Annotated in this window: 171 protein-coding genes, 6 tRNA genes and 2 pseudogenes; 96 read left to right on the top strand and 83 right to left on the bottom strand. The window is 62.9% G+C overall.

From position 1 onward, the window contains the following. The 5 genes from P0D80_RS23115 to P0D80_RS23095 form a co-directional block, all read right to left on the bottom strand. The coding region (locus P0D80_RS23115) for a COG4648 family protein (RefSeq protein ID WP_408286896.1) at positions 1–651 on the bottom strand (651 nt) is incomplete at its 3' end. Continuing rightward, the gene (locus P0D80_RS23110; RefSeq protein WP_408286894.1) at positions 651–902 is read right to left on the bottom strand and encodes an acyl carrier protein; all 252 of its coding nucleotides are present in this window, start codon (positions 900–902) and stop codon (positions 651–653) included. The genes P0D80_RS23115 and P0D80_RS23110, both read right to left, overlap by 1 nt. Before the next feature lie 3 nt (positions 903–905). Beyond that, entirely contained in the window at positions 906–1,205 is a 300-nt protein-coding gene (locus P0D80_RS23105; protein WP_106283313.1) for a phosphopantetheine-binding protein, read from the bottom strand. Further along, positions 1,180–1,974, bottom strand: a complete 795-nt coding sequence (locus tag P0D80_RS23100) for a lysophospholipid acyltransferase family protein (protein ID WP_408286892.1) — start codon at positions 1,972–1,974, stop codon at positions 1,180–1,182. Before P0D80_RS23100 ends, P0D80_RS23105 begins: the two co-directional genes overlap by 26 nt. 1 nt (position 1,975) lies before the next feature. After that, complete coding sequence (locus tag P0D80_RS23095; RefSeq protein WP_408286902.1) at positions 1,976–2,683, bottom strand: beta-ketoacyl synthase chain length factor; 708 nt, start codon at positions 2,681–2,683, stop codon at positions 1,976–1,978. 312 nt (positions 2,684–2,995) lie between these two features. On the opposite strand from P0D80_RS23095, the gene P0D80_RS23090 reads away from it, so the two are divergent. Then, entirely contained in the window at positions 2,996–3,286 is a 291-nt protein-coding gene (locus tag P0D80_RS23090) for a hypothetical protein (RefSeq protein ID WP_408286891.1), read from the top strand. Positions 3,287–3,375: 89 nt separating this feature from the next. Here P0D80_RS23090 and P0D80_RS23085 read toward each other — a convergent pair whose 3' ends face one another. Next, positions 3,376–4,080, bottom strand: coding sequence for a DUF4136 domain-containing protein (locus tag P0D80_RS23085; RefSeq protein ID WP_408286889.1), 705 nt, complete (start codon positions 4,078–4,080; stop codon positions 3,376–3,378). Between the two features lie 227 nt (positions 4,081–4,307). Here P0D80_RS23085 and pepN point away from each other — a divergent pair, with 227 nt between their 5' ends. The 5 genes and pseudogenes from pepN (at position 4,308) to P0D80_RS23060 (ending at position 9,221) form a co-directional block, all read left to right on the top strand. Next, positions 4,308–7,004 carry an aminopeptidase N gene (gene pepN, locus P0D80_RS23080; protein WP_408286887.1) on the top strand — a complete coding sequence of 899 codons (2,697 nt, stop codon included), beginning with the start codon at positions 4,308–4,310 and terminating at the stop codon, positions 7,002–7,004. Positions 7,005–7,200: 196 nt separating this feature from the next. Beyond that, positions 7,201–7,481 (top strand): annotated as a pseudogene (locus P0D80_RS23075) (type II toxin-antitoxin system RelE/ParE family toxin). Between the two features lie 16 nt (positions 7,482–7,497). Next, the gene (locus P0D80_RS23070) at positions 7,498–7,953 is read left to right on the top strand and encodes a HigA family addiction module antitoxin (RefSeq protein ID WP_408286901.1); all 456 of its coding nucleotides are present in this window, start codon (positions 7,498–7,500) and stop codon (positions 7,951–7,953) included. A gap of 120 nt (positions 7,954–8,073) precedes the next feature. Next, complete coding sequence (locus tag P0D80_RS23065) at positions 8,074–9,090, top strand: class 1 fructose-bisphosphatase (RefSeq protein ID WP_408286885.1); 1,017 nt, start codon at positions 8,074–8,076, stop codon at positions 9,088–9,090. Between the two features lie 55 nt (positions 9,091–9,145). Further along, positions 9,146–9,221, top strand: a tRNA-Thr gene (locus P0D80_RS23060). 85 nt (positions 9,222–9,306) lie between these two features. Here the strand turns inward: P0D80_RS23060 and P0D80_RS23055 are convergent. Then, a complete protein-coding gene (locus P0D80_RS23055) occupies positions 9,307–9,507 on the bottom strand; it encodes a hypothetical protein (protein WP_132373455.1) in 201 nt (66 codons plus the stop codon). A 237-nt stretch (positions 9,508–9,744) separates the two neighbouring features. Between P0D80_RS23055 and P0D80_RS23050 the strand changes: the two genes are divergently transcribed. Further along, positions 9,745–12,432, top strand: a complete 2,688-nt coding sequence (locus tag P0D80_RS23050; protein ID WP_408286900.1) for an excinuclease ABC subunit UvrA — start codon at positions 9,745–9,747, stop codon at positions 12,430–12,432. A gap of 20 nt (positions 12,433–12,452) precedes the next feature. Here P0D80_RS23050 and P0D80_RS23045 read toward each other — a convergent pair whose 3' ends face one another. Then, positions 12,453–13,364: a LysR family transcriptional regulator gene (locus tag P0D80_RS23045; RefSeq protein WP_408286883.1), complete on the bottom strand. Its 912-nt coding sequence runs from the start codon at positions 13,362–13,364 to the stop codon at positions 12,453–12,455. A gap of 127 nt (positions 13,365–13,491) precedes the next feature. Between P0D80_RS23045 and P0D80_RS23040 the strand changes: the two genes are divergently transcribed. From P0D80_RS23040 to P0D80_RS23030, 3 genes are all read left to right on the top strand, one after another. Then, positions 13,492–14,607 carry an aldo/keto reductase gene (locus P0D80_RS23040; RefSeq protein ID WP_408286881.1) on the top strand — a complete coding sequence of 372 codons (1,116 nt, stop codon included), beginning with the start codon at positions 13,492–13,494 and terminating at the stop codon, positions 14,605–14,607. A 515-nt stretch (positions 14,608–15,122) separates the two neighbouring features. Then, positions 15,123–15,272: a hypothetical protein gene (locus tag P0D80_RS23035; RefSeq protein ID WP_007180815.1), complete on the top strand. Its 150-nt coding sequence runs from the start codon at positions 15,123–15,125 to the stop codon at positions 15,270–15,272. A 271-nt stretch (positions 15,273–15,543) separates the two neighbouring features. Then, a complete protein-coding gene (locus P0D80_RS23030) occupies positions 15,544–16,140 on the top strand; it encodes a chorismate mutase (RefSeq protein WP_408286879.1) in 597 nt (198 codons plus the stop codon). A 148-nt stretch (positions 16,141–16,288) separates the two neighbouring features. Here the strand turns inward: P0D80_RS23030 and P0D80_RS23025 are convergent, their stop codons facing one another. Next, complete coding sequence (locus tag P0D80_RS23025) at positions 16,289–17,440, bottom strand: exonuclease domain-containing protein (protein ID WP_408286877.1); 1,152 nt, start codon at positions 17,438–17,440, stop codon at positions 16,289–16,291. Between the two features lie 349 nt (positions 17,441–17,789). Beyond that, positions 17,790–17,993, bottom strand: coding sequence for a cold-shock protein (locus P0D80_RS23020; protein WP_064268598.1), 204 nt, complete (start codon positions 17,991–17,993; stop codon positions 17,790–17,792). A 414-nt stretch (positions 17,994–18,407) separates the two neighbouring features. Here P0D80_RS23020 and P0D80_RS23015 point away from each other — a divergent pair, with 414 nt between their 5' ends. Together P0D80_RS23015 and P0D80_RS23010 are read left to right on the top strand one after the other, a co-directional pair. Then, the gene (locus P0D80_RS23015; RefSeq protein ID WP_408286875.1) at positions 18,408–18,656 is read left to right on the top strand and encodes a hypothetical protein; all 249 of its coding nucleotides are present in this window, start codon (positions 18,408–18,410) and stop codon (positions 18,654–18,656) included. Positions 18,657–19,186: 530 nt separating this feature from the next. Beyond that, entirely contained in the window at positions 19,187–20,332 is a 1,146-nt protein-coding gene (locus tag P0D80_RS23010) for a porin (RefSeq protein WP_408182428.1), read from the top strand. Between the two features lie 118 nt (positions 20,333–20,450). On the opposite strand, the gene greB is transcribed toward P0D80_RS23010, so the two are convergent. Next, positions 20,451–21,020, bottom strand: a complete 570-nt coding sequence (greB, locus tag P0D80_RS23005; protein ID WP_408286873.1) for a transcription elongation factor GreB — start codon at positions 21,018–21,020, stop codon at positions 20,451–20,453. A 120-nt stretch (positions 21,021–21,140) separates the two neighbouring features. On the opposite strand from greB, the gene P0D80_RS23000 reads away from it, so the two are divergent. Beyond that, positions 21,141–21,217: transfer RNA gene (locus P0D80_RS23000), tRNA-Arg, on the top strand. Positions 21,218–21,295: 78 nt separating this feature from the next. Then, positions 21,296–21,372: transfer RNA gene (locus tag P0D80_RS22995), tRNA-Arg, on the top strand. Positions 21,373–21,481: 109 nt separating this feature from the next. Here the strand turns inward: P0D80_RS22995 and P0D80_RS22990 are convergent. From P0D80_RS22990 to P0D80_RS22970, 5 genes are all read right to left on the bottom strand, one after another. Further along, entirely contained in the window at positions 21,482–21,988 is a 507-nt protein-coding gene (locus tag P0D80_RS22990) for a phage protein NinX family protein (RefSeq protein WP_408286871.1), read from the bottom strand. A 108-nt stretch (positions 21,989–22,096) separates the two neighbouring features. Beyond that, complete coding sequence (locus P0D80_RS22985; protein ID WP_132373447.1) at positions 22,097–24,454, bottom strand: RelA/SpoT family protein; 2,358 nt, start codon at positions 24,452–24,454, stop codon at positions 22,097–22,099. 134 nt (positions 24,455–24,588) lie between these two features. After that, positions 24,589–24,792, bottom strand: coding sequence for a DNA-directed RNA polymerase subunit omega (gene rpoZ, locus P0D80_RS22980; RefSeq protein WP_006025620.1), 204 nt, complete (start codon positions 24,790–24,792; stop codon positions 24,589–24,591). A gap of 60 nt (positions 24,793–24,852) precedes the next feature. After that, positions 24,853–25,533, bottom strand: coding sequence for a guanylate kinase (gmk, locus tag P0D80_RS22975; protein WP_408182429.1), 681 nt, complete (start codon positions 25,531–25,533; stop codon positions 24,853–24,855). 18 nt (positions 25,534–25,551) lie between these two features. Next, positions 25,552–26,475: a YicC/YloC family endoribonuclease gene (locus tag P0D80_RS22970; protein WP_132373445.1), complete on the bottom strand. Its 924-nt coding sequence runs from the start codon at positions 26,473–26,475 to the stop codon at positions 25,552–25,554. 226 nt (positions 26,476–26,701) lie between these two features. Between P0D80_RS22970 and rph the strand changes: the two genes are divergently transcribed. The 5 genes from rph to P0D80_RS22945 all read left to right on the top strand — a co-directional run bounded on the left by rph (position 26,702) and on the right by P0D80_RS22945 (position 30,373). Continuing rightward, on the top strand, positions 26,702–27,439 hold the full coding sequence (gene rph / locus P0D80_RS22965; RefSeq protein WP_408182431.1) for a ribonuclease PH: 738 nt from the start codon (positions 26,702–26,704) through the stop codon (positions 27,437–27,439). Further along, positions 27,436–28,083, top strand: coding sequence for an RdgB/HAM1 family non-canonical purine NTP pyrophosphatase (rdgB, locus tag P0D80_RS22960; RefSeq protein ID WP_408182432.1), 648 nt, complete (start codon positions 27,436–27,438; stop codon positions 28,081–28,083). The genes rph and rdgB overlap by 4 nt, the downstream gene beginning before the upstream one ends. Then, the gene (hemW, locus tag P0D80_RS22955; protein WP_408182433.1) at positions 28,080–29,309 is read left to right on the top strand and encodes a radical SAM family heme chaperone HemW; all 1,230 of its coding nucleotides are present in this window, start codon (positions 28,080–28,082) and stop codon (positions 29,307–29,309) included. The genes rdgB and hemW overlap by 4 nt, the downstream gene beginning before the upstream one ends. A gap of 55 nt (positions 29,310–29,364) precedes the next feature. Then, positions 29,365–29,454, top strand: a tRNA-Ser gene (locus P0D80_RS22950). Between the two features lie 157 nt (positions 29,455–29,611). Further along, on the top strand, positions 29,612–30,373 hold the full coding sequence (locus P0D80_RS22945; protein ID WP_408286899.1) for a tyrosine-type recombinase/integrase: 762 nt from the start codon (positions 29,612–29,614) through the stop codon (positions 30,371–30,373). A gap of 172 nt (positions 30,374–30,545) precedes the next feature. On the opposite strand, the gene P0D80_RS22940 is transcribed toward P0D80_RS22945, so the two are convergent. The 4 genes from P0D80_RS22940 to P0D80_RS22925 all read right to left on the bottom strand — a co-directional run bounded on the left by P0D80_RS22940 (position 30,546) and on the right by P0D80_RS22925 (position 34,388). Continuing rightward, positions 30,546–32,240 carry a tetratricopeptide repeat protein gene (locus P0D80_RS22940; protein ID WP_408286869.1) on the bottom strand — a complete coding sequence of 565 codons (1,695 nt, stop codon included), beginning with the start codon at positions 32,238–32,240 and terminating at the stop codon, positions 30,546–30,548. A 200-nt stretch (positions 32,241–32,440) separates the two neighbouring features. Next, on the bottom strand, positions 32,441–33,244 hold the full coding sequence (locus P0D80_RS22935) for a lipid II flippase Amj family protein (protein ID WP_408182435.1): 804 nt from the start codon (positions 33,242–33,244) through the stop codon (positions 32,441–32,443). Positions 33,245–33,524: 280 nt separating this feature from the next. Beyond that, positions 33,525–33,779 carry a hypothetical protein gene (locus tag P0D80_RS22930; RefSeq protein ID WP_408182437.1) on the bottom strand — a complete coding sequence of 85 codons (255 nt, stop codon included), beginning with the start codon at positions 33,777–33,779 and terminating at the stop codon, positions 33,525–33,527. Between the two features lie 213 nt (positions 33,780–33,992). Then, positions 33,993–34,388, bottom strand: a complete 396-nt coding sequence (locus P0D80_RS22925) for a MerR family transcriptional regulator (RefSeq protein ID WP_408182438.1) — start codon at positions 34,386–34,388, stop codon at positions 33,993–33,995. Positions 34,389–34,473: 85 nt separating this feature from the next. Between P0D80_RS22925 and P0D80_RS22920 the strand changes: the two genes are divergently transcribed. Further along, positions 34,474–36,435, top strand: a complete 1,962-nt coding sequence (locus P0D80_RS22920; protein WP_408286868.1) for an acid phosphatase — start codon at positions 34,474–34,476, stop codon at positions 36,433–36,435. Positions 36,436–37,501: 1,066 nt separating this feature from the next. Here P0D80_RS22920 and P0D80_RS22915 read toward each other — a convergent pair. Next, positions 37,502–37,921, bottom strand: a complete 420-nt coding sequence (locus tag P0D80_RS22915) for a hypothetical protein (RefSeq protein ID WP_408182440.1) — start codon at positions 37,919–37,921, stop codon at positions 37,502–37,504. 241 nt (positions 37,922–38,162) lie between these two features. Between P0D80_RS22915 and P0D80_RS22910 the strand changes: the two genes are divergently transcribed. Together P0D80_RS22910 and P0D80_RS52030 are read left to right on the top strand one after the other, a co-directional pair. Then, positions 38,163–38,372, top strand: coding sequence for a hypothetical protein (locus P0D80_RS22910; protein ID WP_408286866.1), 210 nt, complete (start codon positions 38,163–38,165; stop codon positions 38,370–38,372). 30 nt (positions 38,373–38,402) lie between these two features. Next, positions 38,403–38,516: pseudogene (locus P0D80_RS52030) on the top strand (hypothetical protein); the annotation flags it as partial. Positions 38,517–38,587: 71 nt separating this feature from the next. Here P0D80_RS52030 and P0D80_RS22905 read toward each other — a convergent pair. The 3 genes from P0D80_RS22905 to P0D80_RS22895 form a co-directional block, all read right to left on the bottom strand. Beyond that, the gene (locus P0D80_RS22905; protein WP_408286864.1) at positions 38,588–38,992 is read right to left on the bottom strand and encodes a RidA family protein; all 405 of its coding nucleotides are present in this window, start codon (positions 38,990–38,992) and stop codon (positions 38,588–38,590) included. Between the two features lie 182 nt (positions 38,993–39,174). Further along, positions 39,175–39,405: a hypothetical protein gene (locus tag P0D80_RS22900; RefSeq protein WP_132373439.1), complete on the bottom strand. Its 231-nt coding sequence runs from the start codon at positions 39,403–39,405 to the stop codon at positions 39,175–39,177. Between the two features lie 119 nt (positions 39,406–39,524). Continuing rightward, entirely contained in the window at positions 39,525–40,745 is a 1,221-nt protein-coding gene (locus P0D80_RS22895; RefSeq protein ID WP_132373438.1) for a Bcr/CflA family multidrug efflux MFS transporter, read from the bottom strand. 269 nt (positions 40,746–41,014) lie between these two features. On the opposite strand from P0D80_RS22895, the gene P0D80_RS22890 reads away from it, so the two are divergent. The 8 genes from P0D80_RS22890 to P0D80_RS22855 all read left to right on the top strand — a co-directional run bounded on the left by P0D80_RS22890 (position 41,015) and on the right by P0D80_RS22855 (position 48,667). After that, the gene (locus P0D80_RS22890) at positions 41,015–41,704 is read left to right on the top strand and encodes a hypothetical protein (protein ID WP_408286862.1); all 690 of its coding nucleotides are present in this window, start codon (positions 41,015–41,017) and stop codon (positions 41,702–41,704) included. Positions 41,705–41,843: 139 nt separating this feature from the next. Further along, the gene (gene hemL, locus P0D80_RS22885) at positions 41,844–43,127 is read left to right on the top strand and encodes a glutamate-1-semialdehyde 2,1-aminomutase (protein WP_408286860.1); all 1,284 of its coding nucleotides are present in this window, start codon (positions 41,844–41,846) and stop codon (positions 43,125–43,127) included. Positions 43,128–43,196: 69 nt separating this feature from the next. Further along, the gene (ribD, locus tag P0D80_RS22880) at positions 43,197–44,366 is read left to right on the top strand and encodes a bifunctional diaminohydroxyphosphoribosylaminopyrimidine deaminase/5-amino-6-(5-phosphoribosylamino)uracil reductase RibD (RefSeq protein ID WP_408286858.1); all 1,170 of its coding nucleotides are present in this window, start codon (positions 43,197–43,199) and stop codon (positions 44,364–44,366) included. A gap of 15 nt (positions 44,367–44,381) precedes the next feature. Continuing rightward, positions 44,382–44,996, top strand: a complete 615-nt coding sequence (locus P0D80_RS22875) for a riboflavin synthase (RefSeq protein WP_408286857.1) — start codon at positions 44,382–44,384, stop codon at positions 44,994–44,996. Positions 44,997–45,196: 200 nt separating this feature from the next. Further along, positions 45,197–46,333, top strand: a complete 1,137-nt coding sequence (gene ribBA / locus P0D80_RS22870; protein WP_408286855.1) for a bifunctional 3,4-dihydroxy-2-butanone-4-phosphate synthase/GTP cyclohydrolase II — start codon at positions 45,197–45,199, stop codon at positions 46,331–46,333. Between the two features lie 49 nt (positions 46,334–46,382). Then, positions 46,383–46,889: a 6,7-dimethyl-8-ribityllumazine synthase gene (ribH, locus tag P0D80_RS22865; RefSeq protein WP_006050161.1), complete on the top strand. Its 507-nt coding sequence runs from the start codon at positions 46,383–46,385 to the stop codon at positions 46,887–46,889. Further along, on the top strand, positions 46,886–47,320 hold the full coding sequence (gene nusB, locus P0D80_RS22860; protein ID WP_132373433.1) for a transcription antitermination factor NusB: 435 nt from the start codon (positions 46,886–46,888) through the stop codon (positions 47,318–47,320). Before ribH ends, nusB begins: the two co-directional genes overlap by 4 nt. A gap of 150 nt (positions 47,321–47,470) precedes the next feature. Beyond that, a complete protein-coding gene (locus P0D80_RS22855; protein ID WP_408286854.1) occupies positions 47,471–48,667 on the top strand; it encodes a pyridoxal phosphate-dependent aminotransferase in 1,197 nt (398 codons plus the stop codon). 112 nt (positions 48,668–48,779) lie between these two features. On the opposite strand, the gene P0D80_RS22850 is transcribed toward P0D80_RS22855, so the two are convergent. Next, positions 48,780–49,985, bottom strand: coding sequence for a lytic transglycosylase domain-containing protein (locus P0D80_RS22850; protein ID WP_132373431.1), 1,206 nt, complete (start codon positions 49,983–49,985; stop codon positions 48,780–48,782). 605 nt (positions 49,986–50,590) lie between these two features. On the opposite strand from P0D80_RS22850, the gene P0D80_RS22845 reads away from it, so the two are divergent. Further along, the gene (locus P0D80_RS22845; RefSeq protein WP_408182451.1) at positions 50,591–52,159 is read left to right on the top strand and encodes a UbiD family decarboxylase; all 1,569 of its coding nucleotides are present in this window, start codon (positions 50,591–50,593) and stop codon (positions 52,157–52,159) included. A 52-nt stretch (positions 52,160–52,211) separates the two neighbouring features. Beyond that, complete coding sequence (locus P0D80_RS22840) at positions 52,212–52,889, top strand: LysE family translocator (protein WP_408182453.1); 678 nt, start codon at positions 52,212–52,214, stop codon at positions 52,887–52,889. Between the two features lie 90 nt (positions 52,890–52,979). Here the strand turns inward: P0D80_RS22840 and P0D80_RS22835 are convergent, their stop codons facing one another. The 3 genes from P0D80_RS22835 to P0D80_RS22825 all read right to left on the bottom strand — a co-directional run bounded on the left by P0D80_RS22835 (position 52,980) and on the right by P0D80_RS22825 (position 55,014). Next, positions 52,980–53,945: a threo-3-hydroxy-L-aspartate ammonia-lyase gene (locus P0D80_RS22835; RefSeq protein ID WP_408182454.1), complete on the bottom strand. Its 966-nt coding sequence runs from the start codon at positions 53,943–53,945 to the stop codon at positions 52,980–52,982. A gap of 247 nt (positions 53,946–54,192) precedes the next feature. After that, a complete protein-coding gene (locus P0D80_RS22830) occupies positions 54,193–54,480 on the bottom strand; it encodes a hypothetical protein (RefSeq protein WP_132373427.1) in 288 nt (95 codons plus the stop codon). A gap of 372 nt (positions 54,481–54,852) precedes the next feature. Next, positions 54,853–55,014 carry a hypothetical protein gene (locus P0D80_RS22825; RefSeq protein WP_007180743.1) on the bottom strand — a complete coding sequence of 54 codons (162 nt, stop codon included), beginning with the start codon at positions 55,012–55,014 and terminating at the stop codon, positions 54,853–54,855. 237 nt (positions 55,015–55,251) lie between these two features. Here P0D80_RS22825 and P0D80_RS22820 point away from each other — a divergent pair, with 237 nt between their 5' ends. The 3 genes from P0D80_RS22820 to P0D80_RS22810 all read left to right on the top strand — a co-directional run bounded on the left by P0D80_RS22820 (position 55,252) and on the right by P0D80_RS22810 (position 57,379). After that, on the top strand, positions 55,252–56,190 hold the full coding sequence (locus P0D80_RS22820) for a Rossmann-like and DUF2520 domain-containing protein (protein WP_408182455.1): 939 nt from the start codon (positions 55,252–55,254) through the stop codon (positions 56,188–56,190). Between the two features lie 77 nt (positions 56,191–56,267). Continuing rightward, on the top strand, positions 56,268–56,588 hold the full coding sequence (locus tag P0D80_RS22815) for an EthD family reductase (protein ID WP_408182456.1): 321 nt from the start codon (positions 56,268–56,270) through the stop codon (positions 56,586–56,588). A gap of 227 nt (positions 56,589–56,815) precedes the next feature. Then, positions 56,816–57,379: a YggT family protein gene (locus tag P0D80_RS22810; protein ID WP_132373424.1), complete on the top strand. Its 564-nt coding sequence runs from the start codon at positions 56,816–56,818 to the stop codon at positions 57,377–57,379. A 95-nt stretch (positions 57,380–57,474) separates the two neighbouring features. Here P0D80_RS22810 and P0D80_RS22805 read toward each other — a convergent pair whose 3' ends face one another. Further along, the gene (locus P0D80_RS22805; RefSeq protein WP_408286850.1) at positions 57,475–58,368 is read right to left on the bottom strand and encodes a hypothetical protein; all 894 of its coding nucleotides are present in this window, start codon (positions 58,366–58,368) and stop codon (positions 57,475–57,477) included. Between the two features lie 680 nt (positions 58,369–59,048). Between P0D80_RS22805 and P0D80_RS22800 the strand changes: the two genes are divergently transcribed. Both P0D80_RS22800 and trmB read left to right on the top strand, forming a co-directional pair. Next, positions 59,049–59,122, top strand: a tRNA-Gly gene (locus P0D80_RS22800). Positions 59,123–59,782: 660 nt separating this feature from the next. Continuing rightward, positions 59,783–60,565, top strand: coding sequence for a tRNA (guanosine(46)-N7)-methyltransferase TrmB (gene trmB, locus P0D80_RS22795; RefSeq protein ID WP_408286849.1), 783 nt, complete (start codon positions 59,783–59,785; stop codon positions 60,563–60,565). An 81-nt stretch (positions 60,566–60,646) separates the two neighbouring features. Here trmB and P0D80_RS22790 read toward each other — a convergent pair whose 3' ends face one another. The 3 genes from P0D80_RS22790 to P0D80_RS22780 form a co-directional block, all read right to left on the bottom strand. Next, entirely contained in the window at positions 60,647–61,483 is an 837-nt protein-coding gene (locus tag P0D80_RS22790) for an undecaprenyl-diphosphate phosphatase (RefSeq protein ID WP_132373421.1), read from the bottom strand. Positions 61,484–61,564: 81 nt separating this feature from the next. Further along, positions 61,565–62,158, bottom strand: a complete 594-nt coding sequence (locus tag P0D80_RS22785) for a DUF1439 domain-containing protein (RefSeq protein ID WP_132373420.1) — start codon at positions 62,156–62,158, stop codon at positions 61,565–61,567. A gap of 100 nt (positions 62,159–62,258) precedes the next feature. Further along, positions 62,259–62,594 carry a YkgJ family cysteine cluster protein gene (locus tag P0D80_RS22780; RefSeq protein WP_408179771.1) on the bottom strand — a complete coding sequence of 112 codons (336 nt, stop codon included), beginning with the start codon at positions 62,592–62,594 and terminating at the stop codon, positions 62,259–62,261. 224 nt (positions 62,595–62,818) lie between these two features. On the opposite strand from P0D80_RS22780, the gene hemN reads away from it, so the two are divergent. Further along, positions 62,819–64,204, top strand: a complete 1,386-nt coding sequence (gene hemN, locus P0D80_RS22775) for an oxygen-independent coproporphyrinogen III oxidase (protein WP_408286846.1) — start codon at positions 62,819–62,821, stop codon at positions 64,202–64,204. A 106-nt stretch (positions 64,205–64,310) separates the two neighbouring features. Then, positions 64,311–64,395: transfer RNA gene (locus P0D80_RS22770), tRNA-Leu, on the top strand. Between the two features lie 151 nt (positions 64,396–64,546). Here the strand turns inward: P0D80_RS22770 and P0D80_RS22765 are convergent. Then, positions 64,547–65,932 carry an amino acid permease gene (locus P0D80_RS22765; protein WP_408179840.1) on the bottom strand — a complete coding sequence of 462 codons (1,386 nt, stop codon included), beginning with the start codon at positions 65,930–65,932 and terminating at the stop codon, positions 64,547–64,549. Positions 65,933–66,147: 215 nt separating this feature from the next. Between P0D80_RS22765 and P0D80_RS22760 the strand changes: the two genes are divergently transcribed. After that, positions 66,148–67,092: an alpha/beta fold hydrolase gene (locus P0D80_RS22760; RefSeq protein WP_408286844.1), complete on the top strand. Its 945-nt coding sequence runs from the start codon at positions 66,148–66,150 to the stop codon at positions 67,090–67,092. Between the two features lie 69 nt (positions 67,093–67,161). On the opposite strand, the gene poxB is transcribed toward P0D80_RS22760, so the two are convergent. From poxB to P0D80_RS22710, 10 genes are all read right to left on the bottom strand, one after another. Next, positions 67,162–68,886, bottom strand: a complete 1,725-nt coding sequence (gene poxB, locus P0D80_RS22755) for a ubiquinone-dependent pyruvate dehydrogenase (protein ID WP_132373415.1) — start codon at positions 68,884–68,886, stop codon at positions 67,162–67,164. Between the two features lie 138 nt (positions 68,887–69,024). After that, the gene (locus tag P0D80_RS22750; RefSeq protein ID WP_408179775.1) at positions 69,025–69,858 is read right to left on the bottom strand and encodes a M55 family metallopeptidase; all 834 of its coding nucleotides are present in this window, start codon (positions 69,856–69,858) and stop codon (positions 69,025–69,027) included. Continuing rightward, positions 69,858–70,940, bottom strand: a complete 1,083-nt coding sequence (locus P0D80_RS22745) for a DmpA family aminopeptidase (RefSeq protein WP_408179776.1) — start codon at positions 70,938–70,940, stop codon at positions 69,858–69,860. The genes P0D80_RS22750 and P0D80_RS22745 overlap by 1 nt, the downstream gene beginning before the upstream one ends. Then, positions 70,937–71,842: a glutathione ABC transporter permease GsiD gene (gene gsiD, locus P0D80_RS22740; protein ID WP_408286841.1), complete on the bottom strand. Its 906-nt coding sequence runs from the start codon at positions 71,840–71,842 to the stop codon at positions 70,937–70,939. The genes P0D80_RS22745 and gsiD overlap by 4 nt, the downstream gene beginning before the upstream one ends. Before the next feature lie 7 nt (positions 71,843–71,849). Next, the gene (gene gsiC, locus P0D80_RS22735; protein WP_132373411.1) at positions 71,850–72,770 is read right to left on the bottom strand and encodes a glutathione ABC transporter permease GsiC; all 921 of its coding nucleotides are present in this window, start codon (positions 72,768–72,770) and stop codon (positions 71,850–71,852) included. A 123-nt stretch (positions 72,771–72,893) separates the two neighbouring features. Beyond that, the gene (gene gsiB, locus P0D80_RS22730) at positions 72,894–74,456 is read right to left on the bottom strand and encodes a glutathione ABC transporter substrate-binding protein GsiB (RefSeq protein ID WP_132373410.1); all 1,563 of its coding nucleotides are present in this window, start codon (positions 74,454–74,456) and stop codon (positions 72,894–72,896) included. A gap of 71 nt (positions 74,457–74,527) precedes the next feature. After that, on the bottom strand, positions 74,528–76,450 hold the full coding sequence (locus P0D80_RS22725; protein WP_408286838.1) for a dipeptide ABC transporter ATP-binding protein: 1,923 nt from the start codon (positions 76,448–76,450) through the stop codon (positions 74,528–74,530). A gap of 61 nt (positions 76,451–76,511) precedes the next feature. Then, entirely contained in the window at positions 76,512–77,504 is a 993-nt protein-coding gene (locus P0D80_RS22720; protein ID WP_408286836.1) for an isoaspartyl peptidase/L-asparaginase family protein, read from the bottom strand. After that, positions 77,501–78,484, bottom strand: coding sequence for a MurR/RpiR family transcriptional regulator (locus P0D80_RS22715; protein ID WP_408286835.1), 984 nt, complete (start codon positions 78,482–78,484; stop codon positions 77,501–77,503). Before P0D80_RS22715 ends, P0D80_RS22720 begins: the two co-directional genes overlap by 4 nt. Positions 78,485–78,653: 169 nt before the next feature. After that, complete coding sequence (locus tag P0D80_RS22710; RefSeq protein ID WP_408286833.1) at positions 78,654–79,907, bottom strand: MFS transporter; 1,254 nt, start codon at positions 79,905–79,907, stop codon at positions 78,654–78,656. Positions 79,908–80,002: 95 nt separating this feature from the next. Between P0D80_RS22710 and P0D80_RS22705 the strand changes: the two genes are divergently transcribed. Further along, positions 80,003–80,713, top strand: a complete 711-nt coding sequence (locus P0D80_RS22705) for a pseudouridine synthase (protein WP_408286831.1) — start codon at positions 80,003–80,005, stop codon at positions 80,711–80,713. A gap of 167 nt (positions 80,714–80,880) precedes the next feature. Continuing rightward, positions 80,881–81,069, top strand: coding sequence for a hypothetical protein (locus P0D80_RS22700; protein WP_132373404.1), 189 nt, complete (start codon positions 80,881–80,883; stop codon positions 81,067–81,069). Between the two features lie 185 nt (positions 81,070–81,254). Here P0D80_RS22700 and P0D80_RS22695 read toward each other — a convergent pair whose 3' ends face one another. Next, entirely contained in the window at positions 81,255–82,280 is a 1,026-nt protein-coding gene (locus P0D80_RS22695) for a Rossmann-fold NAD(P)-binding domain-containing protein (RefSeq protein ID WP_408179784.1), read from the bottom strand. 96 nt (positions 82,281–82,376) lie between these two features. Between P0D80_RS22695 and P0D80_RS22690 the strand changes: the two genes are divergently transcribed. Further along, the gene (locus P0D80_RS22690) at positions 82,377–83,408 is read left to right on the top strand and encodes a CDP-6-deoxy-delta-3,4-glucoseen reductase (protein WP_408286828.1); all 1,032 of its coding nucleotides are present in this window, start codon (positions 82,377–82,379) and stop codon (positions 83,406–83,408) included. Here the strand turns inward: P0D80_RS22690 and P0D80_RS22685 are convergent. Further along, the gene (locus P0D80_RS22685) at positions 83,374–84,069 is read right to left on the bottom strand and encodes a hypothetical protein (RefSeq protein WP_408286826.1); all 696 of its coding nucleotides are present in this window, start codon (positions 84,067–84,069) and stop codon (positions 83,374–83,376) included. The two genes, P0D80_RS22690 and P0D80_RS22685, sit on opposite strands and share 35 nt — an antisense overlap. Positions 84,070–84,502: 433 nt before the next feature. Beyond that, entirely contained in the window at positions 84,503–84,796 is a 294-nt protein-coding gene (locus P0D80_RS22680; RefSeq protein WP_408286824.1) for a hypothetical protein, read from the bottom strand. A 35-nt stretch (positions 84,797–84,831) separates the two neighbouring features. Between P0D80_RS22680 and P0D80_RS22675 the strand changes: the two genes are divergently transcribed. Both P0D80_RS22675 and P0D80_RS22670 read left to right on the top strand, forming a co-directional pair. Beyond that, entirely contained in the window at positions 84,832–86,016 is a 1,185-nt protein-coding gene (locus P0D80_RS22675; RefSeq protein WP_408179787.1) for an acetylornithine transaminase, read from the top strand. 18 nt (positions 86,017–86,034) lie between these two features. Then, on the top strand, positions 86,035–86,505 hold the full coding sequence (locus tag P0D80_RS22670; protein ID WP_132373398.1) for a GNAT family acetyltransferase: 471 nt from the start codon (positions 86,035–86,037) through the stop codon (positions 86,503–86,505). An 87-nt stretch (positions 86,506–86,592) separates the two neighbouring features. On the opposite strand, the gene P0D80_RS22665 is transcribed toward P0D80_RS22670, so the two are convergent. The 7 genes from P0D80_RS22665 to P0D80_RS22635 all read right to left on the bottom strand — a co-directional run bounded on the left by P0D80_RS22665 (position 86,593) and on the right by P0D80_RS22635 (position 93,627). Beyond that, on the bottom strand, positions 86,593–87,309 hold the full coding sequence (locus P0D80_RS22665) for an ABC transporter ATP-binding protein (protein WP_116139411.1): 717 nt from the start codon (positions 87,307–87,309) through the stop codon (positions 86,593–86,595). Further along, complete coding sequence (locus tag P0D80_RS22660; protein ID WP_132373397.1) at positions 87,309–88,082, bottom strand: ABC transporter ATP-binding protein; 774 nt, start codon at positions 88,080–88,082, stop codon at positions 87,309–87,311. The genes P0D80_RS22665 and P0D80_RS22660 overlap by 1 nt, the downstream gene beginning before the upstream one ends. Positions 88,083–88,100: 18 nt before the next feature. Continuing rightward, the gene (locus P0D80_RS22655; RefSeq protein ID WP_408179788.1) at positions 88,101–89,270 is read right to left on the bottom strand and encodes a branched-chain amino acid ABC transporter permease; all 1,170 of its coding nucleotides are present in this window, start codon (positions 89,268–89,270) and stop codon (positions 88,101–88,103) included. An 18-nt stretch (positions 89,271–89,288) separates the two neighbouring features. Continuing rightward, positions 89,289–90,239 carry a branched-chain amino acid ABC transporter permease gene (locus P0D80_RS22650; RefSeq protein WP_012434109.1) on the bottom strand — a complete coding sequence of 317 codons (951 nt, stop codon included), beginning with the start codon at positions 90,237–90,239 and terminating at the stop codon, positions 89,289–89,291. Positions 90,240–90,469: 230 nt separating this feature from the next. After that, positions 90,470–91,669, bottom strand: coding sequence for a branched-chain amino acid ABC transporter substrate-binding protein (locus P0D80_RS22645; RefSeq protein ID WP_408286898.1), 1,200 nt, complete (start codon positions 91,667–91,669; stop codon positions 90,470–90,472). Between the two features lie 540 nt (positions 91,670–92,209). Next, positions 92,210–93,169, bottom strand: coding sequence for a 4-hydroxy-3-methylbut-2-enyl diphosphate reductase (ispH, locus tag P0D80_RS22640; RefSeq protein ID WP_408286821.1), 960 nt, complete (start codon positions 93,167–93,169; stop codon positions 92,210–92,212). Positions 93,170–93,171: 2 nt separating this feature from the next. Further along, entirely contained in the window at positions 93,172–93,627 is a 456-nt protein-coding gene (locus P0D80_RS22635) for an FKBP-type peptidyl-prolyl cis-trans isomerase (protein ID WP_075302429.1), read from the bottom strand. Positions 93,628–93,794: 167 nt separating this feature from the next. Here P0D80_RS22635 and radC point away from each other — a divergent pair, with 167 nt between their 5' ends. The 4 genes from radC to nadB all read left to right on the top strand — a co-directional run bounded on the left by radC (position 93,795) and on the right by nadB (position 97,061). Continuing rightward, a complete protein-coding gene (radC, locus tag P0D80_RS22630; protein ID WP_408286819.1) occupies positions 93,795–94,574 on the top strand; it encodes a RadC family protein in 780 nt (259 codons plus the stop codon). A gap of 228 nt (positions 94,575–94,802) precedes the next feature. Further along, positions 94,803–95,036 (top strand): 50S ribosomal protein L28, encoded by a 234-nt coding sequence (rpmB, locus tag P0D80_RS22625; RefSeq protein WP_007180631.1) that lies wholly within the window; start codon positions 94,803–94,805, stop codon positions 95,034–95,036. 10 nt (positions 95,037–95,046) lie between these two features. Further along, the gene (rpmG, locus tag P0D80_RS22620; RefSeq protein WP_007180630.1) at positions 95,047–95,214 is read left to right on the top strand and encodes a 50S ribosomal protein L33; all 168 of its coding nucleotides are present in this window, start codon (positions 95,047–95,049) and stop codon (positions 95,212–95,214) included. Between the two features lie 248 nt (positions 95,215–95,462). After that, positions 95,463–97,061: an L-aspartate oxidase gene (gene nadB / locus P0D80_RS22615; protein WP_408179791.1), complete on the top strand. Its 1,599-nt coding sequence runs from the start codon at positions 95,463–95,465 to the stop codon at positions 97,059–97,061. Positions 97,062–97,152: 91 nt separating this feature from the next. On the opposite strand, the gene nadC is transcribed toward nadB, so the two are convergent. The 6 genes from nadC to purN all read right to left on the bottom strand — a co-directional run bounded on the left by nadC (position 97,153) and on the right by purN (position 104,061). Further along, the gene (gene nadC, locus P0D80_RS22610; RefSeq protein WP_408286817.1) at positions 97,153–98,052 is read right to left on the bottom strand and encodes a carboxylating nicotinate-nucleotide diphosphorylase; all 900 of its coding nucleotides are present in this window, start codon (positions 98,050–98,052) and stop codon (positions 97,153–97,155) included. Next, positions 98,052–99,191: a quinolinate synthase NadA gene (gene nadA, locus P0D80_RS22605; protein WP_408179793.1), complete on the bottom strand. Its 1,140-nt coding sequence runs from the start codon at positions 99,189–99,191 to the stop codon at positions 98,052–98,054. The genes nadC and nadA overlap by 1 nt, the downstream gene beginning before the upstream one ends. A gap of 130 nt (positions 99,192–99,321) precedes the next feature. Next, positions 99,322–100,518: a DesA family fatty acid desaturase gene (locus P0D80_RS22600; RefSeq protein ID WP_132373390.1), complete on the bottom strand. Its 1,197-nt coding sequence runs from the start codon at positions 100,516–100,518 to the stop codon at positions 99,322–99,324. 202 nt (positions 100,519–100,720) lie between these two features. Further along, the gene (locus P0D80_RS22595; protein ID WP_408286815.1) at positions 100,721–102,076 is read right to left on the bottom strand and encodes a mechanosensitive ion channel family protein; all 1,356 of its coding nucleotides are present in this window, start codon (positions 102,074–102,076) and stop codon (positions 100,721–100,723) included. A 75-nt stretch (positions 102,077–102,151) separates the two neighbouring features. Continuing rightward, positions 102,152–103,411, bottom strand: a complete 1,260-nt coding sequence (locus P0D80_RS22590) for an RsmB/NOP family class I SAM-dependent RNA methyltransferase (RefSeq protein ID WP_408286813.1) — start codon at positions 103,409–103,411, stop codon at positions 102,152–102,154. Then, a complete protein-coding gene (gene purN, locus P0D80_RS22585; RefSeq protein ID WP_408286811.1) occupies positions 103,408–104,061 on the bottom strand; it encodes a phosphoribosylglycinamide formyltransferase in 654 nt (217 codons plus the stop codon). The genes P0D80_RS22590 and purN overlap by 4 nt, the downstream gene beginning before the upstream one ends. A 117-nt stretch (positions 104,062–104,178) precedes the next feature. On the opposite strand from purN, the gene P0D80_RS22580 reads away from it, so the two are divergent. From P0D80_RS22580 to dut, 6 genes are all read left to right on the top strand, one after another. Further along, the gene (locus P0D80_RS22580; protein WP_408179796.1) at positions 104,179–105,174 is read left to right on the top strand and encodes a bifunctional riboflavin kinase/FAD synthetase; all 996 of its coding nucleotides are present in this window, start codon (positions 104,179–104,181) and stop codon (positions 105,172–105,174) included. 171 nt (positions 105,175–105,345) lie between these two features. Further along, positions 105,346–108,183 carry an isoleucine--tRNA ligase gene (gene ileS, locus P0D80_RS22575; RefSeq protein ID WP_408286809.1) on the top strand — a complete coding sequence of 946 codons (2,838 nt, stop codon included), beginning with the start codon at positions 105,346–105,348 and terminating at the stop codon, positions 108,181–108,183. Beyond that, positions 108,183–108,701 carry a signal peptidase II gene (gene lspA, locus P0D80_RS22570; RefSeq protein WP_408286807.1) on the top strand — a complete coding sequence of 173 codons (519 nt, stop codon included), beginning with the start codon at positions 108,183–108,185 and terminating at the stop codon, positions 108,699–108,701. The genes ileS and lspA overlap by 1 nt, the downstream gene beginning before the upstream one ends. A 100-nt stretch (positions 108,702–108,801) precedes the next feature. Beyond that, positions 108,802–110,016, top strand: coding sequence for a bifunctional phosphopantothenoylcysteine decarboxylase/phosphopantothenate--cysteine ligase CoaBC (gene coaBC, locus P0D80_RS22565; RefSeq protein ID WP_408286806.1), 1,215 nt, complete (start codon positions 108,802–108,804; stop codon positions 110,014–110,016). A gap of 74 nt (positions 110,017–110,090) precedes the next feature. Next, the gene (locus tag P0D80_RS22560) at positions 110,091–111,110 is read left to right on the top strand and encodes an LLM class flavin-dependent oxidoreductase (protein WP_408286804.1); all 1,020 of its coding nucleotides are present in this window, start codon (positions 110,091–110,093) and stop codon (positions 111,108–111,110) included. Positions 111,111–111,123: 13 nt separating this feature from the next. Then, positions 111,124–111,570 (top strand): dUTP diphosphatase, encoded by a 447-nt coding sequence (gene dut / locus P0D80_RS22555; RefSeq protein ID WP_408286801.1) that lies wholly within the window; start codon positions 111,124–111,126, stop codon positions 111,568–111,570. 122 nt (positions 111,571–111,692) lie between these two features. Here dut and clpA read toward each other — a convergent pair whose 3' ends face one another. Beyond that, positions 111,693–113,990, bottom strand: coding sequence for an ATP-dependent Clp protease ATP-binding subunit ClpA (gene clpA / locus P0D80_RS22550; RefSeq protein WP_012434129.1), 2,298 nt, complete (start codon positions 113,988–113,990; stop codon positions 111,693–111,695). Next, entirely contained in the window at positions 113,987–114,301 is a 315-nt protein-coding gene (gene clpS / locus P0D80_RS22545; RefSeq protein WP_006050100.1) for an ATP-dependent Clp protease adapter ClpS, read from the bottom strand. The genes clpA and clpS overlap by 4 nt, the downstream gene beginning before the upstream one ends. Positions 114,302–114,852: 551 nt before the next feature. Here clpS and P0D80_RS22540 point away from each other — a divergent pair. Next, entirely contained in the window at positions 114,853–115,059 is a 207-nt protein-coding gene (locus P0D80_RS22540) for a cold-shock protein (RefSeq protein WP_007180614.1), read from the top strand. 348 nt (positions 115,060–115,407) lie between these two features. On the opposite strand, the gene icd is transcribed toward P0D80_RS22540, so the two are convergent. Beyond that, on the bottom strand, positions 115,408–116,664 hold the full coding sequence (gene icd / locus P0D80_RS22535; protein ID WP_106314184.1) for an NADP-dependent isocitrate dehydrogenase: 1,257 nt from the start codon (positions 116,662–116,664) through the stop codon (positions 115,408–115,410). A gap of 316 nt (positions 116,665–116,980) precedes the next feature. Here icd and P0D80_RS22530 point away from each other — a divergent pair, with 316 nt between their 5' ends. The 12 genes from P0D80_RS22530 (at position 116,981) to P0D80_RS22475 (ending at position 131,063) form a co-directional block, all read left to right on the top strand. Then, complete coding sequence (locus P0D80_RS22530; RefSeq protein WP_408179802.1) at positions 116,981–117,550, top strand: pseudouridine synthase; 570 nt, start codon at positions 116,981–116,983, stop codon at positions 117,548–117,550. A 456-nt stretch (positions 117,551–118,006) separates the two neighbouring features. Then, entirely contained in the window at positions 118,007–118,198 is a 192-nt protein-coding gene (locus P0D80_RS22525; protein WP_408286799.1) for a hypothetical protein, read from the top strand. A gap of 145 nt (positions 118,199–118,343) precedes the next feature. Then, positions 118,344–118,850, top strand: coding sequence for a DUF192 domain-containing protein (locus tag P0D80_RS22520; protein ID WP_132373381.1), 507 nt, complete (start codon positions 118,344–118,346; stop codon positions 118,848–118,850). A gap of 328 nt (positions 118,851–119,178) precedes the next feature. Continuing rightward, the gene (gene fusA / locus P0D80_RS22515) at positions 119,179–121,284 is read left to right on the top strand and encodes an elongation factor G (protein ID WP_408286797.1); all 2,106 of its coding nucleotides are present in this window, start codon (positions 119,179–119,181) and stop codon (positions 121,282–121,284) included. 187 nt (positions 121,285–121,471) lie between these two features. Next, entirely contained in the window at positions 121,472–121,987 is a 516-nt protein-coding gene (locus tag P0D80_RS22510) for a cupin domain-containing protein (RefSeq protein ID WP_408179804.1), read from the top strand. A gap of 17 nt (positions 121,988–122,004) precedes the next feature. Further along, the gene (locus P0D80_RS22505) at positions 122,005–123,024 is read left to right on the top strand and encodes a HoxN/HupN/NixA family nickel/cobalt transporter (protein ID WP_408286796.1); all 1,020 of its coding nucleotides are present in this window, start codon (positions 122,005–122,007) and stop codon (positions 123,022–123,024) included. A 316-nt stretch (positions 123,025–123,340) separates the two neighbouring features. After that, positions 123,341–125,005: an ABC transporter substrate-binding protein gene (locus P0D80_RS22500; protein WP_408286794.1), complete on the top strand. Its 1,665-nt coding sequence runs from the start codon at positions 123,341–123,343 to the stop codon at positions 125,003–125,005. 27 nt (positions 125,006–125,032) lie between these two features. Continuing rightward, complete coding sequence (locus P0D80_RS22495; protein ID WP_408248075.1) at positions 125,033–126,043, top strand: ABC transporter permease; 1,011 nt, start codon at positions 125,033–125,035, stop codon at positions 126,041–126,043. Next, positions 126,040–126,906 carry an ABC transporter permease gene (locus P0D80_RS22490; RefSeq protein ID WP_408286792.1) on the top strand — a complete coding sequence of 289 codons (867 nt, stop codon included), beginning with the start codon at positions 126,040–126,042 and terminating at the stop codon, positions 126,904–126,906. Before P0D80_RS22495 ends, P0D80_RS22490 begins: the two co-directional genes overlap by 4 nt. Then, positions 126,903–129,086, top strand: coding sequence for an ABC transporter ATP-binding protein (locus P0D80_RS22485; protein WP_408286791.1), 2,184 nt, complete (start codon positions 126,903–126,905; stop codon positions 129,084–129,086). The genes P0D80_RS22490 and P0D80_RS22485 overlap by 4 nt, the downstream gene beginning before the upstream one ends. Positions 129,087–129,468: 382 nt before the next feature. Continuing rightward, positions 129,469–130,239: a hypothetical protein gene (locus P0D80_RS22480; protein WP_408286789.1), complete on the top strand. Its 771-nt coding sequence runs from the start codon at positions 129,469–129,471 to the stop codon at positions 130,237–130,239. 332 nt (positions 130,240–130,571) lie between these two features. Further along, positions 130,572–131,063, top strand: coding sequence for a hypothetical protein (locus P0D80_RS22475; RefSeq protein WP_408286788.1), 492 nt, complete (start codon positions 130,572–130,574; stop codon positions 131,061–131,063). Positions 131,064–131,090: 27 nt separating this feature from the next. Here the strand turns inward: P0D80_RS22475 and P0D80_RS22470 are convergent, their stop codons facing one another. Further along, positions 131,091–131,936 carry an aldo/keto reductase gene (locus P0D80_RS22470; protein WP_408286787.1) on the bottom strand — a complete coding sequence of 282 codons (846 nt, stop codon included), beginning with the start codon at positions 131,934–131,936 and terminating at the stop codon, positions 131,091–131,093. Positions 131,937–132,126: 190 nt separating this feature from the next. Here P0D80_RS22470 and P0D80_RS22465 point away from each other — a divergent pair, with 190 nt between their 5' ends. Next, entirely contained in the window at positions 132,127–132,873 is a 747-nt protein-coding gene (locus P0D80_RS22465) for a GntR family transcriptional regulator (protein ID WP_012434145.1), read from the top strand. An 88-nt stretch (positions 132,874–132,961) separates the two neighbouring features. Here the strand turns inward: P0D80_RS22465 and P0D80_RS22460 are convergent, their stop codons facing one another. Further along, positions 132,962–134,353, bottom strand: a complete 1,392-nt coding sequence (locus tag P0D80_RS22460) for a CoA transferase (protein WP_408286785.1) — start codon at positions 134,351–134,353, stop codon at positions 132,962–132,964. 125 nt (positions 134,354–134,478) lie between these two features. On the opposite strand from P0D80_RS22460, the gene P0D80_RS22455 reads away from it, so the two are divergent. Then, positions 134,479–135,720: a citrate/2-methylcitrate synthase gene (locus P0D80_RS22455; RefSeq protein ID WP_408286784.1), complete on the top strand. Its 1,242-nt coding sequence runs from the start codon at positions 134,479–134,481 to the stop codon at positions 135,718–135,720. Positions 135,721–135,756: 36 nt separating this feature from the next. On the opposite strand, the gene P0D80_RS22450 is transcribed toward P0D80_RS22455, so the two are convergent. After that, complete coding sequence (locus P0D80_RS22450) at positions 135,757–136,062, bottom strand: DUF2917 domain-containing protein (protein ID WP_408286782.1); 306 nt, start codon at positions 136,060–136,062, stop codon at positions 135,757–135,759. Positions 136,063–136,252: 190 nt separating this feature from the next. On the opposite strand from P0D80_RS22450, the gene P0D80_RS22445 reads away from it, so the two are divergent. From P0D80_RS22445 to P0D80_RS22435, 3 genes are all read left to right on the top strand, one after another. Beyond that, on the top strand, positions 136,253–137,671 hold the full coding sequence (locus P0D80_RS22445) for an aminotransferase-like domain-containing protein (RefSeq protein ID WP_408286780.1): 1,419 nt from the start codon (positions 136,253–136,255) through the stop codon (positions 137,669–137,671). Between the two features lie 78 nt (positions 137,672–137,749). Further along, the gene (gene mdtD / locus P0D80_RS22440) at positions 137,750–139,207 is read left to right on the top strand and encodes a multidrug transporter subunit MdtD (RefSeq protein ID WP_132373367.1); all 1,458 of its coding nucleotides are present in this window, start codon (positions 137,750–137,752) and stop codon (positions 139,205–139,207) included. Positions 139,208–139,458: 251 nt separating this feature from the next. Further along, positions 139,459–140,733 (top strand): EAL domain-containing protein, encoded by a 1,275-nt coding sequence (locus P0D80_RS22435; RefSeq protein ID WP_408286779.1) that lies wholly within the window; start codon positions 139,459–139,461, stop codon positions 140,731–140,733. On the opposite strand, the gene P0D80_RS22430 is transcribed toward P0D80_RS22435, so the two are convergent. Next, positions 140,689–141,675, bottom strand: coding sequence for a sigma-70 family RNA polymerase sigma factor (locus tag P0D80_RS22430; protein ID WP_408286778.1), 987 nt, complete (start codon positions 141,673–141,675; stop codon positions 140,689–140,691). The genes P0D80_RS22435 and P0D80_RS22430 overlap by 45 nt on opposite strands. A gap of 300 nt (positions 141,676–141,975) precedes the next feature. On the opposite strand from P0D80_RS22430, the gene clpP reads away from it, so the two are divergent. Together clpP and P0D80_RS22420 are read left to right on the top strand one after the other, a co-directional pair. Beyond that, positions 141,976–142,623, top strand: a complete 648-nt coding sequence (gene clpP, locus P0D80_RS22425; RefSeq protein ID WP_408286776.1) for an ATP-dependent Clp endopeptidase proteolytic subunit ClpP — start codon at positions 141,976–141,978, stop codon at positions 142,621–142,623. Positions 142,624–142,866: 243 nt separating this feature from the next. Then, the gene (locus P0D80_RS22420; protein ID WP_408286775.1) at positions 142,867–144,309 is read left to right on the top strand and encodes an NYN domain-containing protein; all 1,443 of its coding nucleotides are present in this window, start codon (positions 142,867–142,869) and stop codon (positions 144,307–144,309) included. A 210-nt stretch (positions 144,310–144,519) separates the two neighbouring features. Here the strand turns inward: P0D80_RS22420 and P0D80_RS22415 are convergent, their stop codons facing one another. The 4 genes from P0D80_RS22415 to xseA all read right to left on the bottom strand — a co-directional run bounded on the left by P0D80_RS22415 (position 144,520) and on the right by xseA (position 149,666). After that, positions 144,520–146,286: a pyrrolo-quinoline quinone gene (locus P0D80_RS22415; RefSeq protein ID WP_408286774.1), complete on the bottom strand. Its 1,767-nt coding sequence runs from the start codon at positions 146,284–146,286 to the stop codon at positions 144,520–144,522. A gap of 260 nt (positions 146,287–146,546) precedes the next feature. Further along, on the bottom strand, positions 146,547–147,104 hold the full coding sequence (locus tag P0D80_RS22410) for a glycine zipper family protein (RefSeq protein WP_132373361.1): 558 nt from the start codon (positions 147,102–147,104) through the stop codon (positions 146,547–146,549). Between the two features lie 383 nt (positions 147,105–147,487). Continuing rightward, a complete protein-coding gene (gene sodB, locus P0D80_RS22405; RefSeq protein ID WP_132373360.1) occupies positions 147,488–148,066 on the bottom strand; it encodes a superoxide dismutase [Fe] in 579 nt (192 codons plus the stop codon). 220 nt (positions 148,067–148,286) lie between these two features. Then, positions 148,287–149,666: an exodeoxyribonuclease VII large subunit gene (gene xseA, locus P0D80_RS22400; protein ID WP_408286771.1), complete on the bottom strand. Its 1,380-nt coding sequence runs from the start codon at positions 149,664–149,666 to the stop codon at positions 148,287–148,289. Positions 149,667–150,233: 567 nt separating this feature from the next. Between xseA and lpxK the strand changes: the two genes are divergently transcribed. The 5 genes from lpxK (at position 150,234) to P0D80_RS22375 (ending at position 154,302) form a co-directional block, all read left to right on the top strand. Beyond that, positions 150,234–151,250 (top strand): tetraacyldisaccharide 4'-kinase, encoded by a 1,017-nt coding sequence (gene lpxK, locus P0D80_RS22395; RefSeq protein WP_408179822.1) that lies wholly within the window; start codon positions 150,234–150,236, stop codon positions 151,248–151,250. Beyond that, positions 151,231–151,434 carry a Trm112 family protein gene (locus P0D80_RS22390; RefSeq protein ID WP_007180583.1) on the top strand — a complete coding sequence of 68 codons (204 nt, stop codon included), beginning with the start codon at positions 151,231–151,233 and terminating at the stop codon, positions 151,432–151,434. Before lpxK ends, P0D80_RS22390 begins: the two co-directional genes overlap by 20 nt. 149 nt (positions 151,435–151,583) lie before the next feature. Next, entirely contained in the window at positions 151,584–152,384 is an 801-nt protein-coding gene (gene kdsB / locus P0D80_RS22385; protein ID WP_408286769.1) for a 3-deoxy-manno-octulosonate cytidylyltransferase, read from the top strand. Between the two features lie 214 nt (positions 152,385–152,598). Continuing rightward, a complete protein-coding gene (adk, locus tag P0D80_RS22380) occupies positions 152,599–153,264 on the top strand; it encodes an adenylate kinase (RefSeq protein WP_132373356.1) in 666 nt (221 codons plus the stop codon). 279 nt (positions 153,265–153,543) lie between these two features. Continuing rightward, positions 153,544–154,302 carry a 3-hydroxyacyl-CoA dehydrogenase gene (locus tag P0D80_RS22375; RefSeq protein ID WP_168795051.1) on the top strand — a complete coding sequence of 253 codons (759 nt, stop codon included), beginning with the start codon at positions 153,544–153,546 and terminating at the stop codon, positions 154,300–154,302. A gap of 119 nt (positions 154,303–154,421) precedes the next feature. Here the strand turns inward: P0D80_RS22375 and P0D80_RS22370 are convergent, their stop codons facing one another. Then, positions 154,422–155,264 carry a SirB1 family protein gene (locus tag P0D80_RS22370; protein ID WP_132373354.1) on the bottom strand — a complete coding sequence of 281 codons (843 nt, stop codon included), beginning with the start codon at positions 155,262–155,264 and terminating at the stop codon, positions 154,422–154,424. A 5-nt stretch (positions 155,265–155,269) separates the two neighbouring features. Further along, positions 155,270–156,820, bottom strand: a complete 1,551-nt coding sequence (gene murJ / locus P0D80_RS22365) for a murein biosynthesis integral membrane protein MurJ (protein WP_408286767.1) — start codon at positions 156,818–156,820, stop codon at positions 155,270–155,272. 515 nt (positions 156,821–157,335) lie between these two features. Here murJ and rpsT point away from each other — a divergent pair. Beyond that, positions 157,336–157,614, top strand: coding sequence for a 30S ribosomal protein S20 (rpsT, locus tag P0D80_RS22360; RefSeq protein WP_020069158.1), 279 nt, complete (start codon positions 157,336–157,338; stop codon positions 157,612–157,614). Between the two features lie 202 nt (positions 157,615–157,816). On the opposite strand, the gene P0D80_RS22355 is transcribed toward rpsT, so the two are convergent. Beyond that, entirely contained in the window at positions 157,817–158,161 is a 345-nt protein-coding gene (locus P0D80_RS22355; RefSeq protein WP_132373352.1) for a DUF3579 domain-containing protein, read from the bottom strand. Between the two features lie 450 nt (positions 158,162–158,611). Between P0D80_RS22355 and argF the strand changes: the two genes are divergently transcribed. Both argF and P0D80_RS22345 read left to right on the top strand, forming a co-directional pair. After that, entirely contained in the window at positions 158,612–159,541 is a 930-nt protein-coding gene (gene argF, locus P0D80_RS22350) for an ornithine carbamoyltransferase (RefSeq protein ID WP_132373351.1), read from the top strand. A 250-nt stretch (positions 159,542–159,791) separates the two neighbouring features. Then, the gene (locus tag P0D80_RS22345) at positions 159,792–161,018 is read left to right on the top strand and encodes an argininosuccinate synthase (protein WP_132373350.1); all 1,227 of its coding nucleotides are present in this window, start codon (positions 159,792–159,794) and stop codon (positions 161,016–161,018) included. A gap of 135 nt (positions 161,019–161,153) precedes the next feature. Here the strand turns inward: P0D80_RS22345 and murB are convergent, their stop codons facing one another. After that, a complete protein-coding gene (murB, locus tag P0D80_RS22340; protein WP_408286765.1) occupies positions 161,154–162,194 on the bottom strand; it encodes a UDP-N-acetylmuramate dehydrogenase in 1,041 nt (346 codons plus the stop codon). A 209-nt stretch (positions 162,195–162,403) separates the two neighbouring features. Between murB and P0D80_RS22335 the strand changes: the two genes are divergently transcribed. Beyond that, entirely contained in the window at positions 162,404–162,889 is a 486-nt protein-coding gene (locus P0D80_RS22335) for a YajQ family cyclic di-GMP-binding protein (protein WP_007180572.1), read from the top strand. Positions 162,890–163,008: 119 nt separating this feature from the next. Here the strand turns inward: P0D80_RS22335 and plsY are convergent, their stop codons facing one another. Further along, positions 163,009–163,653 carry a glycerol-3-phosphate 1-O-acyltransferase PlsY gene (plsY, locus tag P0D80_RS22330; RefSeq protein ID WP_408286764.1) on the bottom strand — a complete coding sequence of 215 codons (645 nt, stop codon included), beginning with the start codon at positions 163,651–163,653 and terminating at the stop codon, positions 163,009–163,011. Positions 163,654–163,778: 125 nt separating this feature from the next. Further along, complete coding sequence (ybaK, locus tag P0D80_RS22325; RefSeq protein WP_408286762.1) at positions 163,779–164,270, bottom strand: Cys-tRNA(Pro) deacylase; 492 nt, start codon at positions 164,268–164,270, stop codon at positions 163,779–163,781. Between the two features lie 247 nt (positions 164,271–164,517). Between ybaK and P0D80_RS22320 the strand changes: the two genes are divergently transcribed. Further along, positions 164,518–166,080, top strand: a complete 1,563-nt coding sequence (locus P0D80_RS22320; protein WP_408286760.1) for a class I adenylate-forming enzyme family protein — start codon at positions 164,518–164,520, stop codon at positions 166,078–166,080. A gap of 25 nt (positions 166,081–166,105) precedes the next feature. Here P0D80_RS22320 and xerD read toward each other — a convergent pair whose 3' ends face one another. The 3 genes from xerD to queG are packed head-to-tail and all read right to left on the bottom strand — an operon-like array spanning position 166,106 to position 168,804. After that, positions 166,106–167,041, bottom strand: a complete 936-nt coding sequence (xerD, locus tag P0D80_RS22315) for a site-specific tyrosine recombinase XerD (protein WP_408179828.1) — start codon at positions 167,039–167,041, stop codon at positions 166,106–166,108. After that, positions 167,038–167,508: a methylated-DNA--[protein]-cysteine S-methyltransferase gene (locus P0D80_RS22310; protein ID WP_132373344.1), complete on the bottom strand. Its 471-nt coding sequence runs from the start codon at positions 167,506–167,508 to the stop codon at positions 167,038–167,040. Before P0D80_RS22310 ends, xerD begins: the two co-directional genes overlap by 4 nt. 57 nt (positions 167,509–167,565) lie before the next feature. Then, a complete protein-coding gene (gene queG, locus P0D80_RS22305) occupies positions 167,566–168,804 on the bottom strand; it encodes a tRNA epoxyqueuosine(34) reductase QueG (protein WP_408286758.1) in 1,239 nt (412 codons plus the stop codon). A 17-nt stretch (positions 168,805–168,821) separates the two neighbouring features. Here queG and tsaE point away from each other — a divergent pair, with 17 nt between their 5' ends. Together tsaE and P0D80_RS22295 are read left to right on the top strand one after the other, a co-directional pair. After that, positions 168,822–169,412, top strand: coding sequence for a tRNA (adenosine(37)-N6)-threonylcarbamoyltransferase complex ATPase subunit type 1 TsaE (gene tsaE / locus P0D80_RS22300; protein ID WP_408286756.1), 591 nt, complete (start codon positions 168,822–168,824; stop codon positions 169,410–169,412). Then, positions 169,394–170,974 carry an N-acetylmuramoyl-L-alanine amidase gene (locus tag P0D80_RS22295; RefSeq protein WP_132373341.1) on the top strand — a complete coding sequence of 527 codons (1,581 nt, stop codon included), beginning with the start codon at positions 169,394–169,396 and terminating at the stop codon, positions 170,972–170,974. The genes tsaE and P0D80_RS22295 overlap by 19 nt, the downstream gene beginning before the upstream one ends. 85 nt (positions 170,975–171,059) lie before the next feature. On the opposite strand, the gene P0D80_RS22290 is transcribed toward P0D80_RS22295, so the two are convergent. Beyond that, on the bottom strand, positions 171,060–171,962 hold the full coding sequence (locus P0D80_RS22290) for an EamA family transporter (protein WP_408286754.1): 903 nt from the start codon (positions 171,960–171,962) through the stop codon (positions 171,060–171,062). 189 nt (positions 171,963–172,151) lie between these two features. Between P0D80_RS22290 and P0D80_RS22285 the strand changes: the two genes are divergently transcribed. Together P0D80_RS22285 and trxA are read left to right on the top strand one after the other, a co-directional pair. Beyond that, entirely contained in the window at positions 172,152–173,027 is an 876-nt protein-coding gene (locus P0D80_RS22285; protein WP_132373339.1) for a pirin family protein, read from the top strand. 91 nt (positions 173,028–173,118) lie between these two features. Then, on the top strand, positions 173,119–173,967 hold the full coding sequence (gene trxA / locus P0D80_RS22280) for a thioredoxin (RefSeq protein ID WP_132373338.1): 849 nt from the start codon (positions 173,119–173,121) through the stop codon (positions 173,965–173,967). A gap of 84 nt (positions 173,968–174,051) precedes the next feature. Here trxA and tcdA read toward each other — a convergent pair whose 3' ends face one another. After that, complete coding sequence (gene tcdA / locus P0D80_RS22275; RefSeq protein ID WP_408179833.1) at positions 174,052–174,909, bottom strand: tRNA cyclic N6-threonylcarbamoyladenosine(37) synthase TcdA; 858 nt, start codon at positions 174,907–174,909, stop codon at positions 174,052–174,054. A gap of 230 nt (positions 174,910–175,139) precedes the next feature. Here tcdA and pdxH point away from each other — a divergent pair, with 230 nt between their 5' ends. The 3 genes from pdxH (at position 175,140) to P0D80_RS22260 (ending at position 178,627) form a co-directional block, all read left to right on the top strand. Beyond that, positions 175,140–175,781, top strand: a complete 642-nt coding sequence (gene pdxH / locus P0D80_RS22270) for a pyridoxamine 5'-phosphate oxidase (RefSeq protein WP_408179834.1) — start codon at positions 175,140–175,142, stop codon at positions 175,779–175,781. Between the two features lie 141 nt (positions 175,782–175,922). Beyond that, positions 175,923–177,137 (top strand): class I SAM-dependent methyltransferase, encoded by a 1,215-nt coding sequence (locus P0D80_RS22265; protein WP_408286750.1) that lies wholly within the window; start codon positions 175,923–175,925, stop codon positions 177,135–177,137. Positions 177,138–177,208: 71 nt separating this feature from the next. Continuing rightward, positions 177,209–178,627, top strand: coding sequence for a DUF72 domain-containing protein (locus tag P0D80_RS22260; protein WP_408286749.1), 1,419 nt, complete (start codon positions 177,209–177,211; stop codon positions 178,625–178,627). A 28-nt stretch (positions 178,628–178,655) separates the two neighbouring features. Here P0D80_RS22260 and msrA read toward each other — a convergent pair whose 3' ends face one another. Further along, on the bottom strand, positions 178,656–179,204 hold the full coding sequence (msrA, locus tag P0D80_RS22255) for a peptide-methionine (S)-S-oxide reductase MsrA (RefSeq protein ID WP_408179836.1): 549 nt from the start codon (positions 179,202–179,204) through the stop codon (positions 178,656–178,658). A gap of 257 nt (positions 179,205–179,461) precedes the next feature. Here msrA and P0D80_RS22250 point away from each other — a divergent pair, with 257 nt between their 5' ends. Continuing rightward, complete coding sequence (locus tag P0D80_RS22250) at positions 179,462–179,971, top strand: flavin reductase family protein (protein ID WP_132373332.1); 510 nt, start codon at positions 179,462–179,464, stop codon at positions 179,969–179,971. Between the two features lie 124 nt (positions 179,972–180,095). On the opposite strand, the gene P0D80_RS22245 is transcribed toward P0D80_RS22250, so the two are convergent. Further along, positions 180,096–180,611 (bottom strand): Lrp/AsnC family transcriptional regulator, encoded by a 516-nt coding sequence (locus P0D80_RS22245; RefSeq protein ID WP_012434188.1) that lies wholly within the window; start codon positions 180,609–180,611, stop codon positions 180,096–180,098. A 131-nt stretch (positions 180,612–180,742) separates the two neighbouring features. On the opposite strand from P0D80_RS22245, the gene kynB reads away from it, so the two are divergent. Genes kynB through kynA form a run of 3 tightly spaced genes read left to right on the top strand, consistent with a single transcriptional unit; the run spans position 180,743 to position 183,604 of the window. Continuing rightward, positions 180,743–181,381, top strand: coding sequence for an arylformamidase (gene kynB / locus P0D80_RS22240; RefSeq protein WP_408286747.1), 639 nt, complete (start codon positions 180,743–180,745; stop codon positions 181,379–181,381). A gap of 29 nt (positions 181,382–181,410) precedes the next feature. Continuing rightward, complete coding sequence (kynU, locus tag P0D80_RS22235) at positions 181,411–182,661, top strand: kynureninase (protein ID WP_408286745.1); 1,251 nt, start codon at positions 181,411–181,413, stop codon at positions 182,659–182,661. Between the two features lie 10 nt (positions 182,662–182,671). Next, complete coding sequence (kynA, locus tag P0D80_RS22230; protein ID WP_408286744.1) at positions 182,672–183,604, top strand: tryptophan 2,3-dioxygenase; 933 nt, start codon at positions 182,672–182,674, stop codon at positions 183,602–183,604. Positions 183,605–183,663: the final 59 nt, after the last annotated feature.

The raw sequence follows: 183,663 nt of genomic DNA, 5'->3' as shown, positions 1-183,663 counted from the left end.
CGAACGCGCGGCGCGCGGCAGCACGACCAGATAACGCCAGATGACCTCGGCCACCAGCAGCACACCGATCAGCACATAGGCGATCGCGCCGTTATAGAGCGACCAGCTTGCGCGGCTCCAATACAGCGCGGTATAAGCGGAAAACACGCCGTTCAGCGCGAAGAACGCACACCACACCTGGGTCACGCGCAGCGTATGGCGCACCGCGCCCGGCGGCAGGTTCGGATTGCCGAGGCGCGCGAATTTTTCGATCATCGACGGCCCGCGCACGAGCGTCGCCCCGAACGCGATCAACAGGCCCAGATTGACGAGCGACGGGTAAAGACGCAGCAGCAGCTCGCTATTGGTCAACACGATCGCCGCCGACGCGCAGCTCAGCAAACCGACCACGGTCCAGTCGATTGTGGAAAGCCGCCGCAACGAGGTCGCGACCGGGCCGCTGCCGGCCCAGCGCTGCAGCCACAGGATCGCAAACAGCATGCAGCCGACGTAGCGCGGCGTGTCCCATTTCCACGCGCACAGAATCAACGCGGGGTACGCGAGCTTTAACAGCACCTGCACGACGGTTTTGCCCAGGTGGCGCTCAGTGCCGGGCGAGGCATCGGCGGCCCGATCCGCCGCCGCTTGCGTTCGCGAGCGCACGGATGGCATCAGCCTTGTGCCGCCAGCAGCGATTCGACCGCACCGATCACGTCGCCGACGGTGCGCACCGACTTGAACTCTTCCGGCTTGATGCGGCGTCCGGTCATCTCCTGCAGTTTGATCGCGAGGTCGACGGCGTCGATGCTGTCGAGATCGAGGTCTTCGAACAGATGCGCCTGCGGCGTGACGCGCTCGGGCTCGATTGCGAAGTTCTCTTTGAAGATGGCGCGGATGCGCTCCAGAATCTCTGCCTCGGACACGATTTACTCCCCCTTTCTGGTTGTTTCGTTCACAGCGTGCACCGCTTCGCGCTGGCTTGCCACCAGCGCGGCCAGCGTGCTGATCGAGCGGAAGTGTTCGCGCGTGCGCTCGTCGTTCGCTGCGATGGTCAGTTGGTATTGTTTGCGCAGCACGATGCCGATTTCGAGCGCATCGATCGAATCGAGACCGATACCGTCGGTATCGAACAACGGTGCATCGTCGTCGATATCGGCCGGGCTCAGGTCTTCCAGATCGAGAGCTTCGATCAGGAGCTGTTTAATTTCCAGTTTTAAAGAATCCATAATCGAACAGGTGCTGAGTAATGTGTGCTTCGACGGCGCTCGTCACGCTGCGCGCCGCGAGAGCCGGTGGAGAGTCATGGGCCGCGAGCTGGTCGACGCCGAGCGGTTCGAGCACGTTCACGCGCATTCTGAACGCGCGCGCCGGCACGTCGTACCAGCGCATCTGCTTGGTGAATGCGGGCGGATCGCAATCCATCAGCACTGGGACGATCGGCGCGCCGACCTTCAGCGCCATGTGCGCGAAACCGCGCGAAAACGCATGCAGCCGGTTCGGCGCCGGGCTGCGCGTGCCTTCCGGAAAAATAATCATGGTATAGCCTGCCGCCAGTTGCTTCGCGCCGGCCTCGACGAGTTCCGCGGGATCGGCATTGCTGACGTACTCGGCCGAGCGCACGATGCCCCAGAAACACGGGTTGCCCCAGTGCGCGTTTTTCACCACGCAGCAGGCATGCGGCGTGAGCGACAGTAACACCATCACGTCGAGATAGGTCGGGTGATTCGCGACTACGATCGCCGGGCCGCCCGCGCGCAACGCCTGCACGCCCGAGACTTCCAGTTCCATCACGCCGATGCGTTGCAATACCGCGACCAGCGCGCGGAAAAACCAGTGGATCACGCTGGTCACGGCAAATTGGCGCGACGCGCGGTGCGGCCACACGCATGCGAGCGGAAAAACCACCACCGAGAACAGCACGCCGCACACGCCGAAGACCACGAAGGCCATGCCGGTCGCGCAGAATCGCCAGCAATAATCAAGCCGCGCGGTCATGCTAGCTCCAATGCCAGGTGGCGCCGGTGTTTTGCCAGGCGGTGGGCAGGCCGGTTTCCAGGCAGTGCTGCAGCGCCTGGCTCTGGGTCGGGAAGAGGGTTTCCGAGGTGGCGCTTGCGCTCGCTTCGTGCGTCGGCTCGGATTCCGGCTGGTCCGTGCGCGATACCGTGCACACCAGCTCGCCCGTCGCCGTTTCGCTATCGAGCAGGATCGCGATCGCGCCGCCCTGTACTTCGTCTTCGATCGTGCCGTACGCCGGGTCGGCCGGTTCATCGGCGTACACCAGCAGCAGCGGTGAATCCGGCTGCGTGGCGTATTGCGCGTGCGCTTCCAGCAGCGCGTAACCGAGCGTTTCCGCGCCGGCCGAGATCGCGCTCGCCGCGGAGCGGTCGCTGCGGGCAATGCCGAATATGCCGGTCATGGCGTTGAGCACCGACAGGCTGAACGCGGTTGGCGACACCGGCTCGCCCGCGCTGATGGCGCGCAGAATGTCCGTCGTGCGCCGCAATTCCCCGTGGCGCGAGGCGAACACGACCCGCACCGCGTCCTTGGCGACACAATCGTGCGCAACTTTCAGCGCCACTCTCGACAGAGTGCTCAGACGACGCCGCACGATCGGCTCGATGAAGCCGATATCGGGTGCGGCAGATGCGGCAGCAGGCCAGCTAGACCAGCGAGCGACCGGAATGGTCCAGTGCAGATCGGGCATATCGGTGTTCGCGCGTAGAAGCGAGGAGAGGCTGAAGCGCCTGACGGAATACGGCACCGTCACAGCGTGCACGCGCCGCGCGGACCGGCAATCTCCAGCCGGGGTCAATCCAATCTTCTTATATAGGGTTCAGCGAATTAACGGCACTTGGCCCCGATTATTTAGGCGCCTTTGTCAATTAGTCTGAAGGATTGTCTCCGGCTCCCTATGGTCGGCGGAATCATACTGAATATTCTGGGATAAATCAGCCACAAAAGACGTATCCATCTGTATCCGTATCTCTCATGCGACGCCCGGCCGAAAAGCGATGGCATGGGCCTCCGGCACCATTTTCCGCATTGCGAACGGAGCCTCTGCCCATCAGCAGCGCAGCTTGCCGCCGATCTGCCAAAGAAATATTTCGCCGAAATGCGCCAATACTTTCAATTTACTTTCTTAAAAAGTGTTTCAGATTGGAAGCCGCTTGCGTTGTTAGCCGGCCTCGTCCTGAAATGCGCATCGCATGGCCGGTTCGAGTGCGCCGTTTCTGAGATGCAAATTGCCGTGGCACGGATGCCGAAATCCGGTATCGGGCGCGGAGCTTCGCGTTTTCTCCGGCGCTGAAAACAGAACGGCCCGGCAGGGTGAACTGTCGAGCCGTTTGCATGCTACCGATGCCACGATTTGGACGCGCACCGCCAGCCAGGTACGATTTACTGAACGACTTTCGCATCGGACGCCGGCACCGGTGCGGCGGCGGGCGCTGTACCGGTCGCCACCATTTCGTTCGATGCCCCGCCGCTCTGGCCGACCGGAATCTTCACCGTATGAACCACGCCGTTGCCAAGCGGGAAATCGGCCAGCGCGCTACGCGCCAGATACGGCATGGCCCGAACCAGCGACGACTCGCCGCCCGTATTGCGCGCCGTCACGTTGTAGACCTCCTTGCCGCTCGCCCGCTCGGTAATCCGCACGCCCAGCAGGTGCGTGAAGATCGGATAGCTCTGGTTCACGTAGGTGGCCGAATACCCGCCCCATGGGCCCCACGGATCGAACGGCCGGCCCCAACCCCAGTACGGCGCCGGCCACGGGTTGTAATACACCGGCTCCGAGACCGTCACCATGTCCGAACGAATTCCATACGAGAGCCCGACCAGATAGCGCGCCTGCGCGGCGTCGACCTGGCGGAACGAATGCGTGGCGAGTTCGTTCGCGACAAAGCGCTCGTAGGTGCTGAGTTCGAGATTATTCTGCTGGTCCGCCGCTCGCGTGAACGCGTAGGTTCGGGTGGCGTCGTTACCGCTCCAGTCGGAGAAGGCCGTGACCTGGGTGGTCACGTAGGTCGTGCAGCCGGAAAGCAGCACCGTCAGCGCGGCTATCAGCAGCGTGGCGCGGCGGGTCCATCGATCGATTTTCATGGTCTACCTCGTGAAGCTTTTGAATTGCCTCTGTATTCTCCGCCAAACCCGGCCTCGTCGACGCACAGGCTTTCCCGCACGCGGGCGCCCGATAATACGCTGACCAGGCGACTCGGTAAAAAGTTCGCTCCGCACAATTCTCCGAGGCTTTGTACAATGGCTCGACATGCCCGGCCCGCACGCCAGAAGCGCGCTCGCCGACTCGAGTTCCAACACTACAGAACGCCATGGCCGATACCGCAACGCCCAATGTGATCCGCCGCGCCGACTACGCGCCGCCCGCCTTCCTGATCGACACCGTCGCACTGGAGTTCGATCTCGTCCCCGAACGCACGGTTGTCCGGAACACGATGCGCGTGCGCCGCAATCCGGAGGCATCGCGCGCCTTGCATCTGGAATTGATGGGCGAACAACTGGAGTTCGTCAGCGCCGAGATCGACGGCCAGCCGTTCGCCAACGCTCACGCGCACGAACACGGCCTGCTGCTCGACAACGTGCCGGACCAGTTCGAACTGACGCTCACGAGCCTCTGCAATCCGGCTGAGAACACCACGCTGTCGGGCCTTTATGTGTCGGGCGGCAACTTCTTCACGCAGTGCGAGGCCGAGGGCTTTCGCCGCATTACTTATTTCCTCGATCGTCCGGACGTGATGGCGACCTTCACGGTCACGTTGCGCGCCAGCAAGGCCGATTATCCGGTGTTGCTGTCGAACGGCAACCTGCTCGAAGAAGGCGATTTGCCGGACGGCCGCCACTTCGCGCGTTGGGAGGATCCGTTCAGAAAGCCGAGCTATCTGTTCGCGCTGGTCGCCGGCAAGCTGGTCGCCCTGGAAGAGGGCGTGAAGAGCGGCTCGGGCAAGGAAAAGCTGCTGCAGGTGTGGGTCGAGCCGCACGACCTCGACAAGACCCGTCATGCGATGGATTCGCTGATCCATTCGATCCGCTGGGACGAGGAGCGCTTCGGGCTCGAACTCGATCTGGACCGCTTCATGATCGTCGCGGTGAGCGACTTCAACATGGGCGCGATGGAGAACAAGGGGCTCAACATCTTCAACACGAAGTACGTGCTGGCGAACCCCGAAACGGCCACCGACACCGACTTCGCGAACATCGAGGCCGTGGTCGGCCACGAGTATTTCCACAACTGGACCGGCAACCGCGTGACCTGCCGCGACTGGTTCCAGCTGAGCCTGAAAGAAGGCCTGACGGTGTTCCGCGATCAGGAGTTCTCGGCCGACATGGCGGGCGGTGCAACGGACGAAGCCGCGCGCGCCACCAAGCGCATCGAGGACGTGCGCGTGCTGCGCCAGATGCAGTTCGCGGAAGACGCGGGTCCGATGGCGCATCCGGTGCGCCCGGAAAGCTACGTCGAGATCAACAACTTCTACACGATGACCGTCTACGAGAAAGGCTCGGAAGTCGTGCGGATGTATCAGACGCTGTTCGGCCGCGACGGTTTCCGCAAGGGCATGGACCTGTACTTCAAGCGTCATGACGGCCAGGCCGTGACCTGCGACGATTTCCGGCACGCGCTCGCCGACGCGAACGGCCGCGATCTCACGCAGTTCGAGCGCTGGTATAGCCAGGCCGGCACGCCGCGCGTGTCCGTGCGCACCCATTACGACGCCGCGCAGCAACGCTACAGCGTGACGCTCACGCAAGGCTACGGCGAAGGCGCGCCGGCCGCGCGCGAAACGCAAAAAGGTCCGCTGCTGATTCCGTTCGCGATCGGTCTGATCGGCAAGGACGGCAAGGATCTGCCGCTGCAATTGCAGGGCGAGAACACGGCCTCGGCCTTCACCACGCGCGTGCTCGAATTCACGCACACGGACCAGGCCTTTACGTTCGTCAACGTGGCGCAGGAGCCGCTGCCTTCGCTGCTGCGCAATTTCTCGGCGCCGGTGATCGTCGAATACGACTACTCGGCGGAACAGCTGGCGTTCCTGCTCGCCCACGACAGCGATCCGTTCAACCGCTGGGAAGCCGGCCAACGGCTCGCCACGCGCGAGCTGCTCACGCTCGCCGGACGCGCCGCCACCGGCGTGCCGCTGCAACTCGACGACTCCGTGGTCGCCGCGTTCGCACGCGTGCTGACCGACGAAACCCTCTCGCCTTCGTTCCGCGAACTCGCGTTGATGCTGCCTTCGGAAGCGTATCTGGCCGAGCAGATGGCCGAATCGAATCCGGCGGCCGTGCATGCCGCGCGGCAGTTCGTGCGCAAGCGTCTCGCCAATGCGCTCAAGGGCGACTGGCTCAAGGTGTACGAGCAGCACCGCACGCCGGGCGCGTACGAGGCCACGCCGGAAGCGTCCGGTCATCGCGCGCTGAAGAACCTCGCGCTGTCGTACCTCGCGGAACTGGACGATCCGGCCGAGGCCGTGCGTCTCGCGTCCGCGCAATACGATGCGGCGAACAACATGACCGACCGCTCGGCGGCGCTCTCCGCGCTGCTTAATGCGTCGGCGGCCAATGGCGGCAGCGCCGAAGCGCAGCAGGCGCTGGACGATTTCTACCGGCGCTTCGAAAAGGAGCCGCTCGTCATCGACAAGTGGTTCGCCTTGCAGGCCACGCAGCGTGGCAGCGCGCAACGTCCGGTGATCGACATCGTGCGCAAGCTGATGGCGCATCCGGCTTTCAACCTGAAGAACCCGAACCGCGCGCGCTCGCTGATTTTCAGCTTCTGCGCGGCGAATCCGGCGCAGTTCCATGCCGAAGACGGCTCGGGCTACGCGTTCTGGGCCGATCAGGTGATCGCGCTCGACGCCATCAATCCGCAAGTGGCCGCTCGCCTCGCCCGCTCGCTGGAATTGTGGCGCCGCTTTACGCCGACACTGCGCGACGGCATGCGCGCGGCGCTGGAGAAAGTGGCGTCCCAGGTGAAATCGCGCGACGTGCGCGAGATCGTAGAGAAAGCGTTGGCGTGATGCTCGCCTGAGCGCCTTTGTCGCATCGAAAAGCCGGCGCGTGTTGCCGGCTTTTTTTCGCCCCCGTGTTCGCCGGCGCGACCGCGCGCGGCAATCACGTTAGCCATCTGGATAACTGTTCGACTCGCGTCGGCGGGGTGAAAGCAAACGCATTCACTTAACGGTTTACGTTTAACGCGATGCGTTATGTGATCCCATGATCACGACATTCGGCGACAAAGCTACGGCGAGATCTTTCAGGGCAAGTTCGTGTACTCATTGCCGCTTCACATGCAGGCGCTCGCGCGCCGCAAGCTGTTTGTGATCGACGCCGCGGAGTCCATCCGCGACCTGCATGCGCCGCCCGGCAACCGGCTGGAAGCGCTGCAAGGCCAGCGCAGCGGGCAATGGAGTATTCGGATCAATGCGCAATGGCGCATCTGTTTTCATTTCGTCGACGGGGAGGCGCTGAATGTCGAAATTGTCGACTGTCACTGACTATTGGGAGACCGGCATGGTCATCAAACGCTCCGATCTGGGCAGCATCGATTTCTCGGACATCGACACGGGCGACAGCATCCCGGAAATCCATCCGGGCGAGATTCTGCGCAGCGAGTTTCTCCAACCGCTCGGCATGTCCGTCAACGCGCTCGCGCTTGCGCTGCGCGTACCGGCTCCGCGCATCAACGACGTGGTGCGCGGCAAGCGCGCCGTCTCGGCCGACACCGCGCTGCGGCTCGAGCGCTACTTCGGCGCGAGCGCGCAGTTCTGGCTCAACCTGCAAATCGCCTACGACCTGCGCGTCGCCACCGTGGCCGCCGGAGAACAGATCGAACGCGAGATCGAACCCATGCCGAAGGCGGACCGCCCGAAAATGCCGAAGGTTTCGACCGAACACGCCCGTGCCGCAGCGCTCGCGGCGAGCGTGAGCGGCAAGCTCACGGCCGGCAAGGCGCGCCGCAAAGCCTGAATTTCAGCCGCACCGGTGTGCCCGGCGGCGTCGCCCTACACGGTTCTCGCGCAAAAGCACGGAAGCGACACAACGAACGGTTAAAATCGGAATATTCCTCAAGCCTTCCCGGAGTACAGCATGGCTTTGCAACGTCGTACCACTCTCACGAAGTACCTGATCGAGCAGCAGCGCGAAACCAACAACCTGCCGGCCGATCTGCGCCTTTTGATCGAAGTCGTTGCGCGTGCGTGCAAAGCGATCAGCTACCACGTCAGCAAGGGCGCGCTGGGCGATGCGCTCGGCACGGCGGGCAGCGAGAACGTTCAAGGCGAAGTGCAGAAGAAGCTCGACATCCTGTCGAACGAAATCCTGCTCGAAGCGAATGAATGGGGCGGCAACCTCGCCGGCATGGCGTCCGAGGAAATGGAACAGTTCTTCCCGATCCCGGCGAACTATCCGAAGGGCGAATACCTGCTCGTGTTCGATCCGCTCGACGGCTCGTCGAACATCGACGTCAACGTGTCGATCGGCACGATCTTCTCCGTGCTGCGCTGCCCGGACGGCCAGCAGCCTACCGAACAGTCGTTCCTGCAACCGGGCACGCAGCAGGTCGCCGCGGGCTACGCGGTGTACGGTCCGCAAACGGTGCTGGTGCTGACTACCGGCAACGGCGTGAACTGCTTCACGCTCGACCGCGAACTCGGCTCGTGGGTGCTCACGCAAAGCGACATGCGCATTCCTGTCGAAACGCGTGAATACGCGATCAACGCTTCGAACGAGCGTCACTGGTATCCGCCGGTCCAGCAGTACATCGGCGAGTTGAAGGCTGGCACGGACGGTTCACGCCAGGCCGACTTCAACATGCGCTGGATCGCGTCGATGGTGGCGGACGTGCACCGTATCCTGAATCGCGGCGGCATCTTCATGTATCCGGCCGACAAGCGCACGCCGGACAAGCCGGGCAAGCTGCGCCTGATGTACGAAGCGAATCCGATGGCGTTCATCGTCGAGCAGGCGGGCGGCGCCGCGACCAACGGCGAGAAGCGCATTCTGGACGTCCAGCCGAAAAGCCTGCACGAGCGCGTGGCGGTGTTCCTCGGCTCGAAGAACGAGGTGGACCGCGTGACCCGCTACCATCTCGAAACAAAAAAGTGAGTTCAGGGGCTTGCCAAGCCGATAAAGAAGTCCCTATAATCTCGTTTCTCCTGATGCCGGAATAGCTCAGACGGTAGAGCAGCGCATTCGTAATGCGAAGGTCGGGGGTTCGATTCCTCTTTCCGGCACCACAAGATTCAAGCAAAAAGCCCAGTCCTCGCGACTGGGCTTTTTGTTTTTCTGCGTGTGCTTTTCCGATTCTGCTCGTGTCGCGGATCACCCACGAAAATCCAGCCGATCGAATTGCGCTGTCACGCCGAGGTTGCGTGCCACAACGGAATCTTCCGCTCGCGCCGGCTCTGCCTGCTGAGTGCCGTAGGCCGCGACCGCTTCCTGCGGCGCCGAAGAGAACCACAAAATCCGGCCGTCACACTCGATTCCGACCTGACGACCTTTCCAGTACACAGCGTTTTCCATGGCGAACTCTCTGAAGGACGAAGACTGCCATCTTCCGCGCCGGCCGTGGCGCGTCCGTTATCCAACGCACTCTGGGCGCGGATAATCGCTTCAATGATAGGCGGCGATTGCTCGATTGACTCAGTGCGCGCGCCGCCGTCAATGGCATCATCGCAACTTCATCGTCGGGCATGTTCCGTGCAACCTCACCAGCGTTCGCCCGATCCGCCGGGCCGCGCTTATCCGTTATTCATCGATATGGACGCCATCCGCAGCAAACCTCGCTCGACACCGCCCTCTGCCGACGCCCCCGCGTTCACCGGCTTCGTGCGTGTGCGCGGCGCTCGCGAACACAATCTGAAAAACGTCGACGTGCAGATTCCGCGTGATGCTCTGGTCGTCTTCACCGGCGTGTCCGGCTCGGGCAAATCGTCGCTGGCATTCGGCACCTTGTACGCCGAGGCACAGCGGCGCTATTTTGAATCAGTCGCGCCGTATGCCCGACGCCTGATCGAGCAGGTCGGCGTGCCCGAGGTCGACGCCATCGAAGGCCTGCCGCCCGCGGTCGCCTTGCAGCAGCAGCGCGGCACGCCGAGCGCGCGCTCGTCGGTGGGCAGCGTGACCACGCTGTCGAGCCTCGTGCGCATGCTGTATTCGCGCACCGGCGACTATCCGCCGAAGCAACCCATGCTGTTTGCCGAAGATTTCTCGCCGAACACCGTGCAAGGCGCCTGCCCGACTTGCCACGGACTCGGCCGCGTGTACGAGGTCAACGAAAAATCGATGGTGCCCGACGACTCGCTGACCATTCGCGAGCGCGCGATCGCCGCATGGCCGCCGGCATGGCACGGACAGAATCTGCGCGACATTCTGGTGACGCTCGGCTACGACGTCGATAAGCCGTGGCGCGACTTGCCGAAGAAAGACCGCGACTGGATTCTCTTCACCGACGAACAGCCGACCGCGCCCGTCTACGCCGGTCTCACGCCGAAGGAAACCCGCGCCGCGCTCAAGCGCCGCGACGAGCCGAGCTATCAGGGCACCTTCACCGGCGCGCGCCGCTACGTGTTGCACACGTTCGCGAACACTCAAAGCGCGTTGATGAAAAAACGCGTGTCGCAATTCATGGTCGGCAGCGTCTGTCCGACGTGTCATGGCAAGCGGCTCAAGAAAGAAGCGCTGTCGGTGAAATTCGCCGGACTCGATATCGGCGAGTTTGCCCAGTTGCCGCTCGCCAGGCTTGCAGAGATGCTTGAACCGATCGCGCGCGGCGAATGGCCTCAAGCCGATGCCGCACACTCAAACCAAACCGCCTCCAAAGGCAGCGTGCTCAGCAAGAGCGCCATGCGCGATGCCGTCGACAAACGGATCGCCGCCGGTGGTTCCGCGCACAAAGCCTCGCCCGACGTGCGGCGCACGCCTAACCTCTCCGAAGAAAAACGCGTCGCCGCGCAGCGCATTGCAGCCGAGTTGCTCGAACGCCTGACGACATTGGTCGATCTGGGACTGGGTTATCTCGCACTCGAGCGCAGCACGCCCACGCTGTCATCGGGCGAATTGCAGCGCTTGCGGCTCGCCACGCAGTTGTCGTCGCAGTTGTTCGGCGTCGTGTATGTGCTCGACGAGCCATCGGCCGGCCTGCATCCCGCCGACGGCGAAGCGCTCTTCAGCGCGCTGCAGGGGTTGAAGGCGGCGGGCAATTCGCTGTTCGTCGTCGAACACGATTTGCAGATGATGCGGCGCGCCGACTGGCTCGTCGACGTCGGTCCCGCGGCCGGCGAAGCAGGCGGCCATGTGGTCTATAGCGGGCCGCCCGCCGGACTCGCGAAGGTCGAAGCGTCGCAAACGCGCCGGCATCTGTTCGCGCCGCCAGAGCGTGTCGAGCGCGCGTCGCGTGAACCTGCTGGCTGGCTGCGGCTCGCGGGCATCACCCGCAATAATCTGCGCGGACTGGACGCCGAGTTTCCGCTCGGCTGCCTGACTGCGGTCACGGGCGTGTCGGGCTCGGGCAAGTCGAGCCTCGTGAGCCAGGCGTTGCCGGAACTGGTCGCAAGCCATCTTGGCCGCGTCTTCGACAATCCGGACGACGACGAACAAGACCCGTTGCTCGCCGCCGCAACCGCGCCGACCGGCGGCCACATCGTCGAGGGCATGGGCGCGCTGCGGCGACTCGTACGCGTCGATCAGAAACCGATCGGCCGCACCCCGCGTTCCAACCTCGCTACCTACACGGGCCTCTTCGACCACGTGCGCAAGCTGTTCGCCGACACGCCGCTCGCCCGCAAGCGCCGCTACAGCGCAGGCCGCTTCTCGTTCAACGTGGCGCAAGGCCGTTGCCCGACTTGCGAAGGCGAAGGCTTCGTCAGCGTCGAACTGTTGTTTCTACCAAGCGTCTATGCGCCCTGCTCGACCTGTCACGGCACGCGCTACAACACGCAGACACTGGAAGTCACATGGCGCGATAAAAACATCGCCGAGGTGCTCGGCCTGACCGTCGACGCCGCCTGCGATTTCTTCGCCGACGAGCCCAGCGTGATGCGCGCGCTGAAAGTGTTGCGCGACATCGGCCTCGGCTATCTGCGGCTCGGTCAGCCCGCCACTGAATTGTCCGGCGGCGAAGCCCAACGCATCAAACTCGCCACCGAATTGCAACGCGCGCAACGCGGCGACACGCTGTATATCCTCGACGAGCCGACCACCGGCCTGCATCCCGCCGACGTCGACCGGCTCATGGTGCAACTCCACGGGCTCGTGGATGCCGGCAATACCGTCGTGGTGGTCGAACACGACATGCGGGTGGCGGCGCAAAGCGACTGGGTCATCGATGTCGGCCCGGGCGCCGGCGACGCCGGCGGCAAGATCGTAGCGAACGGCACACCGGCCGAGATCGTGCGCGTGAAGGAAAGCCGCACCGCCGAGTATCTGCGGCAACAACTCGCAGCGTGAAGGCGAAAGAAGCGTGCGCGCTAGCGAGCGCCGCGCTTCTCCTTCAGGAAATCGATCAGCGCGCGCAGTTTGAGCGGCATCTGCGCGCGGCTCGCCGTGTAGAGATAGAAACCGGGGAAGCTCGGACACCATGCGTCGAGCACGCGCACTAGGCGGCCATCGTCGAGTTGATCGCGTACGTAGTCCTCGATGACGTGCAGCAGACCCACGCCCTGCTCGGCCGCTTGCACCATCGTGCGCAAGTCGTTGGTGACGAGCGCGCCGCGCGTCTCGACTTCGAACACGCGCGCCGGATCATCGGGTGGCGCGAACTCCCATCGATAGATGCCGCCGCTCGACGCAAAGCGGTAGCGCAGGCAGTCATGCGCGGCAAGATCGGCTGGCGTCGCGGGCGGTGCATAGCGCTCGAAATAGCCCGGCGAGCCCGCCACCGCAATGCGAATCTCGCCGCTCAACGGCACCGCCACCATGTCCTGCGCGACCCGTTCGCCGAGCCGAATGCCCGCATCGAAGCCTTCGCCGACGACATCGGCCATGCCGTCGTCGAGCGTCATGTCGAGACGGATCTGCGGATAGCGGCGCGTGAATTCCGCGAGATGCGGCAGCACCAGCAGTTCGCTCGCGACCCGCGGCAAATTGATGCGCAAATTGCCGGCGGGCTGGTCGCGGGTTTCGTCGAGCGCTTCGAAGGCGGCCTCGAGTTCGCCCAGCGCCGGTCGCACGCGAGCGAGAAACTGCGCGCCGGCTTCGGTCAGTGCTACGCGCCGGGTCGTCCGGTTGAACAGACGCACATTCAATTGCGTTTCGAGCGAGCGGATGCTTTGCGACAGCGCCGACGCCGTCACGCCGGTCTCGGCGGCCGCGTGCGTGAAGCTGCCGTGACGCGCCAAGCTCACGAACGCCATCAACGCCGGCAATTGCGCAGGATCCATCGTCGCCTCCATTGTTAAGCCGGACTTCACAATCCTTGCAGACAAGCGGCATTTTTCCACGAAAAGAATCGGCGCACGATAGGCCATGGATTCAATTTTTCCTACGACACCGCCCAAGGAGACTGACATGACGATGAATCGCTATACCCTGCTCGGCCGTTCAGGCTTGCGCGTTAGCCCGATCGCGCTCGGCACGATGACTTTCGGCACCGAATGGGGCTGGGGTGCCGAGGAAAAGTCCGCGCAACGGCTGTTCGATCTGTACGTGGATGCCGGCGGCAATTTCATCGACACCGCGGACCTCTACACGGAGGGCACGAGCGAGAAATGGCTGGGCAAGTTCGTCGCGGCGCGCGGCCTGCGCGAGCGGCTCGTGATCGCGACCAAGTACGGCTACAACGCCGAGACCGGCAACCCGAACGCGGGCGGCAACCATCGCAAGAACCTGCTGCGCGCGCTGGACGGCTCGCTCAAGCGGCTCGGCACGGACTACATCGACTTGTACTACCTCCACACGTGGGATCGCATCACGCCGGTGGACGAAGTCATGCGCGCAATGGACGACGCCGTGCGCGCTGGCAAGATCCGCTATGTCGGCTTGTCGGATACGCCCGCATGGTTCGCCGGACGCGCGCAGACGCTCGCCGACTGGCGCGGCTTCGAACCGGTCGCGGCCATGCAGCTCGAATACTCGATGATCGAACGCAATGCCGAAAATGAATTTGCCGATCTCGCCGCCAATCTGGGCATGGGGCTCGTGCCGTGGAGTCCGCTCGGCATGGGCGTGCTGTCCGGCAAGTACCGGCCTTCGCAAAGCGGCGCGGCAGCCAGTTTCTCCGGCGACGGCCGCCTCGCCAGCATGGCCAGCGCGCCGCCGCCGGGCTTCGACAAGCTGACTGAGCGCAACTTTCGCATCGTGGCGGAACTGGAGTCCGTCGCCAATCTCGCCGGCCGGCCGATGGCGCAAGTCGCGCTGAACTGGCTGCATCAGAAGCGCGGCGTGTCCAGCATCATCGTCGGCGCGACGCGGTCGGAGCAGTTGCAGGAGTCGCTCGGCTCGCTCGACTTCACGCTGGCGCCGGAACTGATCGCGCGGCTCGACGCCGTGTCGGAACCGGCCCGTCCATTCCCGTACTACATGTTTGCGGACGGTCATCAAGCGCGGATTCACGGGCAGGTCGAAGTGACTGATAAACCGGCTGCGTACTCCGCGTCGGTGAAAATCCCCGTGCCGACAGCGTAGAAATAGCGTCTGACGAATGCCCAGCGTTCGCTGGCGAACGTTAGGTTTTCTTATTCAGGCAAAAAATCTTAAAAAATGTTTTTACCCGTCAACGAGATTCGAGAATGGTTCGTTTACAAAAGATTAGGGGGCCGAATGGCGCGTACTGAACGGAACGGTAATTAACGAACGTTCGGCCACTTAAGAAGAAAATCCTGCCGATGCGGCAGTGCACAAAAATCCACGGCAATTGGATTGATATCGGCCAATATGAATGTGGAGTGCGCAAAAGCGAGGGCGGGTTGCTGAACAGCCCGTGGGACAAAGCTAGGAAGGGAATAGCGGGAAGTATCGGACTGACTGGGACTGGTGAAAGTGAAATCAGCGCATTAGCAGTCAACCGATAAATTCTATTCAAACATTCCGTTCCATTGTTGGGCTGTGCCGTTAAAGCAACACACAACATGTGACCCGCATCAGGCGCTGGTGCAAAACGGGGACCGAGGCCGATAATCGGTTTGTAAAGGAGAAAGATCATGGATGCCAAACCACCGAAAGTTCCGACCCCGGATAAAGTTTTTTGCCCGGATCCGGAACCCGCTGGCGTCGAGTTTCTGGGTGCAGAACTGCCGGAGCATGTTCGCGCCTTTTTCGACGAACAACGCAAGTCGTGCGACTCGAAGTAACAGGGCAGTGGCGCGATGCAGCATCGACGTCCGCGCGTCCGGCGCGCGGCGGTTGTATGCACACGTCTAACCGCTCGTTTTCGGCTCGAGTCGTGACGCGGGGTGAGTCCGTCTGATTCGGACGACGCCTGGCCGTGCGGCCCGGCGTGTGTTTTTGCTCGCCTATTCAAGCGTCCTTCCGAAGATTTCCGCCGGACCGCAGACGCACGTTCGGCGCATCGTCTATTCTTCTGGTTTTTCCCCTGCGGCCGCTCGGCCACTGTCATCTTCCATGAACCGTTCGTACCGCTTCGGCGCGTCATGCGCGCTTGCGCTTTTGGCTGCTCTTGCATTGGCGCCCGCTCCCGCCATCGCGGATGGTGACGATACCGCGCTCACCAATCTGATCGCGCTGGCCTCCCAACGCCTCGCGCTCGCGGAACCCGTGGCGCGCTGGAAATGGGTCAATCACCAGGACATCACCGACACGCCGCGCGAGAACGCCCTCCTCGCCGATGTCGAAAAGCGCGCCGCCGCGGCAAACGTCGACCCCGCGTTCGCCCGTGCTTTCTTTCAGGATCAGATCGACGCCAGCAAGGAGGTGCAAAACGCGCTGTTCGCCACATGGCGCGGCGGCCAGGCGCCGCAAGGACCCGCGCCCGATCTGGCGACCAGCACGAGACCGCAGTTGGACCGACTGACGCAATCGCTCGTGGCCGGCCTTGCACGCGTGCAGCCGTTGCGTGCGGCGCAGGATTGTCCGTCGCGTGTCGCGCAATCGCTGGCTAACTGGAAATCGCTGACTCGCTACGACTCGGCTCATTCGAGCGCGTTGACTCGCGCGCTTGGGCACGTGTGCGAAACGGGCGGTGTGGGCGCGACGGGTTAGTCCGGAGTGGGCGAAGCGCGCGGTTTCAGGCTGAGGTTATTGGCCGCGGTGACGGCGCGCGTGCTTGAACCCGCTTTGAACGGCAGGCTACCGATTGAAAATCAAACGCTGAAAACGAAGCTGCTGAAAGCCGAGCTGGTGAACGCCTTCAGGCAAGACTCGCCAGCGCCGTTCCGCTCGACACGCTCAAGGGCATCACACGCAAACCGCGGGCGAGATGGCTCTGCAAGATGCGATACGTCGACAGCTCGAACGGCCCAGCTGCGCTCGACGCATGCAACTCCGCCGCCTGCGCGAGCGACGCCGCATGGCCCACGTAACACCAACGGTCGACGACATGAAAAGCGCGCGCCTGCGACGCCTCCTCACGTTCCTCGAACACGATCGGCCCCTCGAACGGCCAGGGCGCGTCCGCCGGATCGCTCTTGGCGACACGCGGTAGCCGGTTATGGCCGGGCCGCAACGTCGCGATCCACTGCGCCTCCGCGAGCATGGCGCCCAATTCGCCGCCGGTTGCGCGCCACTCGACGCGCCGCACCTGCTGCGCAAGCCGGATATCCTTGGACGAGCGCCGCTCGCCGGTCAAATGTGAACGCAGCCGCTGGCGCACGCGCACGCTTCGCCCGACATACAGCGGCAAATCCTCTTCTCCATAAAACGCGTAGACGCCGCAACCCGCCGGCGCCGTGTCGAGCAGATCTTCCGTGATGTCGCCCGCTAGCCGGTAGCGCCGCGTAGTGCGCTCGATCTGCGTGCGCAATACGTCGAGCGGCACGAGCCCGTGCAGACGCTGCCAGAACTGCCAGATCAGATCGGCGTCGGCGAGCGCGCGGTGGCGATCGGACGGCACGAGCGCATGACGCTCGACCAAAGCGTCGAGACCGTGACGCTTTTCCGCCGGAAACAGCGCGCGCGACAGGCGCACGGTGCACAGTACGTCCGGATCGAACGCCAGCCCCACCCGGCGAAACTCGCCGCGCAGAAAACCGCGATCGAAACTGGCGTTATGCGCGACGAACAGTTTGCCGTTCAGACGCTCGAAGAGAGCCGGCGCGATCGCGTCGAAGGTCGGCGCGCCCCGCACCATTGCATTCGTGATGCCGGTGAGCTGCTGGATGAATGAGGGAATCGGCTGCTGAGGGTCGACCAGACTGCTCCAGCGCGACACGCCGGCAGGCCCTATTTCGACCACACCGACTTCGGTGATGCGATGCTCGGCAGTCGAGCCGCCAGTGGTTTCAAGGTCAACGAAGACGATCGGACCATCCAGGGCCGGTTCCGGCAAAAACTGTTCAGACATGGAAAAGGAGACTTTGGACGCGTGGCTTTGCGGCAAGTATGCACCAGTTGGCGGCCGAGTACCCGGATAGCATCGCATTACGTCAACTGACTTCAGGCGCAATGTTCCTGTTTTGGCGTGAGCGGCAAGCCTCCCGCAAAGCAGAAATCATTATGTTTTCACGGCGGACACCGGGAAATGACAGAGAAGCCATTCGGGAGATTTTGGCCGGCCGTTCAAAACATTCCGAACCAGATGGTTAAAAGCGATTGCGCGGCCAACAACAATTCGACATAAAAAAGCCCTCGCGTTTTGCAAAGGCTTTCGTTCGTTCTACCGCCCGGCCGAGCGCCGAGTCACGTTGACAGGCTTACAGCGGCTGGATATTCGCCGCCTGCTTGCCCTTCGGGCCGGCCTTGACGTCGAACGAGACGCGCTGGTTTTCCTTCAGCGACTTGAACCCTTCCGCGCGAATCTCCGAAAAGTGTGCGAAGAGATCCTCGCCGCCCGAATCCGACGTGATGAAGCCAAAGCCCTTAGCATCGTTGAACCATTTGACGATACCAGTTTCCATTTTCCAGTTTCCCTCGAGGATTTATCAATATCGGGCATTGCCCTCAGCCGAATATCACGGCCGCGCCACGCAATCAAATCCGGCGGTCGAAATTCAGCATTGCCGTTATACGGGGAATGAAGAATTGTCGTCAAGCGAATTCTGGATATGCGCTTATCACGCTATGCGATAAGCCTGCGCTTCTTGGTTTAAAAATCCCGAGTGCATAGATTCACTTCGATCCGAATAATCAGACCAAGCCAATATTACCCACCTGACTACGGAAATGCGCAATAGCGGGAATATTTTCCGCACGTTGCTGAAAATATGTAACAAAAGATGTTTTCCGTAAGTGTTTGTCCGACTTGCTGCACCGCGTTCACGGCAGGATGATCGAATTCAGTAGTGGTAGCAACGCGCATTAGGGAGATTGCCATGCTGTTCAACCAAATCAGCCGCCTCTTTATCTGGCTGACCCACTCGCACGCAAACACGGCTTCCGAACAATCCGCACCGGTCGCGGACACGCCGTCTATCTTCGAAATCGATCCCATGTGGCACGGAGATCATTGGCAGAACCTGCTGTCGTCCCCCATGGATGCGCGGCGCTACGTGATGGAAGACTGGAGCGTCCCGGTAGCGGACGACCGGAACGAAGTGGACGGCGCAGCGCCTGCCCACTGACCGCGTCGTCAATCGGCGGAACACAGGCGAAAAAAAAGCGCGACTGGGAAGTCGCGCCGACAAAGGTTTGGAGATCTTTTTCGTCAACGAAAAAGTCCGCTTCGGAAAGCAGAAATTTCAGTATACCGGCTCGACTCCATTTCTATTATTCACATAAACAACAATCATCTATTTCAGTAACAACAACAATCTCATTTTACGTTTTATTACGTTGTTTTTTTGCATCGATTAGTGTCGCGAATCAGCAACGCAACTCCCTCCTCGCATCGCTCCCCTCTCTTGAAAATCGCTGGAAGCCTTTATTTATAAGGCTTAACCGGCATTCACATATCGTTTCCGAACGCGTAATACTTTATTGCGGAAATCGGAACGTCCATTGCGCGAAGTGTCTCTCTACACTCTGCCTAACCGGAAACCAGCGCGATTTTGTTGAGCGCGCAACTCACTCGGATTACGCCTCTCGCAGCGCCCGCGTGAAAGGTCTCCCTAAGCCTGGGTTCAACGCCCACTCTCGCTCTCGGAGTTACAAGATGAAAAAGACACTCATGGTCGCCGCCCTCACGGGCGTCTTCGCAACGGCCGCGCATGCGCAAAGCAGCGTGACGTTGTACGGCTTGATCGACGCCGGCATCACCTATACCAATAACCAGCACGGTCACAGCAACTGGCAGGAAACGAGCGGTTCGGTGAACGGCAGCCGCTGGGGCCTGCGTGGATCTGAAGATCTGGGCGGTGGTCTCAAGGCCATATTCACGTTGGAAAACGGCTTCGGCATCAATGACGGCACGCTCAAGCAAGGCGGCCGCGAATTCGGCCGTCAAGCCTTCGTGGGTTTGACGAGCGATCAGTTCGGCGCCGTCACCTTGGGCCGTCAATACGACAGCATGGTCGACTACGTCGCCCCGCTGGCATTGACCGGCACGCAATACGGCGGCACGCAGTTCGCGCATCCGTTCGACAACGACAACCTGAACAACTCGTTCCGCGTCAACAACTCGGTCAAGTACCAGAGCGCCAACTACGGCGGCTTCAAGTTCGGCGCGTTGTATGGCTTCTCGAACCAGGCCGACGGCTTCGCGAACAACCGCGCTTATAGCGCGGGTGCGTCGTACAACTGGGGTGGCCTGAACGTCGCCGCCGCTTACCTGCAACTGAACAGCAACGGCGCGACCGGCGCGGCTGCTGCATTCAATTCGGGTGGCGCGGTGTCGAGCGACAACACGTTCTTCGCGGGCCGCCAGCAAACGTGGGGCGCGGGTGCTAACTACGCGTTCGGCCCGGCAACAGTCGGCCTCGTGTATTCGCAAACGAACCTGTCGAGCCTGGCCGGTATCGGCGCTGGCGCATCGGGTCAAACCAACGGCATCGCCTTCGGCAACAACAGCGCTCACTTCCAGAACTTTGAAGCGAACGCTCGCTATGCGCTGACGCCGGCGGTCAGCATTGCCGGTTCGTACACGTACACCCGCGCGAGCCTGGCTGGCACGCGTCCGCACTGGAACCAGTTCAACCTGCAAACCGCGTACGCGCTGTCCAAGCGTACCGACGTGTACCTGCAAGGCGAGTATCAGCAAGTCAACGAAAACGCAGTCGTGGATGCCGATATCAACGGTCTGGCCGCTTCGGGCAACAACAAGCAAGTCGCTGTGACCGCAGGTCTGCGTCACCGCTTCTAAAGCTGCGGGTTACACCCGTGGTCTCGAAGGCGCCGTTCGCGGCGCCTTTTTTTGTGCCTTTTTATGCCTAAGGCGGGAGATGATCGGCGAGAACGAGACGAAGCCTGTCCGCCGTGACTTAACCACCCGTATTAGGCGGCGGATATTTGACGTCGAGTATGTCAATCGGCTGCTGGCCGGCCGGTGTGTACAACGTGACCGTATCGCCGACTTTCGCCTTGAGCAGCGCGCGCGCAATCGGCGAGATCCAGCTCACGTGGCCGATATCCAGATCGACCTCGTCGATGCCGACGATCGTCACGATATGCTCTTCGCCGTCCTCCGTCGCATACTCCACAGCCGCGCCGAAGAAAACCTGGTCGACATTCTCTTGCTTGCTGCTGTCGACGACTTCAGCGAGATCCAGCCGTTTGGTCAGAAAACGGATGCGCCGATCGATTTCGCGCAACCGGCGCTTGCCATAGATGTAATCGCCATTCTCGGAGCGATCGCCGTTCGAGGCCGCCCACGACACCAGTTTGACCACTTCCGGCCGATCGACGTCGATCAGATGCAGTAGTTCATCGCGCATGCGCCGGTAGCCGGCGGGCGTGATGTAGTTTTTCGTACCAGCGGGAACGTCCGGCTGGGCGACGTCGAGATCGTCGTCATTCTCTTCGCTCGACTCTTTGACAAAGGCCTTGTTCATGATGATCCGGTAACTGCAGCAAACGACTGCCTATCAAGGGTACACGATCACGACTATGAGACAAATCGCAGTTACATGCTTCCCTTTTTCGAAACCTTTGCTATAATCTCGTTTCTGCGTGCGGCTGTAGCTCAGTTGGATAGAGTACTTGGCTACGAACCAAGGGGTCGTGGGTTCGAATCCTGCCAGCCGCACCACTTATTCGAGGGCCTCCCTCTGGGGAGGCCCTTACGTTTTGCCCCAGTTTCAGTGCAGTAAGCATCACCGTTTAGCGTGCGGCTGTAGCTCAGTTGGATAGAGTACTTGGCTACGAACCAAGGGGTCGTGGGTTCGAATCCTGCCAGCCGCACCACCTATAAAGGGCCTTCCGATCGGAAGGCCCTTTGTTTTTGTCCGTCGGTTCCGGCCTCGCTTGGGTTCCGCTGCACCCGAAGGCCTTGGCGGCAACCAAACACGCTCCTTTATCGCGGCGCCGACTGAATATCTCCGATTTGCCCATCCGGGTTCGGCACATCGCCGAACGAAGCCGCCATCGCCTGCTCGCCGCCAATTTCCCGCTCACCGATTGGTTGCGCCCGATCGCCGGCCAGCGCCTGTGCTTCATGCAGCACATTCTCCACGGTTTCGCCATAACGGCTCTCGACGAACGCCCGCAGCAGCGCGATCCGCAGCGAGTCGCCCCGCCCTTCCACGGTTCGGTGGCCGCCTTCGAATTCCGCGATGCAGTGAGCCGCGCCCTGGTGGCTGCGCTCACGCACTTCGAGCCGCTGCGCGCGCTCCAGCACGGCCGCCGCAGCCTCCCATGACGCAGACGGCGTAAAACGGCCATCCCAGGGACGTCCGCGGTCGTTGCCGCGAACCGCCACGGTTTCGCCGCTGTCGGTGAAGTAGATTTCGCGCACGAAGTCGTGCAGGCTGCGGGCGACCCAGTAATCGAGTGCCAGGCCGTTGAGGTCGGATACGTTCACGAACATTCTCCCTGAGTTTCAGATGAGACTACGCGCGTAGCCGGTGCGTTCAGATTTGAAGAGGGAAATGAAGCGCCCTGAGGCCACCCCAAGGCGTCAAACGAAAGGTCAGTAATCCGCTCGCTCGCGGTCGATGCGCATTCCGCCGTCGTGACGGTGATGGCCTTCCTCGCTCGGCCGCTCGCGCGCGATGCGCATGACGTCCGGGTTCGTGCGCACCCGGCGCATGACGTTGGCCAGATGGACACGATCGCTGACCTGGATCACGAAGCGCAACACCGTGGATTCCTGCGACAGGTCTTCGTCCATTGCAATGTGGACGATGTTGGCATCCGCCGAGGTGATATCCGCCGCCACGCGGGCGAACACGCCCTTGGTGTTCTTGACCAGCACCTTCACGGCGACGTCGAACAGACGCCCCGGTTGCGGTGCCCAGGCGACGTCGATCCAGCGGCCCGGATCGCGCCGGTGGATTCGTTGCGCGACGCGGCAATCCGTGGTGTGGATCGCCATGCCGAGGCCGATGCCGATATAGCCCATGATGTCGTCGCCCGGAATCGGACGGCAGCACGCGGACAGTTGCACCGACATGCCCTCGGTGCCGGTAATGACGACCGGCGGCGCATGCGGCAAATCGGAGTGGGAGCGCGAGCCGTCGTCGTCGGCGTCGCGGCCGCTCATCAGCACTTCGATGCGCTTGGCCATGACTGCCGCGACACGCCGGCCGAGACCGATGTCCGCGAAAATTTCCTGACGGTTCTTGTTGCCCGTCCATTGCACGAGCTTTTCCCACGCTTCCGGCGTCACATCCGAAAGCGCCAGCCCATAACCCTTCAACGCCTGGTCGACCAGACGCTCGCCGAGTTGAACGGACTCGTTCAGCCGCATCGTCTTCAGATAATGGCGGATCGCCGAGCGCGCCTTGCCGGTACGGACAAAACCGAGCCACGCCGGATTCGGCTTCGAATACGGCGCAGTGATGACTTCGACGATGTCGCCGCTCTTCAACTCGGTGCGCAGCGGCAACAGTTCGTTGTTGATCTTCACCGCGACGCACTGGTTGCCCAGGTCGCTGTGGATCGAATACGCGAAGTCGAGCGCCGTGGCGCCGCGCGGCAGCGCCATGATCTTCGACTTGGGCGTAAACACGTAGACCGCGTCCGGGAACAGGTCGATCTTGACGTGTTCGAGGAATTCGCTCGAGTCGCCCGCTTCGCTCTGAATATCGAGCAGCGACTTGAGCCACTGATGCGCGCGCTTCTGCACGTCGTTCAGGTCCGCGCCGCCGTTCTTGTACAGCCAGTGCGCGGCCACGCCCGCTTCGGCGATCTCGTGCATCTTGCGCGTGCGCACCTGAAACTCGATCGGTGCGCCGAACGGGCCGACCAGCGTGGTGTGCAGCGACTGATAGCCGTTCACCTTCGGGATCGCGATGTAATCCTTGAACTTGCCCGGCACGGGCTTGTACAGCGCATGCAGGGCGCCGATGCAGGTATAGCACTCCAACGCGCTGTCCACCACGACGCGGAACCCGTACACATCGAGCACTTGCGAGAACGACAACTGCTTGTCGCGCATCTTCTTGTAGATACTGAAGATGGTTTTCTCGCGGCCGGTGACTTCGGCGTCGAGCTTCGCGTCGGCAATTGCGCGCTGCACCGATTCGAGAATCTTGCCGACCACTTCGCGCCGATTGCCGCGCGCCGCCTTGACGGCTTTTTCGAGCGTGGCGTAACGATGCGGGTTGAAGTTCGCGAAGCTCAGGTCCTGCAGCTCGCGATAAGTATTGTTCAGGCCGAGCCGGTGAGCGATCGGCGCGTAGATATCCAGCGTCTCGCGCGCCACGCGGCGGCGCTTTTCCGGCGGCACCGCGCCCAGCGTGCGCATGTTGTGCAGCCGGTCCGCGAGCTTGACCAGAATCACGCGGACGTCGCGCGCCATCGCGAGCAGCATTTTGCGGAAGTTTTCCGCCTGCGCTTCCTCGCGATTGCGAAACTCCATCTTGTCCAACTTCGACAAGCCGTCGACCAGTTCCGCGACCTTCGCGCCGAAACGCTCGGCGAGTTCGGCCTTGGTCACGCCCTGGTCTTCCATCACGTCGTGCAGCAGCGCCGCCATGAGCGCCTGGGCGTCGAGGTTCCAGCCGGCGCAGATTTCCGCGACGGCGACAGGATGCGTGATATACGGCTCGCCGCTCTGGCGGTACTGGCCGAGGTGGGCTTCGTCGCTGAAATGGAAGGCCGACTTGATGTCCTTGATCTCTTCCGGCTGCAGATAGCCGGACAAGGCGGACGTCAGTTTGGCAATGGAGACGACGTCATGCCGGCGCGGTTGCTCCGGCGTGGCGGTCGGCCCGAACAAATGGCGAAACGACTGTTCGAGGACCGCGTCGATATACTTCCGTGCAGACGAGGGCGAGTCAGCGTCGTGTTCCACTTCCGTGGCGGTGGGCGGGGTAGCACTCATGTTCGCCTCCGTAACGGTTAGGGTTGGACGCCGGTCTGCACGTTGATGCACTTACGTGCGGCAAAGGTGTTGCAAAAGCGTGTCGCAAACAGGTATGGCAAACGCGTAATCGAAACCGGAGCAGTGCGCCTTACTTAAACAGGCACCTTCTTCAGCATTTCGACGCCAACCTGGCCGGCTGCGATTTCGCGCAGTGCGACGACAGTGGGCTTGTCGCGGCTTTCGATCTTCGGCGTGTGGCCTTGAGCGAGCTGACGCGCGCGATAGGTTGCGGCAAGCGCGAGTTCGAAACGGTTCGGGATCTGTTTGAGGCAGTCTTCGACGGTAATGCGGGCCATGTTGGGTTCCTTCTCAGTATGTTGCTTATTCTACCTTATGTGCTCGGTACACCGCCGCGCTTAAGCGTGTGGCAGGTGAATGCCGAGCTGCACGAAAAGCTGCGTGTGGCGCGCGTATTGCGAGGCGAAGCGCGAACGCGTCGCGGCCACCAGGCATTGCAGTTCGCTGAGCGCGCGTTCGAACTTCTCGTTGATCACCACATACTCCGCTTCCGCCGCGTGCGCCATCTCGCTGCCGGCCGCGAGCAGCCGGCGTGTGATCACGTTCGGCTCGTCCTGGCCGCGCTTCTTCAGACGCTCTTCGAGCGCTTCCAGCGACGGCGGCAAAATGAAAATTTCCACCGCGTTGTGAAACTGCTTTTTCACCTGCTGCGCACCCTGCCAGTCGATTTCGAGCAGCACGTCATGGCCGCTTTTCATCTGGTCCTCGATCCACACGCGCGAGGTGCCGTAGTAGTTGCCGTGCACTTCCGCGCTTTCCAGAAACTCGCCGGCATCGTGACGCTTCATGAAATCGTCGACGGTGGTGAAGTGGTAGTGCTCGCCGTCCTGCTCCTTCGGACGCGGCGGACGCGTCGTGTACGAGATCGACAGGCGGATCGCGTCGTCGCCGGCGAGCAGCGCGTTCACGAGCGTCGACTTGCCCGCGCCCGAAGGCGCGACGACCATGAACAGGTTGCCGGGGTAAGCACCGGCGTACGGATTGCGCGGCGTTTCGCGTGTGTGGTGATGATCGGTCATGTCGGTGGCGCTCCAGCCTTATTCCAGATTCTGTACTTGCTCGCGCATCTGTTCGATGAGCAGCTTCAGGGTCATCGACGAATCCGCCAGTTCCTTCGCGGCGGCCTTCGAACCGAGCGTGTTCGCTTCGCGGTTGAGCTCCTGCATCATGAAGTCGAGGCGCTTGCCGACCTTGCCGCCCTTCTGGATCACGTGACGCGTTTCGTTCAGGTGAGCCGTGAGACGCGACAATTCTTCGGCGATATCGATACGAATGCCGTACATCGTCACTTCCTGGCGAATCCGCTCGTTGATCTCTTCACGCGAGACGATCGTCGCGGCGGTATCCGGCGCGGCGATGCCGAGCGCTTCCTGCAAGCGTTCGACAATCTTCTGTTGATGCTTGGCGATCAGTTCCGGCACGAGCGGCGTGATCTTCGTGACGATCGTTTCCATTTCGGTGACGTTGGCGATCAGCATGGTCGCCAGTTGCGCGCCTTCGCGGGCGCGCACGTCGATCAGGTCCGTGATGGCCTGCTTGCCGCAGGCGAGCACGGCGTCGCGTAGCACTTCAGGCGCTACGCCGCTTTCGGCCAGAATGCCCGGCCAGCGCAGAATCTCGCCCGTGCGCAGCCGCTCTGCTTCCGGAAACGTCGAGAGCACGGTGCGTTCGAGCAGCGCGAGTTGCGTGAGCGCGTCGTGGTTGATCGAACCCGCGTTGGCGGACTGTTCGCTGCGTTGCAGGTTGATGCGGATATCGACCTTGCCGCGCGACAGCTTGTTCATCAGCATCTCGCGCAACGTGGGTTCGCACACGCGCACGTCTTCCGGCATGCGGAAGTTCAGATCGAGAAAGCGCGAGTTCACGGTGCGCAGTTCGACCGATACGCTCACGCCACCTGTGCCCGAGGCCGCGACGAGTTCGCGCGTGGCGCTCGCATAGCCAGTCATGCTGTAGATCATCGTATTTCTCGCGATTGTGGCCATGCGCTCGACGATGGCCTGAGAGTCGAATCGCCCGGCGTGTACGAGACGCGGGGCGGGGAAACGGCATTATCCCATTTTTGGCGGAAAGGCCGCCCCGCGATGGCGCCCCTTGAAGAGCCAACGCACATGCGGGCAGCCGCCCCGGCCGATCGGCTGTAAAATCGCGCTTTCCCTCCTGCTTTTCTTCCTGACCGATCCCAACATGACCAACGACACCCAACGCCCCAGCGGCCGCAAGGCCAATCAGCTGCGCGACGTGCGCATCACGCGCCACTACACGAAGCACGCGGAGGGCTCGGTGCTGGTCGAATTCGGCGATACGAAAGTGATCTGCACCGCGAGCATTGCCGAGAGCGTGCCGTCGTTTCTGCGCGACCGAGGCCAGGGCTGGCTCACCGCCGAATACGGCATGTTGCCGCGCGCCACGCACACGCGCAGCGACCGCGAAGCCGCACGCGGCAAACAGACCGGCCGCACCCAGGAAATCCAGCGGCTGATCGGCCGCGCGCTGCGCTCGGTGTTCGATCTGGAGAAGCTCGGCGCGCGCACGCTGCATATCGATTGCGACGTGATCCAGGCCGACGGCGGCACGCGCACGGCCAGCATCACCGGCGCGTTCGTGGCGGCACACGATGCGGTGGCCAAACTGCTGGCCACGGGCCGCATCGAAAGCTCGCCGATTGCTGATTATGTCGCGGCGATTTCGGTGGGCGTGTACGACGGCCTGCCGGTGCTGGATCTCGACTACGACGAAGACTCGCAATGCGACACCGATATGAACGTCGTGATGACGGGCGCGGGCGGGTTCGTTGAAATTCAGGGCACCGCTGAAGGTGTGGCCTTCTCGCGCGACGAAATGAACGCGCTGCTGGATCTGGCCAGCGACGGCATCAATACGCTGATCGCGAAGCAGAAAGCAGCGCTGGAGCAAAAAGGGTGAATGAAGTGAGTCAAAACAATGGCGCGGCCGTGTCCGCTTCGCCGTTGACGAGAGTCGTGCTGGCGTCGAACAACGCCGGCAAGCTGCGCGAGTTCGCGGCGTTGCTCGGCGCGGCCGGCATCGAACTGATTCCGCAAGGCGAGTTGAACGTGCCGGAAGCCGAAGAGCCGCATCCGACCTTCGTCGAGAACGCGCTGACCAAGGCGCGCCATGCGTCGAAACTGACCGGCCTGCCCGCGCTCGCCGACGACTCGGGCCTTTGTGTGCGCGCGCTGCGCGGCGCGCCGGGCGTCTATTCGGCGCGGTACGCGCAACTTGCCGGCGGCGAAAAGAGCGACGCGGCGAATAACGCGCGCCTCGTCTCGGCGTTGCAAGGCGAGACCGATCGCCGCGCCTACTATTTCTGCGTGCTGGCTTTGGTGCGTCACGCGGACGATCCCGAGCCGCTGATCGCCGAAGGCCGCTGGCATGGCGAAATGCTGGACGCACCGCGCGGCGCACATGGATTCGGCTACGACCCGTACTTCTTCCTGCCGTCGCTGAATGCGAGCGCCGCCGAACTCGAACCGGCGGTGAAGAACGCCAGCAGCCATCGCGCGATTGCGTTGCGGCAACTGCTCGCGCGTCTGACGGAGGAAGCGTGATTCCGATCAAACCGGCGCCCGCCGATATCGGCAACGGCGTCATCAAGGCCTTCACGTCGCCGGGCAGCATCCGGCTGACGTCGCTACCGCCGCTGGCGTTGTACGTGCATTTTCCGTGGTGCGTGCGCAAGTGTCCGTATTGCGATTTCAACTCGCACGAGTGGAAAGGCGACACGTTCCCCGAGAACGAATATCTCGACGCGTTGCGCGCCGATCTCGAGATGGCGCTGCCGCTGGTCTGGGGCCGCCAGGTGCATACGGTGTTCATCGGCGGCGGCACGCCCAGCCTCCTTTCGGCGGCCGGGCTCGACCGCATGCTGTCCGATGTGCGCGCGCTGCTACCGCTCGACGCCGACGCGGAGATCACGCTCGAAGCCAATCCCGGCACCTTCGAAGCCGCCAAGTTCGCGCAGTTTCGCGCGAGCGGCGTGAACCGGCTCTCGGTGGGCATCCAGAGTTTTAACGAGGCTCATCTGAAGGCGCTCGGCCGCATTCACGACTCGGCGCAAGCGCGCCATGCCGTCGATGTGGCTGCGACCACGTTTGATAACTTCAATCTCGACCTGATGTTCGCGCTGCCGGGGCAGACGCTCGCCGAATGCCAGGCCGATGTCGAGACTGCGTTGTCGTTCGCGCCGCCTCATTTGTCGCTGTATCACCTGACGCTCGAACCGAACACGCTGTTCGCGAAGTTTCCGCCCGCCCTGCCCGACGACGATGCATCCGCCGACATGCAGGACTGGATTCACGAGCGCACCTCCGCTGCCGGTTACGAGCGCTATGAGGTGTCGGCGTATGCGCAGCCGCATCGGCAGAGCAAGCACAATCTGAACTACTGGCGCTTCGGCGACTATCTCGGCATCGGCGCGGGCGCGCATACGAAGCTGTCGTTTCCGAATCGCGTGCTGCGGCAGGCGCGCTACAAGCATCCGACCACCTTCATCGAGCAGGCGAAGGCCGGCACGGCGGTGCAGGAAGAGCACGAAGTCGGGCCGCGCGATCTGCCGTTCGAGTTCATGCTGAACGCGCTGCGGCTGGTGGAAGGGTTTCCGGTGCATCGGTTTATCGAGCGGACGGGGATGTCGATGACGTCGATCGAACCGGCCTTGCAGGAAGCCGAACGGCGCAAGCTGATCACGCGCGACCACGAAAAGATTGCACCGACGCCGCTCGGCCAGGCGTTCCTGAACGATTTGCAAGAGCTGTTTCTGAAAGATCCGCAGTGATTGCGGATCGACCGGGTGCCGCAGCGAGGTTTTTTCAGGTTACAATTTATGGCTTGGAGGTGTGGCCGAGTGGTTTAAGGCACCGGTCTTGAAAACCGGCGAAGGAGCAATCTTTCCGTGAGTTCGAATCTCACCGCCTCCGCCAGGATTAACATTCAGAAGTTTCCGGAAAGTCCCGCAAAGCCAAGACGTATAAGGCTTTGCGGCGATTCGATACCTCCACAAGCATCCAAGAAAAGTCGTAAAATTCCGCAATTTCCCGGGTACTTTTTCGGGTACTTTTTGACGCGGGTTTGACGACGATGCCTGAGAGCCTTCTACGCGATTTGCAATGCCGCTCAGCTAAGCCACGTGCCAGCACGTATCGTCTCAACGACGGTGGCGGCCTTGCTTTGCAAGTCAAGCCCACCGGATTGAAGTACTGGCAGTTTCGATACACGAAGCCTGACGGTCGGGAAGGACTGGTTCAGATCGGCCCGTATCCGCGCGTCACACTAGAGCAAGCGCGTGGGGCTCGCAATGAACACCGCGCGGCTGTTTCGCGTGGCGACGATCCTGCCACGCTACGAAAGCAGGAGAAGGTTCGTCGCGAGGTCGAAGCGGCCCGATCCCTGACATTCAAACAATGCGCAGAGGCATACATTAAAGCCCGTCGAGCCGAGTGGGCAAATCCAAAGCACACCCAGCAGTGGGAGAACACGCTTGCGACGTATGCGTATCCGTTCATTGGCACACTTCGGCCGGCCGACGTTGACACTGACCTGGTCATGCGAGTCCTGCAACCGATCTGGCTCACGAAGAATGAGACCGCATCGCGCCTGCGCGGCCGGATTGAGAACATCATGGACTGGGCCAAGGTGAGCGGCCTGCGTACCGGCGAGAATCCAGCTCGCTGGAACGGTCACTTGGATCAGTTGCTGGCCTCGCCGTCGAAGGTACAGAAAGACGGCCACCACGCCGCGCTTCCCTACGCCGAGATCGGCCCATTCTTCCGCGAACTGCGGGTCTACCGACCCGCAACCGCCTGTCGAATCACCGTGACGAATGTCCGTAAGAGGGCTTGAAATTGGACACTCGATCGACGGCAAGTATTCCCCGTTGTCTGGACCCGGCAATCCGACGCGCCTTAGTCGCTCAAAGCGGGCAAGCGGCACGACGGAACAGGCGCGACCAAATTTGCGACCCGAACCTGCGGCGAGCAGTGGATGGGGCGCTCTCTGTCGGGCGGCTCGCCTTTCAGGCGCCCCGCAATGCGTCGATCTCTGCGCGAAGCGCTGCAACTACGCCAGTCCAATCGCCTCGCGTCGTTTGTCGAAACAACCGCGCCTTTGGGTACCACGGACTATCGCTTCGGTCGAGTTGCCATCTCCAGTCCGGCATGAACGGCAGAGCAATCCATACGGGTTTCCCAAGCGCCCCCGCCAAATGCGCCACAGCTGTGTCGACGCTGACGACGAGGTCGAGGCGAGCGATCAGCGCAGCAGTCTCAGCGAACGTGGTGAGCCGCCCGGAAACATCGCGCAGCACCCCGCGCTGCTCAAGTTCCGCGAGGCACGCGCGATCACTGTCGCGTACATCCGGTTGCAACGCGAAGAAATCCGCGTCCGCATCGAACACCGGCTTCAGTTGCTCAAGCGAAATGGACCGATTGTGATCATTCAGATGCGTACGGCTTCCCGACCACACGATCCCAATGCTCGGCCGTCGAATGGAGCCTGTAAAAAAATCGTCCCATTGAGGGACAAGCGCACCGTCTGCCTGCACATATGCACCGGATAGCGCGAGATCGGGTGCACGAACCTTGAGCGCAAACGGCAGACTCAGGGTTGGAATGTGATAGTCGAAATGTGGCACTTGCCCTGTCTCACCGATGACTTCGGCCGCACCCCGATAATTTTGGAGGAGCGGCAACAGGGCATCCTGAACACGCAACACGACGTGAGCGCCAGCTGCACTGAGCCGATCCACAAAACGCACGAATTGCAGCGTGTCGCCGAACCCCTGCTCATGATGAACGAGCACTGTCCTGCCGTCTATCGGTTGGGTGCCAGTCCATAGGGTGTTCTGCGAAAAACCGTGGCTGCAGGTGCCATCGCGCCAACGCCATTCGTATTCGCGCCAGCCGTGTTCGAATTCGCCGAGCAGCAAATTCGTCTGAGCTCGATTGGTGCGCGCGCCGGCGTCGTTCGGATCGATCGAAAGCGCCTTCTTGAATTGAAGCAATGCCTCATCAAAGCGCCGGAGATCTCGCAACGCGACCCCGAGATTAACGTATGCGCGTACGAAACGCGGCTTGAGCGTGATCGCCTGCCGGTAGGCATCCAGTTCGTCCTCATAGCGTGCCATCGTACCGAGCAGCGTTCCACGGTTGTAATGCGCTTCGGCTGATTGTGGCTGGATCTTGCACAGATGCACCAACAGCTCAAGCGCCCGCTGCGATTCGCCAAGCTGTATCAGCGACATTGCGACACCGTACAACGAGGCGGCATGGTTCGGAAACTGGGTCAGGCAGCGCTCGAACAGCGCTATCGCAGCATCGTGACGCTGCGCCAACTGACACACCTGCGCGGCGAAGTTCAGTTGATCCATAGACATTGACATGTGCGCCGATGCCTGCATCAGGTACTCCGCTGCGCATGCATGATCGCCCTGGTTGGCGGCGATATAACCGAGACCTGCAAGAGCTTCGCCGTGGTCGGGGACGCTCGCCAGAATGCCGAGCAGCAGACCTGCGGCATCGTCGAGCCGACCGGCCATGAGGTTCTCCTGCGCGGCGGCGAGAGCGTGTTCAATATCGTGATTCATGGCGCTGGAGGCTGGAGCAAAGTGCGATCTGTCGCGGGATTCGAAACGACTCATTGTACGGGACCGCGTATAGCGAGTCTCCAGAGCGAAGCGATGGCAGCGTCGGTTACCTGCATATGCAAACACCAAAGTGTTCCCGCCAGCGTCGAGCTGTTTAATCAGCGGTTTCGATTGCTACGCAAGATAGGTAAGCCTCAGCGGCCGTCTTAAGCTGAATCGGAAACGGACGGTCGTAGATTAAGTTTCGGTGGCTGGTTCTGGCCGATCTGTGTCTCATGGCCTCGAGCACTAGCGGCCGATCTGAGGTGGGCAACGCCGCTGGCGCACTAGATTAGCTCGGCGATGCGAACGATAATAAAGGCTGCTGGCACGAGCGCCACCTGTGCGCACAACGTTCCTAAGACACGCGCGCCCGCGAGAGTTGTAATAGCCCGCCTGAAGTTGTTTTCCGAAACTCGACCTTCGATAACGTCGTCGGTCATCACCGACACCTGCGGGTCGATGACGACCGCCAATACCACCGTCGCGAAGCCGTTGATAACCGACGACAGATTCGCACATGTAACGCGCAAATCCGGCTTTAGGTAACCAGCGTAAAGCGACGCAAAAACGCCGACCGTCCATATCGCCATCGCAAAAACGTTCAGCCCTATAACTTTCCAGGAAACGCCGGCGCCAGTCGTCAGTTGGGTGACGTTCTGGCGCGACGGAAACCGCGCTCCATCGCGGATGTAGTTGACGCCGCCGCGACTGAAGATATGCAGCAGCAGACGAGGAACGGAGCGGTTGGCCTGAAAGTGATCGACCGCTTGGCTGAAGTAACGTTGGAACGTCGGGATCAGAAACGCCCCGACGATGCTCGCCACAGTGGCGGTTAGCAGGAAAAGGCGAAAGTCACCGAGCAAACCACTCTCGGTGTGCCGCGCAATATCAAGCTCGACCCGCTTCGCTATGAATGGCCCCTGAAACGAATTTGCCGTGCGTGAAACGAGGGCGATGATCCCAAAAAGAGAAAACGACACGGCGATACGTCGTGTGCGTACACCTGCGATTCGCACGGCGTAAGCCAGTGTCGCGATGACATGAATGACGAATGTCAGGGTGCAAATGATCCAAAGCTGAGTGTCCATGTTGTGACGGCGAGTTTTGGCACGAACGTAGTCTACCGGAGGACCTGCTCGCCCCGAGCCACCTAAAAGGCAGGGATTGTCGATGATCCAGCCAGTATTGGCGGACGACCGGTTCTGGCCGAATCCGGAAGTCCGGCCACTGCAAGCGACCGCCGATCGCACCGCTTCGTCGAACCTCCGTAGCCGGGTCGCACTGGCACATTCTCCGTTCGGCGCTGCCAGCCCCAGACAGGATGGTTAGGAGCCGCTCCCAGTCCCACCGCGGCAAGTCGCTGTCAGACTAGCGATAGTTAATCAAGTTGATGATGTCATTGAGGAACCAGGGCAGAATCAATTGCGTGTCGGGATAGCTGACACCGACGCTGAGCCTCGGGGGCTTTGACGCGGAGTAACCGGGCGTCGCACCGTCGGCAGTGTGCAGAATGTACGTGTCCGTGTCGGACGGCTGGGCGGTCTGATTGTTCGGGGGCGACCATCTCCAGGCGCAGCCGGTGGTGAGCACGATGAGGGCTGCTGCGAAGCATAAGGGCTTCATGATGGTGTGAAAGTCCAGCAACGTTACTTTGACAATAACGTTGATGAAGAATTCGTTCCGGCACGTGGCTGGCTTCTGTCGAACGCAGGAGGCGCAGTCCGACCCTTCAGAGACATTAGGCCCGAGCGATTCGAATGTCCGCCATCTCAAAGGAGACGCACGCGAGAAAATGAAGGGCCAACGTCTCGCGGCGCCGATCGTGCCTGCCTGTTATCACGGTATCGGTGACAACGCGTCAATGATGCGGCACTCCGCCACTGCCCCGCAGCTGCACTGGTCGATCAGACTATCGAGTTCTGCCTTTAGCGCCTTCAGATCGCAAATCTTGCGTTCGATTTCGGCACGGTGCGCGGATGCGATCGCATCAATTCGGCCGCGGTCATCCGCGAGCTGCAGCAGTTCGCGCACCTGTTCGAGCGAAAAACCCAGATCACGTGCACGGCGAATGAAGCTCAGAGGCCTCAGGTGTGCTTCCGAATATGCGCGGTAATTGGCTTCCGTCCTTGCCGGCGCGGGCAGCAACCCGGTCTCTTCGTAGAACCGGAAGGTCTCGACCTTCGTGCCCGTGGCGCGGGCGAGCTGGCCGATCGTAAGGTTGGCGTCATCCATACGCAATTGGTAATGTGGCGGTCACGCGCGGTGAATAGACTCCCGGTTCTTCTAATGCATCGAATAGACCGGGGGTTTGAAGCGCATGCGCTCACACAGGAAATGTTTGAAGCTGCACGCAACGCTCATCTTGAGCGTGCTGCTGGTTGCCGCGTGCGGCGGCGGAAGCGACGGCAATCACAGCGCCACCAATGCTTCGGCGCCGCCGCCACCGCCACCGCCGGATCCGACCTTTGTCGATAACGCGCCCATTCCCGACGTCCCTGCATTCGTCGACAACATCGCGACGAATCAGCGCGGCGACGCACGCTTCGCAGCGTTGAACACGAATGCGGGTGTGCGCCTCGTGTCGCGGTTCCTCGACATCTGGTCGCCATTGACCGAAATTGTCGATGCGGGCGTATCCGCTCCGGCGGTCGGTTCGTTTCCGGCGATCGTCCCATCGACGTGGACGGGTTTGCCGAACGACGGGACCCCAGGCGGCACGGTGCTCAACGCGGCCGTGCACAACGCCAACATCCAGTTCGCGATTGGTGAAACCACGAATCGCACGCAAGCTCAGGCCGATGCCGCCTATTTCGACGACCGCCGCGGCAAGGGCTTTAGCGTGACCGACGGCATGGGGCCGCTCACCGATGCATGGCGCGCCGCGGCCCAGCAAACGACGACGATCACGAGCATTCCCGCGAATGCGACGACCGTGCTCTTTAACGACACGGGGAACAATATCGGCGTGGGCGGCACCGCGAATCCGACATTCGGGCACGTCGTGGATCTGCTCTCCGCAATGGGCAACAACGCGTCGACGGAACCGGGCAAGCGCTTCTACAAGTACGCGCGACCGTACCGCTGGAGCTCGAACGTGATCGTCGATCCAACGCTCGTGCCGGCCGAGAGCGCGGACCCGACGACGGACGGCGGCTATATCAGCGGCCATGAAGCCGAAGCGATGCGCGATGCGCTGACGATGGCCTACTGTTTGCCCGAGCGCGGCACGGAGATGATCTCGCGCGGTCTCGAACTCGGCGAGAACCGCATTCTTGCCGGCATGCACTCGCCGCTCGACGTGATGGCCGGACGCATGTTCGCGATCGCGGCGACGGTGGCGAACCTGAACAATCCGGCGAATGCGACGCTGAAGACCGAGGCATTCCAGCAGGCGCATACCGCGCTCGAAGCCGCGACGAACACCAAGCCCGCCGCGTTCTTCGCACTCGCGCATTCGGGCACGCTTGCCACCGATCGATTTGCGGACTTCGCGACCAACAAGGCAAACGACATCAGGCGCATGACGTTCGGCTTCACGCAGATCGAATCGACCAATGCGCCACCCACCGTTCCTAAAGGTGCCGAAGTGCTGCTCGAAACGCGCTTTCCGTATCTGAGCGCAGACCAGCGCCGGGTCGTGATCAAGACGACCGAGTTTCCTTCCGGCTTCCCAGTGATGGACGACGCCGAAGGCTATGGACGCATCGACACGTTCGCGGCCTTCAACGGCTACGGCCAGTTCAACGGCAGTGTCGTCGTTTCGATGGATGCGACGCAAGGAGGTTTCAGTGCCAACGACATGTGGCGCAACGACATTTCGGGCAGCGGCAAGCTGACGCTGAGCGGCACGGGCGCGCTGCAACTCACCGGCAACAACAGCTACTCGGGCGGCACGCAGATAACGGGCGCCACGTTGCAAGCGGATTCGGCGACGGCGTTCGGCACGGGCGACGTATTCGTCGGCGCGGGCACGGCGATCATGAGCGCGAGCTCGCCGGTCAAGGTCGGCGGCAAATTCACCGTACTGCCCGGGGCGACGCTCGCGATGGAGGTCGACGGTTCAGGCGGCGGGCAATTGAATGTTGGCGGCCAGCTGACGCTGGCCGGCAGCACGCTGCACGTGAAGTTCGCGAACGGCTTTGCGCCGAAAGCTGGCGACACGATTCAGCTGATCACGGGTGGCGTCGGCAATCAGCAGTTTTCGACTGTGACCGTGGATGGCGTCAATGCGTCGGCAGTCTATTCGAACGGAACGGTGTCGATTCACATCAATTCGTAACGGCTGAATGGGAAAATGCGAAAGCCGCGGCAACAGCGTGACCGAAATGTGACGTGGCCGCGGCATCGTGGGAACGAGAGACTGCACCGCAAGCTTTGCAATGCGATCTCTTTCTCGTTACCCACCTGCGATGAGCTCATTCAAAGCCGTTGCACTCGAGCATGCGAGCTGCGTGATCAATCAGCGGTTTCACCAACGTGAATCCGCGAGCAGGTTCAGACAATTCAAGCTTTCTACCACCGGCGTCGACAGCGTCATTAGCTGAGCGAGGCGACCATCCCATTGGACTCTGCGCCTTTTCGCTCGTTGATCCCCTCAATCCCCAACTGCGGTAACATGCCACGCAATTGCGGGCGAGAAGTTTGCGAGGAGCCGAAGCAATCAATCCGGAACTCCCATCGCGGAATTGCTGGAGTTATGCCAGTTCGGAACGCGCCGATCGTCGGCCAATGTCGCGACAAATTCAACGCGCGCCGGTGACCGTTGCCGGATGTATTTCAGCCAGTTGCGACGATATCACCAACGTCCCTTCGTGGCCGGTTTGCGAAGATCGCGGCGCCCGGGTACGACCCAATCAACTGCCCTGTCGGTGCTTTCAAAGTCACTTTTCCAGGCCTTGTGGCCCGATCCAATTTGGCGACGGAAGATGGGCGGCGCGGGAGTCTTTTGCGCGCAACGTTCCAGAGCAGCGGCATTTGAGCGAAGAGCAGAGCTAGCCGTCCTCGTAGGCAAGTCTCAGTGCTGGCGACGCGCAGTGGTTGACTGGCATCTGTCTCCAAAGTGTCTCCAAGAAAATATGTGTGTTGGAGACACACTCGGAGACAGCCAAAGCCTTACCGAATAAGGGTTTCGGGAAAAAATTACACCTGTCTCCATGTCTCCACGGTTTTTTGCATGGGAGTTGATATCGCCGCGAAGAGCCGAGGACGCTTGACGAGACGCCACGTTCCAGTCGAGTAGTTTTTCAATATTTCGACTGAGAGGCCCGTGATATATCGGTGTCTGGCGCAAAACAAGGCGATTGGGCTCGATCGACCTCGCCAAAGCCTCATCTGACGAAATACTCTCAGAATTCGGGTACTTTTTCGGGTACTTTTGCAACAAAAATCCACGCAACCCCAGCAAATAAAGGGCAATAGGCGGACACCGCGTCCGCCAGAACATCAATGAATACGGGCCTTTCGGCCCGTTTTTCGTTTCTACCCGCCAAACAACCCGCCACCATGCGAATGTCCTTGGATGAGTACATTAGGACTTGTGGCGCACCAAATCCCGCAGATGATGTTCCCGGAACCAGCGGGATAGTCGCTCCTCGTTCTCCGAAACGACCCAGATCCCTGCGCCAAACACAACCACGATCGTCCCTATCAAAATCGCCAACATTGAGTCGCTCATGGCAGCCTCCATCAAAGTCATGGCCACGCTTAAATTTTAGGCGACAGCTTGCACCAATGCCCGCCTTGGGTGTCGCCTTGGGTGTATTCATCCGTGTGCACTTGCTAGGCAGATGCCAAGCACTTCTAGATGCATCCTTCCCGGATGCTCCAAGCATCCTCGTTGCATCGCATTGGGCTGCGTTGCCGTGCGTTACACGCCCTGCAAGACGGTCTCGAATTCGCGACAGTTCCGGTTTTGGTACCGCTGGCGTCCTATCGTGGGCCTAGTCCCGATTCGTGACGCCTTGGGGACCGGATATTGCTGTCCAGTTCATGAAGGGGGAAAAGATCATGATCAGACTATTCGGCATATTGGCCTTAGGGGCCGGTCTCGCGGGCTGTGTGGTGGCCGCGCCATACCAGGACGGCTACGGTTATGGGCCAGTACCTGCGTACGACTATGGCCCCGGCTATCACGCGCCGCGCACTAATATTGGCGTCGGCGTTGGTGGTGGCAGCGTTGGCGGCGGCGTTGGTGTTGGAGTAGGCGTCGGTTTCTGAGCCAGCGCGAAGCTCGGCGCATCGACTGCGTCGATCGGCGCGTGCGCGATGACGAACATGAGCGGCAATGTCGGCGTGAATATCGCGGCCGGTGTGAGCAATGCCAGTTCAATGGACTCGTGGTTCACCGAGCTTAAGCATTGACGCGACCCGTTGAACGCCGTTATCCCACTGCCCCGAACGCGCGCCAAAACTCGAGACGCCAACGCCGCTAGCTAAACCAGCGCGGTCGCCTCGACCCCGATCTTGAAACCGTAATGCAGTTGAGGAACCGGCACGACGGCTCTCGCCGGACGCGCTTCACCGGCCCAACGCGCGTAGATCTGATTGAAGCTCATCCAGTTCTCGACATCGACGATGTAGACGCGCACCTGCACCAGTTGCGCGACGCTGCTGCCGACGCTTTCGAGCGCGGCCTGCACATTGGCCAACACCTGTTCGGCCTGATCCTCGAACGAGGCCTCGGATAGCTTGTCGCCTTGCGCGGTGATCGGCAATTGTCCCGAGACGAACACGAAACCATTTGCGACCGCGACGTGACTGTAATGACCGCCCGGCTGCGAAAGCGTAGCGGGATTGTCTGTATGCGGCAGATGCGGGTCGTGCAGGCTACCAGCCATGAATATCACTCCAGGTGTGACGGCGGCACACGACACTGCGTACGACTCATCCGCACGACCGCATCCCGTTTCGCAAAAGCGATGAAGTGATCACGCGAGGAATCATGCAACGCACTAGCGCTGCCCACTTCAGGCACAGCGCCTCGCATAATAAACACGCTTATACAAATAAGCCGCACGCATCACACGCTAAGCATCTCCAGCTTCTCGCGCGCATCCGCACAACGGTGGTTCAGGTCGCGATGCATCAATTGACTGTCGAGCAGTGTCGATACATCAGACAAACCATAATCAAAGCGCAAGACGTATTCGATGTCTGTGTAATCGTGATAGGCGCCGCTGTCCGCCAGCTTCTGCGCTTCAGCGAATGCAGCTTGTTGCCGTTCGCCGTTCATCAAATCTCTGATCGCCATGAATGCCGCTCCGAGGAACAGTGGCTCCATCATAGCAATGCAAATTGAGACACACGGTCGCGCGCGCGCAACACCTGGTGTTTTCCGTAGACGCCGCGCGGCTCGCGCCTCGCCCGTCCTCAAACGGCAGCGACAGGCGCCTTGATCCCATGCCACCTGACAACCAGAATCCGGCCGAGATAACACAGCAAGCCCGCCACGCCTACCGTTACGCCCATGCCCTTGGGCGAACCGTCCTGCCAGATTCCAACCGCGAGGCTCGACAACGCGCCGAGCGCCAACTGCACGGCGCCGAACACGGCGGCCGCGGCGCCGGCATTCATCGGATAGCGATGCATCAGATCGGTCGTGCAGTTCGCGGACAGAAGTCCGACGACGCCGACCACGAAGAACAGTCCGAACACGATCGACCACAGACCGCCCCAACCGGTCAACGAGACGAGACAAACAAACAGCGAGGCAATGCAGCTTACGGTTGCAGCAAAACTAATGATCGGCAGCGAGCCGAGCCGGCCGACAAGCCGCGTATTCATGAAGTTGCCAAACATGATGCCGACGATATTTAGCGCGAACAGGAAGCCGTAATGCTGCGCCGACACATGGAAATACTCGATGTAGACAAACGGCGTCGCGGTGATATACGCAAACATCGACGCGAACGCCATGCCGCCGCACAGCATGTGCCCCCACGCAACCGGATCGCGCAGCAACTTGCCGTACGCGCCGAACGACTTCAGCAACGCCGAATGCGCACGCTTCTCACGCGGCCACGTTTCCGGCACCTTGAGAAACGCGGTCACCGCGCACACCGTGCCGAATAGCGTCAGCACGATAAAGACGACACGCCAGCCGCCGATCAGCAGCAACTGCCCGCCGAGCAGCGGCGCGAGCAATGGCCCGATCGACGTGACGATGGCGAGCATCGACAGCACGCGAGCGGCATCGGTCGGGCCGTGTGCATCGCGGGCAATGGCGCGCGCCAGCACGGAAGCCGCGCCCGCGCCCAGCGCCTGCACGAAACGGAACGTCACCAGCGAGCCGATCGAGAACGACATCGCACAGGCCACGCTGGCCAGCGCATACATCACGATGCCGCCGAGCAACACCGGCCGGCGGCCATAGGTATCGGACAGCGGACCATACAACAGCATGCCGATCGAAAAGCCGAACATGAAGCTGGTGAGCGTCGTCTGCGCGGCGCCAGTGCTGATGGCGAACGCCTGCGCGATGGTCGGCAGGCTCGGCAGGTACATATCGATCGAAATCGGCCCGCATGCGGCAAGCGCACCGAGCAACAGAATCAGCCGGCCATCGGGCCGGCTTCTGGTGACGTGAGACATGGGAATCCAGATGAAGCGCCGCACCGTTGTCGGCAGCGGAACAGGTGAAACGGGGAAAACAGCAACTTGACGGCCTCAATTGTACGCGACGGTTAACACGGCAGCCGGGCTTCGGACATGATCGAGGCCATGATCGCGAAGACGCGAATGATGCATCGGCGACATGCGGCAAGCACGCCGCCAATCGGTTAAGCTGCCGCCTGAACGCCTCGGGCGACGCGCGAAGCTGTGCGCAGCGCCCTTCCCCGCCATCCTGTACCGACCATGCGATGACCGCATTCCTGTTGATCTGGAGCCCCAAGAAATGGCCGTGGCCCGAGTTGCCCGACCTCGCCAAACGCGTGGCCGCGGGCGTCGCGGTAGCCGACGTATGGGGCTGCGGATTTGCGCGCAGCATCCTGCCGGGTGACCGCGTCTTCCTGCATCGGGTCGCGCAGGAACCGAAGGGCATCTTCGGCTCCGGCTATGTGACGCGTGCGCCATACGAGGTCCCCGATCCGGCGACGAAGCGAGGCTACCGTTTGTGCATCGACTTCGTGTACGACTGGGTGGTCGATGCACACGAAGGTGTGGTGATTCCCCGCGAGATGTTGCGCGCACATCCTTTTTCCGTGCAGACGTGGGACGCGCAGAGTTCGGGGACCGTGATCAAGCCGATGGCCGAAGGCGCGTTGGAAAAGCGCTGGGCGGAACTGACCGGCAAGCGCAAGCCGCCGAAGTTCGATATGCCGGCGGGTCCTACACGCTCGAGCAAGGTCACGGCTCACGCGGCGGTGGAAAAGCGCGCGGCGGACGGCCGCACCGTCACGAAGGCGAAGGAGGTGGCTAAACGGGTCGCTACGCAAGTGGCGACCCCGCCATCCCAATCAGTTGCGACGCGGGACAGCAGGCGGATCACGAAACCGGCGACCCGGCCGGCAACAAAGACGGCAACCGCCAAGCGCGCACACAAAAACTGAGCGGGCGACCCGCTGCGCAGGCGCATCCGGAAAACCTGTTCACGCTGACTCCGGTACAATTTCCCCACCTATCCCAGCGCCGCGCGACTCGCCGACAGGCAAGCTGCGCCGCTGCGCAACCCCGATTCCAGCCATCGCCATGTCCAAAAACGAAACCCTTTTCGAACGCGCGCAACGTACCATTCCCGGCGGCGTGAACTCGCCTGTGCGCGCCTTCCGCTCGGTCGGCGGCACGCCGCGCTTCATCGAACGCGCGCAAGGCCCCTACTTCTGGGACGCGGACGGTCAGCGTTATATCGACTACATCGGCTCATGGGGTCCGATGATCCTCGGCCACGTCCATCCGGAAGTCCTCGAAGCCGTGCAGCGCGTGCTGAGCAACGGCTTCTCGTTCGGCGCGCCGACCGAATCGGAAGTGGAAATCGCCGAAGAAATCTGCAAGCTGGTGCCCTCCATCGAGCAGGTCCGCATGGTGTCGAGCGGTACTGAAGCGACCATGAGCGCGCTGCGTCTCGCGCGCGGCTTCACGAACCGCAGCCGCATCGTCAAGTTCGAGGGCTGCTATCACGGCCACGCGGACAGCCTGCTGGTCAAGGCCGGCTCGGGGCTGCTGACGTTCGGCAATCCGACTTCGGCGGGCGTGCCGGTGGATATTGCCAAGCACACCACCGTGCTCGAGTACAACAACGTCGCTGAACTCGAGGAAGCGTTCAAGACGTTCGGCAACGAGATCGCCTCGGTGATCGTCGAGCCGGTGGCTGGCAACATGAACCTCGTGCGCGCCACGCCGGAATTCCTGCAAGCGTTGCGGCGCCTGTGCACCGAGTACGGCTCGGTGCTGATTTTCGACGAAGTGATGTGCGGCTTCCGCGTTGCCCTGGGTGGCGCGCAAGAGGTGTACGGCATCACGCCGGATCTGACCTGCCTCGGCAAGGTGATAGGCGGCGGCATGCCGGCGGCGGCTTTCGGCGGCCGGCGCGACATCATGGCTCACCTCGCGCCACTCGGCGGCGTCTACCAGGCGGGCACGCTGTCGGGTAACCCGATTGCGGTTGCGGCCGGCCTGAAAACGCTGCAACTGATCCAGGCGCCCGGCTTTTACGACACGCTCGCCGCGCGCACCACGCGCCTCGTGCAAGGTCTCGCGAAGGTCGCGCGTGAAGCCAAAGTGCCGTTCGCGGCCGATTCGCTCGGCGGCATGTTCGGCCTCTACTTCACGGACTCCATCCCGACCAGCTTCGCCGAGGTCACGAAGAGCGACGTGCCGCGTTTCAATGCGTTCTTTCACAAGATGCTCGATGCCGGCGTGTACTTCGCGCCGTCGGCGTATGAAGCGGGCTTCGTGTCGATCGTTCACGACGACGCAATCGTCGACGCCACGATCGACGCTGCGCGCGGCGCGTTCGCCTCGCTCGCTGCCTGAAGCCGGCGAGACAACATCGCTAAAATCGAAACCCATTACAGCCTAGCCACCGTACCCGACCGGACACCGATGTTTTCGCAAACCGATTTCGTCCATATGGAACGCGCGCTCGCGTTGGCCAAGCGCGGCATGTACACCACAGACCCGAATCCTCGGGTCGGCTGCGTGCTGGTCAAGAACGGCGAGGTGATCGGCGAAGGCTTCACGCAACCGGCCGGTCAGGATCATGCCGAGATCCGCGCGTTGAAAGACGCGCGCTCGCGCGGCCATGACCTGCGCGGCGCCACGGCCTACGTGACGCTGGAGCCGTGCAGCCACTTCGGGCGCACGCCGCCGTGTGCGAACGCGCTCATCGAAGCGCAGGTCGGGCGCGTGGTCGCGGCGATGGAAGACCCCAATCCGCAGGTATCCGGACGCGGTCTCGCCATGCTGCGCGACGCCGGCATCGAAGTGCGCTGCGGACTGCTCGCCCTCGAAGCGCACGAACTCAATATCGGCTTCGTCTCGCGCATGACGCGCGGCCGCCCGTGGGTACGCATGAAAGTGGCGGCCTCGCTGGATGGCCGCACTGGTTTGCCTTCGGGCGATAGCCAGTGGATCACCGGTGAAGCGGCACGCGCGGACGGCCACGCCTGGCGCGCTCGCGCGTCGGCGATCCTTACCGGCATCGGCACGGTCAGGGAAGACGATCCGCGCATGACGGTGCGCGCGGTCGACACGCCGCGCCAGCCGCAACGCGTACTGATCGACAGCCAGCTCGACGTGCCGCCCGAGGCGCAGATTCTGGCCGGCGCACCTACGCTGATCTTCTGCGGCAATCTGGATCAGCGCCATACCGATCGCGCCAACGCACTGCGCGATCGCGGCGCCGAGATCGTCCAGCTGGCCAACCCGGCCGGCAAGGTCGATCTGCCTGGGGTGCTGAAAGTGCTCGGCGAGCGCAACGTCAACGAACTGCATGTCGAGGCGGGCTACAAGCTGAACGGCTCGCTGCTGCGCGAAGGCTGTGTCGACGAACTGCTCGTGTATCTCGCGCCGAGCCTCCTCGGCATGGATTCGATGAGCATCTTCAATCTGGCCGCGCCCGAAACGCTCGAAGGCCGCGTCAAACTGAACTTCCACGCGATCGACCGGATCGGGGAGGATCTGCGGATTCTCGCGCGCTTTGTGCCCCAACACGCGCCCGAGGCCACGCCCGGACCCGGCGGCGATCCCGCGTCCCAACCCGTTTCGAAATGATCAAGGATTAGTACGATGTTCACAGGAATCGTCGCGGCCGTGGGCCGCATTGAATCAGTCAAGCCGCTCGGCACCGACGGCGACGCGGGCGTACGCCTGAACGTCGAAGCCGGTGGCCTCGATCTCGGCGACGTGCAGCTCGGCGACAGCATCACGATCCAGGGCGCCTGCATGACCGTGGTCGCGAAGACCGCCCACTCGTTCGAAGTCGACGTCTCGCGCGAAAGCCTGAACTGCACGGCGGGGCTCGGCGAGACCGGCGAAGTCAATCTCGAGAAAGCGCTGCGCGCGCACGACCGGCTCGGCGGCCATATCGTCTCCGGCCATGTGGACGGCCTCGGCACGGTCACGCACTTCGCGCCGGTCGGCGAATCGCACGAACTGCGCGTGCTGGCGCCGCGCGAGATCGGCCGCTACCTGGCGTACAAAGGCTCTATCACTGTCAACGGCGTGAGCTTGACCGTCAACTCGGTTAAAGATCGCGACGATGGCTGCGAATTCTCGATCAACCTGATTCCGCACACCGTCGAAGTGACGGCGCTCAAGCGTCTGAGTGAAGGCACACAGGTGAATCTGGAGATCGATCTGATCGCGCGCTACGTCGAGCGCATGCTGAACGCGCCGAAATAAACGGCCGCAAGCCCTGCCACGCATGGCCCGGCGGCGGCGCCCCGCCGCTTTCAGCCGGTTCATGCGTCCATCGTTTCGACGAGCATAGCAACGGCGGACGGCTCATCGCCAGTCGGCCAAACGGCCTATGCCGTTCGGCGGAGGCGACTTGGGCTCGCGCGTGGCGTAAAATACGCGCTTTCTTCGAAACTCTCGCCAACATGACGCTCGCCTCCACTCTAGAGATCATTGCCGAACTGAAAGCAGGCCGGATGGTGATCCTCGTCGACGAAGAAGACCGCGAAAACGAGGGCGACCTCGTGATCGCGGCCGAATTCGTCACGCCGGAAGCGATCAATTTCATGGCCCGTTACGGCCGTGGCCTGATCTGCCTGACGCTTACGCAGGAACGCTGCAAGCTGCTGAACCTGCCGCTCATGACCTACCGCAACGGCACGCAGTACGGCACAGCGTTCACGGTCAGTATCGAAGCTGCCGAAGGCGTCACGACCGGCATTTCGGCGGCGGACCGCGCCCGCACGATCGCCACCGCGGTGGCGCCGGACACCAAGGCCGAGCACATCGTGCAACCGGGCCACGTGTTTCCGATCATGGCCCAGCCCGGCGGCGTGCTGGTGCGCGCCGGCCACACCGAGGCGGGCTGCGACTTCACCGCGCTGGCGGGCCTCACGCCGGCCGCGGTGATCTGCGAAGTCATCAAGGACGACGGCACGATGGCGCGCCTGCCGGACCTGATGGAATTCGCCAAAGAACACGATCTGAAAATCGGCACGATTGCGGATCTGATCCACTATCGCAGCCGCACGGAGTCGATCGTCGAGCGGATTTGCGAACGCACCATGCAGACCGCGCACGGCGCTTTCCGCGCGGTCATGTATCTGGACCAACCGAGCGGCCAGCCGCATATCGCGTTGGTGCGCGGCACGCCATGCACGGATCAGGACACGCTGGTGCGCGTGCATGAACCGCTGTCGGTGCTGGATCTGCTGGAAGTTGGCGAATCCACTCACTCGTGGACGCTGGACGCGGCCATGAAAGAGATCGCCGCACGCGACTGCGGCGTGATCGTGCTGCTGAACTGCGGCGACTCGAAGGACCATCTGATCGACGTTTTCAAGGCGTTCGACTCGAAGGAAAGAGCCGACGCGCTCAAACGCCGGCCGGTCGACTTCAAGACGTACGGCATCGGCGCGCAGATTTTGCGTGAGCTCGGTGTCGGCAAGATGCAGGTGCTGTCGAACCCGCGCAAGCTGGGCAGCATGTCGGGCTACGGTCTCGAAGTCACGGGCTTCGTGCCGATGCCGGGCAGCAAGCCACAATCTCCGCAACAAGGCTGATCCGACCATTCACGCGCTTAGCGCCCACTCAAAACACTACGGAATTCACATGGAAATCGGACAATACCAACCGAATCTCGACGGCGACGGACTGCGTATCGGCATCGTCCAGGCGCGCTTTAACGAACCCGTTTGCAATGGCCTCGCGGACTCCTGCATCGAAGAACTCGAACGCCTCGGCGTGACCGGCGAAGACGTGCTGCTCGTCACCGTGCCGGGCGCGCTGGAAATCCCGCTGGCGCTGCAAAAGCTCGCCGAAAGCGCGCAATTCGACGCACTGATCGCGCTCGGCGCGGTGATTCGCGGCGAAACGTACCACTTCGAACTGGTCTCGAACGAAAGCGGCGCGGGCATCACGCGTATCGGCCTCGACTTCGGCATCCCGGTCGCGAACGCGGTGCTGACCACCGAAAACGACGAACAGGCCGTCGCGCGCATGACCGAAAAGGGTCGTGACGCAGCACGCGTGGCCGTCGAAATGGCGAATCTCGCCGTCGCGCTCGAACAACTCGGCGGCGATGACGAGGAAGAAGACGAAGAAGAGGAAGAGGCATGAAGAGCGCACGCCGACGCTCCCGCGAACTGGCCACGCAGGGGCTTTACCAGTGGCTGCTGTCGGGCTCGCCCGGCGGTGAAATCGACGCGCAACTGCGCGGCGCGCAAGGCTTCGACAAGGCCGACCACGAACATCTGAACGCCATTCTGCACGGCGTGATCCGCGATTCGGAAGCACTGTCCGCGGCAATCGCTCCGTGTCTGGACCGTCCGATCGAGCAACTCTCGCCGGTCGAACGCGCCGTGTTGCTGGTGGCCGCGTTCGAACTGAAGAATCACGTCGATATTCCGTATCGCGTGGTCATCAACGAAGCGGTCGAACTCGCCAAGACGTTCGGCGGCGCGGACGGCTACAAGTACGTGAACGGCGTGCTGGACAAGCTGTCGGCACAACTGCGCGTGGATGAAACGCAGGCGGCTCGCAAGCGTTGAGCGCCAGGCGCATGAGCGGCATGCATGATCGTCGTCATTGCCTCGCTAAACGCGGCGGCGCAACCGGACCGTTTGCACGGACGCCGCTTCGCGCGTGAACAAACGCGCCAAACGTCGTCCCGCTTTTGCTTTTGAACTGGATTTGATCGTATGAACTCCGTGACCGAACCCTTGGTGCGGCTTGCTGCACGCGTGGACGCCATCCAGCCTTTCTATGTGATGGAGCTGGCCAAGGAGGCCGCGCTTCTCGAGCGCGAGGGGCGCGACATCATTCACATGGGAATCGGCGAACCCGATTTCACCGCGCCCGAGCCAGTCATCGAGGCGGCCGCGAGCGCGCTGCGCCGTGGCGTCACGCAATACACCAGCGCGCTCGGACTGCATGCGTTGCGCGAAGCGATCTCGGCGCATTACGCCGACTTCTACGGCGTCGACGTGGATCCGGCGCGGATCGTCGTCACCGCCGGCGCATCGGCCGCATTGCTGCTGGCGTGCGCGGCGCTGGTCGATCGCGACGACGAAGTGCTGATGCCCGACCCGTGCTACCCGTGCAACCGCCATTTCGTGATCGCAGCCGAAGGCAAGCCGGTAATGGTGCCCAGTGGCCCGGCCGAACGTTTCCAACTCACCGCCGCCGACGTCGAGCGCCTCTGGAACGAGCGCACCCGTGGCGTGCTGCTGGCGTCGCCGTCGAATCCGACCGGCACGTCGATCGAACCGGCTGAACTGGAGCACATCGTCAAGGCCGTGCGGGCGCGTGGCGGCTTTACGATCGTCGACGAGATCTACCAGGGCCTGAGCTACGACGCAAAGCCCGTGTCGGCGCTCTCGTTCGGCGACGACGTGATCACCGTCAACAGCTTCTCGAAGTACTTCAACATGACGGGCTGGCGTCTGGGCTGGCTGGTGGTGCCGCCCGGCATGGTCAGCGCGTTCGAAAAGCTCGCGCAAAACCTGTTCATCTGCGCCTCCGCGCTCGCCCAACACGCGGCACTTGCCTGCTTCGAGCCGGAAACGATCGCAATCTATGAGGCGCGGCGCCTGGAATTCAAGCGTCGCCGCGACTTCATCGCGCCGGCGCTGGAATCGCTTGGTTTCTCGGTGCCGGTCATGCCCGACGGCGCGTTCTATGTGTACGCCGATTGCCGCACGGTCGCGCATCCCGCGGCCGGCGACAGCGCGGCGCTCACCAAGGCCATGCTGCACGATGCCGGCGTGGTGCTGGTGCCGGGCATGGATTTCGGTACGCACGCGCCGAAGGAGTACATCCGGCTGTCGTACGCCACCGCCTATCCGAAGCTGGAAGAAGCGGTCGAGCGGCTAGCGAAGTTCTTCGGCAAGGGTTGAGCGAAGCGGCGCGCTCTCAATCGTCAGACGAAAAAAAGGACACTCCTGATGGGTGTCCTTTTTTTGTTGCCGCTTGCTTCAACATCGAGCCGTCAACTTTGCGCTACCTACCTCAAGCGCCCAACTCCGAAGCCGATGCCACGTGCTTGGTCGCGTTGGCGCTCGCGTCGTCCTGCTCGGAGGAAACCGGCGTCTTTACCGATGTCGCCGCGCTCAACTGATGACTGCCTTCAAGCGTCACCTGCACGCGCTTGCCGTTGCCGGCAGGTGCAGCCGCAGTCGTATTGGTCGACGCAGTCAGAACCGGCGCCTGCGGCGCGTTGATCGGCACCTTGCGGCCACGCGCTACGTCGCGCAGACGGCCGCGCTCGGCCATCACCTTGGCGCCGTAGCCGCCATCGTCCTGCGAGGTCGAGCCGACGTACAGGCGCAAGCCGCCCGGCAGCGAGCCGCCGCGTGCGATGCAATCCTTCAGCACCAGCGCGCCCACCTTGATGTTCGCGACCGGTTCGAGCGCCGCGCTCTGGCCGCCGAAATACTGGAATTTGTCCGAGTGCACCTTGGACATCACCTGCATCAGGCCTTGCGCGCCCACGCCGCTCTCGGCGTACGGGTTGAAGCCCGATTCGATCGCCATCACGGACAGCAGCAGCAGCGGATCGAGACCGACTTCGCGGCCGGTGTCGAACGCGGCCTTCACGAGCTCGCTGACGGGCTCCTGCGCGACGCGATAGCGCCGTGCCAGATAGGATGCAACCAGATCCTGCTCGCGGGTCGAGATCAGCACACGGTCGTCGCGCGCGTCGGCGGATACGCGCTGCGACGGAATCAGCCGTGCCAGCGCGGTCACGCTTTGCATGGTGCGCGGGTCGAGACCGTTCAGCGCCGCGACACCCATACCGCTCACGCCGGTCGAGCCGGTGGTGTCGAATGCGCCGTCAAAGCTGGTGTTGCCTGCGGTGACGTCGGTGTTGCCGTTGCTACCGCTGTTCGTGCCGCTCAAGGCATCGGGGACGTTCGTGTTCGCGGACAGCGAGTCGTCAGAGGACGCGCGGGCGGGCGGCCCGAAAGCCGGCAGCGGGTTGCCCTGCAGCAGACGGGCGGGACCGGCTTGCACAGCGGCGGAAATGACCGGCATCAACTTGGCGGCTAGCGTGCCGCGCAGGGCCGGCATCAGCCACAGTGCGACTGTCAGCACAACGGCGATCCCGCCAACGATGCTGAACAGGTGATGACTCATTCGCGTCCCGCGACGCAGCACACCACGCACAACTTGCGCGATACGCTCATCGGGACGCCACGATAACCAGGCGTTCATTCAGATCTCCCATGTTGCATGATCCGCGAACCCCGCCGGATGAAGAAGCGGTGAGGCGCGTTCGCAGAATCAAGACATCGCGTGCTCTGTCTGGTTAGGGCAGCAGCGACGTCGGGAAAACGGCACATACCGTTTGTGGGGAGCCATCCTGAAAGAGGACCGCGGCATGTCAAAAAAGCATGCGGGCGGTGGCTCCCACGCGAAAAACCAGCGTCAGTTGGCGCTGGCAGGACATCAATAAGGCCGTTAGATACCGTGCAGGGGTCGGTAAGCGGTGACGCGTTGCGTCTGATGGGACCGGGGGCAGTGGTAAAAACGTTCACGCCCTGCAACCAATGTGGACGGATTCTATGCAGGGTTTTATAGATCGTCAACACTATAGACAGGCAAATGTATAACTAATTGTAATAATGAACAGTGTTCAGACCGTCCAAAACCGCGCGGCACGCGCCTTTTGAGCTATTTCGACTCATCCGTCTCACTTAGGCCGTTTTGCCGATCTACGTGCGCTTACCAACACAGGTAAAATCGACAATCGTTCTGGCGCCGTTAAACCCTGCTGCGCCTCCCTTTTTCGCCGCTTGCACGGCACTGAACAGCACCAGATGAAATACAAAGACCTGCGCGATTTCGTCGGCCGTCTTGAGACGATCGGTGAACTGCGCCGCATCTCACAAAACGTCTCGCCGGTCCTGGAAATGACTGAGTTGTGCGACCGCGTGTTGCGCGCCGGCGGTCCCGCTTTGCTGTTCGAGAGCAAGGCAGAGCATGCGTTCCCGGTGCTCGGCAACCTGTTCGGCACGCCTCGGCGGGTCGCGCTCGGCATGGGTGTCGACGCGCAAGCCGGCGAAGGCGACGGGGCCGCGCTCGAATCGCTGCGCGATGTGGGCCGGCTGCTCTCCGCGTTGAAGGAACCGGAGCCGCCGAAGGGGCTCAAGGACGCCGGCAAACTGTTCTCGCTGGCGAAGGCGGTATGGGACATGGCGCCCAAGACGGTAAGCGCGCCGCCCTGCCAGGAAATCGTCTGGGAAGGCAACGACGTGGACCTCGCCAGGCTGCCGATTCAGACCTGCTGGCCCGGCGATGCCGGCCCGCTGATCACATGGGGCCTGACCGTCACAAAAGGCCCGAACAAAAGCCGACAAAACTTAGGGATATATCGCCAGCAATTGATCGGACGTAACAAACTGATCATGCGATGGCTCGCGCATCGCGGTGGCGCGCTCGATTTTCGCGAGTTCGCGCTGCAGAACCCGGGCAAGCCTTATCCGGTGGCCGTCGTGCTGGGCGCCGATCCCGCGACGATCCTCGGCGCGGTCACGCCGGTGCCCGACACGCTGTCCGAATACCAGTTCGCCGGCCTGCTGCGCGGCGGCCGCACCGAACTGGCGAAGTGCATCACGCCGGGCGTCGACGGCTTGCAGGTGCCCGCGCGCGCCGAGATCGTGCTCGAAGGTTTCATCTACCCGCAGGAGGGTACGCCCTCGCCCGCTCCCGCAGGCGCTCCGCCACGTCCGGTCAAGGGCGCGTCGGCGGCCTACGAACATGCGCTGGAAGGCCCGTACGGCGATCACACCGGCTACTACAACGAGCAGGAATGGTTCCCTGTCTTCACGGTCGAGCGCATCACCATGCGGCGCGACGCGATCTACCACTCCACCTACACCGGCAAACCGCCCGACGAACCTGCCGTACTCGGCGTCGCCCTCAACGAAGTGTTCGTGCCGCTGTTGCAAAAGCAGTTCAGCGAGATTACCGACTTCTACCTGCCGCCCGAAGGCTGTAGCTACCGCATGGCCATCGTGCAGATGAAGAAGAGCTACCCCGGCCACGCCAAACGCGTGATGTTCGGTGTGTGGAGCTTCCTGCGCCAGTTCATGTATACGAAGTTCATCGTCGTGGTCGACGAGGACGTGAATATCCGCGACTGGAAGGAAGTGATCTGGGCGATCACCACGCGCATCGATCCGGCGCGCGACACGGTGCTGGTGGATCGCACGCCGATCGACTATCTGGATTTCGCCTCGCCGGTGGCCGGACTGGGATCGAAGATGGGCCTCGACGCGACCAACAAGTGGCCCGGCGAAACCGATCGCGAATGGGGCCGTCCCATCGTGATGGACGACGCGGTCAAACAGCGCATCGACACCTTGTGGAACGAGTTGGGCCTCTGAGGCAAGCCGTACAACAAGACTGAATAACAAAGCGATCGGAGCCGTTGCGCGGATGCATGCCTTTTCAATGATGTCGGATGGATTCTTTCTGTCGCTGTCGCTGTGTCTGGATATCGGTCTCGTGAACGTCGCCATGATTTCCCTGGCGCTCTCGCATGGCTTCAAACCGGGCTTCTGGCTCGGCCTCGGTTCGTGCATCGGCGATCTGATTTACGCGGCGCTCGCGCTCGCGGGCATGGCCGCCTTGCTGCAGTTCGAGTCGGTGCGCTGGGTGGTGTGGCTCGGTGGCGCGGCGATCCTGCTCTTCCTGACCTGGAAGATGGCGCGTGAAGCGATGTTCCCGGCGACGGCGCCGGCCGTGGCCGGTGAAGCGGACGCGAGTGCGCCGCATCTGTCCGCGTGGCGCGGTTTCTTGCGCGGCGTCTTGCTGGCGGTGTCGTCGCCATCGGCGATTCTGTGGTTCGCCGCGGTCGGCGGCGCGTTGATCGCGAAAGCGGGCGCCACGAGCGTCACGACCGCGCCGGTGTTTCTCGGCGGATTTTTTCTCGGCGGCCTGTGCTGGACGATCTTTATCTGCGGACTCGGCAGCCACGGACGCAAACGCGCCGGCACCGGTTTGCTGCGCGCTTGTCACGTGTTGTCCGCGCTGCTGTTTGCGTACTTCTCGTACAGCGTGATCGTCAACGGATATCGCGATCTGATCGTGCAAACCGCGCACGTGGCAAGTTGACATAAAAACGGCTCGCGTTGGCGAGCCGTTTTCGATCACGCGTCAGGCATCAGCTACGGTAAGCGCAACAACGCCAGCCGGCGCAATGTATCAGGCTAGGTATTGCGCGAGCTTTTCCAGATCGACGTTGCCGCCGCTCACCACCACCCCGACACGCTTGCCCTTCACCGGCAAGATGCCGTTGAGCACCGCAGCCGCGGCGAGGCAGCCCGTCGGCTCGACCACGATCTTCATGCGCTGCGCGAAAAAGCGCATCGTCTCGATCAACTGCGCGTCGCTGACCGTTTCGATCTGCGCGACCAGTTTCCGGATGATCGCGAACGTGTAGTCGCCGAGATGCGTGGAGGCGGCGCCATCGGCGATCGTGCGCGGTGTGTCGATATGCACGATCTCGCCGCGCGCCAGCGACTGCTGGCCGTCGTTGCCCGCTTCCGGTTCGATGCCGATCACCGTGCACGCCGGGCTCAATGCCGCCGCGGACAACGCGCTGCCGCTGATCAGCCCGCCGCCGCCGAGGCACACGAACAGCATGTCGAGCGGACCGGTTTCCTCGATCAACTCTTTCACCGCCGTGCCCTGCCCGGCGATCACATGCGGATGGTCATACGGTGGAATCAGCGTCATGCCGCGCTCTTCGGCAAGCCGCCGGCCGATCTCTTCACGGTTCTCCGTGTAGCGGTCGTAGGTGATCACTTCACCGCCGTAGCCCTTGGTGGCCGCGACTTTGGCCGCGGGTGCGTCCTGCGGCATGACGATCGTCGCGTGGATGCCGGCCAGGCGTGCAGACAAGGCGATCGCCTGAGCATGGTTACCGGACGAATACGTCAGCACGCCGGCTTTGCGCTGCTCCGCGTCGAAATGCGAGATCGCGTTATAAGCGCCGCGAAATTTGAAGGCGCCCATGCGCTGAAAATTTTCGCACTTGAAGAACACCGCCGCCCCCGTGCGCTCATTGAAAGTGCTCGAGGTTAGAACGGGGGTGCGGTGGGCGACGCCTTCGAGACGCGCAGCGGCGTCGAGTACGTCGTCGAAAGTGGGAGCGGGAAGCGCTTGCATCGGCGAAACTCTCCAAAGCGGTGGCGAAACCGCCATTCTCCCAGCTTCGACCCAGGTTTGGAACGTCAAGCTCGAAGTGAGCTTCGGTGGCGACTCTCCGCCCTAACCGGCAAACGCCAATTCAAATCGTCACTCCGACGATAAGCGCAGCATTGGCTGCATGAAAAGCGGCCACAAAAAAACAAACGGCGTAACCCGGCGATCAAGCCGGCGTTACGCCGTTAAAGAATAGCGTTGCGTGCCGCCATTAGCGGCGATAGTAGCCGTGGCCGTAATAACCGCGGTAATAGCCGTGGTGGTGGTAGTAAGGGCGTCCGTAGCCACCGTAGTAACCGACTGGCGGCGGCGCATATACGACCGGCGGCGCATAAACCGGCTGCGGCGCGTAGTAAACCGGCGGCGGCGCGGCATAAACCGGGTAAGCCGGCGCAATCGGAACCCCGATACCGATACCGACAGAAACGTGCGCCTGAGCGGCACCGGCAAGTCCCAAGCCGAGTGCTCCGGCAACGACAAACGGAACGATCTTTTTCACTTTTATTCTCCTAGCGCGGCCCACCAAGGTCGCCGACTTCGCATGCCCTGCATGCTATGAAATCAATGTATCGAAAAAGACCACGCCTATCTGTTCGCATTTGTTGCAAATTGCAATTGGCGGCAGAAGCCCGTAATTCCTGCGCACGCCGTAAGTGACCAATGAGCTTCGCAATACGCTGAAAACTCAAGGATTGCAGGTGTCCGACCGCACCGCAATCAGTCGCAATGCCCGCATTACGGCTTGAGGCATTCGCTTCACGGTAATCTTTGATTACAAATTAGCTTCAATCCTGACGGCATCAATTGAGCCCCAAAATGAAAAATGCCCGGCCGACTGACCGGGCATTTCTTACCAGCGAAGGCTGCTACGTCAGCCGACCTTCACATACGCGAACTCGCGGGACACGCTCGGCGGGACATAGGCGCCGCTGATCCGCACGCGCGGCGTCAGGCGCTTTTTCTGGTCCCACCAGCGACGACGCTGTGCATGCGTCAGGAACCGCAAGTGCTTTCGGTAAGAAAAAATATTCATCGTGAACCTCCCGAATCTGACTGCGAGACGAAATACCCAGGACAGCAACTGCCAAACCGGCTCTGAAGAATTGTGAGCAGTTTTCAAACCCGCGGGGGGCGCGCCGCCGGATGACCGGCCGGGCGCTCCATATCGCGCGCGCACTTGTCAAGGAAAAGCCGGCGCCAAGCCGCGCCGCGGGCGTGGCGGATGCGCGATACTTCTGCTTTCCCAATGTTCCGTGTGGAGCAGGCAACCATGTCCCAGTCCTCTCTGCCGCGCCTCGGCTTTATCGGTGCGGGCCGGCTCGCGCGTTGTCTCGCGCTGAGCTTTTCACGCGCCGGCTATCCGGTCACGGCGGTGGCAAGCCGCTCGGCGGCCTCCGCCGGCCGGCTTGCCAGTCAAATCGAGCATTGCGCGGCATTCGAGAACCCACAACAGGTGGTCGACGCCGCCGATATCGTCTTTTTAGCTGTTCCCGATGACAGCATCGGTACGTCAGCGCACACACTCCGGTACGGGCCGGACGGCGCGGCCGGCGCGCACGGCAAGGCGCTCGTGCATTGCAGCGGCGCGTCGCCGGTCGAATTGCTCGCCCCGGCACGTGACCAGGGCGCCTCGATCGGCGGTTTTCATCCACTGTACCTCTTTAGCGGCGAACTCGCCGATCTCGAGCGCATCGCCGGCTGCTCGGTGACGATCGAGGCCGACGGCGCACTAAAAGACACCCTGACGGCGCTCGCCGTCGCGCTGCGCTGCCATCCGCTGTCGATTCCGGCGGGCGGCCGCATGCTCTATCACGCCGCCGCGCACTACGCCGCCAGCTTCGCGCTGTGCAGCCTCGCGGAATGCGTCGCGCTGTGGCGCACGCTGGGTTTTGCCGAAGACGACGCGCTGCGCGCGCTGCTGCCGATGCTCTCGGGCACCATCGAAACCGCTCGCGACAAGGGTTTGCCCAACGCGCTCGCGGGCCCCGTATCGCGCGGCGACACGGGCGTCGTGCAGAAGCAGCTGGCGTTGCTGGAAGGCCTCGGCGGCGACCACGCCGCGCTGTACGGGCTGATGTCGCGGCGCGCGGTCGGGCTGGCCGAACGCCGCGCCACGCCGCCAGCCGCGATCGACGCCATCTCCGAGGTCGTGGAAGAATCCCTCGAGCGGTCGCTGAATCAGGCCGCAGCAGGTGCAAGCGTCAAGTAAGCCGTGATAATGTGACGTCCGGCGCCGCGCGCAATCCGCCAGCGCCGCGCATCGGGACCAACAGACGAGAACGCACAATGATCAAGGTCAGCATCCTCTATCCGTACCGGGAAAACGGCCACTTCGACGTGGACTATTACTGCGTCGCGCATATGCCGCTCGCGGCGAAGCTGTTCGGGCCGTCGCTGAAGAGCTGGTCGGTCGACGTCGGCATCAATGCCGGCCCGCCTGGAACGCCGCCGCCGTACGTCGCCGCGGGCCACTTCCTGTTCGACAGCGCGGACGACTTCTACAAAGTCTTCAAGCCGGCCTCCGAGAAATTGATGGCCGACATCCCCAACTACACGGACGGTGGCAACGGCACGATTCTGATCAGCGAGATCAAGATTTCCGTGTGATGCCCCGCGGAAGCGGGACGAATCGCGGCCTTTAATACAGTGAGCCGTTGATCGTGACCCGCGAACCTTGGCATCGCAAAACTACGCGGCCGCTTCAAACGACGCGTAACGCGCCCCAGTGCGGCAAAGGCGCGGGAAATCCAAATGAAACCGCCGGCGCGCCGTTCGGAGAGCGCCGGCACCCTGCGGCCGGTCGGCGGCCGTCATCCGAAGGATAAGGACACGAGATGTTTGGCGATATCGCCCGTTTTCTGCTCAATACCGTCTTCACGCTGTTCGGCGCGGCGCTGTTGCTGCGCGCATGGCTGCAGGTCGTGCGCATGCCGCCCTACAACCCCGTCACGAACGCGGTGCTGCAAGTCACCAACTGGATCGTGCTGCCGCTGCGGCATATCTTGCCGAGCACGCGCAAGATCGATTGGGCGAGCCTCGTCGCGGCGTTGCTCGCGGCGATGGTGTATGTGGTGCTGATGGTGGTGCTGACCGGCGCCGATCCGCTCACGCTGTTGCCGACGCTGCTGATCGTCGCGGTGCTGACGCTGATCAAGTGGGCGCTGAATCTGATCATCTGGCTGACGATCCTGATGGCGCTGCTGTCGTGGCTCAATCCACGTTCGCCGGCCATGCCGATCCTGTACCAGCTCACGGCGCCGTTTCTGAATCCGCTGCGCCGCGTGGTGCCGCAACTCGGCGGCATCGACCTCTCGCCGATCCTGCTGTTCGTGATCGTGCAGGTGCTGCTGATGGTGGTCACCCGCGCGGCCGTTCAACTGACTTACTTTGTGATCTGAAGGCACATGTAGCGAGCATTCAGAAGCCGCCGCCCATCAAAAAGGCGGCGGCTTTGTTTCGTGCGTCGCTTATTGCTTCCGCTAATTGCTTCCGCTTATTGCTTCGTTAGCTGACCGTAGGCGACCGTGGTGTTGGTCGCTGTCTTGATCATGAAGAAAATCGTGCGCACGTACAGGTTGCTGCCCGTGATCGGCAGGAACGTAATCGCCGCATTGCCCGAATACGTCGCGCCCGATTTCAACGTGCAGGATGCGGTCGTGCCGGTCACGCTCAACGTGTAGAGATTCTTGCTGGATGACGGCGTGGCGAGCAGCAACGTGCCGGAGACCGGGCAGTTGCTCAATGTCCCGCTTAACGTGCCGTCGCTTGCAATCGTCAGCGACGAGCCGGTTTCCGCCCACGTGCCCGCGACGCTCGACTGCGTGACAGCTAGCGCATTCGCCGCGTCGTAGTTCCAGGACAGATTCACCGTGGTGCCATTCTCGACATAGCTGCCCGTGAACGTCTGGTTATTGACGAACGAGCCCGAGCCGGAGGTCGTCGGAAAATAGACGTTGCCGATGAATGCCGCACCTGAGGTGAGCGTCCAGTTCGGCGCGGTGGCCGCGATGACGCCGAAGAATTCCGACAAGCCGATGCCGCTTACAGTATTCAGGTAAGAGATGTTGCCCTGCGCATCGACGAGCGCCGTGGTCTTGTCGACGCCGAACTGCGTGGTCCAGACTCCTTCTACGCCGTTGCCCGAGGCCGCAGCCGAACCGCTCTGCGGACTGGACAGACTCGGCAGTGGCTCGCCACTGAGGGCGGGCGAAGAAGCTGGATCCGGCGCGCTTGCGGGACCGGGAGCACTTGCCACCGCCGGCGCCGAAGCGCTGCCGGCCGACGGCGTCGCCGCCGAATTGCCCCCGCCGCCACCGCCGCCGCACGCTGCCAGAGCGAGCGAAGCGAGCAGGGATAACGTCAATTTAGCCTTAATTTTCATATCCATTTTTGTTTTTGGGCGACTGCGCAGCCACTCAGATTGGCTGTATTACGCCGTTAGTAGTTTTGATCTCGATGTTTGCCGTCAGCGCCAATTCGTTGAATCATTCCAAAAATCCACTTGACAGAATCAAATCGCATGAACTCCTGTAATAATTGGAAAGGACGCTAGAGGAGTAAACGGCGGGATTTCGACAAGCTTTAATATTTGTTGAAGTTTTCGATAGCCGCATCCGTTGATGCCGATGAAATATCATGCATAACGAATTAAAATCGAAGCGGGTTGCGCGTATCTATTTGATTGGTCTTGTATTTAGATAGGCTTCCATCTGCATTCAATTTCCGCGATCTGATTGACAGCCGAAGCGTTACTCGCCGCGTTCCGTTGTGCGTGGTAGCGGGTGGATCCGGCCTCGATCTACCCGGCCGCGGCGCCTGATGACAGCAGAAGTCACTTCAGGATCCCCGTCGCAGGTAAAGCTCGCGAGAGACATAGCCGACCGAATGCGCGACAACACGCAAGGAAGCGCTGAATACGTGGCTGGCTTAGTGAGGTGAATCGTTGTGCCGTGGCGCTGAACACCGCGCGCGCCGCGCCAACGCTCCCGCAGCGAGCGCCCATTCAGACAGGCCGCTGACGTCCACGTTTGCCAAATCGCGTGAAACCCGCGTAGAATGGCGTGCTCTGCGGGCGTCGTATAATGGTAATACCCTAGCTTCCCAAGCTAGAGCCGTGGGTTCGATTCCCATCGCCCGCTCCAGATACTTTTCAGTCAGCCCGTGAATAAGCGGGCTGCTTCGCGAAAAGGTCTGCCTCTACCGCTCTCTTCCTCCGTCGCTTCCTGGGAATTTTTTCTCGAACGACAAATTCGACAATCGATTCATTTGCGCAAACCGGCCGAGAAAAACGTCGAGTAAGCGACACCGCCTCGATTGGCATCGGACAACGAAGTGCATGCCACCGGTAACTGTAAACCGCGGGAAGACCGGCGGCGAAAATGCGAACGCTTGCTGATGCTAGTTTCTCATCCAGATAATCGGCCCAAGCAAATACCTTACAAAACGATTAAATCAATTGCACAGCCATCCGCGTTACTTAAAATGTAATATCCCCACCCGCATTCATACTCCCCGTCGTCCCCGGTCCGTCTGGACGCGCCCTTTTCGGTTGTGCTACCTTACGCGCACTTGCAACGCCCGCTCCACTTTCCTGCTGATGCCTTCAGCAGAATCCAGCACGAGCCGCCTCCATGAAGGCGGCTTTTTTGTCATAGCGGCAGCCCGGCGCAGCGAGCCGTAAACCTTGTGCTCACCAGCCGTGCCGATCGGCGCTCGCGCCCCATAACGCGTGAGCATCGACAGGCACCGTGCAGCACGCGAGGCTTGCCGCGAAAGCCCTCACCCTTGTAGCAGCATCGAAGATGATCCACGATCCAAACGACGCCGGCCTGCCGGACGAACTCCCGACGCCCTCCAGCGAAACCGAACACCAGCCCACCGGCGAAGACGCGCCGCAAGAAGAAGCTCTGCATCGGCGCCGCATCCGCAGCTTTGTCACGCGCGCCGGCCGCGTCTCGACGGGCCAGCGGCGCGCCATGGACGAACTCGGCCCGCGCTTCGTGGTGCCCTTCGCTCCGCAGCAGCCCGACTGGAACAGCGTATTCGGCCGCGAGGCGCCACGCGTACTGGAAATCGGCTTCGGCATGGGAGCGACAACCGCTGAAATCGCCTCGCACCGTCCCGGCGACGATTTCCTCGGCGTCGAGGTGCATGAGCCGGGCGTCGGCGCACTGCTGAAACTGATGGGCGAACAGAACGTGGCGAACATCCGCATCATTCAGCACGACGCGGTCGAAGTGCTCGAACAGATGATCGCGCCGGACAGCCTCGACGGCGTGCATATCTTCTTTCCGGATCCGTGGCACAAGGCGCGCCACCACAAGCGCCGGCTGATCCAGCCGAAGTTTGTCGCGCTGCTGGTATCGCGCCTGAAACCCGGCGCCTACCTGCATTGCGCGACCGACTGGCAGAACTACGCCGAACAGATGCTCGAAGTGCTGGGCGCCGAACCGGCGCTGGAAAACACCGCCGACGGCTATGCGCCGCGTCCGGAGTACCGTCCGGTGACGAAGTTCGAACGCCGTGGGCTGCGGCTCGGACACGGCGTGTGGGATCTGGTCTTCCGCAAACGCAGCGCTGCGTAAGCGCGCAGCGAGGTTGGCCGGCAAATAAAAAAGGTCCGCACATGCGGACCTTTTCTCATGGATCGTGCGAAACGGAAGCGCTCAATCCGTCCAGCTCAACGCGCCGCTGTAGCCGACCAGCAGGATCAACAGTCCGAAGCCGATGCGATACCACGCAAACGCGGTGAAATCGTGCGCGGCGATGTAGCGCAACAGCCAGCGCACGCAGGCGAAAGCGCTGACGAAGGCCGCCACGAAACCGACCGCGAAGGTGCCGAGCGCGTCGACGGAAAGCACATGCCAGTCTTTGTACAGCTCGTAACCGGTCGCGCCGAAAATGATCGGAATCGCGAGGAAGAAGGAAAACTCCGTGGCGACGCGCCGGTCGAGACCGAACAGCATCCCGCCGATGATCGTCGAACCCGAGCGCGACATGCCCGGAATCAGCGCGAAGCATTGCGCGAGGCCGACTTTCAGCGCGTCCAGCGCGTTCAGGTCGTCCACGCTCTGCACACGCGCCGCCGGCTCGCCGCGCGCGCGCTGACGCGATTCCGCCCACAGGATCACGACGCCGCCCGCCACCAGCGCGAACGCGACCGGCACCGGCGAGAACAACGCCGCCTTGATCGATTTTTCGAACAGCAAGCCAAGCACGATCGCCGGAATCGTGGCGATGATCACGTTCAGCGTGAAACGGCGCGCATCCGGCCGGCTCGGCAAGCCGGACACCACACTGCCGATGCGGCGGCGAAATTCCCAGCACACCGCGAGAATCGCGCCGAGCTGGATCACGACATCGAAGGTTTTCGCGTGCTCATCGGTAAAGTTCAGCAGACTGCCCGCGACGATCAAATGCCCGGTGCTCGACACGGGCAAAAACTCCGTCAACCCTTCGACGACGCCCAGAATCAGCGCCTTGCAAGCCAATAGCCAGTCCATCCGTGCCCCTCATCGCTGTAGATAGTCGGAACGCACAGGGCCGGCTCGGAAAACGCGCGGCCCTGCCGGCCGCGCGCCGCGTCATTTTTCGACGATCTGCACGCGTATGCCGTTTGTAAGGATGGTGATTGTACCGGGTTCGTAATTCACTCCGGCAAATTGCAGTTGTTCGGGCTTGAAGGTGTAGATCGGATAGTTGGTCAGCAACTGCGTGGCGAGCACTGCCGCCGCCGCGTTGATCTGCTGCGTGTAGGCCTGCGCCTGCCCGCTCACGCTGACGTTGTCGACGTTCGGCGACTTGAGCACGACCGATTTGCTGGCGGCGTCGTAGGCCAGTTCGCTCGACAGCGTGAACACGCCGTCGACCGGCTGCGGCATGAAGGGACTCACGAGGCGCGCGTCGAGCTTCACCGAGACGCGGTTCGCGTCCGGCAGCAAGCCGACCACCGGGTTGGTGAGCGCGACATCGAACACTTGCGAGACCGTACGCTGATAGGGAAATTTGCGCTGCACCGCGTCCTGCACCTGTTGCCGCGAGAACGTGTACTGCGAGGGGATGAACGGAAAAGTCGACGTCGCGCAGGCCGCGAGCGAAACGGTGATGCCGAGCGCGCTACAGCCTGTCAGCGCGGCAAGCAGGAAGCGGCGCCGGGCCGGCGCAGCGGGTCGAGTCATGCGAAATCTCCTGTGGAAACTTGTACGGGCATGCGATTGCGTTGTTTGTTTTCGGCTTGTGGTTTGTGGTTTGCTGCTTGCAGCGATTCGCTCGCGCGCGTTAGCAGCGAGCCACCGGTTGCGCGTGCGGTTGAGTTTGAGTTTCAAGCTGCGTGAGCCACGCGAGGGCCTCGCCGCGGTTCGTGCCGCACATTTCCATCTGCGGTTGCAGACCGGAACAGCACGCCGGCCGCTCCGGCTGGCCGAAGATCGCGCAGCGCAGATCGTCGCCGAGTTGCGCGCAGCGCACGCCCGCCGGCTTGCCGTTCGGCATGCCCGGAATCGGACTCGAAATCGACGGCGCAATACAGCACGCGCCGCAATCGGGGCGGCACGCGTGACCGGCCACGTGGAACGGAGACTCGCGCTTCACGGCGCTGTTCGACACATCACTCACGACATTTTTCCTGAACCCGAAAACGGGCAACGCACTATCAGACCCGCATTGTGCCACCGCATTCCGTGCGACCTTTTTACGCAATCGGGCGAATGCCCGCTCACGTAAACTCGCAGGATCCGAAAGGCCATGCTCAAGAGGCGTCCGCGCGGTTCGATCCGATCGCGCGAACCGCGGCGGTCTGCTTCTTCCTCGATGGCCGCCCGCCAGCCGTCGAGTCCTTCATGTCCATCGCCAGCATGCTGTTCCGCCCTGACCTGCTCGCCAAATACAGTGCGAACGGCCCACGGTATACGTCCTATCCGACCGCCCTGCAGTTCCGCGACAACTTCGATCCCGCCGACTATTTGCGCGCCGCCGCCGACCCGGGCGCGTCGGCCACGGATCTCTCGCTGTACTTCCACATTCCGTTTTGCGACACCGTGTGCTTCTACTGCGGTTGCAATAAGGTCGCCACGAAAAACCGCGCCCATGCGCGTCCGTACCTCGAGCGGCTGAAACGCGAAATGGCTCTGCAGGCGGCATGTTTCGACACGCGGCGTCCGGTGTCGCAATTGCACTGGGGCGGCGGCACGCCGACTTTTCTGTCGCACGACGAAACAGCCGAGTTGATGGCCGCCACGCGAGAGCACTTCACGCTGCTGCCCGATGCTAACGCCGAATATTCGATCGAAGTCGATCCGCGCGAAGCATCGCCTGAGACCATCGCGCATCTGCGGAAGCTGGGTTTCAATCGGCTGAGCCTTGGCGTGCAGGACTTCGATCCGGTCGTGCAGCAGGCAATCAACCGCATTCAACCGCTCGAGATGACCGCCTCGGTGATGCAGGCCGCGCGCGACACCGGATTTCACTCGATCGGTGTCGATCTGATTTACGGACTGCCGCATCAAACGGTCGAGAGCTTCAGCCGTACGCTCGACACGATGCTCGCGCTTGCGCCCGATCGTCTCTCGGTGTTTGCCTATGCGCACATGCCACAGCTCTTCAAGATGCAACGTCAGATGGACTCTGCCACGCTGCCTTCGCCCCAAGTGCGACTCGCGATCCTGCAGCGCGTGGTCGAACGTCTGACGGGCGCGGGTTATGTGTACATCGGCATGGATCACTTCGCGCTGCCCACGGACGAACTCGCGCGCGCGCAAGCGCAACGGACCTTGCACCGTAATTTCCAGGGCTATAGCACGCGGGCTGAATGCGATCTGATCGGCTTCGGCGCATCGTCGATCGGCAAAGTCGGCGACGTGTACGCGCAGAACATCAAGGATTTGCCGGGCTACGCCGCGGCGATCGATGCCGGCAAGCTCGCCATCGCACGCGGCGTGCGCCTTTCCGCCGACGACCGTCTGCGCCGCGACGTGATCACGCAACTGATGTGCAACCTGGAATTGCGCTTCGACGAATTCGAAGCGGCTTATGGCATCCACTTCGCCGAGACGTTCGAGCCGGAGCTGGAGCGTTTGCACGGCTTCGAGCAGGACGGCCTGGTGTCGCTCGCAGCGGACAAGCTTGAAGTGCGGATGGCCGGACGCATGCTGGTGCGCAACATCGCGATGGTGTTCGACCGGTATCTCGGCCAGCAGACACTCGAACGATTTTCCCGCACGGTTTGAAGGCCTTGAGGCGGACGAAAGCAACTGGCTTGCCCGTCGTCGAATTTTCGGCCATAATCTGCGTCTTCGCCGCGCGCCAGCTTCTGACGCGTGCGCTGCAAGACCTGCCCAGGTGGTGAAATTGGTAGACGCAGGGGACTCAAAATCCCCCGCCGCAAGGCGTGCCGGTTCGATTCCGGCCCTGGGCACCAACGAATTCGAAAGACCGCTGTTTCCGTATTTCCTCGAACCCCGCCAGCGCATGCTGCTCGCGGGGTTTGTCGTTTCTGGGCCGCCTGAAAACCTCAACGGACTCAAACGGCGTGAGTGCGAACATCGCCCCTCACGCCATTCGAGACATCTTTACTGCCCCACCACCCGCGCGCCACCGTGCACAGCCGCGCGCCGGCGCTTGAACACATACCCGCCCCACATCACCACGAGCCACGCCGGCACCAACCACACCGACACCGACAGACCCGGCGTCATCGCCAGAATCACTAGGATCAGCGCCATGAACGCGAGGCAGATCCAGTTGCTGACCGGGAACCAGAACGACTTGAACACGAGCGTCTCGCCGGCCGCGACCATCGCCTTGCGCGACTTCAGATGCGTCAGGCTGATCAGCGCCCAGTTCAGCACCAGCGCCGCCACCACCAGCGCCATCAGCAAGCCGAGCGCTTCGGCCGGAATCAGATAGTTGACGATCACGCACGTAAACGTGGCGAGCGCCGACAACCCGATCGCCATATACGGCACGCCGCGCCGGTCGACCTTCATCAGCGCGCGCGGGGCATTACCCTGCTCCGCGAGGCCGTACAGCATGCGGCTATTCGCATACACGCCGCTGTTGTACACCGACAGCGCCGCGGTCAACACCACCACGTTGAGGACGTTCGCGGTCAGCGTCGAACCGATCTGCGAGAAGATCATCACGAACGGACTGCCGCCCGCCGCCACTTCATTCCACGGGTACAACGACAGCAGCACCGCGAGCGAGCAGATGTAGAAAATCAGAATCCGGTAGATCACCTGATTCACGGCCTTCGGAATGCTCTTCTGCGGCTCGTCGGCTTCCGCCGCCGTAATGCCGATCAGCTCCAGCCCGCCGAACGAAAACATGATGACCGCGAGCATCATGAAGAGGCCATGAAACCCATGCGGGAAAAAGCCGCCGTGGGACCAGAGGTTGGAGATCGAGGCTTGCGGGCCGCCGTGGCCGCTGATCAACAGATAGCCGCCGAACATGATCATGCCGATCACCGCCACGACCTTGATGATCGCGAACCAGAACTCGGTTTCGCCGTAGGCTTTGACGTTGGCGAGATTGATCGCGTTGATCAAGGCGAAACACACCAGCGCCGACACCCACGTCGGCACGCCGGGCCACCAGTAATGCACATAGGTGCCGACGGCGGTCAGCTCGGCCATGCTCACGAGCACATACAGCACCCAGTAGTTCCAGCCGGACAGAAAGCCGGGAAAGTCGCCCCAATATTTGTACGCGAAGTGGCTGAACGAACCGGCCACCGGCTCCTGCGCCACCATTTCGCCCAACTGCCGCATGATCATGAAGGCGATGATGCCGCCGATCGCGTAGCCGAGAATCATCGACGGCCCGGCTGCCTGCAACACGCTGGCGGAGCCGAGAAACAAGCCGGTGCCGATCGCGCCGCCCAGCGCGATCAGTTGGATATGGCGATTCTTGAGCCCGCGCTTCAGGCCGTCTTGCTGCTGTGCACTATTCAACATTGCGCCCCAGTGTATGGATATCGATCACCTGATCGGACTTATGGTCCGGCCCGGCAGAACCTGAAATTTTACCGTGGCCGATAAAGCCTAAATACTGGGAGCAACCCGCGCTTGGTTCTGCGCCGCACTTAACGGCGCGGATAGTGATTGTCACTGGCGCAGGGCTTCTGTATGTTGCCCTAGTCGAGCTTTTCAGCCTTCGGAGATTCAACATGTCGCCCAAACGTTTGCTTTGCGCCGCTGCTTTGTGTCTCTGCTTCACGGGCGCCGCCGCGCTCGCTCAAACCACCGCGCCCGCCGCGGCACCGGCGCCTGCGCCCACCATGGCGCCCGCTGCCGAGCCGGCCGACGAGCCGGGCATGGAGGCGAGCGCGCCCGAAGCGCCGGCTCCGGCACCCGTGGCGCCCGCCGCACCGCCCGCCAAGGCCGCCGCCGCGGCGCCCCCCACCGCGCCCATGACCGGGCCAGTGCGCAACGTCGTGCTGGTGCACGGCGCGTTCGTCGACGGCTCGAGCTGGAACGGCGTGGTCGCCAAATTGCAGCAGAAGGGCTATCACGTGAGCTCGGTGCAGAATCCGCTCACCTCCCTCGCCGACGATGTCGCCGCGACCCGCCGCGTCCTCGCGCGTCAGAACGGGCCGACCATACTGGTGGGACACTCGTGGGGCGGCGTCGTGATCACCGAGGCGGGCGCGAACGCGCCGAACGTCGCCGGTCTCGTCTATATCGCGGCGATCGCACCGGACCTGCACGAGTCGACCATGGATCTGATGAAGCGCGCCCCGGCGGCCGCGGGCGCCAGCATCATGACGGATTCGAGCGGCTTCCTCTGGCTCGACCGCACGAAATACCACGCGGACTTCGCCGCGGACGTCCCTGAGAATCTGACGCGCGTACTGGCCACCGCCCAGGTACCGATCGCCGCGACAGCATTTAATGAAACGGTCAGCCAGGTCGCGTGGAAGGAAAAGCCGTCGTGGTACGTGCTCACGACGCGCGACCGGGCGGTGTCGCCGGACGTGGAAAAATTCATGGCCGACCGGATGGGCGCCAAGATCGTGCCGATGGCGTCGAGCCACCTGGCACCCGTGTCGCACGCGGGCGCGATTGCCGACGTGATCGATCGCGCGGCGCGCGAATTGAGCCGGCAGCAGTAGTCCCGTTCAGGCGTATGCGCGTATCCCATCGCGCATACGCCTGTCGAAACAAACCAACCCCAACGCGTTTCAGCGCAGATTCGTGGTCGCCAGTTCGACGACCTCGTCACCGCGGCCGTTCAGCACGGCCCGCAGCATATACAGGCTGAAGCCCTTGGCCTGCGCCCACTGGATTTTCGGCGGCATTGCGAGTTCGTGCTTCGCGGTCACCACGTCGATCACCGCCGGGCCCGGATGCGCGAACGCTTCGCGCAATGCCGGCTCGATGTTCTCGGACAGCTCGATTCGGACACCATAGATTCCCGCGCCGCGCGCGATCGCCGAGAAGTCGGTCGTGGCCAGATCGGTGCCGGCCTCGAGATAGCCGCCCGCCTTCATCTCCATCGCGACGAAGCCGAGCGTGCTGTTGTTGAACACCACGACCTTGATCGGCAGATTGAGCTGACGCGCGGTGAGCAGATCGCCGAGCAGCATCGACAGGCCGCCGTCGCCCGATAGCGAAATCACCTGGCGGCCCGGCTCGGCTGCCTGCGCGCCCAAGGCCTGCGGCATCGCATTGGCCATCGAGCCGTGATTGAACGAGCCGTGCAGCGTGCGCTTGCCGTTCATGGTCAGATAACGCGCGGCCCAGAGCGTCGGCGTGCCGACGTCGACGGAGAACACCGCGTCTTCGTTGGCGACCTTGTCGACGATGCTGGTGAGGTATTGCGGATGAATGGCGCGCCCCGGATCGGACGGCCGCGCGAGGTCGTCGAGGTCCTTGCGCGCGCTCGCATAGTGCTTGCGCGCATTCTCGAGGAAGCGCCGGTCGGTCTTGCGCTTGAGCTTCGGCATCAGCGCCTGCAAGGTCGCCTTCACATCGCCAACCAGACCGAGCTTCAACGGCGCGCGCTTGCCCAGCGCGGAGCCGCGCCGGTCGATTTGCACCACGTTGCCATGCGACGGATAGAAGTTGCGATACGGGAAATCGGTGCCGAGCATCACGAGCGTGTCGCACGACATCATCGCGTGGTAGCCGGAGCTGAAGCCGATCAGCCCGGTCATGCCGACGTCGAACGGGTTGTCCCACTCCACGTATTGCTTGCCGCGCAACGCATGCACGGTCGGCGCGCCGAGCTGATCGGCGAAGGCGACCACTTCATCGTGCGCGCCGGCGCAGCCGCTGCCGCACAGCAGCGTCACGCCGCCCGCCTGGTTGAGCAGATCGGCGAGCCGGTCGAGATCCGCCTCGGACGGCACCACCGTCGAGCGTTCCAACGTGCCGGCCCACGCCGGCGTTTCCTCCGGCGCTTCGCCCAGCGCGACATCGCCCGGCAGCACGATCACGGCAACGCCGCGTTCTTCGATCGCGGTGCGCATGGCGCGCGCCAGCACGCGCGGAAACTGCGACGGGTTCGTCACCAGTTCGACGTAGTGACTGCACTCCTTGAACAGCTCTTGCGGATGGGTTTCCTGAAAGTAGCCGAGCCCGATCTCCGACGACGGAATGTGCGCCGCAATCGCGAGCACAGGCTGATGATTGCGATGGCAGTCGTACAGGCCGTTGATCAGGTGCAGATTGCCGGGACCGCAACTGCCCGCGCAGACGGCGAGCTTGCCGGTCGCGGCGGCATCGGCGCCGGCGGCGAAGGCGGCCACTTCTTCGTGGCGCGTGTGCATCCAGCGAATCGAACCGAGGCGCTGCAAGCTATCCGACAGGCCGTTCAGGCTGTCGCCCGTCACGCCCCAGATTCGCTCGATGTCTGCCGCCGCCAGTGTTTTGGCCAGATAATCCGCGATAGTCTGCTTACCCATGCTGTACTCCGCTCAGTGAGAAAGACGCTGCCTCCGGAATGCAGGAGAGTAACGCTTCCTCACGAAACGTGCCGTCACGGTGCCGCTGTAAGCGTGGTGAAATGGCCGCGCCTGGGAGGACAGCCAGTTGTCGCGCGATCAGCGCAGCATGAACGACATCGCCGACAGGCAATTCAGCATGCGCACCACATGTTCCGCCGACGCCGCGCTAAAGCGCAGCGTGACCGCATCGACGCGCGTGAGCGTCGGCCATTGGCAGAACAGATCGGCGAGCGCGCTGGTTTGCACGCGCAGTTCGCATTCCACTGGCTTCGCTTCGGCGCGTGTGGATTCTCGTGCGTGTCCTTTGGCGAGATGCTGCTGGACCACTTCACGCGCGGCGGCTTCGATAGCGGCGCGCGCGCTTGCCGGCGATTGCGTGACGCCGCTCGCGTGCCCCGTCGCGCTCTTGGTGACGACAAACCGCGCGCCAGGAAAACGCGGCGCGGTTTCTTCGGCGAAGACGTCATCGCCGGATAAAAGCGCGACCTGTACGCCATATTCTTCCGCCAGCGCGCCATAGACGCCCGCCTCGCCGACCTCGACACCGTTCAGCGAAACGCGAGCGAAGGCAAAGCTGTTGATGGTGTGCGCGAGGATGCCGCGCGTTTGCGACATCGCGTGATAGCCGATCATGAAGACCAGCGCCGCGCCGTATTCGAGCCCGGCCATCATGCCAAGCGTGCGCGGCTTGCCGAGCACCACCTGGGCGCGCGCATCGAGCAGGTCGGGCAGCAGATTGCGAAAGCCGCCGTGAGAGTCATTGACCCATACGCGCGTCGCGCCGCCGGCGAATGCGCCTTCGATTGCGGCGTTGGCTTCGAGCGTCATCCAGCGGCGTGCCGCTTCGTATTCGCCGTTGCCCGCGCGCGTTTGTTCAGGATGAAACACACCGGCGATGCCTTCGATGTCGGTGGAAATGAGGACTTTCATCAGGGAGTGGGCTTGAGTAGTTGGGCGAGATCGGGGACTGAGTCACGCAGCGATAGCCGCCGGTGGCCGTCGCACCCGGTGACGGACGCAGCGCTCCACAACGCATCGAGAATCGCCTGCTCCACGCTGTCCGCGCACGCGCGAAAGAGCGGGTCCAGACGCTCGTCGGCGAGCAATGGCGGGAGCGTGATGAAGTCGGCGCCGTGCGGCACGGTATAGGCCGTCGAAAATGCGAGTGCGATATCGCCGCTGCCGTGGCCGTACACCGAGCCGGTGCGCGCAAGACCCGCGGCCGCACGCAATGAGAGACGCTTGAGCTGGCGCGCGTCGAGCGGCGCGTCGGTGGCGACGATCATGATGATCGAGCCTTGCTCCGGCTTCGTTGCCGCCGCCGCCGCCGTCGCCGCTTTGGCCGCGCGTGCGGCCAGCACACGGCCGAGCGGCGTGCCGTCGACGGTCAGCATCGGCAGGCGGCCGAAGTTCGCCAGCACGAGTGCGCCGACGGTATAGCAACGGCTCGCTATGCTCACCACACGCGACGCATTGCCGATGCCGCCCTTCAGATCGAAGCACGACATGCCCCGGCCCGCGCCGACCGATCCACTCACGACATCCGCGCTGGCCGCTGCATACGCATCGTCGAAATGCTGCGCGGTGACGGCGAGTGCCTGGATATCGTTCAGATACCCGTCATTGCATTCGAACACCAAGGGATTGACCGTCGACCACTCGCGCCCGATCTGCGGATTCGCGCGAATGGCCGCACGAATCTGCGCCTGCGCGACGGCGGCAACGCCGAATGTGTTGGTCAACGCGACCGGCGTTTCCAGCGTGCCGAGTTCCTCAACTTGCACGAGCCCAATGCTTTTGCCGAACCCGTTGATCACCGACGACGCCGCCGGCACCTTGTCGAGAAACGAATCGCCGTCGTGCGGACGAATCACGGTCACGCCGGTTTGCACGGCACCCTGATCGAGCGTGCAATGACCAACCGTCACGCCCGGCACATCGGCAATCGTGCCGAGCGGACCCGCCGGCAACGTACCGATATGCGGCGCGTTCTGAACCCAAGTCGAATTCATGGCCGGTCGAGCTTCGGATCGAGCGCATCGCGCAAACCGTCGCCGAGCAGGTTGAACGCCAGCACGGTCAGGAAAATCGCCAGGCTCGGAAACAGCGCGATATGCGGCGCGGTGACCATGTCGGCGCGCGCTTCGTTGAGCATCGCGCCCCACTCCGGCGTCGGCGGCTGCGCGCCGAGCCCGAGAAACGACAAACTTGCGGCGGTGATGATCGAAGTGCCGATACGCATCGTGAAGTACACCACCACCGAGGAAATCGTCCCCGGCAGAATGTGCCGCACGATGATCGTCCAATCCGACGCGCCGATGCTGCGCGCCGCCTCGATATACGTGAGCTGCTTGAGCATCAGGGTATTGCCGCGCACGAGCCGCGCGAACGCCGGAATGCTGAAGATCGCGACCGCGCAGATCACGTTGATCATGCCGTTGCCGAGAATCGCCACCACGCCGATGGCCAGCAGAATGCCGGGAAAGGCGAACAGCACATCGGCGACGCGCATCGTGATGCGATCCCACCAGCCTTCGTAGTAGCCGGCCAGCAGGCCGAAGAACGTGCCGATCACCGCGCCGATCGCAACGGACAGAAAGCCCGCTTCGAGCGAAATGCGCGAACCCGCCAGAATGCGGCTGAAAATATCGCGGCCCAGCGAATCCACGCCGAACCAGTGCGCGGCGGACGGCCCTGCATTCAACGCGTCGTAGTCGAAGAAATTCTCCGGATCGTACGGCACGATGTGCGGCGCAATGATCGCGAGCGCAATCAACAGCAGCACGAAGATGCCGGCGCCGAGCGCCACGTGCTGCTTACGGAATTTGCGCCAGAACTCGCTCCACGGCGTGCGGATCGCGCGTTCTGCTTTGGCGGCTTGCGCCGCGGTCGGCTCGGTGGCGGTCGTGCTCATGCGGGCCTCACTTGAAACGGATGGTCGGGTTGATCACGGCGTACAGCACGTCCACGACCAGATTGATGATGATGAATTCCAACGAGAACAACAGCACTTCAGCCTGAATCACCGGATAGTCGCGCATCGATACTGCGTCCACCAGCAGGCGCCCGAGGCCCGGCCAGTTGAACACCACTTCGACCACGATCGAGCCGCCCAGCAGAAAGCCGAATTGCAGGCCCATCATCGTGATCACGGGAATCATCGCGTTGCGCAGGCAGTGTTTGACGATCACGAGACGTTCGGGCACGCCCTTGGCGCGCGCGGTGCGCACGAAATCTTCGTTCATCACTTCGACGAACGACGCGCGGGTGAAGCGTGCCATCACCGCCGCGACGGCCGCGCCGAGCGTGAGCGACGGCAGCACGTAGCTCTGCCACGAACCGTCGCCGACGATAGGCAACCAGCCGAGCTTCACCGAAAAAATCTCCATCAGCAGCATGCCGAGCGCGAACGCGGGAAACGAAATGCCCGACACCGCGAGCGTCATGCCGAGCCGGTCGGGCCAGCGGTTGCGCCACACGGCCGAGACGATGCCGATGCCCATGCCCAGCACGACCGCCCACACCATGCTGGCGAGCGTGAGCAGCAGCGTCGGCATGAAACGTTCGCCGATTTCCTGGCTGACCGGACGCTTGCTGCGCGTCGAGATGCCGAAGTCGCCGTGCGCGATCTTCACGAAGAAGCTGGCGAATTGCTGCGGCATCGGCTTGTTCAGGCCGAGGTCGGCACGCACCAGCGCGACGGTCGCCTCGTCCGCATCGGGACCGGCGGCGAGCCGCGCCGGATCGCCCGGCAACAGATGCACGAACAGGAACACCAGCACGGCGACGATGAAGAGCGTCGGCAGCAGGCCAAAGAGACGTTTGACGAGGAAGTTCAACATGACATCCAATCCGGCAATGATGCGGGCAACGAAAGATCTTGTGCGGCGCGTAATGGTGCAAAACAGCGCCCGTACGGCACGGCGTGCCAATGAAACGACACGCCGGCGCGCACGGTCAGCTCATTACTTGATCGCGATCTCGTCGAAATTGAACGAACCGTCCGGCGCCACATAGGCACCCGACAGACGCTTGCTGCGCGCGTACACGACCTTCTCCTTGACGAGGAAGATCCACGGCGCGTCGGCCCAGATGCGCTTTTGCGCGTCGGTGTAGAGCTCGGCCTTCTTCGTGCGGTCGGTGGTTTCGAGCGCTTGCTTCAGGTCGCTGTCGACGGTGTCGTTCTTGTAATAGGCGGTATTGACCATCTTCGGCGGGAACGAGACCGACGCGAGCAGCGGCGTGATCGCCCAATCCGCTTCGCCCGTCGACGACGACCAGCCCGCGTAGTACATGCGCACCGGTGCCGTTGAGGCGTCCTGCGCGCTTTCCACCTTGGCGACGCGCTGACCCGCCTCGAGCGCTTCGACCTGCGCCTTGATGCCCACTTGCGCGAGTTGCTGCTGCACGAACTGAATCACCTTCTGCGCGGTCGAGTAGTTATACGCGGACCACAGCGTGGTTTCAAAACCGTTTGGATAGCCCGCTTCTTTCAGCAAGGCGCGCGCCTTCGCCGGATCGTACGGCCACGGGCCCTGCTTCACCGCGTAGTCGACGCCTTGCGGCACCACGCCGTCGGCCGGCGTCGCATAGCCGGCGAACACGACCTTGGTGAGCGCGTCCTTGTTGACCGCATAGTTCAGCGCTTCACGCACCTTCGGATTGTCGAACGGCTTCTGGTTCACGTTCAGGCTGATGTAGCGCTGAATGATCGACGGCGACGCGATCAGATCGACCTTCGGGCTCGACTGCAATTGCGCGGCCTGTTCGAACGGCACCTGGAACGCGAAATCCGCTTCGCCGGTGCGCATCAATGCAGCGCGCGTGTTGTTGTCGACCACCGGCTTCCAGTCGATCGCGTCGACCTTCGGGTAGCCCTTCTTCCAGTAGCCGGCGAACTTCTTCACCGTCAAATCGCCCGCCGGATCCCACTTCACCAGTTCGAACGGACCCGTGCCGACCGGATGGAACGCGATGTCCTTGCCGTACTTCTTCAGCGCGTCCGGCGAAATCATCACCGCCGACGGATGCGCCAGCACGTTGACGAACGCCGAGAACGGCGCCTTCAGCGTGATCTTCACCGTGTACGGATCGACCACTTCGGTCTTCTCGATGCGGTTGAACATGTTGTAGCGCTTGAGCTTGTTCGCCGGATCGGTGACGCGGTCGAAGTTCGCTTTCACCGCGGCGGCGTTGAAGTCGGTGCCGTCCTGGAACTTCACGCCGTGGCGCAGTTTGAACGTGTAGACCTTCGCATCCGGGCTGGCTTCGTAGCTATCGGCCAGCACGTTGACCAGCTTCATGTCCTTGTCGAACCCGAACAGCCCTTGATAGAACGACTTGGCGACGGCTTGCGAGAGCGTGTCGTTGGCATCGTACGGATCGAGCGTCGTGAAGGTGGAGGCGACGGCCATCACGGCCGTGGTGTCGGCATGCGCCGCATTGCCCGCGAGCATCGCGAACACCACCGCGCCGCCGCTGATCAGCGCGCGCAAACGAAACGGAGAAGACGGGACCAGCAGGTTCATGAGGTTGGCTCCAGGCTGCGAAATGAAAACAGGTTGTGGTGCTGCGAGAAGAAGCGTGTTGCTTTAGGTTTTTAGTACGCGCCGCCGACACGATGCTGGGCGACGAAATGATCCGGTCCGACCGCAACGAGCGGCGCCACGACGGGTTCATCGTGTAGCGCACGGATCGGGCTCGGAATCTCGTCCGCGGCGAGCATGCGTTTCGCGTGACGGCGCGCCGGATCGGCGACCGGCACCGCGCCCATCAGCTTGCGTGTGTAGGGATGCTGTGGCGCTTCGAACACCGCGCGGCGCGGGCCGATTTCGACGATCTGGCCGAGGTACATCACCGCGACCCGATGACTGACGCGTTCGACCACGGCCATATCGTGCGAAATGAACAGATACGCGACGCCGAGTTCACGCTGCAAATCGAGCATCAGATTGACGATCTGCGCTTGCACGGAGACGTCGAGTGCGGACACGGATTCGTCGGCGATCACGACTTTGGGGTTCAACGCCAGTGCCCGCGCAATCGCGATGCGTTGCCGTTGACCGCCGGAGAATTCGTGCGGATAGCGTCGCGCGGCTTCGGGCGGCAGGCCGACTTTTTCGAGCAGCCACGCCACGCGCGCCTGCGCTTGCGCACCCTGCGCGACGCCGTGCACGAGCAGCGGCTCCATGATCGAGAAGCCGACGGTCAAGCGTGGATTCAGCGAGGCGAACGGGTCCTGGAAAATAAACTGGATATCTCGGCGCAGCGCCTGCAACGCGGGGCCCGTCAGCGAACTGATTTCCTTGCCGTTGAATTCGATCGACCCGCTTTGACTTTCGACGAGACGCAGCAGCGAGCGGCCCGTGGTCGATTTGCCGCAACCCGACTCGCCGACCAGCGCGAGCGTTTCGCCGGGCCGCAAATCGAAGCTGACTTTTTCCACCGCGTGCACGCGGCCCGTCAAGCGGCCGAACAATCCGCTCTTGACCGGAAAGCGCGTGACCAGATCACGAACCCGCAGAATCGGCGGCGTGGTTTCTTGCACCAGCGGCTGCGTTTCTGCGGCGACGGCGGCAGCGGGACGCACGGCCTGATCGGTGCCGCTCAGGCTCGCCTGCTCGACGGTCAGGATCGGAAACTTGGCCGGCTGATCCGTGCCCTGCATCGCACCGAGACGCGGCACCGCGGCGAGCAACGCCTTCGTATAAGGATGCGACGGCGCGGCGAACAACGCGTCGGACGCGCCCTCTTCCACCTTCTCACCGCGATACATCACGAGCACGCGATCGGCCACTTCGGCGACTACGCCCATGTCGTGCGTGATGAAGATCACGCCCATGTTCATCTCGTCCTGCAAACCGCGAATCAATTGCAGGATCTGCGCCTGGATCGTCACGTCGAGCGCGGTGGTCGGTTCGTCGGCGATCAGCAGCGCCGGCTTGCACGACAGCGCCATCGCGATCATCACGCGCTGGCGCATGCCGCCCGACAGTTGATGCGGAAAACGCGCCGCCACGCGCCGCGCTTCCGGAATGCGCACGAGTTCGAGCAGGCGCAGCGTCTCGGCGTGCGCGGCGGAGCGGCTCTTGCCCTGATGCAAGGCGATGGCCTCGCTGATCTGATCGCCCACCGTGAAGACCGGATTGAGTGACGTCATCGGCTCCTGAAAGATCATCGCGATGTCGGCGCCGCGAATCGAACGCATCGTGCCGGACGACGCTTTCGCGAGATCGAGCACGCTGCCGTCGCGGCGCCGGAAAGCGATGCTGCCGCCGGCAAGGCGCCCACCGCCATGCTCGATCAGCCGCATCAACGCGAGTGAAGTGACCGATTTGCCCGAACCCGATTCGCCGACGATCGCCAGCGTCTCGCCGCGCTCGACTGTCAGCGAGAGATTGCGCACCGCGTTGAAGGTGGTGTCGCCGCTGCGGAATGCGACCGACAGATCGTCGACCGCGAGCACGCGTTGCGGCGGCAAGGTTTCGATAAGCGGACGGGCGGTGTGCGATGAAGTCGGCACGGTGGTTCCTTTGAATTCGAACGCGGCTAACGGGGGTTCATGCTGTAAGCGGCCAGACTGACTAGCGGTAAATCGCCGTCACCGGCGCTTCGCCGAGCCGCGCGAAACCGCGATACATGCCTTCGGTATTGAACGGCAGCGTGACATTGCCGCGCGCATCGACGGCAATCAGGCCGCCGCGTCCGTCGATCTTTGGCAGGCGGTTCATCACCACGTCGTCGGCTGCTTCCTGCAGCGACACATTGCGGTAAGCCATTTGCGCGGCGACGTCGTAGGCCGCAACCATGCGCATGAACATTTCACCCGAGCCGGTGGTCGAGACCGCGCAGGTCGCGTCGTCCGCATAGCAGCCCGCGCCGATTAGGGGCGTATCGCCGACCCGGCCGGCCTGCTTGTTGGTGACGCCGCCCGTCGATGTCGCTGCCGCCACGTGTCCATGCTGATCGAGCGCGACGGCGCCGACGGTGCCGAACTTGCGGTTCGGATCGATCGGTTCGTGCGGCGTCGGATCGTCGTCAGTGGGAGACGGCGCGGCGGCGAGCGTGGCGCCGTCGTGATCGAGCATGGCGCGCTGTTGCCCGCGCGCGATCAGCCATTGGCGATGGCGCGCTTCAGTATGGAAATACTCGGGCTCGGCGAATTCGAGTCCTTGCGCGGCGGCGAACGCTTCCGCGCCTTCGCCGGTGAACAGCACATGCTCGCTGCGTTCGAGCACGCGGCGCGCCGCCAGAATCGGATTGCGCACGCGCTTCACGCAGCAGATCGCGCCGGCGTCGAGCGTGCTGCCGTCCATGATCGCCGCGTCGAGTTCGTGCGTGCCGGCCGCGGTGTAGACCGCGCCGCGGCCCGCGTTGAAGAGCGGGCAGTCTTCGAGCAGGCGTACCGCTTCGCTGACGGCGTCGAGCGCGCTGCCGCCGTCGGCGAGCACGCGCTGGCCGGCGCTCAGCACCGCGTGCAACGCGGCGTGGTAGTCGGCTTCGGCGCTGGCCGACATCGACGAGCGCAGGATCGTCCCTGCCCCGCCATGAATGGCAATGACTGCGTTGGAGTTCATCGTTTGGCTTTCGTAGTGCGAGGAGTGCGGGAAGTTCGGGTGGTTCGGGTCGCGCCGCGCGCGGGCCGCGAGCTCGTGCCGGCAGCCTCGGCTTGCGGGTCGACGAGCCACGGCAGCAGGAATTCGCTGACTTCGGCGGCGGCCTTCACCGAGCGTTTGGCCCGATACGCCACCGCGTCGCACAGCGCCTCGATCACGGCGAGCACGGCCGAATCGGCATTCGCCGCGAGCCGCCGGTCGGCGCGGACGTAGAGCGAGATGTCGGCGAACTGCGCGAGCGGCGAACGCGGACTGTCGGTAAGCGCGAGCACGCGAGCGCCACGGCCCGCCGCGCGATGCGCGAGCTCGATCGTGTCTTCGACGTAACGCGGAAAAGCGATACCGATGACGAGGTCGCCCTCGTTGGAAGCAAACAGACGCCGCGCGGCGTGCGACGGTCCGCCCATTAGCGCGAGCGACTGCACGTTGTCGTGATACGGCATCAGGCCGTGTTCCATCAGACCCGCGAGAAACGCGCTGGCGCCGAAGCCGAGCACGAACACGCGGCGCGCGGCGATGATCGCTTCGACGGCGGCTTCGGCCGCGGCGCTGTCGATCGCCGTGCGGGTGGCGTGCAGATTGTTGGCGGCCTGTTCGAGCGATGCGTCGACCACATCGTCGCCGGCTGCGAGCGACTCCTGCGCACTGCGCAAGCGCTCGACAGGTGCGAGCGTCGCCTCGAAGCCGCGAACCAGCGCCTCACGAAACTGCGGATAACCGTCGAAACCGAGCGCGCGTGCAAAGCGATTCGCCGTCGCCACCGACGCACCGACCACGCTGGCCAGCTCGTCGATCCGCATGGTCGCCGCGCGAAACAGATTGGCCAGCACGTAGTCGCCCATGCGCCGATGAATCGGCGTGAGGGTCGGCATGGCCGCGGCGATACGCGCGGCGATGGCCTGCTCGGCGGAATCGGAAGCAACGGACGGTTGATGGATCATGCGAGCGAGGGCGCGGTGCCTGGGGCGTAATGAAAATGAATGAAAGTATATTTACACGGAAATCTCGCAGAAAAAAATTCATTTTCATTTTCGAGGGTTTTCACCGACGCCCCGCGTACAAACTACGCATCCCAATCGCTCACCGGCGCGGCTTCGTGAAAATCTGTTTTCAGCAAGCCGCGGCGCTTTGCTCCGGAATGCGCGCAAGCCGCGCCGCCGGCGACATGACGATGATCAGCGCCTGCACGAGGAAGGCGGCCGCAGCAGCGACCAGACACGCGTCCATGCCCCAGCGCGCGCTGATTGCGGCACCGAGCAATGCACCGAGCGGCCGCGCACCGTAGGTGGCGGTGCTGTTGAGCGCGGAGACGCGCCCCATCATCCGTTCGGGCGTGATGGCCTGGCGCAGCGTGGTCGAGCCGACCACCCACAGAATCGGTCCGGCGCCGAGCAGGAAGAAGCTCAGCGTCGCCAGCCAGAACGACGGCGCAACGAGTGTCGCCACCATCACGAGCGACGCGAGCAGTCCGCACGACGGCCCGATGATCAGCACACGGCCGAATGCGAGGCGTCGCGCGATGGCGGACGCGGCGAGCGCGCCGCACACCATGCCGACACCGTAGGCGCCGAGCGTCACGCCGACCGCCGACGCGCTCAGACCCAGCCGATGCACCGCGTACGGTACATATACCGCTTGCAGCACGAAGAAGCCGAGGTTGAAGAACACCGCGGTCGCGAGCATCGGACGCAGCAGCGCGTCGCGCAGCACGAAACGCGTACCGTCGCGCAGTTCCAGCATGAAGTGACGCTGCGGTGCGGCCGCGCGCGGCGGCTCGCGCAAGCCCCCCAGCAACGCGACGGCCAACCCCGACAGCGCGGCCGCGCAGCCATATGCCCAACCCGCGCCGATCCAGCCGACCAGCAGTCCGCCGAGCGCCGGCCCCGCGGAATACGCCACGCTGCGCGCAAGTTCCAGCCGGCCGTTCGCGCTGGCGTAGGCTTCGCGCGGCACGAGCGCGGGCACCAGAGAAGGCGCCGCGACGTTGTAGGCCACCGTGCCGGTCGCGGCGATGAAGCCGAGCGCGGCGAGCAGCGGCAAGCTCAACGCATGGGTCATCACGAGCAGCAGCACGCACAGCATGGCGATCACGCGCACGCTTTCAGCGAGCGTCATCAACGTGCGGCGCGAGCGACGGTCGGCCCAGACGCCGAGCGGTATCGACAGCAACAGGAACGGCAGCGTCTGCGCGGTTTGCAGCAGACCCGTGTCGCGCGCGTCGGCGCCGAGTGCGAAGACCGCGACGAGCGGCGCCGCGGCGAGGCTGATCTGCTCGGCGGATTGCGCGACCAGGTTCGACCACGCGAGCCGCTGAAAGGCGGCCGGCAGTCGGTGTACGGATAACGTGGAGGATGGGGCGTGCATCGATGAGCTCCTGCGACGGGACATGGAAGCGTTCATCGTGGTCCGACTCGCGCCGTGGGGCGCTCCGCTTCTTGCGGTGTTATTCTTCGCTCGCCATGAATCTCGAAAGCATTCTCTTCACTCAAGGTTTCGGCTCGCGCCGCCAATGCCGCGCGCTGATCGCCGACGCGCGCGTGAGCATCGGCGGCGCTGTCTGCACCGATGCCGACGCCGATTTCCCCACCGGCGACACTACCTTCTCCTTCTGCGTGGACGGCGTCGTCTGGCCGTATCGCGAGCAGGCCTATTTGCTGCTGAACAAGCCGGCGGGCTACGAGTGTTCGCGCGATCCGCAGCATCATCTGAGCGTGTTCAGTCTGTTGCCGCCGCAGTTCGCCGAGCGCGGCGTGCAATGCGTGGGCCGGCTCGATCAGGACACGACCGGCCTGCTGCTGCTCTCCGACGACGGCAAGTTCGTGCACCTGTTCACGTCGCCGAAACGCAAAGTGCCGAAGGTGTATGTCGCGACCACGCGTCATCCGATCGACGACGCGCAATTGAGCGCGCTGCGCGACGGCGTGCTGCTGCACGGCGAGCCCAAACCGATTGCAGCCGTCGACGCAAAGGCACGCGGCGATCACGCGCTCGCGCTCACCGTGATGGAAGGCAAGTATCACCAGGTCAAGCGGATGATCGCCGCAGCCGGCAACCGCTGCGAGGCGCTGCATCGCGAGCGGATCGGCGGACTTGCTTTGCCCGAAACGCTTGCGCCAGGCGCGTGGCAATGGCTCGATGAAACCGACCTCGGATCTCTACGGAGCGGGTAAACCGGTAGCGCCCATTTAAGCTCTTGATGCAGCAGGAAATCGCATGCGCGGCTGCGCACATAGCGCGCGCGGCGCCTGCTCGCGCGCTGCGTCGCAGCATGATCTTCCTTACACCTCGCCCTATACTCGTTTAAACAATGACTACAAAGGGTTCAGGGAGGGGCGCCATGATCATCCAAAACGGTTTCCAGATTCCGGCGGTGATGATTGCTTTTCTGTGCCTTGGACTGGTCGTGATCGGCGGCTTGCTGGTCATGATGCGGCTGCGGCACAAATATCATCCGAACCTGATCGGCGCATTGATCGGCGCGATGCTGTGTTTCCTGCTGCTGGAAGCATTGCCCGCGCTGACGTAGGCCTCGCGACGCCGCGCCGCGCCGCTGCAGTGGAGCGCGGCGCGGGTCGGATTTTTTCCGGGCGGTGCCTGGAGAGATGGCTTTTTGCCGCGCTTTTTTGTGGGTTTTTGCGGTGTGTGGGAAGGTTGAAGCGACGCTCTTCAACCTTCCCTTTCAGACCTTCACGCCTTCACGCCTTCACGCCTTCACGCCTTCACGCCTTCACGCAGAAAATCTTCGACGCTCGGATACCGCAAGCGCACGCGCAATTCCTCTTTGAGACGCCGATTCACCAGCCGCCTCGATTCACGCATGAAAGACAGCAAGGTCGGCTCGATCTGCGACTCTGCTTCGGCTCGCGTAATGCGTGGCGCACGCGCGAGGCCGAACGCATCGGCGACTTCGTCGAAGTACTCGCCCATTTTTAGCGACGTGTCGTCGGACGCGTGGACCACGCGCCCCGGCCGCCCATGTGTGGCGAGGCGCACGAGGATCGCAGCCAGGTCGTCGGCGTGAATGTGATTGGTGTAGACGTCGTCGGCATCGATCAAGGCCGGCGTACGTTTTTCGAGCCGCGCGAGCGGCAGGCGGTTGCCCGCATAGATGCCCGGAATCCGCGCGATGCTCGCCGCGACGCTGCCGCGCGCGGTCGCGCGCCGCAATTGCCGTTCGGCCGAGACACGGCGCTTGGCGCGCGGATTGGCTGCTTGCGTCACGCGGGTCTCGTCGATCCACGCGCCGCCGCAGTCGCCGTAGACGCCCGTCGTGCTCGCGTACACGAGTCGCACCGGTGCGCGCGAACCGGCGGTCCGGCGCACCCCGTCGGGTACAATATTGGCTGTTCCAGATTCCGCCCACGAGGCACGAAGTTGGCGCAACCGCCCCACCGGCGAAACGGCAGGCGCCACAGCGGCCCGCGCTGAATCGCGGCGCGCGCCCAGCGTAGCGAGCAAGGCGCGGGTACGGCGGTCGTCGTCGCCGGTTTTCTGCGGTGGCGCGAGATGCAGCACCGTCGGCGCGAGGCCCGCGAGTCTTTTCAGGCTGCGGCGCACATCCAGATCGCCGACCAGCGGCGTCACGCCCGCCGCGCGCAATTCGGCGCAGCGCCCGGCGTGACTGGTCAGCGCGAAGACATGCGCGCGTGGCCGCAGCAAGGGCACGCAGCGCATGCCGACATCGCCGCAACCTACGATTAACACGCGCGGCCGGCGGAAGTTTCGTGTCGCTTTCATAGTGGACGCATTGTAGCCGTCACGCGCGGCAGGCACCGCGCCGTTGACACGGCAGCTCCGATAACGATTACCGACTTTTTCGATTTCGAACACTTTATGGCATTTAACGTCACGCTCCGGCAAAGCGGCCGGCAGTTTCAGGTAGAACAGGACGAACCGGTGCTGAGCGCCGCCTTGCGCCAGGGTATTGGCCTACCGTACGGCTGCAAGAACGGCGCTTGCGGTTCCTGCAAGGGCACTGTGGTCAGCGGGGAAATCGAGCAGCGTGCGCATTCGTCGTCGGCTTTGTCGAACGACGAAAAAACGCGCGGCATGGCGCTCTTCTGCTGCGCGACTGCCTGCACCGATCTCGAAGTGGATATCCGCGAAGTGGCGGGCGTCGGCGACGTGCAGGTCAAGAAACTGCCGTGCCGCGTGAACGCGATCGAGCGCAAGGCCGACGACGTCGTCGTGCTGAAGCTGCAATTGCCCGCCAACGAGCGGCTGCAATATCTCGCCGGCCAGTACCTCGAATTCATTCTGAAAGACGGCAAGCGCCGCAGCTATTCGATGGCGAACGCGCCGCACACGGAAGGCCCGATCGAATTGCACATCCGTCACATGCCCGGCGGCGCCTTCACCGATCACGTATTCAACGCCATGAAGGAGCGCGACATTCTGCGCTTCGAAGCGCCGCTCGGCACGTTCTTCCTGCGTGAAGATTCGGAGAAGGCGATCGTGCTGCTCGCCTCGGGTACGGGCTTCGCGCCGCTGAAGGCGATCGTCGAGCACGCGGTGTTCAAGAACCTGAACCGGCCGATTACGCTCTACTGGGGCGCTCGTCGCAAGAAAGATCTGTATTTGCTCGAACTAGCCGAGCAATGGGCGCGCGAGATTCCGAACTTCAAGTTCGTGCCGGTGCTGTCGGAGCCGGACGCGGGCGACGCATGGACGGGCCGCGTCGGCTTCGTGCATCGCGCGGTGATCGAGGACTTGCCGGATCTGTCGGCGTATCAGGTGTACGCGTGCGGCGCGCCGGTGATGGTCGAGTCGGCGCAGCGCGATTTTACGCAGCATCACGGTCTGCCGGAAGACGAGTTCTACGCGGATTCGTTCACGAGCGCAGCGGATCTCGCGAACGCGGTTTGATGGGAGAGGCGTCGGCGCAGATGCGTCGATGCTCGCTATACGGACTTCTGGAAGCGCGGCTATGCAAATGGCCGCGCTTCGCGCATTGATGATTTGCACCGGCGCAAGTCTCGATTCTGAGCTGAAGTACGTGCGCCTGATTCTCGAGCGCGGCATGCTCGGACCGCAGCATTTTATGCAACGCGGTGCGGCCATCGCTGCCGGCCGTTCCCAGATTCGAAGCCAGAAAATTCACCGCGTTCAGTGTGTCGAATAGCCGGTGACCATACACCGGTTCATGATGTGCGACGCGATTGCGTGTCCGGTAGATGCGCTCCAGTTGAACAGCGACCGCGGACCGGTCGATCCGCTTGTTCGGGAAAATTGGCTTCAGCGCTGGTTTCCATAGCGTCTGTTCGTAATCGCGGGAAAAAAGGCGCTTCCAGAAGTACATCGTGAGTTGGGTAATCACCTGACCACTTCTAACAGCGATCGCTTTTTGCCGCGCATCGACCCGATACTCATGTTCCAGGCCCGGCGGCACACCGCGACGAAACGCGGCTTGATCGAGTGCGCGCTTGTCGGAAGCTGTCAGCTTGGCATACGCTGCGCGCTGTGCACCGCGAACCGCCGCTTCGATCTTGCCTCGCTGCTCGTCCTTCCAGGCGACGGTGGACGACACAACCAGCCGTCTACGCCGAAGTGGTCGCTCAGCCTGTCGCACACCGCATTGCGCAGCGCTATTTCGACGACCGCCGTAACGCTCATCAACGCCCCGGCGAGTTGCAGCATCTGTTGATGAAGCGCAACGGCCGCGCGCGTCGTGCTCGCCATTGCGTGAAAAGTGCTCAGGCGCTCTCCGGAAAGCAGTGTTGCGACGGCTGAAATTTCCTGGTCTGTGAGATGGCCCATCGACGTGCGCCTCCTCGGCTTTTAGAATTGTCAGCGACAAGTCGGGATCAGCGTCGGCAGCTATCTTCGGATGGGCGGACCCCCGGCTTCCTGATTCAAAATGGGCGCTCAGTCGAGCGCCCATTTGCATTTCCAGCGGCCGTTCTTCGTGACCTGCCCCGCCCGCCGGGCAGGCGGTTCAAACGACCGCCGTCACATTTTAGTCAGCCGGACATCTCATAATCGGCAAGCAGCATGAACTCGCGCGATGGACAAAAATATCCCTCCGACGCAAATTCATGGTTTACACCAGCGCTTTCCTTGTCGTATTCTTTCGCGCATGAACCGCATCCAATCCGAACTTCGACGTCGCCGCTCGCCGCTCCCTTAGGGACGCCGCTGGCTTCGTCACGGATTCGCGCCACACAAAGGCGCAAGCTGTTCGAATCATGAAAGCCACGGCATGCCGTGGCTTTTCTGTTTTTCGGCCCCTGGTTTCGTAGTTGGCCAATCTTCATCCACCCTTCACCCCCGCTGTCTGGAGCCTGCCGTCATGAATTTCAATGAATATCCGATCGAGTCGCTGATGTACATCACGAACCGGCCCGAAATCGTTTTCACGCACGGCAAAGGCTCGTGGCTCTACGACAATAACGGCAAGCGCTATCTGGATTTCATCCAGGGCTGGGCGGTCAACAGTCTCGGCCATTGCAACGACGGCATGATCGAAGCGCTGAACAAGCAGGCCAAGCTGCTGCTCAATCCGTCGCCGGCCTTCTACAACGAGCCGATGGCGCAACTCGCCGGCCTGCTCACGCAACACAGCTGCTTCGACAAGGTGTTCTTCGCAAACAGCGGCGCCGAAGCCAACGAAGGCGCGATCAAGCTCGCGCGCAAGTGGGGCAAGAAGTTCAAGGACGGCGCGTTCGAGATCATCACGTTCGATCACAGCTTCCACGGCCGCACACTCGCCACCATGTCGGCGAGCGGCAAGCCGGGCTGGGACACGATCTACGCACCGCAAGTGCCGGGCTTCCCGAAGGCGGATCTGAACGACATTGCATCGGTGGAGAAGCTCATCACCGCGAAGACCGTTGCCGTGATGCTCGAACCGATTCAGGGCGAAGGCGGCGTGATTCCCGCCACGCGCGAGTTCATGCAGCAATTGCGCGAGCTGACCAAAAAGCACAACCTGCTGCTGATCGTCGACGAAGTGCAAAGCGGCTGCGGCCGCGCCGGCACGCTGTTCGCGTACGAGTTGTCGGGCATCGAGCCGGACATCATGACGCTCGGCAAGGGCATCGGCGGCGGCGTGCCACTCGCGGCGCTGCTCGCGAAAGCGGACATCGCCGTGTTCGAAGCGGGCGATCAGGGCGGCACCTACAACGGCAATCCGCTGATGACCGCGGTAGGCTACTCGGTGATCTCGCAACTCACGGCGCCGGGCTTCCTCGAAGGCGTGCGGGCGCGCGGCGAGTATCTGCGCTCGAAGCTGCTGGAGTTGTCGGAAGAACGCGGCTTCCTGGGCGAGCGCGGTGAAGGCCTGCTGCGCGCACTGCTGCTCGGCAAGGACATCGGCAACCAGATCGTCGAAAAGGCGCGCGACATGCAACCCGACGGCCTGCTGCTGAACGCGGCGCGTCCGAACCTGCTGCGCTTCATGCCGGCGCTGAACGTGACGAACGAAGAAATCGACCAGATGATGGCGATGCTGCGTTCGATTCTCGACACGCTGTAATCGAACGGGACCGCGCGTATGACATCGAGCGCATCGTTATCGATCCGCCGCTTCGAAGCGAGCGACACCGATGCCGTGGTCGCACTGTGGCAGGAGGCCTTCCCGGAGTATCGGGACGTCACGAGGCCGCAGCGCAATCCGCATCTGTCGATCGCCAACAAGCTGGCGACGCAACCGGAACTGTTCTTTGTCGCGGTGCTCGGCGAGCGAATCGTCGGCACGGTGATGGGCGGCTACGACGGTCACCGCGGCTGGCTGTATTCGCTCGCGGTGGATGAGTCGCTGCGTCGTCATGGGATCGGCACGCGCCTCGTCGCGCATGTCGAAAACGCGCTGACGGAGCGTGGCTGCCCGAAGCTGAATCTGCAGGTGTTGTCCGCGAAGGCCGATGTGCGCGCGTTTTACGAGGCGCTCGGTTATCGCGCCGATGCGGTGGTCAGTCTCGGCAAGCGCCTGGGTGAATTCGCGGACGCGGTGCCTGCCGTATAAAGTATAAAGCCCCGCAGAATAGAGAAAGGCCGCATGCGTAGTTCACGCATGCGGCCTTTTTTCATAGGCAGAGCAAACTAACGGGGCTTATTCACCCAGATAAGCCGCCCGCACCTTCGGATCATCCAGCATCTGCTTCGCGTCCCCCGACATCGTCACCAGACCCGAGTCCATCACGTAGCCGCGATTCGCCGCCTGCAACGCCAGACGCGCGTTCTGCTCGACCAGCAGCACCGTCATGCCTTCCGCCGAGATCGCCCGCACCACTTCGAAGATCTTCTCGACCATGATCGGCGACAGGCCCATCGACGGCTCATCCAGCAGCAACAGCTTGGGACGCGAGATGATCGCGCGCGCCATCGCCAGCATCTGCTGCTCGCCGCCCGAAAGCGTGCCCGCGTATTGCGCCGCGCGTTCCTTCAGACGCGGGAAGAAGCCGAACATGCGATCGACGTCCGCCTTGATGCCGTCCGTGTCCGTACGCAGATAAGCACCCATCTGCATGTTCTCGACGATCGACATGCGCGCGAAAATACCGCGGCCTTCCGGCACCATCGCGAGACCCCGCTTGAGCAGCAGATGCGGCGGCACGCCCTTGATCGACTCGCCCATGTACTCGATGTCGCCGATCGTGTACGGTTTCAGACCCGTGATCGCCTTCATCGTCGTGGTCTTGCCCGCGCCGTTCGCACCGATCAGCGTGACCAGCTCGCCCTGGGCGACCTCGAGGTCGATCCCCTTGACTGCCTGGATGCCGCCGTAATTGACCTGCAGGCCCTTGATTTTCAACATTGCCGTTGCCATTAGTGGACCCCCGCACCCAGATAAGCTTCGATCACCTTCGGATCCTTCTGCACGTCGTGCGGCAGACCCTGCGCGATCACCTTGCCGTAGTCGAGCACCGTCATCTGGTTGCACAGACCCATCACGAGTTTCACGTCGTGTTCGATCAGCAGGATCGTCTTGCCGTCCGCGCGGATCTTGTCGAGCAGCTTGGTCAGCTCGACCTTCTCCGTCGCGTTCATGCCGGCGGCCGGTTCGTCCAGCGCGAGCAGCTTCGGATCGGTCGCCAGTGCGCGGGCAATCTCCAGCCGGCGCTGGTGGCCGTACGACAGGTTGCGCGACGTGTAGTCCGCGTACTGCGCAATGCCGACGTACTCCAGCAGTTCAATCGCGCGTTCCTTGATCTCGCGCTCTTCCTTGCGCTCGGCCGGCGTCTGGAACACCGCGCCGATCAGGCCGTGTTTCGTGCGCACGTGACGTCCAACCATCACGTTTTCTAGCGCGGTCATGCCGCCGAACAGACGGATGTTCTGGAACGTGCGCGCGATGCCGGCCTTCGCCACCTGATACACCGCGGTCGGCGTATAGTTCACGCCGTCGAGCTTGAAGTCGCCCGAATCCGGCGTGTACAACCCCGTGATCACGTTGAAGAACGTCGTCTTGCCGGCGCCGTTCGGGCCGATCAGACCGTAGATCGTGCCTTCCTTGATCTCCAGTCCGACGTCGGACAATGCCTGCAAACCGCCGAAGCGCTTGTTGACGCCTTTCACGGACAGTCGAATGTTGTCGCTCATGTTTTTCTCTCCGGTCCGTTAAGCCCGTATCGGCTTCTTGCCGCTACGCTTCGACAGTTTCGCGATCTTGTCTTCGTGCTTGGGCGACGGCCACAAGCCTTCCGAGCGGTACAGCATGATCAGCACCATCGCGAGTGCGTAGACCAGCTGACGGATCACTTCCGTATCGACGATTTCATGGCCGAAGATCATGTTCTGCAGCGGACCCATCGTCGAGCGCAGGAATTCCGGCAGCACCGCGAGCAGCACCGCGCCGAGAATCACGCCCGGAATGTGGCCCATGCCGCCCAGCACCACGCACGCCAGCACGACGATCGACTCCGGCAGCGTGAACGATTCCGGCGACACGAAGCCCTGGAACGAGCCGAACATCGCGCCCGACAGGCCGCCGAACGACGCACCCATCGCGAACGCCAGCAGCTTCACGTTACGGGTGTTGATGCCCATCGCCTTGGCGGCGATTTCGTCTTCACGGATCGCGGCCCAGGCACGGCCGATACGCGAGTGCTGCAAACGCGTACACACCCAGATCACCAGCAGCGCGGCCAGCACGAACAGGTAGTAGTACGAGTACACCGACGGGAACTGGAAGCCGAACAGCGAGTGCGTTTGCGCGAGGCTGAAATCGCCCACGTGCACCGGGTCGATCCCCGTGATCCCCTTCGGGCCGTTGGTGATATTCACCGGGCGGTCGAGGTTGTTCAGGAAGATCCGCACGATTTCCCCGAAGCCCAACGTCACGATGGCGAGGTAATCGCCGCGCAGACGCAGCGTCGGCGCACCGAGAATCACGCCGAAGAACGCGGCGACAGCCATCGCGCAGGGCACGATGATGAGGAACGGCACGTGCAGGCCATTCGGCGCGAGATGCGCGATCCACTCGAATTGCGACACCAGGTGCGGCGAGCTCAGCAGCGCGGCCGTGTAGGCGCCGACCGCGTAGAACGCGATGTAGCCCAAATCCAGCAGGCCGGCGAAGCCGACCACCACATTGAGGCCGAGCGCGAGCATCACGTACAGCATCGCGAAGTCGAGCACGCGGACCCAGTAGTTGCCGCCGGCCGTGCCGATGATCATCGGCGCCGCGATCACGAAGATCGCGGTGATGATGCCGACGGTCAGCGTCTTCGTCAGGTTCTTTTCAGGGATGAGCGTCGTGGACGGCTCGATCGGTTGAATTGAGGTCATGTCTGTTTTCTCCCGGGATCAGGCGCGATCCGCAACACGTTCGCCAAGCAGGCCCGACGGACGGAACACCAGCACGATGATCAGCACGATGAAGGCGAACACGTCCTGATAGTTACTGCCGAACACACCGCCGGTGAGGTTGCCGATATAGCCGGCGCCCAACTGTTCGATCAGGCCGAGAATCACGCCACCCACCATCGCGCCGCCGAGATTGCCGATACCGCCCAGCACCGCCGCGGTAAAGGCCTTCAGGCCGGGGATGAAGCCCATATAGAAGTGTGCGTTGCCGTATTCCGACGCGATCATCACGCCGGCCAGAGCGGCGAGCGCCGAGCCGATCATGAAGGTGGCCGAGATCACGAAGTTCGGGTTCACGCCCATCAGCGAGGCATTGCCCGGGTTCTCGGCGATCGCCCGCATGGCGCGACCGAGCTTGGTCTTGTGCACCAGCAGCAGCAAGCCGCCCATCACGAGGAACGCCACCACGATGATCACGATTTCAGTCATCGAGATCACGGCGCCAGGCGTCGTGTCGGTGGCCTTGATCACGTTGAGCGGGTCGGTGGGCAACAGCTGCGGGAACGGCAGCGGGTTGCGCGACCAGATCATCATGGCCAGCGTCTGCAGCAGGATCGACACGCCGATCGCGGTGATCAGCGGTGCGAGACGCGGCGCTTTACGCAACGGCCGGTAGGCCACGCGCTCGATCGTGTAGCCGACTGCCGCGCACACAATGGCCGCGATGATCAGCGCGATGATGAGCGTCGGCACATTGCCGAGGCCGGGGAAGTGGTTCTGAAGCACGCCTATGGCTGAGAGCGCAACCATCGCGCCCACCATCAACACATCGCCGTGAGCGAAGTTGATGATGCCCAAGATGCCGTAAACCATCGTATAGCCCAGTGCGATGATGGCGTAAACGCTGCCAAGCACCAGCCCGTTGAGGACCTGCTGGATGAAAATATCCATTTAATGCTCCTTAGCCCGTGCGACTGGATTCGCGTTCTTCATCAGCCGGTGGGCGGTGATGCGGTACGCCAATCTCAACGGCACTGCGGGTACTGATGTAAAAGACCGGTAAGGGTTATCCGCTGCCGGTTCGCCTTGGCGACTGGATGACAGTCGCGGGCTTGCCTTGGGCGGATGCAAAAACGGCACCGTTGGGTGGTTTCGGTGCCGTCAGGCTGAACGTCCCGTCATCACATCTTCACGACGTCGAGAACTGCTTTTTTGCCGTCCTTGAAGTCGTAAAGCGTAATGGCGCCCTCTTTCAAATCACCCTTGTCGTCGAACGCGATGTGACCGATTACCCCGTTGTAATCAGTCGACGGCATCGCAGCCAGCACCTTGGGCGCCTCGATCGAATTAGCGCGCTTCATTGCATCGACAATCACGTACACAGCGTCATACGTGAACGGTGCGTAAATCTGCACCGGTGTGTGGAAGCGGTCCACGTACTTCTTCTCGAAGTCCGCTCCCTTGTCCATTTTCGAAAGCGCAAGTCCTGCCTCCGAACAGACCAGGTTTTGCACGGCGGTTCCCGCCAGCTCACCCACCTTGTCGGTACACACACCGTCGCCGCCAAGGATTTTTGCCCTGATACCGAGCGCCGCCGCCTGTTTGGTGAACGGGCCGCCCGTCGCGTCCATGCCGCCGAACATGATCACGTCCGGCTGAACACGCTTGATCTTTTTAAGGACGGCCTGAAACTCCGTAGCCCTGTCATTCGTGGATTCACGCGAGACGATCTTTGCCCCGCTCGCCTGGGCTGCTTTCGCAAACTCGTCGGCCAATCCCTTGCCGTAGACGCTCGAGTCGTCGACGATCGCGATGCGTTTCGCGTTAAGCACCTTCGTTGCGTAGTTGGCAAGCGCCGGCCCTTGCTGGGCATCGGTCGCGACCACACGATAAGTCGTCTTGAAACCTTGTTGCGTGTAACCCGGGTTCGTCGACGACGGCGAGATTTGCACGATGCCGGCATCGCTATAGATCTTCGACGCAGAAATCGAGACGCCCGAATTCAAGTGGCCGACCACGGCGACGACGTGATCGTCGACGAATTTTTCAGCGACCGCCGTTCCCGTTTTCGGGTCCGCGGCGTCGTCTTGTGCGTCGAGCTCCAACTGGATCTTGTGGCCGTCGATGGTCAAACCCTGTGTGTTGATTTCATCAACCGCCAAACGCGCGCCGTTTTCATTGTCTTTACCGAGGTGAGCAATGGGGCCCGTCAATGGGGCCGCATGACCGATCTTGACGATAGTCGCTTCGCTCGCCGGTGCCGCCGCGGCCGTAGCCGCCGACTCCCCCGCTCCCGCCTCGCCATCCTGTTTCTTGCCGCACGCGGTCAACATCGCAACCGCGGCCGCGATGGACACGGCGTAAGCAAATTTGACTCGCATTAAGTAGGTCTCCTGCGCCTTCCAAAAACTATTGTTCGGGGCCCTAAGGCCTTGAGAACGCGCGCATTGTAACTCCAATTTTGCGACGGGCAATATTGTTGAACCGGCAGGGTTTTCCTGCATTGCAACCTTATTTTGAGAGCGAAATCCGCTAATAGGCGCAACCCGGTTGCGATTATTTTTCGTGCATCAGTTGCACCAGCGCTGCACCCAATGGCATCAAGTGTTGCGGCGAATACCCCCGACGCCCGATTGCACCGCGCTTGGCGTTAAGTATTACGTTTCCAGCAATATCGAGACGCACGCACTATCTTAGTGCGTCAAAAAACCGCGCAGCCCGTTTAGGTCTTATAAAACGGGGACGCATCGCTTATAAATCTATAAAAAACCGGATCACATTTCAAAGAAATTTGTGCGAGAGGACACCAAATTCAGCACTTTTCTATGATCTGGCACTTTATTTGGTGCGAGCTTGTGTAAACTTGGAGATAAAAAAAGCGCGCCCTCGGGCGCGCTTTTCTTTCAGCAGTCGGCGGATCGTCAGGCCGGCAAACCCAGCCCGCGCGGCAACGGAAACGCGATGTTTTCCTCGATGCCGTCCAGCGCGCGCACGTTGCGCACGCCAAGCTCACGCAGCCGGGCGATCACCGCCTGCGCCAGCACCTCCGGCGCCGAGGCGCCGGCCGTCACGCCGATGCGGCGTTTGCCCTCGACCCAGACCGGATCGATCTGGTCGGGCGAGTCCACCATATAGGCCGGCACACCGAGCTTTTCCGCCAACTCGCGAAGCCGGTTGGAGTTTGAACTATTCGGGCTGCCGACCACGATCACGACATCGCACTGCGGTGCCATGAATTTCACCGCGTCCTGGCGGTTTTGCGTCGCGTAGCAGATGTCCTGCTTCTTCGGCTCGCGGATGGACGGGTATTTGGCCTTCAGGGCGCCGATGATCTCGGCGGCGTCGTCGACCGACAGTGTGGTTTGCGTGACGAAGGCGATCCGCTCGGGGTCGGCCAGTTGCAAGGCCTGCACGTCTTCGATGTCCTCCACCAGATGCATGCCCTCACCCGCCTGGCCCATCGTGCCTTCGACTTCAGGATGGCCTTTGTGGCCGATCATGACGATGTCGAAGCCGTCCTGGCGCATCTTCGCGACTTCGATATGCACCTTGGTGACGAGCGGACAGGTGGCGTCGTACACGCGCAGCCCGCGCGACTCGGCTTCCAAACGCACGGCCTTGGACACACCGTGCGCGCTGAAAATCACCGTATTGCCGGGCGGCACTTCTTCCAGCCGCTCGATGAAGATCGCGCCCTTCTTGCGCAGATCCTCGACAACGTAGGCGTTATGGACGATTTCGTGACGCACGTAGATCGGCGAGCCGTGCAGCTTGATAGCCCGCTCGACGATCTCGATCGCCCGGTCGACGCCGGCGCAGAACCCGCGCGGCTGCGCCAGCAGGATCTCGGTTTCAGCAAGAGTCGTATCCGTGATGCTCATGTTTACAGAATCCCGATGATTTTCACTTCAAACGCCAGCGCCTGGCCGGCAAGCGGGTGGTTGAAATCGAACAGGGCCGACGTTTCGCCGACTTCTTTCAGGACGCCGGCGTAGCGGCCGCCACCTGGCGCGTTGAATTCGACCAGGTCGCCCGGCGAAAAATCCTCGCCGATCATGCTGTTTTCCCGCAGCGTGGCCAACGACACGCGCTGGATCAATTCCGGATTGCGGGGACCGAACGCCTGCCCTGGCGCTAGCTGAAAGGTCGAATGGTGGCCCACCTTCAAACCTAGCAAAATATCTTCCAGCGGCGGCGCCAGTTGGCCGGCGCCGAGTAGCAGCGTGGCGGGTTTGTCGTTAAACGTATTGATGACTTCGGCGCCATCGGCAAGGGAAAGCCGGTAGTGAAGCGTCACGTGTGAACCGGGTTTCACTTCGGAAATGTCGATGATGCTCATGCAATGCTCGCTCAGTCGAAGCGCGCTGCACGCGTGCGCCGCTGGCGCAGTCGACGCGTGTGGCAAACCGTCGGGGTGCCGTGCGCAAAGCGTCTATTGTAAGCCACATAGCGGGCGGCGGCTTGCGTCCGTGGCGCCCCCAACCCGAAGCGGAGGACACTCTATATATGGCAGATCACGCCACCCTATTTGACGAGGCAACCCCTGAAACGGCCGCCCCCGAGCCGTCGGCGCCCAACGTAGCGGCTTGCGGCGAGCCCGCGTCCCCGCCGCTCCTGCGGGGTAAATGGCTAAAAAACGACATGCCGCGCGAGCGGCTGCTCGAACAGGGGCCCGGCGTGCTTTCGGATACCGAGATGATCGTGCTGATACTCGGCTCCGGCCTGCCCGGCCACGACGTCTTCAGTGTCGCGCGCGCGTTGCTCGACCGTTTCGGCTCGCTGCGCGCGATGCTCGACGCGACCTACACGGATTTCGACGGCCTGCGCGGCATCGGCCCGGCGAAAAAGGCGCAGCTGCTGGCCATCATGGAAATGGCGCGGCGCTCGCTGGTCGAAAAAATGCGCTCGCGCTCGCTGATGAATTCACCCGAAGCCGTGGAAAACTACCTGCGCCTGCGGATCGGCGGCCGTCCGCAGGAAGTTTTCGTGTCGCTTTTCCTCGACGCCCGGCATCGGCTGATACGCTGCGAAGAAAGCGCACAGGGCACGCTCACGCGGATGGCCGTGTATCCGCGCGAGATCGTGCGGCGCGCGCTGAGCCTGAATGCAGCCAGCCTGATCGTCGCGCATAATCACCCTTCCGGCGCCGTCCAGCCGAGCGCGAGCGACTGCCGTCTGACGCACACGCTGCGCGACGCCCTCACACTGATCGACGTGCAACTGGTCGATCACCTGGTGATCGGCACGGACAGCGTCTACTCCTTCGCCCGCGCCGGCTGGCCGTGAGACGGCATGAACCAGGGTCGCGCAGACGTTGCGTCGTGTCCGGCATCGCAAATAAGGTTTGATTTTCGGCTTTTTTTCCGCTATAATTCCGGTTTGCCTATTTCCAACCCCCTGTTCCGAAGCCACCAAGGCGTTCCGGAAAGGAAACGTGCCTGAATTTCAGCGCGGCTCTTTTCGGGAAACTTTCACGGCGTTCGAACTCAGAATTAGCGTATTAGGAGTGCTCTCATGGCACGCGTATGCCAAGTAACTGGGAAAGCGCCGATGAGCGGCAACAACGTTTCCCACGCGAACAACAAAACCAAGCGCCGGTTCCTGCCGAACCTGCAAAACCGCCGCATTTGGGTGGAAAGCGAAAACCGTTGGGTGCGTCTGCGCGTTTCGAACGCCGGCCTGCGCCTGATCGACAAGAACGGTATCGACGCTGTGCTCGCAGATCTGCGCGCACGCGGTGAAGCCTAAGGAGTAAATCATGGCGAAAGGCGCACGCGACAAGATCAAGTTGGAATCGACCGCAGGCACGGGTCACTTCTACACGACGACCAAGAACAAACGCAACATGCCGGAAAAGATGCTGATCAAGAAGTTTGATCCGGTCGTCCGTAAGCACGTTGAGTACAAGGAAACCAAGATTAAATAAATCTTGGCTCCTGCCTGACGAAGGCAAAAGACATGCAAAAAAGCCTCGCATTCGTGCGAGGCTTTTTTGTTTTCAGCGTTCGCATGTTTCTGCTTTTGAGTTTCTACTTCTGTTTATTCGCCGACGCGAACAGTCTTATGTCGTTCGGCCAGCTTTCCCTCATCCGTCGCGGCGCGTATCCTTTCTCGTTTTAGCGGCGAGCAAATGGCACGCCGTCACCGCAAAACGAAAAGACGGAGATGTAGGCAATGGAATTCGATGTGGCGATTGTCGGTAGCGGTCTGGCTGGTTTGAGCGTCGCGCTCAATCTGGCGGAGACCCGGCGGGTGGCAGTGGTCGCCAAGCGATCGATGACCGAAGGCGCGAGCGACTGGGCGCAAGGCGGCATCGCCGCGGTTCTGGATTCGGCGGACAGCATCGAAAATCACGTGCGCGATACGCTGATCGCCGGCGGCGGGCTGTGCGACGAAGCGGCAACGCGCTTTATCGTCGAACACGGGCGTGCGGCGATCGAATGGTTGATCGAGCAAGGCGTGCCGTTCACCAAGGACGACGCCGCCGAGCTCGGTTTCCATCTGACGCGCGAAGGCGGTCATAGCCATCGCCGGATCATTCACGCTGCCGATGCAACGGGCCATGCCGTGGTGGCCACGCTCAGCGAGCGGGTGCGCCGTCACCCGAACATCACGCTGCTCGAAGATCACTACGCCATCGATCTGATCACGTCCGACCGCCTCGGCTTGCCAGGACGTCGTTGTCACGGCCTTTACGCGCTTGATCTGCAAAGCGGGCGCACCGTCACGATCGAGGCGCCCCACACCGTGCTCGCCACTGGGGGCGCGGGCAAGGTCTACCTCTACACCACGAATCCCGACACTGCGACGGGCGACGGCATCGCGATGGCGTGGCGGGCCGGCTGCCGCGTGTCGAATATGGAGTTCATCCAGTTCCATCCAACCTGCCTGTTCCATCCGTACGCGAAGTCCTTTCTGATTTCGGAAGCGGTGCGCGGCGAAGGTGGCATTCTCAAACTGCCGGACGGCACCCGCTTCATGCCGAATCACGACGAACGCGCCGAACTCGCGCCGCGCGACATCGTCGCGCGTGCGATCGACTTCGAAATCAAGAAGCGTGGCATCGATTGTGTGTATCTCGACATCAGCCATCAGCCGCCTGAATTCCTGCGTGAACACTTCCCGACGATTCTGGCGCGCTGCCAGGAATTCGGCATCGACATCACCAAGCAAGCGATTCCGGTCGTGCCGGCCGCGCACTACACGTGTGGCGGCGTCGTAACCGATCTGGCGGGCCGCACGGATCTGGCCGGCCTCTATGCGGTGGGCGAGACGTCATGCACGGGTCTGCACGGCGCGAACCGGCTTGCTAGCAATTCCCTGCTCGAGTGCCTCGTGATCGGACGCTCCGCCGCGCAGGCTATCGAGGAAGAAGGATTTAGCGCTGCCGTCCACGCACCGCTGCCCGATTGGGACGAAAGCCGCGTGTCCGATCCGGATGAGGAGGTCGTGGTTGCCCACAACTGGGACGAACTGCGCCGGCTGATGTGGAATTACGTCGGTATCGTACGGACCGACAAACGGCTCGCGCGAGCGAAGCACCGGCTCGCCCTGCTGCGCGACGAAATCCACGAGTACTACGCGAACTTCAAGGTGAGCCGCGACCTGCTCGAATTGCGCAATCTGGTGGACGTGGCATCGTTGATCGTCGAAGGCGCGCGTTCGCGGCGTGAAAGCCGCGGCCTGCACTTTAGCCGTGACTGGCCGGCGACCTTACCCAAGGCGCTGCCGACGGTGCTCTCACCGGAGCATGTGCGCAACCGCAACGTGTGATCGAGACCACCTGAAACAAAAAGGCCATCGCCGAAATGAACCGGCGACGGCCTTTTCTCCGATTGAATGCAAGTGATTGCGGACTTGAGCGTCAGACGATCCGCATCGAGTAATCCGTTGCGCGTACGTCCTTGGTCAGCGCGCCGATCGACACGCGATCGACACCGGTTTCCGCGATCGTACGCACCGTATCGAAGTTCACGCCGCCCGATACCTCCAGCACCGCGCGCCCCGCTGTGATGCGCACCGCTTCGCGCATGGCATCGAATGAAAAATTGTCCAGCAGAATGGATTGCGCGCGGTGCGCCAGCGCGGTCTCCAACTGCTCGAGCGTCTCGACTTCGATCTGGATCGAGACGCCTGCATTCAACGCCAATGCCACGTCCATCGCCGCGCCCACGCCGCCGGCCGCGGCAATGTGGTTTTCCTTGATGAGGATGCCGTCGTACAGCGCGAGCCGTTGATTCGCCCCACCGCCGACGCGCACTGCGTACTTCTGCGCGAGCCGCAAGCCCGGCAAGGTCTTGCGCGTGTCGAGAATGCGCGTGCGCGTATGTGCGACCGCATCGACATAACGGCGCGTCGCACTCGCCACGCCCGACAGCAATTGCAGGAAGTTCAGCGCATTACGCTCCGCGGTCAACAACGCGCGAACGGGCCCGCGCATTTCGCAAACCGTTGTGTCGGCCGTCATCAGCTCGCCTTCGCGATAGCGCCACTGGACTTCGATACGCGGATCGACCTGGCACATCACTGCTTCAAACCACGGCACGCCGCACAGCACGGCATCTTCGCGCACGATGATGCGTGCCTCGCGAACGTCGTCTGCAGGAACGAGGCGGCCTGTCTGGTCGCCCGGGCCGACGTCTTCGGCCAGTGCCTCGGTCACATTGCGCGCCAAGGCGGCGTCGAATGCCTCACCGTATTGCGCGTGAATTTCAGCGAACAGCGGCGACACCGCTTCGAGCTTGTTGCTTTCTACCGCGCCCATCAAGCCGCCCCCACATTCGAATACAGTTGCGCGTCGTGCGCGAGATCGCCACTCGCTTGCACCCGCTTCTTGTGGCGCGCCGCGAAGTCCAGCATGCGGTCGATCGGCAGACGCGCCCGCTCGCCGATCGCGCGATCGACGAAAATTTCGTTGTGGCCGCGCGCGAGCACTTCGGCAAGATTCGCGAGGCCGTTCATCGCCATCCACGGACAATGCGCGCAGCTCTTGCAAGTCGCGCTGTTGCCGGCCGTCGGCGCGGCAATCAAGGTCTTGCCGGGTGCGGCGAGTTGCATCTTGTGCAAAATGCCGAGATCGGTCGCCACGATGAAATGCGTCGCGTCGAGTTTTTGCGCCGCGTCGATCAATTGCGTGGTCGATCCGACCACGTCCGCTTGCGCGACCACGTTGGCTGGCGACTCCGGATGCACCAACACTTTCGCGCCCGGATATTCGGCACGCAGCAGATCGAGTTCGATACCTTTGAACTCGTCGTGCACCAGACATGAACCCTGCCACAGCAGCATGTCCGCGCCGGTCTTGTTCTGGATATAGCTGCCGAGGTGCCGGTCCGGCGCCCAAATGATCTTTTCGCCGCGCGCATGCAGATCGGCAACGATCTCAAGGCCTATCGACGACGTCACCATCCAGTCCGCGCGCGCCTTCACCGCCGCGCTCGTGTTCGCATACACGACCACCGTGCGATCCGGATGCGCGTCGCAGAAAGCCGAGAATTCATCGACCGGACAGCCGAGATCAAGCGAACAGGTCGCGTCGAGATCCGGCATCAGAATGCGCTTGTCCGGACTCAGAATTTTCGCGGTCTCGCCCATGAAGCGCACACCCGCGACAACCAGCGTCTGCGCCGCGTGATCGCGCCCGAAGCGCGCCATCTCCAGCGAGTCGGCCACGCAGCCGCCGGTCTCGTCGGCCAGCTCCTGCAATTCCGCATCGACATAATAGTGCGCGACGAGCACTGCTTTCTCGCGCTCGAGCAATGCGCGGATACGTGCCTTCAGCGCCACCTTCTCCTCCGCCGACGGCACGTCGGGCACCTTCGCCCACGCCTGCCCGATCCCGCAGGTTGTGCCCTGCGCCTGCGGCCGGTCGTATTCCACGGCCCTGATCGCCTGCTGATCCATGATCTCCTCTGCCTTCGCTCTGCCGCCGCGGACTGTCAATCGCGTGTCATTGAAGTTTCCGCGGCCCAAAAAGCAAAACCCCGCCAACGCGGGGTTTTGTGACGTACTGAGATTTTAATGGATTTCGCTATCAGGCATAACGACGCAGTCGCATCGCAAACTCTTGCAGCGCTTTAATACCGCTCTGCTCAGCGCGATGACACCAGTCCTGCAACTGGATCAGCAACTGGTCGCGCGATGCATTGGAGCGCTCCCACATGGCGGCGAGCTCATTGCGCATGTCGATATAGGTCTTGAGCTTCTGGCTGTTCGCGAAGATTTGCGGCAGCTGGCGTTTCTGCGGCTCGTCGAGACCCGCTTCTTCCTTGTGGAACCAGCTACGCGCGCCGCGCATGACCTGATACTTCTCGCGCGCGCCGACTTCCTTCAAATGCGCCAGTTCCTGACGATACGCGCGCTTGAGCGCCTTGCCGTAACGCGCCATCACTTCGTAGCGGTTGGCCAGCACGGCTTGCAGCGTGTCCTGATCGAGCACCATCTTGCCAGTGGTCAGACGCGGCGTGGGCGCCACCTTCTTCACCTTGGCCAGACGGAATGCCGACATGATGCGGATGTACATCCAGCCGATGTCGAACTCGTACCACTTGTTCGACAGCTTGGCCGACGTCGCATACGTGTGGTGATTGTTGTGCAGCTCTTCGCCGCCGATGATGATGCCCCACGGGAAGATGTTGGTGCTGGCATCCGACGAATTGAAGTTGCGGTAGCCCCAGAAGTGCGCGAGGCCGTTGACCACGCCGGCGGCCCAGAAAGGGATCCACACCATCTGCACAGCCCAGATCGTCAGACCGACGACGCCGAACAGCGCGACGTTCAACACCATCATCAGGCTCACGCCGAGGATCGGGTACTTGGTGTAGACGTTGCGCTCCATCCAGTCGTTCGGCGTGCCGTGACTGAACTTGCGCATCGTTTCTTCGTTTTTCGCTTCAACGCGATAGAGTTCCGCGCCTTCGAGCAGCACCTTCCAGATGCCGCGCGTTTGCGGGCTGTGCGGATCTTCTTCAGTCTCGCACTTGGCGTGGTGCTTACGGTGAATCGCGGCCCACTGGCCGGTCAACATGCCCGTGGTCATCCACAGCCAGAAGCGGAAAAAATGACTGACGATCGGATGCAACTCCAGCGCGCGGTGCGCCTGGCAGCGATGCAGATAGACCGTCACGCCGATGATCGTGATGTGCGTCGCGATCGCCGTGTACAGCACAAGTTGCCACCACGAGAAGTGCAACAGACCGTGGGCAAGGAAATCGAGCAAAGAATTCAACAAGGCAATTTACCTGTGGAACGAGAGACACCAGACACACGCAAAATGCGCGTGTCAAGAAAGTGAAAGCATACAGCGGGATTGGACGACATTCTACTTGAACCGTTCCAAGTGTTTGTAACAAATAGGGATTTTTTGTGCGGCATCAACAGAATGAACGCGCCGAAGGCCTTTCTAAGACGCCTTGGCGCGCTCAAAGTGCCCGTCAGCGCGCGCTGTCGGACGGATTGACTGCCGGCGCGGTCATTGTTACCGGCTGCGGCATGGCGTCGCTCATGTTGCCGACGATTCGCACTTCGCGTTGCGCGAGGGGAATCGAGATGTCGTGCTCGGAGAACAGACGCCAGATATTGCGGTTGACGGCCGAGCGCACGCCCGAGGTTCCGGTGGCCGCATCCTCGATCCAGAAACCTAGTTCGAGGTTGATGCCGTCTGAGCCGAAACCCGCCAGATAAGCTGTCGGCGCCGGCTCCTGCAGCACGCGCGGTACGTTCTGAGCGGCCTGCGCAAGCAGCGCCATGGCCTGCTCGACGTCGGACGTGTACGCGACCTGCACGGCCGCCTTTGCATGGCCGCGCGTCAGGTACGACGACTGGTTTTGCACCACGTCCGTGATCAGTTTCTCGTTCGGAATCAGCGTTTCGATGCCGTCCAGCCCGCGCACCACGGTGTAGCGCGTGCGAATCTGCGTGACCATGCCCTGCAGGCCGCCCACGTTGATCGTGTCGCCAATGCGCAGCGAGCGGTCGATCAGGATGATGAAGCCCGACACGTAATTGCTGGCGATCTTCTGCAGGCCGAAGCCGAGACCGACGCCTAGCGCACCGCCGAACACGCCCAGCACCGTGATATCGATGCCGACCAGCGACAGGCTGATCAGCACCGCCGCCAGCACGAACGCGGCCCGGCCGACCCTCGCCACCACCACCTTCAGGTTGGCATCGAGCGTCTTCGAGCGCATTAGGCGGTCTTCGAAGGTGGAGCCGAGCCACATCGCGACGATCATCGTCACGCACACCCACAGCAGGCCCGAGATGAGCGAGAGCAGCGTCAGATGCGCGTTGGCGACGCTGAAATGGACCCCGGCCATCCACGTGATCACGTCGTCCTGGATGCCCATCACCGTGAGCACCATGCCGATCCAGACCACCGTCGAGACGATCCGCTCGACGAGGAACAGCAACGGGTGCGTCTCCCCGTCGTGGCTGAACACCCGTCGCGCGAAGAAAAACACGATGTAGATCAAGCCGATGCCGAAGAGCGGCACCAGCGCCAGATCGAGCAGCGCGGTGTGCATGAACTGGCCGGTGATCGACCGCGCAAGCCACACGAGGGCCGCGCCGATCAACGGGAAGAACGCGCGATTCAGGCTTTCCGCGCCGAAGCGCAGCGTCTGGTAACGCGTCTGGCGGCGCAGATCCAGCGCACGGCGCAACACGCGCGCGAGCAGCCACGCGATCGCGAGCGTCGCGACCAGCACGCCGACCTGCCACAGCATCACGGGCTGGCCGAAGTCGCGTGCGAGGTCGCTGAACATATGAGGAAAAAGACGGTTTTGCATGATGTCGCCGAAATCGCCGGCGCACGGCCGGGTTCAGGAATCGAACTCGCACGCGCCGGCAAAAGCCTGTTGCGCTTAGCTCTGGCGTTCCAGCACGGCGGCGAAGAAGCCGTCGGTTGCGTGGCGGTGCGGCCACAGCGAAAGGTAATCGCCCATTTCCAGATCGATGCGCTGCTCGGCCAGCACGTCGCGCGCGGGCACCAGCGCGAAATCCGGATGGTCGGCGAGGAACTGCTGCACCACCGCTTCGTTTTCGGCCTCCAGAATCGAGCAGGTGGCGTAGACGAGGCGGCCGCCCTTCTTCACCAGACGCGCGGCGCTGGCCAGAATCGACGCCTGCTTCGGCGCCAGTTCGGCCACCGATTCCGGCGACTGGCGCCACTTCAGGTCCGGGTTGCGGCGCAGCGTGCCCAAGCCGCTGCACGGTGCGTCGACCAGCACGCGGTCGATCTTGCCCGCGAGCCGCTTGATCTTGGCGTCGTGTTCACTGTCGATCAGTACCGGATTCACGTTCGACAAACCGCTGCGCGCAAGGCGCGGCTTGAGCTTGGCGAGGCGCCGCTCGGAGATGTCGAACGCATAGAGCCGGCCGGTGGAACGCATTGCCGCGCCCAGCGCCAACGTCTTGCCGCCCGCGCCCGCGCAGAAGTCGACGATCATTTCGCCGCGTTTGGGCGCGACCAGCGAGCACAACAGCTGGCTGCCTTCGTCCTGCACTTCGAGCCAGCCGTGCTGGAACGCGTCGAGCTTGGTAAGCGGCGGCTTGCCGACCACGCGCACGCCGAACGGCGCGAACGGCGTGGCGCCGCCCTCGATGCCGGCCTTCGACAGCGCGTTCAACACGTCGTCGCGGCTCGCTTTGATCGGGTTCGCGCGCAGATCCAGCGGCGCCGGGTAGTTCAGCGCGGCGGCCAGTTGCGCCAGTTCGTCGGGCTCGAAGCGCTTGCTGAGCGCCTGGTATATCCAGTCGGGCAGATTCAGGCGAATCCGCAGCGGCAGGCTTTCCGGGTCGATCTTCGACACGTGTTCGAGCCAGCTCAACTCCTGTTCCGACACGAACGGCTTGAGCGCGTTACGCCCCGCCGTCTGCATCAGACCGAGCAGCGCCATGCGGCGCGCCGGGCTGCCGGCACCGCCTTCGGCCAGATGGGCGAATTCCATCCGGCGACGCAGCACCGCGAAAACGGCCTCGGCGATCACGCCGCGTTCGCCGTGCCCGAGCTTCGGATGCGCGCGGAAGAAACGGCTCGTGGTAGCGTCGGCCGGGCCGTTGAGTCTTAGGACTTCAGCCAACAAAGTCTCAGTTTGTCCAATCAAAAAACCATGCAATCTCATGCGCCCTCTCCGGCGGTGTGACCGGCAAAGAGCCATTGCGGCTCCGGCGGCGTAAGCGTGACACGCAGGCCATCCAGAGCAAGACGCCCTTCGACGAACCAGCGCACCGCGCGTGGATAAATGATGTGTTCGGTTGCCAGCACGCGTTCAGCGAGCATGGCTGGGGTGTCGCCTGTTTCCACGGGAACCGCCGACTGCGCGACGATCGGCCCGTGATCGAGTTGCGACGTGACAAAATGCACGGACGCGCCGTGCAGCCGCACGCCCGCGTCGAGCGCCTGCTGATGGGTTTTCAGTCCCGGAAAGCTCGGCAGCAGCGACGGATGCACGTTCAGCATGCGACCGGCGTAATGATCGACGAAACCGGCTGTCAGCACCCGCATGAATCCAGCGAGCACCACCAGGTCGGGGGCAAAACTATCGATTTCTTTGGCGAGCGCGGCGTCGAAGCTGTCGCGCTCCGGAAACTGGCGGTGGTCGACCACCGCCGTGGCAATACCGTGCGACGCCGCGAACGCAAGGCCCGCGGCATCAGGACGGTTGGCAATCACGGCGGCGACTTGCGCCGGCCAGGCCTCGTCCGAGCAGGCTCGAACGATGGCTTCCATGTTGCTTCCCCGTCCGGAAATCAGGATGACGAGTTTTTTCATCCGCGGATTTTATCATTCGGGAACACCGAAACCGCGACGCGCCGCCGTCCACTGCGCTGAACGTTTATAATCGTTTGTTTTGCGGCACTCCGCCCGCTCCACCTCAAACCCGCTATCGTGAGAGTCTTCCGCGGTCTTCCCAACGCTGAAAGCCGTGCGCCCTGCGCACTGACCATCGGCAACTTCGACGGTGTCCACCGCGGCCATCAGGCTTTGCTCGCCCATGTGCGCGCCGCCGCCGATGCGCGTGGCCTGCCCGTCTGCGTGATGACCTTCGAGCCGCACCCGCGCGAGTTCTTCAACCCGGCGGGCGCGCCGCCGCGTATCGCCATGCTGCGCGACAAGCTCGAGGCGCTGCGCACCAACGGCGTCGACCGGGTGGTGGTCGAGCACTTCAACCACACGTTCGCGAGCCAGTCGCCGGACACGTTCGTCGAACGGATCATCGTCAACGGGCTGCACGCGCGCTGGGTCATGATCGGCGACGACTTCCGCTACGGCGCGAAGCGCGCGGGCGACTTCGGGTCGCTCAAGGCCGCGGGGCAGCAATACGGTTTCGAGGTCGAGCAGATGGCTACCGTGGCCGATCCGTCGGGCGCGCGCATTTCCAGTTCGGGCGTGCGCGCCGCGCTGGTGGCGGGCGACCTCGACTCGGCGCGCGCCGCGCTGGGCCGCGACTATCTGATCAGCGGCCATGTCGTGCACGGCATGAAGCTCGGTCGCGATCTCGGCTTTCCCACGCTCAATCTGCCGATCGCCCACAAACGTCCGGCGCTCGCGGGCATTTTCGTGGTGCGCGTTCACGGCGTGGCGGACGAACCGCTGCCGGGCGTCGCGAGCCTCGGCCTGCGCCCCACGGTGGATGATTCCGGCCGCGTGCTGCTTGAAGTTCACCTGCTTGACTGGCACGGCGACGCGTATGGCAAACTCGTGCGCGTCGAATTCCTGAAGAAGCTGCGCGACGAGGAAAAGTACGTCGACCTCGAAACGCTAACCGCCGCCATCAAGCGCGACGTCGTCAACGCGCGCGCGTGGTTCGCGGCCGTCGGCGCCGACACGCCGGGCAGCCGCTCCACCGGCTTCTCCACCTCGGCCACTGATCGAATTAGATAACCGCCGTGGTCCGTGCAGGCGCTCAAGCGCCGCGTGTGTGGACCCTCGCCGCGCGCATCGAAAGGCGTCCGTGGATCACGCGACATGCCTGCCGGGCGCGCCCAACGCCCTCGCGCATCGTGCGCATTCCGCGCCCTGCTGCGCATAGAAAGAATTCACCGCGACCTCATCATGAGCAACAAGAAAGCCGATTCGAAACCGCAGTCACGCTACCCGGTCAACCTGCTCGACACGCCGTTCCCGATGCGCGGCGACCTGCCCAAGCGCGAGCCGCAATGGGTCAAGGAATGGCAGGAACGCAAGGTCTACGAGAAGATCCGCGCCGCCTCCAAGGGCCGCAAGAAGTTCATCCTGCACGACGGCCCGCCGTATGCGAACGGTGACATCCACCTCGGCCACGCGGTGAACAAGATCCTGAAGGACATGATCGTCAAGGCGCGCAATCTGGCGGGCTTCGACGCGGTCTACGTGCCGGGCTGGGATTGCCACGGCATGCCGATCGAAATCCAGATCGAAAAGCAGTTCGGCAAGTCGCTGCCGGCCGCCGAAGTCATGCAGAAGGCGCGTGCCTACGCAACCGAGCAGATCGAGAAGCAGAAGGTCGGCTTCCGCCGGCTGGGCGTGCTCGGCGACTGGGACAACCCGTACAAGACCATGAACTTCACGAACGAAGCCGGCGAAATCCGCGCGCTCGCGAAGATCATGGAAAAAGGCTACGTGTTCCGCGGCCTGAAACCGGTGAACTGGTGTTTCGACTGCGGCTCGGCGTTGGCCGAAGCGGAAGTCGAATACAAGGACAAGACCGATCCGACCATCGACGTACTGTTCAGCTTCGCCGAACCGGAAAAGACCGCGCAAGCGTTCGGTTTGAATGCGCTGCCGCGCAACGAAGGCGGCATCGTAATCTGGACCACCACGCCGTGGACCATCCCCGCCAACCAGGCGCTGAACCTGCATCCGGAAATCGTCTACGCGCTGGTCGACACGCCGCGCGGCCTGCTGATCCTCGCCGAAGAGCGCGTTGAAGCCTGCCTGAAGCTGTACGGCCTGGAAGGCACGATCGTCGCCACCACGCCGGGTGCAAAGCTGGTCAACCTGCGCTTCAACCACCCGCTCGCGTCCGCGCATCCTGGTTACAAGCGCACGGCGCCGGTGTATCTCGGCGACTATGTGACGACCGAAACGGGTACGGGTATCGTGCACTCGTCGCCGGCGTACGGCGTGGAAGACTTCGTGTCGTGCAAGGCGCACGGCATGGCGGACTCGGACATCATCAATCCGGTGATGGGCGACGGCCGTTATATCGAATCGCTCGCGCTGTTCGGCGGCCTGTCGATCTGGGCGGCCAACCCGCAGATCGTCGAAGCGCTGCAAGGCGCCGGCTCGCTGATGCGCACCGAGAAGTACACGCACAGCTACATGCACTGCTGGCGCCACAAGACACCGATCATCTACCGCGCGACGTCGCAATGGTTCGCCGGCATGGACGTGCAGCCGAACGACACCGACAAGACGCTGCGCGAGACCGCGCTCGAAGGCATCGAAAACACCGCCTTCTATCCGGCGTGGGGCAAGCAGCGCCTGTTCAGCATGATCGCCAACCGGCCGGACTGGACGCTGTCGCGTCAACGCCAATGGGGCGTGCCGATGGCGTTCTTCGTGCACAAGGAAACCGGCGAACTGCATCCGCGTACGCTGGAGTTGCTCGAAGAAGTCGCGCAACGCGTCGAGAAGGCCGGCATCGAAGCCTGGCAAACCCTCGACCCGCGCGAGCTGATCGGCGACGACGCCAACATGTACGAAAAGAACCGCGACACGCTGGACGTGTGGTTCGACTCGGGCACCACGCACTGGCACGTGCTGCGCGGCTCGCACAAAGACGAACTGCAATTCCCGGCCGACCTGTATCTGGAAGGCTCGGACCAGCACCGCGGCTGGTTCCACTCGTCGCTGCTGACCGCTTCGATGCTCGACGGCCGTCCGCCGTATAACGCGCTGCTCACGCACGGCTTCACCGTGGACGGCGAAGGCCGCAAGATGAGCAAGTCGCTCGGCAACGGTATCGATCCGCACGAAGTGGCGAACCGCCTCGGCGCGGAAATCATCCGCCTGTGGATCGCGTCGACCGACTATTCGGGCGAGCTGGCGATCTCGGAAGAAATCCTGAAGCGCGTGACGGAAGGCTATCGCCGTATCCGCAACACGCTGCGCTTCCTGCTCGCGAACCTGTCGGACTTCGACTTCGCGCAGCACGCGCGTCCGGTCGAAGACTGGCTCGAGATCGACCGCTATGCGGTGGCGCTGTCGGCGAATCTGCAAAACGACATCCTCTCGCACTACGACAAGTACGAATTCCACCCGGTGGTCGCCAAGCTGCAGACGTTCTGCTCGGAAGACCTCGGCGGCTTCTATCTGGACGTGCTGAAAGACCGCCTGTACACGACCGCCGCGGACTCCGTCGCTCGCCGTTCGGCGCAGACCGCGCTGTATCACATCGCGCACGGCCTGCTGCGTCTGATGGCGCCGTTCCTGTCGTTCACCGCCGAAGAAGCGTGGAAGATCTTCCAACCGAACAGCGAGACGATCTTCACTGAGACGTATCACGCATTCCCGACCGTGCCCGAAGCCGGCGCCCTGCTCGACAAATGGACGCTCCTGCGCGCCGCGCGCAGCGACGTGACCAAGGCGCTGGAAGAAGCGCGCGTGGCGAACCTGATCGGCTCGTCCTTGCAGGCGGAAGTCGAAATCCGTGCGAGCGGCGCGCGCTACGACGCGCTCACGAGCCTCGGCGACGATCTGAAGTTCGTGCTGATCACGTCGGCGGCGAGCGTCGTGAAGGTCGACAGCGAAGCGGAAGAAGGCGTCGAAGTCATCGCCTCGAAGTATCTGAAGTGCGAACGCTGCTGGCACTACCGCGCGGACGTCGGCGCGAATGCCGAACACCCCACGCTGTGCGGCCGCTGCTTCAGCAATCTGTTCGGCAACGGTGAAATCAGGAGCGCGGCATAATGGCGAGAACCATGTCGAAAACCGCGCCGAAAACATCTGTTGCAAACGGTTCGCTGGCGCCCTGGCTCGGCGTCGCGTTGATCGTCATCCTGTTCGATCAGTTGACGAAAATCGCGGTCCAGAAAGTGTTCGCCTACGGTGTCGCGCATGAGGTCACGTCGTTTTTCAACCTGATCCTCGTGTACAACCGCGGCGCGGCATTCAGTTTTCTCGCGATGGCGGGCGGCTGGCAACGCTGGGCGTTCACCGCGCTCGGCGTGGTGGCCGCGCTGGTGATCTGCTACCTGCTCAGGCGCCACGGCGGGCAGAAAATGTTCTGCACGGCGCTCGCGCTGATTCTCGGTGGCGCGCTCGGCAACGTGATCGACCGGCTCGCGTATGGCCACGTGATCGACTTCCTCGATTTCCACGTACGCACGTGGCACTGGCCGGCGTTCAATCTCGCCGACAGCGCGATCACGATCGGCGCGGTGCTGCTCGTGCTCGACGAACTGCGGCGCGTGCGCGGCGCGCGCTGACAGCGCGCGCTGGCGTTTGCGCACCAGTACGCTTTGAAAGACATGGCGGCGGGGACGCAACGCCTCGCTGCCCGCCACCACGCTTAGTCGGAGGCTTTCGTTGGCAACCGCAGAACTCGCAGGAAAACACCTCGTCCTCGGCATGACGGGCGGCATTGCCTGCTACAAGATCGCCGAACTCACGCGTCTGCTGACCAAGGCCGGCGCGACCGTGCAGGTCGTCATGACCGAAGCGGCCACGCAATTCATCACCCCCGTCACCATGCAGGCGCTCTCGGGCCGTCCGGTCTACACGAGCCAGTGGGACGGGCGCGTGCCGAACAACATGGCGCACATCGACCTGTCGCGTGAAGCGGATGCGATCGTGATCGCGCCCGCCTCCACCGATTTCCTCGCCAAACTCGCCCACGGCATGGCCGACGACCTGCTGTCGACGCTGTGTGTCGCCCGCGATTGTCCGCTACTGGTCGTGCCGGCCATGAACCGGCAGATGTGGCAGAACCCGGCGACGCAGCGCAACGTCGCGCAATTGCGCGCGGACGGCATCGAAGTGCTCGGACCCGATTCGGGTCCGCAAGCGTGCGGCGAAGTCGGCGACGGCCGCATGCTCGAAGCCGCGGCCACTTACGAAGCCATCGCCTCGTTCTTCTCGCCGAAAATCCTCGCCGGCAAGCGCTTGCTGCTGACCGCCGGGCCGACGTTCGAGCCGCTCGATCCGGTACGCGGCATCACCAATCGCTCCAGCGGCAAGATGGGATTCGCGCTGGCGCGCGCCGCGCAACAGGCCGGCGCCGAAGTCCACCTGATCGCCGGCCCCGTCGCACTGGAGACGCCGTGGGGCGTATTCCGCCAGGACGTGCAAACCGCGCAGCAAATGCATGACGCGGTGATGCGCTCGGTCGCGGACGCCGACATTTTCATCGGCGTGGCCGCGGTGGCCGACTGGCGCGTCGATCACGCCAGCGAGCACAAGATCAAGAAGACCGCCGAGCACGCGCTGCCGAGCTTCACCTTCGTCGAAAATCCGGACATTCTGGCCTCGGTGGCGAAACTGCCGCATCCGCCGTTCGCGGTCGGCTTCGCCGCGGAAAGCGGCGATCTGGAAGTGCATGGCGAAGAAAAGCGCGTGCGCAAAAATGTGCCGCTTCTGATCGGCAATCTCGGCCCACTGACTTTCGGCCTCGACGATAACGAAGTGATCCTGTTCGAAGCAGGCGGCGCGACCAAGCTGCCACGCGCCGACAAGCAGACGCTCGCGGGCGCTCTGATCGCGGAGATCGCCAGGCGTCTGCCCGACACAAGTCTGATTCGCTGAGCCATGCGCGCGACGCGTCAGCGCAGTCGCCACGCGTCGCACTAGCGAATGGAATCAACTGGAGCGGTACTGACATGACGCGACTATCCGTACTCGATCAAACGCCCGTGATCGCCGGGCACTCGGTGGCGGACGCGATTGCCGCCACGGTCGAACTCGCGCAGCTCGCCGACGACCTCGGCTATACGCGTTACTGGTGCGCCGAGCATCACGGGCTGCGCGGCGTGTCGAACCCCTGCCCCGAGGTGATGCTGGCGCGGCTCGGCAGCGTGACCCAACACATTCGACTGGGCTCCGGCGGCGTGATGCTGCCGTACTACAGCCCGTTCAAGGTCGCCGAGCAATTCATGATGCTCGAAGCGCTGTTCCCCAATCGCATCGATCTGGGCGTGGGACGCGCGCCGGGCGGCGACATGCGCACGGCGCAAGCAGTCGCTGCCGGCGACTACAATCGCGGCGATATCTTTCCGCAGCAGGTGGCCGATCTGCTCGGTCTGATGCACGGCACCTTGCCCGCCGATCACATTGCGAGCGGCGTGCTGCTGCAGCCGCAAATCGATACGCGTCCGCAACTGTGGATGCTCGGGTCGAGCGAATTCGGCGGCTTGCTGGCGGCGCAACTCGGCATTCCTTTTGCGTTTGCGCACTTCATTAACGCGCATTTCGGGCACCAGGTCGCGCATGCGTATCGTGAGCGCTTCAAGGCCGGACAGGACATGCAGCAACCGTATCTGGCGGCCGCCGTGTTCGTGATTTGCGCCGACACCGAACAGGAAGCGGCGGATCTGGAGAAAGCCGTCGATCTGCGCCGCGTGCAAATGGCCTATGGCCTGAACGAACCGATCCCGACGATCGAACAGGGCGTCGCGCAGGAATACGGCGAGCGCGAGCGTCTGGTGATCGATCGCGAGAAGCCGCGCAGCATCATCGGCACGCCGGAAACCGTCACCGAGCGGCTGCATGCCTTGCAGGAACAGTTCGAGGCCGACGAACTGATCGTGCTCACCGTTGCGGGCAGCTACCGCGCCCGTTTGCGCTCCTATGAACTTCTCGCCGAAGCGTTCCAGCTCGAACGCCCGGCCTCCACTTCTTAACCTTCGAATCTGCATGAAACTCGACCTCAAGATCCTCGACGCGCGCATGCGCGCGCAGCTCCCGGCTTACGCCACCACCGGCAGCGCGGGCCTCGACCTGCGCGCGTGCCTCGACGAACCGTTGACCTTGAAACCCGGCGAAACCGCTTTGGTGCCGACGGGTCTGGCGATTCACGTCGGCGATCCGGGCTATGCCGCGCTGATTCTGCCGCGCTCGGGACTGGGGCATAAGCACGGCATCGTGCTGGGCAATCTGGTCGGCCTGATCGATTCGGATTACCAAGGTCAACTGATGATTTCGACGTGGAACCGTGGCGAGACCACGTTCGTGCTGAATCCGATGGAACGCCTCGCGCAACTGGTGATCGTGCCGGTCGTGCAAGCGGAGTTCAATATCGTCGACGACTTCGAAACCAGCGAGCGCGGCGCCGGCGGATTCGGCAGCACGGGCAAGCACTGATCGATTCGATTGCTTCGGTCTACCGACTGTAACGAGCGTAGATCGAAGCAAAATCGAGCGCACAAAAGAAAACGGCGCGGGGTTAAACCCGCGCCGTTCTGCTTTTTGATGCCGATTCGAACTTACTCGATTTCCACCGCTTCCGGATTCGGATTGCGCGGCGCCGGATGCTCGTCGAAGGTCAACTGCACCTTGTCTTCCGCATCCACATCGACCGAGACGCGGCCGCCGTTCATCAGCTTGCCGAACAGCAGTTCGTCGGCCAGTGCACGGCGGATCGTGTCCTGGATCAGACGCTGCATCGGACGCGCGCCCATCAACGGATCGAAACCGTGCTTGGCGAGATGCTTGCGCAGCGCGTCGGTGAAGAGCGCATCGACCTTCTTCTCGTGCAACTGATCTTCCAGCTGCATCAGGAACTTGTCGACCACGCGCATGATGATTTCCTCATCGAGCGAGCGGAAGCTGATCGTTGCGTCCAGACGATTACGGAACTCCGGCGTGAACATGCGCTTGATGTCGACCATTTCGTCGCCGGTTTCGCGACGATTCGTGAAGCCGATCACCGACTTGCCCATCGCCTCGGCGCCCGCATTCGTCGTCATGATGATGATGACGTTGCGGAAATCCGCCTTGCGGCCGTTGTTGTCCGTCAGCGTGCCGTGGTCCATCACCTGCAGCAGCACGTTGTAGATGTCCGGATGCGCCTTCTCGATTTCGTCGAGCAGCAGCACGCAATGCGGCTTCTTCGTGACAGCTTCGGTCAGCAGACCGCCCTGGTCGAAACCGACATAGCCCGGCGGCGCGCCGATCAACCGGCTGACCGCGTGACGCTCCATGTATTCCGACATGTCGAAGCGAATCAGCTCGATGCCCAGCGTGAACGCCAGTTGCTTCGCCACTTCCGTCTTGCCGACGCCCGTGGGGCCGGAGAACAGGAACGCGCCGATCGGCTTGTCCAGCTTGCCGAGACCCGCACGCGCCATCTTGATCGCGGCCGACAGCGCGTCGATTGCCGGGTCTTGCCCGAACACCACGCTCTTCAGATCGCGATCCAGCGTTTGCAGCTTGCTGCGATCGTCCTGCGACACGCTTTGCGGCGGGACGCGGGCGATCTTCGAGATGATTTCCTCGATCTCGTTCTTGCCGATGGTCTTCTTCTGCTTCGACTTCGGCAGGATGCGTTGCGCCGCGCCCGCTTCGTCGATCACGTCGATCGCCTTGTCCGGCAAATGACGATCCGTGATGAAGCGTGCCGACAACTCAGCCGCCGCCGACAGCGCGCCCGACGAATACTTCACGCCGTGGTGCTCTTCGAAACGCGACTTCAGGCCACGCAGGATCGCCACCGTCTGTTCGACGGTCGGCTCGGTCACGTCGACCTTCTGGAAACGGCGCGACAATGCCGCGTCTTTTTCGAAGATGCCGCGATATTCCGTGAACGTGGTCGCACCGATGCACTTCAAAGTGCCCGACGACAACGCCGGCTTGAGCAGGTTCGACGCGTCCAGCGTGCCGCCCGACGCGGCGCCTGCGCCGATCAGTGTATGAATTTCGTCGATGAACAGGATTGCATGCGGACGTTCCTTCAATTCTTTGAGGACCGTCTTCAGGCGCTGTTCGAAGTCGCCGCGATACTTGGTGCCGGCGAGCAGCGCGCCCATGTCGAGCGAATACACCTGCGCATCCGCGAGAATGTCCGGCACTTCGCCGCGCGTAATGCGCCACGCGAGACCTTCGGCGATCGCCGTCTTGCCGACGCCGGCCTCACCGACTAGCAGCGGATTGTTCTTGCGGCGGCGGCACAGCACCTGGACCACACGCTCGACTTCCGACTCGCGTCCGATCAGCGGATCGATGCGGCCGTCTTTCGCCATCTGGTTCAGGTTCTGGGTGAACTGCGCCAGCGGGGTTTCCTTCTGCGCGGCGGCTTCGTCGGACTCGGCATTCGCGTCGCTCGCTTTCGCGGCGTCCGTGCTGCTCGTCTTGGCGATGCCATGCGAGATGAAATTCACCACGTCCAGGCGCGTGACGCCCTGCTGTTGCAGGTAGTACACCGCGTGCGAATCCTTCTCGCCGAAGATCGCAACCAGCACGTTCGCGCCGGTCACTTCCTTCTTGCCATTCGAGGTGGACTGCACATGCATGATCGCGCGCTGGATCACACGCTGGAAACCCAGCGTGGGCTGCGTGTCGACGTCGTCCGTGCCAGGCACGGTCGGCGTGTTGTCATGAATGAAGTTGCGCAGGTTCTGGCGCAGATCCTCGATATTGGCCGCGCATGCACGCAACACCTCCGCCGCTGTCGGATTGTCCAACAGGGCCAGCAAAAGGTGTTCGACCGTTATGAACTCGTGCCGCGCCTGGCGCGCTTCCATGAACGCCATGTGCAGGCTGACTTCCAGTTCCTGGGCAATCATGCTTCCTCCATCACACACTGCAGCGGATGCCCGGCCTGCCGTGCGTGGGTAACGACTTGCTCGACTTTGGTCGACGCGATGTCCCGCGTATAGACCCCACAAACTCCCCTGCCCTCGCGATGCACCTTCAACATTACCTGTGTTGCGGTTTCACGATCTTTATTGAAATATTCCTGCACGATCATCACGACAAATTCCATTGGCGTGAAGTCGTCATTCAGCAGCACCACCTTGTACATGGATGGCGGCTTGAGCTTCTTCTCCTGCCGCTCCAGTACGGTGCCGTCCTGCTTGTCCGGGATAATCGCCATACACCCATTCTAAACAACTAGGACAGGCCCGCAATCCTGTCAAAACCCGGCCGACCGGCCGGTGAGCCCGTTCGCTACCGCTTGATGGGTGATTCCCCCGCCATGCGTGCGTTAAATCGACGAGCCGATTGCGGAGCCGGCCCCTATCCTGTGATGCCTTGCGGTCGTGTTGCACCGCAGTCGGATCGAGTATCGCACAACCTGCCGTAGCTGGCTGACGGCTCGCCCGGCCTCATCGCCGACGGTGCGACCCGCAGAACAGCATGTGAGTCGATTATGCGACTTTTCAAGACGGCCCGCTTGCGCAACCGCACATAACGAAAGCGGGAAAAACCCTGGAAAGTGCCGGTTTGCAACGCCACAACTACGTCTCAAAATTTTCTTGACACCCGAATAAAGAGCCTCAACAATCAAGCTGGCACTTTTTTCACTGCGCCATAATTTCGAAAAAATGCCGATGGTGAGCTTGTGAGGAGGGAGCGGCTGCATCGCGCGGTCGTCGAGCTTTTCGAGGGCTCGTGGTAGTGACATGAGTTACAGGGGAAGTTGGAATGGCAACTGGTACGGTCAAATGGTTCAATGACGCAAAAGGTTTCGGATTCATCACGCCTGATGAAGGTGGTGAGGATCTGTTTGCACACTTCTCGGCCATCCAGATGAATGGGTTCAAAACCCTCAAGGAAGGCCAAAAGGTAACCTTCGAGGTCGTGCAAGGCCCGAAAGGCAAACAGGCATCGAACATCCAGGCACCTGCCTGATACCGGTCGATACCCGTCCTTTGAAACCCGGCTTCGTGCCGGGTTTCTTTTTTTGGACGTCGGCTTCCAGTCGTGCTCATTGCATGCACGTCCCACATATCGGGTAGCGCTTCGGCCTGCTGTCCACTTCCGCTTTTGCGATGATGGCCGTCCTGCAGTTTTTTGCACTGATCAGGGGCAAGCACGGAGCGAAATATAGGCAACTGTATGACAGGTGCCAGTAACGCTTTTTGCAGCATCGCGAATATCTAATCGCGCGACGTTCCACGCGCCAGAAAACAAACAACCCCGGCCGCCTCTCAGCGCCGGGGTTGCAGATACGACCTACGTCACTTCAACGCGAACCGCTCACAAATTCTCGATCAGCACCTGGCCGAAGCCCGAACACGACACCTGCGTCGCGCCTTCCATCAAACGCGCGAAGTCGTACGTGACGCGTTTTTGCAGAATCGACTTTTCCATCGACTTGATGATCAGATCCGCCGCCTCGGTCCAGCCGAGATGGCGCAGCATCATTTCCGCCGAGAGAATTTCCGAACCCGGGTTCACGTAGTCCTTGCCGGCGTACTTCGGTGCGGTGCCGTGCGTGGCTTCGAACATCGCGACCGAATCCGACATGTTCGCGCCCGGCGCGATACCGATACCGCCGACCTGCGCGGCCAACGCGTCCGACACATAGTCGCCATTCAGGTTGAGCGTGGCGATCACGTCATACTCGGCCGGACGCAGCAGGATCTGCTGCAGGAACGCGTCGGCGATCACATCCTTCAGGACGATGTCGCCACCGGTCTTCGGATTCTTGATCTTCATCCACGGGCCGCCGTCGATCAGTTCCGCGGCGAATTCCTTTTGCGCCAGCGCATAACCGTAGTCGCGGAACGCGCCTTCGGTGAACTTCATGATGTTGCCCTTGTGCACCAGCGTGACCGAGCGGCGTTCGTTGTCGATCGCGTACTGGATCGCTTTGCGCACCAGCCGCTCCGTGCCCTCACGCGACACCGGCTTGATGCCGATCCCCGACGTATCCGGGAAGCGGATCTTCTTCACACCCATCTCTTCGCGCAGGAACTTGATGACCTTCTTCGCCTGCTCTGATTCAGCCGGCCATTCGATACCGGCGTAGATGTCTTCCGAGTTCTCGCGGAAGATCACCATGTTGGTCTTCTCCGGCTCACGCACCGGCGAAGGCACACCCTTGAAATACTGCACCGGACGCAAACACACGTAGAGGTCCAACTCCTGGCGCAGCGCGACGTTCAGCGAACGGATGCCGCCGCCGACCGGCGTGGTGAGCGGGCCCTTGATCGATACGACGTATTCCTTGAGCACCTGCAGCGTCTCTTCCGGCAGCCACACGTCCGGGCCGTACACCTTGGTCGACTTTTCGCCAGCGTAGATTTCCATCCAGTGGATTTTCTTCTTGCCCGCGTACGCTTTTTCGACCGCGGCATCCACCACTTTGATCATGACCGGCGTGATGTCGAGACCGGTACCGTCGCCTTCGATATACGGAATGATCGGCTGATCGGACACGTTGAGCGAGAAATCGGCGTTGACGGTGATCTTGTCACCACCGGTCGGAACCTTGATGTGCTGATACGGCATGATCGGACTCCAGTGAAGGCTGTGCTGAAAGCTGATGGGGAGACTGCGAAATGGGGCGCTCCTCGCTACGCGCAATGCCGGACGACTGCAAGCGGCCTGGCAGCTATTCTAGCCCACACGGCCGCCGCCCCGAGGCGGCAACGGCTCGGGGTTTTCCAACATGGACGAAACGCAAATCCGCGAGGCATAAGTCTTATGTCTTATACAAGACATGGAACCTGTCGCCACGCAATATGCTTTATTATCCCGCCATTTACTCTTGGTCCGGCGTCTCCTGGGAGACCGGTGGCGCTGCGCGACTCACTCTCCACTCCCTATGCGCCTTCTCGCTCTGAACAAACCGTTCGGCACCATCTGTCAGTTCTCGCCGCACGAGACGCGGGCGTCGCTGGCGGACTGGGTCAAGGTGCCCAACGTGTATCCGGCGGGCCGGCTCGATTCCGATAGTGAGGGCCTGCTGCTTCTCACCGACGACGGCGCATTGCAAGCGCGCATTGCCGAGCCGCGTCACAAGCTTGTCAAACGTTATTGGGCGCAAGTGGAAGGCGCGGTCGATGCGGCCACGCTGAAGAAACTCGCACGCGGCGTCGATCTCGGCGATTACGTGACGCGGCCATGCCGCGCGGAATACGTCGAACCGACCAACGCGCTCTGGACACGCACGCCGCCGATTCGCTACCGCGCCGCGATACCGACCACCTGGATCGAGCTGTCGATCACCGAAGGCAAGAACCGCCAGGTGCGTCGCATGACTGCCGCGGTGGGGTTCCCGACGCTGCGTTTGGTGCGCGTCGGCATTGGCGCGCTCGACATATTTTCGCTCGGACTGCAACCGGGAGAGAGCGTCGAATTGCCACCGAAGGCGCCGTGGGAAGGCATCGCCTGATCATCTGTACGCACGCATCGACTGATGATGGAATCCGCAACACGCTCGCACTTCACGCTGCTGAAAAAATAAGCTAACTCGTTGTATCAGCAAGCAAAAGAGCGCGTGAAACTACGGTGAAAAACGCGTGAAACAATTGCATGCGCGCGTACGCTGCAGCCTCTCATTCGCATCAACGCAGCCCCATATAAATTTCCACGAAATTCACGTCAACCGGTGCATGAGCTCAGGCGTTATTCGACGCAGATGCCGCCCGAAGCTATCCGGCATTCAGCCTTAAGGGCCTTTGTGCAAGCCGCTCTTGCGGTCAGTGCAGGGAGTCTGAGCGCTAAAGCAGACGTGTCGAAAAATTTGTCGATGCGGCTGTCAACCGAAAGGTGGATGGCACGTTTACCGACATGACTCCATATATAACCGGGTCATTTGGTTAATTAACTAAAGCTGAGGATTCACAAAATGAACAAACTGATCGCCGCTCTGGTCGCTGGTCTCTTCGCAACGGCAGCATTCGCACAAGCTTCGGCACCGGCAGCAGCTTCGGCAGCTCCGGCAGCAGCTTCGTCGGCAAAGAAGACCACGAAGCACGCTCACAAGAAGTCGCACAAGAAGGCAGCAGCAGCTGCTGCAGCTTCGGGCGCTTCGGAGTAAGTTTGTTGTAAAAACGCAGTCAAGAACTAGCTTCATTGCCGTTCTTACGGCGTTGAAAGGCAGATCACCGCAAGGCGATCTGCCTTTTTGTTTTTGACGCGCTCGCGTAACATTCGCGGGTTAATTTCCAGCAAGGAGTCATGCCGTGCGATTTCCCATGCGCTCGTTGATTGCGCGTTTCGCTGTTGCCGTTGCACTGCCGCTCGCCGCGTTGTCGTTTGTCGCTACCACTGCTGCTCCCGCGCACGCGCAGCAGATGCCGGCCGGCGCCAAACAGCCCAGCGAATTTCCTCGCGCGAAACTGACCGCGGGCATGTTCGTGATCGACGCCGCCGTCGCCGCGAACGACGCGGACCGCGAGCAAGGCCTCATGTATCGCACGAGTCTCGCGCCGAACGAAGGCATGCTGTTCGTCTTCGGCGAAAACGCCGTGCATTGCTTCTGGATGAAGAACACGCTAATCCCGCTGTCGATCGCGTTCATGCGCGCCGACGGCACGGTCACCGACATCGACGAGATGCAGGCCGAAACCACCAACAATCACTGCCCGAAGAACAACGGCGTGTATGCGTTGGAGATGAGCAAAGGCTGGTTCACGTCGAAGGGCATCAAGCCGGGGATGAAGATCCAGGGCTTGCCGGCCGCGCAATAAAACCGCGCCGGCCGCGCGAAAACGCCGCCGCTTCGTCCCACCGCTTTCCGAGAGCCGGTGCCTTGTTCCAGGGCGCCGGCTTTTTTCTTTTCCGCGCCGCGGCATCGGCGGGCGGGCACGATCGCCTCGCCTGGCACCACATCGAAGCGCGCGGCGCCGGCAGCCGAAGCCTTGCCAGCAGGCGTTCACGTCCGGCTGGCAAGATTCCTGCAAAAGACGGGCCGACGCGCTATCCTAGTAATCTTAGTAAAGCAGCATCCAGGCTCCCCGGGCAGCACAGACTGCCGCCCGGCAAGCGTTTCAGGCGCGCCATTCCAAGGAGGTTCACGTGCCCCGCAAGACTCCCATCGAGCGCTACCGGAACATCGGCATCAGCGCTCACATCGATGCCGGCAAAACCACCACCACTGAACGCATCCTGTTCTACACCGGCGTGACCCACAAGATCGGCGAGGTTCACGACGGTGCGGCAACGATGGACTGGATGGAACAGGAGCAGGAGCGCGGCATCACCATCACGTCGGCGGCCACTACCGCTTTCTGGAAGGGCATGGCCGGCAACTATCCGGAACACCGGATCAACATCATCGACACCCCCGGACACGTCGACTTCACGATCGAAGTGGAGCGCTCCATGCGCGTGCTCGACGGCGCGTGCATGGTGTACGACTCGGTCGGCGGCGTGCAACCGCAGTCGGAAACCGTGTGGCGCCAGGCGAACAAGTACAAGGTGCCGCGCATTGCGTTCGTCAACAAGATGGACCGCGTGGGCGCGGACTTCTTCCGCGTGCAGCGGCAGATCGGCGATCGCCTGAAGGGCGTCGCGGTGCCGATCCAGATTCCGGTCGGCGCGGAAGATCATTTCCAGGGCGTGGTCGATCTGGTCAAGATGAAAGCGATTTACTGGGACGAAGAGAACCAGGGCATCAAGTTCGAATACCGTGATATTCCGCCGGAACTCGCGGCGACCGCGAAGGAATGGCACGACAAGATGGTCGAGGCCGCAGCAGAGGCGAACGAGGAATTGCTCGACAAATACCTCGGTGGCGAAACCCTGACCGAAGAGGAAATCAAGTACGGCATTCGCACGCGCTGCATCGCCAACGAAATCGTGCCGATGCTGTGCGGCAGCGCGTTCAAGAACAAGGGCGTGCAAGCCATGCTCGACGCGGTGATCGACTATCTGCCCTCGCCGGTCGACGTGCCCGCCATTACCGGTCACGACGAATACGACAAGGAAATCGAGCGCCATCCGAGCGACACCGATCCGTTCTCGGCGCTCGCCTTCAAGATCATGACCGACCCGTTCGTCGGCCAGCTGATTTTCTTCCGCGTCTATTCGGGCGTGGTGAATTCGGGCGACACGGTCTACAACGCGATCAAGGAAAAGAAGGAACGCCTTGGCCGGATCCTGCAGATGCACGCCAACGAGCGCAAGGAAATCAAGGAAGTCTACGCGGGCGACATCGCCGCGGCCGTCGGCCTGAAGGAAGCGACCACGGGCGACACGCTGTGCGATCCGAACCACGTGATCATCCTCGAAAAGATGATCTTCCCGGAACCGGTGATCTCGCAGGCTGTCGAGCCGAAGACCAAGGTCGACCAGGAAAAGATGGGCATCGCGCTTAACCGTCTTGCCCAGGAAGATCCGTCGTTCCGCGTGCAGACGGATGAAGAATCCGGCCAGACGATCATCTCGGGCATGGGCGAGTTGCACCTGGAAATTCTGGTCGATCGCATGAAGCGCGAGTTCGGCGTCGAGGCGACTGTCGGCAAGCCGCAGGTCGCGTATCGCGAGACGGTGCGCAACAAGGTCGAAGACGTCGAAGGCAAGTTCGTCAAGCAGTCGGGCGGCCGCGGTCAGTACGGCCACGCGGTGATCACGCTGGAGCCGGCGCCGCAAGGCAAGGGTTACGAGTTCGTCGACGCGATCAAGGGCGGCGTGATTCCGCGCGAATACATTCCGGCAGTCGACAAGGGCATCGTCGAAACGCTGAAGGCCGGCGTGCTGGCGGGCTACCCGGTGGTCGACGTGAAGGTGACGCTGACCTTCGGTTCGTACCACGACGTCGACTCGAACGAAAACGCGTTCCGCATGGCCGGCTCGATGGCCTTCAAGGAAGCGATGCGCAAAGCCAAGCCCGTGCTGCTCGAACCGATGATGGCCGTCGAGGTGGAAACGCCGGAAGACTTCATGGGCAACGTGATGGGCGATCTGTCGAGCCGTCGCGGCATGGTGCAAGGCATGGAAGACATCGCCGGCGGCGGCGGCAAGCTGGTGCGCGCCGAAGTGCCGCTCGCGGAGATGTTCGGCTACTCGACGTCGCTGCGCTCCGCGACCCAGGGCCGCGCGACCTACACGATGGAGTTTAAGCACTACGCGGAAACGCCGAACAACGTCGCTGAAGCCGTGATCAACGCGAAGCACAAGTAAGCGCGATCCACCATCCAGCCGAAGGCAGCACACGCCAACGGCTCGAAGCCCGTCCTCTGTGGACGGGCTTTTTTTTCGTCCGCCGCGCCGCACACGGGGCTTCTTCACACGCACGTTTTTGAACATGCAAAAATGCCAGACGGCGCCGTGCCGAACGCCGGGACTTACGCCCTCGAGGAGACACATCATGAGCCAGGATCACGAACACCCGCATTACAAAGACGTGCCGCCGGCTGCGCCGGTCGATTGGCGCGAGCACGGCGTGAAGGTCATCAAAGGCGATCAGCTCGATAGCAACACCGCGCAGACGCCGGGCATGAATCGCGCGGCCGCGATCAACGCGGCACGTGTCGGCGCGCAGAAGATCTGGGCCGGCACCGTGACGATCCATCCGAATGCGAAAACCGGCGCGCATCATCATGGCGCGCTCGAAAGCGTGATCTACGTGGTACGCGGGCAGGCGCGCATGCGCTGGGGCGAGCATCTGGAGTTCACCGCCGAAGCCGGCCCCGGCGACTTCATCTTCGTACCGCCGTATGTTCCGCATCAGGAGATCAATGCAAGCACCGACGACCCGCTCGAATGCGTGCTGGTACGCAGCGACAACGAAGCGGTGGTGGTCAATCTGAACATCGACGCCGTGGAACAGCCCGAGACGGTGTTCTGGGTCGATCCGATTCACAAGCATCCGCACGATCACTAACTCTTGCCACGCGACTCATGACGCCGACCGCTTCCCTGCGCCCACGCCTCTTCACGCTGTACGCCGTGCTGATCGCCGCCAATCTCGGCGCATGGGCGTGGGCCCTGATCGCGTTTCGCCACTATCCGCTGCTGCTCGGCACCGCGCTGCTCGCCTATGGCTTCGGCCTGCGTCACGCGGTCGACGCGGATCACATCGCGGCGATCGACGCCGTCACGCGCAAGCTCATGCAAACCGGCAAGCGTCCGCTCGGCGTCGGGCTATCGTTTTCGCTAGGGCATTCGACGATCGTGATTCTGGCGACGATCGGCATCGCGTGGACCGCGCATTCGCTGCACGGCCGTTTCGAGACCTTCAAGGCGCTGGGCGGCACGATCGGCACGTTGGTGTCGGCGAGCTTTCTGCTGGTGCTCGCCGCCGTCAACCTCGTGATTCTGCGCGACGTGTGGCGCCGTTACCGGCACGTCCAACGCAGCGGCGAATTGCCTGCGCAAACGCCGGACTCGATTGCGCCGGCCGGTCTGCTGTCGCGCGCGCTGCGGCCGCTCTTCAGGCTCGTGACGAAAAGCTGGCACATGTACCCCGTCGGCGTGCTGTTCGGCCTCGGCTTCGATACCGCGACCGAGATCGGCCTGCTGGCGATCGCCGCATCGGAAGCCGGCAAAGGTCTGCCGCTTTATTCGATTCTCGTGTTCCCCGCGCTCTTCACAGCCGGCATGACGCTGGTCGATTCGACCGACAACGTATTGATGGTCCACGCCTACGGCTGGGCCATGGACGACCCGAAACGCAAGCTCTACTACAACGCGAGCATCACCTTCGTCTCGGCGGTGGTGGCAATTGTGATCGGCGGCGTCGAGGCGCTGGGCCTGCTGTCGGACAAGCTCGGTCTGAACGGCGGCGTGTGGGATGCGGTGGCCAGCATGAACGAGCGCTTCGGTGTGCTGGGTTACGGCATCGTCGCGATGTTCATGGCGTGCTGGATCGGCTCGGTGCTGTTCCATCGCTGGCGGCGCCCAGGTGCGGTCGCGCGGTAAATCCAACACCGGCCGCGCGACACGATCGGTAAGCTTTCCATTCGCGGCATTAGCCGTTGCGCTGCTGCGGCGGTCGGCGTACCGGGCATGCCTCGCGCCGCGGCCATACAGAGCGTTGTGGTGACGATACACACCAGCCCTTTTAGCCCCCAATCGGGACCCCGGCAGCGCCGCAGGCGCTCCGAATCCACGGGCAATCGCTTACACTGAACCCGCTTCGCCTCGTCACTTTCGTCATTGCAATACCGTCGCCCTGTCGCGCGCATCTGGCGCGGCCCTTCAGAACCGGCAACAGAACGGACTGGACACTCCATCGATGAAGACTCCCGCGGACCGATTTCTCGCACTCGACGCAGCCCGCCTCACCGCCGACGCCTACGGCAACCACGCCATCGACGAATTTCTCGCCGGCCGCATCACGCGCCGCGATCTGCTGCGCTATGCCAGCGTGATCGGTTTGTCGCTGGTGGGCGGCGGCGTGCTGAATGCGCCGCGAGCCCGCGCGCAAGGCACCGCTGGCGCGTCGAATCAGACGATCCGCGTGGCTCACCTGACGCCTGCGGGCGCGGTCGATCCGCTCACGGTGACGGACGCCGCGAGTCTTGCGCTGCTGAATCAGACCGGCGAATTCCTGATCGACGACGACGGCGAAAAACTCGTGCTGAAGCCGGCGCTCGCCCTGTCATGGAAGCCGAACGACAAGGGCGACGTGTGGACCTTCAAGCTGCGTCCGAACGTCAAGTTCCACGACGGCCAACCGTTCACCGCCAAAGACGTGGCCGCCACGTTCGACCGCCTCGCCGATCCGGCCAGCGGCTCGGCCGCGCTGTCCGTACTCAAGGGCGTGCTGTCGAAAGGCGGCGCGAAAGTGGTGGACGACCACACGATCGCGTTTCATCTGGATGCGCCGAACGGCAACTTCCCCTATTACGTTTCCTCGGACAATTACAACGCCGTGATCCTGCCCGCGAACTATGCGGGCGGTTATGAAAAGAGCTTCATCGGCACAGGTCCGTTCAAGCTCGAAAAGTATCAGGCGAAAGTGGGCGCATCGTTCGTGCGTAATCCCGACTACTGGGGCGACAAAGCGCTACCACAACGCGTACAGTTCTCCTTCTACGCCGACGAACAGGCGCAGTTACTCGCGCTGCAAGGCCATCAGGCGGATGTGATGGGCACCTTCACCGTGCAGGGCGGCGCCGGCATTCTGAACAATCCGGATTACAAGGCCGTGGGTGTGAAGTCGAGCGCGCATCGGCAGATTCACATGCGCAACGACAATCCGTTGTTCAAGGACAAGCGTGTGCGCCAGGCGCTGGCGTTGTCGCTCGATCGCGACGTGCTGGTGCGCGGCCTTTTCAAAGGGCGCGCGCAACTCGGCAACGACAGTCCGTTCGCTCCCGTGTTTCCGTCGTCGGATGCGGGCGTGCCGCAACGCAAGATCGACGTCGCGAAGGCCAAGCAACTGCTTGCGCAAGCGGGCGTGCCGAACGGCTTCGACGTGACGCTGACCACCGAAAAATACATGGAGATTCCCGATCTCGCGGTGGTCGTGCAGAACGCGGCGAAGGCCATCGGCGTGCGCATCAATCTGAAGGTGGAGAGCCAGTCGCTCTATTACGGCGCGGGCACGCCGGGCAAATCGGATTGGCTGGACTCGCCGCTCGGCATCACCGACTACGGTCATCGCGGCGTGCCGAACGTGTTCCTGAATGCGCCGCTCACCAGCACCGGCACGTGGAACGCCGCGCACTTCAAAAATCCGCAATACGATCAACTGGTCGCGCAATTCGTCGCCGCCATTGATCTCGGCTCGCAGAAGACAATCTCCGGGCAAATCCAGACGCTGCTGCTCGACGAGACGCCTATCATCATTCCGTTCTTCTACGATCAACTGATCGCCATGCGCAAGGGTGTGAACGGCGTGCGCTTCACCGCGCTCGCGCAACTCTATTTCGACCGCGCGGTGTTGAGCGCGTAAGCGCAGGCGTTTCGGCAGGAGAGCACGATGTCGACCACGGTGACCCCTTCCGCTCCCTCTGCGCCGAACGGCAATGCGGGCCGCGTCGTGCGGTTTCTGGCGACGCGCGTCGGCTTGTCGCTGATCACGCTGTGGCTGCTCTCGGTGATCGTGTTCGCGGGCGGGCAGCTTCTGCCCGGCGATATCGGCCGCGCGGTCCTCGGGCCGCTCGCCGATGCGCGCGCGGTCGCCGCGCTCAATCATCAACTCGGCGCGGACCGGCCGCTCATGACGCAATACGTCGAGTGGATTTCGCATTTCGTGCGCGGCGATATGGGGCTGTCTTATGCGTATCGCGAGCCGGTCGGGCCGTTTATCGCCGAGGCGCTCGCGCATTCCGCCAAGCTCGGCTTGCTGGCGTTCATCGTGGTCGTGCCGCTCGGCATTGCGGGCGGCGTGTGGTCGGCCATGCACGCGGGACGCTGGCTCGATCGCACGATCAGCATTGCCGGATTGTCGGCGACGGTGGTGCCGGAATTCGTTTCGTCAATCGTGCTGATTCTGGTGTTCGGCGTGTGGCTGCGCTGGCTGCCGATCGAAGCGTCGTATCCGCCCGAAGCGAGCGCACTCGAACAGTTGCGCCATCTGGTGCTGCCGGTGCTGCCGCTCGTGCTGGTGTTCTTCGGCTATATCGCGAGAATGGCGCGCGCCGGCACCGTCGAAGCGCTCGATGCGGACTACACGCGCACCGCGATTCTCAAAGGCCTGCCGCGCCATATCGTGATCTGGCGGCACGTGTTGCGCAATGCGTTGCTGCCCACCATCACGGTCGCCGCCACGCAACTCGGTTATATGATCGGCGGCCTCGTGGTGGTCGAGACGCTGTTCCACTATCAGGGCATCGGCTCGCTGATCTACAACGCCGCCAAAGCCAAGGACTTTCCGATGCTCGAGGCGGGCGTGCTCACGATCGGCGTGGTCTACACGGTCGCTAACCTCGTTGCCGACGCGCTGCATGTCCTACTCAATCCGCGGCTGCGGGTGAGGAGCGCCGAATGAGCACTATCGTTCCGCCGACTCCGCGTGTCGCTGCCGAGCCGCGCTTCGACCAGTTGCGCGTGCTGCTGCGCTCGCCCACTTTCGTGGTCGGCGTGGTGATCGTCACGTGGTGGATCGTCTGTGCCATTGCCGGGCAGTGGATCGTACGCATCGATCCGTACGCGTCCGATCCACTCAACTCGCTAACGCCGCCCGACAGCACGCATTGGTTCGGCACCGACCAACTCGGACGCGACGTGTTCTCGCGCGTGATCGTCGGCGCGCGCGACATTCTCACCATCGCGCCGCTCGCGACTTTGCTCGGCACGGTAGCGGGTACCGCTTTGGGCTTGATCGTCGGCTACTTCGAAGGCTGGGTCGACAACGTGGTCGGACGCGCGATCGACGCCGTGCTCGCGCTGCCGCTCGTGATCGTCGCGCTGCTCGCGCTGGCCGCGGTCGGCGCGTCGAACTTCACCGTCATCCTCGTGATCGGCATCACGTTCACACCCATCACCGCGCGCACCGTGCGCGCCGCCGTATTCGCCGAACGGCATCTCGACTACGTTGCCGCGGCGCAGCTGCGCGGCGAACGCGCGCCCTACATCATGTTCGCCGAGATTCTGCCGAACGTGCTGCCGCCCATCATCGTCGAAGCGACGGTGCGGCTCGGTTACGCGATCTTCGCGGTCGCCACGCTATCGTTTCTCGGCTTCGGCATTCAGCCGCCGTCGGCCGACTGGGGTCTCGCGCTGTCCGAGTCGTACACGCTGATGGCGGGCGGCGCGTGGTGGACCGTCGTATTCGCGGCCGGCGCGATTGCCAGCCTGGTGGTCGGCGTGAATCTGATCGCCGACAGCGTGCAAGGCGTGCTCGACCAATGAACGGCCCGCCGCCCTCCTCGTTCCCCGCCTTCGACGTCTCGAAGAGCGACCGCACGGACGCGCTGACCGTCGTCGGTCTGACGGTCACGTACCGTATGCGCGGACGCGATCGCGAAGTGCTGCAGGACATTTCGTTTCGCGTGCGGCGCGGCGAAGCGTACGGCCTCGTTGGCGAGTCCGGCTGCGGCAAGTCGACCGTCGCGATGGCTGCGCTGCGCTATCTGCCGCGTAACGGCAAAGTGAAGGCCGGCAAGATCATCATCGCCGGCGAGGACGTGCAGAAGCTCAACGCCGACGCGTTGCGCAACATGCGCGCAAATGCGATCTCGATGGTCTATCAGGATCCGGGGCGCGCGCTGAATCCGTCGCTGACGATCGCTCGCCAGGTCTCCGAGGCGTTCGAAGCCGCCGGTGTCGCGCGCGATGAAGCGTTGCGGCGCACACATGAGATGCTGCAGCGCGTGCGCATCGCATCGCCCGAGCGGGTGATGGAGAGTTATCCGCATCAACTGTCGGGCGGCATGCAACAGCGCGTGGTGATCGCGATGGCGCTCGCTTCGAACCCCGCGCTGCTGATTCTCGACGAACCGACCACCGGCCTCGACGCTACCGTCGAAGCGGAAGTGCTCGACCTCGTCGCGCAGTTGCGCAAGGAACTCGGCACGGCGGTGCTGTTCATCAGCCACAACCTCGCGGTGATCGGGCGGATGTGCGAACGCGTCGGCGTGCTTTACGCGGGCAAACTGGTCGAGGAAGGCGCGACGCAAGATGTCTTCGCGCGGCCGCGTCATCCCTATACGGTCGGACTGTTGCGCTGTTTGCCCACGGCCGGGCGCAGCAAAGACAGCGAGCGGCTCGACACGATTGCAGGCAGTCTGCCGTTGCCGGGTTCGGTCACGCAGGGCTGCATCTACGCGGACCGTTGCCGCCTCGCCGACGACCGCTGCCGCCGTGAAGCGCCGCCGCCGTATCGCGTGAGCGCCGCGCGCGGCGATCAGATGTCGCGCTGCCATTACCACGAACGCGCGATCGAATTGCCCCGTGCGAGCGCGGAAGCGTTGCCCGAACGCAATGGCGCGTCGATCGACGGCAAGCCGCCTGCTCTCGTGCTGCGCGCAGAAAAACTCTCGAAGACATTTCACGTGTCCGGTGCCCCGCTACGCGCGGTCGACAATGTCTCAATCGATCTCGCTAGCGGCGAGACGCTCGGGCTTGTCGGCGAATCGGGCAGCGGCAAGACGACGCTCGCCAAACTGATGCTCGGCCTGCTCACGCCGGATGCCGGCAGCGTGCTCGAACTCGACGGCGCCCCGCTCGCCGCGCGCGTCACGCGGCGCAACAACGATCAGGTCAAGTCCCTGCAGATCGTCTTTCAGAATCCGGACTCGGCGCTCAATCGGGCGCATTCGGTGAAGCGGCTGATCGGCCGTGCGCTGTCGCGCCTCACCGCGCTGCGTGGGCCGGCAATCGACGAACGGCTCGCCACATTGACGGCCGCCGTGCGGTTGCCGGAGCGCTATCTCGGCTCGCGCACGCGGCAACTGTCCGGCGGGCTCAAACAGCGTGTGGCGATTGCCCGCGCGTTCGCCGGCGAGCCGCGCGTGGTGGTCTGCGACGAACCGACTTCGGCGCTCGACGTCTCCGTGCAGGCCGCGATCCTGAACCTGCTCGCCGATCTGCAGCGCGAGCGGGGCGTCAGTTACGTTTTCATCTCGCACGACCTGCATGTGGTTCGCTATCTGTCGGATCGCATCGCGGTGCTGTATCTGGGCCGGCTGCTGGAAATCGGACCGGCTGCCGCCGTGTTCGAAGGACCGCATCATCCTTATACGGAAGCGTTGCTGTCCTCGGTGCCGACACTCGATGGTCACGGTGGCGCGACCCGCATCCGCCTGTCCGGCGATTTGCCGAGCGCGGCATCGCCGCCGTCCGGTTGCGTGTTCCACACGCGCTGCCCGCGCAAGCTCGGCGCGATCTGCGAACAGCAAGACCCGCCGTTCGCCGATGCGGGCGAAGGCAACGCCGCAACGCCGTCCGCGCATCGAATCCGCTGCCACATCCCCGTCGACGAATTGCGCGCGCTGCAAACCGCATCACGCGGTGAGGCTGGAAAAGTCACGGGCAAAGTCCCTGACAAAGGCTCGGAAAACGCGCCCGAGAACGCCGGCCGTAACGAATAACACGGCATAGCGCGGCATCGAGCCCTCGCGTTTCAACGCCGAAACGTTTTCCCGTGTTTTTTCAGCGTGCGCATCGCACATCCCTATCCCACGCCTGTTAGCTCAAGGCTTTCCGGCCAATGGCATGGATATCGCTATGTAGTGACCAGACATCGCGACGCAATGCATGGCGACGGGGGCAAAACGGTGAGCGGGCAAGCGTGCGGAAGCGCTTGTCCACACACCGGACTACGCAGCCGGGAAGATAACGATGAGTGTTTGACCGACATCGGCAAGACAATGCGGGGGACGACGAGGCCCGCGTACAGACAGGCCCGCCGATGCAGACTCGGCGCGAGAAATGGCGGCAACGAGGTGTCGTCGTTCCCTCGGGAGAGACGCGGTGAAAACCATAAGACTCAATCAGTACTACTGCGGGGTTATTCGGCGTGCGGCGATCGTAGCGGGTGTCGTTGCTCTGACGACTCAGGTCGCGTTTCCGGCCTCGACGGACGTGATCCCCAAATGGATGGTCCTCGCCGACGCGCCGCTGCCCGCCAGCGCCATGCAGGGCACAGCGCAACTCGCGCAGAACGACGGTGTAGCGCCGGGAGATTTGGCGACCGGCGCAGCGGCCGGCGAGCCGACTGCTGCCGACGACGCCGCCCTGGTATTTCAACCGCACGACTGCAGCGGCGCCAACGTCAGTGGATGCGCGCCTCACGGCGGCGGCAGCGGGAGTAACGGCGCGGCGAGTTCGGGGAACGGTGGCGCCGGTTCGGGCAGCGGCAACTCCGGTGGAGGTGGAAGCGGCAAGGGGAGTGGCGGCGGGAGCGGGAATGGGGGTGGCGGTGGTGGGGGCAGCGGTGGTGGTAGCAATGGCGGCGCAAGCGGCGGTGGTGGCAACAGCGGTGGCGGAAGCGGCGGTGGCGGCAACAGCGGCGGTGCAAGCAGTGGCGGCGGAAGCGGCGGCTGCGGTTGCGGAGGCTCCAGCGGCGGCGCCGGCGCAGGTGGCGGTAAAGGTGGTGGCTTTGGCGGTGGTAAAGGTGGTGGTTTTGGCGGCGGCTTCGGTGGCGGTTTCGGCGGAGGCTTTGGCGGAGGCTTCGGCGGCGGTCACGGAGGCAAGGGTGGCGGCGGTAACGGTGGTGGCAATGGTGGAGGGAACGGGCACTAGCAATCGCCCGGTCTCTGGTTGGGGTGCCCCCCGCGCCCTAACGTCACCAATGTCACGTTCCGGTTTACCGTTCGCTGTCCGCCGGCATCGGCGGTGATGTCTCGATCCCCCGGTCGAGCGTCACCGCCCGAGGCCGGTTGGTTTGAGCGATCCACAGCGGGCCGATAACCCGCGGTGATGCAGATTCGGACCGCACACTCAAACCGCGCACGCCGAAGCGCTCACAGGCCGCTATAACTCGAACAATCGGCCGCCCGTGCGCGCGTAACCGGAACCAAACCGAAGCGATCGCCTCATATCAGATTCAACGTTCGATATGAGGGCACCACAACATGCAACGAAACGTCCCCCCCTCCGCGGCACGCGTGGTCACCAGCTTGTTGATGGCTGCCGCGCTCAGCGTCGCATCGCTCGCTCATGCGCAAACGGCAGCGCAAACACCAACGCAAACAGCGCCAGCGGCTCAGCCGCTCTCACCGACATTGTCGCAAGCCGCACCGCCGGTCGATCCCACCTTCTCCGCGTATTCGCTCGCGCAGACCTGCAAGCGGAAGAACGACAACGTCGCGCAAGGCCAATGCGTCGGCGCGATTCGCGGCATCATCCACGGCTATCAGTACGGCGTGCTGTTCCTCAGTCAGCGCACTGCGTTGCCGGCCAATGAAACGCAGCGCGTGTCGCTGTGCCTACGCAATACGCAGGTGTCGTCGATCGTCGACGAATTCGTCGCGGACGCCGCCCAGGTCAATGAAGATTCGCTCAAGCACACCCCCGCGGAAGTCGCGGTGCTCGGCTCCGTGCACATGCACCACGGCTGCAATTGACGAGGCGCGCGCGGCGCCCCGCTACGCTTACAGCATTTCGAGCGGACGCTTGCCGCGCGGCGGCTTGAAATAAGCGTCGATAGCGGCCAATTCGTCCGCGCCGAGTTGCAATTGCGACGCGCGATGGTTGTCGCCCACGTGCTCGACGCGCGCCGCCTTCGGAATCGCGAACACGCCGGGCTGGCGCAGCACCCATGCGAGCGCCACCTGGAACGCCGAGACGCCACGCGCGTCGGCGATATCGTCGAGCGGCGAGCGCTTCGGCAGGCGCGCATGATCGACCGGACTGTACGCCATGCCCGGCATCTTGCGCGCGGCGAGCCACGGCAGCAGATCGAACTCCGGCCCGCGGCGCGCCACGTTGTAGAGAATCTGATTCGTTGCGCAGGCATCGCCGCCCGGCGTGGCGACGAGTTCTTCCATGTCCTCGGTGTCGAAATTACTAACACCCCAATGGCGGATCTTGCCGGCCCGGCGCAATGCCTCGAAGCCCTCGACCGTTTCCGCGAGCGGCACCGAGCCGCGCCAGTGCAGCAGATACAGATCGAGTTGATCGGTCTTCAAACGCTTGAGACTCTGCTCGCAGGCCGCAATCACGCCGCGCCGGCTGGCGTTGTGCGGATACACCTTGCTGACCAGAAACACCTTGTCGCGCAAGCCGGCGAGCGCGTCGCCCAGCAGCGATTCGGTCGCGCCGTCGCCGTACATTTCCGCCGTATCGATCAACGTCATGCCGAGTTCGATGCCGCAACGCAGCGCGTCGATTTCAGCGGCACGCCGCGCCGGCTTTTCGCCCATCTCCCAGGTGCCCTGACCCAGTTTCGGAATGTGTTCGCCGTCGGGCAGGCTCACGCTTGCGATGTCGCTCGTCATGCTGACTCCTCGAAGTGGCTCAATGGTCGGCAAAGCCGCTGCGCAGACGAATGCGCGCCGCATGCCACGAAAATCATAGCGACGAGTTTAGCGGTTCAATCGGCATTCGATCGGCCACCAGGCAAAAGCCCGCTATAACACAACGCGCCGATGTCATAGAATTGCCGCTTGCCCTTCTTGCGTGAGCTCCATGACCTCTGCCTCGGAAGACCGCTGGCGCGACCTGCGCCCGGACCCGGAAAACGACACGCCGCTATATCTGCAACTGGCTCGCAAACTCGGCGCCGCCATCCACGAGAACCGCTGGAACGCGGGCGAGGCACTGCCTTCGGAGCGTGTGCTCTCCGAGGCGCTCGGCGTATCGCGGATCACTTCGCGCAAGGCGATTGCCTTGCTGGTCGAGCAGGGTTTGATTCGGCGCACGCAGGGCGCGGGCAGTTTCATCACACCACGCTACGAAGATCCGCTATCGCGTCTGTCGAGCTTTAGCGAAATGCTGCGGCGACGAGGCTTTACGCCGAGTTCGAAGTGGCTCTCGCGCGAAATTTTGCCGGCTAATCGCGACGAAGTGATTCAGCTCGGCTTGTCGCCGGCAGCGGCGGTGACGCGGTTGCGGCGCCTGCGGATGGCCGACGGCATTGTGATGGCGGTTGAGAACTCCACCTTCCCCGCCGCGGTGATTCCCGATCCTCAAGCGATCGGCGATTCGCTGTACACGTATCTGGAGAATCGTGGACTGACGATTGTCCGCGCGTTGCAGCATTTCCGCGCGGTGAACGCGAGCGAGGAAATCGCGCAGCAGATGAGCATCGCGCCGAACGAGGCGCTGCTGTTGATCACGCGTGTGGGCTACACCGCCGATCAGCGGGCGATCGAATTGACCGACACGTACTGCCGCAATGATTACTACGACTTTGTCGCGGAGTTGAGGAAGTAGGTGGCCGGGTCTTTTGCGCTGTGTGCGGGGCATGCGCCGGTTGTGTATCGGCACGCGCCTCGCCACGGGCAGCGGTTACTTAAAGTCCTCACTCCCACTTAGCCTGATGCGCGCCCACTCGGGTCGGCGGCAGCGCGAAATACGCAGGCGTCTCGTCTAAAGCCTCAGCCGGCTGCACGCCCAGCACGCGTCCAAACTCCGACTCCACGGTAGCGAGGCAATCGCGCACATCCTCGAGCGTGACGTCAGGCGCTTTCCAGCCCTCCGGAATCTGCCCGAACGACTGCAGCCACCGGCCCGTTTGCGCGAGCGAGACGCGCACATGCCAGCTGCCGCCTTCTGTAGCCCGCCGCGCCAACGCTGCCATCGCGCCGAAAGCCGCCAGATAACCGGTCGCATGATCCAGCGCCTGACACGGCAAATGCTTGGGCTCGTTCCATCCCGCCGCCTGCCGCTCAGTAAAGGCAATCCCGCTCGCCGACTGCACCAGACTATCGAACCCGCGCCGTCGAGCCCACGGTCCCTCGTGCCCATACGCGGACACCGAAACATAGACGATCCCAGGCCGCACACGCGCCAACTCATCGGGACCGAAACCGCGCGCGGCCAGCGCGCCCGGGCGATATGCCTGCAGAAATACATCGGCGTCGGCAGCGAGACCGCGCAAAACCTCGCGCCCCGCCGCGTCGCGCAGATCGGCCAGAGCCGAACGCTTGCCACGCCCGTTGTCGATCACCAGCGGCGCGATGTTCGGCAGATGCGGCCCGTTGATCATCAACACGTCCGCGCCGTGCTGCGCGAGCGCCCGTCCGGCCACCGGCCCGGCGATGATGCGCGACAGGTCCAGCACGCGCACGCCCGCCAGCGGCCGATCCACACCACCCTCGCGTGGCGGCTCGGCCGGCGCATCGCCAATGCGCTCGATCTCGAAGAGCGGCAAGTCCGCAATCGCTTTCGCCTGATCGAGCGCGGCCCACTCGTCGGGCGTGCGAATCAACGCCGCGCAGAGGCCGGCGTCGGCGAGCGTCTGGTCGAGCCGCGCGCCGTCCCAATCGCGAATTGCGGCAGCCACGGCCGCAGGATCGTTCTCGCAGCCGAGCACCTGCAATACGCCTTGGAGATGATGCGCGAAGTTCGTGTGCAGTTGAATCCAGCGGCCGTCGCGCGTCTCGTAGAAACCCGTCACCGGATCGCGCAAGGCGGGCGGCGGTCCGTCGTCGACACGCAAATAGCGTTCGCTGCGAAACGACGCCAGCGCGCGCCGCATTTCCACCGTCACATGCTGCCTGCGTCCGGTGCGCAACCGCTGGTATTCGGCCGCCGCAAGGCCGGTCGCGGCGATGCTCGCCGAGGCCAGGCTGCCGACCCGGTAGACCGACGGCAAGCCCGGATCGGCGCCGGTCAGCGTCACGGAATGCAGCGCCGTCGGATCGCACCCGGCGAGCGTCCAGATATGTTTGAGAGCGAGTTCAGGTGTCATGTCGTCCCTAGCGAAGCAGGAAGAAGTGAACCGAGTCTAGAATTTCGCCCCGTCGCAATCAATCTTGATTATGATAATCAATATATATTGATTTCTTCGGTTTCCGCACTTTTCCATGCCGACCCATGCCGACTTCAAACTCCCTGACCTCCGCTGAAGCCGCCGCGACACTCGGCATCAGCCTGCCCACGCTCTACGCGTATGTGAGCCGCGGCATGCTGAGTTCGTCGCCGGATGCGCAGGGCAAGCATCGTCTCTACGACGCCGGCGAAGTGCGACGCCTCGCGCGCCGCAAGGAAGACGGCAAGCGCGCGGGCAAGGTCGCACAGAAGGTGTTGGACTGGGGCGTGCCGGTGCTCGAATCGTCCATCACGCTGGTCGCCGATGGGCGCCTGCTGTATCGCGGGCACGATGCGATTGAACTGGCGCAAAGCGCGTCGCTCGAGGACATCGCGGCGCTGCTGTGGGAATGCAGCACAAGGCGCATTACCGATGCGCCGGCCGTGCCGTTCGCCACCGCCCAGTGGGCCGCGTGGCTCAAGCTCTGGGGCGACAGCACGCCGCTCGATCGCGCGCTCGTGCTGTTGCCGGCCGCCGCGGCGCAAATGCCGCGGGTGTGGGCGCTCGGCCGCGATGCGCAACTCGATACGGCCTGCGCCGTCATGCGCCTGCTGGCCGCCGCGATGATCTCGGCGGCGCCGTCGAACGAACCGCTGCATCGGCAACTGGCTTTAGCGTGGCATGTGCGTAACCGCCAGCAGGCCGGCTTGCTGCGCGCGGCACTGGTGGCCTGCGCGGATCATGAATTGAATGCGTCGACCTTCACGGTGCGCTGCATCACGTCGACGGGGACGCACCTGTTCGGCGCGGTGGCGGGCGGTCTCGCCGCCTTGTCGGGACCGCGGCATGGCGGCGAAACGGTGCGCATCGCCGCGCTGCTCGAAGAAGCGTCGCGCGCGCCGGATCTCGACCGCTATCTGGCGAACCGTCTCGCCCGCGTCGAACACGGCGCGCATGGGCCAGTGCTGTCGGGCTTCGGTCACCAGCTTTATCCGGACGGCGACCCGAGGGCGCGGCTGTTGTTGGCCATGCTCGCCGACTGCGCGCCGGCGCGTTCGCCGTTGCCTGAAGTGCTGGGACTCGTGCGCACGGTGCGCGACACGACCGGCGCGGAGCCGACGGTGGACTTCGCGCTCGCCGCCATCGAGCGAGTGCTGGCGTTGCCGGCTGGCGCCGCCTTCACGCTGTTCGCAGTCGGCCGAGTGGTCGGCTGGATTGCGCACGCCATGGAACAGACGCGCGACGGCCGCCTGATCCGGCCGCGCGCGCGTTACATCGGGGAATATGAGGCTGCCGGGCCGGACTGAGGCGCCGCAAACCCGGCTGATTCGCTCGACGAATCGTCAGACCGCGCCGAGCCAGCGCGGCAGCCAGTTCAAGACCGGCGTACCCAGCATCGGCTTCGTTGCGGTGCGCTCGGAGCCGCTTGCCAGCGCAAAGCGCGCGCCGGTCTGCCCCGCGCTGATCCACGCCACTGCGCGACGCGGCAGTTCGATCGACTCGCCGGTAGCGAGCCAGTGATCCTCGCTGTCGCCTGCGATAGTCAGCCAGATCTCACCCGAGATCACCTTGAAGATCGACGGACGCGCGACACGCCAGGCCGTCGCGGGCTCGCCATGTTCCAATTCGAAAATCCGGACTTCACGCATCGCTCTCTCCTTCAAAGAACTTTTCTGTTGTACCGATTATTGACGTGCGATGATCAGATACCCATGCACAGTTCCGAACACTTCCGTCAGAACTGTTCAGTCGAAAAACCGGACAGTTGGCGCGGGCAGCGTGTTTTTTAGCGCCGAGTTCGAGCGCATCCGGCCTGCGGTTCGGTGAAGGAAGATCCTCATGAAACTCGAAATCCAGCTCGATCGAGACAATGGCGTGCCGCTGACCGAGCAGATCGTCACCGGCGTCACGACGTGGATCCGCTCGCGCATCGCGCACCCCGGTTCAAAGCTACCGTCGATTCGCCAGTTCGCCGCCGACTACGGCGTGAGCCGCTTTCCGGTGATCGAGGCTTACGACCGGCTGGTGTCGCTGGGCTATGTCGACTCGCGCCACGGCTCCGGCTTCTATGTCGCCGACCGCCAGCCGGCGGGCACGCACTGCCAGGGCTCCTCGGATCCCCGCCGCGCCGAGGACGAGTCGGACCATCTCCTGCAGCAGTTCAACCATCCGGGCGAAACGCTCAAGCTCGGTAGCGGCTTCATCCCTGAAGCGTGGCGCGACACGGACAGCATCGCGCAGGCAATCCGCCACGTGTCGCGCACCGATCTCGCGAGCATGGTCGATTACGCCACCCCGCTCGGCAACCTGACGTTGCGCGAGCATCTGCAAAGCCGCATCGGCCAGTTGGGAATTCAGGCTGACACGTCGCAGATCCTCATCACCAACGGCGCAAGCCAGGCGCTCGATCTGTTGATGCGCTACATGCTCAAGGCAGGCGACACGATCTTTGTCGAAGACCCCGGTTACTACAATCTCCACGGTCTGCTGAAGCTGCACGGCGTGAAACTGGTCGGCATTCCGCGCACACGCAACGGTCCCGATCTGGATGTGATGCAGGAGCAGTTGAAGTCGTATCGGCCCAAGCTGCTGTTCATCAACACCGTGTTCCACAATCCGACGGGCACCAATGTGGCGCCGCCGGTTGCCTTCCGGCTGCTGCAGTTGGCGCGTGAGCACGGCTTCTCGATCATCGAAGACGATATCTACGCCGACTTCCAGACCGACCTCACCGATCGGCTCGCCACGCTCGACCAGCTCGAACATGTGATCTATGTGGGCGGACTGTCGAAGACGCTGTCGTCGTCGCTGCGGATCGGCTGTGTGGTCGCGAGCCACGCGATCATCAAGGATCTGGTCGACATCAAGATGCTGACGAGCATCGGCGGCTCGCGTTTTGCCGAAGCCGTCGCCGTGGCGATGCTGGAGCGCGGCGCGTATCGCAAGTATCTGGAGCGGCTGCGTCGGCGTATGCGCGATGCGCTCGGCTCGACCATTCAGACGCTCGAAGACGCGGGTTGGGAAATTTTCGACAAGCCCGTGGGCGGGAAATTCGTGTGGGCTCGCGTGCCGCATGTCGCCAATGCGGAACGGCTGGTGGAATGCGGCGTGCCGCTGGGGGTGACCGTCGTGCCGGGCAATCACTTCCGGCCGAATATGGAAGTGAGCCCGTGGACCAGGATTCACATCGCATTCGGTAATGACCCGCGTGCGCAGGCGTTCTTTCGCGCCGCCGCGGCGTTGCCGGCGTCGGAGTGAGTTCTGAATGAGCGCCGGCCCGCGCTTTTCCCTAGAATAGCGAGTCCCAGCCCGTCCCTGCGCGCCTAGCCGCCCTCCATGTCCACGCCGACTCCGCCCGCCACCACGCCCGGTACGTCCAGTACACCTTCGCCCCGCTCGCTCACCGTGATGCTGTGGGTCGTCGCCACCGGCTTCTTCATGCAGACCCTCGACTCGACCATCGTCAACACCGCGCTCCCCGCGATGGCGACGAGCCTCGGCGAGTTGCCGCTGCGCATGCAATCGGTGGTGATCGCCTATTCACTGACGATGGCCGTGATGATCCCGGTGTCCGGCTGGCTCGCCGACAAGCTCGGCACGCGACGCGTGTTCTTCAGCGCGATCCTCGTGTTCGCAGTCGCCTCGTTACTATGCGCGAACGCGCATACCCTGAATCAGCTCGTGGCCTTCCGCATCATGCAGGGCGTGGGCGGGGCGATGCTGCTGCCGGTCGGGCGGCTCGCCGTGTTGCGCACCTTTCCTGCCGAACGCTATTTGCCGGCGCTCTCGTTCGTGGCGATCCCGGGTCTCATCGGCCCGCTGATCGGCCCCACGCTCGGCGGCTGGCTCGTGAAGATCGCCTCGTGGCACTGGATCTTTCTGATCAACGTGCCGGTGGGAATCGTCGGTTGCATCGCCACGTTCATCTACATGCCGGATAGCCGGAATGAACACGTCGGCAAGTTCGACATGAAAGGCTACCTGCTGCTGATCGTCGGCATGGTGGCGATTTCGTTCGCGCTCGACGGCCGCACCGAATTCGGCATTCAGCACGCCACGGTGCTGGTGCTGCTGATCCTCAGCCTCGCCTGCTTTGTCGCCTACGGCTTGCACGCCGTGCGCGAGCCCACGCCGATTTTCTCGCTCGATCTCTTCAAGATCCACACCTTCAGCGTCGGCCTGCTCGGCAATCTGTTCGCGCGGATCGGCAGCGGCGCGATGCCCTATCTGATCCCTCTGCTATTGCAGGTGAGCCTCGGCTATAGCGCGTTTGAAGCCGGCATGATGATGCTGCCGGTGGCGGCTGCGGGCATGGCGTCCAAACGCCTGGTGACGAGCCTGATCATCAAGCACAGCTATCGGCGCGTGTTGATCATCAACACGGTGCTGGTCGGCTTGACCATGGCAAGCTTCGCGCTCACTACCGCGAACCAGCCGCTGTGGCTGCGGCTCGTGCAACTGGCGTTCTTCGGCGGCGTCAACTCGATCCAGTTCACCGCGATGAACACGTTGACGCTCAAGGACCTGGGCACCGGCGGCGCGAGCAGCGGCAACAGCCTGTTTTCGCTGGTCCAGATGCTTTCGATGAGTCTCGGCGTGACGGTGGCCGGCGCCCTGCTCGCGACCTTCACCGGCCTGCTGCCGCGCGTGACGGCCGCCAATTCGCTGCCCGCGTTCCACGCGACGTTCCTGTGTGTCGGCATCATCACGGCAGGCTCGTCGTGGATCTTTGCGCAACTGTCGCCGGACATCCGCACGCCCGCGAAAAAGACCGATCCTTCCGAACGGACCTGATGCGGGTCTACCCGGCTGCGCGCCCGCCACCGACCCGCAACGGGGCGCGGGCCGCACCAGCGAAGTGCGAACCGTCGCCTTCGCACCCGTGCTGGCGCACAATCGTCTAATCTGAGTGTGACAATCGGGCATGCGTGCTGTGTTTCCGCACGCGCATAGTTCTTGCTCGCCAATCCTGTAAACTCACATCTTGCGCGTGCGAACTTGTGTCGAGCATGCAGGCGCGCAGCCACCTCCACACGACTGACATGATGAGCATGATCGAACTCGATCCTCCCGGCTTCCAGCCACCGCGCCCGATGGCCGGCGACGAAGGCTCCCGGCGCACCGTTCTGTACGGCGGCTACACTGTTTTCAGCGTGTTCCAGCCGGTTTTCTCCGTGTCGCACCGGCGCGCGATCGGTTATCACGCGTCGCTGCGCGCCCATGACGAACACGCACTGCAAGTGCCGTCCCACGAGGTTTTCACGCAAGCCGCACGACGCGGCGACCTGCTCGAACTCGGGCGGCTCGCCGAATCGCTGCATCTGGGCAACTTCAACGCGTTCGACAGTCACGACGAATGGCTCTTCCTGAGCCTGCACCCCGCCGCGCTGATGGACACCAGTTACGGCGACGCGCTGCTCGCCGGCCTCAAGGCGCTCGGCCTGCCGCCGCAGCGCGTGGTGCTCGAAGTGTCCGAACAGGCGGGCGGCGAAACCACGCGCTTTGCCGAAATCGTCGACGCGCTGCGTAAATCCGGCTTCCTGATCGCGCTCGACGGCTTCGGTGCGAAGCATTCGAACATTGACCGCGTGTGGAATCTGCGGCCGGATATCGTCACGCTCGACCGCTGCATTCTCGCGCAAGCCAGCGAACATTCGCACATTGAACGCGTGCTGCCGGGCCTCGTCTCGCTGCTCCACGAATCCGGCCAACTAGTGCTGATGGGCGGCCTGAGCACCGAACGCGACGCGCTGATCGCGCTCGAATGCAACGTGGACTTCGTGCAAGGCGCGTTTTTCGCGGGCCCGAGCGTCGAACCGGTCAAACCGCAAGCGGCGGCCGGTTTGATGGACTCGCTATCCGCGGCGCTGCGCGAACGGGTCACCGCGCGCGAACACGCACAATCGGCACGGCTCGCACCGTATGTCACGGCGCTCGAGACGGCCGCCGCGCAACTGGTGGCCGGCGAGTCGGTCGCGCAAGCCACTGCGCCGCTTCTGATGCTCGGCGAGACGGCACGCTGCTTCGTGCTCGACGGATCGGGCCGGCAGATCGGCGACAACGTGCTCCCCCCCGGGCGCGCCTCGCAACGCGCCAAGCGTTTCCGTCCGCTGCTGCATTCGGAAGGCGCAAGCTGGGAGCGCCGGCCATACTTCATCCAGGCGATGCGCACACCCGGCTACGTGCATCTCACGCCGCCTTATCTATCCATCAACGAAGCGCATCTGTGCGTGACCGCCTCGATCGCCGCGCACACGCCGACGGGCACGCAGGTGCTATGCGTGGACATCAACTGGGAAGTCGCAGCCCACCGCAACTGAGCTCATGGCGCTCTGCTGGATCCGTGCGAGCAGTTGCGAGACTGCCGCGCGGCCCAGCATGCGGTTGGTGGCTCGCAGACGCGCCGCGCTGGTCACCACGCGCAGCGCGACGATCTTCGTGGAACCATCCTCCAGGCTGTTCGTGGACACGTCGAGTACTCCGACGACATCGCCCTCGAAGAGCAACGCAATACACAATGTGCCCGCCACCGATACGGTCTCGGCGTTGCTCGCGTGTTCGACGAGCGACGTTACCGTATCCATCCACCCAGCCACCGCCGGTTCAGACGTGCTCACCGGCGCGCACACAGGCGCGTCGCTGACGACTTCCGGCGCGTCACTAAAGAGCCGCAATAAGCCGACTCGATCCTGCGCCTCCAAAGCCGTGCGCAAGCGCTCGACGATCCGCGCATGCGCTGCGGGATCGGCGGGCTCCACCGGTGCACCCGCGCGTTGCAGACGCGCCTTGGCCCGATGGACGATCTGCCGGCAGGCCGCCGGCGTTCGCTCGAGAATGGCCGCGATCTCCGCGTAGTCACAGTCAAACGCTTCGTGCAGCACGAACGCTGCCCGTTCGTCCGGTTTCAGACGCTCGAGCAGCAGCATCACGCCATAGGACATCTCCGCCGCGCGCAAGGCCAGTTCTTCGGCCGATGGCGCCACCTCGTCGAGCCACAGCTCCGGCAACCAGCCGGCGGCCTGCGACGCGCGTTCGCGCTGCACACGCCGCAGCCGGTCGATCGCCACGCGCGTGGTGATCGTGGTGAGCCAGGCGACAGGTAGCTGCACCTCCTGCGTGTCCGCGAGGTGCCATTTCAATCCGACGTCCTGCACCACGTCTTCCGCTTCGGCGCGGCTGCCGAGCATCCGGTACGCCAGCGCGAGCAGGCGGGCGCGCACGGCCTCGAAGCTGGATGCCTTGTCGATTCCTTGTTCTGTCATACGTAGACCTCCAGATCGTGCGTGGTGAAAAGCGCGCGGCGCCCTGCCTGCGAAATGATCCGGGTGCGCGCCGACATCCTGATTCTTTTCGTCTTGACGGCTGGGCATCGAGCGATGTGACAGGTCCGCAAAAAAATATTTCTGTCACGGCGCCCTGTGTCCCGTCGTCATAGGGACAACAACCAGCGCAAGGAATGCGCAGGTTACGGAACGGCTAAGGCGCAGCCTGGAGGCTTCGCGCCATGAAGCCACACGCTCCGCACAAACCGCGGTCACCCAGACCGCATACGCGAGGTCAATATGCAGTCCAGCCATTCAACCATCACCGGCCTTGGCCTCGTGCCCACCGTGATCGAACAGTCCGGCCGCGGCGAGCGCGCCTACGACATCTATTCGCGCTTGCTGCGCGAGCGCATCGTGTTTCTGGTCGGGCCCGTCAACGAGCAATCGGCCAGTGTGATTGTCGCCCAGTTGCTGTTTCTGGAGTCCGAGAATCCCGACAAGGATATTTCTTTTTACATCAATTCGCCGGGCGGTTCGGTGTACGACGGCCTCGCGATCTACGACACCATGCAATTCATCAAACCGGAGGTATCGACCTTGTGCACCGGCTTCGCCGCGAGCATGGGCACCTTTCTGCTGACAGCCGGTCAACGCGGCAAACGGTATGCCTTGCCGAACGCGCGCATCATGATTCATCAGCCGTCGGGCGGCAGCCAGGGCACGGCGGCGGACGTCGAGATTCAGGCGAAGGAAGTGCTCTATCTGCGAGAGCGCCTGAATGCGATAACGGCCGAGCGCACCGGGCGCAGCATCGAGGAAATCGCCCGCGACACCGACCGCGACAACTTCATGTCGGCGCAGGCCGCGAAGACGTACGGTCTCGTCGATGAAGTGCTTGAAACACGCGCGGCGCTGAATGTCGCGCCGTATCACCAGGATAGGTAGCACGGTGGCCCGTGTGGTCACCCACTGCGAACCAACGCCGTAGGGCTGTAACGCTGAGACTGTTTAGGCACGGTGTCGGCATGCCTGCAAGAACCCTGGAGAACGTCACAAAAAGCGCGCGCCGTCGGGGGTTCGCGCCGCCCGTATCGGTGCGCCCGGAACACAAAAGCTGATCACCTCCGCTGGAATCGCTATCATGGTCGCGATTCGTCCAATTCGACGATCGCTTCAATGGAGATATACATGGCGTCATCCAACGAAACTGTCAGCATGGCGCTATTCTGCGACTTCGAAAACGTCGCGCTCGGCGTGCGTGACGCGAAGTACGACAAGTTCGATATCAAGCTGGTGCTCGAACGTCTGCTGCTCAAGGGCAGCATTGTCGTGAAGAAAGCATATTGCGACTGGGACCGCTACAAGAGTTTCAAAGGCGCGATGCACGAGGCCAATTTCGAATTGATCGAAATTCCGCACGTGCGCCAATCGGGCAAGAATTCCGCCGACATCCGGCTCGTGGTCGACGCGCTCGACCTGTGCTACACGAAATCGCACGTCAATACGTTCGTGATCATCAGCGGCGACTCGGATTTTTCGCCGCTGGTGTCGAAGCTGCGTGAGAACGCCAAGCAGGTGATCGGCGTCGGCGTGCAGCAATCCACGTCCGATCTGCTGATCGCGAACTGCGACGAGTTCTTCTTTTACGACGACCTCGTGCGGGAGAGTCAGCGCACCGTCGCCAAGCGCGAGTCGTCGCGCCCGCAACAGTCCGCCCAGCCGGCGGCCAAACGCGCGCCCGACGAGGAGAAGACCCGCAACAAGGAAGACCTCGAGAAACGCCGCACCAAGGCGGTCGAAATCGCGGTGCAAACGTTCGACGCGCTCGCGTCCGAACGCGGCGATAGCGGCAAGATGTGGGCGTCGGTGCTGAAGAACGCGATCAAGCGCCGCAAGCCGGATTTCAACGAAACGTACTACGGCTTTCGCGCTTTCGGCAATCTGCTCGAAGAAGCTCATGCTCGCGGGCTGCTCGAGTTCGGCCGCGACGAGAAGTCGGGCGCGTATGTGTATCGAAGCACGGCCGCGAATGTGGCCGGCGACAACACGGGCGAGCCCGTGGAAATCGTGGAGTCGGCGGAACAGTTGTATGAGGCGCAGGTCGCCGAAACGGTGATCGCCGAGTCGGGCGGCAAACACGAGTCGCGCCGTCGAGGACGAGGCAATCGCAAAGCAGGACGCGGCCAACAGGAGACCGTGTACGAAGAGCGTACGACCGTCGAACATGGCGGTGGCGCTCAGGCTCAAGCGGACGATGTGCACGAGCAAGCGCCGGAAAATGCTGAGTTCGCTTTTGAACTGCCGGAAGCGCCTTTCGCGGAGGCTGAAGCCGCGAACGCTGAAGAATCCGGTGGCTCGGAGAGGTCGGCAGAAGCAGACGAGCGAGATACGAGCGGCAAGCAACCCAAGCGCCGCAGCGAACGCGCGCCGCGCAAGACGGCTGCGAAGCGAGCAAAGAAAGCTGCGCCGCGAAGCATCGACGATATTCCGGAGATCGCAGCGCCCGCTGAAGCGCCGGCCGCTTCTGCCACAGCGGAAGAAGCGCCTGCGCCGGCAAAAAAGGCCGCACGCAAGTCGGCGCCGCGCAGTCGTCGTCCGCGTAAGACGGCCGCTACGAGCGATGCGGAGTGAGCGTGATATCTGGCGCGGTGTGTAGCCGTGCCGATGTCGCTGCAACTGCATTAGCCCAGCGCCAAACAGAAAGCCCCTGCTCCGCAAAAAAAGGAGCAAGGGCTTTTTCATACCGCGATCCAGATAACCCGCAAGCCAATCACCGACACCCACGCGAACACACTCAACTACAGCCGCATCTCACCCAACGCGAAACCATCCCCCTTCCGCTCACAACAACCCAAACACCGCCACCCCATTAGTAGCGCCGACATACACCTTGCCGCGCGCAATCATCGGCGTGATGAATTTATTGCCCGCGCCCCATTGATCGCGCGTGCCGGCCTGGTTGCTGTTGTACAACTCGACGGCGAGATTGCCCGCGTTGTACGCGTGTAACGCGCCGGTCGTGCCGTTTTCCGCCGCCCAGACAATGCCGTTGCTCGCGCCGTTCGCCGATACGGCGGGTGTCGCGCCCGGATACGGGAAAGTGGTCGGACTCCTCGACGCCGCAGTAGTCGCAAGGAACGCCCCCGAGACCGGCAGCGCCTTCAGGTTGTCGTTCAGCCCGCCGTAATAGACCACGCCGTTGTAGTAAGCCGGCGATCCCCAGATGCCACCCGCCAACGTGCCGATCAACTCCTGCCAGATGTTGTTGGCCGTCGGGTTGAATTTGCCCATCGAGTCGCGATCGACGACGTAGATGCGGTTGTCCTTGCCGGCCGCCACCGCGAGATGCTTGACGACGCCTCCTGTCGTGGTCTGATCCGGCAACACCATGGCGCCGCCCGAGCCGAAATCGTTGTCGGTGGCCGCTTGCGTGACCACGTCTGACATCGCGAAGTAATCGGTGACCTGCAGGTTGCCCAAGGAGAGCTTCATCATCGAGTCGCCGAAGTCGCCGTCGACGGGAAAGCCCTGCGCATTCAGCGTGGTGCCGAACGTGCCGTTGCCGTCCACGACGTAGAGCGACCTGCCGTCCGACGCCATGCCCGAGCCGGCCATCCAGATCGAGCCTTGACTGCCGTTCGGCGTGATGTTGATCACGCTGGTCTGTTTCAGCGTGTCGGCGCTATAGGCCATCATCCAGCCGGTGTACGAGCCCCCCATGCAGTGCGCGGTCCAACCCATGTAGATGTTGCCGCCGACCAGCGTAAGTGCCGCGCGCTCCGTATGCAGCGACGGGTTGAAGGTAATCACCCCGTTGACGCTGCCCGCGCCGTTGCCCGGATAAGTCGCCGCGATTTCCGTCGGACCGCCGAGCACTTCGGCGCCGGTCGCCAGATCGAGCGCATGCAGCCGGTGATGGTAGCCGCCGCCACTGTCTTTCGTCATCGCCACGGCATACAGCACGCCATTCGTGCCGCGACTGCGGTCGATGACCGGCGTCGACGTAATGCCGATCTCAGGGGTGATGTCCTGGCATCCGTGGTCGTCGCTGGGCGTTTCGCCGCTGCCGATCAGCGAGACTTTCCACAGTTGCGCGAAAGATGTGGCGTCGTAGGCGTAGACGCTATCGTGTTCGGTGACCACGTAGACCACGTCGTGGGCCGTGCCGCCGATCGACAGGCTGGTGACGAAGAGCGGCTGTCCGTCGACCTTGCCGTCCGCGGCAAGAAACGCGACCTTGCCGAAACTCGCCGAGTTGACGTTCGCCGGTGTAAGCGTGGTCTCGGCGAGCATCTGACCAGTGCGGCCGAGATCGTTGTGATGCATGAGGACGTCGGTGGCGTAGGCCGTCACCGCTGCCGGTGTGTTGCCCGTGCCGGTCGTTCCGGTGCCGGTGCCCGTGCCGGTGGTCGAACCCGTACCGCTACCGGAACCTGTATCCGAGCCGCTCGACGTGCCACTTCCGCTCGCCGACCCCGACGTGGCGCCCGAACCACCGCCGCCACACGACGCGAAACAGGAGGCGACGGCAATCAGCGCCACTACCGTGCCCCGACGGGTCCATGCGCCGAGCCCGGATGTCTCAGCGCCAGCTTGCGAGATTCGCATTTTCGCCTCGCCTCTTGAACGATGCGACGGTCAGCTCCGCACAACCAACGGTGCGCGCCGTGACTCACGTCGCGTGCCGCAAGAGAGGAGCCCGCCACGCGCGTCTCCCGCTCGCTGAACACAGTCATCGCCCTTACGGCTGATTAACCGTACGCTGTTTGCAAAGGCGTTTATCGCCATCGTGTCGCCTCTCTCCGCCATACGAGGCAATACGTGACGGCGATACGATTCAGTGGCCCCGGACGCTCGGCGAAATTCGATCAGTAGTACGGATAGGGCGCATACATTACCGGCGGCGGCCCGTAATAACGGGGCGGCGGAGCAACATATACCGGTTGCGGCGCATAGACCGGCATCCGCGGCTGCGAAATCGTGTTGCCCTTTGACACCATGCACTGCGCGTACGCCGCGTCGTACTGCGCCTGGAGGCTACCGCCCGCGTACTGTGCGCCGTTGGCGCCGGTCGCGCCGCCGATCAGCAAGCCGCTGCCCGCGCCAATGGCCGCGCCCGCGCCGGGATTGCCTGCCGCTGCGCCAAAGAGCGCACCGACAGCGGCACCGCCTAGCGTGCCGATAGCCGCGCTATTGACGCTGTTCGTGGTCGCGGCCTGCGAGGCGCCGGTCGCGTTGGTCGAGCGATAAGCGTAGTCGCGGCAGTTGTAGTCGTCCTGCTGGAACTGATTGAGCGGCTCGCCGCTGCGCGGCAGCGCGACGATGGATGGACCGCTCGGCGGCACCACCGCGCAACCGCCGAGGAGCGCCAGTGCGACCGCAGCCACAGGCAATGCGACGCGTATCGATTGAGGACTTGAGATCATGGTGGCGCACGTTTCTTCATAGGGGAAACATACGTTAGGCCAATTTGCGGGCGCTTTGTTTACGAGATAGTTACCGTATTTTTTCCGCCTGCATCTGGACACGCTGTCGGCAGGCTGAATGCGAATTGGAAGCCGGCGTGCCGTTACCAACTGTGACAAAGATTCATGCGCCGCGGCGTGTGAAAAGCAATCCTATGCATCTCGGGCGCGAGCCCCGTCGAGACCCTTCGACGCACTGACGCGCGACAGCAAGCCACGCCAGGAAAAAGAAAAGCCCTCGCATTCGAGAGCTTTTCTTTCCTGCAATTGCTACGGAGTTCGACGATCAACGCCGCGACCGGATCAGCCAGCCGGCGGCGCCAGTTTCAAACTCACCGGCAATCTCACGCGAAGTTCTTCGACGCGAATTCCCAGTTGACGATGTTCCAGTACGCTTCGACGAACTTCGGACGCGCATTGCGGTAGTCGATGTAGTAAGCGTGTTCCCACACGTCGATCGTCAGCAGAGCCTTCGCGTCGGTGGTCAGCGGCGTAGCGGCGTTGCTCGTCGACACGAGGTCGAGCGAACCGTCGGCCTTCTTCACCAGCCATGCCCAGCCCGAGCCGAACGTGCCGACCGCGGTCTTGGCGAACTCTTCCTTGAACTTGTCGAACGAACCCCACTTGGCGTTGATCGCGTCAGCGAGCGCGCCGGTCGGCGCACCGCCACCTTGCGGCGACAGGCTGTTCCAGAAGAACGTGTGGTTCCACACTTGAGCTGCGTTATTGAACACGCCGCCGGATGCCTTCTTGACGATTTCTTCGAGCGACAGGTTCTCGAACTCCGTGCCCTTGATCAGATTGTTCAGGTTGGTCACATAGGTCTGGTGATGCTTGCCGTAGTGATACTCGAGCGTCTCTTCCGACATGTTCGGCACGAGTGCGTTTTTCGCGAACGGCAGCGGCGGGAGCGTATGTTCCATGGTGCTTTCCTTCTGTCTGTATCTGTTGTGGGGGGAGTCTGCGGATAACGCTTTTGAGCACTCGATTGTAGGCGACTTGGAATAACCCCGCAAACCAACGGACTTTATGCCCGGCATTGGCGAACACGCCGCGCGCACAGCGTAATTAGTGCTTGCGCACCCGGTGTGCCCGGCCCTCGCAACAGTCAAAAGTACAGGCGCCGAGGCCGTCGGCGAAGTGTCAGAAACCGTCGGTCAGGCGCGGCTGCACATCGGCGAGCGCGATATCCGCGGCACCTTCCGCAAGATGCACCGTCAGGCGCCGTCCCGGCTTCAACGACGACGGCGCGCGCACCGCGCGTCCACTCTGGGCGTCGAGCACGGCGGCATAGCCACGCTCCAGCGTACGCTGCGGACTCAGCACTTCGAGACGCGCAGCGAGCGTGTCGATGCGCGCGGTCTGACGTTCATGCTGGCGTAACAAAGCCGCGTCCAGACGTTGCGAAAGATTGCCGAGTTTCGCCTGATGCCCGGCGAGATCCGGACGCCAACGCTGCCAGCGCATCTGCAGCAGCGAAAACCGCGCTCGCGCGTCGCGCACCGGACGCGCGCCCGCCGATGCCAACCGCACGCTCAATTGCTGCAGATGCGTGCGTTGCCGCGCGAGCCGCTCGGCCGGCGACACCAGCCGGCGCGCGAGCCAGTCGAGTTGCTGCGCGCGCCGCTCCATCATGCGGCCGAAGCCGCGCGCGAGCGTCGCGTGGCGGTGATCCAACTCGCGCAACAGCAGCACGCGCTGCGGACTGACGAGTTCGGCGGCGCCGGTGGGCGTCGGCGCGCGCACGTCCGCGGCAAAGTCGGCGATCGTGAAATCGGTTTCGTGGCCCACGCCGCTAACCACGGGAATCGCGCTTTCGGCGATCGCGCGCGCCAGCACTTCTTCGTTGAACGCCCACAAGTCTTCGATCGAGCCGCCGCCGCGGCACACGATCAGCACGTCGACTTCGCGCCGCGCGTTGGCGGCGTCGACCATCGCGGCGAGCTTGCCGCTCACGCCCACGCCCTGCACCGGCGCCGGATAAATGATCACCGGAATGTGCGGTGCGCGCCGCGACAGCGTGGTCAGGACGTCGCGCAACGCCGCGGCCTGCAACGACGTGACGATGCCGATCGCCCGCGGATGCGTCGGCAACGCGCGTTTGCGTTCGGCGGCAAAGAGCCCCTCGGCTTCGAGCTGCGCTTTCAGCCGGAGGAACGCTTCGTAGAGACGCCCCTGTCCGGTGCGCCGCACCGCTTCCACATTCAGTTGCAGTTCGCCGCGCGGCTCGTACATCGTCACCAGCGCGCGCACTTCGATGCGGTCGCCTTCGCGCGGCGTGAATTCGGCGTATTGCGCCCGCCCGCGGAACATCACGCAACGCATCTGAGCCTGCGCATCCTTGATCGAGAAATACCAATGGCCGCTCGCGGCGCGCGTGAAGTTCGACACTTCGCCGGCGACCCAGACGAGCGGAAATGAACGTTCGAGCATCGTGCCGATCGCGCGATTGAGCGCCGAAACGGGAACGACGACCTCACCGCCGGGCGTCGCCGACGAGGAAAAAGGGCTTTCGGGATTCATGCGAGGAATATGGGTGGCTGGCCGGACAGACGATAGACCGACCGGCCATCCGCGTCCAGCGCGGCGCTCGAATTGTTAAAAGTGTCCACATGGCGGGACCCGCCAGACGGATCCCGCCAGATTGCCCGCGAGGCCGCATGAATTCCAAGCATGTCGTTGATTTATATGGTGTTTACATCTCGCCAAAGAGAATGATTGCCGATACCGGGCGCGCGGAATGGCCTTCTCCGCCCGTCGGACGGCAGGTTCTCCACAAAGTTATCCACAGGCTGCGAGCAACGCCGGAAGTGCGGTTTCGTCGCGCGGCGCATGGCGCGCGGCTTGCCGTGCGTGACGCTCGCGCGCTAGAGTGGCGGGTTCGACGGCATGCCGAACGCCCCGCGGCGCCCGGCATTGCGGCACACTGCGAAAGTGCGTCCGTTGCCGCCTCGCTTCATTTTTCGCCTCACTTTCGATAGTCCGGAGAACCGCGTTGATGCTTGCCCCGCGTATTGCGCCTAGCTCCTTCACGCCGCCGTCCCGGCGCCTTTTAGCGAGCGGCGCGCCACTCGTCTGCGCGACGTGCCCATGAGCGAAGTCAGCAACCGTCTCGAAGCACGCCTCGCGCGCGAATGGCAACAGCGCGGCCCCCTCGCCTGGGCGCTGTCGCCGCTCGCCTGCGTGTTCGGCGCGATCGCCGCCGCGCGCCGCGCGGCCTTTTCGTTCGGCTGGTTGAAATCGGTGCGCATCGGCGTGCCCGTGGTGGTGGTCGGCAATGTGACCGTCGGCGGTACCGGTAAGACGCCGACCGTGATCGCGCTGGTCGAGGCGTTGCGCGCCGCGGGCTTCAAACCCGGCGTGGTGTCGCGCGGCTACGGCGCGCGCGTGAAGACGCCGACGCGGGTCACTTCCACCTCTGCGGCGAGTGTCGGCGGTGACGAGCCGCTTCTGATCGCGCGCCGCACCGGTGCGCCGGTATGGGTCTGTCCGGATCGCGTGGCGGCCGCGCAGGCGCTGTGCGCCGCGCACCGTGAAGTCGACGTGATCGTGAGCGACGACGGCTTGCAGCATTACCGGCTCGAGCGCGACGCTGAATTGGTCGTGTTCGATCACCGGCTCGGCGGCAACGGTTTCCTGCTGCCGGCCGGCCCGCTGCGCGAGCCGCTGTCGCGCCGCCGCGACGCGACGCTCATCAACGATCCTTACGCGCGCACGCTGCCGGCGTGGCCGAACACCTTCGCGCTGCAACTCGCGCCCGCCGACGCGTGGCATCTGGACAATCCCGCGTTGCGCCGTCCGCTCGCGCAGTTCAGCGGCGATCGCGTGCTCGCGGCAGCAGGCATCGGCGCGCCGGAGCGCTTTTTCGCTACGCTGCGCGCCGCCGGCCTCACGCCCGCCACGCGCGCACTGCCGGATCACTACGCGTTCGAGCGCAATCCGTTTACGGACGTGGACGCCGACGCCATCCTGATAACGGAAAAGGATGCGGTAAAATTAGGGTCCTGGCACGACGCGCGCATCTGGGTTGTCCCGGTCGAAGCCGCGCTCGATCATCGCCTCATTGCATTAGTTGTGGAGAAAGTCCGTGGACGCTCGCCTGCTTGAAATTCTCGTCTGCCCGATCTGCAAGGGCCCGCTCAGCTATGACCGCGCCGCGCAGGAGCTGATCTGCAACGCGGACAAGCTGGCCTATCCGATTCGCGACGGCATTCCCGTCATGCTGGTCGACGAAGCGCGGCAGACCGTAGAAGGCACGCCGGTCGATCTGAATCCGGGCTCGGTGGCCTGAGTCAGACTGCGCTCGCGCGCGGCGGCCGCCATGCCAGTGTGGCGCGTGTCGCGAGCTGAATCCGTCGACTTGTCCGTTCGCGGCCGCGCTGCATGCGCGGCCGATTTCTTCCGGCTTCATCGCCGCCCGTCTTTGCGCTTGCCTTGCCGATGACCCACGCCAACACCACCACTCCCCCGTTTATCGCCGTCGTGCCGGCCCGGCTCGCCTCGACGCGTCTGCCCAACAAGCCGCTCGCCGACATCGGCGGCAAGCCGATGGTGGTGCGGGTCGCCGAACGCGCGCGCGAATCGGGCGCGCAGCAGGTGCTGGTCGCCTCGGACGCGCAAGCGGTGCTCGACGCCGCCCGCGACCACGGCTTCGAAGCGGTGTTGACGCGCGCGGACCATCCGTCCGGCACCGACCGTCTCGCGGAAGTCGCGGCGCAATTCGGCTGGAGCGACGAGACGATCGTGGTCAACGTGCAAGGCGACGAACCGCTGATCGATCCGGCGCTCGTGTGCGGCGTTGCGTCGCACCTTGCGGCGAGCCACGGCTGCGCGATCGCCACCGCCGCGCACCCGATCACCGACCCCGCCGAAATCTTCAACCCGAACGTCGTCAAGGTCGTGCTCGACGCGCGCGGCGTCGCGCTGTACTTTTCGCGCGCGCCGATTCCATGGGCACGCGACGCCTACCAGCCGCACTGGCCCGATGTCGCATCGATGCCCGCGCCGCCCGCGCCCGCGGTGGTTCATCGGCATATCGGGCTGTACGCGTATCGTGCGCAATTCCTGCGCACGTATCCCAGCCTCGCAATCTCGCCGATCGAACAGGTCGAAGCGCTCGAACAACTGCGCGCGATGTGGCACGGCGAGCGCATCGCGGTGCTCGTCACGCACGACGTGCCGCTGCCCGGTGTCGACACACCCGCCGATCTCGCGCGCGTGCAGGCTTTATTCGGGTCTTGAGCGGAAAAACCCATGGCATAATCGGACGGTTGTGCGCGCCTCCCGCTACACGCGAGAGTCAGGGTTTGCCCGGTCGCGCCGTCGCCGTCTTGCAGCGCCGTCGTCTTCGACGTGCAGCGCGAGACCTGGAACGGCAGCCGATGCGGGTCCCCTCGACGCATCGTGGGACGTCCGCAGCGCCACCAAAGAACTCACATAGATCTGGAGATATCACATGCGTTTGATCCTTTTGGGTGCGCCCGGCGCGGGCAAGGGCACTCAGGCGACCTTCATCAAGGAAAAGTTCGGCATTCCGCAAATTTCCACTGGCGACATGCTGCGCGCGGCCGTCAAGGCAGGCACGCCGCTCGGCCTTGAAGCCAAGCGCTTCATGGATGCCGGCGAACTGGTCACGGACGAACTGATCATCAACCTGGTGAAAGAGCGTCTGCAGCAGCCGGACTGCGCGAACGGCTATCTGTTCGACGGTTTTCCGCGCACCATTCCGCAAGCTGAAGCCATGAAGCAGGCCGGCGTTCCGATCGACTACGTGCTGGAAATCGACGTGCCGTTCGACGAGATCATCGTGCGCATGAGCGGCCGCCGCTCGCACGCGGCGTCGGGCCGTACGTATCACGTCAAGTTCAATCCGCCGAAGGTCGAAGGCGTGGACGACGTGACCGGCGAACCGCTGATCCAGCGCGACGACGACAAGGAAGAAACCGTCAAGAAGCGTCTGGAAGTGTACGAGGCGCAAACCAAACCGCTGATCGAGTACTACAACACCTGGGCGAAGAACGGCGATTCGTCGACCCCGTTGACCGCGCCGCAGTATCGGCGCATTTCAGGCCTCGGCAGCGTCGACGAAATTCGTGACCGCGCGTTCGAGGCGTTGAAGTAAGCTCGTTTGCGTCTGTCTGTGATCGCTTCTGCAAAAACCCGCCCCTTGCCGGCGGGTTTTTTTATGCAACGCGTGGCGCGAGTGCGGTGCGCTTTCTCTATCCGTCCGCGCTCAGTATTAATTAGCCATCCGTAATGGTTTGCTCTGCCTGCGACCACTGACAGCGCGTGAATCGGGCGCCGGCCCGCTTCGCTTTCCGCATTGCAGCATAGCCGTTACAATCGATCATCGAAAAGATATTCGATCTAGACATTACTGAACCGTAGCAAAGGAGAAGACATGGAGATTCGTGACAACGTTTTCCTGATCACCGGTGGTGCATCGGGTCTAGGCGCAGCCACGGCGCGCCTGTTCGTCGAAAACGGCGGCAAAGTCGTGCTCGCCGACCTGAATGTGGATGCCGGCGAGGCGCTCGCGAAAGAACTCGGCGGCGTCTTCGTCAAATGCGATGTGAGCCGCGAAGACGACGCCACCCAAGCCGTCGAAGCCGCCACCAAGCTCGGCACGCTGCGCGGCCTCGTCAATTGCGCGGGCGTCGCGCCGGCCGTCAAAACGGTCGGCAAGGACGGCCCGCATCCGCTCGACTCGTTCGCGCGCACCGTCTCGATCAATCTGATCGGCACCTTCAACATGATCCGGCTCGCCGCCGCGGCTATGTCGAAGAACGAGCCGAACGCGAATGGCGAGCGCGGCGTGATCATCAACACGGCGTCGGTGGCCGCGTATGACGGCCAGATCGGCCAGGCGGCTTATGCAGCGTCCAAGGCCGGCGTGGTCGGCATGACGCTGCCGATCGCACGCGACCTGTCGCGCAACGCGATCCGCGTGATGACGATCGCACCGGGCATTTTCGAAACGCCCATGCTGCTCGGCATGCCGCAGGAAGTGCAGGACGCCTTGGGCGCGATGGTGCCGTTCCCGCCGCGTCTCGGCAAACCGGCGGAGTACGCGATGCTCGCCAAGCAGATCTTCGACAATCCGATGCTCAATGGCGAAGTGATTCGTCTGGACGGCGCGATTCGGATGCAGCCGAAGTAAGCCTGCATGCGGCGCGCGGTTTCGTATAGCCCACGCCAGTGAAAAACGCCTGCACATGATCATCATGTGCAGGCGTTTCTTTTGCGTGGCTCGGGTACGACGCGCGGCCGCTTGCTCGTTTACTCGCGGTCGTCGTGCTGTGTCCGCTGACGCAGTTCGTGCAATTGCGACTCCACCACGGTCGCGTCCTCGGCATCCGGCCGGTCGCCGAGATAGCGCTCGAGATCTTCAAGCGCCGGGCGCAGGTAATCGAGCCGCGCATAAGCGAAGCCACGATCGCGCACTTCCTCGATACTCTCCGGCAGCAGGATCACGAGACGCTGCTGCACCGCCAGCAGACGCTGCCAACGTTCCGTCTGAAGATACGTGGACTTCAGATTGCGCAGCATTCGCGCGATGATCTCGCGGCGCGTGGCCGGTTGCAGCAGCATGCGCAGCGCCCTGCTCACCGATTCGCCCGCCGACGCCACATACGGCTCCAGCATCTCCACCATCTCCGATTCGGACAGCGAGTGTCCGCTGGTCGGATCGAGCATGACGTCACCGTCAGGCGTCGTCACGCGTAACAGGAAGTGACCGGGAAACGACACGCCGCGCGCTGGAACGCCGATCTGTTCGGCCATTTCCAGATACAGCACTGCCAGCGAAATCGGAATGCCACGGCGGCGCTTGAGCACCGCGTTCAGATGGCTGTTGTCGGGGTCGTAATAATCGTTGAGATTGCTGGCGAAGCCCAGCTCTCGAAAGAAGAACCGGTTCAGAATGCCGACCTTCTGCTTGATGTCGGCATCGTCCGGCATGCGACGCTGCAGGCGCACCACCAGTTCGTCGATCTCGGCGAGCGTGCCTTGCAGATCGAGATCGGGATAGGCGTCCTGCGCGAGCGAGAGCGCCGCCTCGGTCAGCGGAAGACTGTCGTCTTCGGCGACGAGCGTGCTGAAATAGTCGAGAACTCGCGTCATCGTGATCACTTCACTCGCCTTTTGAAATACGCGTACTTGAAGCCCATCAGCCAAAGCATACCGAAATATAGCGCGGCGAACAGAACGAGGCACGCTGCGAGCAACACCATGCGGTCGACCGGGCGGCTATGCATGCCGATCCAGTCGAAGCTGATGGCCAGCCAGTGCATCGTGCCGGCCAGCACCAGACAGGCGCCGAACAACTGCACGAAGAATTTGAGCCAGCCGCTCGACGGCCTATAGATGCCGCGCTTGCGCAGACCGAGAAACAGCAGCAGCGCATTACCGCAAGCGCCGAGCCCGACGCTCAGCGTCAAGCCCGCATGCGCGAAAATCGGCACGAACAGATAGTTGCTCAACTGCGTGAGGATCAGCACGCCGACCCCGATCTTCACCGGCGTCTTGATGTCCTGCTTCGCGTAGAAACCCGGCGCGAGGATCTTGATAAGGATCAGGCCGATCAGGCCGACGCCATACGCCGACAGCGCGCGGGAGACCATCACCACCGAATTGCCGTCGAACTTGCCGTAGTGGAACAGTGTGGCGGTCAGCGGCTGCGCGAAGAAAAATAGCGCGACGGCGCTCGGCGCGGCCAGCAGGAAGGTGACGCGCAAGCCCCAGTCGAGCAGCGACGAGTATTCGTGCGGATCGGCATCGACGTGCGCCTTGGAGAGGCTCGGCAGCAGGATCGTGCCGAGCGCGACGCCCAGCAGCGCGGTCGGAAACTCCATCAGCCGGTCGGCGTAGTTGATCCACGACACGGCGCCCGGCCCGATGCGCGACGCGATATTCGTGTTGATGATCAGGCTGATCTGCGCGACCGAGACGGCGAACATCGCGGGCACCATCTTGGACAGCACGCGCTTGACGCCGCGATGCGCGAGCGCCTTCACCGGATTCAGGCCGATGCGCGGAATCATGTCGATCTTCTTCAGCCCCGGCAGCTGCACGATGAATTGCAGCACGCCGCCGGCGATCACCGCCCATGCAAGCGCATAAACCGGCGTTTGCAGACGCGGCGCGACGAACACCGCCGCGACGATGAACGCGACGTTCAGCAGAACCGGCGCGAACGCGGGTAGCGAGAAGTTCTTGTACGTGTTCAGCACGCCCGACGCCAGCGACGTCAGCGAAATGAAAATGATGTACGGGAACATGATGCGCGTCATGGTGACCGCGAGGGCGTACGCCTGACCTTCATGCGCAAGGCCCGAGGCGACGATGAACACGACGCCCGACGCGCCCACCACGCCGATCAGCGAGAGGATTGCGAGCGCCCAGGCGAGCACCGTCGACGTGGCGTCGACCAGCGCTTTGGTGGCGTCGTGGCCCTGCTGGTTCTTGAACTCGGCGAGGATCGGCACGAAGGCCTGCGAGAACGCGCCCTCGGCGGAGATACGGCGCAGCAGGTTCGGAATGCGGAAGGCGACGTAGAACGCGTCAGTGTATTGACTGGCACCGAACGCGCGTGCGATCAGCGTTTCGCGGGCCAGTCCGGTCACGCGCGACAGCAGCGTGAAGCCGCTGACCGTCAGCAGGGCTCGGAATAGATTCATGGGGCGCTTATTATACGGGTGCCGCGAGTGCGGACGACGAGCCGGAACGCGATTCGGACCGATTTGCCGCGCGGACGTTCGATCCGATGAATGGATCGGCGCGTTTTTTGTGGCCCGGCCGCGCCGTCCTGGGACCGCTGGACTCGCCCCGCGCCCGCCTTGTGCCCCGGGGGCGACACGCTCGCGCCCGATGCGCCGCCGACTGGGCGCAGGTCTTTACGCAACACGGCGGCGCAGCGTCATAGCGCTTTCCCGTTGCCACGTGCCTGATTTTGTTGCTATAATCGCCGGTTTCGAAGCTCGCTCAACTTTCGGACGGGGTTTGGAGCGGCGCCACAGCGCCTGCCAAGACCCTCGCGCACCCCGAAAACACAGGCCTGCCTTCGCGTAGTCCGATCGATTTTTTTCGACACTTTTGCGCTCTTGGGCAATCGCTTCCAAGAGTTCGATCTAAAAGCAGCACCTCACCACTTGAAGGTCAGGTACTGGAAACAGGAACAGGATAAGGAACCGTCATGGCTAACTCCGCACAAGCACGCAAGCGCGCCCGCCAGGCCGCCAAGGCAAACTCGCACAACTCGGCACTGCGCTCGAAGTTCCGCACGGCTATCAAGGCTGTCCGCAAGGCGATCGACGCCGGCGACAAGGCCAAGGCCGCTGAGATCTTCCAGGCATCGTCGAAGACCATCGACATCATCGCCGACAAGAAAATCGTTCACAAGAACAAGGCTGCTCGCCATAAGAGCCGTCTCGCTGCAGCCATCAAGGGTCTGCAAGCGTCCGCAGCGCAGTAATTCCGGTCAGCCCGCTTCGGTGGGCTACCTCCTGTTTCCGCTGCACAGAAAAGCCCGCCTCGGCGGGCTTTTTTGCTTCGGACCGACAGATCCGCACTGTCTCGCGCAATTCGTCGCGCGCATGACTAACGGACTGCCCATAAAAAAACCCGCTGCCAGCGGGTTTTTTACTTTTTGCCTTCGCCAATCAAGCAGGTTCGCGCTAGATCACGTGTCTTTTCTCTTGCGGCGCGGCGTGCTCAAGTTGCAACTCGCACGCCTCGGTCACGACCAGGTCGTTGTCTTTCGCGAAGTTAAGGACGAAGTCGAAAGCCATGGGCTCGATGTCGCGCAAGCGCGAATCGAGAATCACGCACTTGAGGTCGCCGATCATGGTCGGCCGGACATACAGCGAGTACTGCAAATAGGCGTTCGGCCCCTTCCTTGCGCCGGGGCCGAAACAGGCCATGACGCCTGCGAGACGCTCCGACCAGTCGCTCGGCCGAAACTTTTTTCCCGTCGACGTGATGCCCTGAATGAAATATTCGGTTGGAGCTGCTTCGGCCATGTAGGAATACCTGTGTGACTGCCCAGCGGGATGACGGCAAAGCGGACGACGAAACGGCTCTGAATTGCCTGGGACTCGCCGACCGTGCCACGATGGCGAGCCGCATCACCAGAAACCGCGAAGAGCCGGCCAAGCCACCTTGTCGCTCGTCATGACGGCGCACCGCAAGCAGGTTGTTCCGAACCGCGCGAGCCGTGTCCCACAAGCGGAATACCGGCCTGCTGGGCTTTGGGATAACCCGTAGATTATAGCGCAGCGGACCTTTTTCCGCAGCGCACACAAGACATATGCAACGGTTCCAGGAGCGTTCCACAAGGCTTTCAGACAGCTTTCCCGGCCTCTTGGCCGACTCGTCAAACCGGGCGAAATCCTTTATGCTGCTTTGAGTTACCACAAACGACGGCGGCGCCGTCCGGCAATCCTGCCGGGTGAGACCGCCGTATTTGTTTCATGACCGCCAAGAAAATTCGCCACTACCTGCAGTTCAAGGATTTCTCGCTGGAAGACTACGAGTACGTGCTGGAACGCGCGCGCATTCTGAAACGCAAATTCAAGAACTACGAGACCTACCATCCGTTGCACGATCGCACGCTGGCGATGATCTTCGAAAAGAATTCGACACGCACGCGACTGTCGTTCGAAGCCGGCATCTTCCAGTTGGGCGGCCACGCCGTTTTCATGAGCACGCGTGACACGCAGCTCGGTCGCGGCGAACCGATCGAAGACGCAGCGCAAGTGATCTCGCGCATGGTCGACATCATCATGATCCGCACGTTCGGCCAGGACATACTCCAGCGCTTTTCCGAGAACTCGCGTGTGCCGGTGATCAACGGGCTGACCAACGAATATCACCCGTGCCAGGTGCTGGCGGACATCTTCACGTACTTCGAGCATCGCGGACCGATTCGCGGCAAGACGGTCGCGTGGGTCGGCGACGCCAACAACATGCTGTACACGTGGATCGAAGCCGCGCAGATTCTCGGCTTCAAGCTGCGCCTGTCCACGCCGCCGGGCTACAAGCTCGACCGCGCCATGGTCGCCGCCGAAAGCGCGCCGTTCTACGAAGAATTCGACGATCCGAACGAGGCCTGCTCCGGCGCCGACCTCGTGACCACCGACGTGTGGACCAGCATGGGCTTCGAAGCCGAAAACGAAGCGCGCAAGAAAGCCTTCGCCGACTGGTGCGTCGACGCCGACATGATGGCGCGCGCCAATGCCGACGCGCTCTTCATGCACTGCCTGCCCGCCCACCGCGGCGAGGAAGTCAGCGCGGAAGTGATCGACGGCCCGCAAAGCGTCGTGTGGGACGAGGCCGAAAATCGTCTGCACGTGCAAAAGGCCTTGATGGAATACCTGCTGCTCGGCAAGCTGAATCACTGAGCGAGCCGCCGGCCGGCACGTTGAGCAGCATCTGCGTGAAGCGCGACGGGGCCTTGAATACGAGGCAAGGCATCCACGTTTAGCGCCACGCATCGAGCCGGCGTCCACGGCGGTAGGTGGACCCGGCTTGAATACCGCACTGTCCCAAAAACGCGGACACCCTGCGGTTTAGTGTCAAAATAGTGGTTTTCCGCGCTCCGGGACCGCCGGCGCGCCTTGTTTTCCCGCTTTCTCCAGCTACGAGTTCACCATGAGCGATATCAAGAAAGTCGTGCTCGCCTATTCGGGCGGCCTCGACACCTCCGTCATCCTGAAGTGGTTGCAGGACAATTACGACGCCGAAGTCGTCACGTTCACGGCCGACATCGGCCAGGGCGAAGAGCTGGAACCGGCGCGCAAGAAAGCCCTGCAACTCGGCATCAAGCAGGACAACATCTTTATCGAAGACCTGCGCGAAGAATTCGTGCGTGACTTCGTGTTCCCGATGTTCCGCGCCAACACGATCTATGAAGGCGAGTACCTGCTGGGCACGTCGATCGCGCGTCCGCTGATCGCCAAGCGTCAGATCGAAATCGCCCGCGCCAGCGGCGCACAGGCGGTGTCGCACGGCGCAACCGGCAAGGGCAACGACCAGGTTCGCTTCGAACTCGGTTACTACGCGCTGGAACCGGGCATCAAGGTGATCGCACCGTGGCGTGAATGGGACCTGCTGTCGCGCGAAAAGCTGCTCGCGTACGCGGAAAAGGCCGGCATTCCGATCGAAATGAAGCACAAGCAAGGCGGCGCGCCGTATTCGATGGACGCGAACCTGCTGCACATCTCGTTCGAAGGCCGTCACCTGGAAGACCCAAAGGCGGAAGCCGAAGCCGATATGTGGCGTTGGACCGTGTCGCCGGAACAGGCGCCGGACCAGGCTGAATATATCGACATCGAATACGAGCACGGCGATCCGGTTGCGATCAACGGCAAGCGTCTGTCGGCTGCGGAAATGCTCACCGAACTGAACCGTTTGGGCGGCAAGCACGGCATCGGCCGTCTGGATCTGGTGGAAAACCGTTACGTCGGCATGAAGTCGCGCGGCTGTTATGAAACGCCGGGCGGCACGATCATGCTGAAGGCGCACCGCGGCATCGAGTCGATCACGCTCGACCGTGAAGTCGCTCACCTGAAAGACGACCTGATGGCTCGTTACGCGTCGCTGATTTATAACGGCTACTGGTGGAGCCCGGAGCGCCGCGCGATTCAGGTGCTGATCGACCATACGCAAGAGAAGGTCAACGGCTGGGTGCGTGTGAAGCTGTACAAGGGCAGCGTGTCGGTGGTCGCGCGCGATTCGAAGGAAACGCTGTTCGACAAGACCATCGCCACGTTCGACGACGACGGCGGCGCTTATAACCAGGCCGACGCTGGCGGGTTCATCAAGCTGAACGCGCTGCGTATGCGGATTGCGGAGAATGCGCGTCGTCAGCGCGGTTGACGGCGAGCGTTTTGGTGAAGGCTAACTTCGCGCAAGCGAAGTTAAGCGCCGCGAGGCTCGGCTGAAGCCAAAACGCAGATGCAAAAAAGGCGCCGGGAGGAAACTCCCGGCGCCTTTTTTATCATCAGCCAATCGTCACAAACAAACCGGCTCCGCCTCCAGCTCGACCCCAAACCGCTCCAGCACATCGCGCTGAATCGCTTTCGCAAGCGCCAGCACTTCCGCCCCGCTCGCGCCGCCGCGATTGACCAGCACCAGCGCCTGCCGCTCATGCACCGCCGCTGCGCCCATTGCGCGGCCTTTCCAGCCGCATCGATCGATCAGCCAGCCCGCGGCAAGTTTCACCCGCCCATCCGGCTGAGCGTACGACACGACGTCCGGCTCCCTGGCCTTCAGCGCGTCGAACTGCGCCGCGTCGATCACCGGATTCTTGAAGAAGCTGCCGGCATTGCCGAGCTCCAGCGGATCGGGCAGCTTGGCGCGCCGCACCGCCACCACCGCATCGAAAATGGCCTGCGCGGTCGGCGGCGTCTCGGCATGGCCGTTGGCGGCCAGTTCGCGAGCGAGATCCGCGTAGCCCGCGCGCGGCTGCCACACCTTCGGCAAACGGAACGTCACCGACATAATCACGAACCGGTCGCGCCCTTCCCGCTTGAAAAAACTGTCGCGATAGCCGAAGCGGCACGCCTGCGCATCCATTTCGATCACGTCACCGGAAGCCAGCTCCACGGCCCGCAGCGACGCGAAGCGCTCGCACATCTCCAACCCGTACGCGCCGATGTTCTGAATCGGCGCCGCGCCCACCGTCCCCGGAATCAACGCGAGATTTTCGAGCCCGGGCAATCCTTGCGACAAAGTCCAGCCGACGAACTCATGCCACGGCTCGCCGCCGGCCGCCTCGACGTACCATGCGTCATCGTCCTCGCGCACGACGCGGCGGCCTTGCAGCGCGATCAGCAGCACCACACCGCCAAAGTCGCCGGTCAGCACGACATTGCTGCCACCGCCCAGCACGAGGCGTGACAGGCCGGCGGCGCGCGGGTCGCGCACCGCGGCCATCAGTTGCTCTTCACGCTCGATGCGGCACGCAAACTGCGCACGAACGTCGAAGCCGAAAGTGTTGTGCGCCTTCAGCGGATAACCGGCAATGAATGCGGCGGAGTCAGGTTGGGACATCGGAATGAGAACAGTGAAACGACGAATGAGACAACGAATAAAGCAGCCGATGAAACCGGCTTCGGGCCCCGGCCGGGCGACAATGCGCGGCGGCCTTGGGCAAAAGGGAGCGGCGTCGGTAAAATGACGTCCGGTCCGTGATTATAGCGAGTGCCCCGTGAGCAGCCGCCCGGTTGCGTCACGCACCGCAGCACTATTGGGAGAAAAAAATGCCATCGTTTGACGTCGTCTGCGAAGCGAACATGATCGAAGTCAAGAACGCGATCGAGCAGTCCAACAAGGAAATTTCAACGCGCTTCGACTTCAAAGGGTCGGACGCGCGCGTGGAACACAAGGAAAACGAGATCACAGCCTACGCGGACGATGATTTCAAACTCGGCCAGGTGAAAGACGTGCTGCTGTCGAAAATGGCCAAGCGCAACGTGGACGTGCGCTTTCTCGACTACGGCAAGATCGAGAAGATCGGCGGCGACAAGGTCAAGCAGGTCATCAAGATCAAGAAAGGCGTGTCGGGCGATCTGTCGAAGAAAATCGTGCGCCTCGTGAAGGACAGCAAGATCAAAGTCCAGGCGAGCATTCAGGGCGACGCGGTGCGCATCACCGGCGGCAAGCGCGACGACCTGCAAAGCGTGATCGCCATGCTGCGCAAAGACGTGACGGACACGCCGCTCGACTTCAACAACTTCCGCGACTGATTTGCCGGGCGCGCGCTCCCGTCAAACGCGCGCGCGGCGATCCGAGCACGCGGCGGGCGGCACCGCGCATGACGGGCGGACTGGCGCACCGCGCACTGGAAGCACTGAAGCACCAGACCTCAAAGATCGCTGCCACCCGCCGCCTTCGCCGCCGCATCCGCCTTCTTCTTATCCCCAATGCGGCTTTCCTGCCCGCGCATCAGCTTGGCGATGTTGCCGCGATGGCGCCACACCAGCAGCGAACTCATCACAACGATCGCCAGCGCGATGACATGCGGCCCGAACAGGAAACCGTCGAAGATCGGCGCGAACACCGCTGCGGCCAATGCCGCCAGCGACGAATAGCGCGTAAAGAACGCCACGATCAGCCACGTCAGCAAGGTCGCCACGCCGAGAATCGGGTTGATCGCGAGCAGAACGCCCGCCGCGGTCGCCACGCCCTTGCCGCCCTTGAAGCGGAAGAAAACCGGGTAGAGGTGGCCGAGGAACACGGCGACCGACGCAATCGCCACCGACGTCTCGTCGAGCCCGTAGCGCGCGCCGTAGTGCACGACGAACCACACCGGTAGCCAGCCCTTGAATGCGTCGCCGATCAGCGTGAGAATCGCGGCCTTCTTGCTGCCGCTGCGCAGCACGTTGGTGGCGCCCGGGTTGCCCGAGCCGTACGAGCGCGGGTCGTCGAGGCCCATTGCGGCGCTCACGACCACGGCGAACGACACCGAACCGATCAGGTAGGCAACCACAGCAACGATCAGGTTTTGCATCTGGGACTCTTATAAGGATCGGCGGTCTGAAACTCGATACCCCAACCGCAACAGGGTGCGCAACTCGGAACGAGGCGGCGCACATTCTACCGAACCCGCGCGCCCACAAAACATTCAGGCAAACGTCAATCGACGCTCGCGCACTGCACCGCCTTCGCCGCCAGCAATTCCGTCAGCACCTTGGGGTCGATGCTGACGAGAAACCCGCGCCGGCCACCGTTCAGCCAGATCTTGTCCATCTCCAGAATGCTCGACTCGACGTACACCGGCATCTGCTTCTTCGTGCCGAACGGCGAGGTGCCGCCGATCAGGTAGCCGGAATGGCGGTTCGCCACCTCGGGCTTGCACGGTTCGACTCGCTTCGCGCCGATCTGCCGCGCGAGGTTCTTGGTGCTGACGGTGCGGTCGCCGTGCATCAGCACGATCAGCGGCTTGGCGTGCTCGTCTTCCATCACCAGCGTCTTCACGACGTGATGTTCGTCCACACCGAGCTGGCGCGCCGATTCCCCGGTGCCGCCGTGCTCGACATAATCATAAGGATGTTCGCCGAAAGCGACGCCGTGGCGGCGCAGAAACTGCGTGGCCGGCGTTTCGGAGACGTGTCTGGATTTGCTCATCGGCGCATTGTAATGGCGACTTTGCACAACGGCTATTTGCCGAATGGTCAATTGTGCGGGTCCGGTGATTGTGGCACGATCGTTCGAAAATCTTCCGGCGCAACGTACGCCGGGCACCGCATTGTTCTTGCAAACTTGCATGGGACCGGAGTAAGGCGCTAAAGCGCCAACTCCGGTCGACCGCACACAGGCATGGGACCGGAGTAAGACGCTAAAGCGTCAACTCCGGTCGACAAAGGAGACAGCGTTGAGCTTCGATTCATCCACCCGTTCCGCGATCGACATTCCCGCGCTGCTGGCTGCCCTGCCCGCGCGCATCGCCGACATTCCAGCGCTGGCCGCCGCCCGCGATCCGCAGCACGTCGCCTTGATCGAGGATGCGCGCCGCCTGACCAGCGCGCAACTGCTGGAGGCCGTCGACGCCGCCACCGCGCTGCTGCGCGAATGGGGCGTGCGCGGCGGCGATCGCGTGATGATCGTCGCGGAAAACAGCATCGTGCAGATCGTACTGCTGTTCGCGACCGCCCGACTCGACGCGTGGGCGCTGGTGTCGAACGCGCGCCTGTCCGCGGCCGAACTCGACTCGATCCGCGCGCACGCGCAGCCTCGCGTGGTCGCCTACGCCACAGAAAGCTCGAGCGATGCCAAGCACCACGCGCAGCGGCATCAAGCCACGGCAGCGCCGGCTATCACGCCGGACATCGGCACCTGGTCGTACACCGTGGACAGCGCGGCAATAGCCGAGCCCGTGGAAGCCGCAAACGACCGCCAATGCGCCGCGCTGATTTACACCACCGGCACCACCGGTGCGCCGAAGGGCGTGATGCTGTCGCATCGCAATCTGCTGTTCATTGCCGCGATCTCGAGCCGCTTGCGCAAAGTCGGCCCCGACGACGTCGTCTATGCCGTGCTGCCGATCTCGCACGTGTACGGCTTCGCGTCGGTGTGCCTGGGCAGCCTGCAGGCAGGCGCGACCTTGCGGCTCGTGCCGCGCTTCGCGCCGGAAGCCGTGCGCCGCGCCCTCGCTGAGGAACGCGTGTCGATCTTCCAGGGCGTGCCGGCCATGCACGCCAAACTGCTCGAACATCTGCAGACGCACGGCCACGCGTGGTCCGCGCCGCAATTGCGCTTCGCCTATTCAGGCGGCTCGCCGCTCGACGCCGCCTTGAAAACGCAGGTCGAAAGCGTCTACGGTCTGCCGCTGCACAACGGCTATGGCATGACCGAGAGCAGCCCGACCGTGTCGCACACCATGCTCGATGCGCCGCGCAGCGATTGTTCCGTCGGCGAGGTCATTCCGGGTGTCGTAGTGCGCTTCGTCGGACTGGACGGCATTGACGCCGCGAAGGGCGAAATCGGCGAGCTATGGGTGCGCGGTCCGAACGTGATGCTCGGCTACTACCGCAGCCCTGAGCAGACACGTGCGGTCGTAACCGAAGACGGCTGGCTCAAGACCGGCGATCTCGCGCGACAGGACGCGGACGGCGCGTTGCATATCGTCGGGCGCAGCAAGGAGTTGATCATCCGCTCGGGCTTCAACGTGTACCCGGCCGAGGTCGAACATGTGCTGAACGCGCATCCGCAGGTCGTGCAGTCAGCGGTGATCGGGCGTGCGGTGGAAGGTAACGAGGAAGTGGTCGCGTTCGTCGAGTTGCTTGCGGGCGCGACGGTGACAGCCGCCGAATTGATCGACTGGTGCGGCGAGCGTCTGGCGCCGTACAAGCGGCCGGCCGAAGTCAAAGTGCTCGCCGCGCTGCCGGCTGCATCGACCGGCAAGATTCTCAAGCATCGGCTGCGTGAGTTTCTCTGACGGACGCACAATCGCAAACTCAGCATCAGCCTCGCGGATGATGCTGCGCATGCAGCGACTTCAACCGTTCACGGGCCACGTGCGTGTAGATCTGCGTGGTCGAAATATCCGTGTGGCCGAGCAGCAGTTGCACGACACGCAGGTCGGCGCCGTGATTGAGCAGATGCGTCGCGAATGCGTGCCGCAATGTATGCGGCGAAAGAGGCGCATTCACGCCGGCCGCCGTCGCGTGACGCTTGATGATGTTCCAGAACTGCTGGCGCGTCATGCCTTCGGCGCGGCTCGTCACGAATAGCGCGTCTGTCGCGCGCGCGCCGAGCAACGCCGGCCGCGCTTCGCGCAGATAGCGTTCGATCCAGCTATGCGCTTCCTCGCCGAACGGAATCAGGCGCTCCTTCGAGCCCTTGCCCATGACGCGCACCACGCCTTCGTTCAGGCCCACTTCCACCGTCTTCAACGTGACGAGCTCGGTCACGCGCAAACCGCTCGCGTACATCAACTCCAGCATCGTGCGATCGCGCAGCCCTAAAGCCGTATCGACGTCGGGCGCGCCGAGCAGCGCTTCGACTTGCGCCTCGCTGAGCGTCGACGGAAAACGCGGCGGCTGTTTTGCCGAGCGGATGCGCACCGTCGGGTCGACCTTCGCGCGATGCTCACGCACGGCCCACCCGTAATAGCGGCGAAACACCGAGAGCCGCCGGTTTGCCGAAGTCGATTTGTCTTTCTGGCGCGCCGCGCTATACGCGTTCAGATCGGCTTCGCTCGCGGTGTCCAGTGAAGCGTTGCGGCTCTGCGCGAGCCATTCGCAAAAGAGACGCAGGTCGCGGCGGTACGCGTCGAGCGTGTTGCGCGACAGGCCGTGTTCGAGCCACAGCGCGTCGCAGAACGCATCGATCGACGCCGAACTGGCGACGAACAGAGGTGACGCGGCGGCCGCGTCGTCGATCAACGTATCGCTCATGCGTAAGGAATGCCTTCATGCGCCAGCAGCCAGCGCTTGATGTTGCGGAAGAAACCCTCTTCGGCGTGATTCGCGAAACCGCCGATGCCGCTCGAACTCACCACCCGATGACATGGAATCACAATCGGAAAGTAGTTGGCGCCGCACGCCTGACCGACCGCGCGCGGCGCGCTGCCGAGTTGTCTTGCCAATTGACCGTAGGTCAGCACGACGCCCGGCGGAATGTCGCTGATGGCCTGCCACACACGCTTCTGAAACGCGGTGCCGACGGAAGCCAGCGGCAACTCGAACTTCGCGGACGCGCGCTCGAAATATCGCTCGATCTGCTCGGCGGCCTGTTTCGCCAACGGCGTGTCGGGCTCGATGTTTTGCATCGAATCCGGCAGATAGACGATCTCGCGCACGGCTGCGCCTTCAAGGCGGATGCCGACCTTGCCGAACGGCGCATCGATCACTGCATTGAACATGATTGCCTGCTCCTCTCTGGCGCGGCGTTGCAACGCATCGCCAAGTTTGCCGCTACTCTACGCCGCTTCCAAAGCCCATTCCACATGCTCGCGCACGACGGCGGAAGCGTCATTGACCCGCATTCTCAGCGCCTGCACGATCGCCTCGCGCGCCGGCTTGCTCAAACTGTCAGGCGACGCACGCAGCGCGTTGCCCATGCCCACCGCGAGATTGCGCAGCCAGCACTCGTAGCCGATGCGGCGAATCGCGCTGCCCTGCATGCGCGTATCGAACTCGTCCGCGCTCCACGCGAACAGCTCGACGAGCGACGCGCGATCGAGCCCGTGCCGCACGTCGAAATCGGCGACCGGCGCGGCCTGCGCGAATTTGTTCCATGGACACACGAGCTGGCAATCGTCGCAGCCATACACACGATTACCGATTAGCGGCCGCATTTCCAGGGGAATACTGCCCTTCAATTCGATCGTGAGATAGGAAATACAGAGGCGCGCATCGACCTTGTAAGGCGCGACGATCGCGCCGGTCGGACAGGCGCCGATACAGCGCGTGCAACTCCCGCAATGCGAGCCCGGCGTTTCGGGCGCGGCCTCGGGCAAGGTCTCGGCGTCGGTCGGCAAGGGCACATCGACATAGATTTCGCCGAGAAAAAACAGCGAACCCGCGTCACGTTGCAACAGCAACGTGTGCTTGCCGCGCCAGCCGATGCCGGCCTTCTGCGCAAGTTCCACTTCCAGCACCGGCGCCGAATCGGTAAATACGCGGTAGCCGAATGCGCCGATCTCGGCCTCGATCTTCTCGGCCAGATGTTGCAAACGGTTACGCATCACCTTGTGATAATCGCGGCCTCGCGCATAGACCGACACGACCGCCGCCGACGGGTCCGCGAGCCGCGCATGCTCGGCTGCGCGCCAGTCCTGCGTGAGCGGACCGTCCTGCAAAGCGCTTTCGTGCGCCTTTCCGCTCAATGTCTGCGCGGGCAAATAAGCGATGCGCGCCGTAATCACACGTCGCGTGCCGGCCACAAGCTCGGCGGGCCGCGCGCGTTTCATGCCGTGTTTCGCCATATAATCCATCTCGCCGTGGCAACCCGCTTCCAGCCAGGCTGCAAGCGGCGCTTCGGCGGCGGAGAGATCGGTGTCGCTAATGCCGATCGCTCCGAAACCCAGTTCACGGCCCCACGTTTTGATGTTCAGCGCGAGCGCGTGCAGCGCCGCTTCATCGAAATGACGCTCGGCACGCGCATCGTCGTTAGACGCAGGCGTGCAGGAAACAGGGGACTCCGGACTTCGGTTCATCACGCCATTTTACGAGAATGCCTGTCAATCCCGATCTCGCGATCCAACCGCCCGCCAATGTCCTGCTCGAACGCACTTTCGCGCTCGCGGACGAAGCCGCCACCATGGCCTTCGGCGAGCGCTTCGCGCAGGCGATCGAAAGCGTGCGCGAGGCCGCGCGGCACGCGCCTGGCGTGGACGGCAACAAGGCGTTCTACGGACTGCAAGTCCAACTCGTCGGCGACCTCGGCGCCGGCAAAACCACCCTCGTGCGCGCAACTTTGCGCGGCCTCGGCCACACCGGCCGCGTGCGCAGCCCCACTTACACACTCGTCGAACCCTACGTGCTCGAGCGGACCGCCGGGGAACTCGCGCTCTATCACTTCGATCTGTATAGATTCACCGATCCGGCCGAATGGGCCGACGCGGGCTTTCGCGAGTACTTCGACAGCGGCGCCGTCTGCCTCGTCGAATGGCCGCAACGCGCGGGGCGTCTCCTGGGCGTGCCGGATCTTGTCTTCTCGCTCGACCTCGACAACGACAATGATGGCGAGAACGAAGGCGACGGCCGTGTCCTCGTCGCACGGGCATACAGCGAATCAGGAAAGGCATGTCTCGAAAGATGTTGATCAAACCGTTCCGCTCGATCGAATCGGCGGCTACCGCAACGCATAACTGGCGGCGCCGCCAGATTCTGCGCGCGGGTGCGTCCACGCTCGTGCTCGGCCTCGTCGCGCCGCGTCTCGCGTGGGCAAGCTCGGTGCTCGGCGTGCGGGTCTGGCCGGCGCGCGACTACACGCGCGTGACGATCGAATCCGATCAGCCGCTGCAGAACGCCCAGCAGTTGCTGCAGGGGCCGGACCGGCTGGTGGTCGACCTGAGCGGCCTCGATCTGGACCAGGCCTTGAAAGACCTCGTCTCGAAGATCACGCCGAACGATCCGCAGATCCAGTCGGTGCGGGTCGGGCAATATCAGCCGCATGTGGTGCGCATGGTGTTCGACCTGAAGGGCTCGGTGAAGCCGCAGGTGTTCACGCTGCCGCCGGTCGGCGCGTACAAGTACCGGCTGGTGTTCGACCTGTATCCCGCGGTCGCGCCTGATCCGTTGATGGATCTGCTCGCGCAGACGGAACACAAGCAGCAGACGTTGAACGAAGAGAACGCCGCGCCGCCGCCCGCCACGCTGAGTGGTCCGGGCACCACGCCGCCCACCGCCGACAACAGCGAGGCGTTCTTCGAGCGTTACGCGCAAAACAGCGGTAGCGGGTCCGCGCCGAGCGTGCCGCGTCCGCCGGTACATGTCGCGCCCACACCCGTTCCGCCGATCCTCGGCAAGCCCGCCACGCCCGCTGCGCCAGTGGCGCCGCCCACGGCCATCGCCCGCAACAAGGGCAACAGCGCCAGCACGCTGGGCGCGGACGATGCCGGCAGCGACGATACCTACGCCTTCACCAATCCCAAGTCCGGCAAGAGCAACACGGTGCGTCTGTTGACCGTCGCGATCGATCCGGGCCACGGCGGCGAAGACCCGGGCGCGATCGGCGGTTCGGGCACGTACGAGAAGCATGTCGCGCTCGACATCGCGAAGAAGCTGCGCGCCAAGATCGACGCGCAACCGAACATGCGCGCCATGATGACCCGCGACGCCGACTTTTTCGTGCCGCTGAACGTGCGCGTGCAAAAGGCGCGGCGCGTCGGCGCGGACCTGTTCGTGTCGATCCATGCCGACGCGTTCACCACCCCCGACGCGAAGGGTTCGTCGGTGTTCGCGCTGTCCGAGCACGGCGCCTCGAGCGCCGCGGCGCGCTGGATGGCGAACAAGGAGAACTCGTCGGATCAGATCGGCGGGATCAACATCAAGTCCGCCGACGCCACCGTGAACCGCGCGCTGTTCGATATGTCGACCACCGCGCAGATTCGCGACTCGATGCGTTACGGCAACTTCGTGCTGAAGGAAATCGGCGGCATCAACAAGCTGCACAAGGGCTCGGTCGAACAGGCCGGGTTCGCGGTGCTGAAGGCGCCGGACATTCCGTCGATCCTCGTGGAGACCGCGTTCATCAGCAACCCGGACGAAGAGCGCCGCCTGAACGACGACGCGTATCGCGAGAAGATGGCCGATGCGATCATGACCGGCATCAAGCGCTATTTCGCGGCGAATCCACCGCTCGCGAAGAATCGCATGACGTGATGCTCACGTCTGCTTTGATGCAATGAAGAACGGCCGCTCGATGAGCGGCCGTTTTTCGTCTCCATGCTCGTCCGCGTTTTTGTTTTCACTCAGACGTGCCGGTCGCGCGACGCGCGGGTGACAACCGTCGGACGACCCAGCCGCCGAACACGTTCACGGCCAAACCCGCCATCACCAGCAAAGCGCCGGCGATCTGCGCCGCGGACAGTTGCTCGTCGAGAAACAGCGACGCCGATGCGAGACCGACAATCGGCACCAGCAGCGAAAACGGCGCGACCTGACTCGCCGGATAGCGCGACAGCAGACGGCTCCACAACCCGTAGCCGATCAGCGTGGCAATGAACGCGAGATAGACAATGGCGAAGATCGACATCGCGCTGATGCCGGAAAGCGCGGCGACGATCCGCTGCGGACCCTCGAACGCGTACGACAGCGCGAAAAACGGCAGCGGCGGGATCAGGCTGCCCCACACCACCAGTCCGACGAGGTCGACCTGGCCGACCTTCTTCGTGACGATGTTGCCGAGCGCCCACGAACACGCGGCGCACAAGGTAAGGACAAAGCCGGCCAGCGTCATGGCGTGGCCGCCTTGCATGCCGATCACGGCAAGTCCGCCCGCCGCGACCAGCAAACCCACGACATTCGGCAAGCGGAACCGCTCATGCAGGAACATCGCCGCGAAAATCAGCGTGAAAAACGCCTGCGCCTGCAACACCAGCGAGGCGAGTCCAGCCGGCATGCCGACATACATGGCTGAGAACAGAAACGCGAACTGCCCCAGCGAAATGGTCGCGCCGTACGCGATCAGCCAGCGCCACGGCAGGTTGGGCCGTTGGATGAAAAACACCGCCGGCACGGCGGCGAGCGTGAAGCGCAGCGCGCCGAGCAGCATCGGCGGCACGCCATGCAGACCCACCTTGATCACGACGAAGTTGACGCCCCACGCAACGACCACGACCAGCGCGAGCAGCAAATCCCTGGGCGACATCCCAGTCTCCAATTGATTGTTCGATCCGGCAGTTTAGCGGAGCCGGCAGCACGCGGTGACGGCCCGCGCTACGGAATCCCGGAGGTTGCCGGAGCGTCGACGTGTCGCCGAGCCGTCGTCATTGCGCCCACCGCAGTAGAATCGTCTATTAAGCAAAAATCCCCACCCACACTCCAGCCGAGCCTGCCCATGTCCTCCTCGATCAAAGCAGTCCTCAAACCGCATCTGCGCGACGTCGGCAGTCTGACCGTGCGGCGCGTGCTGCCGGCCATGGCGGCGCGCCTGATCGGCCCGTTCATCTTCTTCGACCACATGGGCCCGGCCACGCTTGAACCCGGCGTTGGCCTCGACGTGCGGCCGCATCCGCATATCGGCCTCGCCACGGTGACGTATCTGTTCGAAGGCGCGATCATGCATCGCGACAGCCTCGGCTCGGAGCAGAAAATCGTCCCCGGCGACGTCAACTGGATGACGGCCGGGCGCGGCATCGTCCACTCCGAGCGCACCCCGGACGAGGACCGCGCGAGCGGCCAGAGCATGCACGGCATTCAGACGTGGGTCGCGCTGCCGCTCGAAGACGAAGAGATCGAGCCGTCGTTCGCGCATCACGCGGCCGAAACGCTGCCGGTGGTCGAGCGCAACGGCGTCACGCTGCGGGTGATCGCGGGCACGGCGTTCGGCGAAACCTCGCCGGTCGCAACGTTTTCCGGCACGCTGTATGTGGCCGGCGAATTCGCGCCGGGCGGCGCCTTCGCGCTCGAACCGGAACACGAGGAACGCGGCGTCTATCTCGTCGACGGCGATCTGGAGATCGACGGCACGCCGCTCGAAGTCGGCCAGATGGCGGTGCTCGCGCTCGACGAAACGGTGACGCTGGCGAGCACCCACGGCGCGCGCGTCATGCTGCTCGGCGGCGAAAAACTGGATGGCGAACGCTTTATCGAGTGGAATTTCGTCGCCAGTTCGCGCGAGAAAATCGAAGCCGCGAAGCTCGCGTGGACCAATCAGGAAATGGGCAAGGTGCCGGGCGAAACCGAATGGATTCCGCTGCCCCAGCGCAAATAAGCACAGATGAGCGCAAGCGGCTTCGAGCAGCATTGATTCCGCAGTGTTCGGCCCCAAATAGTCAACAGACCGTTTTATCGACGAGGACGCAATGGACACCACTCTGGCCACTTTTGAACAGGACGTCATCGCGGCGTCGACACTGGCCCCCGTGCTGGTCGATTTCTGGGCGCCCTGGTGCGGCCCCTGCAAGACCCTCGGCCCGATGCTGGAAAAGCTCGAAGCCGAAGCCGCCGGCAAATGGAAGCTCGTGAAGGTGAACGTGGACGAGAACCAGGAACTGGCCGCGCACTTCCAGGTGCGCAGCATTCCGCACGTCATGGCCTTTGCCGACGGACGGCCGGTCGATCAGTTCGTCGGCGTGCTGCCTGAAGGCCAGTTGCGCGAGTTTCTCGAACGGCTGGTGCCGCAAGGCGCGGACGCCGCGCGTCTCGAAGCGCACACCGCGCTGGACGAAGGCCGTCGCGAAGATGCGTACGACGCGCTGCAAGCCGCCCTCGCCTACGACCCGGGTTTCGACGAAGCGCGCATGGACCGCATTGAAATGCTGCTCGAAGACAATCGTATCGACGAAGCGCGCAACGAAGTCGATCTGCTGTCGCCGAAAACGACGCAAGGCATCGACGCGCGATTCAACGCGATCAAGACTCGCCTCGACGCCGTGGACGCCGCCGCGGACCTGCCGCCCACCGATGCACTGGAGGCAAAGGTCGCGGCCGACCCGGCCGATCTCGAAGCGCGTTTCGATCTGGCTAGCGCGTTCATCGCCCGCCGCAAATACGCGGAAGCGCTCGAACATCTGCTCGCGATCGTGCAACGCGACCGCACGTTCCGCGACGATATCGGCCGCAAGACGATGCTGTCGGTGTTCGATCTGGCTGCGCATCAGCCGGAGCTGGTATCGCAATGGCGGCGCAAGCTGAGCGCTTCGTTGTTCTGATCTGATTGGCTCAATCGATATTCAGGCGCGGCGTCCCGGCAGCGCCTGAATGCGCCGCGGCATCTACCGTGGCGGTGAATCACTTCAAACCGTCGCCTGCTTCGCCAACGCCCGCAACACATGCGCGGCCGCGGCAAAACCGAAGCTCGCCGTCACGCATACGCTCGAACCAAATCCCGCACAGTTCAAACCGACCGGCCCCGTGTGGCCCGGCGACGTGGTGACGTGCTCGGCTTCCTCGTCGATATCGCAGACAGCGGCTTCCGGGTAGATCAACGGTTCGTCGGAATACACCGCGCTCACCTTGAACTTCGCCTTCGGGCCACGCGGAAACCCGTGCTGTTTGCGCAGTTGGCCGCGCACTTTCGACAGCAACGGGTCCTGGATCGTCAGCGCGAGATCGTCGATGCGAATGCGCGTCGGGTCCAACTGGCCACCCGCGCCGCCGACTGTGATCAACGGCTGTTTCTTCTCCACGCACCATGCGATCAACGCGGTCTTGGTGCGCACGCTGTCGATCGCATCGATCACGTAATCGAAGCCGCCGCCGAGCGTCGCGTCGAAGTTGTCCGGCTCGACGAAGTCCTCGATCAAGCGCACGTCGCAAAACGGATTGATCGCCGCGATGCGTTCGGCCATGGCTTCGACCTTCGGTTTTCCGTAGTTGCCGTCGAGCGCGTGGATCTGCCGGTTCGTGTTGCTCTCGGCGACGTTGTCGAGATCGATCAGCGTCAACTTGCCGACCGCGCTGCGCGCCAGCGCCTCCGCCACCCACGACCCCACTCCGCCGATGCCGATCACCGCGACGTGCGCGCCTTCGAACGCGGCGAGCGCCGGCGCGCCGTACAGACGCGCGATGCCGCCGAAGCGCCGCGCGCGGTTGGCGGTTTCTTTCCCGTCGAGGCTGGTAGTAAGATCGGATTGCGCGGTGGTGCTGGACATGATGGCAGGGCTCGTTGGTCGGGCTAAAACACGAAGTGGCGACGCAAAGGCGTACGTAACCTCTTATTCTGCCTGAACGCGTCGAGTTGCATCGCCGCGAACAGCGCCACGCCGAGGGGCCACGCACGGGCCGGCATGCATGCAAGCTCCGCGCGAGACCTTGACATGGCTGCGGGCAAAAAATCAGCGCCTTAGCTATACTGATTGAACTGTAGCGTTCGCATAAGAACATGACCTCACTCGCCGAACTTCGAAAAAACTATTCGCTGGGTTCTTTGGACGTTGCCGATATCAACCGCAACCCGTTTCGTCAGTTCGATACGTGGTTTCAACAAGCGGTCGACGCCAAACTGCCCGAGCCGAATACCATGACGCTGGCCACGGTCGACTCGCGTGGCCGGCCGTCGGCGCGCATCGTGCTGATCAAGGGCGTCGACGAGCGTGGCTTCGTGTTCTTCACCAATTACGAAAGCCGTAAAGGCCGCGAACTGGCCGCCAATCCCTACGCCAGCCTGCTGTTCTACTGGATCGAACTGGAACGCCAGGTGCGCGTGGAAGGCCGCATCGTCAAAACCAGCGCGGAAGAAAGCGACGCGTATTTCGCGTCGCGCCCGCTCGATTCACGCATCGGTGCGTGGGCTTCGAATCAGAGTCAGCTAATTGAAAGCCGTTCGCAGCTCGAAACACGCGAACGCGAAATCAGACTGCAATACGGCGACCAGCCACCGCGTCCGCCGCACTGGGGCGGTTATCGTTTGGTGCCCGAAGCAATCGAATTCTGGCAGGGCCGGCCGTCGCGATTGCACGACCGTTTGCTCTACACGCGTACAGGCGAACACAGCGATTGGCAAATCTCCCGCCTATCGCCTTGAATCGGAATACAACGCCGCCACCGCGTTGCCAACGCAGCAGCGCGCGGCGGCCGGATGGCATCTCGCGGCATGGGAGTCGCGCCGCATTGAGTTGCGATCCACACAGGCTTTGCTTTAATTCAACGGACACGGAGAGATCACATGTTCTGGGAGAAGAAGCTGGCGCAGTGGGTGGAAGATGTAAAAACCAGGGCTAACGTTCCTGCACGCCTCGTGCTGTGGGACGGTCAGCAACATGACTTCGGGCAGTTCGCCGCGCCTCAGGTCACGCTACATGTCAAAAGCGCCACGGCGCTGCCCTATCTGCTCGAACCGAGCCTCGACAATCTCGGCGAGGCGTACGTGAAGGGCAAGATCGACATCGAGGGCAAGCTGTCGGACATCATCAATATCGGCTACCAGCTGGCGCGCAATACCGTCACGAGCGCGGGCAAGCTGGCGCGCGTGCGGCGCTACTTCAATCATTCGAAAGCGTCGGACAAGAAGGCGATCCAGTACCACTACGACGTCTCGAACGAGTTCTACAAACTGTGGCTCGACGAGAACATGGTGTACTCGTGCGCGTACTTCGAGAACGGCAACGAAGATCTCGCCACCGCGCAGATCAAGAAGATCGACCACATCCTCACCAAGATCCAGTTGCAGCCGGGACAGCGCCTGCTCGATATCGGCTGCGGCTGGGGCGCGCTCGTCCTGCGCGCGGCGCAGAAATTCGGCGCGAAGTGCGTGGGCGTGACGCTCTCGCAGAACCAGTTCGACCTCGCCACCGCGCGCGTCAAAGCGGCGGGGCTGGAAGGCCAGATCGAGATTCGTCTGCAGGATTACCGCGACGTCGAAGGGCAATTCGATCGCATCACGAGTGTCGGCATGTTCGAGCACGTGGGCCGCAAGAATCTGCCGGGCTACTTCGAGAAGATCCGCGACCTGCTGGTCGACGACGGCATCGCCATGAATCACGGCATTACGTCGAGCGATGCGGACAGCGGCGAGACCGCGCTCGGCGGCGGCGAATTCATCGACCGCTATGTGTTTCCGGACGGCGAGCTGCCGCATATCAGCCTCGCGCTCGAATCGATGCAGCGCGGCGGGCTCGAAGCGGTTGACGTCGAAAGCCTGCGCCGTCACTATGCGCACACGCTGGACATTTGGGCGGAGAATTTCGAAGCGCATGCGGAGGAAGCCCGCGAGCTGGTCGACGACGAAAAATTCCGCATCTGGCGCGTGTACCTCGCCGGTTGCGCCTACGCGTTCGAAAACGACGACGTGTCGATCTACCAGGTGGTGTGCCGCAAAGCCGGCCGCAGCGCGAAAACCTTGCCGTGGTCGCGCCGCTTCATGTACGACAAACCGCTGTGATACGGTTGCGCCGCGGCGCCGTGCATAAGCGGGCGACGCGGTGCAACCTTTGAACAGCAGGTCGAACACCGATGGACCAGAGCGGGACAAGCGAAGTTGATCAGCCGGTAGAAGGCGAGTCTGGCGCCGATGGCGAAGCCGTGCAGTTCGATCTGTTCGGGATGCCGGTGGAAGCCTCGGCGAAGGGCGATGGCGGTGTGAAGTTACCGCGTGGGACGGCTGGGGCAGATGCTGACACTGGTCAGCATCCAATGGAGCGGGCAACCTCGCCCGCTGATACAGCCGCCGCATCCGCAGCCGCGACACAGCCCGAGCGCCGGCGTCAGCCGCGCGCGAAGAACGCCGCAAGCGCCGGCTCCCTGTGGCAGGAAGACGAAGCGGCAGCGCCGGAAGATGCCGTCACCCCGCCCAAAGCCAACACCACGCCCGCCCCCTCCGACGCCCCCAAAAAACGCCGCACCCGCGAAATCCTCGCGGCCCCGCCCTCGCCGGAACTGCTCGCGCTCGCGGCGCAACTGCCGCCGCAGATCCACCTCGGCACCTCGACGTGGTCGTTTCCAGGCTGGAACGGCATCGTCTACGGCGACGAGTACAGCAACAGCAAACTGTCGCGCGAGGGTCTCACGGCCTACGGCGCGCATCCGCTACTGAAGACGGTCAGCATCGACCGGTCGTTTTATCAGGCGCTCACAGTCACTGAGTATTTGCGCTACGCGCAGCAAGTGCCCGAGCACTTCCGCTTCATCGTCAAAGCGCCGATGACGATCACTGACGCCACCGTGCGCGCTGAACGCGGCGAGCCGGTCTCGATGAATCCGTGTTTTCTGAACGCGCAAATGGCGATCGACGATTTCGTCACGCCGTGTCTCGAAGGACTCGGCGCCAAGGCTGGCGCGCTGGTGTTCCAGCTTTCGCCGCTGCCGGATCAGATGCTTGCGCAGCCGGCGGTATTCATCGAACGGCTGGCTGAATTTTTGATGGCCTTGCCGAAGCTGCCGGACAGCGCCTGCTACGCGATTGAAATCCGTGACGGAAGCCTGCTCACGCCGCGCTTCATCCGCACGCTCAAAATGGCGGGCGTGCGTTATTGCGTCGGGATTCATGCGCGTATGCCCGATCCGCTGCGTCAGGCCGCGGCGCTCGCGTTGCTGGACGGCGAACCGGCTGGGCCGCTGATCGTGCGCTGGAGCCTGCACGGCGGCTTCAAATACGAACGGGCGAAGGCCAAGTACGAACCGTTCAACCAGTTGGTCGACCACGACCCGGCGACCCGCGCGTCACTCGCCGAACTGGCCGCGCGCTACGCGCTGGCCGGCCAGCCGGTGGTGATCGCGATCAACAATAAAGCGGAAGGATCAGCGCCGCTCAGCTGCGTGGAGCTGGCGCGGGCGATTATCGAGGCGTATGCGCGGCTCGCTCATGAGCATGAGCACGACAGTGAACCTCCGCCATCCGACGAGAACGAGCAGCGGCCTGACTCCGCCGTTTGAGCAACGCGCCAAGCAGCCGCTCGTCCCATTAGCTCGCCTTGATCCGGTGAGCAAACTTCTGACGAAACTTCGCCACCTTCGGCGCCACCACGAACGAGCAGTACCCCTGATTCGGGTGCTGCGCAAAATAGTTCTGGTGATAAGCCTCGGCCGGCCAGTAATTGCCGTCGAGCGGCAGCACTTGCGTAACGATCTGAGCGTCGTAAATGCGCTGTTCGCCAATCTCGCGAATCGCCTGCAACGCCGCTTCCCGCTGCGCATCCGAATGGGTGAAGACCACCGAGCGGTATTGCGTGCCGACGTCATTGCCCTGCCGGTTCAACTGCGTCGGATCGTGGATCGCGAAGAAGATATCGAGAATCTCGCGATAGCTGATCTTCGCCGGATCGAAGTCGACCTTCACGACTTCGGCGTGGCCCGTCACGCCGTCGCACACCTGCTCGTAGGTCGGGCGCTGGGTCTGGCCGCCCGCATAGCCCGACTCCACCGCGCTCACGCCGTCGACGCCCAGGTACACCGCTTCGAGGCACCAGAAACATCCGCCACCGAGGGTGGCGACTTCGCCTGTCTGACTCATGCTGCTCGCTCCTTGAAACTCATAGTCGGCCGATGCCGGTCCACGGTTCGCCGCAACGCTCATGCCACCATCCGAGCTTTCCAGCTTAGCGGCTTTTTCATGCGCCGGCTGGGGTCGCGGCCAATCCGCCGCGATTGCAGTTAAAATTGGGACAAATCGACGATTTTCACTATGACTTTCGAATCACTTGTTTCCAGCCGTGCGCGCGACGGGTTCAGTCCGGGATTCACCCGGTTTGCGCCAGGGGCTTGCGCCCGATGAAGCGCGCCAGCCCGCCTAATTTCGACCAGAACGCCTTCAAACAGGCGCTCAGCCAATTTGCCACCGGCGTCACCGTCATTACAACGCGCGCGTCGTCCGGCCAGTTGATCGGCATCACGGCCAGCTCATTTAATTCGGTTTCGCTCAACCCGCCGTTGGTGTTGTGGAGTCTGGCCACGCGCTCGGCATCGATGCCGGTGTTCCGCGCCAACAGTCACTACGTGGTCAATGTGCTGGCCGCGTCGCAGCTCGAGCTGTGCAAGCGCTTTGCGACCGTGAAGGGCGATCGCTTCGAAGGCGTGTCGCACGCGGAAGGCGACACCGGCATGCCGGTGCTCGACGGCGCGCTCGCCTGGTTCGAGTGCCATAACCGCAGCCGTTACGAAGAGGGCGACCACGTGATTTTCGTCGGTGAAGTGGAGCGCTGCGGCGTGCACGAAAATGCCGCGGAGACTTCGCCGCTGGTTTTTCAGAACGGTCGGTTTCACGGACTCAAACCGCTTTGAACGCGGTGCCGCGGTTGGATTCGGCGCGGGCGGTTCAAGTGGTTTGGGAATGACGGGCGGCGCGAGGACTTCGCCGTCTCAAACAAATGCCCGCGCCGTTCTGCCGGCGCGGCCGTCCTCTCGGTCAGCGATCGTTATGCGCGGCGCTATGCCCACCGGTTTTCTTCACTAACGAAACCGGCACGCCCGAATCTTCCTTGAGCGTCTGCAGCACGATATTCGAACGAATATCCATCACACCCGGCGCCTTGTAGAGACGCTGCAGCACGAAATCCGAATAATGTTTGAGGTTGTGCGCGAGGACTCGCAGCAGATAGTGCGTTTCGCCGGTCACGACAAACGCGCCGACCACTTCCGGCCAGTCGCGCACCGCTTCCGCGAAGCGTTCGTGCCAATTCTCCTGGTCGTTGCGCATGGATACCTGCACGAACGCTTCCAGTTCGAAACCCAGCACTTCGCGGTTAAGACACGCGCGGTAATGTTCGATGACGCCCTGCTCCTCAAGCAGGCGCAGGCGTCGTAGACAGGCTGACGGCGAGAGCGAAATGCGCTCCGCGAGGTCGAGATTGCTGATCCGTCCTTCTTGCTGAAGCACCGTCAAGATACGGCAATCGGTGGCGTCGAGCGAGATCGCGTTCATATTCGGTCTCCCTTTCCCGTTTGTCTCAAATTATGTTCCAAGACACGGCTCAGAAGGAGATTTTTTCGCAATCACATTTCGCGGCAAGCCACCTATCATTCCCGGATAGACAATAAACTGCCGATGCGACTATGCCAACACTTTGGGACATCACCCCCGCCGTCGATACCGCCACGCCCGTCTGGCCGGGCGACACGCCGGTGGGCATCGAGCGCGTGTGGCGCATGGAGGCGGGCTCGCCCGTCAACGTCGCGCGGCTGACGCTGTCGCCGCACACCGGTGCGCACACCGACGCCCCGCTGCACTACGACGCCGAAGGCGCCGCCATCGGCGAAGTGCCGCTCGATGCGTACCTCGGCCGATGCCGTGTGATTCATTGCATCGGCGCATCGCCTGTTGTGACGCCACAACACCTCGTCGGCTCGCTCGACGACTTGCCACCGCGAGTCTTACTGCGCACTTACAGAAACGCGCCGACCACCGCATGGGACAGCGCGTTCTGCGCGGTCGCGCCGGACACCATCGACCTGCTGGCCGCGCGCGGTGTGAAGCTGATCGGCGTCGACACGCCGTCGCTCGATCCGCAGGAGTCGAAGACGATGGATGCTCACCACCGGATTCGCGCGCATCGCATGGCGATTCTCGAAGGCATCGTGCTCGACGACGTCGCGCCCGGCGACTACGAACTGATCGCGCTGCCGCTCAAGCTGACCACACTCGATGCAAGCCCGGTGCGCGCGATCCTGCGCGCGCTGCCCGAGTCTCAATGAACATCTCTGATCTGACTGACGGAATCACCATGAACCACCGTGACGAAGCACTGGCGCTCGACAGCGCCGACCCTCTCGCGACGTTGCGCGACCAGTTCGCGCTGTCGTCGACCACCATTTATCTCGACGGCAATTCCCTGGGCGTCCCGCCCGCGGCCGCCGCGCAGCGCGCACAGACCGTGATCGGCGCCGAATGGGGCGAAGGCCTGATCCGTAGCTGGAACACCGCCGGCTGGTTCGAGCTGCCGCGCCGCCTCGGCAACAAGCTCGCGCCGCTGATCGGCGCGGCGGAAAACGAAGTGGTCGTCACCGATACGATTTCGATCAACCTATTCAAGCTGCTGTCGGCGGCCGTGCGGGTCGCGAATGCGCGTGATCCTAAACGTCGCGTGATCGTTTCCGAGCGCTCGAATTTCCCGACGGATCTGTACATCGCGCAGGGATTGATCGAGCAACTCGACCGCGGCTATGAACTGCGCCTCGTCGACGATCCTTCCGAACTGCCTGCCGCGATCGGCGACGACACCGCCATCGTGATGATCACGCACGTCAACTACCGCACCGGCTACATGCACGACATGGCCGCGCTCACGAAGCTGATCCACGACAAAGGCGCGCTCGCGCTGTGGGATCTCGCGCATTCGGCGGGCGCGGTGCCAGTCGATCTCAACGGCGTCGGCGCGGACTATGCGGTTGGCTGCACGTACAAGTATCTGAATGGCGGCCCGGGTTCGCCCGCGTTCGTGTGGGTGCCCAAGCGCCATCAAAATGACTTCGCGCAACCGCTGTCCGGCTGGTGGGGACATCGCGCGCCGTTCAAGATGGATCCGACGTATCAGCCGGATGACGGCATCGGACGCTTTCTGTGCGGCACGCAGCCGATGGTGTCGATGTCGCTCGTCGAGTGCGGACTCGATGTGTTTTTGCAAACCGATATGCAGGCGGTTCGCGAGAAGTCGCTAGCGTTGACCGATCTGTTCATCGAACTGGTCGAAGCGCGTTGCAGCGAATTTCCGTTGAAGCTCGTTACGCCGCGTGAGCATGCGCAGCGTGGGTCGCATGCGAGTTTTGAACATCCGCATGGATACGAGGTGATGCAAGCGCTGATCGCGCGTGGGGTGATCGGCGATTATCGTGAGCCGCATGTGTTGCGGTTTGGATTGACGCCGCTGTATACGCGCTTTGTCGATGTGTGGGATGCGGTGGAAACGTTGCGCGAGGTGCTCGTGAAGGAGACCTGGCGGGCACCCGAATTCGCCGCGCGCGGCGCAGTGACCTGAGGAGCGCGCGATGACCGATCACATGCAAACGCCGGGCCTGCCGGAAGAGAAACCGGCGCAGGGATGTCCGTTTGGGCATGGGAGTGTTGCGGCTCAAGCGGCCTCCCCTGCCGCTGATTCCGGCGATGGCTGGCATAACGCTCAGCTCGATTTTTCGGAGTCGATGAGTTACGGCGATTATCTGTCGCTGGGGACGGTGCTGGATGCGCAGCATCCGTTGTCGCCGGATCACAACGAGATGCTGTTCATTATTCAGCATCAGACGAGCGAGTTGTGGATGAAGCTTGCGCTGTATGAGTTGCGCGCGGCGTTGCAGGCTGTGCATCGTGATGAATTGCCGCCGGCGTTCAAGATGCTTGCGCGTGTGTCGCGGATTATGGAGCAGCTCGTACAGGCCTGGAGCGTTCTCGCGACGATGACGCCGTCTGAGTACACGGCGATGCGGCCTTATCTGGGGAGTTCTTCCGGGTTTCAGTCGTATCAGTATCGGCAGATTGAGTTTTTGCTTGGGAATAAGAATGAGCAGATGCTGAAGCCGCATGCGCATCGGGCTGATGTACTTGCTGAGGTTAAGGCTTCGTTGGAAGCGCCTTCTTTTTATGATGAAGTTGTGCGGTTGCTCGCTCGGCGGGGGTTTGCGATTTCACCTTCTCGGTTGGAGCGGGATTGGAGTCAGCCTACTGTGCATGATGCTTCCGTTGAAGCGGCCTGGTTGGAGGTTTATCGGAATCCTTCTCAACATTGGGAGCTCTATGAGATGGCTGAGGAGCTTGTCGATCTCGAGGATGCTTTTCGGCAGTGGCGGTTCAGGCATGTCACTACCGTTGAGAGGATTATTGGGTTTAAGCAAGGGACTGGTGGCACCAGTGGGGCAACTTATCTTCGGAAGATGTTGGATGTGGTTTTGTTTCCGGAGCTTTGGCATGTGCGGACTATGCTGTAGATAGATTTTTTGCCTGCGCGGCGCTTTCTTTTTCTGTGCTCTTGGGGTGTTGGCCTTTT

It is taken from the genome of Paraburkholderia sp. RL17-373-BIF-A (genome assembly GCF_046030175.1).
In the GTDB taxonomy this organism is placed as follows: Bacteria; Pseudomonadota; Gammaproteobacteria; order Burkholderiales; family Burkholderiaceae; genus Paraburkholderia.
Note: the sequence above shows the minus strand (reverse complement) of the source record. Positions and strands in the feature narration are given on the sequence as shown.

Bases quoted from the DNA above. Each gene is read 5' to 3' on its own strand.
- gsiC (WP_132373411.1), bottom strand. From the start codon at position 72,770: ATGTTGAACTTCCTCGTCAAACGTCTCTTTGGCCTGCTGCCGACGCTC.
- sodB (WP_132373360.1), bottom strand. From the start codon at position 148,066: ATGGAACATACGCTCCCGCCGCTGCCGTTCGCGAAAAACGCACTCGTG.
- clpS (WP_006050100.1), bottom strand. From the start codon at position 114,301: ATGGCGATTATCCCGGACAAGCAGGACGGCACCGTACTGGAGCGGCAG.
- ybaK (WP_408286762.1), bottom strand. From the start codon at position 164,270: ATGAGCAAATCCAGACACGTCTCCGAAACGCCGGCCACGCAGTTTCTG.
- P0D80_RS23040 (WP_408286881.1), top strand. From the start codon at position 13,492: ATGACGATGAATCGCTATACCCTGCTCGGCCGTTCAGGCTTGCGCGTT.
- ribD (WP_408286858.1), top strand. From the start codon at position 43,197: ATGTTTTCGCAAACCGATTTCGTCCATATGGAACGCGCGCTCGCGTTG.
- nadC (WP_408286817.1), bottom strand. From the start codon at position 98,052: ATGGGCGCGGTAGAAAGCAACAAGCTCGAAGCGGTGTCGCCGCTGTTC.
- P0D80_RS22680 (WP_408286824.1), bottom strand. From the start codon at position 84,796: ATGAAGATTGGCCAACTACGAAACCAGGGGCCGAAAAACAGAAAAGCC.
- P0D80_RS23025 (WP_408286877.1), bottom strand. From the start codon at position 17,440: ATGTCTGAACAGTTTTTGCCGGAACCGGCCCTGGATGGTCCGATCGTC.
- kynA (WP_408286744.1), top strand. From the start codon at position 182,672: ATGACCGATCACATGCAAACGCCGGGCCTGCCGGAAGAGAAACCGGCG.
- P0D80_RS22345 (WP_132373350.1), top strand. From the start codon at position 159,792: ATGAGCGATATCAAGAAAGTCGTGCTCGCCTATTCGGGCGGCCTCGAC.
- greB (WP_408286873.1), bottom strand. From the start codon at position 21,020: ATGAACAAGGCCTTTGTCAAAGAGTCGAGCGAAGAGAATGACGACGAT.
- P0D80_RS22655 (WP_408179788.1), bottom strand. From the start codon at position 89,270: ATGACCTCAATTCAACCGATCGAGCCGTCCACGACGCTCATCCCTGAA.
- P0D80_RS22820 (WP_408182455.1), top strand. From the start codon at position 55,252: ATGTCCCAGTCCTCTCTGCCGCGCCTCGGCTTTATCGGTGCGGGCCGG.
- P0D80_RS22455 (WP_408286784.1), top strand. From the start codon at position 134,479: ATGCCGACTTCAAACTCCCTGACCTCCGCTGAAGCCGCCGCGACACTC.
- P0D80_RS22485 (WP_408286791.1), top strand. From the start codon at position 126,903: ATGAACGGCCCGCCGCCCTCCTCGTTCCCCGCCTTCGACGTCTCGAAG.
- P0D80_RS23045 (WP_408286883.1), bottom strand. From the start codon at position 13,364: ATGGATCCTGCGCAATTGCCGGCGTTGATGGCGTTCGTGAGCTTGGCG.
- P0D80_RS22810 (WP_132373424.1), top strand. From the start codon at position 56,816: ATGTTTGGCGATATCGCCCGTTTTCTGCTCAATACCGTCTTCACGCTG.
- kdsB (WP_408286769.1), top strand. From the start codon at position 151,584: ATGACCCACGCCAACACCACCACTCCCCCGTTTATCGCCGTCGTGCCG.
- P0D80_RS23030 (WP_408286879.1), top strand. From the start codon at position 15,544: ATGAACCGTTCGTACCGCTTCGGCGCGTCATGCGCGCTTGCGCTTTTG.
- P0D80_RS22250 (WP_132373332.1), top strand. From the start codon at position 179,462: ATGAAGCGCGCCAGCCCGCCTAATTTCGACCAGAACGCCTTCAAACAG.
- P0D80_RS22700 (WP_132373404.1), top strand. From the start codon at position 80,881: ATGATCATCCAAAACGGTTTCCAGATTCCGGCGGTGATGATTGCTTTT.
- P0D80_RS22335 (WP_007180572.1), top strand. From the start codon at position 162,404: ATGCCATCGTTTGACGTCGTCTGCGAAGCGAACATGATCGAAGTCAAG.
- P0D80_RS22930 (WP_408182437.1), bottom strand. From the start codon at position 33,779: ATGAAGCCCTTATGCTTCGCAGCAGCCCTCATCGTGCTCACCACCGGC.
- P0D80_RS23010 (WP_408182428.1), top strand. From the start codon at position 19,187: ATGAAAAAGACACTCATGGTCGCCGCCCTCACGGGCGTCTTCGCAACG.
- queG (WP_408286758.1), bottom strand. From the start codon at position 168,804: ATGAACCGAAGTCCGGAGTCCCCTGTTTCCTGCACGCCTGCGTCTAAC.
- P0D80_RS22690 (WP_408286828.1), top strand. From the start codon at position 82,377: ATGGCATTTAACGTCACGCTCCGGCAAAGCGGCCGGCAGTTTCAGGTA.
- P0D80_RS22875 (WP_408286857.1), top strand. From the start codon at position 44,382: ATGTTCACAGGAATCGTCGCGGCCGTGGGCCGCATTGAATCAGTCAAG.
- P0D80_RS22750 (WP_408179775.1), bottom strand. From the start codon at position 69,858: ATGAAAGTCCTCATTTCCACCGACATCGAAGGCATCGCCGGTGTGTTT.
- P0D80_RS22825 (WP_007180743.1), bottom strand. From the start codon at position 55,014: ATGAATATTTTTTCTTACCGAAAGCACTTGCGGTTCCTGACGCATGCA.
- P0D80_RS23050 (WP_408286900.1), top strand. From the start codon at position 9,745: ATGGACGCCATCCGCAGCAAACCTCGCTCGACACCGCCCTCTGCCGAC.
- mdtD (WP_132373367.1), top strand. From the start codon at position 137,750: ATGTCCACGCCGACTCCGCCCGCCACCACGCCCGGTACGTCCAGTACA.
- ileS (WP_408286809.1), top strand. From the start codon at position 105,346: ATGAGCAACAAGAAAGCCGATTCGAAACCGCAGTCACGCTACCCGGTC.
- P0D80_RS22905 (WP_408286864.1), bottom strand. From the start codon at position 38,992: ATGGCTGGTAGCCTGCACGACCCGCATCTGCCGCATACAGACAATCCC.
- P0D80_RS22530 (WP_408179802.1), top strand. From the start codon at position 116,981: ATGCGCCTTCTCGCTCTGAACAAACCGTTCGGCACCATCTGTCAGTTC.
- P0D80_RS22260 (WP_408286749.1), top strand. From the start codon at position 177,209: ATGGACCAGAGCGGGACAAGCGAAGTTGATCAGCCGGTAGAAGGCGAG.
- nusB (WP_132373433.1), top strand. From the start codon at position 46,886: ATGAAGAGCGCACGCCGACGCTCCCGCGAACTGGCCACGCAGGGGCTT.
- P0D80_RS22650 (WP_012434109.1), bottom strand. From the start codon at position 90,239: ATGGATATTTTCATCCAGCAGGTCCTCAACGGGCTGGTGCTTGGCAGC.
- P0D80_RS22355 (WP_132373352.1), bottom strand. From the start codon at position 158,161: ATGGCCGAAGCAGCTCCAACCGAATATTTCATTCAGGGCATCACGTCG.
- P0D80_RS23100 (WP_408286892.1), bottom strand. From the start codon at position 1,974: ATGACCGCGCGGCTTGATTATTGCTGGCGATTCTGCGCGACCGGCATG.
- dut (WP_408286801.1), top strand. From the start codon at position 111,124: ATGAAACTCGACCTCAAGATCCTCGACGCGCGCATGCGCGCGCAGCTC.
- rpmG (WP_007180630.1), top strand. From the start codon at position 95,047: ATGGCGAAAGGCGCACGCGACAAGATCAAGTTGGAATCGACCGCAGGC.
- gsiB (WP_132373410.1), bottom strand. From the start codon at position 74,456: ATGAACCTGCTGGTCCCGTCTTCTCCGTTTCGTTTGCGCGCGCTGATC.
- P0D80_RS22265 (WP_408286750.1), top strand. From the start codon at position 175,923: ATGTTCTGGGAGAAGAAGCTGGCGCAGTGGGTGGAAGATGTAAAAACC.
- P0D80_RS22560 (WP_408286804.1), top strand. From the start codon at position 110,091: ATGACGCGACTATCCGTACTCGATCAAACGCCCGTGATCGCCGGGCAC.
- P0D80_RS22595 (WP_408286815.1), bottom strand. From the start codon at position 102,076: ATGCAAAACCGTCTTTTTCCTCATATGTTCAGCGACCTCGCACGCGAC.
- P0D80_RS22370 (WP_132373354.1), bottom strand. From the start codon at position 155,264: ATGACGCGAGTTCTCGACTATTTCAGCACGCTCGTCGCCGAAGACGAC.
- P0D80_RS22470 (WP_408286787.1), bottom strand. From the start codon at position 131,936: ATGACGAGCGACATCGCAAGCGTGAGCCTGCCCGACGGCGAACACATT.
- P0D80_RS23085 (WP_408286889.1), bottom strand. From the start codon at position 4,080: ATGAAAATCGATCGATGGACCCGCCGCGCCACGCTGCTGATAGCCGCG.
- P0D80_RS22850 (WP_132373431.1), bottom strand. From the start codon at position 49,985: ATGAACGCCTGGTTATCGTGGCGTCCCGATGAGCGTATCGCGCAAGTT.
- nadB (WP_408179791.1), top strand. From the start codon at position 95,463: ATGGAATTCGATGTGGCGATTGTCGGTAGCGGTCTGGCTGGTTTGAGC.
- P0D80_RS23055 (WP_132373455.1), bottom strand. From the start codon at position 9,507: ATGGAAAACGCTGTGTACTGGAAAGGTCGTCAGGTCGGAATCGAGTGT.
- P0D80_RS22475 (WP_408286788.1), top strand. From the start codon at position 130,572: ATGCAACGAAACGTCCCCCCCTCCGCGGCACGCGTGGTCACCAGCTTG.
- P0D80_RS22310 (WP_132373344.1), bottom strand. From the start codon at position 167,508: ATGTTCAATGCAGTGATCGATGCGCCGTTCGGCAAGGTCGGCATCCGC.
- P0D80_RS22495 (WP_408248075.1), top strand. From the start codon at position 125,033: ATGTCGACCACGGTGACCCCTTCCGCTCCCTCTGCGCCGAACGGCAAT.
- P0D80_RS22985 (WP_132373447.1), bottom strand. From the start codon at position 24,454: ATGAGTGCTACCCCGCCCACCGCCACGGAAGTGGAACACGACGCTGAC.
- trxA (WP_132373338.1), top strand. From the start codon at position 173,119: ATGGACACCACTCTGGCCACTTTTGAACAGGACGTCATCGCGGCGTCG.
- P0D80_RS22815 (WP_408182456.1), top strand. From the start codon at position 56,268: ATGATCAAGGTCAGCATCCTCTATCCGTACCGGGAAAACGGCCACTTC.
- P0D80_RS22705 (WP_408286831.1), top strand. From the start codon at position 80,003: ATGAATCTCGAAAGCATTCTCTTCACTCAAGGTTTCGGCTCGCGCCGC.
- rph (WP_408182431.1), top strand. From the start codon at position 26,702: ATGACCAACGACACCCAACGCCCCAGCGGCCGCAAGGCCAATCAGCTG.
- xerD (WP_408179828.1), bottom strand. From the start codon at position 167,041: ATGAGCGATACGTTGATCGACGACGCGGCCGCCGCGTCACCTCTGTTC.
- gsiD (WP_408286841.1), bottom strand. From the start codon at position 71,842: ATGAGCACGACCGCCACCGAGCCGACCGCGGCGCAAGCCGCCAAAGCA.
- P0D80_RS22715 (WP_408286835.1), bottom strand. From the start codon at position 78,484: ATGATCCATCAACCGTCCGTTGCTTCCGATTCCGCCGAGCAGGCCATC.
- P0D80_RS22745 (WP_408179776.1), bottom strand. From the start codon at position 70,940: ATGAATTCGACTTGGGTTCAGAACGCGCCGCATATCGGTACGTTGCCG.
- P0D80_RS22510 (WP_408179804.1), top strand. From the start codon at position 121,472: ATGAGCCAGGATCACGAACACCCGCATTACAAAGACGTGCCGCCGGCT.
- P0D80_RS23035 (WP_007180815.1), top strand. From the start codon at position 15,123: ATGGATGCCAAACCACCGAAAGTTCCGACCCCGGATAAAGTTTTTTGC.
- trmB (WP_408286849.1), top strand. From the start codon at position 59,783: ATGATCCACGATCCAAACGACGCCGGCCTGCCGGACGAACTCCCGACG.
- rpoZ (WP_006025620.1), bottom strand. From the start codon at position 24,792: ATGGCCCGCATTACCGTCGAAGACTGCCTCAAACAGATCCCGAACCGT.
- P0D80_RS23095 (WP_408286902.1), bottom strand. From the start codon at position 2,683: ATGCCCGATCTGCACTGGACCATTCCGGTCGCTCGCTGGTCTAGCTGG.
- P0D80_RS22460 (WP_408286785.1), bottom strand. From the start codon at position 134,353: ATGACACCTGAACTCGCTCTCAAACATATCTGGACGCTCGCCGGGTGC.
- P0D80_RS22445 (WP_408286780.1), top strand. From the start codon at position 136,253: ATGAAACTCGAAATCCAGCTCGATCGAGACAATGGCGTGCCGCTGACC.
- P0D80_RS22920 (WP_408286868.1), top strand. From the start codon at position 34,474: ATGCGCTCACACAGGAAATGTTTGAAGCTGCACGCAACGCTCATCTTG.
- tsaE (WP_408286756.1), top strand. From the start codon at position 168,822: ATGCCTGTCAATCCCGATCTCGCGATCCAACCGCCCGCCAATGTCCTG.
- P0D80_RS22635 (WP_075302429.1), bottom strand. From the start codon at position 93,627: ATGAGCATCATCGACATTTCCGAAGTGAAACCCGGTTCACACGTGACG.
- adk (WP_132373356.1), top strand. From the start codon at position 152,599: ATGCGTTTGATCCTTTTGGGTGCGCCCGGCGCGGGCAAGGGCACTCAG.
- ispH (WP_408286821.1), bottom strand. From the start codon at position 93,169: ATGAGCATCACGGATACGACTCTTGCTGAAACCGAGATCCTGCTGGCG.
- P0D80_RS22910 (WP_408286866.1), top strand. From the start codon at position 38,163: ATGATCAGACTATTCGGCATATTGGCCTTAGGGGCCGGTCTCGCGGGC.
- tcdA (WP_408179833.1), bottom strand. From the start codon at position 174,909: ATGTCCAGCACCACCGCGCAATCCGATCTTACTACCAGCCTCGACGGG.
- lpxK (WP_408179822.1), top strand. From the start codon at position 150,234: ATGAGCGAAGTCAGCAACCGTCTCGAAGCACGCCTCGCGCGCGAATGG.
- P0D80_RS22590 (WP_408286813.1), bottom strand. From the start codon at position 103,411: ATGAGATTGCATGGTTTTTTGATTGGACAAACTGAGACTTTGTTGGCT.
- P0D80_RS23015 (WP_408286875.1), top strand. From the start codon at position 18,408: ATGCTGTTCAACCAAATCAGCCGCCTCTTTATCTGGCTGACCCACTCG.
- P0D80_RS22525 (WP_408286799.1), top strand. From the start codon at position 118,007: ATGAACAAACTGATCGCCGCTCTGGTCGCTGGTCTCTTCGCAACGGCA.
- P0D80_RS22645 (WP_408286898.1), bottom strand. From the start codon at position 91,669: ATGCGAGTCAAATTTGCTTACGCCGTGTCCATCGCGGCCGCGGTTGCG.
- P0D80_RS22500 (WP_408286794.1), top strand. From the start codon at position 123,341: ATGAAGACTCCCGCGGACCGATTTCTCGCACTCGACGCAGCCCGCCTC.
- P0D80_RS22450 (WP_408286782.1), bottom strand. From the start codon at position 136,062: ATGCGTGAAGTCCGGATTTTCGAATTGGAACATGGCGAGCCCGCGACG.
- P0D80_RS22695 (WP_408179784.1), bottom strand. From the start codon at position 82,280: ATGAAAGCGACACGAAACTTCCGCCGGCCGCGCGTGTTAATCGTAGGT.
- P0D80_RS22245 (WP_012434188.1), bottom strand. From the start codon at position 180,611: ATGAACGCGATCTCGCTCGACGCCACCGATTGCCGTATCTTGACGGTG.
- murJ (WP_408286767.1), bottom strand. From the start codon at position 156,820: ATGAATCTATTCCGAGCCCTGCTGACGGTCAGCGGCTTCACGCTGCTG.
- clpP (WP_408286776.1), top strand. From the start codon at position 141,976: ATGCAGTCCAGCCATTCAACCATCACCGGCCTTGGCCTCGTGCCCACC.
- rpsT (WP_020069158.1), top strand. From the start codon at position 157,336: ATGGCTAACTCCGCACAAGCACGCAAGCGCGCCCGCCAGGCCGCCAAG.
- P0D80_RS22785 (WP_132373420.1), bottom strand. From the start codon at position 62,158: ATGACTCGACCCGCTGCGCCGGCCCGGCGCCGCTTCCTGCTTGCCGCG.
- P0D80_RS22845 (WP_408182451.1), top strand. From the start codon at position 50,591: ATGAAATACAAAGACCTGCGCGATTTCGTCGGCCGTCTTGAGACGATC.
- P0D80_RS22915 (WP_408182440.1), bottom strand. From the start codon at position 37,921: ATGAATACACCCAAGGCGACACCCAAGGCGGGCATTGGTGCAAGCTGT.
- pdxH (WP_408179834.1), top strand. From the start codon at position 175,140: ATGACCTCACTCGCCGAACTTCGAAAAAACTATTCGCTGGGTTCTTTG.
- radC (WP_408286819.1), top strand. From the start codon at position 93,795: ATGGCAGATCACGCCACCCTATTTGACGAGGCAACCCCTGAAACGGCC.
- P0D80_RS22505 (WP_408286796.1), top strand. From the start codon at position 122,005: ATGACGCCGACCGCTTCCCTGCGCCCACGCCTCTTCACGCTGTACGCC.
- P0D80_RS22835 (WP_408182454.1), bottom strand. From the start codon at position 53,945: ATGCAAGCGCTTCCCGCTCCCACTTTCGACGACGTACTCGACGCCGCT.
- P0D80_RS22760 (WP_408286844.1), top strand. From the start codon at position 66,148: ATGTCGCCCAAACGTTTGCTTTGCGCCGCTGCTTTGTGTCTCTGCTTC.
- rpmB (WP_007180631.1), top strand. From the start codon at position 94,803: ATGGCACGCGTATGCCAAGTAACTGGGAAAGCGCCGATGAGCGGCAAC.
- clpA (WP_012434129.1), bottom strand. From the start codon at position 113,990: ATGATTGCCCAGGAACTGGAAGTCAGCCTGCACATGGCGTTCATGGAA.
- purN (WP_408286811.1), bottom strand. From the start codon at position 104,061: ATGAAAAAACTCGTCATCCTGATTTCCGGACGGGGAAGCAACATGGAA.
- P0D80_RS23065 (WP_408286885.1), top strand. From the start codon at position 8,074: ATGGCTTTGCAACGTCGTACCACTCTCACGAAGTACCTGATCGAGCAG.
- gmk (WP_408182429.1), bottom strand. From the start codon at position 25,533: ATGACCGATCATCACCACACACGCGAAACGCCGCGCAATCCGTACGCC.
- P0D80_RS22420 (WP_408286775.1), top strand. From the start codon at position 142,867: ATGGCGTCATCCAACGAAACTGTCAGCATGGCGCTATTCTGCGACTTC.
- P0D80_RS22465 (WP_012434145.1), top strand. From the start codon at position 132,127: ATGACCTCTGCCTCGGAAGACCGCTGGCGCGACCTGCGCCCGGACCCG.
- P0D80_RS22490 (WP_408286792.1), top strand. From the start codon at position 126,040: ATGAGCACTATCGTTCCGCCGACTCCGCGTGTCGCTGCCGAGCCGCGC.
- P0D80_RS22285 (WP_132373339.1), top strand. From the start codon at position 172,152: ATGTCCTCCTCGATCAAAGCAGTCCTCAAACCGCATCTGCGCGACGTC.
- P0D80_RS22925 (WP_408182438.1), bottom strand. From the start codon at position 34,388: ATGGATGACGCCAACCTTACGATCGGCCAGCTCGCCCGCGCCACGGGC.
- murB (WP_408286765.1), bottom strand. From the start codon at position 162,194: ATGTCCCAACCTGACTCCGCCGCATTCATTGCCGGTTATCCGCTGAAG.
- xseA (WP_408286771.1), bottom strand. From the start codon at position 149,666: ATGAATCCCGAAAGCCCTTTTTCCTCGTCGGCGACGCCCGGCGGTGAG.
- P0D80_RS22945 (WP_408286899.1), top strand. From the start codon at position 29,612: ATGCCTGAGAGCCTTCTACGCGATTTGCAATGCCGCTCAGCTAAGCCA.
- P0D80_RS22665 (WP_116139411.1), bottom strand. From the start codon at position 87,309: ATGGCAACGGCAATGTTGAAAATCAAGGGCCTGCAGGTCAATTACGGC.
- icd (WP_106314184.1), bottom strand. From the start codon at position 116,664: ATGCCGTATCAGCACATCAAGGTTCCGACCGGTGGTGACAAGATCACC.
- P0D80_RS22900 (WP_132373439.1), bottom strand. From the start codon at position 39,405: ATGGCGATCAGAGATTTGATGAACGGCGAACGGCAACAAGCTGCATTC.
- P0D80_RS22855 (WP_408286854.1), top strand. From the start codon at position 47,471: ATGAACTCCGTGACCGAACCCTTGGTGCGGCTTGCTGCACGCGTGGAC.
- hemL (WP_408286860.1), top strand. From the start codon at position 41,844: ATGTCCAAAAACGAAACCCTTTTCGAACGCGCGCAACGTACCATTCCC.
- P0D80_RS22935 (WP_408182435.1), bottom strand. From the start codon at position 33,244: ATGGACACTCAGCTTTGGATCATTTGCACCCTGACATTCGTCATTCAT.
- P0D80_RS22435 (WP_408286779.1), top strand. From the start codon at position 139,459: ATGAGCATGATCGAACTCGATCCTCCCGGCTTCCAGCCACCGCGCCCG.
- argF (WP_132373351.1), top strand. From the start codon at position 158,612: ATGACCGCCAAGAAAATTCGCCACTACCTGCAGTTCAAGGATTTCTCG.
- nadA (WP_408179793.1), bottom strand. From the start codon at position 99,191: ATGGATCAGCAGGCGATCAGGGCCGTGGAATACGACCGGCCGCAGGCG.
- P0D80_RS22670 (WP_132373398.1), top strand. From the start codon at position 86,035: ATGACATCGAGCGCATCGTTATCGATCCGCCGCTTCGAAGCGAGCGAC.
- P0D80_RS22720 (WP_408286836.1), bottom strand. From the start codon at position 77,504: ATGAACTCCAACGCAGTCATTGCCATTCATGGCGGGGCAGGGACGATC.
- P0D80_RS22295 (WP_132373341.1), top strand. From the start codon at position 169,394: ATGTCTCGAAAGATGTTGATCAAACCGTTCCGCTCGATCGAATCGGCG.
- pepN (WP_408286887.1), top strand. From the start codon at position 4,308: ATGGCCGATACCGCAACGCCCAATGTGATCCGCCGCGCCGACTACGCG.
- P0D80_RS22410 (WP_132373361.1), bottom strand. From the start codon at position 147,104: ATGATCTCAAGTCCTCAATCGATACGCGTCGCATTGCCTGTGGCTGCG.
- P0D80_RS23070 (WP_408286901.1), top strand. From the start codon at position 7,498: ATGGTCATCAAACGCTCCGATCTGGGCAGCATCGATTTCTCGGACATC.
- P0D80_RS22290 (WP_408286754.1), bottom strand. From the start codon at position 171,962: ATGTCGCCCAGGGATTTGCTGCTCGCGCTGGTCGTGGTCGTTGCGTGG.
- P0D80_RS22660 (WP_132373397.1), bottom strand. From the start codon at position 88,082: ATGAGCGACAACATTCGACTGTCCGTGAAAGGCGTCAACAAGCGCTTC.
- kynU (WP_408286745.1), top strand. From the start codon at position 181,411: ATGAACCACCGTGACGAAGCACTGGCGCTCGACAGCGCCGACCCTCTC.
- ribH (WP_006050161.1), top strand. From the start codon at position 46,383: ATGGAAATCGGACAATACCAACCGAATCTCGACGGCGACGGACTGCGT.
- P0D80_RS22540 (WP_007180614.1), top strand. From the start codon at position 114,853: ATGGCAACTGGTACGGTCAAATGGTTCAATGACGCAAAAGGTTTCGGA.
- P0D80_RS22790 (WP_132373421.1), bottom strand. From the start codon at position 61,483: ATGGACTGGCTATTGGCTTGCAAGGCGCTGATTCTGGGCGTCGTCGAA.
- kynB (WP_408286747.1), top strand. From the start codon at position 180,743: ATGCCAACACTTTGGGACATCACCCCCGCCGTCGATACCGCCACGCCC.
- P0D80_RS22895 (WP_132373438.1), bottom strand. From the start codon at position 40,745: ATGTCTCACGTCACCAGAAGCCGGCCCGATGGCCGGCTGATTCTGTTG.
- P0D80_RS22840 (WP_408182453.1), top strand. From the start codon at position 52,212: ATGCATGCCTTTTCAATGATGTCGGATGGATTCTTTCTGTCGCTGTCG.
- P0D80_RS22415 (WP_408286774.1), bottom strand. From the start codon at position 146,286: ATGCGAATCTCGCAAGCTGGCGCTGAGACATCCGGGCTCGGCGCATGG.
- plsY (WP_408286764.1), bottom strand. From the start codon at position 163,653: ATGCAAAACCTGATCGTTGCTGTGGTTGCCTACCTGATCGGTTCGGTG.
- poxB (WP_132373415.1), bottom strand. From the start codon at position 68,886: ATGGGTAAGCAGACTATCGCGGATTATCTGGCCAAAACACTGGCGGCG.
- P0D80_RS22430 (WP_408286778.1), bottom strand. From the start codon at position 141,675: ATGACAGAACAAGGAATCGACAAGGCATCCAGCTTCGAGGCCGTGCGC.
- lspA (WP_408286807.1), top strand. From the start codon at position 108,183: ATGGCGAGAACCATGTCGAAAACCGCGCCGAAAACATCTGTTGCAAAC.
- P0D80_RS22805 (WP_408286850.1), bottom strand. From the start codon at position 58,368: ATGGATATGAAAATTAAGGCTAAATTGACGTTATCCCTGCTCGCTTCG.
- msrA (WP_408179836.1), bottom strand. From the start codon at position 179,204: ATGAGTCAGACAGGCGAAGTCGCCACCCTCGGTGGCGGATGTTTCTGG.
- P0D80_RS23020 (WP_064268598.1), bottom strand. From the start codon at position 17,993: ATGGAAACTGGTATCGTCAAATGGTTCAACGATGCTAAGGGCTTTGGC.
- P0D80_RS22890 (WP_408286862.1), top strand. From the start codon at position 41,015: ATGACCGCATTCCTGTTGATCTGGAGCCCCAAGAAATGGCCGTGGCCC.
- P0D80_RS23090 (WP_408286891.1), top strand. From the start codon at position 2,996: ATGGGCCTCCGGCACCATTTTCCGCATTGCGAACGGAGCCTCTGCCCA.
- P0D80_RS22675 (WP_408179787.1), top strand. From the start codon at position 84,832: ATGAATTTCAATGAATATCCGATCGAGTCGCTGATGTACATCACGAAC.
- ribBA (WP_408286855.1), top strand. From the start codon at position 45,197: ATGACGCTCGCCTCCACTCTAGAGATCATTGCCGAACTGAAAGCAGGC.
- hemN (WP_408286846.1), top strand. From the start codon at position 62,819: ATGTCCATCGCCAGCATGCTGTTCCGCCCTGACCTGCTCGCCAAATAC.
- P0D80_RS22710 (WP_408286833.1), bottom strand. From the start codon at position 79,907: ATGCACGCCCCATCCTCCACGTTATCCGTACACCGACTGCCGGCCGCC.
- P0D80_RS22970 (WP_132373445.1), bottom strand. From the start codon at position 26,475: ATGATCTACAGCATGACTGGCTATGCGAGCGCCACGCGCGAACTCGTC.
- P0D80_RS23105 (WP_106283313.1), bottom strand. From the start codon at position 1,205: ATGGATTCTTTAAAACTGGAAATTAAACAGCTCCTGATCGAAGCTCTC.
- P0D80_RS22375 (WP_168795051.1), top strand. From the start codon at position 153,544: ATGGAGATTCGTGACAACGTTTTCCTGATCACCGGTGGTGCATCGGGT.